Origin of the sequence: Streptomyces sp. NPDC087787 (assembly GCF_044743035.1) — a bacterium.
Taxonomy (GTDB): Bacteria; Actinomycetota; Actinomycetes; order Streptomycetales; family Streptomycetaceae; genus Streptomyces.
The window spans coordinates 57333-282641 of the sequence record NZ_JBIUVQ010000009.1; the positions used below are offsets into that span (position 1 = coordinate 57333).

213 protein-coding genes, 3 tRNA genes, 1 rRNA gene, 1 pseudogene and 1 riboswitch (1 of these 219 cut by a window edge) are annotated in these 225309 nt (G+C 72.4%); of the genes and pseudogenes, 94 read left to right on the forward strand and 124 right to left on the reverse strand.

Annotated features, from left to right (window positions below; genetic code table 11):
• The 3 genes from ACIOWN_RS16325 to ACIOWN_RS16335 all read left to right on the forward strand — a co-directional run.
• Positions 1-1533, forward strand: the 3' portion of a protein-coding gene (locus tag ACIOWN_RS16325) for a metallophosphoesterase family protein (RefSeq protein WP_362345651.1). 447 nt of this gene lie to the left of the window's left edge; 1533 of the gene's 1980 nt are visible here — the last part of the coding sequence; its start codon lies off the left edge, out of view; it ends in the stop codon at positions 1531-1533.
• Between the two features lie 92 nt (positions 1534-1625).
• On the forward strand, positions 1626-2762 hold the full coding sequence (locus tag ACIOWN_RS16330) for a WxL protein peptidoglycan domain-containing protein (RefSeq protein WP_401982554.1): 1137 nt from the start codon (positions 1626-1628) through the stop codon (positions 2760-2762).
• A gap of 47 nt (positions 2763-2809) precedes the next feature.
• The gene (locus ACIOWN_RS16335) at positions 2810-3475 is read left to right on the forward strand and encodes a pyridoxal 5'-phosphate synthase (RefSeq protein ID WP_362345655.1); all 666 of its coding nucleotides are present in this window, start codon (positions 2810-2812) and stop codon (positions 3473-3475) included.
• Positions 3476-3481: 6 nt separating this feature from the next.
• On the opposite strand, the gene ACIOWN_RS16340 is transcribed toward ACIOWN_RS16335, so the two are convergent.
• Positions 3482-4357, reverse strand: a complete 876-nt coding sequence (locus tag ACIOWN_RS16340) for a GNAT family N-acetyltransferase (RefSeq protein WP_401982555.1) — start codon at positions 4355-4357, stop codon at positions 3482-3484.
• 41 nt (positions 4358-4398) lie between these two features.
• Positions 4399-5001 (reverse strand): GNAT family protein, encoded by a 603-nt coding sequence (locus ACIOWN_RS16345; RefSeq protein WP_362345659.1) that lies wholly within the window; start codon positions 4999-5001, stop codon positions 4399-4401.
• A gap of 119 nt (positions 5002-5120) precedes the next feature.
• Here ACIOWN_RS16345 and ACIOWN_RS16350 point away from each other — a divergent pair, with 119 nt between their 5' ends.
• Positions 5121-6335, forward strand: coding sequence for an NAD(P)/FAD-dependent oxidoreductase (locus ACIOWN_RS16350; protein WP_362345660.1), 1215 nt, complete (start codon positions 5121-5123; stop codon positions 6333-6335).
• Between the two features lie 40 nt (positions 6336-6375).
• Here ACIOWN_RS16350 and ACIOWN_RS16355 read toward each other — a convergent pair whose 3' ends face one another.
• Entirely contained in the window at positions 6376-7704 is a 1329-nt protein-coding gene (locus tag ACIOWN_RS16355) for an MFS transporter (RefSeq protein ID WP_401982556.1), read from the reverse strand.
• A gap of 72 nt (positions 7705-7776) precedes the next feature.
• Here ACIOWN_RS16355 and ACIOWN_RS16360 point away from each other — a divergent pair, with 72 nt between their 5' ends.
• On the forward strand, positions 7777-8790 hold the full coding sequence (locus ACIOWN_RS16360) for a helix-turn-helix domain-containing protein (RefSeq protein ID WP_362345663.1): 1014 nt from the start codon (positions 7777-7779) through the stop codon (positions 8788-8790).
• Positions 8791-9187: 397 nt separating this feature from the next.
• On the opposite strand, the gene ACIOWN_RS16365 is transcribed toward ACIOWN_RS16360, so the two are convergent.
• The 3 genes from ACIOWN_RS16365 to ACIOWN_RS16375 all read right to left on the reverse strand — a co-directional run bounded on the left by ACIOWN_RS16365 (position 9188) and on the right by ACIOWN_RS16375 (position 11361).
• On the reverse strand, positions 9188-9712 hold the full coding sequence (locus ACIOWN_RS16365; RefSeq protein ID WP_401982557.1) for an ATP-binding protein: 525 nt from the start codon (positions 9710-9712) through the stop codon (positions 9188-9190).
• A 596-nt stretch (positions 9713-10308) separates the two neighbouring features.
• The gene (locus tag ACIOWN_RS16370; RefSeq protein WP_401982558.1) at positions 10309-10821 is read right to left on the reverse strand and encodes an EF-hand domain-containing protein; all 513 of its coding nucleotides are present in this window, start codon (positions 10819-10821) and stop codon (positions 10309-10311) included.
• 171 nt (positions 10822-10992) lie between these two features.
• Positions 10993-11361, reverse strand: a complete 369-nt coding sequence (locus ACIOWN_RS16375; protein ID WP_362345665.1) for an STAS domain-containing protein — start codon at positions 11359-11361, stop codon at positions 10993-10995.
• 436 nt (positions 11362-11797) lie between these two features.
• Between ACIOWN_RS16375 and ACIOWN_RS16380 the strand changes: the two genes are divergently transcribed.
• Together ACIOWN_RS16380 and ACIOWN_RS16385 are read left to right on the forward strand one after the other, a co-directional pair.
• Positions 11798-12379, forward strand: coding sequence for a sigma factor (locus ACIOWN_RS16380; protein ID WP_362345667.1), 582 nt, complete (start codon positions 11798-11800; stop codon positions 12377-12379).
• Entirely contained in the window at positions 12376-13548 is a 1173-nt protein-coding gene (locus tag ACIOWN_RS16385; protein ID WP_362345668.1) for a maleylpyruvate isomerase N-terminal domain-containing protein, read from the forward strand. The genes ACIOWN_RS16380 and ACIOWN_RS16385 overlap by 4 nt, the downstream gene beginning before the upstream one ends.
• Positions 13549-13953: 405 nt before the next feature.
• Here the strand turns inward: ACIOWN_RS16385 and purU are convergent, their stop codons facing one another.
• Positions 13954-14838 (reverse strand): formyltetrahydrofolate deformylase, encoded by an 885-nt coding sequence (gene purU, locus ACIOWN_RS16390; protein ID WP_362345669.1) that lies wholly within the window; start codon positions 14836-14838, stop codon positions 13954-13956.
• 46 nt (positions 14839-14884) lie between these two features.
• The gene (locus ACIOWN_RS16395; protein WP_362345671.1) at positions 14885-15385 is read right to left on the reverse strand and encodes a hypothetical protein; all 501 of its coding nucleotides are present in this window, start codon (positions 15383-15385) and stop codon (positions 14885-14887) included.
• A gap of 116 nt (positions 15386-15501) precedes the next feature.
• Here ACIOWN_RS16395 and ACIOWN_RS16400 point away from each other — a divergent pair, with 116 nt between their 5' ends.
• Positions 15502-16803, forward strand: coding sequence for an ABC transporter substrate-binding protein (locus ACIOWN_RS16400; RefSeq protein WP_401982560.1), 1302 nt, complete (start codon positions 15502-15504; stop codon positions 16801-16803).
• A 28-nt stretch (positions 16804-16831) separates the two neighbouring features.
• Here the strand turns inward: ACIOWN_RS16400 and ACIOWN_RS16405 are convergent, their stop codons facing one another.
• Positions 16832-18358, reverse strand: a complete 1527-nt coding sequence (locus ACIOWN_RS16405) for a hypothetical protein (protein WP_362345674.1) — start codon at positions 18356-18358, stop codon at positions 16832-16834.
• A gap of 167 nt (positions 18359-18525) precedes the next feature.
• Positions 18526-19911: a transcriptional regulator gene (locus ACIOWN_RS16410; RefSeq protein WP_362345675.1), complete on the reverse strand. Its 1386-nt coding sequence runs from the start codon at positions 19909-19911 to the stop codon at positions 18526-18528.
• Positions 19912-20238: 327 nt separating this feature from the next.
• On the opposite strand from ACIOWN_RS16410, the gene ACIOWN_RS16415 reads away from it, so the two are divergent.
• The 3 genes from ACIOWN_RS16415 (at position 20239) to ACIOWN_RS16425 (ending at position 23441) form a co-directional block, all read left to right on the forward strand.
• The gene (locus tag ACIOWN_RS16415) at positions 20239-20916 is read left to right on the forward strand and encodes a bifunctional DNA primase/polymerase (protein ID WP_362345677.1); all 678 of its coding nucleotides are present in this window, start codon (positions 20239-20241) and stop codon (positions 20914-20916) included.
• 129 nt (positions 20917-21045) lie between these two features.
• Entirely contained in the window at positions 21046-21840 is a 795-nt protein-coding gene (locus tag ACIOWN_RS16420) for an ABC transporter ATP-binding protein (protein ID WP_401982652.1), read from the forward strand.
• Positions 21837-23441, forward strand: coding sequence for a transporter (locus ACIOWN_RS16425; protein WP_401982561.1), 1605 nt, complete (start codon positions 21837-21839; stop codon positions 23439-23441). Before ACIOWN_RS16420 ends, ACIOWN_RS16425 begins: the two co-directional genes overlap by 4 nt.
• 22 nt (positions 23442-23463) lie before the next feature.
• On the opposite strand, the gene ACIOWN_RS16430 is transcribed toward ACIOWN_RS16425, so the two are convergent.
• From ACIOWN_RS16430 to pdxH, 6 genes are all read right to left on the reverse strand, one after another.
• Positions 23464-24282 carry a class I SAM-dependent methyltransferase gene (locus ACIOWN_RS16430; protein WP_401982562.1) on the reverse strand — a complete coding sequence of 273 codons (819 nt, stop codon included), beginning with the start codon at positions 24280-24282 and terminating at the stop codon, positions 23464-23466.
• A gap of 59 nt (positions 24283-24341) precedes the next feature.
• Positions 24342-25241: an alpha/beta fold hydrolase gene (locus tag ACIOWN_RS16435; RefSeq protein ID WP_100568955.1), complete on the reverse strand. Its 900-nt coding sequence runs from the start codon at positions 25239-25241 to the stop codon at positions 24342-24344.
• Positions 25242-25698: 457 nt separating this feature from the next.
• Positions 25699-26391, reverse strand: a complete 693-nt coding sequence (locus tag ACIOWN_RS16440; protein WP_100568956.1) for a metal-dependent transcriptional regulator — start codon at positions 26389-26391, stop codon at positions 25699-25701.
• A 431-nt stretch (positions 26392-26822) separates the two neighbouring features.
• Entirely contained in the window at positions 26823-28310 is a 1488-nt protein-coding gene (locus ACIOWN_RS16445; RefSeq protein WP_362345683.1) for a PAS domain-containing protein, read from the reverse strand.
• A gap of 156 nt (positions 28311-28466) precedes the next feature.
• On the reverse strand, positions 28467-29222 hold the full coding sequence (locus ACIOWN_RS16450) for an SIS domain-containing protein (protein WP_401982564.1): 756 nt from the start codon (positions 29220-29222) through the stop codon (positions 28467-28469).
• A gap of 97 nt (positions 29223-29319) precedes the next feature.
• Positions 29320-29997: a pyridoxamine 5'-phosphate oxidase gene (gene pdxH / locus ACIOWN_RS16455; RefSeq protein ID WP_362345687.1), complete on the reverse strand. Its 678-nt coding sequence runs from the start codon at positions 29995-29997 to the stop codon at positions 29320-29322.
• Positions 29998-30299: 302 nt separating this feature from the next.
• Between pdxH and ACIOWN_RS16460 the strand changes: the two genes are divergently transcribed.
• Complete coding sequence (locus ACIOWN_RS16460) at positions 30300-31400, forward strand: citrate synthase 2 (RefSeq protein ID WP_100568959.1); 1101 nt, start codon at positions 30300-30302, stop codon at positions 31398-31400.
• Between the two features lie 45 nt (positions 31401-31445).
• Here the strand turns inward: ACIOWN_RS16460 and ACIOWN_RS16465 are convergent, their stop codons facing one another.
• The 10 genes from ACIOWN_RS16465 to ACIOWN_RS16510 all read right to left on the reverse strand — a co-directional run bounded on the left by ACIOWN_RS16465 (position 31446) and on the right by ACIOWN_RS16510 (position 45478).
• Positions 31446-32474, reverse strand: coding sequence for a 2-oxoglutarate and iron-dependent oxygenase domain-containing protein (locus ACIOWN_RS16465; protein WP_362345688.1), 1029 nt, complete (start codon positions 32472-32474; stop codon positions 31446-31448).
• Between the two features lie 246 nt (positions 32475-32720).
• Positions 32721-33350: a TetR/AcrR family transcriptional regulator gene (locus ACIOWN_RS16470; protein WP_362345690.1), complete on the reverse strand. Its 630-nt coding sequence runs from the start codon at positions 33348-33350 to the stop codon at positions 32721-32723.
• Positions 33338-34072, reverse strand: coding sequence for an enoyl-CoA hydratase family protein (locus ACIOWN_RS16475; RefSeq protein WP_362345692.1), 735 nt, complete (start codon positions 34070-34072; stop codon positions 33338-33340). The genes ACIOWN_RS16470 and ACIOWN_RS16475 overlap by 13 nt, the downstream gene beginning before the upstream one ends.
• A gap of 60 nt (positions 34073-34132) precedes the next feature.
• The gene (locus ACIOWN_RS16480) at positions 34133-35323 is read right to left on the reverse strand and encodes an acyl-CoA dehydrogenase family protein (RefSeq protein ID WP_362345694.1); all 1191 of its coding nucleotides are present in this window, start codon (positions 35321-35323) and stop codon (positions 34133-34135) included.
• Positions 35320-37185, reverse strand: coding sequence for an acetyl/propionyl/methylcrotonyl-CoA carboxylase subunit alpha (locus tag ACIOWN_RS16485; RefSeq protein ID WP_401982565.1), 1866 nt, complete (start codon positions 37183-37185; stop codon positions 35320-35322). Before ACIOWN_RS16485 ends, ACIOWN_RS16480 begins: the two co-directional genes overlap by 4 nt.
• 8 nt (positions 37186-37193) lie before the next feature.
• Positions 37194-38792: a carboxyl transferase domain-containing protein gene (locus ACIOWN_RS16490; RefSeq protein ID WP_362345697.1), complete on the reverse strand. Its 1599-nt coding sequence runs from the start codon at positions 38790-38792 to the stop codon at positions 37194-37196.
• On the reverse strand, positions 38789-40495 hold the full coding sequence (locus ACIOWN_RS16495; RefSeq protein WP_401982567.1) for an acyclic terpene utilization AtuA family protein: 1707 nt from the start codon (positions 40493-40495) through the stop codon (positions 38789-38791). Before ACIOWN_RS16495 ends, ACIOWN_RS16490 begins: the two co-directional genes overlap by 4 nt.
• Complete coding sequence (locus ACIOWN_RS16500) at positions 40492-41286, reverse strand: TIGR03084 family metal-binding protein (RefSeq protein WP_401982568.1); 795 nt, start codon at positions 41284-41286, stop codon at positions 40492-40494. The genes ACIOWN_RS16495 and ACIOWN_RS16500 overlap by 4 nt, the downstream gene beginning before the upstream one ends.
• 119 nt (positions 41287-41405) lie before the next feature.
• Complete coding sequence (locus ACIOWN_RS16505) at positions 41406-42368, reverse strand: EamA family transporter (RefSeq protein ID WP_362345986.1); 963 nt, start codon at positions 42366-42368, stop codon at positions 41406-41408.
• A gap of 167 nt (positions 42369-42535) precedes the next feature.
• Positions 42536-45478, reverse strand: coding sequence for an FAD-binding and (Fe-S)-binding domain-containing protein (locus ACIOWN_RS16510; protein WP_362345703.1), 2943 nt, complete (start codon positions 45476-45478; stop codon positions 42536-42538).
• 90 nt (positions 45479-45568) lie between these two features.
• On the opposite strand from ACIOWN_RS16510, the gene serC reads away from it, so the two are divergent.
• Together serC and ACIOWN_RS16520 are read left to right on the forward strand one after the other, a co-directional pair.
• The gene (serC, locus tag ACIOWN_RS16515; protein WP_401982569.1) at positions 45569-46687 is read left to right on the forward strand and encodes a phosphoserine transaminase; all 1119 of its coding nucleotides are present in this window, start codon (positions 45569-45571) and stop codon (positions 46685-46687) included.
• Positions 46688-46793: 106 nt separating this feature from the next.
• Positions 46794-46868, forward strand: a tRNA-Leu gene (locus tag ACIOWN_RS16520).
• A gap of 22 nt (positions 46869-46890) precedes the next feature.
• Here the strand turns inward: ACIOWN_RS16520 and ACIOWN_RS16525 are convergent.
• From ACIOWN_RS16525 to ACIOWN_RS16535, 3 genes are all read right to left on the reverse strand, one after another.
• Complete coding sequence (locus ACIOWN_RS16525; protein WP_401982653.1) at positions 46891-47895, reverse strand: endonuclease/exonuclease/phosphatase family protein; 1005 nt, start codon at positions 47893-47895, stop codon at positions 46891-46893.
• Positions 47896-48086: 191 nt separating this feature from the next.
• Positions 48087-49610, reverse strand: a complete 1524-nt coding sequence (locus tag ACIOWN_RS16530; protein ID WP_362345707.1) for a cellulase family glycosylhydrolase — start codon at positions 49608-49610, stop codon at positions 48087-48089.
• Between the two features lie 97 nt (positions 49611-49707).
• Positions 49708-50688 carry a WD40 repeat domain-containing protein gene (locus tag ACIOWN_RS16535; protein WP_362345709.1) on the reverse strand — a complete coding sequence of 327 codons (981 nt, stop codon included), beginning with the start codon at positions 50686-50688 and terminating at the stop codon, positions 49708-49710.
• An 88-nt stretch (positions 50689-50776) separates the two neighbouring features.
• On the opposite strand from ACIOWN_RS16535, the gene ACIOWN_RS16540 reads away from it, so the two are divergent.
• From ACIOWN_RS16540 to ACIOWN_RS16550, 3 genes are all read left to right on the forward strand, one after another.
• Complete coding sequence (locus ACIOWN_RS16540) at positions 50777-51451, forward strand: GDSL-type esterase/lipase family protein (RefSeq protein WP_401982572.1); 675 nt, start codon at positions 50777-50779, stop codon at positions 51449-51451.
• 104 nt (positions 51452-51555) lie between these two features.
• Positions 51556-52143, forward strand: coding sequence for a Uma2 family endonuclease (locus ACIOWN_RS16545; RefSeq protein ID WP_401982574.1), 588 nt, complete (start codon positions 51556-51558; stop codon positions 52141-52143).
• A 68-nt stretch (positions 52144-52211) separates the two neighbouring features.
• On the forward strand, positions 52212-53207 hold the full coding sequence (locus ACIOWN_RS16550; protein WP_362345715.1) for an aldo/keto reductase: 996 nt from the start codon (positions 52212-52214) through the stop codon (positions 53205-53207).
• A gap of 154 nt (positions 53208-53361) precedes the next feature.
• Here ACIOWN_RS16550 and thpR read toward each other — a convergent pair whose 3' ends face one another.
• The 3 genes from thpR to ACIOWN_RS16565 all read right to left on the reverse strand — a co-directional run bounded on the left by thpR (position 53362) and on the right by ACIOWN_RS16565 (position 55924).
• Entirely contained in the window at positions 53362-53934 is a 573-nt protein-coding gene (gene thpR, locus ACIOWN_RS16555) for an RNA 2',3'-cyclic phosphodiesterase (protein ID WP_362345717.1), read from the reverse strand.
• Between the two features lie 141 nt (positions 53935-54075).
• Positions 54076-55437: an MFS transporter gene (locus ACIOWN_RS16560; protein ID WP_362345719.1), complete on the reverse strand. Its 1362-nt coding sequence runs from the start codon at positions 55435-55437 to the stop codon at positions 54076-54078.
• A 49-nt stretch (positions 55438-55486) separates the two neighbouring features.
• Positions 55487-55924, reverse strand: a complete 438-nt coding sequence (locus ACIOWN_RS16565) for a MarR family winged helix-turn-helix transcriptional regulator (RefSeq protein ID WP_100568981.1) — start codon at positions 55922-55924, stop codon at positions 55487-55489.
• A gap of 151 nt (positions 55925-56075) precedes the next feature.
• Here ACIOWN_RS16565 and ACIOWN_RS16570 point away from each other — a divergent pair, with 151 nt between their 5' ends.
• The gene (locus tag ACIOWN_RS16570) at positions 56076-56258 is read left to right on the forward strand and encodes a ribbon-helix-helix protein, CopG family (RefSeq protein ID WP_362345721.1); all 183 of its coding nucleotides are present in this window, start codon (positions 56076-56078) and stop codon (positions 56256-56258) included.
• A gap of 8 nt (positions 56259-56266) precedes the next feature.
• Here the strand turns inward: ACIOWN_RS16570 and ACIOWN_RS16575 are convergent, their stop codons facing one another.
• Positions 56267-57715: an NCS2 family permease gene (locus tag ACIOWN_RS16575; protein ID WP_362345723.1), complete on the reverse strand. Its 1449-nt coding sequence runs from the start codon at positions 57713-57715 to the stop codon at positions 56267-56269.
• Positions 57716-57957: 242 nt separating this feature from the next.
• Here ACIOWN_RS16575 and ACIOWN_RS16580 point away from each other — a divergent pair, with 242 nt between their 5' ends.
• Complete coding sequence (locus ACIOWN_RS16580; protein ID WP_362345725.1) at positions 57958-58242, forward strand: DUF2530 domain-containing protein; 285 nt, start codon at positions 57958-57960, stop codon at positions 58240-58242.
• 31 nt (positions 58243-58273) lie between these two features.
• Here ACIOWN_RS16580 and ACIOWN_RS16585 read toward each other — a convergent pair whose 3' ends face one another.
• The 3 genes from ACIOWN_RS16585 to ACIOWN_RS16595 form a co-directional block, all read right to left on the reverse strand.
• Positions 58274-59215, reverse strand: a complete 942-nt coding sequence (locus ACIOWN_RS16585) for a sugar kinase (RefSeq protein WP_362345990.1) — start codon at positions 59213-59215, stop codon at positions 58274-58276.
• A 5-nt stretch (positions 59216-59220) separates the two neighbouring features.
• Entirely contained in the window at positions 59221-59871 is a 651-nt protein-coding gene (locus tag ACIOWN_RS16590; protein ID WP_362345727.1) for a bifunctional 4-hydroxy-2-oxoglutarate aldolase/2-dehydro-3-deoxy-phosphogluconate aldolase, read from the reverse strand.
• 156 nt (positions 59872-60027) lie between these two features.
• Positions 60028-60819 (reverse strand): IclR family transcriptional regulator, encoded by a 792-nt coding sequence (locus ACIOWN_RS16595; RefSeq protein WP_362345729.1) that lies wholly within the window; start codon positions 60817-60819, stop codon positions 60028-60030.
• 225 nt (positions 60820-61044) lie between these two features.
• On the opposite strand from ACIOWN_RS16595, the gene ACIOWN_RS16600 reads away from it, so the two are divergent.
• Entirely contained in the window at positions 61045-63441 is a 2397-nt protein-coding gene (locus tag ACIOWN_RS16600; protein ID WP_401982576.1) for an HAD-IC family P-type ATPase, read from the forward strand.
• 25 nt (positions 63442-63466) lie between these two features.
• Here the strand turns inward: ACIOWN_RS16600 and ACIOWN_RS16605 are convergent, their stop codons facing one another.
• The 4 genes from ACIOWN_RS16605 to ACIOWN_RS16620 form a co-directional block, all read right to left on the reverse strand.
• Positions 63467-64399, reverse strand: a complete 933-nt coding sequence (locus ACIOWN_RS16605; RefSeq protein WP_362345733.1) for a hypothetical protein — start codon at positions 64397-64399, stop codon at positions 63467-63469.
• A gap of 230 nt (positions 64400-64629) precedes the next feature.
• Positions 64630-65412 carry a DUF5707 domain-containing protein gene (locus ACIOWN_RS16610; RefSeq protein ID WP_362345735.1) on the reverse strand — a complete coding sequence of 261 codons (783 nt, stop codon included), beginning with the start codon at positions 65410-65412 and terminating at the stop codon, positions 64630-64632.
• Between the two features lie 310 nt (positions 65413-65722).
• Positions 65723-68863 (reverse strand): sacsin N-terminal ATP-binding-like domain-containing protein, encoded by a 3141-nt coding sequence (locus tag ACIOWN_RS16615; protein ID WP_362345737.1) that lies wholly within the window; start codon positions 68861-68863, stop codon positions 65723-65725.
• A 125-nt stretch (positions 68864-68988) separates the two neighbouring features.
• The gene (locus tag ACIOWN_RS16620; protein ID WP_362345739.1) at positions 68989-69915 is read right to left on the reverse strand and encodes a DUF3027 domain-containing protein; all 927 of its coding nucleotides are present in this window, start codon (positions 69913-69915) and stop codon (positions 68989-68991) included.
• 448 nt (positions 69916-70363) lie between these two features.
• Between ACIOWN_RS16620 and ACIOWN_RS16625 the strand changes: the two genes are divergently transcribed.
• The 4 genes from ACIOWN_RS16625 (at position 70364) to ACIOWN_RS16640 (ending at position 73926) form a co-directional block, all read left to right on the forward strand.
• A complete protein-coding gene (locus ACIOWN_RS16625; protein WP_362345741.1) occupies positions 70364-71797 on the forward strand; it encodes an MFS transporter in 1434 nt (477 codons plus the stop codon).
• Between the two features lie 77 nt (positions 71798-71874).
• Positions 71875-72348, forward strand: a complete 474-nt coding sequence (locus ACIOWN_RS16630; RefSeq protein ID WP_362345742.1) for a DUF2771 domain-containing protein — start codon at positions 71875-71877, stop codon at positions 72346-72348.
• Positions 72318-73082 (forward strand): futalosine hydrolase, encoded by a 765-nt coding sequence (locus tag ACIOWN_RS16635; protein WP_362345744.1) that lies wholly within the window; start codon positions 72318-72320, stop codon positions 73080-73082. The genes ACIOWN_RS16630 and ACIOWN_RS16635 overlap by 31 nt, the downstream gene beginning before the upstream one ends.
• Positions 73072-73926, forward strand: coding sequence for a 1,4-dihydroxy-6-naphthoate synthase (locus tag ACIOWN_RS16640; RefSeq protein ID WP_362345746.1), 855 nt, complete (start codon positions 73072-73074; stop codon positions 73924-73926). Before ACIOWN_RS16635 ends, ACIOWN_RS16640 begins: the two co-directional genes overlap by 11 nt.
• Before the next feature lie 21 nt (positions 73927-73947).
• On the opposite strand, the gene ACIOWN_RS16645 is transcribed toward ACIOWN_RS16640, so the two are convergent.
• On the reverse strand, positions 73948-74331 hold the full coding sequence (locus ACIOWN_RS16645) for a cold-shock protein (RefSeq protein ID WP_100568999.1): 384 nt from the start codon (positions 74329-74331) through the stop codon (positions 73948-73950).
• Between the two features lie 319 nt (positions 74332-74650).
• On the opposite strand from ACIOWN_RS16645, the gene ACIOWN_RS16650 reads away from it, so the two are divergent.
• Positions 74651-74905, forward strand: a complete 255-nt coding sequence (locus ACIOWN_RS16650; RefSeq protein WP_326803011.1) for a hypothetical protein — start codon at positions 74651-74653, stop codon at positions 74903-74905.
• On the opposite strand, the gene ACIOWN_RS16655 is transcribed toward ACIOWN_RS16650, so the two are convergent.
• Together ACIOWN_RS16655 and ACIOWN_RS16660 are read right to left on the reverse strand one after the other, a co-directional pair.
• On the reverse strand, positions 74902-75528 hold the full coding sequence (locus ACIOWN_RS16655; RefSeq protein WP_362345748.1) for a haloacid dehalogenase-like hydrolase: 627 nt from the start codon (positions 75526-75528) through the stop codon (positions 74902-74904). The genes ACIOWN_RS16650 and ACIOWN_RS16655 overlap by 4 nt on opposite strands.
• A gap of 82 nt (positions 75529-75610) precedes the next feature.
• A complete protein-coding gene (locus ACIOWN_RS16660) occupies positions 75611-76585 on the reverse strand; it encodes a hypothetical protein (protein WP_362345750.1) in 975 nt (324 codons plus the stop codon).
• Between the two features lie 118 nt (positions 76586-76703).
• On the opposite strand from ACIOWN_RS16660, the gene ACIOWN_RS16665 reads away from it, so the two are divergent.
• The gene (locus ACIOWN_RS16665; protein ID WP_362345752.1) at positions 76704-79367 is read left to right on the forward strand and encodes a helicase-associated domain-containing protein; all 2664 of its coding nucleotides are present in this window, start codon (positions 76704-76706) and stop codon (positions 79365-79367) included.
• A 192-nt stretch (positions 79368-79559) separates the two neighbouring features.
• Positions 79560-81206 (forward strand): DNA repair helicase XPB, encoded by a 1647-nt coding sequence (locus tag ACIOWN_RS16670; protein WP_358730889.1) that lies wholly within the window; start codon positions 79560-79562, stop codon positions 81204-81206.
• Here the strand turns inward: ACIOWN_RS16670 and ACIOWN_RS16675 are convergent.
• Both ACIOWN_RS16675 and ACIOWN_RS16680 read right to left on the reverse strand, forming a co-directional pair.
• Positions 81161-82351: a glycosyltransferase 87 family protein gene (locus ACIOWN_RS16675; RefSeq protein WP_401982579.1), complete on the reverse strand. Its 1191-nt coding sequence runs from the start codon at positions 82349-82351 to the stop codon at positions 81161-81163. The two genes, ACIOWN_RS16670 and ACIOWN_RS16675, sit on opposite strands and share 46 nt — an antisense overlap.
• Before the next feature lie 17 nt (positions 82352-82368).
• The gene (locus ACIOWN_RS16680) at positions 82369-82554 is read right to left on the reverse strand and encodes a hypothetical protein (protein ID WP_398143955.1); all 186 of its coding nucleotides are present in this window, start codon (positions 82552-82554) and stop codon (positions 82369-82371) included.
• Between the two features lie 654 nt (positions 82555-83208).
• Here ACIOWN_RS16680 and ACIOWN_RS16685 point away from each other — a divergent pair.
• A complete protein-coding gene (locus ACIOWN_RS16685; RefSeq protein ID WP_401982655.1) occupies positions 83209-85209 on the forward strand; it encodes a HelD family protein in 2001 nt (666 codons plus the stop codon).
• On the opposite strand, the gene ACIOWN_RS16690 is transcribed toward ACIOWN_RS16685, so the two are convergent.
• Complete coding sequence (locus ACIOWN_RS16690) at positions 85197-86762, reverse strand: lysostaphin resistance A-like protein (RefSeq protein ID WP_401982581.1); 1566 nt, start codon at positions 86760-86762, stop codon at positions 85197-85199. The two genes, ACIOWN_RS16685 and ACIOWN_RS16690, sit on opposite strands and share 13 nt — an antisense overlap.
• A gap of 110 nt (positions 86763-86872) precedes the next feature.
• Positions 86873-87595 carry a copper homeostasis protein CutC gene (locus ACIOWN_RS16695; RefSeq protein WP_401982582.1) on the reverse strand — a complete coding sequence of 241 codons (723 nt, stop codon included), beginning with the start codon at positions 87593-87595 and terminating at the stop codon, positions 86873-86875.
• 122 nt (positions 87596-87717) lie between these two features.
• Here ACIOWN_RS16695 and ACIOWN_RS16700 point away from each other — a divergent pair, with 122 nt between their 5' ends.
• Positions 87718-88362, forward strand: a complete 645-nt coding sequence (locus ACIOWN_RS16700; protein WP_401982584.1) for a hypothetical protein — start codon at positions 87718-87720, stop codon at positions 88360-88362.
• 28 nt (positions 88363-88390) lie between these two features.
• Positions 88391-89458 (forward strand): GNAT family N-acetyltransferase, encoded by a 1068-nt coding sequence (locus ACIOWN_RS16705; RefSeq protein ID WP_401982586.1) that lies wholly within the window; start codon positions 88391-88393, stop codon positions 89456-89458.
• Here the strand turns inward: ACIOWN_RS16705 and ACIOWN_RS16710 are convergent.
• Positions 89440-89718 carry a DUF4031 domain-containing protein gene (locus ACIOWN_RS16710; RefSeq protein WP_326803022.1) on the reverse strand — a complete coding sequence of 93 codons (279 nt, stop codon included), beginning with the start codon at positions 89716-89718 and terminating at the stop codon, positions 89440-89442. The two genes, ACIOWN_RS16705 and ACIOWN_RS16710, sit on opposite strands and share 19 nt — an antisense overlap.
• A 25-nt stretch (positions 89719-89743) precedes the next feature.
• Positions 89744-90127, reverse strand: a complete 384-nt coding sequence (locus tag ACIOWN_RS16715) for a hypothetical protein (RefSeq protein WP_362345762.1) — start codon at positions 90125-90127, stop codon at positions 89744-89746.
• 92 nt (positions 90128-90219) lie between these two features.
• Here ACIOWN_RS16715 and ACIOWN_RS16720 point away from each other — a divergent pair, with 92 nt between their 5' ends.
• The 7 genes from ACIOWN_RS16720 (at position 90220) to ACIOWN_RS16750 (ending at position 95720) form a co-directional block, all read left to right on the forward strand.
• Positions 90220-90846, forward strand: coding sequence for a DUF3887 domain-containing protein (locus ACIOWN_RS16720; protein ID WP_362345763.1), 627 nt, complete (start codon positions 90220-90222; stop codon positions 90844-90846).
• Between the two features lie 134 nt (positions 90847-90980).
• Positions 90981-91199 (forward strand): PLD nuclease N-terminal domain-containing protein, encoded by a 219-nt coding sequence (locus ACIOWN_RS16725; RefSeq protein ID WP_100569020.1) that lies wholly within the window; start codon positions 90981-90983, stop codon positions 91197-91199.
• Positions 91196-92224: an ABC transporter ATP-binding protein gene (locus tag ACIOWN_RS16730; protein WP_401982589.1), complete on the forward strand. Its 1029-nt coding sequence runs from the start codon at positions 91196-91198 to the stop codon at positions 92222-92224. The genes ACIOWN_RS16725 and ACIOWN_RS16730 overlap by 4 nt, the downstream gene beginning before the upstream one ends.
• Positions 92221-92988 carry a hypothetical protein gene (locus tag ACIOWN_RS16735; RefSeq protein WP_401982591.1) on the forward strand — a complete coding sequence of 256 codons (768 nt, stop codon included), beginning with the start codon at positions 92221-92223 and terminating at the stop codon, positions 92986-92988. Before ACIOWN_RS16730 ends, ACIOWN_RS16735 begins: the two co-directional genes overlap by 4 nt.
• A 74-nt stretch (positions 92989-93062) precedes the next feature.
• A complete protein-coding gene (locus tag ACIOWN_RS16740) occupies positions 93063-94007 on the forward strand; it encodes a MurR/RpiR family transcriptional regulator (RefSeq protein ID WP_362345769.1) in 945 nt (314 codons plus the stop codon).
• A gap of 95 nt (positions 94008-94102) precedes the next feature.
• The gene (gene murQ / locus ACIOWN_RS16745; protein ID WP_401982593.1) at positions 94103-95038 is read left to right on the forward strand and encodes an N-acetylmuramic acid 6-phosphate etherase; all 936 of its coding nucleotides are present in this window, start codon (positions 94103-94105) and stop codon (positions 95036-95038) included.
• An 88-nt stretch (positions 95039-95126) separates the two neighbouring features.
• Positions 95127-95720 (forward strand): hypothetical protein, encoded by a 594-nt coding sequence (locus tag ACIOWN_RS16750; protein WP_362345773.1) that lies wholly within the window; start codon positions 95127-95129, stop codon positions 95718-95720.
• 16 nt (positions 95721-95736) lie between these two features.
• Here ACIOWN_RS16750 and ACIOWN_RS16755 read toward each other — a convergent pair whose 3' ends face one another.
• From ACIOWN_RS16755 to thrC, 6 genes are all read right to left on the reverse strand, one after another.
• A complete protein-coding gene (locus tag ACIOWN_RS16755; protein ID WP_362345775.1) occupies positions 95737-97212 on the reverse strand; it encodes an MFS transporter in 1476 nt (491 codons plus the stop codon).
• Positions 97213-97407: 195 nt separating this feature from the next.
• Positions 97408-98544, reverse strand: a complete 1137-nt coding sequence (locus tag ACIOWN_RS16760) for an NADH:flavin oxidoreductase (RefSeq protein ID WP_401982595.1) — start codon at positions 98542-98544, stop codon at positions 97408-97410.
• Positions 98545-98745: 201 nt separating this feature from the next.
• Complete coding sequence (groL, locus tag ACIOWN_RS16765) at positions 98746-100368, reverse strand: chaperonin GroEL (protein WP_362345778.1); 1623 nt, start codon at positions 100366-100368, stop codon at positions 98746-98748.
• Positions 100369-100798: 430 nt separating this feature from the next.
• A complete protein-coding gene (locus ACIOWN_RS16770) occupies positions 100799-101002 on the reverse strand; it encodes a cold-shock protein (protein ID WP_004986573.1) in 204 nt (67 codons plus the stop codon).
• Between the two features lie 430 nt (positions 101003-101432).
• Positions 101433-101708 (reverse strand): MoaD/ThiS family protein, encoded by a 276-nt coding sequence (locus ACIOWN_RS16775; protein WP_100569029.1) that lies wholly within the window; start codon positions 101706-101708, stop codon positions 101433-101435.
• Positions 101705-102988, reverse strand: coding sequence for a threonine synthase (gene thrC / locus ACIOWN_RS16780; RefSeq protein ID WP_401982597.1), 1284 nt, complete (start codon positions 102986-102988; stop codon positions 101705-101707). The genes ACIOWN_RS16775 and thrC overlap by 4 nt, the downstream gene beginning before the upstream one ends.
• 18 nt (positions 102989-103006) lie before the next feature.
• Positions 103007-103176: riboswitch (SAM riboswitch) on the reverse strand.
• A gap of 158 nt (positions 103177-103334) precedes the next feature.
• On the opposite strand from thrC, the gene ACIOWN_RS16785 reads away from it, so the two are divergent.
• The gene (locus ACIOWN_RS16785) at positions 103335-104306 is read left to right on the forward strand and encodes a glucosyl-3-phosphoglycerate synthase (RefSeq protein WP_362345781.1); all 972 of its coding nucleotides are present in this window, start codon (positions 103335-103337) and stop codon (positions 104304-104306) included.
• Positions 104307-104389: 83 nt separating this feature from the next.
• Positions 104390-105820, forward strand: coding sequence for a trehalose-6-phosphate synthase (locus ACIOWN_RS16790; RefSeq protein ID WP_401982599.1), 1431 nt, complete (start codon positions 104390-104392; stop codon positions 105818-105820).
• A gap of 22 nt (positions 105821-105842) precedes the next feature.
• On the opposite strand, the gene otsB is transcribed toward ACIOWN_RS16790, so the two are convergent.
• Positions 105843-106718, reverse strand: coding sequence for a trehalose-phosphatase (gene otsB, locus ACIOWN_RS16795; protein ID WP_362345785.1), 876 nt, complete (start codon positions 106716-106718; stop codon positions 105843-105845).
• Positions 106719-106806: 88 nt separating this feature from the next.
• On the reverse strand, positions 106807-107049 hold the full coding sequence (locus tag ACIOWN_RS16800; RefSeq protein WP_326803038.1) for a DUF3263 domain-containing protein: 243 nt from the start codon (positions 107047-107049) through the stop codon (positions 106807-106809).
• A 151-nt stretch (positions 107050-107200) separates the two neighbouring features.
• Between ACIOWN_RS16800 and ACIOWN_RS16805 the strand changes: the two genes are divergently transcribed.
• The 3 genes from ACIOWN_RS16805 (at position 107201) to ACIOWN_RS16815 (ending at position 110343) form a co-directional block, all read left to right on the forward strand.
• The gene (locus ACIOWN_RS16805) at positions 107201-108145 is read left to right on the forward strand and encodes an ROK family protein (protein WP_362345787.1); all 945 of its coding nucleotides are present in this window, start codon (positions 107201-107203) and stop codon (positions 108143-108145) included.
• Positions 108145-109287, forward strand: coding sequence for an N-acetylglucosamine-6-phosphate deacetylase (gene nagA / locus ACIOWN_RS16810; RefSeq protein ID WP_401982601.1), 1143 nt, complete (start codon positions 108145-108147; stop codon positions 109285-109287). The genes ACIOWN_RS16805 and nagA overlap by 1 nt, the downstream gene beginning before the upstream one ends.
• Before the next feature lie 123 nt (positions 109288-109410).
• The gene (locus ACIOWN_RS16815) at positions 109411-110343 is read left to right on the forward strand and encodes a 1-phosphofructokinase family hexose kinase (protein WP_362345790.1); all 933 of its coding nucleotides are present in this window, start codon (positions 109411-109413) and stop codon (positions 110341-110343) included.
• Between the two features lie 3 nt (positions 110344-110346).
• On the opposite strand, the gene ACIOWN_RS16820 is transcribed toward ACIOWN_RS16815, so the two are convergent.
• Positions 110347-111279 (reverse strand): carbohydrate-binding protein, encoded by a 933-nt coding sequence (locus tag ACIOWN_RS16820; RefSeq protein WP_362345792.1) that lies wholly within the window; start codon positions 111277-111279, stop codon positions 110347-110349.
• 118 nt (positions 111280-111397) lie between these two features.
• Positions 111398-113056 carry a diguanylate cyclase CdgB gene (cdgB, locus tag ACIOWN_RS16825; RefSeq protein ID WP_362345794.1) on the reverse strand — a complete coding sequence of 553 codons (1659 nt, stop codon included), beginning with the start codon at positions 113054-113056 and terminating at the stop codon, positions 111398-111400.
• A 418-nt stretch (positions 113057-113474) separates the two neighbouring features.
• Here cdgB and ACIOWN_RS16830 point away from each other — a divergent pair, with 418 nt between their 5' ends.
• Positions 113475-113993 carry a flavin reductase family protein gene (locus ACIOWN_RS16830; protein WP_362345796.1) on the forward strand — a complete coding sequence of 173 codons (519 nt, stop codon included), beginning with the start codon at positions 113475-113477 and terminating at the stop codon, positions 113991-113993.
• 114 nt (positions 113994-114107) lie between these two features.
• Here the strand turns inward: ACIOWN_RS16830 and arfB are convergent, their stop codons facing one another.
• Complete coding sequence (arfB, locus tag ACIOWN_RS16835) at positions 114108-114545, reverse strand: alternative ribosome rescue aminoacyl-tRNA hydrolase ArfB (RefSeq protein WP_100569040.1); 438 nt, start codon at positions 114543-114545, stop codon at positions 114108-114110.
• A 166-nt stretch (positions 114546-114711) separates the two neighbouring features.
• Here arfB and ACIOWN_RS16840 point away from each other — a divergent pair, with 166 nt between their 5' ends.
• Complete coding sequence (locus ACIOWN_RS16840; RefSeq protein WP_401982604.1) at positions 114712-115287, forward strand: TerD family protein; 576 nt, start codon at positions 114712-114714, stop codon at positions 115285-115287.
• Positions 115288-115350: 63 nt separating this feature from the next.
• On the opposite strand, the gene ACIOWN_RS16845 is transcribed toward ACIOWN_RS16840, so the two are convergent.
• Positions 115351-116766, reverse strand: a complete 1416-nt coding sequence (locus ACIOWN_RS16845) for a M1 family metallopeptidase (RefSeq protein ID WP_362345799.1) — start codon at positions 116764-116766, stop codon at positions 115351-115353.
• A 40-nt stretch (positions 116767-116806) separates the two neighbouring features.
• Between ACIOWN_RS16845 and ACIOWN_RS16850 the strand changes: the two genes are divergently transcribed.
• Positions 116807-117307: a hypothetical protein gene (locus tag ACIOWN_RS16850; protein ID WP_100569043.1), complete on the forward strand. Its 501-nt coding sequence runs from the start codon at positions 116807-116809 to the stop codon at positions 117305-117307.
• A gap of 47 nt (positions 117308-117354) precedes the next feature.
• On the opposite strand, the gene ACIOWN_RS16855 is transcribed toward ACIOWN_RS16850, so the two are convergent.
• Positions 117355-118032 (reverse strand): pentapeptide repeat-containing protein, encoded by a 678-nt coding sequence (locus ACIOWN_RS16855; protein ID WP_362345801.1) that lies wholly within the window; start codon positions 118030-118032, stop codon positions 117355-117357.
• Between the two features lie 113 nt (positions 118033-118145).
• On the opposite strand from ACIOWN_RS16855, the gene ACIOWN_RS16860 reads away from it, so the two are divergent.
• Positions 118146-119645 carry an MFS transporter gene (locus ACIOWN_RS16860; RefSeq protein ID WP_362345803.1) on the forward strand — a complete coding sequence of 500 codons (1500 nt, stop codon included), beginning with the start codon at positions 118146-118148 and terminating at the stop codon, positions 119643-119645.
• A 16-nt stretch (positions 119646-119661) separates the two neighbouring features.
• Here ACIOWN_RS16860 and ACIOWN_RS16865 read toward each other — a convergent pair whose 3' ends face one another.
• Positions 119662-120315 carry a rhomboid-like protein gene (locus tag ACIOWN_RS16865; protein ID WP_362345996.1) on the reverse strand — a complete coding sequence of 218 codons (654 nt, stop codon included), beginning with the start codon at positions 120313-120315 and terminating at the stop codon, positions 119662-119664.
• 22 nt (positions 120316-120337) lie between these two features.
• Here ACIOWN_RS16865 and ACIOWN_RS16870 point away from each other — a divergent pair, with 22 nt between their 5' ends.
• The 3 genes from ACIOWN_RS16870 (at position 120338) to ACIOWN_RS16880 (ending at position 123461) form a co-directional block, all read left to right on the forward strand.
• Entirely contained in the window at positions 120338-121228 is an 891-nt protein-coding gene (locus tag ACIOWN_RS16870; protein ID WP_401982606.1) for an aminoglycoside phosphotransferase family protein, read from the forward strand.
• 91 nt (positions 121229-121319) lie between these two features.
• Positions 121320-122381, forward strand: coding sequence for a nitrous oxide reductase family maturation protein NosD (locus ACIOWN_RS16875; RefSeq protein ID WP_401982608.1), 1062 nt, complete (start codon positions 121320-121322; stop codon positions 122379-122381).
• A gap of 51 nt (positions 122382-122432) precedes the next feature.
• The gene (locus ACIOWN_RS16880; RefSeq protein WP_401982609.1) at positions 122433-123461 is read left to right on the forward strand and encodes a methyltransferase; all 1029 of its coding nucleotides are present in this window, start codon (positions 122433-122435) and stop codon (positions 123459-123461) included.
• 131 nt (positions 123462-123592) lie between these two features.
• Here ACIOWN_RS16880 and ACIOWN_RS16885 read toward each other — a convergent pair whose 3' ends face one another.
• The 7 genes from ACIOWN_RS16885 to ACIOWN_RS16915 are packed head-to-tail and all read right to left on the reverse strand — an operon-like array spanning position 123593 to position 128860.
• A complete protein-coding gene (locus tag ACIOWN_RS16885) occupies positions 123593-123916 on the reverse strand; it encodes a TcmI family type II polyketide cyclase (RefSeq protein ID WP_100569049.1) in 324 nt (107 codons plus the stop codon).
• Between the two features lie 19 nt (positions 123917-123935).
• The gene (locus ACIOWN_RS16890; protein ID WP_100569050.1) at positions 123936-124418 is read right to left on the reverse strand and encodes an SRPBCC family protein; all 483 of its coding nucleotides are present in this window, start codon (positions 124416-124418) and stop codon (positions 123936-123938) included.
• 3 nt (positions 124419-124421) lie between these two features.
• Positions 124422-124679, reverse strand: coding sequence for an acyl carrier protein (locus tag ACIOWN_RS16895; RefSeq protein ID WP_100569051.1), 258 nt, complete (start codon positions 124677-124679; stop codon positions 124422-124424).
• Between the two features lie 44 nt (positions 124680-124723).
• Entirely contained in the window at positions 124724-125974 is a 1251-nt protein-coding gene (locus tag ACIOWN_RS16900; RefSeq protein ID WP_362345809.1) for a beta-ketoacyl synthase N-terminal-like domain-containing protein, read from the reverse strand.
• Positions 125971-127239, reverse strand: coding sequence for a beta-ketoacyl-[acyl-carrier-protein] synthase family protein (locus tag ACIOWN_RS16905; RefSeq protein WP_362345811.1), 1269 nt, complete (start codon positions 127237-127239; stop codon positions 125971-125973). Before ACIOWN_RS16905 ends, ACIOWN_RS16900 begins: the two co-directional genes overlap by 4 nt.
• Entirely contained in the window at positions 127236-127679 is a 444-nt protein-coding gene (locus tag ACIOWN_RS16910; RefSeq protein ID WP_362345812.1) for a cupin domain-containing protein, read from the reverse strand. The genes ACIOWN_RS16905 and ACIOWN_RS16910 overlap by 4 nt, the downstream gene beginning before the upstream one ends.
• Before the next feature lie 41 nt (positions 127680-127720).
• Positions 127721-128860 carry a SchA/CurD-like domain-containing protein gene (locus tag ACIOWN_RS16915; RefSeq protein ID WP_362345814.1) on the reverse strand — a complete coding sequence of 380 codons (1140 nt, stop codon included), beginning with the start codon at positions 128858-128860 and terminating at the stop codon, positions 127721-127723.
• Between the two features lie 231 nt (positions 128861-129091).
• Here ACIOWN_RS16915 and ACIOWN_RS16920 point away from each other — a divergent pair, with 231 nt between their 5' ends.
• Complete coding sequence (locus tag ACIOWN_RS16920; RefSeq protein WP_401982610.1) at positions 129092-130738, forward strand: FAD-dependent oxidoreductase; 1647 nt, start codon at positions 129092-129094, stop codon at positions 130736-130738.
• A gap of 56 nt (positions 130739-130794) precedes the next feature.
• Here the strand turns inward: ACIOWN_RS16920 and ACIOWN_RS16925 are convergent.
• A tRNA-Thr gene (locus tag ACIOWN_RS16925) sits at positions 130795-130872 on the reverse strand.
• Positions 130873-131103: 231 nt separating this feature from the next.
• Between ACIOWN_RS16925 and ACIOWN_RS16930 the strand changes: the two genes are divergently transcribed.
• The 3 genes from ACIOWN_RS16930 to ACIOWN_RS16940 all read left to right on the forward strand — a co-directional run bounded on the left by ACIOWN_RS16930 (position 131104) and on the right by ACIOWN_RS16940 (position 134621).
• On the forward strand, positions 131104-132240 hold the full coding sequence (locus tag ACIOWN_RS16930) for a sn-glycerol-3-phosphate ABC transporter ATP-binding protein UgpC (RefSeq protein WP_362345818.1): 1137 nt from the start codon (positions 131104-131106) through the stop codon (positions 132238-132240).
• A 243-nt stretch (positions 132241-132483) separates the two neighbouring features.
• Positions 132484-132939, forward strand: a complete 456-nt coding sequence (locus ACIOWN_RS16935) for a hypothetical protein (RefSeq protein WP_362345819.1) — start codon at positions 132484-132486, stop codon at positions 132937-132939.
• 950 nt (positions 132940-133889) lie between these two features.
• Positions 133890-134621: an NDP-sugar synthase gene (locus ACIOWN_RS16940; RefSeq protein WP_401982612.1), complete on the forward strand. Its 732-nt coding sequence runs from the start codon at positions 133890-133892 to the stop codon at positions 134619-134621.
• A gap of 40 nt (positions 134622-134661) precedes the next feature.
• Here the strand turns inward: ACIOWN_RS16940 and ACIOWN_RS16945 are convergent, their stop codons facing one another.
• From ACIOWN_RS16945 to ACIOWN_RS16975, 7 genes are all read right to left on the reverse strand, one after another.
• Positions 134662-136434 (reverse strand): DoxX family membrane protein, encoded by a 1773-nt coding sequence (locus tag ACIOWN_RS16945; protein ID WP_401982613.1) that lies wholly within the window; start codon positions 136432-136434, stop codon positions 134662-134664.
• Positions 136435-136614: 180 nt separating this feature from the next.
• A complete protein-coding gene (rlmB, locus tag ACIOWN_RS16950; protein ID WP_362345825.1) occupies positions 136615-137556 on the reverse strand; it encodes a 23S rRNA (guanosine(2251)-2'-O)-methyltransferase RlmB in 942 nt (313 codons plus the stop codon).
• A 97-nt stretch (positions 137557-137653) separates the two neighbouring features.
• Positions 137654-139054, reverse strand: a complete 1401-nt coding sequence (gene cysS, locus ACIOWN_RS16955; protein WP_401982615.1) for a cysteine--tRNA ligase — start codon at positions 139052-139054, stop codon at positions 137654-137656.
• Positions 139055-139159: 105 nt separating this feature from the next.
• Positions 139160-139564 carry a PPOX class F420-dependent oxidoreductase gene (locus ACIOWN_RS16960; RefSeq protein ID WP_362345828.1) on the reverse strand — a complete coding sequence of 135 codons (405 nt, stop codon included), beginning with the start codon at positions 139562-139564 and terminating at the stop codon, positions 139160-139162.
• A gap of 100 nt (positions 139565-139664) precedes the next feature.
• A complete protein-coding gene (ispF, locus tag ACIOWN_RS16965) occupies positions 139665-140159 on the reverse strand; it encodes a 2-C-methyl-D-erythritol 2,4-cyclodiphosphate synthase (RefSeq protein ID WP_358730795.1) in 495 nt (164 codons plus the stop codon).
• Positions 140149-140913: a 2-C-methyl-D-erythritol 4-phosphate cytidylyltransferase gene (ispD, locus tag ACIOWN_RS16970; protein WP_100569068.1), complete on the reverse strand. Its 765-nt coding sequence runs from the start codon at positions 140911-140913 to the stop codon at positions 140149-140151. The genes ispF and ispD overlap by 11 nt, the downstream gene beginning before the upstream one ends.
• Positions 140914-141224: 311 nt before the next feature.
• The gene (locus ACIOWN_RS16975) at positions 141225-141707 is read right to left on the reverse strand and encodes a CarD family transcriptional regulator (protein WP_003953493.1); all 483 of its coding nucleotides are present in this window, start codon (positions 141705-141707) and stop codon (positions 141225-141227) included.
• Positions 141708-142419: 712 nt separating this feature from the next.
• Here ACIOWN_RS16975 and ACIOWN_RS16980 point away from each other — a divergent pair.
• Positions 142420-143091 (forward strand): DUF461 domain-containing protein, encoded by a 672-nt coding sequence (locus tag ACIOWN_RS16980; protein WP_362345830.1) that lies wholly within the window; start codon positions 142420-142422, stop codon positions 143089-143091.
• A gap of 106 nt (positions 143092-143197) precedes the next feature.
• Here the strand turns inward: ACIOWN_RS16980 and ACIOWN_RS16985 are convergent, their stop codons facing one another.
• Both ACIOWN_RS16985 and ACIOWN_RS16990 read right to left on the reverse strand, forming a co-directional pair.
• On the reverse strand, positions 143198-143878 hold the full coding sequence (locus ACIOWN_RS16985) for a response regulator transcription factor (RefSeq protein ID WP_010358452.1): 681 nt from the start codon (positions 143876-143878) through the stop codon (positions 143198-143200).
• The gene (locus ACIOWN_RS16990) at positions 143875-145140 is read right to left on the reverse strand and encodes a sensor histidine kinase (protein WP_401982616.1); all 1266 of its coding nucleotides are present in this window, start codon (positions 145138-145140) and stop codon (positions 143875-143877) included. Before ACIOWN_RS16990 ends, ACIOWN_RS16985 begins: the two co-directional genes overlap by 4 nt.
• Positions 145141-145375: 235 nt before the next feature.
• On the opposite strand from ACIOWN_RS16990, the gene phoU reads away from it, so the two are divergent.
• From phoU to ACIOWN_RS17005, 3 genes are all read left to right on the forward strand, one after another.
• Positions 145376-146065, forward strand: coding sequence for a phosphate signaling complex protein PhoU (gene phoU, locus ACIOWN_RS16995; RefSeq protein ID WP_362345833.1), 690 nt, complete (start codon positions 145376-145378; stop codon positions 146063-146065).
• Between the two features lie 167 nt (positions 146066-146232).
• On the forward strand, positions 146233-146388 hold the full coding sequence (locus ACIOWN_RS17000) for a hypothetical protein (RefSeq protein ID WP_362345835.1): 156 nt from the start codon (positions 146233-146235) through the stop codon (positions 146386-146388).
• A 479-nt stretch (positions 146389-146867) separates the two neighbouring features.
• Positions 146868-147416: a lamin tail domain-containing protein gene (locus ACIOWN_RS17005; protein WP_362345837.1), complete on the forward strand. Its 549-nt coding sequence runs from the start codon at positions 146868-146870 to the stop codon at positions 147414-147416.
• Between the two features lie 82 nt (positions 147417-147498).
• Here ACIOWN_RS17005 and ACIOWN_RS17010 read toward each other — a convergent pair whose 3' ends face one another.
• Positions 147499-147960: a hypothetical protein gene (locus ACIOWN_RS17010; protein WP_362345839.1), complete on the reverse strand. Its 462-nt coding sequence runs from the start codon at positions 147958-147960 to the stop codon at positions 147499-147501.
• A gap of 249 nt (positions 147961-148209) precedes the next feature.
• On the opposite strand from ACIOWN_RS17010, the gene ACIOWN_RS17015 reads away from it, so the two are divergent.
• Positions 148210-151254 carry an FG-GAP-like repeat-containing protein gene (locus ACIOWN_RS17015; protein ID WP_401982618.1) on the forward strand — a complete coding sequence of 1015 codons (3045 nt, stop codon included), beginning with the start codon at positions 148210-148212 and terminating at the stop codon, positions 151252-151254.
• Positions 151255-151617: 363 nt separating this feature from the next.
• Positions 151618-152967 (forward strand): phosphatase PAP2 family protein, encoded by a 1350-nt coding sequence (locus ACIOWN_RS17020; protein ID WP_362346000.1) that lies wholly within the window; start codon positions 151618-151620, stop codon positions 152965-152967.
• Positions 152968-153028: 61 nt separating this feature from the next.
• Here ACIOWN_RS17020 and ACIOWN_RS17025 read toward each other — a convergent pair.
• Positions 153029-153102 (reverse strand) — tRNA-Met (locus ACIOWN_RS17025).
• Positions 153103-153522: 420 nt separating this feature from the next.
• Between ACIOWN_RS17025 and ACIOWN_RS17030 the strand changes: the two genes are divergently transcribed.
• From ACIOWN_RS17030 to ACIOWN_RS17040, 3 genes are all read left to right on the forward strand, one after another.
• A complete protein-coding gene (locus ACIOWN_RS17030) occupies positions 153523-154608 on the forward strand; it encodes a glycosyltransferase (protein ID WP_401982620.1) in 1086 nt (361 codons plus the stop codon).
• A 43-nt stretch (positions 154609-154651) separates the two neighbouring features.
• Entirely contained in the window at positions 154652-154810 is a 159-nt protein-coding gene (locus ACIOWN_RS17035) for a hypothetical protein (RefSeq protein ID WP_362345845.1), read from the forward strand.
• A 482-nt stretch (positions 154811-155292) separates the two neighbouring features.
• Positions 155293-155508: a hypothetical protein gene (locus ACIOWN_RS17040; RefSeq protein ID WP_362345846.1), complete on the forward strand. Its 216-nt coding sequence runs from the start codon at positions 155293-155295 to the stop codon at positions 155506-155508.
• A 172-nt stretch (positions 155509-155680) separates the two neighbouring features.
• Here ACIOWN_RS17040 and ACIOWN_RS17045 read toward each other — a convergent pair whose 3' ends face one another.
• Positions 155681-156442, reverse strand: a complete 762-nt coding sequence (locus ACIOWN_RS17045; protein WP_362345848.1) for a phosphoglyceromutase — start codon at positions 156440-156442, stop codon at positions 155681-155683.
• Positions 156443-156626: 184 nt separating this feature from the next.
• Between ACIOWN_RS17045 and ACIOWN_RS17050 the strand changes: the two genes are divergently transcribed.
• The gene (locus tag ACIOWN_RS17050) at positions 156627-157892 is read left to right on the forward strand and encodes an MDR family MFS transporter (protein ID WP_401982622.1); all 1266 of its coding nucleotides are present in this window, start codon (positions 156627-156629) and stop codon (positions 157890-157892) included.
• A gap of 133 nt (positions 157893-158025) precedes the next feature.
• On the opposite strand, the gene ACIOWN_RS17055 is transcribed toward ACIOWN_RS17050, so the two are convergent.
• Entirely contained in the window at positions 158026-158505 is a 480-nt protein-coding gene (locus tag ACIOWN_RS17055) for a DUF2000 family protein (RefSeq protein WP_401982623.1), read from the reverse strand.
• On the opposite strand from ACIOWN_RS17055, the gene ACIOWN_RS17060 reads away from it, so the two are divergent.
• Positions 158504-159319: an AraC family transcriptional regulator gene (locus tag ACIOWN_RS17060; RefSeq protein ID WP_401982625.1), complete on the forward strand. Its 816-nt coding sequence runs from the start codon at positions 158504-158506 to the stop codon at positions 159317-159319. The genes ACIOWN_RS17055 and ACIOWN_RS17060 overlap by 2 nt on opposite strands.
• Before the next feature lie 13 nt (positions 159320-159332).
• Here the strand turns inward: ACIOWN_RS17060 and ACIOWN_RS17065 are convergent, their stop codons facing one another.
• Both ACIOWN_RS17065 and mshA read right to left on the reverse strand, forming a co-directional pair.
• Positions 159333-159860, reverse strand: coding sequence for a YbjN domain-containing protein (locus tag ACIOWN_RS17065; protein WP_362345854.1), 528 nt, complete (start codon positions 159858-159860; stop codon positions 159333-159335).
• Positions 159853-161190, reverse strand: a complete 1338-nt coding sequence (mshA, locus tag ACIOWN_RS17070; protein WP_362345856.1) for a D-inositol-3-phosphate glycosyltransferase — start codon at positions 161188-161190, stop codon at positions 159853-159855. The genes ACIOWN_RS17065 and mshA overlap by 8 nt, the downstream gene beginning before the upstream one ends.
• A 379-nt stretch (positions 161191-161569) precedes the next feature.
• On the opposite strand from mshA, the gene ACIOWN_RS17075 reads away from it, so the two are divergent.
• From ACIOWN_RS17075 to ACIOWN_RS17085, 3 genes are all read left to right on the forward strand, one after another.
• Positions 161570-162355, forward strand: coding sequence for a class I SAM-dependent methyltransferase (locus ACIOWN_RS17075; RefSeq protein WP_401982626.1), 786 nt, complete (start codon positions 161570-161572; stop codon positions 162353-162355).
• 199 nt (positions 162356-162554) lie between these two features.
• Positions 162555-163679, forward strand: coding sequence for an NlpC/P60 family protein (locus tag ACIOWN_RS17080; RefSeq protein ID WP_401982627.1), 1125 nt, complete (start codon positions 162555-162557; stop codon positions 163677-163679).
• Between the two features lie 355 nt (positions 163680-164034).
• Positions 164035-165363, forward strand: coding sequence for a fused response regulator/phosphatase (locus ACIOWN_RS17085; RefSeq protein ID WP_362345861.1), 1329 nt, complete (start codon positions 164035-164037; stop codon positions 165361-165363).
• 36 nt (positions 165364-165399) lie between these two features.
• Here the strand turns inward: ACIOWN_RS17085 and ACIOWN_RS17090 are convergent, their stop codons facing one another.
• The 5 genes from ACIOWN_RS17090 to ACIOWN_RS17110 form a co-directional block, all read right to left on the reverse strand.
• Positions 165400-165744 (reverse strand): DUF2516 family protein, encoded by a 345-nt coding sequence (locus ACIOWN_RS17090; protein ID WP_362346002.1) that lies wholly within the window; start codon positions 165742-165744, stop codon positions 165400-165402.
• A 144-nt stretch (positions 165745-165888) separates the two neighbouring features.
• Complete coding sequence (locus tag ACIOWN_RS17095) at positions 165889-166569, reverse strand: hypothetical protein (protein ID WP_362345863.1); 681 nt, start codon at positions 166567-166569, stop codon at positions 165889-165891.
• A 113-nt stretch (positions 166570-166682) separates the two neighbouring features.
• Entirely contained in the window at positions 166683-167213 is a 531-nt protein-coding gene (locus tag ACIOWN_RS17100) for a helix-turn-helix domain-containing protein (protein WP_401982629.1), read from the reverse strand.
• A 176-nt stretch (positions 167214-167389) separates the two neighbouring features.
• Positions 167390-168268 carry a recombinase family protein gene (locus tag ACIOWN_RS17105; protein WP_401982630.1) on the reverse strand — a complete coding sequence of 293 codons (879 nt, stop codon included), beginning with the start codon at positions 168266-168268 and terminating at the stop codon, positions 167390-167392.
• Between the two features lie 356 nt (positions 168269-168624).
• Entirely contained in the window at positions 168625-169002 is a 378-nt protein-coding gene (locus ACIOWN_RS17110; RefSeq protein ID WP_358738282.1) for a MerR family transcriptional regulator, read from the reverse strand.
• A gap of 174 nt (positions 169003-169176) precedes the next feature.
• Here ACIOWN_RS17110 and ACIOWN_RS17115 point away from each other — a divergent pair, with 174 nt between their 5' ends.
• Both ACIOWN_RS17115 and ACIOWN_RS17120 read left to right on the forward strand, forming a co-directional pair.
• Positions 169177-169593, forward strand: a complete 417-nt coding sequence (locus ACIOWN_RS17115; protein ID WP_362345871.1) for a carboxymuconolactone decarboxylase family protein — start codon at positions 169177-169179, stop codon at positions 169591-169593.
• 1 nt (position 169594) lies between these two features.
• Positions 169595-170311, forward strand: a complete 717-nt coding sequence (locus ACIOWN_RS17120; RefSeq protein ID WP_362345872.1) for an SDR family oxidoreductase — start codon at positions 169595-169597, stop codon at positions 170309-170311.
• 47 nt (positions 170312-170358) lie between these two features.
• Here ACIOWN_RS17120 and ACIOWN_RS17125 read toward each other — a convergent pair.
• Positions 170359-171852 (reverse strand): annotated as a pseudogene (locus ACIOWN_RS17125) (Tn3 family transposase); the annotation flags it as partial.
• The gene (locus ACIOWN_RS17130) at positions 171839-172636 is read right to left on the reverse strand and encodes a DUF4158 domain-containing protein (protein WP_401982656.1); all 798 of its coding nucleotides are present in this window, start codon (positions 172634-172636) and stop codon (positions 171839-171841) included. The gene ACIOWN_RS17130 and the pseudogene ACIOWN_RS17125, both read right to left, overlap by 14 nt.
• Positions 172637-172932: 296 nt before the next feature.
• Here ACIOWN_RS17130 and ACIOWN_RS17135 point away from each other — a divergent pair, with 296 nt between their 5' ends.
• Complete coding sequence (locus ACIOWN_RS17135; protein ID WP_362345874.1) at positions 172933-173565, forward strand: hypothetical protein; 633 nt, start codon at positions 172933-172935, stop codon at positions 173563-173565.
• 115 nt (positions 173566-173680) lie between these two features.
• On the opposite strand, the gene ACIOWN_RS17140 is transcribed toward ACIOWN_RS17135, so the two are convergent.
• From ACIOWN_RS17140 to ACIOWN_RS17165, 6 genes are all read right to left on the reverse strand, one after another.
• On the reverse strand, positions 173681-175861 hold the full coding sequence (locus ACIOWN_RS17140) for a phosphotransferase (RefSeq protein ID WP_401982633.1): 2181 nt from the start codon (positions 175859-175861) through the stop codon (positions 173681-173683).
• Between the two features lie 273 nt (positions 175862-176134).
• Complete coding sequence (locus ACIOWN_RS17145) at positions 176135-176872, reverse strand: HAD family hydrolase (RefSeq protein WP_401982634.1); 738 nt, start codon at positions 176870-176872, stop codon at positions 176135-176137.
• On the reverse strand, positions 176872-177750 hold the full coding sequence (locus ACIOWN_RS17150; protein ID WP_362345880.1) for a winged helix-turn-helix domain-containing protein: 879 nt from the start codon (positions 177748-177750) through the stop codon (positions 176872-176874). The genes ACIOWN_RS17145 and ACIOWN_RS17150 overlap by 1 nt, the downstream gene beginning before the upstream one ends.
• A gap of 123 nt (positions 177751-177873) precedes the next feature.
• Complete coding sequence (locus ACIOWN_RS17155) at positions 177874-178791, reverse strand: winged helix-turn-helix domain-containing protein (protein ID WP_362345882.1); 918 nt, start codon at positions 178789-178791, stop codon at positions 177874-177876.
• Between the two features lie 423 nt (positions 178792-179214).
• Positions 179215-180474 (reverse strand): GNAT family N-acetyltransferase, encoded by a 1260-nt coding sequence (locus ACIOWN_RS17160; RefSeq protein WP_362345884.1) that lies wholly within the window; start codon positions 180472-180474, stop codon positions 179215-179217.
• 77 nt (positions 180475-180551) lie between these two features.
• A complete protein-coding gene (locus tag ACIOWN_RS17165) occupies positions 180552-181217 on the reverse strand; it encodes an AmfC protein (protein WP_362345885.1) in 666 nt (221 codons plus the stop codon).
• A 173-nt stretch (positions 181218-181390) separates the two neighbouring features.
• Between ACIOWN_RS17165 and dtd the strand changes: the two genes are divergently transcribed.
• Positions 181391-181816 (forward strand): D-aminoacyl-tRNA deacylase, encoded by a 426-nt coding sequence (dtd, locus tag ACIOWN_RS17170; RefSeq protein WP_362345886.1) that lies wholly within the window; start codon positions 181391-181393, stop codon positions 181814-181816.
• A gap of 43 nt (positions 181817-181859) precedes the next feature.
• Here the strand turns inward: dtd and ACIOWN_RS17175 are convergent, their stop codons facing one another.
• The 6 genes from ACIOWN_RS17175 to ACIOWN_RS17200 form a co-directional block, all read right to left on the reverse strand.
• The gene (locus ACIOWN_RS17175; protein WP_362345888.1) at positions 181860-182825 is read right to left on the reverse strand and encodes a folate-binding protein; all 966 of its coding nucleotides are present in this window, start codon (positions 182823-182825) and stop codon (positions 181860-181862) included.
• Between the two features lie 10 nt (positions 182826-182835).
• Positions 182836-183306, reverse strand: coding sequence for a Fur family transcriptional regulator (locus tag ACIOWN_RS17180; protein ID WP_362345890.1), 471 nt, complete (start codon positions 183304-183306; stop codon positions 182836-182838).
• A gap of 82 nt (positions 183307-183388) precedes the next feature.
• Complete coding sequence (locus tag ACIOWN_RS17185; protein ID WP_362345891.1) at positions 183389-183964, reverse strand: FABP family protein; 576 nt, start codon at positions 183962-183964, stop codon at positions 183389-183391.
• Positions 183965-184184: 220 nt separating this feature from the next.
• Positions 184185-185042, reverse strand: coding sequence for a hypothetical protein (locus ACIOWN_RS17190; RefSeq protein ID WP_362345893.1), 858 nt, complete (start codon positions 185040-185042; stop codon positions 184185-184187).
• Positions 185039-185893, reverse strand: a complete 855-nt coding sequence (locus tag ACIOWN_RS17195) for a hypothetical protein (protein ID WP_362345895.1) — start codon at positions 185891-185893, stop codon at positions 185039-185041. Before ACIOWN_RS17195 ends, ACIOWN_RS17190 begins: the two co-directional genes overlap by 4 nt.
• Positions 185890-186627, reverse strand: coding sequence for a hypothetical protein (locus tag ACIOWN_RS17200; RefSeq protein ID WP_362345897.1), 738 nt, complete (start codon positions 186625-186627; stop codon positions 185890-185892). The genes ACIOWN_RS17195 and ACIOWN_RS17200 overlap by 4 nt, the downstream gene beginning before the upstream one ends.
• A 183-nt stretch (positions 186628-186810) precedes the next feature.
• Between ACIOWN_RS17200 and ACIOWN_RS17205 the strand changes: the two genes are divergently transcribed.
• Complete coding sequence (locus tag ACIOWN_RS17205; RefSeq protein WP_362345899.1) at positions 186811-187173, forward strand: DsrE family protein; 363 nt, start codon at positions 186811-186813, stop codon at positions 187171-187173.
• Positions 187174-187189: 16 nt separating this feature from the next.
• Here the strand turns inward: ACIOWN_RS17205 and ACIOWN_RS17210 are convergent, their stop codons facing one another.
• The 8 genes from ACIOWN_RS17210 to ACIOWN_RS17245 form a co-directional block, all read right to left on the reverse strand.
• On the reverse strand, positions 187190-187447 hold the full coding sequence (locus tag ACIOWN_RS17210) for a DUF3099 domain-containing protein (RefSeq protein ID WP_362345900.1): 258 nt from the start codon (positions 187445-187447) through the stop codon (positions 187190-187192).
• A 143-nt stretch (positions 187448-187590) separates the two neighbouring features.
• Positions 187591-187878, reverse strand: coding sequence for a DUF1416 domain-containing protein (locus ACIOWN_RS17215; RefSeq protein WP_100569102.1), 288 nt, complete (start codon positions 187876-187878; stop codon positions 187591-187593).
• A 49-nt stretch (positions 187879-187927) separates the two neighbouring features.
• Positions 187928-188773: a sulfurtransferase gene (locus tag ACIOWN_RS17220; RefSeq protein ID WP_362345901.1), complete on the reverse strand. Its 846-nt coding sequence runs from the start codon at positions 188771-188773 to the stop codon at positions 187928-187930.
• Positions 188774-188913: 140 nt separating this feature from the next.
• Positions 188914-188994 carry a putative leader peptide gene (locus ACIOWN_RS17225; protein WP_355139345.1) on the reverse strand — a complete coding sequence of 27 codons (81 nt, stop codon included), beginning with the start codon at positions 188992-188994 and terminating at the stop codon, positions 188914-188916.
• A 210-nt stretch (positions 188995-189204) separates the two neighbouring features.
• Positions 189205-189942 carry a DUF2993 domain-containing protein gene (locus ACIOWN_RS17230; protein ID WP_362345902.1) on the reverse strand — a complete coding sequence of 246 codons (738 nt, stop codon included), beginning with the start codon at positions 189940-189942 and terminating at the stop codon, positions 189205-189207.
• A 119-nt stretch (positions 189943-190061) separates the two neighbouring features.
• Complete coding sequence (locus ACIOWN_RS17235; protein WP_362345904.1) at positions 190062-191372, reverse strand: hypothetical protein; 1311 nt, start codon at positions 191370-191372, stop codon at positions 190062-190064.
• Positions 191373-191376: 4 nt separating this feature from the next.
• The gene (locus ACIOWN_RS17240) at positions 191377-191631 is read right to left on the reverse strand and encodes a MoaD/ThiS family protein (RefSeq protein ID WP_100569106.1); all 255 of its coding nucleotides are present in this window, start codon (positions 191629-191631) and stop codon (positions 191377-191379) included.
• 37 nt (positions 191632-191668) lie between these two features.
• Positions 191669-192559: an alpha/beta fold hydrolase gene (locus tag ACIOWN_RS17245; protein ID WP_362345906.1), complete on the reverse strand. Its 891-nt coding sequence runs from the start codon at positions 192557-192559 to the stop codon at positions 191669-191671.
• 241 nt (positions 192560-192800) lie between these two features.
• On the opposite strand from ACIOWN_RS17245, the gene ACIOWN_RS17250 reads away from it, so the two are divergent.
• The 10 genes from ACIOWN_RS17250 to ACIOWN_RS17295 all read left to right on the forward strand — a co-directional run bounded on the left by ACIOWN_RS17250 (position 192801) and on the right by ACIOWN_RS17295 (position 203514).
• Positions 192801-193577, forward strand: a complete 777-nt coding sequence (locus ACIOWN_RS17250) for a response regulator transcription factor (RefSeq protein WP_362345908.1) — start codon at positions 192801-192803, stop codon at positions 193575-193577.
• Between the two features lie 87 nt (positions 193578-193664).
• Positions 193665-194687 (forward strand): LacI family DNA-binding transcriptional regulator, encoded by a 1023-nt coding sequence (locus ACIOWN_RS17255; protein WP_362345910.1) that lies wholly within the window; start codon positions 193665-193667, stop codon positions 194685-194687.
• A 134-nt stretch (positions 194688-194821) separates the two neighbouring features.
• Positions 194822-195949 (forward strand): trypsin-like peptidase domain-containing protein, encoded by a 1128-nt coding sequence (locus tag ACIOWN_RS17260; protein ID WP_362345912.1) that lies wholly within the window; start codon positions 194822-194824, stop codon positions 195947-195949.
• 59 nt (positions 195950-196008) lie between these two features.
• Positions 196009-196227 (forward strand): hypothetical protein, encoded by a 219-nt coding sequence (locus ACIOWN_RS17265; RefSeq protein ID WP_362345914.1) that lies wholly within the window; start codon positions 196009-196011, stop codon positions 196225-196227.
• A 118-nt stretch (positions 196228-196345) separates the two neighbouring features.
• Positions 196346-197080 (forward strand): response regulator transcription factor, encoded by a 735-nt coding sequence (locus tag ACIOWN_RS17270; protein ID WP_100569112.1) that lies wholly within the window; start codon positions 196346-196348, stop codon positions 197078-197080.
• A complete protein-coding gene (locus tag ACIOWN_RS17275) occupies positions 197077-198543 on the forward strand; it encodes a HAMP domain-containing sensor histidine kinase (RefSeq protein ID WP_362345915.1) in 1467 nt (488 codons plus the stop codon). The genes ACIOWN_RS17270 and ACIOWN_RS17275 overlap by 4 nt, the downstream gene beginning before the upstream one ends.
• A 42-nt stretch (positions 198544-198585) precedes the next feature.
• The gene (mshD, locus tag ACIOWN_RS17280) at positions 198586-199506 is read left to right on the forward strand and encodes a mycothiol synthase (RefSeq protein ID WP_362345917.1); all 921 of its coding nucleotides are present in this window, start codon (positions 198586-198588) and stop codon (positions 199504-199506) included.
• A gap of 79 nt (positions 199507-199585) precedes the next feature.
• Positions 199586-201985 (forward strand): RNA degradosome polyphosphate kinase, encoded by a 2400-nt coding sequence (locus ACIOWN_RS17285; protein WP_401982638.1) that lies wholly within the window; start codon positions 199586-199588, stop codon positions 201983-201985.
• A complete protein-coding gene (locus ACIOWN_RS17290) occupies positions 201966-203057 on the forward strand; it encodes a CHAD domain-containing protein (protein WP_401982640.1) in 1092 nt (363 codons plus the stop codon). Before ACIOWN_RS17285 ends, ACIOWN_RS17290 begins: the two co-directional genes overlap by 20 nt.
• A gap of 28 nt (positions 203058-203085) precedes the next feature.
• Positions 203086-203514 (forward strand): NUDIX hydrolase, encoded by a 429-nt coding sequence (locus tag ACIOWN_RS17295; RefSeq protein ID WP_362345923.1) that lies wholly within the window; start codon positions 203086-203088, stop codon positions 203512-203514.
• A 15-nt stretch (positions 203515-203529) separates the two neighbouring features.
• Here ACIOWN_RS17295 and ACIOWN_RS17300 read toward each other — a convergent pair whose 3' ends face one another.
• Positions 203530-203721, reverse strand: a complete 192-nt coding sequence (locus ACIOWN_RS17300; protein ID WP_362346008.1) for a hypothetical protein — start codon at positions 203719-203721, stop codon at positions 203530-203532.
• Between the two features lie 188 nt (positions 203722-203909).
• Here ACIOWN_RS17300 and ACIOWN_RS17305 point away from each other — a divergent pair, with 188 nt between their 5' ends.
• On the forward strand, positions 203910-204746 hold the full coding sequence (locus ACIOWN_RS17305; RefSeq protein WP_362345925.1) for a hypothetical protein: 837 nt from the start codon (positions 203910-203912) through the stop codon (positions 204744-204746).
• A 120-nt stretch (positions 204747-204866) separates the two neighbouring features.
• Complete coding sequence (locus ACIOWN_RS17310; protein ID WP_362345927.1) at positions 204867-205079, forward strand: hypothetical protein; 213 nt, start codon at positions 204867-204869, stop codon at positions 205077-205079.
• A 3-nt stretch (positions 205080-205082) separates the two neighbouring features.
• Here the strand turns inward: ACIOWN_RS17310 and ACIOWN_RS17315 are convergent, their stop codons facing one another.
• Positions 205083-205436, reverse strand: a complete 354-nt coding sequence (locus ACIOWN_RS17315; RefSeq protein WP_358730682.1) for a metal-sensitive transcriptional regulator — start codon at positions 205434-205436, stop codon at positions 205083-205085.
• 215 nt (positions 205437-205651) lie between these two features.
• Between ACIOWN_RS17315 and ACIOWN_RS17320 the strand changes: the two genes are divergently transcribed.
• The 3 genes from ACIOWN_RS17320 to ACIOWN_RS17330 are packed head-to-tail and all read left to right on the forward strand — an operon-like array spanning position 205652 to position 207510.
• Entirely contained in the window at positions 205652-206272 is a 621-nt protein-coding gene (locus tag ACIOWN_RS17320; RefSeq protein ID WP_031154207.1) for a DUF47 domain-containing protein, read from the forward strand.
• Positions 206273-206279: 7 nt separating this feature from the next.
• Complete coding sequence (locus ACIOWN_RS17325; protein WP_362345931.1) at positions 206280-207278, forward strand: inorganic phosphate transporter; 999 nt, start codon at positions 206280-206282, stop codon at positions 207276-207278.
• A gap of 31 nt (positions 207279-207309) precedes the next feature.
• Positions 207310-207510, forward strand: a complete 201-nt coding sequence (locus ACIOWN_RS17330; protein WP_100569122.1) for a DUF5988 family protein — start codon at positions 207310-207312, stop codon at positions 207508-207510.
• Between the two features lie 130 nt (positions 207511-207640).
• Here ACIOWN_RS17330 and pstB read toward each other — a convergent pair whose 3' ends face one another.
• From pstB to pstS, 4 genes are all read right to left on the reverse strand, one after another.
• Positions 207641-208417, reverse strand: coding sequence for a phosphate ABC transporter ATP-binding protein PstB (pstB, locus tag ACIOWN_RS17335; RefSeq protein WP_100569123.1), 777 nt, complete (start codon positions 208415-208417; stop codon positions 207641-207643).
• Between the two features lie 65 nt (positions 208418-208482).
• A complete protein-coding gene (gene pstA, locus ACIOWN_RS17340; protein WP_362345933.1) occupies positions 208483-209535 on the reverse strand; it encodes a phosphate ABC transporter permease PstA in 1053 nt (350 codons plus the stop codon).
• On the reverse strand, positions 209532-210539 hold the full coding sequence (gene pstC / locus ACIOWN_RS17345; RefSeq protein ID WP_362345935.1) for a phosphate ABC transporter permease subunit PstC: 1008 nt from the start codon (positions 210537-210539) through the stop codon (positions 209532-209534). Before pstC ends, pstA begins: the two co-directional genes overlap by 4 nt.
• Positions 210540-210642: 103 nt before the next feature.
• Positions 210643-211770 carry a phosphate ABC transporter substrate-binding protein PstS gene (pstS, locus tag ACIOWN_RS17350; protein ID WP_401982644.1) on the reverse strand — a complete coding sequence of 376 codons (1128 nt, stop codon included), beginning with the start codon at positions 211768-211770 and terminating at the stop codon, positions 210643-210645.
• Positions 211771-212202: 432 nt separating this feature from the next.
• Between pstS and ACIOWN_RS17355 the strand changes: the two genes are divergently transcribed.
• Entirely contained in the window at positions 212203-213768 is a 1566-nt protein-coding gene (locus tag ACIOWN_RS17355; RefSeq protein WP_401982646.1) for an FAD-binding oxidoreductase, read from the forward strand.
• Positions 213769-213829: 61 nt separating this feature from the next.
• Here ACIOWN_RS17355 and ACIOWN_RS17360 read toward each other — a convergent pair whose 3' ends face one another.
• From ACIOWN_RS17360 to ACIOWN_RS17370, 3 genes are all read right to left on the reverse strand, one after another.
• Positions 213830-214534, reverse strand: a complete 705-nt coding sequence (locus ACIOWN_RS17360; RefSeq protein WP_401982647.1) for a phosphatase PAP2 family protein — start codon at positions 214532-214534, stop codon at positions 213830-213832.
• A gap of 249 nt (positions 214535-214783) precedes the next feature.
• Positions 214784-215791, reverse strand: coding sequence for a bifunctional lytic transglycosylase/C40 family peptidase (locus ACIOWN_RS17365; protein ID WP_362345943.1), 1008 nt, complete (start codon positions 215789-215791; stop codon positions 214784-214786).
• Positions 215792-215930: 139 nt separating this feature from the next.
• Entirely contained in the window at positions 215931-216785 is an 855-nt protein-coding gene (locus ACIOWN_RS17370) for a trypsin-like peptidase domain-containing protein (protein WP_362345945.1), read from the reverse strand.
• Positions 216786-217230: 445 nt separating this feature from the next.
• Here ACIOWN_RS17370 and ACIOWN_RS17375 point away from each other — a divergent pair, with 445 nt between their 5' ends.
• The 6 genes from ACIOWN_RS17375 (at position 217231) to ACIOWN_RS17400 (ending at position 224538) form a co-directional block, all read left to right on the forward strand.
• Positions 217231-217539: a hypothetical protein gene (locus ACIOWN_RS17375; protein WP_100569130.1), complete on the forward strand. Its 309-nt coding sequence runs from the start codon at positions 217231-217233 to the stop codon at positions 217537-217539.
• Between the two features lie 225 nt (positions 217540-217764).
• A complete protein-coding gene (locus tag ACIOWN_RS17380) occupies positions 217765-218616 on the forward strand; it encodes a hypothetical protein (protein WP_401982648.1) in 852 nt (283 codons plus the stop codon).
• The gene (locus ACIOWN_RS17385; protein ID WP_362345949.1) at positions 218606-219946 is read left to right on the forward strand and encodes a hypothetical protein; all 1341 of its coding nucleotides are present in this window, start codon (positions 218606-218608) and stop codon (positions 219944-219946) included. The genes ACIOWN_RS17380 and ACIOWN_RS17385 overlap by 11 nt, the downstream gene beginning before the upstream one ends.
• Complete coding sequence (locus ACIOWN_RS17390; protein ID WP_362345951.1) at positions 219943-221502, forward strand: SCO6880 family protein; 1560 nt, start codon at positions 219943-219945, stop codon at positions 221500-221502. Before ACIOWN_RS17385 ends, ACIOWN_RS17390 begins: the two co-directional genes overlap by 4 nt.
• A gap of 14 nt (positions 221503-221516) precedes the next feature.
• Complete coding sequence (locus ACIOWN_RS17395; RefSeq protein WP_362345953.1) at positions 221517-222941, forward strand: ATP-binding protein; 1425 nt, start codon at positions 221517-221519, stop codon at positions 222939-222941.
• Between the two features lie 13 nt (positions 222942-222954).
• Positions 222955-224538: a type IV secretory system conjugative DNA transfer family protein gene (locus ACIOWN_RS17400; protein WP_401982649.1), complete on the forward strand. Its 1584-nt coding sequence runs from the start codon at positions 222955-222957 to the stop codon at positions 224536-224538.
• Between the two features lie 39 nt (positions 224539-224577).
• On the opposite strand, the gene ACIOWN_RS17405 is transcribed toward ACIOWN_RS17400, so the two are convergent.
• Together ACIOWN_RS17405 and rrf are read right to left on the reverse strand one after the other, a co-directional pair.
• Positions 224578-225153, reverse strand: coding sequence for a GNAT family N-acetyltransferase (locus ACIOWN_RS17405; RefSeq protein ID WP_401982650.1), 576 nt, complete (start codon positions 225151-225153; stop codon positions 224578-224580).
• 70 nt (positions 225154-225223) lie between these two features.
• Positions 225224-225309, reverse strand: a 5S ribosomal RNA gene (rrf, locus tag ACIOWN_RS17410); the annotation flags it as partial.

Genomic DNA, 225309 nt, shown 5'->3' on the forward strand with positions numbered 1-225309 from the left:
TACGACTTCCTGTTCTTCGGCGACCCCCAGATCGGCTCGTCCGGCAACACCGCCAAGGACCAGGCCGGCTGGCAGGACACCCTCGACGTCGCGCTCGGCGCCAACCCGGACAGCGAGCTGCTGGTGTCGGGCGGCGACCACGTCGAGACCGCCAACACCGAGTCCCAGTGGAACGCCTTCCTCGCCCCCAACCAGCTCCGCCAGTACCCGTGGGCCGCCACCATCGGCAACCACGACGTCGGCGGCAAGGCGTACGAGCAGCACCTCTACACGCCGAACACCGACCGCTCGGCGCCGCTGTACTCCAACGGCCAGCCGGGTTCCAACACGTCCGGTGGCAACTACTGGTACATCTACAAGGATGTGCTGTTCATCGACATCAACAGCAACAGCTACGCCACCAGCCAGGGCGGCGGCGGCGACGCCGCGCACATCAATTACGTCACGGACGTCATCAACAAGCACGGCTCCGAGGCCAAGTGGAAGGTGCTCGTCTTCCACCACGCCATGTACTCGCCGGCGTCCCACGCCAAGGACTCCGACGCCAAGGTCCGCCGAAACGACCTGCCGGCCGCCTTCTCCAAGCTCGGTGTCGACCTGGTGCTGGCCGGTCACGACCACGCCTACTCGCGCAGCTACCTGCTGAAGAACAGCGAGAAGCAGAACAAGGACGAGCAGCCCGGCGCCGCCGACGTGTACCCCGGCCCCGGCGGTGTGCTGTACGTGACGGCCAACTCGGCCTCGGGCTCGAAGTACTACGGCATCACCAAGCCGGACACCAGCGGCACGAGCGGCTCCGGCAACGGTGCCGACCCGCTGAACCCGGGTAACTACTGGTTCAACTCGGTCCAGAACCAGGAGAACGTCCGCAGCTACGTCAAGGTCAAGGTCCGCAACGACAAGCTCGTCGTCGAGAACCTGCGCAGCGGCACCTGCGCGGCGCCCAACGCCGCGGTGGAGCTCGGCCAGTCCTCCTGCGTCAACACGCCCTCCGGTCAGCCGGTCGGCTCGGTCGTCGACAAGGTCACCGTGCACCCGTACCACGGCGACGGCCAGGACATCCAGGTGAACGTCCCGAACGCCGCCCCGGGCGAGTTCGGCTGGACGATCGACGGCTACAACGGCCTGGTGGACCTCGGCACCGCCAAGGACCACGACGGCGACTACTTCCAGGCCACCGGCAGGATCAACCCGATCCTCGTGTCGGACAGCCGCCGTTCGCTCGCCCCGTGGTCGATCTCGGCCAGCGTGGGTGACTTCAAGGACGCCGACAAGGTGTTCTCCGGTGCCTACCTCGGCTGGACGCCGAACGTGCTTCAGGAGGGCGCCGGCGCCAAGGCCAGCGGGGAGGTGGCCTCCGGCTACGACGGCGGCGGCGCGGGTCTGTCCGTCTCGCGCGGTCTGGGCTGGGCCGACCAGGGTCACCCCAAGGGCAAGGCCAAGCTGGGCGCCGACCTGGATCTGAAGATCCCGGGCAGCGTCGACAAGGGCGCCTACCGCGCCACCCTCACGATCACCGCTCTGAGCAGCTGACCGTAACCGCTTGACCAGGGGGTGGGCACCTTCCGGTGCCCACCCCCCGCCACTCGTTCCAGACCCGCACCAGACCGCCCGAGGACCCCGAGATGCCCCTGCCCGCAAAGCGCCGGAAGACCACGGTCACCGCACTCGCCCGCACCGCCGCCCTGGCCCTGCTCCTGGCCTTCGCCCTCACCGGGCTGCGGGCCGCCCCGGCCGCGGCGGACGGCGGCGACGTCACCTGGACGGTCAGGACGGCGCCGAACAGCTACGGTGCCGACCGGTCCAGCTTCAGCTACGCCGTGAACCCCGGTGGACGCGTCGAGGACGCCATGGTGGTCTCCAACCGCGGCAAGTCCCCGCTCACCCTGGCCGTGTACGCCGCCGACGGCTTCACCACCGACACCGGCCAGCTCGACCTGCTCACCAAGGACAAGAAGTCCGTCGGCATCGGCGCCTGGGTGCACGCCGACCGCACGAGCGTCGTCCTCAAGCCCGGCAAGTCCGTCAAGGTCCCCTTCACGGTCACCGTGCCCGGCGACGCGACGCCCGGCGACTACGTGGGCGGCGTCCTGACCTCGCTGCGGCAGTCCGACGAGGCCGAGGGCATCAACGTGGACCGGCGCCTCGGCATCCGGGTCAAGCTGCGCGTCAGCGGCGACCTCCGGCCGGCCCTGGCGGTCGAGAACCTGCGCGTGGACCACTCCGGCTCGGCCAACCCGTTCGCCACGGGCGACGCCACCGTCACGTACACGATCCACAACACCGGCAACGCCGTGCTCTCGGCCCGGCAGGCGGTGTCGGTCTCGGGCCCGTTCGGATGGCTGCGCGCCGAGGCGAACCGGATCACCTCGCCGCCCGAGCTGCTCCCGGGCGAGAGCTGGAAGGTGAAGATGCCCGTGCACGGCGTGGTGCCCGGCGTCGTTCTGACCGCGACCGCCGCCCTCACTCCCCTGCTCACCGACGCGTCGGGCTCCACCACCGCGCTCGACCCGGTGACGGCCACCGCGCACGGCTGGGCCGTGCCGTGGACGCTGCTGCTGCTCCTCCTCCTGCTGATCGCGGTCGCCGTCGGAGCGGTCGTCCGCACCCGCCGCGGCCGCGCCCGGCGCAAGCTGCGCGAGGACGCCCGCGTGCGGGACGCGGTCGAACAGGCGCTGCGCGAGCAGCGGACGACCGAGGAGACCGAGGAGGTCACGGAACGCCGGGAGGCCCCGGAGACCCCGGAGGCCCGGCAGAGCTGAGGCCGGCAGAGCTGAGGTCCGGCGCGGGGCGGGGCGATACTCGGGGCATGGAACCGGATCTTCACGAGCTGCTGGCGTCACTTCGCGTCTGGGACCCCGAGTTCACCGAACTGCCCGCCCTCGACCCCGCGACGGCGCCGGCCACCCCGCTGCCCTTCTTCGCGCGGTGGCTGGCGGAGGCGGCGGCGGCCGGGCAGCCCGAGCCGCACACGATGTCGCTGGCGACGGCGGACGAGGAGGGCCGGCCCGACGTCCGCATCGTGATGCTGCACGGCGCGGACGCCGAGGGCTGGTCCTTCGCCACCCACGCCGGCAGCCGCAAGGGCCGCCAGCTCGCCGCGAGTCCGCACGCCGCCCTCGCCTTCTACTGGCCGGTCCTGGGCCGCCAGGTCCGCGTCCGGGGCCCGGTCACGGTCGCCCCGCCAGAGGAGGCGCAGGCGGACCTGCACGCCCGCTCGACGGGCGCCCTGGCCGCCGCCCTCACCGGTCGGCAGAGCGAGGTCCTGGACTCCCTGGACGAGCTGGCCCGGGCCTCGGAGTCGGCCTGGGAGCGGGCCGCCGGCGCCCCGGACACCGAGGTCCCCTCCTGGACCCTCTACCGCCTCCGGCCCACCGAGGCCGAGTTCTTCCAGGGCGACGCCCGGCGCCGCCACGTACGGCTGCGCTACCGCCGTACGCCGGACGGCTGGGCGCGCGAACTGCTGTGGCCCTGACCCGGCTCAGCCGAAGTCGTACATCGCGAAGTCGGACACCGGCCGGTAGCCGACCCGCTGGTAGAGGCCGTTGCTGGTCGGATTGGCGAGGTCGGCGAAGAGCAGCACCTCCTCGGCCCCCAACTCCAGCGCGGCCCGGCTGACCTCGACCGTGACGGCGCCCGCGTACCCGCGCCCCCGCAGGTGCGCCGGTGTGTAGACCGCGACCACCCGCACCTGCCCGGCGACCTTCGGAGTCGTGCCCGCCATGGCGACGGGCGTCCCGTCCGGGTCCTGCCAGAACATGACGTCGCCGCGGCGCACCCGCTCGTCCGCCCAGCGCTGCGGGTCGTGGACGCCCGGCTCGCCGACGGCGACCGAGAACTCCTCGAACCACCGGGCCAGTCGCTCGCGGTCCGCCTCGCCCGCCACCCGGGCCCGGCCCGGCGGGACCTGCCGCGGCACCGTCAGCTCGCCCAGCCGGTAGAGCCGCATCCGCTGCCGCAGGCGTACCTCGGCGCCGGTGACCCGGCGCCAGGCCCCGGCGAAGGCGGCGGCGGTGTCGCGGTCCGCGGTGACACCGGACACCTCGTGTCCCGCGCCGGCCAGCCGGGCGGCGAGCGCGGCGGCCTCCTCCTCGGTCAGGGCGGTGAGCAGGAGCGGATGGGGCGGTGTGCGGAGGAAGGCGGCCCGCGTGCCCGCCCCGCCGGCCCCGTCCAGCAGGCCGAACTCGGGTGCGGCGTCGCCGTAGTGCCGGTCGCCGCTCAGGCGCAGGTTCTCCGCCACCGTGAGGAGGACGGTGTGCGGTGCGGGCCGTGAGCGGAGGAACTCCCCTCCGCGCGCGAGGAATTGCCCGACGTCGTCGGTCAGGTGCCAGTCATCGGTGGTCGTCCCGGAAGTCATGCCCCATGGTCCCGTCCACGGCCGTCCGGCGCCCGCGAATTTCAGCGGCGCTCCGGCTCCGGGTCCGTGGCCAGGCGCGCGTGCAGGTGCGCGTCCCGGAAGGCGTCGCGGCGGTCCGGCTCGAAGATCGCGCCGCGCATCGTGCCCTCGTACCGGAAACCGCAGCGCTCGGCGACCCGGCAGGACGCTCCGTGGCCCACGGCGTGGTCCAGTTCCAGCCGGTGCAGGCCCAGTTCGCCGAACGCCCAGTCCGCGACCAGTCTCAGGGCCCGGGTGGCGACCCCGCGGCCACGGGCCTCGGGCAGGACCCAGTAACCGGTCGTCGCGACGCGGAGCAGGGGGCGGATGTCGTTGACGCCGATGTGCCCGAGCGTCGTGCCGCTCCCGGCGTCCGCGATCACGAAGGACGCGGCCGCGCCCTCCCCCGCGCGCAGGGCGCGTGCCCGCAGCGAGTCGCGGGCGCCGGTGAGGTCGCTGACGGGGACGAGCGGTGTGTTCCAGCGGCGGAACTCCGGGTCGGTGACGCCGCGCAGCCACGACTGCACGTCGGCGTCGGACTCCGGGTCCCACGGACGCAGCAGCAGCCCGTCCCCCGAGGTCCGTACCGTGGCGAGGTTCCGTATGTCATGCGGGTCGGCGGTCACCGGCCCATTAGACACCGCAGGACATCCGGATCGCACAAGCGTTCATTCGTGATCAATCCGCAACCGATACCAGCCTTGACCGAGTCCCCTCAACCGGTCGGGCGATTACCCTCATGCCCATGACCGACTCGACCACCGTCTCCGCGGCGCGGCACGCCGACCGTCCCGTCTACGTCATCGGCGGCGGTCCGGGCGGGCTGGCCGCCGCGCAGGCGCTGCGCGCACGGGGAATACGCGCGGTCGTCCTGGAGAGGTCCGACCGGGTCGGGGCGTCCTGGCGGCGCCACTACGACCGGCTGCGCCTGCACACCACCCGGCGCATGTCCGCGCTGCCGGGGCTGCCGATGCCGCGCCGGTTCGGCCGATGGGTCGCGCGCGACGACGTGGTGCGTTACCTGGACAAGTACGCCGAGCACCACGGTCTCGAGATCGTGACGGGCGTCGAGGTCTCCCGTGTCGAGCCCGCCCCGGACGGCACCGGCTGGCTGCTGCGCGCCTCCGGCGGACGGGAGCTGACCGGCGGCGCGGTGGTCGTCGCCACCGGCCACAACCACACGCCCCGCCTGCCTGACTGGTCCGGCCGGGAGACGTACCAGAACGGGCCCGGCGAGCTGGTGCACGCCGGCGAGTACCGCAACGCCGAACCGTACGCCGGGCGCGACGTGCTGGTCGTCGGTGCCGGCAACACCGGCGCGGAGATAGCCGTGGACCTGGTGGAGGGCGGCGCCGAGCGGGTACGGCTGTCGGTGCGCACTCCCCCGCACATCGTGCGCCGGTCGACCGCCGGGTGGCCCGCCCAGTACACGGGCGTGCTCGTACGGCGGCTGCCGGTCCGGCTCGTCGACGTGCTCGCGCGGCCGGTGGCGAGGGTGAGCGTGCCGGACCTGTCGGCGCACGGCCTGCCCCGCCCCCGCACCGGCCTGTACTCGCGGGTCGCCCAGGGCGCGATCCCCGTCCAGGACGTCGGTCTCCTCAACGCGGTCCGCAAGGGCAGGGTCGAGATCGTGGCCGCCGTGGAGGGCTTCGAGAGCGGCAAGGTGCTCCTCGCCGACGGCACCCGCATCCAGCCGGACGCCGTCATCGCCGCCACCGGCTACGTCCGCGCCCTGGAGGGGCTGGTCGGCCATCTGGACGTGCTCGACTCCCGCGGCAGGCCGGTGGTCCGTGGTCGCCGCACGCCGAAGAACGCGCCCGGCCTGTACTTCACCGGCTTCACCAACCCCATCAGCGGCATGCTCCGCGAACTGGCCCTGGACGCCGGGCGGATCGCCGGGGCCATCGCGAAGGAGAACGCCCGCAAGGACGGCCGCAAGGTCTCCCGGCTGCCGGCCTGATCCACCTGACGCACCGTCAGCTCTGTTCGGGGCGCGGGCCTCAGGCGGCCGCGGGGCTCAGGACCCCCGGCCGCCGCCGGATCACCAGCGCCATCAGGGCCGCCGCGGCGCACAGCGCGCCCGAGGCGTACCAGACCACGTCGTAGGAGCCGAAGACGTCCCGCGCGAGACCGCCGAGGTAGGCGACCAGCGCCGCGCCGACCTGGTGTGAGGCGAGCACCCAGCCGAAGACGATCGCGCTGTCCTCGCCGTAGTGCTCGCGGCACAGGGCGAGGGTGGGCGGCACGGTGGCGACCCAGTCGAGGCCGTAGAAGACGATGAAGAAGATCATCGGCGGGTGCACGCTCGGCGCCAGCAGCATCGGCAGGAACAGCAGCGAGACACCGCGCAGCGCGTAGTACACGGCGAGCAGGCGGCGTGGTTCGAAGCGGTCGGTGAACCAGCCGGAGGCGATGGTGCCGGCCACGTCGAACACGCCGATGACCGCGAGCAGCGAGGCGGCCGCCGTGATGGGCATCCCGTGGTCGTGGGCGGCGGGCACGAAGTGGGTCTGGATCAGGCCGTTGGTGGAGGCGCCGCAGATGGCGAAGGTGCCGGCCAGCAGCCAGAAGGGCCCGGTGCGCACCGCGGAGGACAGGACGGCCAGGGTGCGGCGGGCGGCCCCCGGCACGGGCCCGGGCTTCGGCACGAACTCGTCGGCGCCGTACGGCTTCACGCCCACGTCCGCCGGATGGTCGCGCAGCAGCAGCCAGACGAAGGGGACGACGGCGAGGGCGGCCAGCGACACCGTGACGGCGGCCGGGCGCCAGCCGTGCGACTGGACGGTCCAGGACAGCACCGGCAGGAAGATGAGCTGGCCGGAGGCGGAGGCGGCGGTGAGGATGCCGGTGACCAGGCCGCGCCGCTCGGTGAACCAGCGGTTGGTGACCGTCGCGGCGAAGGCCAGCGCCATCGAGCCGGTGCCGAGGCCGACCAGCAGGCCCCAGCACAGCCACAGTTGCCAGGCGGTGGTCATCCACACGGTCAGACCGGACCCGGCGGCGATCACCACGAGGGCGGCGGCGACCACCCGGCGGATGCCGAAGCGGTCCATGAGCGCGGCGGCGAAGGGCGCGGTGAGCCCGTACAGCGCGAGGTTGATCGAGACCGCGGCGCCGATCGTGCCCCGAGACCAGCCGAACTCCTGGTGCAGCGGGTCGATGAGCAGGCCGGGCAGCGAGCGGAAGGCCGCTGCGCCGGTGATCGTGACGAAGGTGACGGCGGCGACGAACCACGCGCGGTGGACACGGGCCGCGCGGCGGGCGGCCTGTGTCCGGGCCGTGGTGTCGGACGCGGAGGTGTCGGACGCGGGTTCGGTTGCCTGGGTCACGCCACAGAGCTTGCGGCACCGGCCCGGATCTCCTCCACTGGCCCGAAGGACAGCATTCGCTAGGATCGGGCCATGGACAAGGCCACGGACTTCCGCCCGCACCGCGTCGCCGTCCTCGCCCTCGACGGGCTGCTGCCCTTCGAGCTGGGCATCCCACACCGGATCTTCGGGCGGCCCCTGGACGCAGCCGGACGACCGCTGTACGAGGTCGTCACCTGCTCGGTCCGGCCGCCAGGACCGGTGGAGACGGACGCCGACTTCTCGATCCACGTGCCGCACGGCCCCGAGGTCCTGGCCACCGCCGACACCGTGATCGTCCCGGCCTCGTACGAGCTCGGCCCGGTCTACGAGAAGGGGGTGCTGACCGGGGAACTGGCCGCCGCCCTGGCGCACATCCGGCCCGGCACCCGGCTCGCCTCCATCTGCACGGGCGTGTACGTGCTGGCCGCGGCGGGGCGTCTGGACGGGCGGCGCGCCACGACGCACTGGGCCGACGCCGACCACCTGCAGCGGGTCTTCCCGCGGGTCCGGGTGGACGCGGACGTGCTCTTCATCGACGACGGCGACGTGCTGACCTCGGCGGGCGTCGCGGCCGGGATCGACCTGTGCCTGCACATGGTGCGCCGCGACCACGGCACGGCGGTCGCCAACGAGGTGGCCCGGCGGACCGTCGTGCCGCCGCACCGCGACGGCGGTCAGGCGCAGTACATCCACCGGCCGGTGCCCGACCCGCAGCTCGCCACCACGACCACCGCGCGCGCGTGGGCGCTGGGCCGCCTGCACGAGCCCATCCGGTTGCAGGACATGGCCGCGCGGGAGGCGATGTCGGTACGGACCTTCACCCGGCGCTTCCGCGAGGAGGCCGGGATCAGTCCGGGGCAGTGGCTCACCCGGCAGCGCGTCGAACGGGCCCGGCACCTGCTGGAGTCCACGGACCTGTCCATGGACCAGGTGGCCCGGGACGCCGGCTTCAACACCGCGCAGTCGATGCGGCAGCATCTCCAGACGGCACTGGGGGTGACACCGACGGCCTACCGGCGGACCTTCCGGGTGAACGGATCGGCGAGGGCCGAAGCGGAGGTCTAGGGGCCCGCGAGTTGTCCACAGCCTGTGGATGACGTCCGGGCGCCCCGGAGGGCAGGGCGGGCCCGGCTGGCGGCGCGCCCCTGCCCGTCCCCCATGCGGCAGCGCGCGCCGCCCTCCGATCCCGGCGCACCGGTCCCACCCCCCTCGAACCCTGAAGGGACCGGTCGGCGCCGACATCACGACCCACACTCGTCGAGGACTTCCGGTGCCCCAGCCCTCGTCGTCCCCTCGCGGCGAATCGCTGACCACCAGCGTGATCAAGCGGACACGAGGCGTCAACACCGCCCTGACGATTTACCCGTTATGCCCGCTCGCAACGGGGCGCGCACGGAAGCATCTCCCGGCGCACGGCCTCGCCGCCGGGACAACGGGGTCACGGGGCGACGGGAGCGCGGGGCTACACCGCCCCGTAGGCGAGCCCGCCGTAGGCGCCGTACGCCCCGTACGCCAGGCCCTCGTACGCCGGGGACGTGCGGCCGCAACTCGTCGGCACCGACGTCTCCGCCGCGTCAACCGACGTGGCGCAGCGGTCGAGTTCGCACCAGATGCGCTTGCCCACGCCCTCCGGGCACCAGCCCCACCGGTCGGCGAGGCCGTCGACGAGGGCGAGGCCGCGGCCGCCGGTCGACTCGTCACCGGGGCAGCGCGGAACGGGGGCCCGGGTGCTGGCGTCGGCCACCTCCAGACGCACGGTGGCCGCCCCGGCCGGCTCCCCGGACAGGACCAGCCGCAGCACGGCCGGGCAACCGGTGTGCACCACGGCGTTGGTGACCAGTTCGGAGACGAGCAGGACGAGGGTCTCGGCGAGCGGCTCGTCCGCCGCTATCCCCGACCCGGCGAGCCGCGAGCGGGCCCAACGCCGGGCACGCCCCACCTCCGCGGGGTCGGGCCGGATCTCCAGCTGCACTTGAAGCACCTGCACCGCTCACACCATCCGAACCGGCGGACACACAGCCTCGCGCCTCACGAGGCCACGATCGTAGCCATTTTCTGCATGACCAGAACAACAGCCAGAGCAAGTGTCACGGAACGTGACTCCCTGGAGAGACAGCATGGTTGACGTACCGTCACCGCAACAAGCGCTTCGGGCATATTCCCGCGCGAAGGAGTACCCGTGCGGCATACTGTGCGACGCTCGTCATGGGATGGCTCGGGCTCGGAACCACTCGCATTTCACACAAGGTACCCGAGCACGACGGCGACTCCGGGACGTGACGAGTCGCGCGCGGGACACAACCCGGCACCACGCTCCGTGATCATCGAATGCCACGATCAGTGACATTCGCCTGCGGGGGACCGCGATGCAGGGGTCGCCCAGGACCGCCGGTGTCACCGCACCCGGGCACGACGCACGGCAGCCGCGGCACCGATCGGCGTTCCGAACTGCTCATGCGCCCGGGCGTGTTGCGCGACTCGGCCCGTACGCGCGCGTGCGAGCCCCCTCGGCGCGGCAGGGCGCCGCGGAGGGGGCTCAAGTACGGCGTTCTCGCAGGTTGTTGGGGGCGGGAGAGGCCGGCGCTACCCGGGGACGGTGAAGTAGCGGGCGAAGGCGGGCACGATCTCCTGCTCGCCCACCCTGCCGTCGCCGTCGGTGTCGAGCGCGGCGGCGATGAACCCGGCGGCCCCCTCCGGCACGCCGAGCACCCGGAGCACGCGCACGGTGTCCTCGATCGTGGCGGCGCCGTCGCCGTCGGCGTCCGCGACGGCCAGTGCGGCGTGCAGGAAGGGGCGGGCGATCTCGGCGAACCGCTCGGGATTGTCACGCAGGCGCTTGACCGCGCCGGTCACGAACTCCTCGCGGGTGATGCGCTGGTCGCCGTCGCGGTCGGCGATCCCGGCCATGCCCTGCCAGAAGGCCTCCGCGCCCGCGTACAGGGCCTGGCCCTTGTCGGAGCGGGCGGCGGTGGCGAACTCGGCGAGCAGCGAGCGGGCCGCCACGCTGAAGTCCTCGCGGTCGATGTAGCCGTTGCCGTCCTGGTCGAAGGTGGCGAACCGCGCCGCGATCCTGCGCTCGTACTCGCTGCTGACCATGTCTTACGGGCCGCCTCACGTGTGGGGTTGCGTCTGCCAGGGAGCGTACGACGCGCAGCGCGCCCCAGGGCGCGAACACCACGGTCGGGTAAGGACCGGGCGAATTCCGGGACAACGGGGGGTTGCCTGTGAGAGACGGGGACGGAGGTGACCGCCGGGGCGGACGGCCGGTCAGGCGGACAGCGGCTCGTCGTCCACCGCCGCCGCCAGATCCGCGTAGACGTCGAAGAGGCGCCGGACACCGAGCGCGCCGAGGACGCGGTTGACGTGGGAGCCGTCGACCGCGCCACGGGCCGGGAGGATCAGGCGCAGCCGGCCCTGGCAGGAGCGGATCAGACGGCGGGCGGCTATGAGCACACCGACGCCGCTGGAGTCGCAGAAGAAGACCTCGGAGAGGTCCAGGACGAGGTCGTGCCGCCCCTGGGCCACCACCTCGTGCACTCTCTGGCGCAGGACCGGCGAGGTCATCAGGTCCAGTTCACCGGCGACCCGGAGCACGCTCCACTCGCCCTGTTCGTCGTCGGTCACCTTGAACGCCACGGCCCGCCCTCCGTCAGCCGGAACTTCCCCGGAACCGCCCGGAAACGGAACCAGTCCCTACGCTTCTCTCCGCGCGGCTGCCCAGCGGCCGTTCCCCCAAACGCCGTACAGCAAACCGAGACCGATCCACCAGGGGCTTGTTTCAGTCACCTTCGGTCGTGTTCTATCCGAGTTGACATGAAAGCGAAAGGCCAGGCGGGACAGAAGGGGCAACTCACCCGCCAGGCGCCATAACACCTCTCGCTCCCCCTATCACCAGCGGCTCTTCAGGGGGCGCACATTGTCATAAAGGGGCGTGCGCTGTCGGACATGCCGACTACATTCGAGACGACCACGTCGGACACGCTGAACACCGTCGGACGCACGGTCGGACACGGAGCTGGACGGGAGCGGGCCGGGACGCGGGGCGCGGCACGGCCGGGCATGGAGGGGCCGTATGGCGAAGAAGGACGCACCGCCCCACTGGGACCGCGGGATGCGGGAGCGGCTCCTGCGAGGAGAGGCGGCCGCCCTCGGTGAGCTCTACGACCGTTTCGCCTCGCTGGTGCACGGTCTCGCCCACCGGGTCCTCGGCGACGAGCAGGCCGCCGACCACATCACCCGCGAGGTGTTCGCCCACGTCTGGGAGCACCCCGACGCCTACGACCCCCGGCAGGGCCCGCTGCGCGCCTGGGTGGCCGGGCTGACCCACCGGCTCGCCGTGCAGCGGCTGCGCGCCACCGAGACCGCGGCGCTGGCCCGCGGCGGGCCGGGCTCCGCCGAGGAGCTGGAGCACAGGGTGTGCCGCGCCTCCGCCGCCGCCCGCGCCGACTACATCGTCCACGCCATGCCGGCCCCGCTGCGCGCCGCCCTGGAACTCGCCTGCTTCCAGCGCCGCGACTACCGGCAGACCGCCGCCGACCTCGGCGTCACCGAGGACGAGGCCCGCCGCCGCCTGCGCCTCGGCCTCCAGCTCCTGTCCACCGCCCACCACACGGACATCCCCGGCGCGCCCTCCCACTACGGAGGCGCCGCGTGACCCCGGACGAACCCCGGGAGCCGGAGGAACGGGGCGCGCCGAAGGACCGGGACGGGGCGGCGCATCAGTTGCTGAAGTCGCTGCTCGGGGCGTGGGCGCTGGCCGCGTGTGCGCCGGAGGAGACGGCGGCCGTGGAGGAGCACCTCGGCGAGTGCGGCTCGTGCGCGGAGGAGGCGCTGGGGCTGCGGGAGGCGGCCACCCTGCTGCACCGGCCCGACGCCCTCGACCTCGACCCGGGGCTGCGCACCCGGGTCCTGGAGGGCTGTCTCGAACGGCGGCCGCCGCACGTCCCGGTGCCCGGCTGGGCGGCGCCCTACGACGCCGAGACCGCCCGCCTGGACGCGCTGCTCCAGGACATGGGTGACGCCGAGTGGGAGGCGCCGGTGCGGCTGCGGTGGTTCGAGGGCGAGGACGCCACCAGCCGGCACACCACCGTCGCCGGGGTCATCGCGCACCTGATGAGCGTCGACGGGCTGGTCGCGGTGGCCCTCGGCCTGGACGACCCGCTCGGCGACGCGACCTCCGCCGCCGACGGCCCCACCCCCGTGGCGCGCACCGAGGCGTACTGGCGGGCCGCGCACTCCCCGCCGGCCCGTTCGGTGCGGGCGCCGTGGCGGGAGCAGACGCACGAGCTGGTCCGCACGGTCTCCTTCGCCGCGAACACCGTGCAGGAGCCGCCGGTGCCGTACGGCGCCTTCGCGCTGCCGCTGCCGGACGCGATGCTGGACCGCGCCTTCGAGTGCTGGGTGCACGCCGAGGACATCGCGGAGGCGGTGGACTACCCGTACGATCCACCGGCACCGCGTCATCTGCACCGGATGATCGACCTCGCCGCCCGGATGCTGCCAGGGGTGCTGGCCGCCCGGCGGCAGGCCGGGCTCGCCTCCCCCGCCCGCACGCGGCACCTGGTGACCGCGGGCGGCCCCGGGCGCAGTCTGCGGCTGGAGATCGAGGGGCTGGGCGGCGGCCAGTGGCTGATCCCGCTCGACTCGCCCGGAGCGGTGGGCTCCGCGGACCACGAGGTGGCCCATGTGGCACTGGACGGCGTCGAGTTCTGCCGGCTTGCGGCGGGGCACGTGACCCCGCGGGAGGCGGCGGCCGGCCAGGTCGGCGACCGCGAGGCGATCCGGGACGTGCTGTGCGCGGCGGCGTCACTCAGCCGCATGTGACACGGCCACCGACCGGCCCCACGGCTGCCGCCGGCCGGCCCCCACGGACCGCCGTCGACCGGCCTGGCCCCCGACGAGCTGCCACCGACCACCCCACGAACCGCTGCAGGCCGGCCCCCACGGCTGACGCCGGCCGGCCTGGCCCGACGAGCTGCCACCGACCACCCCACGAACCGCCACCGGGCGGCCCCACAGACCGCTGCCGGTCGGCCCCCACGGACCGCTGCAGGCCGGCCCCCACGGCTGACGCCGGCCGGCCTGACCCGACGAGCTGCCACCGACCGCCCCACGCACTGCCGTCGGCCGCCCCACGGACCGCTGCAGGCCGGCCCCCACGGCTGACGCCGGCCGGCCTGGCCCCACGGGCTACCGCCGGACGGGCGCTTGGAGCGCCGTCGGGCCGCGTTACGCGAAGACCACCGTCCGGCGTCCGTTCAGCAGGATCCGGCGCTCCGCGTGCCACTTGACCGCGCGGGCGAGCGCCTGGCACTCCACGTCACGGCCGATCGCGACGAGCTGGTCCGGGGTGACGTCGTGGCCCACCCGCTCGACCTCCTGCTCGATGATCGGGCCCTCGTCGAGGTCGGCGGTCACATAGTGCGCCGTCGCGCCGATCAGCTTCACGCCCCGGGCGTGCGCCTGGTGGTACGGCTTGGCGCCCTTGAAGCTCGGCAGGAACGAGTGGTGGATGTTGATGATCCGGCCGCTGAGCTGCTTGCACAGGTCGTCGGAGAGGACCTGCATGTAGCGGGCGAGGACGACCAGTTCGACCTTCTCCTCGCGCACGAGCTCCAGCAGCCGCGCCTCGGCCTCGGACTTGGTGTCCCTGGTCACCGCGATGTGGTGGAAGGGAATGCCGTACGACCCCACCAGCTCGGCGAAGTCGGTGTGATTGGACACCACCGCCGCGATCTCCACCGGCAGCGCGCCGATCCGGGCGCGGAAGAGCAGGTCGTTCAGGCAGTGCCCGAACTTGCTGACCATCAGCACGACGCGCATCTTCTCGTCGGCCCGGTGGATCTGCCAGTCCATCCCGAAGGAGTCGCCGATCGCCGCGAAGCTGGCGCGCAGCTTGTCGACCGTCACCGGAGCCTCGGCAGAGAAGTGGACCCGCATGAAGAACAGTCCCGTGTCGTGGTCACCGAACTGCTGGCTGTCCTCGATGTTGCAGCCCGTCATGAACAGATAGCTGGACACCGCGTGCACGATGCCCTTCTTGTCCGGGCAGGACAGGATGAGGATGTACTGCTCGGCCGGCGCCTCGGCGGCTCGGGAGGACTGCTCGCTCATGCGGGACAGCGTCTCACGTCCGGGCCCGCGCGTGGTCCGTCGTCCGCTAAGCGGAACGGGTCATGATGCGCAGCACCTCCAGGCTGCGGGGCGGCGTGTCCGGGTCCTCGCCGTCGCTCGCCGCGAGCCGCACATGCGCGTCGCGGGCCGCCCGCACCGCCTCCGGCCATGCGTCGTGGTCGAGGTAGGCGGACACCGGCGCGTCCGGGCCGACCTGGTGCATGATCCGCAGCACCCGCAGGACCGCGGTGTCGACGAGCGCCGCCTCCTGCGAGTCCCGGAAGATCGTGCCGACGTACTTCTCGGCGGACCAGTTGTCCAGCCAGGTGTCCTCGACCAGGCGGTAGACGGCGTCGGTCACGTCCCCGTACCCTTCGACGCCTGCCAGCCAGACGTCCCGCTGGAACACCGGGTCGGAGAGCATGTGCAGCGCGGAGCGCACATTGCTGCGCCAGCGCCACCACGGCATGTCGTTGAGTGGCATGCCGCCCATGGTGGAGGAGCGACGGCCGCGACGGGAAGAGTTCTCCGAACCTTGCACGGTCACCGATCGTACGTTCCCCGCCCCAGGGGCCCCACCTGCCCCCGTAATTCACTCATACGTCACCACTCATTGACCGAGGGTAATCACAGGGTTGGTGATGTGACGGAATCGTGCGGAGCATGACCGGCAGGCGAAGTTTCCATGGCCCGTTCCTCTCCTCCCTCACCCGGTCCGTGAGAAGAACCCTGTCGCCGACGGGAGTTCTGCTGGCGTGCGCCTCGCTCGCCGCCGGCTGCGGCGTCGTCCCCGGTGCCACGGGGGGCTCGGGGGACGGCCCCGTCACCGTGATGACGTGGGCGCCGGAGAACACCCCGGCGACCAACAAACCCGGCATGCCCGCCATGGCCCGTGCCTACGCCCGCTGGGTGAACTCCCACGGCGGTATCGCCGGCCGCAAGCTCAACGTTCTGACCTGCAACGAAGGCAACGACAGCGTGGGCGCGGCGAAGTGCGCCCGGCGTGCGGTGAAGGAGAACGCGGTCGCCGTCGTGGGCTCCTACAGCCAGTACAGCGACTCCTTCTTCCCGCCGCTGGAGGGGGCCGGCATCCCGTACATCGGCGGCTACGGCGTCACCACCACCGAGTTCACCCGCGCCCTGTCCTACCCGGTCAACGGCGGCCAGCCCGCGCTGCTGGCCGGTCTGGGCAAGGAGCTCGCCCCGCACTGCGGCCCGGTCACGCTGATACGGCCCGACAGCATCGCGGGCGACGAGCTGCCCCGGCTGCTCAACGCGGGACTGCGGGCCGGCGGCCACGAACCGGCCCACGACCAGCGGGCCGCCGAGGACGCCACCGAATACTCCGGCCAGGCCGATCAGGCGCTGCGGCAGTCGAGCGCCGAACCGGCGCGGACGGGCTGCGTGCTCCCCGCTCTCGGGGAGCGCACGAACATCTTCATGGACTCCTTCCGCCGCGCCCGCGACACCTATCCGCAGGTGCGCACCGCCGCCGTGCTCGGCAACGTCGACCAGACCGTGATCGACGCCAGTGGCGGGAAGTCCGGCCCGTACGAGGGGTCGTACCTCACCGGCTGGTACCCGGTGGCGAGCGACGCGCGCTGGGAGCCGATGAAGAAGGTGATCAACGAGGCGGCCTTCGGCGACAACCGCGTCGACCCGCAGGACGCCGGGGTGCAGACCACGTGGATCGCCTACACGGTGCTCCGGACCGTCCTGGAGCAGATCGGCGACGGGGAGGTGAGCGCCTCCGCCGTGCGGCGCGCCCTCGACGGCGGTCTGGAGGTCCGCACCGGCGGGCTGACCCCGCCGCTGCGGTGGCGCCTGTCCGACCTGCTCGCCTCCACCGGTCTCGCCCGCCTCACCAACGCCGACGTGTCCCTTCAGACGGTGCGGCAGGGCCGGCTGGTGCCGGCCACGAAGGGCTTCGTCAACGTGGCCAGGACGCTGGAGGACGCCGACTGAGTCCGCCGCCCTCCCGCGCCGGCGGGCCTCACAGCTGGGTCGGCTGCCGCTGAGTGAGGCCGTACGTCCGCGCGATCGCGTTCCAGAGCTGGGCGGCCTTGGCCTTCTCCGTGGTGGCCGTCCCGCTCTCGCGGTCCCCGGCGTGGGCCTCACCCGTGTACCGGGCGTGGCCCTTTTTGCAGCCCTTCCTGCCGCCGACCTGGTCGGCCCAGGCCGCGTAGTGCCGGTCCGCCGACTCCGAGGCCTGCCAGGCCTTGGTCAGCGCCGCCGTCAGATCGGCGTTGCCGGGGAGCTTGTCGACGGACAGCTCTCCCAGACTGGTGACCAGGCCCTTGCGCTGCTCGGCCGCGGCGCGCAGGTCGGAGGCCGCCTGGCCGAGGTTGTTGCAGCTCTTGACCTCGGCCACCGCCTTGATGACGGAGGCGCGGCTGCTGCCGCTGTCGGCCAGCAGCTTGTCCAGGGCGACCGCCTGCTCCTTGGCCGGGTCCGCGGCGGGCGCGGAGGAGGCTTCCTCGGTGGCGGGCGCGGTGGCCGCGACGGTGGTGTTCTTGTCGGCGTTGTCGCCGTCCCCGTCGCCGCCGCTGAGCAGCGCCCCGGCGCCGATGCCGAGGACGGCGATCCCGACGCCCACGGCCGCGATCACCGGCACGCGCGAGCCGGTGCGCCGGCCTCCGCGGCCGCCGCCGTCGTCGTACCCGCCGGGCGGCGCGGACATGGGCCGGGCATGGGGCTGGTCGGACGGGCCCTGCTGGTAGCGGGGTATCTGCTGCGTCGACGGGGCGGCGGCGCCGGAGTCGCTGCGGAAGAGGTTGTCGAACTCGGCGGGCGTCTGCCGCCCGCCGCCCTGGGCGTCCACGGGCGCCATGAACTGCGTCGCCTCGGCGTCGGGGTGACCGGGCGCGGTGCCCTGAGGCACCTGGCCCGGGTACGGGGCGGGGCCGCCGCCCGGCCCCTCCGGCGGCAGGGCTCCCGGCCCCACCGGCGGGATGTACTGCGTCGCGCCCTCGTCCACCCCCGCGCCCGGCACGGGCGGCAGGAACTGGGTGGCGCCTTCGTCCGCGGAGCCCGCGGGGACCGGCGGGATGTACTGCGTCGCACCCTCGTCGGCACCCGGCATCCCGTGCCCGGCCGCGTACGGGCCGGCGGCGGCCGGGGGCAGCCCGTGCCCGGCGTGCGCGGGGACACCGTAGGGGTCGGCACCCGGCTGCTGGTACGACGGGGCGTTCTCCGGGGGCAGGGGGCCCGCGCCCGGGTGCTGCGGGGCCTGGCCCTGCGCGTCCCACTGGCCCTGCGGGTACGGCTCCGGGGAGCCCCACGGCTGCTGCCAGCCCTGGTCCTGCTGCGGCGGATGCTGCTGGCCGGGGCCCCACGGCTGGCCCCAGGCCTGACCGCCGGCCGGGGTCGCCGCCGGGGCCTGACCACCCGCTCCGCCCTGGTGACCGCCCGGCCCGCCGGTCATGCCCGGCAGCAGGGGCTCACCACCGTCGGAGGGCAGCACGATGCCTTCGTGCGCGGGTCGCGCCGAGGGCTCCTCGCCCTGTCCACTCTGCGTCACCGGGACTCCTACGAATGGGGGACCTTCGGAATCGTCGGCTCACGCTACCGGGTCCCCGGAGCCCCGTGCCACGCAGCACGCGACCAGACCTCCTTCCCTGTGACGGCAGTAACAAAACCCGCCCGCCGCACGCTGTTTATCCGCCAGGTCTCACGGCGGGCACCCGTTCACGCCGCCACGCGCGTCTCCAGCCGCGCCCCGAACTCCCTCACCACCGGCTCGTCCCGGAACGGCTCCAGGCGCTGCTGGAAGCCCTCCAGGTACTCCGCGCCGCGGTCGGAGCGCAGCGTCCGCAGCAGCTCCACCGCCTTCAGCCCGGTGCTGCAGGCCTGTTCGACCTCCCGCTGCTGCACCTGCGCCGTGGCGAGGAGCACATAGCCGATGGCCCGCCGCCGCGCCCGCGACGCGGGATGCCCGGCCAGCGACTCCTCGGCCGCCCGCGCGGCCGCCTCCGCCTGCCCCAGGTCCCGGTGGCAGTGCGCCAACTCGTCGGCGAGATACGCCTCGTCGAAGTGCGCGATCCACGCCGGGTCGTCCCCGGAGTGCGGTTCGGCGGCCTCCAGCGCGCTCACCGCCCGTCCGGCGGAGAACTGCGCGGCCCGCGCGTCGCCCATAAGGGCGTGGCCACGCGCCTCGGCCGCGTAGAACATCGCCTCCGCGCGCGGAGTCACACGACCGCGCGCACCCTCCTGCGCCGCACGCGCCAACTGCGCGATCTCCCGCGGGTTTCCGAGCTGCGCGGCGAGATGGCTCATGGAGGCGGCCAGCACATAGCCGCCGTAGCCGCGGTCCCCGGCCGCCTGGGCGAGCCGCAGCGCCTGGATGTAGTACCGCTGGGCCAGGCCCGGTTGGCCGGTGTCGACAGCCATGTACCCGGCCAGCTCGGTGAGGCGGGCGACCTCGGCGAACAGATCGCGGCCCACCGCCTCCCGGTAGGAGCCGGCGAGCAGCCCGGAGACGACGCTGTTGAGGTAGTGCACGACCACCGGGCGCACATGCCCGCTGCCGTGGCTGTGGTCCAGCTCGACCAGCGCCTGCGTCATGGCCCGTACGGCGGCCACGTCTGACTGGCCCACCCGCGACCCCGCCGCCCGCGCCACCTGCGGGTCCGGCGCGGAGATCAGCCAGTCACGGCTCGGCTCGACCAGCGCGGAGGCGGCGACGGAGGAGCCGGACAGGAAGTCCCGGCGGCCCACGTCACTGCGCCACAGCTCGCAGACCTGCTCGATGGCTCCCAGCACCGTCGGCGAGAACTGAAGGCCCACGCCCGACGCGAGGTTCTTGCCGTTGGCCATGCCGATCTCGTCGATCGTCACCGTACGGCCGAGTTTGCGGCCGAGCGCCTCGGCGATGATCGCCGGGGCCCGTCCGCGCGGCTGCTGTCCGCGCAGCCAGCGCGCCACCGACGTCTTGTCGTAGCGCAGATCGAGACCGTGCTCGGCGCCGCACATGTTGACCCGGCGGGCCAGCCCGGCGTTCGAGCAGCCCGCTTCCTGGATGAGCGCCTGCAGCCGTTCGTTCGGCTGCCGCGCGACGAGAGGCCTGGCGGCCATGGCGTTAACCCCCTGAAGCTGCGGTGCCTGCTCACGCACCGAGTTGACGGCTCCTGCTCGGCCGGACGCGATCCGCGTCCCGGCGAAAAGTTCCGGCCGTGAAGATCGATGCCCCGTGGACATACCGAAAATGCGGGACATGTGTGGATTGCCGGGGTGAAGGCGGTTGCCGCCCCCCACCGAACTACCCAGCGCCCGCCGGCGATCCTCCTGCGCGCCCCCACACGTGCACCCATGCGCCCCGAGCACGGAAGGGTGCTCCTCCCCGGCGCGTCCGCCCACCCGACCCGCCCGTAACTCCAGGTGGGCGCGGCAGTTGAGTGGGACGTGGAAGAGACGATCGCGGGCGCGGAAGCCGCACACAGCGCCGGCCGGGTGGCCGGTCACGTCCCCCTGCAGCGCGGGGAGTCGCTGCAGGAGACAGCCGTTCGCTACGCCGAGGAACGCCACTGGGACGTGTTCCCCGGCACCTGGCTGGTGACGGTCGGCGGGGTGCAGCACTGCTCCTGCGGGGACCCGCGGTGCGCCGCGCCCGGCGCGCACCCGGCGCGCGAGGGCTGGGCGTCCCTGGCGACCGGCGGCGCGAGCACGGTGCGCGGGATGTGGCAGCGGCAGCCGACGGCGTCGATCCTGCTGCCCACGGGCCGTACGTTCGACGCGATCTCCGTGCCGGAGACGGCCGGGTTCCTCGCGCTGGCCCGGCTGGAGCGGCTGCGGTCCGCGCTGGGGCCGGTGATCCTGACCCCCGAGCGGCGGATGCAGTTCTTCGTGCTGCCGGGCGCGTCCGTGAAACTGCCGGACCTCCTGCGGCGGCTGGGCTGGTCGCCGGCCTCCCTCGACCTGGTCGCCCTCGGAGAGGGCGCGTACGTGGTGGCGCCGCCCACGCGCTACGGCTCGCGGGCGGTGCAGTGGGCCTGCCGGCCGACACCTGCCAATCGCTGGCTGCCGGACGTCGAGGAGCTGGTCCCGCCACTGGCCTACGCGTGCGGCAGGGACCGCCGCTAGTGCTGCGACCGGCACTAGCCACCCGTCCCGTTCCGGCTCCGGCCCCCGTGGTGGGCCGCCCTCGCACGGTGGCGCCGCAGATCAGCACGGTCCCGCACCCCTCGGGCAGGGTCCCCCGTAGGGTTCGTGCTGACGGAGGGAGCAGTGACAGTGGGTACAAGCGCCGTACACGTGCGGGGGCTCTGGAAGCGGTTCGGGCAGCAGGTCGCCGTCGCCGGGATCGATCTCGCGCTGCCCGCCGGGAAGTTCATCGGGCTGGTCGGGCCGAACGGAGCGGGGAAGACCACCACGCTCTCCATGGTGACCGGGCTGCTGCGGCCCGACCAGGGCACCGTCGAGATCGCCGGGCACGACGTGTGGCGGGACCCGGTGGCGGTGAAGGCGCGGATCGGCGTGCTGCCCGAGGGGCTTCGGCTCTTCGAGCGGCTGTCGGGGCGCGAACTGCTGTCGTACTCCGGACGGTTGCGAGGGCTGCCCGGGGACGAGGTGGACCGGCGGGCCACGCAGCTGCTGGACGTGCTGGACCTCGCGGGCGCGCAGCACAAGCTGGTCGTCGACTACTCGACCGGCATGCGCAAGAAGATAGGCCTCGCCTGCGCTCTGCTGCACAACCCGGAAGTCCTCTTCCTCGACGAGCCCTTCGAAGGCGTCGACCCGGTGTCCGCGCAGATCATCCGCGGCGTCCTGGAGCGGTACACCGCCTCCGGGGCCACCGTGGTGTTCTCCTCGCACGTCATGGAACTGGTCGAGTCCCTGTGCGACTGGGTGGCCGTGATGGCCGCGGGACGCATCCGCGCCCAGGGCACCCTCGCCGAGGTGCGCGGCGCGGCTCCCACCCTTCAGCAGGCGTTCCTCGAACTCGTCGGCGCGCAGGGCCGGGACGCCGGTTCCGACCTGGACTGGCTGGGCGGCGGTTCCCGATGAGCGCCGGGGCCCCCTCGATCACGCCCGTCGTCGTACGCCTGAAGCTGTCGCTGCTGCGCAACGGGCTGAGGCAGTCCGGCGGGCGGCGGGCCGCGTTCATCGCGTCGGCCGTCGTCGCGCTGCTGTTCGCCGCGTTGCAGACGGTGGGCCTGATCGCGCTGCGCGGCCACGCGCACATCGACTCCGTGGCCGTCCTGGGCGTGGCCGTGCTGGCGCTGGGCTGGGCCGTGATGCCGCTGTTCTTCCCCACCGGCGACGAGACCCTCGACCCGACCCGGCTGGTGATGCTCCCGCTGCGGCCGCGACCGCTGGTCGGCGCGCTGCTGGCGGCGTCCCTGGTCGGCATCGGGCCGCTGTTCACGGTGCTGCTGCTGGTGGGCTGCGTGATCGCGGTGGCGCACGGGGCGGCCGCGTCCGTCGTCGCGGTCCTCGCCCTCGTCCTCGCGCTGCTGGTGTGCGTGGCCCTGGCGCGGGCCGTGGCCGCCGCCAACATCCGGCTGCTGACCAGCCGCAAGGGACGGGACCTCGCGGTACTCAGCGGACTGGTCATCGCGGTCGGGGCGCAGGTCGTCAACTTCGGCATGCAGCGCCTGGGCTCGGCCGGTCTTGGACAGCTCGGCCCGGTGGCGGACGTGCTGCGGTGGCTGCCGCCCGCCTCGGCGGTGGGCGCGGTGGACTCGGTGAGCAGGGGCTCCTACGGCGTCGCGGTGGCCCAGCTCGCGCTGACCGCGGCCGCCCTGGCCGCCCTCCTCGCGATGTGGGCGCGCAGCCTGACCCGGCTGATGACCTCGCCCGACTCCTCGACCCTCCAGCCCGTCGGTGCTCCCGAGCGCGACCGGGCCCGCGAGGGCCGCGGCCTGGCGTGGTGGCTGCCGCGCGGCCGCACCGGCACCGTCATGGAGCGCAGCCTGCGCTACGTCTGGCGCGACCCGAAGACCAAGGCGGCCTGGGTGACGGCGCTCGCCATCGGGCTGATCGTCCCGGTGTTCAACGCGGTCCAGGGCACCGGCTCGCCGTACTTCTCCTGCTTCGCCGCCGGGATGCTCGGCATCCAGATGTACAACCAGTTCGGCCAGGACACCTCCGCGTTCTGGCAGGTCGCGCTGACGATCTCGGCACCGCGTGACGCCTACGTCGAGCTGCGCGCGCGGGCGCTTGCGCTGCTGCTGATCACCCTGCCGTACGCCACCCTGGTCACGGTGCTGACGACGGGCCTGCTCGGCGAGTGGCGCCGGCTGCCGGACGTGCTCGGCCTGTCCTTCGCCCTGCTCGGCGCGATGCTGGCGACCGGGGCGTGGACGTCGGCGCGCTTCCCGTACTCCATCCCGCAGGAGGGCCACAAGAACGTGGCTCCCGGTCAGGCCGGTCTCGCCTTCGTCTCCATCTTCGGCGGCATGGTCGCGGCGGCCCTGCTGTGCCTGCCGTTCATCGCCCTGGTCATCTGGTCGAACGTCAGCGCCACCGGCGGCAGCTGGAGCTGGGTGCTGCTGCCGGTGGGCGCGGCCTACGGGGCGGCGATCACGCTGCTGGGCCTGCGGCTGGCGGCACCGCGCACGGCGGCCCGGCTGCCGGAGATCCTCACGGCGGTGAGCAAGGGCTGAGCGGGGCCCGGGAGGCACCCGCTCAGCGCAGGCGCGCGGTCACCACGTGGACGGTGAAGCCGCACGGAACCAGCCCGTCCGGCCCGGCGAGCCCGGCCGCCTCCCGTACGAAGCTCTCCCGCAGCCGGGAGACGGCGGCCGGGTCGAGCGGTCCGACGTCGTAGATGCCGGACAGGGCCGCCCAGACCTGCTCCACCGGGCCGCTCAGATCGATCGGGACCGTCTCCCGGTCCGGGGCGCCGAACCCGGCCGGCTCCAGGATCGCGCCGAGGCCCTCGCGGCTGCGGGTCCTGCGGTCGCCGAGCGGCGGAATGCGCTGCTCGGCGGGCGCCCGCTCGACGGCGTCCCTCAGCAGGCCGCTGAACAGCTCGTACGCCTCCCCGCCGAGAGGGCCGCCGCCGACCACGCAGGCCAGTGTGGAGCCGGGCGACAGCACCCGGGCGATCTCCGCCGCGACCCGGTCGACGTCGCCCATCAGCATCAGCGCCATGTGGCAGACGCAGGCGTCGAAGGCCCCGTCGGCGAACGGCAGCCGCTGCGCCCTGGCCTGGGCCAGCGCGGTGGTACGCAGGGACGGGCGGCGCCGGGCCAGGGCCAGCGCCTCTGGCGAGAGGTCCACACCGGCGAGCCGCCGCCCCTCGGGGCGTGCCAGCAGGTCCAGCAGGACGCCGTCACCGCAGCCGAGGTCCAGGACCCGCCGGGCGCCGGCCACCCGGTCGCTCAGGATCTGATAGCTGGATCGCCCGTCCGGCGATCGCCCGGTCACGAAGGCGTCGGCGGTGACCGCCGGGTGTTCGGCGTGGAAGGCCTTGAGGAAGGCCTCCTGGACGGCCGTGGGCACGGCCGTGGGCACGGTTGGGGACGTGGTGGGAGATGCCGTGGGAGACGCGGGGGCGGCGCTCATCCGGTGAGCACCGCGTCAAGGAAGGGTTCGATGGCCATGCGCCACGCCTCCGGCTGGTCGTAGTGGACGAGGTGACCGGCGTCGGCCACCTCCGCGTACTGGCCGCGCGGCAGGACGCGGACCATCTCCTGGGCCTCGGCCCGGCCGAGTTCGCCGTCCAGGCCGCGGACCACGAGGGCCGGGCAGCGGACCTGGGCCAGCTCCTCCCAGTGGGCGTCGTACACCCAGGCCTCGCGGGAGGTGAGCATCTGCTGCGGTTCGAAGACGGGGCGCCAGCCGTCGGCGCTCTCGTGCATGACCTCGGCGTAGAACTCCCCGCGGGCCGGGTTGGGGCGCTCCACCCAGGGGTCGTCCTCGCCGAACCACTTCCGTACGTCGGCGAGGGCGGCGAAGGGCACCGGCCAGGCACGGAACCAGTCCTCCCACTCCCGCTGGGAGGCGGCGCCGAGCGCGGAGGCGCGCATGTCGCAGATGATCACCGCCCGTACCAGGTCGGGGCGGCGGGCGGCGAGCTGCCAGGCCGTCAGCGCGCCCATCGCGTGCCCGATGACGACGGCCGGGCCGAGGCCGAGCTGTTCGAGTGCGGCCTCGGCGTCCTCGACGTAGGCCTCACGGCCGTAGGCGGCCTGCGGCGTCTTCTCGCTCTGGCCGTGCCCGCGCTGGTCGAGAGCGACGGCGCGGTGCCGGCCCGAGAGCCAGCGGGCGGTGGCCGCCCAGTGGGAGGCGCGGCCCATCAGGCCGTGCAGCAACAGCACGCCGTCGGACCGCCCGGATCCGTCGGACCGCCCGGGCGCCGGCTCCCTCCCCTGCCCCGGCACGGCCTTCGGGGGCTCCGCGAACTCCCAGGCGGCGAGCCGTACACCGCCCGACCCGGTCACGTCGATGCGCCGCACCATTGGTCCTGGCACCCCCCTGGAACCGTGTTCAGCTTCCGTATGCCGTCGTGCACATTCTGTAGCGAGCGCGGGCCGTGGGGCCCTCACGCCGACACTCAGGCTATCGAATACGCATTCGAAAACGCTGGCTCTGCCGTCAACACCCCTCGTTCGAGTGACGCCTGGCCAGGATTGATCGCCGCCCCCATGGGGAGATCTTCAACGGGAGGCGGACCACTCGGGGAAAAGCGGTCCGAGGGGGACGACCCTGAGAGCTCGGGGCTCCGGGTCGCCGAAGGGGAGGACAGGCCCCGGCGCCGCACGGCGCCGGGGCTCTCTCCATGTCTGCGGCACATTGCCCCACCCCTTCGGTCCCCATACCTCTCGGCCCAGCCTCGCACGCCCGGCGCCCGCCCGCTGCGCTTCGACGCGCTGAACCACGGACGGGGGAAGACGGCGCGCCGGACGGGCGGCCGGCTCAGCGCTTGGCGACGAACACGTGGGAGGCGACCTCCGCGTCCAGCTCCGCCGCCTCGCCGCTGCTGCCGACCAGTACCCCGCCGGCCGACTCCGTCACGCTGACCACCGAGCCGGGCTGCACGCCCGCGCGGCGCAGCGTGTACATCAGCTGCGCGTCCGTCTGGATCGGCTCGCCGATCCGGCGGACGACCACGGTCTTGCCGTCGGCGCCCGCGTCCAGGTCGGCGAGCGACACCATCCCCTCGTCCAGGAACGGGTCGGCGCCGTCCTTCTCGCCCAGCTCCTCCAGGCCCGGGATCGGGTTGCCGTACGGCGACTCGGTCGGGTGCCGCAGCAGCTCGAGCACCCTGCGCTCCACGGCCTCGCTCATCACGTGCTCCCAGCGGCAGGCCTCCGCGTGCACCTGCTCCCACTCCAGGCCGATCACGTCGACCAGCAGGCACTCGGCGAGCCGGTGCTTGCGCATCACGCGCGTGGCCAGCCGGCGGCCCTCGTCCGTGAGCTCCAGATGCCGGTCCGGCGCCACCGAGACCAGGCCGTCGCGCTCCATCCGCGCGACCGTCTGGCTCACCGTCGGCCCGCTCTGGTCCAGGCGCTCCGCGATCCGGGCGCGCATGGGGACGACGCCTTCCTCCTCCAGCTCGAGGATGGTGCGGAGATACATCTCCGTGGTGTCGATCAGTCCGGACATACGTGCCCCTCGATTACCTCGGCCGGGAGCCTGGCGGCTCCCCGGCGCGTGCGCTGGCCCTGACGTCAATTCTGACGCATCCCGCTGACAAGCGGGCTGCCCGCGCGAAACGCAGACGACCCGCGAGCTGGGTCCCTCCGCCTCGGCGGAGGAGCCGGCCGGACGTACCGGCAGCTCGCGGGTCGGGTGACTGCTTGGAATTGGGCCGGCCGCACGTTTGTGTCACGCGCTGGTCCGGCACCGCACAGGGTGGGGTGACGGGCCGCTAGCCCGCAGCCACCTCACGCGTCCGGGTCTCACTCATCTACCGGATCACCTCCCTTCGTGTGTGCACAACACCCTAGGAAGCGGACCGGCGATACTCAACAGGTTTTTTCGAGCGCGATTCGAGTGCGATGGGGACGCCGTCGCGGCCGGCCCCTCTCGTGCGCTCAGGTGTGGCCGTCGTGCGGCAGAAGGGCCAGGTCGAGGGAGGTGGCGATCCGGGCGGCCACGTCCTCGGCGTAGGTCGCGTCGCCGCGTTCGAAGGGGGTGCGGGCGGAGCCGCGCAGGAAGGTCACGACGCCGAGGGTGCGGCCCCGGCTGCGCAGAACCGCGCACAGGGCGTGCACGGCGTCCCCCGGCCATTGCCGGGCCTCGGCCCACTCGCGCGCCCGGTCGGCCGGCACGGCCCCGGCGGAGGCCCGCACGGAGCCGGCGCGCTCGACGCACTGGAGGGCGGGGTGGCCCGTTCCGTAGCGGACGGGCAGCCCGGCCCGGCCGCTGAGCAGGCTGGGCCCGGGGCCGCCGGACGGGGTGGCCGCGGCGCGGACCAGCCGGACCGGGGCCGCCGTCCCGGAGTCGACCGGGGCGATCCCGCCCGCCAGGCGGTCGGCCGGGACGGCTCCGCCCGTCACCCGGTCGGCCGGGGCCACGCCCGCCACACGGTCGATCAGGGCGTGGTCAGCGAAGCCGGCCAGGGCGTAGTCGAGGTGGACGGTGACGGCCTCGGCCGGGTCCTCGCACTCGGCGGCGGCGCGGGCGGCCCGGTGCAGCTGGTTGCCGCGGAACCGCAGCAGCGCGGCCTCCTGCTCGCCCTGCTTGGCCTCGGTGACGTCGGCGAAGAGCCAGGCGACGCCGAGCGGTACCGGTTCCTCGGCGAGCGGTGAGGCGAGCCGGACGAATCCGCTGCGCCAGCAGCGCCGCCGGTCGCCCTCCGGGGTGCGTACGCCCACCCACAGCTCGGCGGGGGCGGGCGGGGCGCCCTCGGCCAGGACATGGGTGAGCGCGCTCTCCAGCTCCTCCAGGCCCTGGGTGAGCAGTTCGCCGAGCGGCCGGCCGAGGGCCGCCGTGCGGCCGGTGCCGAGGGCCTGGGCCGCGTAGGCGTTGACGACGGCGGGCCGCAGGTCGGCGTCGACGAGGACGACACCCCAGAACGCCTCCTCGAACAGGGCCTCGCTGAGCGCGATGGACCGCTCCAGGTCGATCTGCGCGTGCACCTCGCTGAAGGCGCAGTACAGGCCGGCGGGCTTGCCGTCGGGCCCGTGCACGGCCGCCGACTGGGTCCGCACCAGGACACGGCCGCCGTCCTTGGTGACCAGCGCGAACTCGTGCACCTGCCGTCCGGGGGCGTGCATGGCGGACATCAGCCGCCCCTCGACCTCCTCGGCGTCCGCGCTGCGCACGGCCCAGCCGGCGAAGCCGTGCCGTCCGACGGCCTCGGCGGCGGTCCACCCCAGGATGCGCTCGGCCTCGCGGTTCCAGTGGGTGACGACGCCGTCGGCGTCGAAGGCGCACAGGGCCGCGTCCATGCCGTCGAGGAGGGCGGCCAGCAGATCGGAGCCGTCATGCATGTCGGAGCCCCGCGGGCCGTCCCGCTCCGGCTCGGGCTCGTCGGGCCCCAGCTCGTCGGTGGCCCCACTACGCCGGGAAGCACTCACCTGGACCCCCTGCAGGCTGCGTCCGCACGTACGGCGCGTCGTTTCGCTCACTGGTCATCATTCAACTCGAACGTGACCCAGCACACACCGGGTTCCCAGAACATTGAAGGAATTGCCGTCCGCGGAAATTCCCCGCGACGGGTCGATCGGGACAGGTCAGTGCCGGTAGAAGATCCGGTCGGCGTACCGGTCGAAGACCTGGGCGTTCCACTCGTGGCCGCCGTCGACGTTGCCCGAGCGCAGCAGCGGCGGTTCGATGCCCCGGTCGGCGAGGACGGCGGCGGTGGTGGCCATGACCGCCTGGAGCAGGGCGGAGGTCACGACGGTGGAGGCGGGCGCGAAGGGGGCCGCGACGGTGTCGAGGGTGAGTTCGGCGTCCCCGACCGCGATCTTGGAGTCGAGGACGATGTCGCAGTGGTCCTTCAGGAACGTCCCCGAGGCGTTCCGTGAGGTGGTTTCGGTCGCGTAGGCCACCGAGGTCACGCCGACGACCCGGACGCCGAGGGCGCGGGCGCGCGCGGCCATCTCGACGGGCAGGGCGTTGCGCCCGGACAGCGAGATGACGACCAGGGCGTCGCCGGCGCGGAGGGGGGAGGTGTCCAGGACGGCGGAGGCGAGGCCGTCGACGCGTTCCAGGGCGGAGCCGAGGGTGGCGGGCACGACGTCGACGCCGACGGTGCCGGGAACGGCGAGCAGGTTCATCAGGGCCAGCCCGCCGGCGCGGTAGACGAGGTCCTGGGCGGCGAGGGAGGAGTGGCCCGCGCCGAAGGCGAACAGGCGGCCGCCGGCGGCCACGGTGTCGGCGAGCAGCGTCCCGGCCGCCGCGATCTGCTCGGCCTCCTCGTCCCTGACCCGCTGGAGCAGGCCGATGGCGGCGTCGAGGAACTGGCCGGCCGGCGTGCGGTCGCTCATGCGTGGTCCGTCCCTTCGGGGCGACTGTGTGTCGCGGATCACGGTGAGGTCTGGACCAGAGCCGTGTCAATACGGCGCCGCCCGCGACGGGGCCGCCTCAGGGGCTCAGCCGCTCCACGCGCCAGCCGCCGTCCGGCTCGGCCACGTACCGCAGGCGGTCGTGCAGGCGGTTCTCGCGGCCCTGCCAGAACTCCACCGAGCGCGGGGCGACCCGGAAGCCGCCCCAGTGCGGCGGGACGGGCACCTGCTCGCCCTCGGGGTAGCGGGCGGCCAGCTCGGCGTAGGAGGCGTCGAGCTCCGCGCGGCCGGCGATCACCGAGGACTGGGCGCTGGCCCAGGCGCCGAGCTGGGAGCCGTGCGGACGGGTGCGGAAGTACGCGGCGGTCTCGTCGCGGCCGGTGCGGCGGGCCACGCCCTGGACGATGACCTGGCGGGCCATGGGGTGCCAGGGGAAGAGCAGCGAGACATGCGGGTTCCCGGCCAGGTCGCGGCCCTTGCGGGAGTCGTAGTTGGTGTAGAAGACGAAGCCCTGCTCGTCGAAGGACTTCAGCAGCACCGTGCGGGAGCTGGGCCGGCCGTCGGCGTCCGCGGTGGAGACGACCACGGCGTTGGGTTCGAACAGCCGGGCCTCGGTCGCGGCCTGCTGGAACCAGCGGGCGAACTGGGCGACGGGGGTGGCGGCCAACTCGTCCTCGGCCAGTCCCTCGGCGCGGTAGTGCATGCGCATGGAGGCGAGGTCGAAGGGGGCGGTCTCACCGGCTTCTCGGTCGGTCACGCGGTCATCCTGCCGTATCCGGCGGACGCCCTTGCGAGGCACCCTCGCCCTCCATCCGGGATCCGAGGTGGCACTGAGTGCCGCCCCACTCCCCTTTTGTGGCACTCGGGGTTATGGTGCTGCTGTCGATCCGGTCGGGTGCCAGCCCACCGCACGGGGCGTCGTCCCGGCAGTCCCGGTAATCCCCCCGGCCCCCAGTCCCCATCGCCCTTGTCACAGCTCGTCACCTCGCTCGTCACCTCGGTCGTCCCGTCGCAGTCTCTGTCGCACCCTCTGTCGCACAGACCACAAGGAGCCGCCTGATGTCCGACTTCGTACCCGGTCTCGAAGGAGTCGTCGCGTTCGAGACGGAGATCGCCGAACCGGACAAGGAGGGCGGCGCCCTCCGGTACCGGGGGGTCGACATCGAGGAACTCGTCGGCCAGATCTCCTTCGGCAACGTCTGGGGGCTGCTGGTCGACGGCGCCTTCGACCCCGGCCTGCCGCCCGCCGAGCCGTTCCCGATCCCCGTGCACTCCGGGGACATCCGTGTCGACGTCCAGTCGGCGCTGGCGATGCTCGCCCCGGTGTGGGGACTGAAACCGCTGCTGGACATCGACGTGGAGCGGGCGCGCGACGATCTGGCGCGGGCCGCCGTCATGGCGCTGTCCTACGTCGCCCAGTCGGCGCGCGGGCAGGGCGTGCCGATGGTGCCGCAGCGGGAGATCGACAAGGCCCGCTCCATCACCGAGCGGTTCATGATCCGCTGGCGGGGCGAGCCGGACCCCAAGCACGTGGCCGCCGTCGACGCGTACTGGACGTCCGCCGCCGAACACGGCATGAACGCCTCCACGTTCACCGCCCGCGTCATCGCCTCCACCGGCGCCGACGTGGCGGCCGCCCTGTCGGGCGCGGTGGGCGCCATGTCCGGCCCGCTGCACGGCGGCGCGCCCTCCCGGGTCCTCGGCATGATCGAGGAGATCGAGCGGACCGGGGACGCGGCGGGCTACGTCAGGAACGCCCTGGACCGCGGTGAGCGACTGATGGGATTCGGCCACCGGGTGTACCGGGCCGAGGACCCACGCGCACGCGTGCTGCGCCGCACCGCCCGGGAGCTCGGCGCCCCGCGCTACGAGGTCGCCGAGGCCCTGGAGAAGGCCGCCCTGGAGGAGCTGCACAACCGCCGGCCGGACCGGGTGCTGGCCACGAACGTCGAGTTCTGGGCGGCGATCATGCTGGACTTCGCCGAGGTGCCGGCGCACATGTTCACGTCGATGTTCACGTGCGCGCGTACCGCGGGCTGGTCGGCTCACATCCTGGAGCAGAAGCGCACCGGCCGCCTGGTGCGCCCCTCCGCCCGCTACGTCGGTCCCGGCCCGCGCAGCCCGCGGGAGATCGCGGGCTACGACAACATCTCGCACTGACCGGGCACTTCACCGCATCCGGCCGGCACGCGCGGCATCACGGCATCACGCGGGGCTCAGCAACTCCGTGTGGTGCCGTCGGGCCACCAGCGGGTGGGCGCGGAGCTTGCCCTTCAGCTCGTTCAGCCCGTAATCGGCGAACAGCGGGTTGCCCGGGTCGTCCGTGACACCGGGCGCGGTCGAGGCGTGCGGGAAGGGCAGCGGCGCGACGCGGGCGTCCAGGCGCGGGTTGTAGAAGAACGGCACCGAGAACCGCTCGGTGGCACCGGGCGGGGAGACGACCCGGTGGTTGGTGGCGACGAGGTAGCCGTTGGTGGCGACCTCCAGCAGCTCACCGAGGTTGACGACGAACGCGCCCTCGATCGGCGGCACGTCGTGGAAGAGGCCGTCCGCGCGCTGCACCTGGAGCCCGCCGATCCGGTCCTGGAGCAGCAGGGTGAGGAAGCCGTAGTCCTTGTGGGCGCCGACGCCCTGGTCGGTGCCGTCGCCGGCGCTGCCCGGGTAGCGGACGAGCTTGAGGTGCGGGTGGGCGTGCTCGCCGAAGACGGGGTCGTAGAAGTCGGCGGGCGCGCCGATGGCGGTGAGCAGCTCGTGCAGCAGCCTGCGGGCGACGGCGCCGAGCCGGTCGATCCAGGCGAGCGCGGCGGTGCGCAGCTCGGGCAGGGCGGCCGGCCACTGGTTGGGGCCCTGGAGCCACCAGTACGCGGGCTCGCCGGGGCCGGGGACGCGGGCGGGTCGCTCGGCGCCTATGTCGAGTTGGTCGCGCCAGTCGCGGGCACCGCCGGTGCGCTCGTCCCCGGTGCGCGTGTAGCCGCGGAAGTGGGGCGAGTTGACGTTGTCCAGGGCGAGGCGGTCGGCCTCGGGGAGCCGGAAGAAGGCGTGCATGGCGTCGAGCAGCGCGTCGGTCTCGGCCCGGGTGACGCCGTGCCCGACGAGCTGGAAGAAGCCCACGTCGTGCGCGGCACCGTGCAACTGCTCGTGCAGCAGCGCCCGTTCCCGGGGACCGCGGTCGGCGGCTGCGAGGTCGATGATGGGGAGCTGGTCGTACGACGGGTTCGTCGCCGTGTTCGTCATGGGTCACGTCCGCAGGGTGTACGGGTCCCGGGCGGCCGCCGTGGGTGGGCGCGCGGCGCGGGTTCCGGAGGAGGGAAACCGGGTGAGAGGTGCGGGGCGATCGGCCGCCGCGGAAGGGGCAGGGTCAGGCGGAGCGCCGACAGCCCATGCTCGTGACGCGCACGTAGTCCACGTGGCGGCGTCGCACGAGCGGCAAGAACATGCGCACAGGGTACTGCGGGGCGTGCGACAGCGGTGTGGCGCGGTTCACGCGGTGACCGGACCGCGGCCCAGCGCCTCCTCCAGCAGGGCCGCCCACTGGGCGACCACGCGTTCGCGGCGGGCGGTGTCGTCGGTGAGGAGGTTGGCCAGGCCGAGGCCACGGGCCATGTCGAGGAAGCCCTGGACGGTCTCGCGGGCGCCGGGGCGGGCCTCGTCCGCGCCCAGCAGCTCGACCGCTATCCGGTGCGTCTCCCGGCCCACGCGGGCCTCCAACTCGGTCACACGGGGGCGCAGTTGGTCCTCGTTGGAGGCGGCCACCCACAGGTGGAGCGCGGCCCGGAAGAGGGGCCCCGTGTAGAGGTCGACGAGGGCGGCGACCACGGCCCGCCGGTCGCCGGCCGCGCCCTCGGGGAACAGGTCGCGCAGGGCGGTGGAGCGTTCCTCGGCCACGTACTCGACGGCGGCGGTGAACAGGTCCTCGCGGGTGGGGAAGTGGTGCTGGGCGGCGCCTCGGGAGACGCCGGCGCGTTCGGCGACCACCGAGACCGTGGACCCGGCCCAGCCGTGTTCGGCGAGGCAGGCCACGGCGGCCTGGAGGAGCCGCTGCCGGGTGGCCCGGCTGCGGTCCTGCTTGGGGGCGCGTTCCGCGCGGTCGTGTGTGGTCACACCGCCCATTCGGGATCCCGTCGTTCGAGGAAGGCCGTCATGCCCTCGCGCGCCTGCGCGGAGGAGAACAGCCGGGCCGAGAGCGCGGTCAGGGCGGCCGCGTCCCGGTCGAAGGCTTCCAGCACCCTAGTCGTGAGCAGTCGTTTCGTCTCGGCCAGTGCCTGGGGTGAGGAGCGGCGCAGGCCGTCGAGGATCGGCTCCAGTACGGCGTCGGCGTCGTCCCCGGCGGCCGTCAGCAGGCCGGTCCTGACCGCCTCGGCCGTGTCGAACCGTTCCCCGGTGAGGCAGTGGCGGGCCAGCGCGCGCGGGTCGGCGCGGGGCAGCAGCGGCAGCGAGATCACCGCGGGGGCCACCCCGATGCGCACCTCGGTGAACGCGAACGTGGCCCGGTGCGAGGCGACGGCGATGTCGCAGGCGGCGAGCAGCCCGAGACCGCCCGCGCGGACGTGTCCGGTGACCCGGGCGACGACCGGCTTGGGCAGTTCGACGATCTGCCGCAGCAGGTCCACCAGCGCCTCGGGCCGGGGAGGGTCGCGCAGGTCGGCGCCCGCGCTGAAGGTGGTGCCGGTGTGGGTGAGGACGACGGCACGGACCCCGCCGTCCCCGGCGCAGTCGGCCAGCGCGGCGGCAAGTTCCCCGACGAGCGCCGCCGACAGGGCGTTGCGGTTGCCCGGCGAGTCCAGGCCGAGCGTCTCCACGGCACGCGCGCGTGTACGTCCGATCAGGGTCATGGCCGCTGCTCCCACTCGCCGCGGATCATGGTTCCTCCTCGCTTCCGGCGGGCGGGGCGGTCAGTACGACCTGGGCAGGCCCAGGGTCTGGTGGGAGACGTAGTTGAGGATCATCTCCCGGCTCACCGGGGCGATACGGGCCACGCGGGAGGCCGTCACCAGCGAGGCGAGCCCGAACTCGCGCGTGAGGCCGTTGCCGCCGAGGGTGTGCACGGCCTGGTCGACGGCCCGCACACAGGCCTCACCGGCCGCGTACTTGGCCATGTTGGCGGCCTCGCCCGCGCCCACGTCGTCGCCCGCGTCGTACAGGCGGGCCGCCCTGCCCGTCATCAGGCGGGCGAGTTCCAGGTCGATGTGGGCCTGCGCGAGCGGGTGGGCGATGGCCTGGTGGGAGCCGATGGGGGCCTTCCAGACGGTGCGTTCGCGCGCGTACTCCACGGCCCGGCCGAGCGCGTGCCGCCCCATGCCGATCGCGAAGGCGGCCGTCATGATGCGCTCGGGGTTGAGCCCGGCGAACAGTTGCAGCAGGCCCGCGTCCTCTCCCCCACTGCCGAAAGCGTGGGAGGTGCCCCCGCCGACGAGCGCGCCGGCGGGCAGCCGCACCTCGTCCAGGACCAGCTCGAACTGCTTCTCGGCGGCGGTGAGTTCCATGTCGATGGGCCGCCGCTGGAAGCCTTCCGCGTCCGGCGGGACGATGAACAGGCAGGGCTTGAGGCGGCCGGTGCGCGCGTCCTCGGTGCGACCGACGATCAGGACGGCGTCGGCGATGTCGACACCGGAGACGAACACCTTGCGGCCGGTGAGCACCCAGTCGGCACCGTCGCGGCGGGCGGTGGTGGTGATGCGGTGGGAGTTGGAGCCGGCGTCGGGTTCGGTGATGCCGAAGGCCATGGTGCGGGTGCCGTTCGCCAGCGCGGGCAGCCAGGCGCGCTTCTGCTCCTCCGTGCCGAACCGGGCGATGACGGTGCCGCAGATGGCGGGCGAGACGACCATCATCAGCAGGGGGCAGCCGGCGGCGCCCAGCTCCTCCAGGACAATGGCCAGTTCGGTGATGCCACCGCCTCCCCCGCCGTACGCCTCCGGCAGGTTGACGCCCAGGTAGCCGAGCTTGCCGGCCTCCGACCAGAGTTCGGTGAGGGGATGGCCCTCGGCGACGGCACGGGTGAGGTAGGCGCGGCCGTAGCGTTTGCCGAGGGCGGCCACGGCGGCGCGCAGGTCCCTGTGTTCTTCGGTTTCCAGCGTGGCGCTCACTGATCCTCCCGGGTTGCCTCTACGACGGCGAGCAGGGCGCCGACCTCGACCTGGCGGCCGGGGGCGGCGTGCAGGGCGCTGAGCGTGCCCGTGACGGGCGCGGAGATCTTGTGCTCCATCTTCATCGCCTCCAGCCACAGCAGTGGTTGTCCGGCCCGTACGGTGTCGCCGGCCGCCAGTCCATCGGCGACGCGCGCGACGGTGCCGGGCATGGGGGCCAGCAGTGAGCCGGGGGCGTGCTGGGCGACGGGTTCGGGGAAACGGGGCAGGGCGGTGAGCGCGGTCGGTCCCGCGTACACCCGCTCGCCGTAGCGGGCGATCTCGTACCCGCGCCGGACACCGCCGGCTTCGAGCACGACCAGGTGCGCGTCCACGTGCACCACCCGCACCCCCACGGCGTCGGGGGCCAGGCCCGTACGGGTGTGGCGGTAGCGCACCTCGTGCTCCTCGCCCGCCATCAGGTACCGCTTGACCTGCGGCTGAGAGGGCAGGTTGCGCCAGCCGCCGAAGCGGGAGCGGTCGTGCGCGTCGGCGAGCGCGGCGGCCAGGGGCGCGTACGGGTCGGGGGCGGGCGCGGTCAGTTCGGCGAGGTGGCGGTCGTAGAAGCCGGTGTCCATACGGCCGGTGGCGAACTCCTCGTGCCGCAGGGACCGCACCAGCAGGTCCCGGTTGGTGACCGGGCCGTGGACGGCGGCCCGCTCCAGCGCGCCGGCGAGCTTGCGCAGCGCCTCCGCGCGCGTGGGCGCGTGGGCGACCGCCTTGGCGAGCAGCGGGTCGTAGTGGACGCCGATCGTGTCCCCGTCGCCGTAGCCGGTGTCCAGGCGGACGCCGGGGACGGACAGGCGGTGCAGGGTGCCGGTCTGCGGCGCCCAGTCGCGGGCCGGGTCCTCGGCGTACAGGCGGGCCTCGACCGCGTGCCCGCGCGCGGCGGGCGGTTCGGCGTCCAGGGCGTGGCCCTCGGCGACACGGATCTGCAGGGCGACCAGGTCCACGCCGAACACGGCCTCCGTGACCGGGTGTTCCACCTGAAGGCGGGTGTTCATCTCCAGGAAGTGCGCCCTTCCGTCGGCCACCAGGAACTCGACGGTCCCCGCACCGGTGTAGTCGACGGCCCGCGCGGCGCGCACGGCCAGCTCGTGCAACTCCCGTCCGGTGTCCGCGGGAAGTCCGGGCGCCGGGGCCTCCTCGACGACCTTCTGGTGGCGCCGCTGGAGGGAGCAGTCGCGGGTGCCCAGCGTCCACACGGTGCCGTGGGTGTCGGCGAGGACCTGCACCTCCACGTGCCGCCCGCCCGCCTCGCCCCCGAGGTACGGCTCGGCGAACACCTCGCCGTCGCCGAAGGCGCCGAGCGCCTCGGCGCGCGCCGCCTCCAGTTCGGCGTCCAGGTCCTCCAGCCGCCGTACGATCCGCATCCCGCGTCCGCCGCCGCCCGCGGCGGCCTTCACCAGGACCGGCAGGTCGGCCTCGGTGACCTCGCGCAGCGGCGGCACGCCCATCAGCTCCTTGGCGCGGGTCTTGGACGCCATCGCCTCGATGGCCCCCGGCGGCGGCCCGATCCAGACCAGGCCCGCGTCCAGGACGGTCCGCGCGAAGCCGGCGTTCTCGGCGAGGAAGCCGTAGCCCGGGTGGACGGCGTCCGCGCCGGCCGCCACCGCCGCCTTCACGATCAGGTCGCCGCGCAGATACGTCTCGGCGGGCGTCACGCCCGGCAGGCGCACCGCGATGTCGGCCACGCGCGCGTGCAGCGCGTCCTCGTCGGCGTCCGAGTGCACGGCGACCGTCCGGATGCCCAGTTCGGCGCAGGTGCGGAAGACACGGCAGGCGATCTCGCCCCGGTTGGCGACGAGCAGCGTGGAAATCAAGGGATCCCTCACATCCGGAAGACGCCGAAGCCGCCGCGCGCGCCCTCGAAGGGCGCGGTGTGGACGGCCGACAGGCACAGGCCGAGAACGGTGCGGGTGTCGCGCGGGTCGATGACGCCGTCGTCGTAGAGCCGCCCGGACAGGAACGCCGGCAGCGACTCGGCCTCGATCTGCCGCTCCACCATCGCGCGCAGCGCGGCGTCCGCCTCCTCGTCGTACGGCTGCCCCTTGGCGGCCGCCGACTGCCGGGCCACGATCGACAGCACGCCCGCGAGTTGCTGCGGCCCCATGACGGCGGACTTGGCGCTGGGCCAGGCGAACAGGAAGCGGGGGTCGTAGGCCCGTCCGCACATGCCGTAGTGCCCGGCGCCGTAGGACGCCCCCATGAGGACGGACAGGTGCGGGACCCGCGAGTTGGACACCGCGTTGATCATCATCGCGCCGTGCTTGATGATGCCGCCCTGCTCGTACTCGCGGCCGACCATGTAGCCGGTGGTGTTGTGCAGGAACAGCAGCGGTACGTCCCGCTGGTTGGCGAGCTGGATGAACTGGGCCGCCTTCTGCGACTCCTCGCTGAACAGCACGCCCCGGGCGTTGGCGAGGACGCCGACGGGATAGCCGTGCAGGGTGGCCCAGCCGGTGGCCAGGCTCGTCCCGTACAGCGGCTTGAACTCGTCGAAGTCGGAGGCGTCGACGATCCGGGCGACGACCTCGCGCGGGTCGAAGGGGATCCGCAGATCGCCGGGGACGATCCCCAGCAGCTCCTCCTCGTCGTACTCCGGCGGCGCCGCGGCGGGCGGATCGGGGTACGCCTTGCGGTGGTTGAGCCGGGCGACGACCCGCCGGGCCTGGCGGAGGGCGTCCGGCTCGTCGAGGGCGAAGTGGTCGGCGAGACCGGACACGCGCGCGTGCATCTCGGCGCCGCCCAGGGACTCGTCGTCGCTCTCCTCGCCGGTGGCCATCTTCACCAGCGGCGGACCGCCGAGGAACACCTTGGCCCGCTCCTTGACCATGATCACGTGGTCGGACAGGCCGGGGATGTACGCGCCCCCGGCGGTGGAGTTGCCGAAGACGACGGCGACGGTCGGGATGCCGGCCGCCGACAGCCGGGTCAGGTCCCGGAAGACGGCGCCCCCGGGGATGAAGATCTCCTTCTGGGACGGCAGATCGGCGCCGCCGGACTCGACGAGGCTGACGCAGGGCAGCCGGTTGGCGAGCGCGATGTCGTTGGCCCGCAGCGCCTTCCTCAGGCTCCACGGATTGCTGGCACCGCCGCGCACGGTCGGGTCGTTGGCGGTGATCACGCATTCCACGCCCTCGACGACCCCGATCCCGGTGACCAGCGAGGCACCCACGGTCCAGTCGCTGCCCCACCCGGCCAGCGGCGACAGCTCCAGGAACGGCGTGTCGGGGTCGAGCAGCAGCTCGATCCGCTCACGGGCGAGCAGTCTGCCGCGCCGCCGGTGCCGCTCGACGTACTGCGCGCCGCCGCCCGCGAGCGCCTTGGCGTGCTCGGCGTCGAGTGCGGCGAGCTTGCCGAGCATGGCCTCGCGGTGGGCCTTGTACTCGGCCGATCCGGTGTCCAGGGCGGAGGAAAGGACCGTCAAAGGAGGACCTCCGGTATGTCCAGGTGGCGGGAGCGCAGCCATTCGCCGAGGGCCTTGGCCTGCGGGTCGAAGCGGTGCTGGGCGGCGGCGCCCTCGCCGAGGATTCCCTCGACGACGAAGTTGAGGGCGCGCAGACCGGGCAGTACGTGCCGTCGCACGGCCAGCGTGCGGCTCTCGGGGACCAGGTGCCGGAACGTCCCGGTCGTCAGCGCGTGCGCGAGCCACCGCCAGCCCTGTTCCGAGCGCGCCCACACGCCGACGTTGGCGTCGCCGCCCTTGTCGCCGCTGCGCGCCCCGGCGACGAGTCCGAGCGGGGCCCGCCGGGTGGGTCCGTCCGGCAGGGGCTCCGGCAGCGGTGGCCGCTCCACGTCCGCGAGTGCGCGCGTCCGTCCGGGCGGGGGCACGGAGACACGGCGGCCGTCGGGGAGGACGGCCACCTGCTCGACGGCGTCCTGGGGGACGCACACGGCCTCGAAGACCCCGTAGGGCGTGCCCTTTCCGGGAGGCGCCGGCATGTGGAAGCCGGGGTATCCGGCGAGTGCCAGCTCCACGGCGGCCCCGCTGAACGCCCGTCCGACGGCCCGCTGGTCCCGGTCCCGTACGACCAGGCGGAGCAGGGCACTTGCCGTCTCCTCGGTGCCGGCGTCGGGGCGGTCGGTCCGTACGAGGTCCCAGCGCACCTCGGCGGGGGCCGGCCCGGCGGCCCCGAGCGCGTCCCGCATCTGCCGTCGCACCAGTTCGGCCTTGCGCTCGATGTCGAGGCCGGTGAGGACGAAGGCGACCTCGTTGCGGAAGCCGCCGAGGCGGTTGAGGCCCACCTTGAGAGTGGGCGGCGGCGGCTCCCCGCGCACGCCCTCGACGCGCACCCGGTCGGGCCCGTCCTGGCTGATCCGTACGGTGTCCAGCCGGGCCGTGACGTCGGGCCCGGCGTACCGGGCGCCACCCGTCTCGTACAGGAGCTGCGCGGTCACCGTGCCGACGTCCACGACACCGCCCGTGCCGGGGTGCTTGGTGATCACGCAGCCGCCGTCCTCGTGGAGCTCGGCGAGCGGGAAACCGGGGTGGCGCAGCCGGTCGAGGGGGTGGTCGGCGAAGAAGGCGTAGTTGCCGCCGGTGGCCTGGGCGCCGCACTCCAGCACGTGCCCGGCGACGACGGCGCCCGCCAGCCGGTCGTACTCCTCCGGCTGCCAGCCGAAGTGGGCGGCGGCGGGCCCGGTGACCAGGGCGGCGTCCGTGACCCGCCCGGTGACCACGACGTCGGCGCCCGCGCGCAGGCAGGCGGCGATCCCGAAGCCGCCGAGGTAGGCGTGGGCGGCCAGGGGGGCGTCCCCGGCGGGGGCACGGGGGAGGACGGCGGTGAGGTCGTCGCCCTCGACATGGGCCACGCGCACCGGGATGCCGAGCCGTTCGGCCAGCTCCCGTAAGCGGCCGGCGAGCCCGGCCGGGTTGAGCCCGCCCGCGTTGGTCACGATCCTCACGGACCGCTCGTGGGCGAGTCCGAGGCACTCCTCCATCTGCCGCAGGAAGGTGCGGGCGTAGCCGGCCGCCGGGTCCCCCAGCCGGTCCCGGGCCAGGATGAGCATGGTCAGCTCGGCGAGGTAGTCGCCGGTGAGGACGTCCAGTTCACCGCCGGTGAGCATCTCGCGCACGGCGTCGAACCGGTCGCCGTAGAAGCCGGAGGCGTTGCCGATGCGCAGGGTCATCCGGCGGCCCCCTCGGGCGCCCGCCCTCCACCGGGCGGACCGGCGAAGGCCTGGGCGATGTCCAGCCAGCGGTCGGCGTCCGGCCCCTCGGCACGTACCGCGAGGTCGGCACGGTGGGCGCGCTGGGTGACCAGGAGACAAAAGTGGAGGGCGGGCCCGGTGACCCGCTGCCCGGCGTCCTCGGGGCCGTACGTCCACAGCTCCCCGGAGGGACCTCGGACCTCCACGCGGAACGCCTCCGTGGGCGCGGGCAGCCCGTGCGCGCCGAAGGCGAAGTCCCGCGCCCGCACCCCGATGCGCACCACATGCCTGAGCCGGTCGGTGGGTGTGCGCACCACACCGAGCGCGTCGGCCACGTCCTGTCCGTGCGCCCAGGTCTCCATCAGCCGCCCGGTCGCCATGGAGGCGGCCGACATGGGCGGCCCGTACCACGGGAAGCGGGCCCCCGGCGGCGCCGCCCGCAACGCCCGGTCGAGCGCGTCCCGCCCCTCCCGCCAGCGCGCCCGCAACTCGTCCGACGGCAGCCGTGCGCCCTCCTCCGCCCCCTGGTCCACGAACGTCCTGGGGGCGGCGAGTGCCTCCTCGACCAGTGCCTGAAAGCCCTCCGGGTCGGTGACGGCGAGACGCGCGGACCGGTCGGTCCAGGCGAGGTGGGCGATCTGATGCGCGACGCTCCACCCGGCCGCGGGCGTCGGCCGTCCCCACTCCGCGGGACTCAGCCCGGCGACAAGCCGATCGAGTTCGTCACCCTCAGCACGCAGATCGTCGAACACCAGCGTCGGATCGGCCATGCGGGGAGCATGGCAGCGCCCCCCGAAACAATCAAGCATGCTTGCATGAATTCATGGCCGGTCGCGCGACGCCGAGCATCGGGACCGGTCGGACGACGCGGCGCGGGGAGCGGAACCCGTCAGGGATGCGCCTCCGGAAGCGGGGGCACCGCCTTGGCCCGTCCCACCTGGGTGCGGACCGCGCCCATGCTGGCCACGATGACCAGGACGATGGCCGTGGTCTGGAGGGCGGAGAGGGACTGGCCGAGGATGAGGAAGCCCGCCGAGGCGGCGAGGGCCGGTTCCAGGCTCATGAGGATGGCGAAGGTGGAGGCGGGCAGGCGGCGCAGGGCGAGCAGTTCGAGGGTGTACGGCAGGACGGAGGACAGCACGGCCACCCCCGCGCCCAGGGCGAGCGTCGACGGGACGAGCAGCTTCGACCCGGACTCGGCGATCCCCAGCGGCAGGAACAGCAGTGCGCCGACCGCCATCGCCAGGGCCAGCCCGTCGGCCTGCGGGAAGCGCCGGCCGGTACGGGCGCTGAAGACGATGTACGCCGCCCACATCACGCCCGCGCCCAGCGCGAAGGCGACACCGACGGGGTCGAGGCTGTCGAAACTCCCGCCGCCCAGCAGGAAGACGCCGGCCAGGGCCAGGGCGGCCCACACGAAGTTGATCGCGCGGCGCGAGGCCAGCACCGACAGGGCGAGCGGGCCGAGCACTTCGAGGGTGACGGCGGGGCCGAGCGGGATGCGGGCGGCCGCCTGGTAGAAGAGGCCGTTCATCCCGGCCATCGCGATGCCGAAGACGACCACCGTGCCCCAGTCGGCGCGCGAGTGCCCGCGCAGCCGGGGCCGGCAGACCAGCAGCAGCACGATCGCGGCCACCAGCAGCCGCAGGGTCACCACCCCGAGCGCGCCCGCCCGCGGCATCAGCGTCACGGCCACCGCGGCGCCGAACTGCACCGAGATGCCCCCGGCCAGGACCAGCCCGACCGGGCCGAGCGAGCCGAAACGGCCCGGGGACCCGGGCCCGGGCGCGGTGGCCGGCGCGGAGGTGACCGGGGACGGAGAGGAAGGTGTGGTGGCGCTGGGCGTGGTCACGGGGCGGTCCAGGTACTGGGCTAGGGGTTTGTGCATCGGGATGTACTGATGGGTCCAGGGTAGTGGACGCGGTCAGGGGCGTGAAACCCGTTTGCCACTGTCCACGATGGCCCCCTTCCGTGTTCACGGGAGCGCTGTACCCCTTCAGGCCCACGGCAACCCGGCGGTCACCCGTCGCCGGGCCCCTCCAGCCCTTCCGCCAGTACCTCCGCCAGATGGCGGCCCCGTACTCCGGCCAGTTGGTCCAGCTGGGTGCGGCACGAGTAGCCGTCCGCCAGGACCACCGCGCCGGCCGGGGCCCGCCGTACCGACGGCAGGAGCTGTTCCTCGGCACAGGCGGCCGACACCTCCCAGTGGCCCTTCTCGAAGCCGAAGTTCCCGGCCAGACCGCAGCAGCCGCCGGACAGCTCGCCGCTCAGCCCTGCCGCCTCGCGCAGGCGCCGGTCGGCCGCGTCGCCGAGCACGGCGTGCTGGTGGCAGTGGGTCTGCCCGGCGACCGGGCGGTCCAGACGGGGCGGGGTCCAGCCGGGTGCGTGGCGCCCGAGGACCTCCGCGAAGGTCAGCACGCGGTCGGCCAGGCGGCGGGCCCGCGGGTCCTCGGGCAGCAGCTCCGGCAGGTCGGTGCGCAGGGCGGCGGCGCAGCTCGGTTCGAGGACGACGACCGGCGCGTCGGTCTCAAGCACCGGTTCCATCAGGTCCAGGGTGCGGCGCAGCACCGCGCGGGCCCGCTCCAGCTGGCCGGTGGAGACGTAGGTCAGGCCGCAGCAGACACGGCCCCGGCCGCGCAGGACGGACACGGGATTGAGCAGCGCGGAGCCTCCGTCGCCCACCGGGGGGCGGCGCAGGCGCAGGGTCGGCGGGAGCGCCACCCGCAGCCCGGCCGCCTCCAGCACGCGGACGGCCGCCCGGCCCACGGACGGCGACAGGTGCTCGGTGAAGGTGTCCGGCCACAGGACGACCGGATCGCCCGCCCCCTCCCCGCCGTTTGCCGGTGCGTACGACCGTCTGCGCCACCATCGGGTGAACGGCTCGCGCGCCAGTCGCGGGATCCCTCGTTCGGGTGTGATTCCGCCGAGCCGTTTCACCGCCGAGGCGAGCGGCCGCAGGGAGGCGAGCGCGTTCAGCAGTGGCGCGGTGCGCGTACGGGCGGCCCAGCGCAGCCACACCGGAAGCCGGCCGAGGGCGTAGTGGGCGGCCGGGCGGCGCCGTCCGGCGTAGTGGTGGTGCAGGAACTCCGCCTTGTACGTGGCCATGTCGACCCCGACCGGACAGTCCGACCGGCACCCCTTGCACGACAGGCACAGGTCGAGCGCGTCCCGGACCTCGGCCGACCGCCAGCCGTCGGTCACCAGCTCACCGGCGAGCATCTCGTGCAGCAGCCGGGCACGCCCGCGCGTGGAGTGCTCCTCCTCGCCCGTGACCCGGAAGGACGGGCACATGACCGCGGCGCCCGGCACTTCGGTCGTACGGCACTTCGCGACCCCGACACACCGGCGCACCGCCGCGGAGAAGTCCCCCCGGTCGGCGGTGTAGCCGAAGGCCACGTCGACCGGACGGCGCGGCAGCACGGCGAAGCGCAGGTTCGCGTCCAGGGGCGCCGGACGGACCAGCATCCCGGGATTGAGCAGGTCGTCGGGGTCCCACACCCCCTTGACCTGCTCGAAGAGGGCCACCATCCGCTCGCCGTACATCGTCGGCAGCAGCTCTGCGCGGGCCTGCCCGTCCCCGTGCTCCCCGGACAGCGAACCGCCGTGCGCCACCACCAGTTGGGCCAGCTCCCGCGAGAACCGCCGGTACCGGCCGATCCCGGCCGGGGTCAGCAGGTCGAAGTCGATGCGGACGTGGATGCAGCCGTCCCCGAAGTGCCCGTACGGGGCGCCTCGCAGCCCGTGGGCGGCCAACAGCTCCCGGAACCGCCGCAGATACGCGCCCAGCCGCTCCGGCGGCACCGCGCAGTCCTCCCACCCCGGCCACGCCTCCGTGCCGTCCGGCATCCGGGTCGCCGTACCGCTCGCGTCCTCCCGGATCCGCCACAGCGCGCGCTGCGCTGCCGGGTCCCCGACGATCGCGGCGTCCACGGCGTCGGCCGCCCGCACGATCGCCTCGGCACGCGCGCGTGCCTGCCCCGCCGTCTCCCCGCCCGTCTCCACGAACAGCCAGGCGTCCCCGCGCGGCAGCCCGGCCGCCGCGGACGGCACCAGGTCCCGCGCCATCCCCTCCACCGTCAGCGGCCGTCCCCCAGTCTCGGCTTCGCTCGACCGGGGGGACCCCCATGGCAGCAGTCCGGCCGCGGCGTCGGCGGCGGCGCCCTCGTCGGCGTATCCCAGCACGGCCAGCACACGCGCGCGTGGCGTCTCGACGAGCCGTACGACCGCCTCCGTCAGCACGCCGAGGGTGCCCTCCGAGCCGCAGAAGGAGCGCGCCACGTCCGCGCCGTTCTCGGGCAGCAGGGCGTCCAGGGCGTACCCGGAGATGCGGCGGGGCAGCCGCGGGAAACCGGTCCGCAGCCGGGCGAGCTCGCTGTCCACCAGCTCCCGCAGCCCGTCCGGCGCGCCGGCCCACTCGCGCCCCAGCCGCAGTGGCCGCCCGCGCGCGGTGAGCACCGACAGCTCCCGCACGCTGTCCGCGGTCGTCCCCCAGGCCACCGAGTGGGAGCCGCACGCGTTGTTGCCGATCATCCCGCCGAGCGTGCACCGGCTGTGCGTGGACGGGTCCGGGCCGAAGCGGAGCCCGTGCGGCGCGGCGGCCTCCTGGAGCCGGTCCAGGACCACGCCCGGCTGGACCACGGCGGTCCGCTCCCCGGGGTCGAGGTCCAGCACCCGGTTCATGTGCCGGGTGAAGTCGAGCACCACGCCCGTCCCGGTCGCCTGGCCCGCGATCGACGTCCCGCCGCCCCGCGCGACCACCGGCACCCCGCGGGCCCGGCAGACCTCGAGCACCGCCGCCACGTCGTCGGCGTCCCGCGGAGCCACCACGCCCAGCGGGACCCGCCGGTAGTTGGACGCGTCCATGGTGACCAGCGCCCGTGCGGTGACGTCGAACGCCACCTCCCCGCGCACGGCCCGGCGCAGCTCCGTCCGAAGCTCCGAAAGATCCCCGAGATCGGTCATGCGTCCAGGATGCACGCGATCGTTTTCGCGGCCGTCTCACCCGGCGGAATGTGTTTCACCCGGATTTCTCCGACCGCTACTCTCCCGTTCGTGGCTGAGATCCGGATTCCCTCTGACATCAAGCCCGCGGACGGACGTTTCGGCGCGGGACCCTCCAAGGTGCGGACGGAGGCGCTGGACGCCCTCGCCGCGACCGGCGCATCCCTCATGGGCACCTCCCACCGCCAGGCCCCGGTGAAGAACCTGGTCGGCCAGGTGCGCGAAGGCATCCGCGAGCTGTTCCAACTTCCCGACGGCTACGAGGTCGTCCTCGGCAACGGCGGCTCCACGGCGTTCTGGGACATCGCGACCCACGGTCTGATCGAGAACAAGTCCCAGCACCTCACCTTCGGCGAGTTCAGCTCCAAGTTCGCCAAGGCCGCCAAGCTCGCCCCCTGGCTCGCCGAGCCGACCGTCGTCTCCTCCGACCCCGGCACGCACCCGGAGGCCCGGGCCGAGGCGGGCGCCGACGTCTACGCCTTCACCCACAACGAGACCTCCACCGGTGTCGCCATGCCCATCAGGCGCGTGGCCGGCGCCGGCGAGGGCGCCCTGGTCCTGGTCGACGCCACCTCCGGCGCCGGCGGCCTCCCGGTCGACATCGCCGAGACCGACGTCTACTACTTCGCCCCGCAGAAGTCCTTCGCCTCCGACGGCGGCCTGTGGATCGGCGTGTTCTCCCCGGCCGCGCTCGAACGCGCCGAGCGCGTCCACGGCTCCGGCCGCCACATCCCGGAGTTCTTCTCGCTGCCCACGGCGATCGACAACTCCCGCAAGAACCAGACGTACAACACCCCGGCGCTGGCCACCCTCTTCCTGCTCAACCAGCAGCTGGAGTGGCTCAACGGCCAGGGCGGCCTCGCCTGGTCCACGGCCCGCACCAAGGACTCCTCCTCCCGGCTCTACGCCTGGGCGGACGAATCCAAGTACGCGACCCCGTTCGTCACGGACCCGGCCAAGCGCTCCCAGGTCATCGGCACGATCGACTTCTCCGACGAGATCGACGCCGCCGCCGTCGCCAAGGTCCTGCGCGCCAACGGCATCGTCGACACCGAGCCCTACCGCAAGCTCGGCCGCAACCAGCTCCGCGTCGCGATGTTCCCGGCCATCGACCCGGCGGACGTCGAGGCCCTGACGAAGTGCGTCGACCACGTGATCGAAAAGCTGTAACCGTCCCCTACGTCAGCGAAGGGCGCCCGGCGAGATCCGCCGGGCGCCCTTCGTGTGTGAATGCATTAGCGCACCAGTGCCGTTGGAGCCTACGATCACGGTCAAGGCGGGGCCGTAGCACAGAGGTAGTGCGCCGCGACAGCATCTCGGAGGACGCCGGTTCGAATCCGGCCGCCCCGCCCCCTCACACCCAGTCCACCGCTTCAGCCCAGTTCGACCCTGGCGGCGACCGGTACGTGGTCGCTGCCGGTGGCGGGCAGGGCGCGGATCTCGGTGACGGTGGCCGCGCGGGCCATGACCTGGTCGATCCGGGCCAGCGGGAAGGCCGCGGGGAAGCTGAGCGCGAAGCCCCGTTCCGCCACGTTCAGCCGTGAGGTCAGCGGGGCGAGGCCTCGGTCCTCCACCGTGCCGTTCAGGTCGCCCAGCAGGATCACCGTTCTCAACTCCTCGGCCGTGACGGCCTCGCCCAGCAGCCGGGCGCTCTCGTCGCGCCGGGCGGACGCGAGGCCGCTCGCCCGGACGCGGAGGGAGGGCAGGTGCGCCACGTACGCCGCGACCCGGCCGTGCGGCGTGTGCACCTCGGCCCGCAGTCCGCGGTTCCAGGGCTCCGTGATCCCACGGGGTTTGATGTCCAGCGCCCGCGCACCGGTCAGCGGATGCCTCGACCAGAGTCCGACGGTGCCCCGGACCTCGTGGTACGGGTAGGCGGCGGCGAGGGTCCGCTCGTAGACCGCCAGGGCCAGGGGGACCAGTTCCTCCAGCGCGATGAGGTCCGGACCGGCGCCGTCCAGGGCGCGGGCCGTGCCCGCCGGATCGGCGTTCTCGTCGCTGACGTTGTGCTGCACCACGACCAACTGGCGCGCGCCGGGTGCCGCCCCGGGCAGGAGCAGCCCGCCGAAGAGGTACGTCCAGGCCGCCACCGGCAGCAGCAGAGCCACCAGTGCCACGGCCGAACGGCGCAGCAGCGCCAGGGCGAACAGCACCACGACCACCAGGCCGAGCCACGGCAGGAACGCCTCCAGCAGACTGCCCACGCGGCCCGCGGAGTTGGGCACGGCCCGGTGGAACACCAGCAGCCCGGCCGTCAGCACCGCGAGCCCGGCGAGCACCCGCCCCCGCCGCCACACCGCCCGGCGCCCCGCGCCTGCCGGCGCCTCCCGGCTCGGCGCGCTCCGCCCCGCCCGGCGCCGCGCCCACGGCGGCACCATCGCCCGCACCGCCGCCGCACCGCTGTCCGCCCGCCCCCGACCCACCCCGGCTCCCCCTCCGCTCGGCCTCGCCAACCAAGACGATCAGCCAAGCGGAACAGTTTCCGCCATCGAGGAGTGAATGCGGGCGCCCCGCCCGGTCCCCCGACCGCGAGGCGCCCGGCGTCGATAGCCCGGGCGCCCCGCCGTCGTCACGACGCCGCGCAGCTCAGGCCCGGCGCACCCCCGCTCCCGGGCGCGCCCCCGAAGCCGAAGGAGGCCGAACCGCCCGCCGCGATGGCCCCGTTGTGGGCGGCGTTGACCGCCGTCACGGTCGCGCCGCTCTGGGTGTACGAGGCGTTCCACATGTTGGTGACCTTCTGGGACCCGCTCCAGGTCCAGGTCACCTTCCAGGACTTGATCGCGGTGGAGCCGGTGTTGGTCACCGTGACATCGGCGTTGAAGCCACTGCCCCAGTCGCTGCTGACGACGTACGTGGCCCGGCAGGCGGCCTTGCCGCCGCCGTCGCCGCCACCGTTGTCACCGCCCCCGGTGCTCGGGAAGCCCGGCGCCTTGACGGTCGCGAGGTAACCGTCCTTCACCGTGTCCACGGTCTGCCAGTCGTCCTTCAGGATCCCGCCGGTGTCACCGGAGTTGGGGTTCCAGGACCAGAACGTCCAGTGGAAGGAGTCGCCGCCGGACGTCGAGGTCGGACGCATGTAACTGACGAGCGCCGACAGCCACTTCTGGTCCACCGTGGACTGGAGCGTGGTGCCGAACTCGCCGACCCACACGGGGGCGATGTTCTGCTTGAAGATGTAGCCCCAGTACTTGTCCCAGACACCCGGCATGTTGCTGGGGAAGGACGGGTCGCTGAACCAGCTCTGCTGGGCGACGCTGGTGGCGTAGTCGTGGGCCGAGTACACGACCCGGTTGGCCACGTCGAGCCGCACCGGGTACTGGCCGACGCCCATCAGGTTGCCGCCCCACCAGCCGGAGACGCCATTGAAGGTCTGGACGCCCTCGACGAAGATCAGCAGGTCGGGGTTGACGGAGAGGACCGCGTTGCCGGCCCGCTCGGCGGCCAGCCGCCAGTCGGTCGCCTGGTCCCCGCAGCCCCAGCAGGCCGGGTCGTGGGGCTCGTTGTGCAGGTCGATGCCGATGACCGTGGCGTTGCCCTTGTAACGGGACGCCATCGACTTGAGGTTGGCGATCCACGTCGACTCCGGGACGGAGGCGGTGTACCAGAGGGCCGACTGGCCGCCCGAGTCCGGCCGGTGGCGGTCGAGGATGACCTTCAGGCCGTCCTGGCCGGCGTACGCGACGAGCTTGTCGATGACCTGGAGGGAGTTCAGCCCCTGCAGGTCGGCGTTCTTGCCGGCGGAGAAGTCGATGCTGGAGGGCATCGCGCCGGACTTGAAGATGTCGTCGCTGTAGGGCAGCCGGACGGTGTTGTAGCCCAGCGACTTCATCTGGTCGATCATGCTCTTGTAGTCGCGGGACCACAGGCCGTGGACGACCTGGTTGCTGGTCTCGAAGCCGAACCAGTTGATGCCGGCGATCCGGACGGACTGCCCGGACGCGTCCAGGATCTGGCGTCCGCTGGTGTGCCAGTAACCGGCGCCGCCCGCGGCGGGGGCCGCGTGCGCGGTGGCCGGCAGGCCGAGTCCCAGGCCCAGCGGCAACAGGAGCGCTGCCGCGGCAGCGCACAGCGCTCTTCGCAAGGTGCGGAACATGGTGCTGCTTCCTCCCGAGGGGGCCGCGGGACCGGAACGAGTGGGAGCGCTCCCACACACCCGCGCCTCCCAGTGGAAGGCAGGCGGCGACCGCCCGTCAAGAGCGCCGACGCAACAAACGCCTCAGCCCCCACACCGCGGCCACCACGCCGGCCACCGCGGCGACGGTGCCCACGCCGAAGCGTCCGCCCCCGTCGGCACCGGCCCCGATGGTGCTCGAACCGCCCTGCTTCGACGGCGACTTGGCGGAACCGTCGGCCGCCGGCGCGTCGCGCACCTGCACCGGGCTGCCGGATCCCTCACTGCCGTACAGCAGCTTGGTGCCGTCCACGCTGTAGGTGACGGACTCCCCCTGCCTCTGGAGCGGCACGTCGAGCTGGCCCACGCGCTTGATCCTGCCGCCGTTCCAGTCGTAGTGGATGCCGCCGAAGTAGCCGCGCACGGCGAGGTGCGTGCCGTCCGGGGAGAGGGCGGCGTCGGTGGCCCACAGGTCGACGGGGGCGATCGGCCTGAAGACGTTCGTTCCCGAGGGGGACAGTTCGGCCGGGCCCTCGTAGAGGTGACCGCCGTCCTCCTTCTTGTCGATGATGTAGACGCGGCCCGTCTTCGGGTGCACGACCATCGACTCGGCGTTGCGCGGACCGTCCGAGTACTTCACGACGTACTGCGTGGCCCGGATCGTCTGGTCCTTCAGCTCCTTCGGCTCGGGCAGCCGGTAGATCCACACGTAGGGCCAGGAGCCGTCGAGGTTGTCCCCGATGTCGCCGAGGTGGATCTGGTTGCCTGGCCCGATGGAGATGGCCTCCGCGTCGCGGGGTTTGCCGATGCCGCTGAGGGTGATGGTGGCGACGGTCTCGCCGGTCCTGCCGTCCACGGCGTAGATCTGCGGGCCGTAGCCGCTGTCGTTGTGCGTCCAGTAGACGCCGGGATGCAGGTGCGAGGCCGCGAGGCCGCTGGACTCCCTGATCCGCGGGTCCTTGATCGTGAACCCGTCGTCGCCGTCGGCGGCAAGGGCGGCGGGCGCGGCGAGCGCACCCACGAGAAGGGCCCCGGCGAGCAGGGCGAACGGTCGGCGCATCCCCCAAGCGTGCCATCCCGCACGTGTGTTCACACCGCGTGGTGGGCCTCACGTCGCGCCGCTCCCGTCCGTCGTTCATGATGAGCGGATGCTCAGGTTCATGCCCGTCGGTGACTCCATGACGATCGGCAGCGCGGGCGAGCACACCTGGCGCTACCGGCTGTGGCAGCACCTGTGCGCGACGTACGGGGGCCCGTTCACGCTCGTCGGCCCGCGCGAGACGCTCCACGACAAGTCGGCGGACGCGCCGGTCTCCCTCGCCTACGCCGATCCGGACTTCCCCCGCGCCCATCTGGCCGGCTGGGGCGAGGGCTGGGGGCACATGGTCCCGCTCATCGGCGACGCGGTGCGCGAGTGCCGCCCGGACGTGCTGCTGGTCTCGCTCGGCCTGATCGACCTGGGCTTCTACACGAACCCCGAGCAGACGGCGGTCAACGTGGAGGCCTTCATGCGGCAGGCGCGGGCCGCCGACGCGCGCGTCCGCGCGGTCGTGCTCCCGGTGATCCCGAACATCCGCGCCGCGGCCGACCCGCCCTTCGCCGCGCAGATGGACCGTTTCAACGAGCTGCTCGCCAAGGCGGTGGCCGACCTGGACGAACCCCGCTCCCCGCTGCTCCTGGCGCCCCCGCCGCCGACGTACGACATCCACTCGGACACCTACGACGGCACCCACCCGAACCAGAGCGGCGAGCACAAGATCGCGGGCGCGTTCGCGGGGGCGCTGCACCGGGGGTGGGGGTGGGGCGGGGAGTACGAGGGCTGAGCCCTCACTGGCATATGCACGCCGCCCCGTGCCCCGGACGCCGTGCGTATCGTTGTACCGCGCGGCTGCGCTCGTCCGCGGGGCAGCCGGGGAGAAGCGCCACGATGTCCGTCCTGGAAGACAGGATCCCGATGGCCGAGGAGTGCAGCGAGCTGACTCTGGACTTGATGTTCGAGTGGCTCGAGAAGATGCCCGTCCCCGAGGGAACGAAGGTCGAGATCGTCGGGGGGAACATCTTCACGTCGCCGCAACGTCACACCCACTGGCAGATCATCTTCGACATCGCCCGACAGCTCAGCGTCAAGTCCCCCGCCAAGCGGCTGGCCTCGGATGTGCGCATCGATTTTCCCGGGCGCCTGAACGGATTCGCCTGTGACGTCGCGGCGATGACCGACCGCTCGGTGCAGGACGCCAAGGGCCGCTGGCACTACCGGGACATCGAGTTCGTGGCCGAAGTCATCTCCGAGAACACGGCCGCCAATGACTACGGCCCCAAGAAGCTCACCTACGCCCTCGCCGAGGTCCCCGTCTACCTCATCGCCGATCCGTACGAAGGCGAATGCCGTGTCTACACGCACCCCCTGAACGGCGACTACACGACCGAGACGAAGCTGCCCTTCGGCGAGGACCTCGACCTCACCGGCTCTCCCCTCGGTCTCGTCCTCAGGACCGGTGACTTCCCCCGCGACTGACCACCCCCGTTGCCCCGTCCGCAGCCCCCCTTGCGTCGAGTGCACTCCAGGACGTTGGCTTGTGGACCATGAAGTACACACAGCTCGGACGCACAGGACTCAAGGTCAGCCGACTGGTGCTCGGCACGATGAACTTCGGTCCGCAGACCGACGAGGCGGACAGCCACGCGATCATGGACGCGGCGCTGGACGCGGGGATCAACTTCGTCGACACGGCCAACGTCTATGGGTGGGGCGAGAACAAGGGCCGCACCGAGTCGATCATCGGTAACTGGTTCGCCAAGGGCGGGGACCGGCGCGACAAGGTCGTCCTGGCCACCAAGGTCTACGGGAACATGTCCGCGGACAACTCCAACGTCTGGCCCAACCACGACAAGCTCTCCGCAGTGAACATCCGGCGGGCCGTGGACGCCAGCCTCAAGCGGCTGCAGACCGACTACATCGACGTCTACCAGTTCCACCACATCGACAGGGACACCCCCTTCGAGGAGATCTGGCAGGCCGTCGACGTACTGATCCAGCAGGGCAAGATCCTCTACGTCGGCTCCTCCAACTTCCCCGGCTACAAGATCGCCCAGGCCAACGAGATCGCCGCGCGGCGCTCCGGCACCATCGGTCTGGTCAGCGAGCAGTGCCTCTACAACCTCGCCGAGCGGCGGGCCGAGATGGAGGTCATCCCGGCCGCGCGGGACTACGGCCTCGGGGTCATCCCCTGGTCGCCGCTGCACGGCGGGCTGCTGGGCGGTGTGCTCAGGAAGCAGGTCGAGGGCGGCCGGCGTGCCTCCGGCAGGTCCGTCGACGCGCTCGCCGACACCGCCATGCGCGACCGGATCCAGGCGTACGAGGACCTGCTCGACAAGCACGGTCTGGAGCCCGGGGAGGTCGCGCTGGCCTGGCTGCTCACCCGGCCCGGCGTGACCGGCCCGATCGTCGGCCCGCGCACCGCCGAGCAGCTCGCGTCGGCGCTGCGGGCGGTCGAGCTGGAACTCGGCGAGGAGCTGCTGACCGGGCTCGACGAGATCTTCCCCGGTCCGGGTCCGTCTCCGGAGGCCTTCGCCTGGTAGGCGCCTGCCGCGCCGCCCCGGCGACCGTACCGGCCCTGGCGTCCGTGCTCCGCGTCACCTGCCGAGCGCGGCCGCCAGGGCGACGACGACGAACATCAGCACGAGCGCACCGGCCATGATCCGGTTCCGGGTTTTCGGGTCCACGTACTCGAGACTAACCGTCCGCCCGCAGTGGCCAGCGGCCGACCGGTTCATAACGGGGCTGTTCCCCCGGCGCCCCGGACACCGGCAGCAGGCTGCGCACGAGGACCAGCTCCTCCACGGTCCAGGCGCTGCTCGCGAAGTCCCGCAGCGCCTGGACGTACGGCCGTACGTCCAGGCCGTCCCGGCTGCGCGCCACGGTCAGGTGGGCCTTGTAGGGGCGGTGCTCCCCCATCGGCACGCCCGCCTTCCGCGCCGCCGCGTCCGCCCGCCCGGCCAGCAGCCGCAGGGCCGCGAGGTCGCCTTCCGCCCCCGTCCACAGCGCCTTGCCCCGCCCGAACTGCCCTCCCCCGCGCAAGGCGAGCGAGAAGACCCCGGTCCGGTGCGCGGCGTTCTCCAGGCGGGCCGACAGCGCGGGTACGACCTCCTCGTCGACCTCGCCGTAGAAGGCGAGCGTGAAGTGCCACCCGGGCCGCTGCGTCCACCGCAACCGCTCCGCACCGGGCAGCTTCCGCAACATGGCGACCTCGTCCGCGAGCCCCCGGAGCACGTCCCCCGGCGGCAGCACGGCGGCGAAGAGTCTCATGGCCCCAGTGTCCTGCCACACACCCGGGTGTGACCTGGCCGCCGTGCGTGCCGTTCCCGCCCGGGCCGGACCCCCCGGGCTAGGGTCTTTCGTTCGGATCAGGCCGGATCAGGGAGCGGGGTCTGATCCGAACGAGAGGCCCTACGCCACCGCCGCCAGTGCCTTCCCTTGGTCGCGGGGGACCAGGTTGACCCGGGGGTGGCCGTGGCGCCAGGCGATCGAGAGGCGCAGGCCGCCGACGCGGGTCAGGACCAGGCCGATGGTGGCGGCCGCGGCGAGGGAGACGACGCCGCCCACGGCGAAGCCGACGCGGGCGCCGTAGGCGTCGGTGATCCAGCCGACGAGGGGCGCGCCCAGTGGCGTACCGCCCATGAACACCATCATGAACAGGGCCATCACCCGCCCGCGCATGGCCGGGTCGGTGCCCATCTGCACCGCGGTGTTCGCCGTGACGTTCACCGTCAGGCCGAATATCCCGATGGGCGCCATCAGCAGCGCGAACAGCCAGTACGACGGGGCCGTCGCGGCGACGATCTCCAGCGCGCCGAAGGCCGCGGCGGCCGCGATGAGCACGCGCAGCCGGGCGGTGCCGCGGCGCGCCGCCAGCAGGGCGCCGACCAGGGAGCCGACCGCCATCACGGTGTTGAAGAGGCTGTAGGCGCCGGCTCCGGCGTGGAAGACGTCGTCGGCGTAGGCCGACAGCCACACCGGGAAGTTGAAGCCGAAGGTGCCGATGAAGCCGACCAGGACGATCGGCCAGATCAGCTCGGGACGGCCGGCGACATAGCGCAGGCCCTCGCGGAGCTGGCCCTTGCCGCGCGGGGCGCGCTCGACGACGTTCAGCTCGCGGGAGCGCATCAGCAGCAGGCCTGCGATGGGCGCGACGAAGGACAGGCCGTTGGCGAGGAACGCCCAGCCGGTGCCCACCCCGGTGATCATCACGCCCGCGACGGCGGGACCGATCAGCCGCGCGGACTGGAAGTTCGCGGAGTTCAGGCTGACCGCGTTCTGGAGCTGCTTCGGGCCGACCATCTCCGAGACGAAGGACTGGCGGGCCGGGTTGTCCAGGACCGTGGCCAGGCCGACCGCGAACGCGGCGACGTAGACGTGCCACACCTGGACCTGGCCGGTCAGGGTGAGCGCGGCGAGCGCGAGGCCGGTGACGGCCATGGCCGACTGGGTGGCGAGCAGGGTGGGCCGCTTGGGCAGGCGGTCGACGAGGACGCCGCCGTAGAGGCCGAACAGCAGCATCGGCAGGAACTGCAGGGCCGTCGTGATGCCGACGGCGGCCGAGGAGCCGGTGAGGCTCAGGACCAGCCAGTCCTGCGCGATGCGCTGCATCCAGGTGCCGGTGTTGGAGACGACCTGGCCGAGGAAGAACAGGCGGTAGTTCCTGACCCTCAGCGAGCTGAACATCGAGGACTTGCGGGAGGTGTCGGGGGCGGTGCGGGAGTCGTGGGTGGTCGGTGCGGGGGCGGAGTCTGCTCCGGATCCCGTACTCAAAAGGGTTCGCCTCCTTGGCCGGCTGCTCACTCGCCGAGTGGTACGTGTTCTACAGGTGCGCGAGCTTCTCCAGTACGGGGGCGGCGGCGCTCAGTTTGGCCCACTCGTCCTCGTCCAGACCCTCGACCAGGCCGGCCAGGAAGGCGTTCCGCTTGCGGCGGCTCTCCTCCAGCATCGTTTCGGCCTGGGCGGTCCTCGTGACCACCTTCTGACGCCGGTCCTCGGGGTGGGGCTCCAGGCTGACCAGCCCCTTGGCTTCGAGCAGGGCCACGATGCGGGTCATCGACGGCGGCTGCACGTGCTCCTTGCGGGCGAGCTCGCCCGGCGTGGCGCTTCCGCAGTTGGACAGGGTGCCCAGCACCGACATCTCGGTGGGGCTCAGCGACTCGTCGACCCGCTGGTGCTTGAGCCGACGGGACAACCGCATCACGGCGGAGCGCAGGGAGTTCACGGCGGCAGCGTCGTCGCCATGGGTGAGGTCCGGCATGTTCTTTAGCGTAACTCATTACTCTCGCTAAATACCACCGGGGACACACCCTGCGCCCGTGACTCCCGCCACGAAGTGCTCGTCACTCTTTCGAGTGATCCCGGTGCGGAACATGACGCCTCGCGCGTAAGGGTCCCGCGACCCTCGTGCCATGGGGACCAGCGTGCTCAGCCTGCGCATGGACCACGAGCTGCTCGAACGGCTCAGGTGCCATGCCGCGAAAAGAGGAATGAGCGTCCAGGACTATGTCGTCCGGACGCTCATTCGGAATGACTTCGACGAGCGGTTCCAGGCCGCCGTCGAGGAGACGGAGAGGTTCTACGGGGTCACCTGACCCGGGGATCAGGCCAGGCCGAGGGCCGGCATCAGGTAGTAGAAGGCGAAGACCGCCGCCACCACGTACATCGCCGCCGGCACGTCCTTGCCGCGGCCGGCCGCCAGGCGCAGCACCACGAAGGTGATGAAGCCCATGCCGATGCCGTTGGTGATCGAGTAGGTGAACGGCATCATCAGCATCGTCACGAAGGCCGGGATGGCGATCGTGTAGTCCGCCCAGTCGATCTCCTTGACCGAACCGGACAGGATCAGGAAGCCCACCGCGAGCAGCGCCGGGGTGGCCGCCTGGGACGGCACCATGGTGGCGATCGGGGTCAGGAACAGCGCCACGGCGAACAGGGCGCCGGTGACGACGTTGGCGAAGCCGGTCCTCGCGCCCTCCCCGACGCCCGCCGTCGACTCCACGAAGCAGGTGGTGGCGGAGGAGGAGCTGGCGCCACCGGCGGCGACCGCGATGCCGTCGACGAAGAGGACCTTGTTGATGCCGGGCATCTGCCCCTGGGCGTCGGTCAGCTTCGCCTCGTCGCTGATGCCCATGATCGTGCCCATGGCGTCGAAGAAGGTCGACAGCAGCACGGTGAAGACGAACAGGACGCCGGTGAGCACACCGACCTTCCCGAAACCGCCGAACAGGCTGACCTCGCCCAGCAGGCCGAAGTCGGGGGTGCCCACCGGGCTGCCCGGCCACTTCGGGGTGGTCAGACCCCAGGACGGCACCTTGGCGACGGAGTTGATCACGAGCGCCAGGACGGTCATCGCGATGATCGAGATCAGGATCGCGCCGGGCACCTTGCGCAGGATCAGCGCCAGCGTGAGCAGCGTGCCCAGGACGAAGACGAGAACCGGCCAGCCGACCAGGTGACCGTCGGCGCCGAGCTGGAGCGGGACGGTGGTGTGGGCGGCGTCCGGGATACGGGAGACGAAGCCGGAGTCGACGAGCCCGATCAGCATGATGAACAGGCCGATACCGATGGCGATGCCCTTGCGCAGACCGAGCGGCACGGCGTTCATCACGCGCTCACGCAGGCCGGTGGCGACCAGCAGCATCACCACGAAGCCGGCCAGGACCACCATGCCCATGGCGTCCGGCCACGTCATGCGCGGCGCGAGCTGGAGCGCGACGACCGTGTTGACGCCGAGGCCGGCGGCGAGCGCGATCGGCACATTGCCGATGACACCCATGAGCAGCGTGGTGAACGCGGCGGTCACGACGGTGGCGGTGACGAGCTGGCCGTTGTCGAGCTGGTGCCCGTACATGTCCTTCGCGCTGCCCAGGATGATCGGGTTCAGCACGATGATGTAGGCCATCGCGAAGAAGGTGGCGAAACCGCCGCGGATCTCCCGGGAGAGCGTGCTGCCCCGTTCGGAGATCTTGAAGTAGCGGTCGAGGGCGCCGTACGGGGGCGTACCCGGCTGCTCGGGGGCGGAAGCCTTGGCGGTGGCCGAGGTGGACATGCGGGTGACCTCAAGGGTGCGGGTGAGTAGGAGTTCCGGGCCGGACCGAGGAGCAGAACAGACACCAACAGGTTCCCCCAGGTCCCTGCCGCGACTCTGTTGTGCATTCCTACGAAGAGAAGTGGCCAGACTCGGACCGTTTCAGTATGAACATATGAAGCACAAAAGACCATCTCCGCGCGTAGACCACGGCTCTGCCAGGGGCGGGACGCTTCTCCCTCACGCCCCGTAAGCTGACCCCCATGGCGAAGTGGACCCCCAAGCACGAGGCGCCGGAGCCCCTGGAGGGCCCCGTGGTCGCCACCATCACCGGCGGCACGATCGTGTGGTTCGTCCTCTTCCTGGTCCAGCTCCCCTTCTACGGCTGGTTCGACGACCACGGCCGCGCCTGGTGGGTGTGGACCTGCCTGGCCGGCGGCGGCCTGGGCCTGATCGGCATCTGGTACGTCCGCAAGCGGGACGCCGCCATCAAGCGGGCGGCCGCGGAGCGGGCGGGGCTGCCGCAGCAGCCGACGCCCACGGAATGACGTCCGTGACGTCCGCGGAACAGGGACCTCGTCAGCGGACGACGTCGGTTTCGCAGCCGGTGTCGTCGAGCTCGGCCGCGAACGGAGCCCCCTCCCAGTCGCCGGCGACGGTGACGGCACGGGCTCCGCACAGACCGGCGATCCGAAGGCACTCGGCCGCCTCCGCCGCGCCGAGCACCCCGCTGAGGTAGCCGGCGGCGAACGCGTCCCCGGCGCCCACCGGGTCGACCACGGCGACCGGCCGGGGCCGCTGCCGGTGGACGACGCCGTCGACGCAGGCGACGCTTCCGGCGGAGCCGAGCTTGATCACGACCTGGCCGGGACCGAGCGCGGCGATGGCCCTCGCCTGCCGCTCGGGGTCCTTCTCGCCGGTGAACAGCAGGGCTTCCTCGGTGGTGGCGAAGAAGATGCCGGCCTTGCCGAGCAGATGGCTCAGGACCGGGCGGGCCCGGTCCTCGTCCCACAGCCGGGAGCGGTAGTTGGCGTCGAAGGAGACGGTGACGCCGTGCTCCCCGGCGACGGTGACGGCCCTGTGCACCGCGTCGGACGCGGACGCGCTCAGGGCCGGGGTGATGCCGGTGACGTGCAGGATCCTGGCGCCCGCGATCAGGTCCTCGTCGAGGTCGGCGGGGGCGAGGCGGGAACCGGCGCTGTCGGCGCGGTAGTAGCCGACCCGCACCCGGCCCGAGGCCTGGCGGGTCTTGAGCATCAGGCCGGTCGGCGCGGGATCGCGCACGATCGAGGTCGAGACGGCCTCGGCGCGCAGCTCCCGGGCGATGAGCGCGCCGACCTCGTCCGTGCCCAGCCGGCCGATCCAGTGCGCGGCGCGGCCGAGCCGGGCCAGTCCGATGGCCACATTGCTCTCGGCGCCGCCGAAGCCGAGCCGCAGGGTGGGCTGCCGGATCAGCGGCATGTCCGCCGGCTGGGTGAGCAGCCCGAGGGACTCGCCGAGGGTGACGACTTCGGGACCCATCGCGCTCACACCGCTTCCTCGATCGACGTGAACAGGGTTTCCGCGCGCCGGGCGATCACCGACACGTCGCCATCGCGCAGCGCGCTTCCGGTGAGCGCGCCCCCCAGGCTGACCGCGACCGCCCCGGCGGCCACGTACGAGCCGGCGGTCTCCACGGTGATCCCTCCCGACGGGACGAACGGAATGCCGGGGAACGGTTCGCGCAGGCTGCGCAGATGGCCGGGGCCACCGGTGGCGGCGGGGAAGATCTTCACGGCGTCCGCGCCGAGGGCGCGGGCCCGCATCACCTCCGACGGCGACCAGGCCCCGACGATGCACGGCACCCCGTGCCCGGAAGCGATCCGGGGCAGTTCCTCGACCAGGCCGGGCGACACGGCGAACCCGGCTCCGGCGTCGATCGCGGCGCGGGTGAGGGCCTCGTCGGTGAGCGTGCCGGCGCCGATCACCGCGTCGGCCGAGAACTGCCGGACGGTCCGTTCCAGGACGGCCGGGAAGTCCGGTGTGGTGGCGGTCAGTTCGATCGCTCGGACGCCGGCGCGTATGAGCGCGGCCACAGTGGTGGTGAGGTGCTCGGTCGTCGCGGGCCGCAGCACGGCCACGACACGGGTCCCGGTCAGGGCCGGGGGCAGGGGCAGGGGGGCCGCCGATCGGGCCACGGAGCAGCTCCTTCGGGATGGTGGGGCGGGCCGCCCTGTCGCCGTCGACGAGGCGGGTCACGCCGTGGGTCGGGGGTGGTCAGCTGAACCTGGTGGCGCTCCGGGCGCGCCGCGCGAGCGGGCCAGGGCCGGGTTCGTCACCAAGGGCGGCCGTGGTCATCCGCGGCCTCCCCACCGCTGCGAGAGGGCGCGGGCCGCCGCTGTCACCAGGGGCACCACCCGCGGGACCCGCTCGGCCGGCAGGCGTTCCTCGGGCGTGGACACGCTGATCGCGTGGGTCGCGGCCCCGGTGGCGTCGAAGACCGGGGCGGCGACGCAGCGCACTCCGGCCTCGTTCTCGACGTCGTCGATCGCCCAGCCGCGGGTCCGGGTCCTCGCGAGCTCGGCGCGCAGCGCGTCGCCGTCGGTGATGGTGTTCCCGGTGCGCGGGGCCAGGCCCGCCGCGATCACCGCGTCGACGACGGCGGCATCGGCGTGGGCCAGCATGGCCTTGCCGACGCTGGTGCAGTACGCCGACTGGGTGCTGCCGACCCGCGACGCCATCCGCACGGGAAGCGGGCTGTCGACCTTGTCGACGTAGACCACGTGGGGGAAGTCCGCCGTGACCAGGTGGACGGTCTCGTTCGTCGACTCCGACAGGTCCTTGAGCACGTCGCGTGCGTCGCGGTGCGGGTCGTTTCCGGCCAGGTACACCTGGCCGAGCTGGGCGTTGCGCCAGCCGAGCCGGTACGCGCCGCTCGGCAGGACCTGGACGAACCGGGCGTCGACGAGCGGTTGCAGCAGGCGCAGCGCCGTGGACTTGCTCAGGCCCTGCTGCGCGGCCAGCTCGGTGAGCGTGCGGCCGCGGCCCTCGGTGTCGTCGCCGAGCCCGATGAGGATCCCGAGCGCCCGGCGCAGCGAGGCCGAGTTGTTGCGTGCGCCGGGGGTGGGGGCGAGCGGATCGGTCAAGGCGAGCCTCCTCGTCGCATCGGCGTGCCGGGACTCGCGCCGAGCGTGCCGAGCATCATAGGGCACCCTCCGTGCAGTGCAAGGCACTGTTCTGCACTGCACAACGCCATGGGCCGGCCGCGCGCCCCGCCCGTACGACCGCCGTACGAGTCCCACTCCTCCCCAGGTCGGATCTTCCGCCTCCTCGACGAGTGAAGCCGCACAACCGCACGTACCGTCGAATGCATGACGCACATCGACGCGGGCGCGGAACTCGACCCCGTGCACCCCGTGCCCGTGACGGCGGTCCGGTCGACCGGACTCACCTCCGCCGAGGTCGCGGAGCGCATCGCCCGCGGCGAGATCAACGACATGCCGGTGCGCAGCAGCCGCTCCCTGCCCGACATCGTCCGCGCCAACGTCTTCACCCGGTTCAACGCGATCATCGGCGTCCTGTGGCTGATCACCCTGTTCGTCGCCCCGATCCAGGACAGCCTGTTCGGCTTCGTGATCATCGCCAACACCGGCATCGGCATCATCCAGGAGTGGCGGGCGAAGAAGACCCTCGACTCGCTCGCCGTCATAGGCGAGGCCCGCCCCACGGTGCGCCGCGACGGCACCGCCGTCGAGATCGCCACCTCGGAGATCGTGCTCGGCGACCTCATCGAGATCGGCCCCGGCGACAAGGTCGTCGTCGACGGAACCTGTGCCGAGACCGACGGTCTCGAGATCGACGAGTCGCTGCTCACCGGCGAGGCGGACCCCGTCGTCAAACGGCCCGGCGACCGTGTGATGTCCGGCAGCTTCGTCGTCGCCGGCGGCGGCGCCTTCCAGGCGACCAGGGTCGGCCGCGGCGCCTACGCCGCCCAGCTCGCCGAGGAGGCCTCCCGCTTCACGCTCGTCCACTCCGAGCTGCGCACCGGCATCTCCACCATCCTCAAGTACGTGACCTGGATGATGGTTCCGACCGCGATCGGCCTGGTCATCAGCCAGCTCGTGGTGAAGGACAACGACCTGAGGGAGTCCGTCGCCCGCACCATCGGCGGCATCGTCCCCATGGTCCCCGAGGGACTGGTCCTGCTCACCTCCGTCGCCTTCGCCATCGGCGTGATCCGGCTGGGCCGCAAGCAGTGCCTCGTCCAGGAACTGCCCGCCATCGAGGGCCTCGCCCGCGTCGACACCGTCTGCCTGGACAAGACCGGCACCCTCACCGAGGGCGGCATGGACGTCACCGAGCTGAGGTCGCTGGACGGCTACGCCGAGTCGTACGTGCGCAAGGTGCTCGGCGCGCTCGGCGAGTCCGACCCGCGCCCCAACGCCTCCCTCCAGGCGATCATCGCCGCCTGCCCGGACAGCGAGGAGTGGCGCTGCGTGGAGTCGCTGCCCTTCTCCTCCGCCCGCAAGTACAGCGGCGCCAGCTTCAGCGAGGGCGACGGCGAGTCCAGTACGTGGCTGCTGGGCGCCCCGGACGTACTGCTGCCCGCCGAGGCCCCAGCGCTCGCCGAGACCGGGCGGCTGAACGAGCAGGGCCTGCGCGTGCTGCTGCTCGCCCGCGCCTCCCGCGACCTGGACGATCCGGAGGTGGCCCGGACGGTGCGGCCGGCCGCGCTCGTCGTGCTGGAGCAGCGGCTGCGGCCCGACGCCGCCGAGACCCTGCGCTACTTCGCCGAGCAGGACGTCCGCGCCAAGGTCATCTCCGGCGACAACGCGGTGTCCGTCGGGGCGGTCGCCGCGAAGGTCGGCCTCGACGGGACCGCCGTCGACGCCCGCCGGCTGCCCGCCGGGCGGGAGGAGATGGCTCCGGTGGTGGCCGGAGGCACGGTGTTCGGGCGGGTCACCCCGCAGCAGAAGCGGGACATGGTGGGCGCCCTCCAGTGGCGCGGGCACACGGTCGCGATGACCGGCGACGGGGTGAACGACGTACTGGCGCTGAAGGACGCGGACATCGGCGTGGCGATGGGCTCGGGGTCGGAGGCCACCCGGGCGGTCGCGCAGATCGTGCTGCTGAACAACAGCTTCGCCGTCCTGCCGTCCGTGGTCGCGGAGGGGCGCCGGGTGATCGGGAACATCACCCGGGTCGCGACCCTGTTCCTGGTGAAGACGGTCTACTCGGTGCTGCTGGCGGTGCTGGTGGTGTGCGCGCAGGTGGAGTACCCGTTCCTGCCCCGGCATCTGACCCTGCTGTCCACGCTCACCATCGGCGTGCCGGCCTTCTTCCTGGCCCTGGCCCCGAACACGGAACGGGCCCGGCCCCACTTCGTACGGCGGGTCATGCGCTACGCGGTGCCGGGCGGTGCGGTGGCCGCCGTGGCGACCTTCGTGACGTATCTGGTCGCCCGCCACCACTACACGGGGCCGGACGCCCTGGACGCGGAGACCAGCGCGGCCACGCTGACGCTGTTCCTGGTCTCGATGTGGGTCCTGGCGATCGTCGCCCGCCCCTGCACCTGGTGGCGGATCACGCTGGTGGCCTCGATGGGCGTGGCGTTCCTCGTCGTCCTGGCGGTGCCCGCGTTCCAGGACTTCTTCGCGCTGAAGCTGGAGGGGACGACGATGCCGTGGCTCGCGGTGGGCATCGCGGTGGTCGCGGCGGCCGTCCTGGAGTTCCTGTGGAAATGGACGGGCCGCCGCTTTCCCGACTAGTGCTGTGGCCGGGAAGCCGGGTGGCTTACTTCTTCACGCGGACCAGGTCACCCACGGCGTTGACCGCCGGGGTGGTGGAGTTGCCCGCGAAGACGAAGCGGTAGTAGCCGTCGGCGGTGGCCTTCGTCGTCGTCTTGAAGGTGCCCGTGGAGTTCGCCTTGACGGTCTTCAGCGTCTTGTAGGTGGTGGTGCCCTTCTTCTTGAACTGAAGCTTCACCGCCTGGCCCTTGTACACCGAGTACTTGCCGCTCTCCCAGTTGGCCCGCGTCAGCTTCCCGGTGACGGTGACGGTCTTGCCCTTCTTCACCGGCTTGGGCTTGGCGCTCGTGGTCAGCTTGGAGTTGCGCTGCACCAGCGTGGTGCCGAGGGCGCCCTTCTCGGCGTAACCGACCTGGCTCAGGTCGAAGTTGCGCGACGTGGGGTCCTGACCGTTGAGCGCGACGGCATAGGCGCCCGCCCGCCAGGTACCGGCGTCGATGTTGTCCAGGTCGCCGTCGGCCGGGTAGATGTCGATCTTGGCCTTGCAGGTGGCCGTGGTCGCCGAGGTGACGGAGCAGTTGGCCAGGTCCTCGCCGGAGAGCTCGTTCTGCGGCCTGTCGAAGGAGCCCTTGTACAGGTAGGCCTCGGTGAAGAAGTCCTCGGCGCGCACGTCCACGTCGGCGCCGAACTTCATGGTGTAGGTGATCGTCGTGGACACGCGGTTGGTGGTGCCGACCTTGAGCGCCTTGGCCACCTTGAGGTTGGAGAAGGTGACGTCCAGGTCGTACGGCATGTCGTCGTCACCGGCGACGCTGGCCTTGATCCCGGCCTTGGCGGTGGACGGCGCGTGAACAGCCTGGAAGATCTTCGCGGCGTCCGCGCGGGAGATGGAGGGGCCGGCGGCGTGCGCGGCGGGCACGGCGAGAGCGGAGAGGGCCAGGGCGCCGGTCACGGCGGCCACGGTTGCTCGTATACGCATGCGTTTCCCCAAGTGGAGAAAGGGGCCGGCGCCGGTCGTTCCTCGCGGTCCGTCTTCGGCGCGGGGCCCAATGATCGTGTGGTCTGTCTGACTCACATGATCAGATCCCCGGCCCGTGAAGAAGGTTGTACGGAAATCTGGATTTCCTGTGAGCGGCCTGTCCGCGCCCGGCAGGCGCCGCTCCCTGAGGCCGGCCCGGGAGAGTCCGGGCCGGCCACCCGGTGAGCGGGTTACTTCTTCACACTGACCAGGTCACCCGTGGCGTTGACCGCGGGGGTGGTGGAGTTGCCCGCGAAGACGAAGCGGTAGTAGCCGTCGGCGCTGGCCTTCGTCGTCGTCTTGAGGGCGCCCGCGGAGTCCGTCTTGACGGTCTTCAGCGTCTTGTAGGTGGTGGTGCCCTTCTTCTTGAACTGAAGCTTCACCGCCTGGCCGCTGTACCCCGAGTACTTGCCGCCGTCCCAGTTGGCCCGCGTCAGCTTCCCGGTGACGGTGACGTTCGCGCCCTTCTTCACCGGCTTGGGCTTGGCGCTCGTGGTCAGCTTGGACAGGCGCTGGACGCTGAAGCTCTTGGCGTTCTCCTTCATCACGTAGTCGCCGTCCTTGGCGGAGGCGACCGCCCACACCTTCCAGGTGCCGGCGACGGAGTTGATGAGGTTCTCCAGCGGCTGCAGGGTGAAGGTGGCCGTGCAGTTCGACGTCGTGGCGTCGACCTTGGTGCACTTCGCGCGCCCGTCACGGCTGTTGGCGACCGCGCCGCTGTCTGACTTCTCGATGCTCGAACCGTGGTACAGGATCGGCTGCGCGAAGTCGATGCCCGAGTCGTCCTTGGCGGTGAAGGTGACGGTGACGCTCTTGGCGCCCGTGGCAGTGACCACGACCGGCTTGCCGCCGTTCACGACGACATTGGAGATCTTGGTGTCTCCCTCCACCTCGTCGGCGTGGGCGGCCGGCACGGCGAGGGCGGAAAGGGCCAGGGCGCCGGTCACGGCGGCCACGGTGGCTCGTATACGCATGCGTTTCCCCAAGTGGAGAAAGGGGCCGGCGCCGGTCGTTCCTCGCGGTCCGTCTTCGGCGCGGGGCCCAATGATCGTGGAGTCTGTCTGACTCACATGATCAGATCCGTGACCGCCGGAGATGGTTGCACGGAAGTTCAGATTTTTCGACGCGCGGCGCTCCGCCCTGGACCAGTAGCCCGCCGTTGCGGGCCACCACATCGGCCCCCGTGCCGGGATGACTCGCCGTGAACGGCGACCGGCACGTCGGCCGCCCTTGAGACGCTCGGATCCGGCGCCCCGCGAGACAGCGGCTATTCGGTATACAGGTTCAGTCGAACCAGCGGTCCCGTGCCAGTTCCCCCGTCCGGGACGGGTCCTCCAGGAGTGCCGCGACCTCGAAGCGGCGCGGCCACTGGCCCGACGCCCAGGCGAGGCCGGCGGCCACGCCCTCCAGGGTGGCCGCGTGCAGGACGCCGTCGGAGGTGAGACGCCAGTCCAGCCCGGTGCCGTCGACGACCAGTTCATCGTGCTCGACGTAGGTGCGGGGAGTGCGCGCGCCGAGCAGGACCCGGACCGGCTCCGGCACGTCGTGCTCGGTGCCCTCGGAGTCGACCTCGCCGGTGACGGACTCGCTCAGCCGCCGCACCTGGAACAGCTCGGCCAAGTCGGCGGCCAGCGCGGGCCGTACGGGCAGCAGCGGGACGCCCCCGGTGAACGGCAGCAGGTCGGGCGAGTCGCACACCACGGCGTCGGCGGCGTCCACGACCTCCACCCGGCCGTCGACCACGGCCCGCACCTCGTCCGGCAGCGTCACCTGTTCCGGGTCGAGTTCGGCCAGCGCGCCGTACAGGGCGTGCAGTTGCGCGGACGTCACAGGCCGCTCGGGGTCGGCGAGCCGTTCCAGCAGCTCCGCGGCACCGCCCGGTTCCTCGAGCAGCGCGGCGACGCTCGTACGCACGCCGAGCGCCCGCAGCACCTGCTCGTCGTCGAAGCCGGTGGCGTCGGCCTCCTCGTACAGTCCGCGCAGCAGCGGGTCGGAGCCGGCGGCGCGCAGGCCGGCCGGGCGGCGCCCGCCGAGCACCGGATGCCCGCGCAGCCACCAGGCGGTGTACGGCCGGACGATCTCGTGGGTGCCGTCGGGCAGCAGGATCCGCACCGGCTGGGTGAGCGCGTCCCGCAACGGCGGCTGGGCCAGCAGCGCGAGCGCCCGGGGCCACTGGTCGTCGTCGACGAGGTCCAGGTCGCGCACGGCGACGATCTCGGTGGCGACCGGCGGCACGGGGGTGTCCGGGAACCGGTCGAGCAGGTCCTCGCACCACACGTCGACCGCGTCGAGCAGCCCGGGGTCGTCCGGTTCGGGGAAGTCCCCTTCGCGCGGGTCGAGTTCGTCCGGGTCGAGGACGACGTCCGTGGCCCGGACCAGGGCGAAGCCGGCGAGCACACCGCACGCGGCGAGTGGCTGTTCTCCCCACTTCCCGGCCAGCTCGTCGTCCACAGCCGGGAGTTCGCCCTCGCGCATGAGGCGGGCGAACGGGCTTCCGGGCAGGACGAGTTCGCCCGCCGGGGCGAGTTCGCCGTCCTCGTCGGGCAGGGCGAGCGCGCCCAGCCAGGGCTCGTCACCGGGTTCGAGTCCCGCGTCCCGGACCAACGCGAGGACGGTCTCGGCGAGTTCCTCGGCGTCCGGGGTGTCCTCGTCCCATCCACCGGTGTCCTCGTCGAGGGAGGCGGCGACGGCGGCCCGCACCTGCGGGGTGGTGAGCACGGCACGCGGCGTCGCGGGCAGGGCGCCGAGCTTCTCCAGGAGGGGATGGACGGCGTCCGGGTGGGCGACCTTCAGACCGAGCCGGGCCAGCAGCTCCGGGTCGGCGAGGGCGGCGCCGGCTACGGGCAGCAGGACCTGCCGGGGGCCGATGGTGGTACGGCTGTCGGCCAGCGGCACGGGCAGCCCGGAGAGCCGGTCGGGGTCGACGCCCGCGAGGCTGTCGTACAGGCTCCTCCACCAGCCCGGCTCCTTCTCCAGGCCGGCCAGCCGGTCGACGGCGTCGGTCAGCGGCAGGCGGGCCACGCCCAGCGTGCGCAGTTCCACGCGCCGTTCGAGTCCGGCTGGCAGCAGGGTGGGCAGCACCTCGGCGAGGACGCGCACGGTGTCGGCGCCGGCGCCCTCGACCACCTCGGCGTCCCGGGGGCGGAGGGTTTCGGGCAGGTCGGAGTCGTCGTCCTGATGGGCGGCGGCCACGGCCGCGGGCGGCAGGAAGGAGGTGCGCGGCAGCCGGTCGAGGATGGCCTGCCGCAGCGCGCCGTCCAGTTCGCCCTTGCCCAGGGGTCCCGGCACGAGGCCGATGACGCCCTCGGTCACCGGCCGCCAGCCGGCGAGGAGTTCGGCGTAGGCGTCGGCCGCGCGCTGCACGAGGAAGTCGGTGAGCGGGCCGGGCGCGGTGTGGCGGCGGGTGCTGTCCAGCGGGAACGAGGCGATGAGCAGGGCCGGCACGCCGAGGGGTTCCTCGCTGGGGGTGGGCGCGTGGACGACGGGGCTGGTGCGCGGGCGGGCCGGGCTGCCGTCGGCGTCGACCGGGACGGCCCAGGTGACCGACCAGTGCGGGCGCAGGCGCTCCTCCACCGGGCGGTCGGCGAGGAGTTCGGGCGTGAGCGGGCCGTGCGCGCCCGCGGTGCGCCAGCGGGTCGTGCCGGTGGGGGTCCGGAGGGTGTCCTCCACGACGGTCAGGGCGCCCTCGGTGCGGCGGCGCAGGGTGCGCGGTGCGGCGTCGCCGATCTCGACCACGACCTCCTCGAGCCCGGGCAGGGCGAGGAGCAGGGCGTCGTCGACGGCGTGCAGGAGGCGTTCGGCGAGGTCGGCGGCGGCCGCGTCGCGCAGGCGCAGGATGACGACCGTGTCGTAGGGGCCGGGCGCGGTGCCCTCGGCGGCGAACGGCAGCCGCAGCAGCGGTACGTGGCCTTCGCGGCGGCGGATCTCGTCGCCGAGGCCGGGGCTGTGCCGTGCGGTCTCCTCGGCGAGCGCGCGGGCCTCGGCCAGCGACCACCGGACACCGCCGTGCCGGCCGACGACGGCGGGCTCGTCGGTGACGGCGAGGACGGCGGCGAAGCCGACACCGAAGCGGCCGACGGCGCGGTCGCGGGCGTCGTCGCGCTTGGCGGAGGCCCGGAGCGTGGCCAGCGACTCCACACCGGCCGCGTCGAGCGGGGCGCCGGTGTTGGCGGCGAGCAGCACGCCGTCGCGCAGGGTGAGCCGCAGCCGGCCGGGCACGTCCGCGCGGGCGGCGGCGTCGGCGGCGTTCTGCGCCAGCTCGACGACGAGCCGGTCCCGGTAGCCGCCGAGGACGAGGTCCTCCTCCGCGTTGGCGTCCTCACGGAACCGGGCCGGGCTGGTGGCCCAGGCGTCCAGCACGCCGCGGCGCAGGCGCGCGGTCCCGAACGGATCCCCTCCGGCGGACGGCTGCACCAACATGCTCACGTTCACTCTCCTCATCGGCGTGACGACGAAGGTACCGCGCATGGGAGAGGCCATTCGCCCGGCGGACGGCCGGACCGGCCAGGACCGGTCACGGGGCAGGCCGGGGCCTGCCTGTCCTGCCCGTCCTAGGAGTGCCCCAGCTCGGCGGTCTCGTCGTCCCCGGTCACCGGAACCGAGCCGGAGTCCTCGGCCGGACGCAGCGGGAAAAGGTCCACGCGCGTCTCGTCGATCACCGGCGGGGGCGGCTGCGGGGGCTTGGGCATCACCGCGGCCTCGGAGTGCCCGCCGCAGCCGTACGTCAGGGAGACCACGCGGCCGTCGGCCGGGGAGAACTCGTTCGCGCACACGCCGAAGGCCTGGCCGAGCGAACCGCCGATCGGCACCAGGAAGCCGCAGCTCACACAGGCCGCCGGGGCCGCCTGTGCCATCGGGGTCTTCGCGCCGAAGCCCTCCTCCCAGCGGTCGGCGGCGACATGCAGGCCGTAGCGGGACAGGACCCGGGCGCGGCGCATGCCCAGTTCCTCGGCGACCGCGGAGATCGAGCCGCGGGACGGCGCGGTGGGGAGGTTGCTCGGCGGGCCCGCCGTGACGTCGGCGTCCTCCGCCTCCACCAGCTCGGCCATCTCCCCGGAGACGGCGGCGTTCGGCGCGGGCTCGTCCTCGCCGAAGTAGCCGGGTTCCAGGCGGAGGTCCTCGGCGTCGGTGGGCAGCAGGTCGCCGGGGCCCATGTCGCCCGGGCGCAGGCGCTCGCTCCACGGCACCCACTCGGGGGCGAGCAGCGCCTCCGGGCCGGGGAGCAGGACGACCTCGTCCAGGGTGACGATCTTGGCGCGTGAGGCGCGGGCCACGGTGACGGCCCAGCGCCAGCCCCGGTAGCCGAACTCCTTGCACTCGAAGAAGTGCGTGACGACCCGGTCGCCCTCGGAGAGCACTCCCGCGTGCTCGCCGACGACACCGGGCGCGGCCGCCTCCTCTGCTGCGGCCCGGGCGAGGTCGACGGCCTCGGCGCACAGGCGGTCGGGGGTGCGGCTTCGCGTGGTCGCTGCGCTCACAGGTATCGCTTCTCTCCTACGCCGTCTTTCGGGTGCGCCGGCCTGAAGGCGGCGGGGCGGACGGAGCGGACCCTGGGACCGCGTCGACGTCCGCGCCCGATCGCGCTCGGGCGCACCTACGTCATCCATTCTGCGGTATGCCCGTAAGGCGCGCGGTCGAGAACGTTCGCCACGGCGCGCTACGCACGCTACCTTCTCGCCGCCGCTCGGCCTACACCGACGTTGTCTTCACCGCGCCGCACCGGAACTTTCCCACGGCCGTCGGCCCCCGCCGAACCGCGCCGGGAACCCACCACCGCGCACGCGGCCCCGCCGGGTGCGGGACGGTCCCGCCGCCGCGGGCGCCGCCGCGTGTGCCGGGGCCGGGTGGGTGGGTTCGGGCTGTCGGGTTGGTCGCATCCGCGCCGCCATGGCGCTACCCGTGCCCTTTCCGGGGCAGTATGACGGGGTGGCAGCCGCGAGGACGCCCCCGGGAACCACCGGCGTCGGTGGGGGCAAGGGGGTCAAGGGGAGCAGCCGGGGCAGCGGTTCGGGCCGGTTCGGCGGGTCCGTCCGCGCGGTCGGGCGTGCCCTGCACCTGCCCGTGACCGGAGCGGTCCGCGGCATCCGCAGGGCGACCAACGCCCACGGCGCCGGCGAGTCCGGGCTCGGCCGGCTGATCGAACTGCACGCGGTGAACGGCGCCGGCGACGTCATGATCACCGTGGCGCTCGCCTCCACCGTCTTCTTCTCCGTCCCCACCGACGAGGCCCGCGGCCGCGTCGCGCTGTACCTCGCCATCACCATGGCGCCCTTCACGGTCCTCGCGCCGGTGATCGGTCCCCTCCTCGACCGCCTTCCGCACGGCCGCCGCGCCGCGATGGCCGCCGCGATGCTGGCCCGCGCCCTGCTCGCGCTGATCATCGCGGGCGCGGCCGCCAGCGGCAGCCTGGAGCTGTACCCGGCCGCGCTCGGCGTGCTGGTCGCCTCGAAGGCGTACGGCGTGGTCAGGAGCGCCGTCGTACCCCGGCTGATGCCACCCCGCTTCTCCCTGGTCAAGGCGAACTCGCGGGTCACCCTCGGCGGGCTGCTCGCGACCGGCCTGGCCGCCCCCATCGGCGCTGGCCTGCAGACCCTCGGCCCGCGCTGGCCGCTCTACGGCGCCTTCGTGATCTTCGTCGCGGGAACGTTCCTGTCCTTCGCCCTGCCCCCGAAGGTCGACTCGGCCAAGGGCGAGGACCGGGCGCTGCTCGCCGCGGACGAGCAGCATCTGCGCGGCCCGCGCCGCAAGCCGCTCAAGCGGCCCGGCCTGCGCACCGTCGGCACGGCCGTCACCCACGCCCTCGCCGCGAACGCCGCCCTGCGCTGCCTGTCCGGATTCCTGATCTTCTTCCTCGCCTTCCTGCTCCGTGAGCACCCGCTGACCGGCGAGAGCGCGGCGGTCTCGCTGGGCATCGTGGGCGTCGCGGCGGGCGCGGGCAACGCGCTGGGCACGGCGGTCGGGGCCTGGCTGAGATCGCGCGCGCCCGAGATCATCATCGTGACCGTCGTCGCCATCGTCCTGGGCGCGGCGGTCACGGCCGCGGTCTTCTTCGGCGCGTTCCTGGTGGCCTGCCTGGCCGCGATCGCCGGCTTCGGGCAGGCGCTGGCCAAGCTGTCCCTGGACGCGCTGATCCAGCGGGACGTGCCCGAACCGGTGCGGACATCGGCGTTCGCCCGTTCCGAGACACTGCTGCAGGTGGCCTGGGTGCTCGGCGGCGCGATCGGCATCGTGCTGCCGCTCAACGGCGTGCTGGGCCTGTCGGTGGGCGCCGGGCTCGTGGCCGCCGGCTGGCTGCCCACCGTCCGCGGCCTGCTCGCCTCGGCCCGCCACGGGGGGACCACACGGCCCCGGGTGGCGTGAGGCGCCGTACCGCGGCAGTGGGGCACGTCGCACCCCCGCGTGGGCGGGGGGCCGGGCGCGCCCGATAGCCTTCGGCCATGACCACGCTGCATTCCGCCGTGCGACGCCGCCGCGCCGTCGCCGCTGCCGGCGCCGTTTCCGCCGGACTGCTCGCGCTGTCGGCCTGTTCCAAGCCGACCCCGCTGGCCACCCTCACCGTCGGCAGCTCCTCGGTGAGCTCGGAAGCCAACTGCTACAACGACGGCAACGCGCTCAAGACCGCCGACCTGGCCAAGTGCCTCAAGTCCAAGGACATCAAGACGATCAAGGTCGACCCGGACGAGACCGTCCGCTTCGGCGTCGATCCGAAGATCGCGGACACGGGCTGGACCATCCTGATGAACGGTCAGCCCCTGACCGACTCCAGCACCAAGACCTACCGCACCATCCCGGGCAGCGTCTTCTTCAACGCCCAGTACGGCGCCAGCGGCAACTCGACGCTGGTCTCCATCAAGGAGGGCGAGAAGGACGTGCGGGGTCTGTGGTCCTTCAAGCTGACCAAGAACTCCTGACCACGTCCTCGCCCCGTGTCCTCGTCACCACCGCCGTCCCCGTCGAACGGGACGCGGTGGCACGGGCGTTCGCCGGGCCCGCGCGTGAGGAGCCGCTGCCGGCGCTGCCCGGTGCGGCCCTGCACCGGCTCCCCGGGCCGCCCGCCGTCGACGTGATCGCCGCCGGTGTCGGCCCCGCCCTCGCCGCCACGACGACCGCCTCCGCCCTGACCGCCGCCGCGCTCGGCGGCGCCCCCTACGACCTCGTCGTCTCGGCCGGTATCGCCGGCGGCTTCGCGCCCCACGCGCCGGTCGGCTCCCTCGTCGTCGCCGACGAGATCACCGCCGCCGACCTGGGCGCCGAGACCGGCGAGGGTTTCCTGCCGGTGACCGAACTCGGCTTCGGCACCGTCACCCACCGTCCGCCCGAAGCGCTCGTACGGGCGATCGCGGCCGCCGTCCCGGCCCGTACCGGCACGGTGCTGACCGTCTCCACGGTGACCGGCACCGCCGCCCGCGCCGACGCCCTGCGCGCCCGCCACCCCGGCGCCCTGGCCGAGGCCATGGAGGGGTTCGGAGTCGCCGAGGCGGCCGCCGCGCACCGCGTCCCGGTGCTTGAGGTACGCGCGGTCTCCAACCCCGTCGGCCCGCGCGACCGCGCCGCCTGGCGCATCGGCGACGCCCTGGCCGCCCTGACCGAGGGCTTCGGGAAGCTGGCGCCCGTCCTCACGAGTTGGAACCCACATGAGCCCTGACAGCAGCCGACTGCGGATCGCCCACTCCCCCTGCCCCAACGACACGTTCGTCTTCGACGCGCTCGCCCACGGCCGCGTCCCCGGCGCGCCCGCGCTCGACGTCACCTTCGCGGACATCGACGTCACCAACGGCATGGCCGAGCGCGGCGAGCTGGACGTGCTGAAGGTGTCCTACGCGGTGCTGCCGTACGTCCTCGGCGAGTACGCGCTGCTGCCGTGCGGCGGCGCGCTGGGCCGGGGCTGCGGGCCCCTGGTGCTCACCAAGGAGCCGGAGGCCGATCTCACCGGCCGCACGGTCGCGGTGCCGAGCGAGAAGTCGACGGCGTACCTGCTGTTCCGGCTGTGGGCCGCGGACACGGTCCCCGGCGGGGTCGGCGAGATCGTGGTCATGCCGTTCCACGAGATCATGCCGGCCGTCCGGGACGGGAAGGTCGACGCCGGTCTGGTGATCCACGAGGCGCGCTTCACCTATCGGAACTACGACCTGCACAAGCTCGCCGACATGGGTGAGCACTGGGAGCACACCACCGGCCTGCCGATCCCGCTCGGCGCGATCATCGCCAAGCGGTCGCTGGGCGAGCGGACGCTGACGGGCCTCGCCGACTCGATCCGGGCGTCGGTGCGCGCCGCCTGGGACGACCCGGAGGTCTCCCGGCCGTACGTCATGGAGCACGCCCAGGAGATGGACCCGGCCGTCGCCGACCAGCACATCGGGCTGTACGTCAACGAGTTCACCGCCGGCCTCGGCGAGGACGGCTACGCGGCGGTCCGCGGGCTGCTCACGCGCGCCGCGGCCGAGGGACTCGTACCGCCCCTCGGCCCGGACGCGCTCGCTTTTCCCTAGGGGGTGTCCGACCCCGTCGGGTCATACGTCCAGCTGGTCGGCGACCGCGCGCAGCAGCCCGGCGACGTTCTTGCCGGACGTCTTGTCGGGGTAGCGTCCGCGCTCCAGGGTCTGCGCGACCCCCTCCAGGAGGGTGGTCAGGTCCTGCACGATGGACGCCAGCTCGTCCGGCTTCTTGCGCTGGGCGGCGGCGACCGAGGGGGTCGGATCCAGGAGCGTCACGGAGAGGGCCTGGTCACCACGCTGACCAGCGACCACCCCGAACTCCACCCGCTGCCCCGGCTTGAGCGTGTCCACTCCGCCCGGGAGCACCGAGGAATGGACGAACACGTCGCCGCCGTCGTCGCGGGAGAGGAAGCCGAAGCCCTTCTCAGCGTTGAACCATTTGACCTTGCCGGTAGGCAAAGCACGCACCCCATCTCACCGGTCAGCCGAACCACAGTTGCCGCAGGTCAGGCTATCTAGCGCTTGCTCGTGCCTGCCGTTGTCCCGAAGCCTCCCCAGCTCTTTACCCGCCGTCGAGCCCGCCCACTCCAGTCGGCCGAACCTGGCCGATCGACGTGGGCGCGCCCGCTCCCGGGTGGGGGAGGCAGGGGATATCTCAGCACATGAGGGGGCGGCCGCGGCAACCCGAATTCGCGCAGAGTGACGACACCGGGACAGTAGGCGCACCGGACGGCGGACGTCCCGCGGCCGCTTCGCCGTGAGGACCTATCCTGGTGGGGTGCGTGACCAGACCCGAACCCCTTCCGAACCCACGGCCGGTGACCGGCTGGTCCGTGCGGGTGCCATCGTCTTCTTCGTCGGCGCGGTGGCCACCGCGGTGACGCTGGCGCCGCTGTTCCTCGGCGCGAAGCCCTTCCCGACCTACATGTTCGGGCTGAGCATGCTCATGGGCGTCGGCTTCCTGATCGCCGGTGCGGGCGTGCTCCGGTCGATCGCGGCGGGCCGCCGCCAGGCGCGCGGCGACTCCCGTTAACGGCTGAGCAGGGCGCCGCCGGCCGCGAGCCAGTCCGGGAACGCGGTCAGATCCGGGAGCACGACGTCCGCGCCCGCCGCCCGCAGTTCCCCCTCGTCGCACGGCCCGGTGGCCACCGCCACCGACAGGGCGCCGGCCGCCCGGGCCCCCCGCACGTCCCCGACGTGGTCGCCGACGTACACCCGGGCGCCGTACTCGCGCAGCGCCTCGGCCTTCTGCTCGGCCCACAGATCGCCGATCACCGCGTCCGGCTCGATGCCGAGGTGCTCCAGGTGCAGCTTGGCGTTCGGCTCGTACTTGGCGGTGACCACGATCGCCCGTCCGCCGGCCCGCCGCACGGCCTCGATCGCCTCCCGGGCGCCGGTCAGCGCGGGCGTGGCAAGGACGGCAGTCGCCGGGTACAGCTCCCGGTACAGGGCCCCCGCCGCCTCCACCCGCTCCGCCGGGAACCAGTTGACCAGTTCCTCCGCGAGCGGCGGACCGAGCCGTGTGACCGCCAGGTCGGCGTCGATGTACGTCCCCGTCCGCGCGGAGAGCTCCAGGTAGCAGGCGCGGATGCCGGGGCGGGAGTCGATGAGGGTCATGTCGAGGTCGAAACCGACGGTCGGCGGGCGAGAGATCATATGGGCCATTGTGCCCAGGGGGCACGGCCACGAGACCTCAGGCCCGTGTGACCTACACCTACTTCCGGCGGTGTGCTCGTACCTACTTCCGGCGCTGCGAACGCCATACCAGGAACAGCGCCGACAGCACGGCCGCGGCCCGGACCACCCACGGCCAGGTCTGGGCGACCGCGTCGTTCATGTGGCCCTCGGCGATCGGGGTGCCCCAGCGGTCGTCGGTACGGCCCCACAGCCAGACCGCCCAGGAGGCGAGCGCCAGGCCGGGCATGCCGACGACGGCCCACTTGGACTCCGTGGGGGTCAGCCGGCGGGAGGCGTAGGCGATGACCCAACCGAACAGCAGGGCGTACCAGTTGCCCAGGACCGCGCCGGCCACCAGCAGTCCGGCCGCGAACAGCAGCAGCGGATTGCTCCGGCCCGTCAGCAACGGGGGCAGCGCGAAACGCCGGCGCCCGGCGGGCGCGTCCGGCCCGGCCGCCTCCACCGGCTCCGCGGCGCCGGCCGCGGGCGCCGGCTCCGGCTGCGCGGGCTCCTTCGCCGGCGGGGGCTTGAGCAGCTCCGGGATCTCCACCCCGCCCATGAAGCCGGGTACCTCGTCGGCCGTCGCCGGCGTCCCCTGCGCCACGCCCCACCACTCGGAGCGGCTCGCCGGGCCGCCGAGCTCGTCGGCGGTCGCCAGGTGCGGCGGGGAAGGGCCGTCGGACGGCACGGGGTCCGTCCGCGGCGGACGCGGCCGCGGTACGACCTTGCGCAGCCCCTTCGACCGCGCCTGCTCCGCCTCCGGTTCACGCTGCGCGGGCACGGCCGGGGCCGCCGCCCCCGGTCCGGCGCCGGTGCCCGCCGCCGCGACGACGTCGTCGGGGCTGCCGAGCCCGTCGAGGATGCGCCGCACGGCGGCGGGACTGTCCACGGCGGCCTTGGCGCGGCGCCGGTCGATCTCGTCGCGCAACTCCGCGACCAGGCGCATCCGGGTGGCCGAGGACAACTGGCGTTGCTGAGCGACGTCCCCGACGCGACTCAGATACTCGTAGACGACCTGATCGCTCTCGATCCCCACGAAGCCCCTCCGGGGTGGCTGGCCGATGACCCCGTTGGACGACGTTACCGCCTCCCGCGCGGTGCCCGGTGCCGCCGTACGGGGCCGGGCGCGACTCGCACCCGGTACCGTGAATCGGATGAGCAGCGATGAGAAACCGGCGGCCCCGCGTTCGCTCGCGGAAGCGCTCCGCGCGCGCGACGACGCCTCCCTGGCCGCGCTCCTGCGCAGCCGCCCCGATCTCATCACCCCGGTCCCGACCGACCTCACCCAGCTCGCCACCCGCGCCGGGACCCGCGCCTCGGTGGTCCGCGCCCTGGAGCGGCTCGACCGGTTCGCCCAGCAGACGGCCCAGGCCCTCGCGGTGGCCGGCGATCCGGCCACGTACGAGGAACTGCTCGGTCTGATGGCCTCCGACAGCCGCGATCCCGTCGTCGCCGCCGCGCTGCCCCGCGCCCTGGGCACCCTGCGCGAGCAGGCCCTCGTCTGGGGCGGCGACGACCGGCTCCGCCTGGTGCGCACGGCACGCGAGCTGCTCGCGCCGTCGCCTCAGCACCCGTCCCCGACAGGGCTCGGACCGACGGTGCGGGAGGCCACGGCGGGCATGTCGCCGGGGCGCATCCAGGAGATCGTGACGGCCGCCGGACTGCCCTCGACCCACGACTCCGTCTCCGCCGTCGCCTCGCTCACCGACCTGTTCACCGACCGCGAGCGGATGTCCGCGCTGCTCGCCGAACTGCCGGGCGACTCCCTCGAGGTGCTGGAGCGCCTGGTGTGGGGCCCGCCCTACGGCCAGGTCACCCCCGACCCGGCGCCGCGTCTGCGGCTGCTGCTGGACCGCGGGCTGCTGCTGCCCACGGCGCCCGGAACCGTCGTCCTGCCCCGTGAGGCGGCACTGCACCTGCGCGGGGGCCGCGCCCACCGCGCGACCGAGCCGGTGCCGCCGGCCGTGGAGGCGGCCGCGACCCACCGACCGCAGATGGTGGACGCGACGGCGGCGGGGCAGGCGTACACCGCCCTGGCCACCGTGGAGGAACTGCTGCGGGACTGGGACGAGGGCGGCCCGAACGTGCTGCGCGCGGGCGGGCTGAGCGTGCGCGACCTCAAGCGCACCGCCGTCGCCCTGGACGTGCCCGAACCGGCGGCCGCCTTCTGGGTCGAACTCGCCTACGTCGCCGGTCTGCTCGCCTCCGACGGCGAGCCCGACGAGCGGTACGCGGCGACCCCGGCCCACGACGAGTGGCTGGAGCGGCCCGCCGCCGAACGCTGGGCCCACCTCGCGTCGGCCTGGCTGGCGGCCACGCGGACCGCGGGGCTGGCCGGCGGACGGGACGCCAAGGACCGCACGCTGTCGGCGCTCGGCCCCGGCCTCGACCGCTCGGCGGCGCCGGAGGTACGCCACCGGGTCCTCGCGCTGCTCGCGGAACTGCCGCCGGGCACCGCGCCGGTCGCCGAGTCGGTACCGGCCCGGCTGCGCTGGGAGCACCCGCCGCGCGGGGCGCGGCAGGAGGACGACCTGCGCAGCCGCCTCGCCCGGTGGACGCTGTCCGAGGCGGAACTGCTCGGCGTCACGGGCCGGGGCGCCCTGTCCACCCACGGCCGCGCGCTGCTGGGCGCGTCGGCGCCCGCGCCGGGAGGGCCACCTGCGGGCGAGGGCGGGCGTGGTCCCGGCACGCGCGCCGAGCCGGCCACGGACGCGGGCGAGGCCACGCCCGCGAGCCCCGGTGACAAGCTGCCCGTGCGCAAGCACCACCGCCCGGAGGGAACGCCCGGCGCCCTGGGACCCCAGTCCCCGCCCGCCGTGCTTCCGGTCCCGCCGGTCCACCCCGCAGCTCCCGACTCCCCCGCCGAGCAGGCCGCTGCCGTCGCCGAGGCGGCCCGGGTCCTCGCTCCGCTTCTGCCCGAACCGCTGGATCACGTGCTGCTCCAGGCGGATCTGACCGCGGTCGCGCCCGGGCCGTTGCGGCGGCCGCTCGCCGAGACGCTGGGCGTGCTCGCGGACGTGGAGTCCAAGGGCGGGGCGACCGTCTACCGGTTCACCCCCGCCTCCGTACGCCGTGCCCTGGACGCCGGCCGCACCGCCTCCGACCTGCACGCCTTCCTGGCCGCGCACTCCCGTACGCCGGTGCCGCAGCCGCTGGCGTACCTGATCGACGACGTGGCCCGCCGGCACGGCCATCTGCGGGTCGGCGCGGCCTCGGCGTACGTGCGCTGCGACGACGACGCGCTGCTGAACGAGATCCTCGCCGACAAGCGGTCCGCCGGGCTGGGCCTGCGCCGCCTCGCGCCGACCGTGCTGGCCACGCAGGCCGACCCGGCCGCGCTCCTGGAGGGCCTGCGCGCGATGGGCTACGCCCCGGCCGCCGAGTCCGCGGCGGGCGACGTGCTGATCACCCGAGCGCACTCCCACCGCACCCCGCCGCGCACCGCTCCCGACCCGGTCCCGGAAGGCCCGCCCGTCCCGGACGCCGTGCTGCTGTCCGCCGCGGTCCGCGCCATCCGGGCCGGCGACCTGGCCTCCACCGCACCGCGCAAGCCGACCGCGGCCACGCGGGAGGACGGCGAGCTGCCGCGCACCGGCTCCGCCGAGACCCTCGCCACCATGCAGGCCGCCGTCCTCACCGGCGAGTCCCTGTGGATCGGCTACGTCAACGCCGAGGGCACCGCGAGCCAGCGCGTCATCGCGCCGATCCGGGTCGAGGGCGGCTTCGTCACCGCCTACGACCACACCGCGGACGAGGTCCGCACCTACCCCCTGCACCGGGTGACCGGGGTCGCCGAACTCGCCGACGACTCCGCTTGAGCCCTTCCTTCCGCGCCCGGGGTCAGCCCGCCGGGCCCGGGATCGAGACGGGGAAGAAGGTGAGGAAGACGGTCCGGGCGGCGGGCCGCGCGCCGCCGGCGCCCGTGGCCGGCGACCGCCGACCGCGGGAGCGGCGCGAGGCACCACGAGTAGGGCACACTGGACGTTTGACCAACGGAAAGGGCGCTGCGCGTGAATGGTCCCCTGATCGTCCAGTCGGACAAGACCCTGCTTCTCGAAGTCGACCACGAGCAGGCCGGCGACTGCCGTCGGGCCATCGCGCCGTTCGCCGAGCTGGAGCGGGCGCCCGAGCACATCCACACCTACCGGGTCACCCCGCTCGGCCTGTGGAACGCGCGCGCCGCCGGGCACGACGCCGAGCAGGTCGTCGACGCCCTCGTGCAGTACAGCCGCTACCCGGTGCCCCACGCGCTGCTCGTCGACATCGCCGAGACGATGGACCGCTACGGGCGGCTGACCCTCAGCAAGCACCCGGCGCACGGCCTCGTCCTGACCACCACCGACCGGCCGGTCCTGGAGGAGGTGCTGAAGTCCAAGCGGATCGCCCCGCTGGTCGGCGCCCGCATCGACCCGGACACCGTGGCCGTGCACCCCTCCGAGCGCGGGCAGATCAAGCAGACCCTGCTGAAGCTGGGCTGGCCCGCCGAGGACCTCGCCGGATACGTCGACGGCGAGGCGCACCCGATCGAGCTGCGCGAGGACGGCTGGGCGCTGCGGCCCTACCAGAAGCAGGCCGTGGAGAACTTCTGGCACGGCGGGAGCGGCGTCGTCGTCCTGCCCTGCGGGGCCGGCAAGACCCTGGTCGGCGCGGGCTCGATGGCGCAGGCGAAGTCCACGACGCTGATCCTCGTCACGAACACCGTCTCGGCCCGGCAGTGGAAGCACGAGCTGGTGAAGCGGACCTCGCTGACCGAGGACGAGATCGGGGAGTACAGCGGCACCAGGAAGGAGGTCCGCCCGGTCACCATCGCCACCTACCAGGTGCTGACGACCCGGCGGAAGGGGATCTACCCCCACCTGGAGCTGTTCGACTCCCGCGACTGGGGGCTGATCGTCTACGACGAGGTGCACCTGCTGCCCGCGCCGGTCTTCAAGTTCACCGCGGACCTCCAGGCCCGGCGGCGGCTGGGACTGACCGCGACCCTGGTGCGTGAGGACGGCCGCGAGTCGGACGTGTTCTCCCTGATCGGCCCCAAGCGGTTCGACGCGCCCTGGAAGGAGATCGAGGCGCAGGGCCACATCGCGCCCGCGGACTGCGTCGAGGTCCGGGTCAACCTGACCGACTCCGAACGGCTGGCGTACGCGACGGCCGAGACGGAGGAGAAGTACCGCTTCTGCGCGACCACCGCGACCAAGCGGAAGGTCACGGAGGCGATCGTCCGCCGCTTCGCCGGCCAGCAGATCCTCGTCATCGGCCAGTACATCGACCAGCTCGACGAACTGGGCGAGCACCTGAACGCGCCGGTGATCAAGGGCGAGACGTCCAACGCGCAGCGCGAGAAGCTCTTCGACGCCTTCCGCGAGGGCGAGATCAGCGTGCTGGTGGTCTCCAAGGTGGCGAACTTCTCCATCGACCTGCCGGAGGCCACGGTCGCCATCCAGGTCTCGGGCACCTTCGGCTCCCGCCAGGAGGAGGCCCAGCGCCTCGGGCGGGTGCTGCGCCCGAAGGCCGACGGCCACCAGGCCCACTTCTACTCGGTGGTCGCCCGCGACACCATCGACCAGGACTTCGCCGCCCACCGCCAGCGGTTCCTGGCCGAACAGGGCTACGCCTACCGGATCATGGACGCCGACGAACTGCTGGCGGAGGAGGGCTGACCCGTCCGGGTCCGGCCGGACCACTGTCTGCGGTACGCCAGCGCCACCGCCCCGAGCAGGACGAGGCCCAGCAGGGGATAGGGCGCGGCCAGGGGCTGCTGCCACCAGGACAGGCGCAGTTCCACGCCCTTGTTGGGGACCGTCCACAAGGTGCGGGCCGTGAACACGGCCACGGTGACCGCGGCCCAGCCGCGGCGGCCCTCGGCCAGGAGCACGGCGATCAGCGGGACGCACCACACCCAGTGGTGGGACCAGCTGATCGGTGAGACCAGCAGCGCGGTCAGGGCGGTCAGCAGCACGCCCCAGCGCTCCCGCCGCACCCGGCACGCGAGCCACAGTCCGGCGGCGGCCACCGCGACGGCGGGCAGGATCCAGGCGAGGCCGGGCGACGGCTCCCCGAGGAGCCGTGCGACCAGGCCCTGGAGCGACTGGTTGGCGATGATCCACGGCTTGCCCACCCGGCCGGTCTCGAACAGGCGGCGCGTCCAGTAGTCGACGCCGGCCGCGGGCAGGACGAGCACCCCGACGGCGACCGTGCCGGCGAACCCGGCCAGCGCCGCGGCCGCCTCGCGGCGCCGCCCCCGCAGCAGCAGGTACACGATGAACAGGCCCGGGGTGAGCTTGATGCCGGTCGCGACACCGATCAGGACACCCTTGCCGCGGGCTCCGGGCGGCCGGGTCAGGTCCCACAGGACCAGGCAGGCGATCGCGAGGTTGATCTGCCCGTACACGAAGGTCTGGAAGACCGGTTCGAGCCAGACGGCGAGCGCCGTCGCGGCGCACAGCAGCGGGAGCCCGGCCCGGCGGCCGGCGAGCCGCGCGGAGAGGTGGACGAGCCAGGCGAGCAGGAGCGCGTTGCCCGCGAAGAACGCCGCTCTCAGGGCCGCGGCGGGAAGCCACACCGTCGGCACGAACAACAGGGCCGCGAACGGCGGGTAGGTGGCCGGCAGCCGGCCCCGCGTGACCGTGAAGCCGTAGAGGTCGCGGCCGTGGACGACCGCCGCGCCCTCGGCCTGGTAGACCACCGCGTCCGCCATCTGCACCCGCTGCACCGCGAACAGGGCCGCCAGGGCGGCGAGGGAGACGACGAGGAGGGCCAGGGCGGGTGCTGCGGGTGACCGGAAAGTCACCTTCCGTGCTGTCACGAACCGACCCTAGTTGCTCACTTGCGGCGTACGCCCGCCTCCTCGCCGTACTCGCCGAGGACGACCACGTCGAACAGGGCGCCCGCGAACACCTTGACGGCGTGCAGGGCGTCGCCCAGGGCGTGGTGACCGGGGCCGTCCTGGACAGCCGTGGCGCCGGCCGGGCGGGCGGCGGGAGCGGGGTGGATGGTTGCTGCGCTCATGTCTCCATGGTGAATGCGTCGACACCGGTCCGGCATCGGTCTGCGGACCGGCTCTCGCCACCCCCGTGTACCCCTCCGGAGGGACCGCGACCCCTACGCCGGGCGGACGCGGCCCCCTAGGGCCTCTCGTTTGGATCATGCCGGGCTCGCGGGCCCTGGCACCGCACCTCGCGGCGTTGTCGTCGGTTGTCAGGGCTCCGCCCTGCCGCCCTCCTCCGCCTTGCGATGCACGGCACCAGACCCCGCTCCCTGATCCGGCCTGATCCAACCGAAAGACCCTAGGGGAGGGCGATCACGGCGCCCGCGGGCGCGGCAGGCGAAGGCACCGGGGGAGAACCGGCTGGCACACACGCGGCCCCGCGTCCTAGAATCCACCCTCTTGCCCGCCTCCCCCTCCGGGAGAGCCGCCGTCCGGACGGAAACCGGCCGGCAGATCCCGCCGCCGCGCGGCGCAGCCACACGGCACCATCCCACGGCACCCGCCTGCCCCGAAGGCCTTCCGGAGGCACTCCCTTGTCGTCCCTGTCGTCCTCGCCGACCTCGTCGCTGTCGCAGTCGTCCGCGCCCGCCGGTCCCGCACCCGAGCGCCCCGCCGACGACCCCCTCGCCCGCGAGCGCGCCCACCTGTCCGACTCCCGCGCCGCGCTGCGCGCCATGCGCGAGGACGTGGAGTCGCTCGACATCCGGGACGTCACCGCGAACTGGGTCAACGCCGAGGTGCTCGCCCGCCAGATCGACGAGCGCATCAAGGCGCTGGCCGACCTCAGCGACACCCCCCTGTTCTTCGGGCGGCTGGACTACCTGCACAGTCCTGGCGCGGACCGGGCGGAGGGCGCCGAAGGGGAACGCCCGCGGCCGGAGGCCGCTTATCAAACACTGCACATCGGGCGGCGGCACGTGCACGACGCCGAGGGCGACCCCATGGTCATCGACTGGCGCGCACCGGTCTCGCAGCCGTTCTACCGGGCCTCCAAGAAGGACCCGATGGACGTCGGGCTGCGCCGCCGCTTCGGCTACACCGGCGGCGACCTCACGGCGTACGAGGACGAGCACCTGTCCGACCCGGCTGAGCCGTCGGGGGCCGCCACCACCAGCAGGCTGCTCCAGCAGGAGATCGAACGCCCGCGTGTGGGCCCGATGCGCGACATCGTGGCGACCATCCAGCCCGAGCAGGACGAGATCGTGCGGTCCGGGCTGTCCGGCACCGTCTGTGTCCAGGGCGGCCCCGGCACCGGAAAGACCGCCGTGGGCCTGCACCGCGTCGCCTACCTCCTCTACGCCCACCGCGAGCGGCTGGCCCGCACCGGCACCCTCGTGATCGGGCCGAACCGGTCCTTCCTGCACTACATCGAGCAAGTGCTGCCCGCACTCGGTGAGTTGACCGTCCAGCAGGCCACCGTCGACGATCTCGTGGCGCATGTGGAGGTGCGGGGCGCGGACGACGCGGCGACCGCGATCGTCAAGGGCGACGCCCGGATGGCCGAGGTGCTCCGCAGGGCGCTGTACTCCCATGTCACGATGCCCACCGAACCGGTCGTGGTGGTGCGCGGCTCCCGTCGCTGGCGCGTTCCCGCGTACGAACTCGAGGACATCGTCAGCGAGTTGCTGAACCGGGGCATCCGCTACGGCGCCGCCCGCGAGGCACTGCCGCAGCGGATCGCGCACGCCGTGCTGGTGCAGATGGAGCGGGCGGGCGAGGCCCCCGACGACCGCGTGCAGGACGCGGTGGCCCGCAACGCGGCGGTCAAGGCGGCCGTCAAGGCGGTCTGGCCTCCGGTCGACCCGGCGAAACTGGTGCTGCGGCTGCTGACGGACGCGGACTTCCTCGCCGAGCACGCGGACGGGATCCTCACCGAGGAGGAGCGCAAGACGCTCCTGTGGGCCAGGCCCGTACGGTCGGTGAAGTCGGCCAAGTGGTCCGCCGCCGACGCAGTACTGGTCGACGAGGCCGCCGACCTGGTGGAGCGCACCCACTCCCTCGGGCATGTCGTCCTGGACGAGGCGCAGGACCTCTCCCCCATGCAGTACCGGGCGGTCGGCCGGCGCTGCACGACCGGCTCCGCGACCGTCCTCGGCGACCTGGCCCAGGGCACCACGCCGTGGGCCACCCGTACCTGGGAGGAGGCGCTGGCGCACCTCGGCAAGTCCGACGGCCTGATCGAGGAGCTGACGGCGGGCTTCCGCGTGCCGACGGACGTCATCACGTACGCCTCCCGGCTGCTGCCGCACATCGCGCCCGGCCTCGCGCCCGTCGCGTCGGTGCGTGAGAACCCGGGTTTCTTCGAGATCCGCCCCGCCGCCGGGGACGCCGACGTGGTCACCGCCTGCGAGGAGTTGCTGCGCAACGAGGGCTCGGTCGGCCTGATCGCCGCCGACGCCCGCGTCCCGGCCCTGACCGAGGCCCTGACGGCGGCCGGCCTGCCGTACCTCGACCCCGGCGCGGAGACGACGGCCGAGACCCGCCTCACCCTGGTCCCGGCCTCCCTCGCCAAGGGCCTGGAGTACGACTACGTGGTCCTGGACGAGCCCCGGTCCGTCGTCACCGGCGAACCCGACGAACGCACGGGCCTGCGCCGCCTGTACGTGGCCCTGACCCGAGCGGTCTCGGGCCTGATCGTCACCCACGCGACCCCACTGCCCGATCAGCTCTCCTGAGCCCCGCCGGGCTGCTGGGGGGACGGGTCGGCGGGGGCGGGGGCAGCGGGGTCGGTCCCCTCGGGGCCGAGTGCGTCACCGGTCGCAGCAGGACTGCGCCCATCCGGGCCGGGCGCGTCTCCGGGCACGGCGGGGCGGGGCACGGCGGGGCCGGACGTGTCGCCGTGCGCAGCCGAACCGGACGCGGCGGAACTGGTCTCGGCGCCGGGCTCGGCGGGGCCGGGCGCGCCGGGCGCAGCCGAACCGGACGCGGCGGCACCGGACGCGCCGCCGAGCGCGGCGGATCCGGGCCCATCAGCGCCGGAAGGCGCGGCGCCGGGCCCCGCAGGGCTGGTCCCACCAGGGCCGGACGGCGCTGCGCCCGGCGCGGCGGCCGGGCCGGGGACGGTCGCGTTCGGGGGCGGCGGCGGGTACGGGCCGGGGTTGCCCTGCGGCGGCGCGTAGGGCCACTGCGCACCAGTCGGCGGCGTGTACGCCCCATGGGCACCCGGCTGCTGCGGGTACGGCCACGGCGCTCCGGACTGCTGCGGGTACGGTCCGTACCCGGCCGGCGCCTGCTGCTGGTACGGCCCGTAGGCCCCCGGCACCTGCCCATACGGCCAGTACGCGCCCTGCGGCGAGGCGTGGATCGGCTCGGGGGTCGGGGCGGACAGGTGCTGTGGGTGGCGTCGCCGGGCCAGCCGCAGCACGATCGCGGCGAAGAGCAGTACCGAGACCATGTCGATGAGGGCCAGTTGCCAGGAGGCGTCCGCCGCCGTCTCGTCGGAGGCCAGCCCGTCCACGTACGCGGCGGACACGCCGAAGGCCAGCAGGTTGTTCAGCGCGTGCAGGGCGATGGACGCCTCAAGGCCGCCCGTGCGGATCGTCAGCAGCCCCGCCACCACTGCGAAGACCAGAAGGTCGGCGAAGCCCCACGGCGTGCCCCAGCCGTGCGCGGCCGCGAAGAGCACCGCCTGCGGCAGCACCGCGAGCCACGGGGACCGGAGGTACGCCCCGGCCGCCTGGAGCAGCCAGCCGCGGAAGACGTACTCCTCCGCCGCCGACTGCAACGGCACGAGGACAGCCAGCATGGCCAGGGAGACGAGGAACGTCTGCCACCCCGCCCACACGTCGGACCCGCCACCGTCGCCCTCGTCGCCCGGCAGGAAGCCCGCGACCACCGGCAGCAGCACCATGGGGGGCACGGCGGCCAGCAGGCACCAGCCCAGCCAGCGCCAACGCGGCCGCCCGGTGACGGAGGCCACCGTGCCGGCCGGGCGCCGGCCCAGCCAGAGGACGACCAGCAGGACCAGCGGCAGGTCCAGGGCTATGAACGCCAGGTCGAGGCCCGTGTTCGCGAGCGGACCGAAGTCGGCGCCGCCGTCCGGCAGTTCCGGGTAACCGGCGGCCCAGCCGATCTCATCGGTGATGAGGTAGAGGACCCCGGTGGCCAGGAGCGATACGAAAGTCAGCACCACCGTGCCGACGAGTGGCCGCCACCAGCGGTGGTGAGGTGAGTAGCGGGCCATGCGGTGATAGGGCAGCCCTGTGGGGTCAGGGGACGTTGCTGTCATGAACGACATCGTGCCTGGCCGGAATGGGCCAGGCGTACGAATTACCCGGACCCGGGCCTGAACCCGGACCCGGACCCGGACCCACGCTCACCCCGGCCAGGCACCGCCTCTCAGCCCGTGGGCTGCCGAACCCCCGCCCCGTCCAGCACCGCGCGCCACTCCGCGACCGCCTCGACGGAGACCGGTCCGTCCCAGCCGTCGGGGCGGGCCGCACCGCCGATGTGGAAGGCGCCGATCCCGGCGGTGAGCAACGCGGGCACATGGTCGAGCCGCAGGCCGCCGCCGACCATGATCTGCGGCTGGTAGCCGGGTTCCCCGCCCCGCGCGGCCTCCGCGATCAGTGTGGGCAGCCCCTCGTCCACGCCCGAGGCGGCGCCCGCCGTCAGATACGCGTCGAGCCCCGGCAGCCCGTCCAGCCGCTTGCGCAGCACGTCCCGGTCGGCCGCGCGGTCGATCGCCCGGTGGAAGGTCCACGGACAGCCGTCCAGCTCGGCGACCACCCGCTCGACGGCCCCCAGGTCCACCCCGCCCTGCTCGTCCAGGAACCCCAGCACGAACTCCTCGGCGCCTGCCGCCCGCATCTCCCCCGCGACCCCCGCCAGCCGGTCCAGACCCCCGGCACCCCCCGCGCCGAACCCGTCCGCGAGCCGGATCATCACGCGCAGCGGAATGTCCACGGCGGCGCGGATCCCGGCGACGGTACGGACCGGCGGGGTGAGCCCGTCGGCCGCCATGTCGGTGACCAGCTCGAGGCGGTCCGCGCCTCCGGCCTGAGCGGCGACCGCGTCCCCGGCATCGAGCGCGATCACCTCCAGGACTGCACGCATGCTCATAGGAGCCCTTCCCTCGTTTCCCCTGAAGCGGACAGGTCTAGTCCAATCTAAACCTACGCCCACCCACCACCGGGCAAACCGACCCGGCAGGAACACCGTCCGGCAACGGTGACAATGACCGTATGGCCGATCTCGACGCCCTGCGCCTCCGCTGGACCCGGGCCCTGGAGGGTGCCCGGGGTCCCGGTGGTGGCCCCGATCCCGTGCCGTATGCCGACAACCTGCTCGCGCGGTGGCAGGAGCCGCAGCGGCACTACCACACGCTCACGCACCTCGCCGCCGTCCTCGACCGCGTCGACGTGCTGGAGCGGTACGCCGACGATCCGGACGTAGTGCGGCTGGCTGCCTGGTTCCATGACGCGGTCTACCTGCCCGAGCGGTCCGAGAACGAGGAGCGGTCCGCGCGGCTCGCCGAGCGCGCGCTGCCCGAGGCCGGGGTCCCGGCCGAGAGGACCACCGAGGTCGCCCGCCTGGTCCGGCTCACCGTCACCCACGACCCGGCCGACGACGACCGTGACGGCCAGGTGCTGTGCGACGCCGACCTGGCGATCCTGGCCGCGTCGCCGTCGGCGTACGCCGCCTACGCGGCCGGGGTCCGCGAGGAGTACCACTTCGTCCCGAACGACGCCTTCCGCGAGGGCCGTGCCTCCGTCCTGCGGCAGCTCCTCGCCCTGCCCCGGCTGTTCCGCACCCCGTACGGGGCGGAGCACTGGGAGGCGACCGCCCGCTACAACGTCAACTCCGAGCTGGAAATGCTGTCGCTCTGAGGGCACCACCGCCCCTACCCTGCGCCGTATGGGTACATGGGGCGGAGAACAGGTGGAGCAGGCCGTCGCGGGCGCCGTGGCGCTGCTGGGCACGGCGACGGACCGGGACTGGGACGGGGCGACGGCCGGACGGCTGGAGTGGAGCTGCCGGCGGACGGCCGAGCACATCGCGAGCGATCTCCTCGCGTACGCCGGGCAGCTGACCGGGCGGGCGCGGAGCGCCTACGTCCCCTTCGGGATCACCCTCGACGAGGGCACCGGAAACGCGGACGTCCTGGACGTGATCGAGACGACCGGCGCCCTGCTCACCGCCGCCGTCCGCACCACCCCGCCCGAGGTCCGGGCCTTCCACCCGTACCCCTTCCGCAGCGCGAACCGCGAGGGCTTCGCCGCGATGGGTGTCGCCGAGGTACTGCTGCACACGCACGACATCGCGACCGGCCTGAACCTGGCCTACGAGCCGCCCGCCGAGCTGTGCGAGGACGTGCTGACCCGGCTCTTCCCGCACGTCCGGCCGGGCTCCGCGCCCTGGCCGACGCTGCTGTGGGCCACCGGCCGCGGCGACCTCCCCGGCCGGCCGCCGGTCACCGAATGGCGCTGGAGCAATCCGCCGGCCATCCCCGCCGGCCGGCTCACCCTGGAGGGTGTCACCCCCGCCGCCGCCCGCGATCTGGGCGCCGGCGGTGACGGCGGGTTCACGTGGGCCGAGGGCGGCCCCTACGAGGGCACGCGGGACGCCGCCGGGATGACCGTGAAGGCGTACGAGGCCGGGGTGCACCGGCCCGAGTGGGGGATGTTCGTGCTGGTGCGGCAGGAGGACGGCCGCGCGGTCGGCGGCATCGGCTTCCACGGTCCGCCCGACGAGGAGGGGCGCGCGGAGGTCGGTTACGACCTCGCCGTGTCCGCCCGCGGCCACGGCTACGCGACCGAGGCGCTGCGCGCGCTGTCGGCCTGGGCGCCGGCCCGGGACGGCCTGCGGACGCTGATCGCGACCGTGGACCGGCACAACGTGCCCTCCCAACGCGTCCTGGCCCGCGCCGGTTTCGTCGCCGTGAGTGAGGGCGAGGAGGAGATCTCCTACGAACTCCGGCCCTGAACACGGCGCTTGGGGCGGCGCAGCCCGGCGGCGTACAGCAGCCGCACCACCTCGCGGCTGCTGACCTCGACCGCGCCGGCCGTCACCGCGTCGGCGTACCGGTGGGAGGGCAGGTCGTAGTGGTCCCGCTCGAAGGCCCGGCGGGGCACTCCCAACCCCTCGGCGAACGTGTGCAGTTCGTCGTAGGAGACATCGCTGACCAGGTGGGACCACATACGGCCGTGGCCCGGCCAGGACGGCGGGTCGATGTAGAGGGTCATGGCGCGGCCGCCCGGCGCGGCGCCGTCACGACGTCGCGCTCCGGCCGGTCGCCTCCGACAGGGCGCCCACCGCCGCCACCTTCACGCCCGCCTTGGCGCACACCCAGTGCGGGTCGGGCCCGAGTTCCGGCTCGACGTCCAGCGCGTGCGGGTCGCCGTAGCCGCACACCGGGCACAGCGGCCAGCGGCCGTACCTCTCCAGGAGCGCGTCCTGGACGTCCTGCGCGACCAGACCCGCGACGTACCGCGCGCCTTCCGGCCACTGCTCCACCCACCAGCGGCGCTGGACGACGGAGTCCTCCACGAGCGAGACCACGTCCGCGTCGGCGACCTCGCCGGCGACCAGGTCGGCGAGCACCAGGGCGCGGGCGGCATGCAGGGCCTGCTCCAGGGGGCTGATGGGTTCCATGTCCCCCATTGTCACCCGGAAGTCACGGACCCGCCGTCATCGACGTAAACAAGTTATTGACACGCGTGCGGCCGTAAAGGCACCCTTTACGCGTGACCGATTCCCTCCCCCTCACTTCCCTGAGCGCGCGGCTCGCCGAGCACGCCTCGGCCCTGGCCTCGGCGGCGCGCAGCCCGTTAACCGCACCGGACTACCTCGAACTGGTCCGGCGCGCCCAGGAGATCGACGGCCTGGCCGGACAGGTGCTGAAGCTCTGCGTGCAGCAGAGCCGGGACGCGGGCCACACCTGGCAGGAGGTCGGGGACCTGCTCGGAGTCACCCGCCAGGCCGCCTTCCAGCGGTTCGGCAAGCCCATCGACCCCCGAACAGGAGAACCCATGGACAAGACAGTGCACATGACCGACGCCGCGGAGCGCGCCCTCGACATCGTCACGGCCGTCCTCGAAGGCCGGATGGACGACGCCCGGCCGTCCTTCAACGCCGAGGTCCTGGCGGCCTTCACCGACGAGGTACGGGGCAACGCCCTGGCCGGCGTGGCCGGCCTGGTCGGCGCGTTCGAGGGCTTCGGCGACGGCGAGCCGTTCGTCCGGCGCATCGGCGACCACACCGTCGTGGACATCCCGCTGCGCTACGAGACCGGTGAGATGAAGGCCCGGGTCGCGTTCGACATGGACGAGAAGGTCGGTGGAATGCACATCCTCCCGCCCGAGACGCCGTGACGGCCGGGACACCTGGGACGCCCTGATCCGGCCGCTCCGCCTCCCCCGTTCTCTCCCCCGCAGCTCTTTCCCCCCGCAGCTCTTTCCCCCAACGCCTCTCCCCGCAGCCGGCCCGCCCACAGAAAGACCGTCTCGTGCTTGCCTCAACCCTCCATGCCTCGGACATCCCCTGGGCCGCGATCGCGCCCCTGCTGGTCGCCGAACTCGCCCTCCTCGTGTACTGCCTCGTCGACGTCGCACGGCACCGGAACACGCGTCACCTGCCCCGCTGGGCCTGGGTGCTGATCTGCCTGTGCGTGAACCCTCTTGGCCCGATCGCCTACCTGGTGGCGGGGCGGAGCGAGAACCGATGAACGGGTCGGCCGTGGTCACCGCGGGTCTGGTCCGCGACTACGGGAACGGCGCGGGGCTCCACGGCGTGGACCTGGAGGTGCCGCGCGGCGGTGTCTACGGTCTGGTGGGCCCCAACGGCGCGGGCAAGACCACGCTGCTGTCCATCGTGGCCGGTCTGCGCCGCTCCGACGCGGGCGAGATCCGGTTGTCGATCGACGCGGGACGGATCGGGGTCTGCCCCGACACCCCCGAGTTCGAACCCTGGCTCACCGCGGCCGAGGTGGTGCGCCAGTCCCGCGGTCTGGCCGCGCGTGACGGGCGCCGCCGCCGCGGTACGAAGCACGACCACGGCTCGGACGCCCCCGACCCGGTCGCGGCCGTCCTCGCCGAGGTCGGCCTGACCGAGGCGGCCGGCCGGCGCACGGGCGGCTTCTCCCGCGGGATGAAGCAACGCCTGGGCCTCGCGGTGGCGTTGGCGCTGGACCCCGAGCTGCTGATCCTCGACGAGCCGTCCAGCGCGCTCGACCCGTCCGGGCGGGCGGAGGTCCTGTCCCTGGTCGCCGGGCTCGGCCGGACCCGCACCGTGATCTTCTCCAGCCATGTCCTGGCGGACGTCCAGCGGGTCGCCGACACGGTGGGCGTGCTCGACCGGGGCAGGCTCCTGTTCCAGGGGCCGGTACGCGATCTGATCGACCGGTTCCTCCAGCCGGCCTGGGAGGTGCGGCTGCGCGGGGGCGGCGAGCAGCGGCTGGCCGAACTGCTGCGGCGGCAGGACTGGGTCACCTCGGTGGCGGTGAACTCCGACGGGTCCGTGCGCGTCGAGGCGGCGAGCACGGCGGTCGGCGAGCGTCGGCTGCCCAGGGCGATCGCCGAGGCGGACGCCGCTCTGATCAGCCTGCACCCGGTCGACGCCGACCTGGAGGCCGCGTTCCTCGCCCTGACCGGCGGACGGCAGGGACGGGACGCGGAGCACGAGCAGGGCGTGCGGGACGTGCAGGACATGAAGGACGACCAGCGGGACGCGGATCGGACGGGTGCGGCGTGAACGAGCTTTCGCTGTGGCGGGTGGAGTGGCTCCGGCTGCTGCGCACCAAGAGACTGATCGCACTGCTGGGCGTCTTCGTGCTCTTCGGGTTCGCCGGGCCGCTGCTCGCCCGGTACTCCGGGGAGCTGCTGAACCACGCCGGAAGCTCGGGCCAACGGGTGAAGATCGTCTTTCCGCCCCCGGTCCCGGCGGACGGTGTGGTCCAGTACGTGAGCAACGCGCTCGGGATCGGCCTCATCGTGACCGTCGTCGTGGCGGCGTACGCGTGCTCGATCGACGCCGGGACCGCCCTGTCGGTCTTCTACCGCACGCGCGCCCGGCGCTTCGGCGACCTGCTGGTGCCGAGGTTCGCGGTCAGCGCCGTCGGGGCCGTGGGCGGCTATCTGGCCGGGCTGCTCGCCGCCTGGTACGAGACGGCCGTCCTGCTGGGCGATCCCGGTACGGCGGCCATGGGAAGGACGGCGCTCGCCGGTTCGGTGTACCTGGTGTTCGCCGTGGCGGTCACGGCACTGGCCGCGACACTGGCGCGCAGCACGCTCGGCACCGTCGGGTACGCGCTGCTCGTGCTGTTCACGCTCCCGCTGCTCGGGGCGGTGCCGCACATGTCGCGCTGGCTCCCGACCGAGCTGACGCGGGCGCCGGACGCGTTCCTGCGGCACACGGCGACCGACGAGGCGCAACGGGCCCTGGCCGTCGCCGTGGTGCTGGCGCTCGGCTGCCTGGCGGCGGCGATCCTGCGCGGCGCGCGCAAGGAGGTGCGTTGACGCCCGCGCCCGGCCTTCGGGGCCTCTGCGCGCGGCCTTGACCCCGCGACCGTACGGAAAATACCTTTCATCGTGTGACCCAGGACGTGAAGGAAATTTTCGCAGGCGTGGGCGCCCCGGGCCTCACGCCCCCCGCCCCCGCCGCCCTCGCGGCCAAGGTGCGCACGCTCGCGCCCTCGATGACCCGCTCCATGCAGCGGGTCGCCGAGGCCGTCGCCGGCGACCCGGCCGGCTGCGCGGCCCTCACGGTCACCGGCCTCGCCGAACTCACCGGCACCAGCGAGGCGACCGTCGTCCGCACCGCCCGTCTGCTGGGCTATCCGGGTTACCGGGACTTGCGCCTGGCCCTCGCGGGCCTGGCCGCCCAGCAGCAGTCGGGGCGCGCGCCCGCCATCACGACCGACATCGCGGTGGACGACCCCATCGCCGACGTCGTCGCCAAGCTCGCCTACGACGAGCAGCAGACCCTGGCCGACACCGCCGCAGGGCTCGACACCATCCAGCTCGGCGCGGCCGTCACCGCGCTGGCCGCCGCCCGCCGCACCGACGTCTACGGCATCGGCGCCTCCGGACTCGTCGCCCAGGACCTCACCCAGAAGCTGCTGCGCATAGGGCTGGTCGCCCACGCGCACAGCGACCCGCACCTCGCCGTCACCAACGCGGTGCAACTGCGCGCGGGGGACGTGGCGATCGCCATCACCCACTCGGGTTCGACCGGGGACGTGATCGAACCGCTGCGGGTGGCCTTCGAGCGCGGCGCGACCACCGTCGCCATCACCGGCCGGCCCACCGCGCCCGTCACTCAGTACGCCGACCACGTCCTGACCACCTCCACGGCCCGCGAGAGCGAGCTGCGCCCGGCGGCGATGTCCTCCCGGACCAGCCAACTGCTCGTGGTGGACTGCCTGTTCGTCGGGGTGGCACAGCGGACGTACGAGACGGCGGCACCCGCGCTCGCCGCGTCCTACGAGGCGCTCGCCCACCGGCACAGCCCGCGGGGCGGGACCCACCGCTCGTAGCGTTCGCCGCGCTCGCGACGCTCGCAGCCGAGAACCGAACCAGCCCGGATCCGCACGGTCAGCCGTACCGCATCGCACGAGAGAGCCGCCCCCTCATGACCTCCACGCCCCACTACCGCGAGCTGCGCTCCGAGTTGGAGTCACTGACGACCGAGGCGTTCCGCCCCGAGCTGGCGGAGATCGACCGGCTGCCGACGCTGGAGATCGCCCGGCTGATGAACGCCGAGGACGCCACCGTGCCCACCGCCGTGGCCGAGCGGCTGCCGCAGATCGCCGCCGCGATCGACGCCGTGGCCGAGCGGATGGCGCGCGGCGGCCGGCTGGTCTACGCCGGCGCGGGCACCGCCGGACGGCTGGGGGTCCTGGACGCCTCGGAGTGCCCACCGACCTTCAACACCCGCCCCTCCCAGGTCGTCGGGGTGATCGCGGGCGGCCCGCAGGCCATGGTGACCTCGGTCGAGGGCGCGGAGGACTCCAAGGAGCTGGCGGCAGAAGCGCTCGACACCCTCGGCCTCACGCCGGACGACACGGTGGTGGGCGTCTCCGCCTCCGGCCGTACCCCCTACGCCATCGGCGCGGTGGAGCACGCCCGCGCCCTGGGCGCCCTGACCGTCGGCCTGTCCTGCAACGCGAACAGCGCGCTGGCGGCCGCCGCCGAGCACGGCATCGAGGTCGTCGTCGGCCCCGAGCTGCTGACCGGCTCCACCCGTCTGAAGGCCGGCACGGCGCAGAAGCTGGTCCTCAACATGCTCTCGACGATCACGATGATCCGGCTGGGCAAGACCTACGGAAACCTGATGGTCGACGTGCGGGCCTCCAACGACAAGCTCCGCGCCCGCTCCCGGCGCATCGTCGCCCTGGCCACGGGCGCGCCGGACGACGAGATCGAACGGGCCCTCGCGGCCGCGGACGGCGAGGTGAAGACCGCCGTCCTCGTCCTCCTCGCCGGCCTCGACGGCCCCACGGCGACCCGCCTCCTGGAGCAGTCCGACGGCCATCTGCGCGCGGCACTGGAGCGGGCGAGGGACTGAGGCCTGCGGGCCCGTGACCGGCGGCGGGAGCGAACGGGCGGGCCGGGGGCTCCCCCACCGGCCGGGGCGTCCTACGCTGGAGGACACCATGAACCACGCCCAGCTCACCGCCCTCGGGCGGGCACTGCGTCTGCTCGGCGAGCACGGCGAGGCGCTCTCCGCGGAGACGCCCGACGCCAGGCTCCACGAGGTGAAGGCGGACCTCCGGCGCGCTCTCGACCTGCTGGACGAGACCGTCACGACGGCCGCGCCCGCCACCCGCTGCCCCGAGCATCCGAACGGGCCCGTCGACGAGAGCGCGCCCGACCTGTGTCTGCTGTGCGAGACCCGGCGCCGGGCCGCCCGCCGCTCCGAGGTCGACGGGGCGTACGCCTCGTACGCGCGCCGCGCCGCCGGGCCCGCCGCCTCCGCCCCGTCCCGCTACGGCGTCCGCGAGGACCGGCCGCAGCCCCAGCAGCGGTGGCTGCCGGAGCTGTGGAACGGGCGGGAGTGGCAGTTGTGCGGGACTCCGCGCCGGGACCGGCGCGAGGCCGAGCTGTTCATCGCCGCCCAGCTCCGGGCCCCGCGCGCCGCCCCCGCCTACCGGCTCGTGCACGAGTTCACGGACTACGAGGTGGTGCGGATCTGGGGCCATCCGGCGCGGGCCGACATCGAGCCCATGGGCAACCCGGGCAACCCGTAGGGCGTGGGGCCGGCGCCTACGGCACCTTCGCCCCGGCGGGCGCGGGCTCACCGGCCGCCGTCGGCTCCCCCGGCGCCGCGGGGCGCGGGCGCGGGATGAAGGACGCGACCAGGAAGCCGAGCAGGGCGGCGCCGCCGCCGATGGCGAGGACCGTGCGGAAGCCGTCCTCGGAGGGCAGCTGGTAGGGCCCGAAGGCGGTGGTCATGTGGGACAGGACCACGCCCGCGACCGCGCTGGCGACCGACGTGCCGATCGAGCGCATCAGGGTGTTGAGGCTGTTCGCCGCACCCGTCTCGGAGGCGGGGACGGCGCTCATGATGAGCGCGGGCATCGAGCCGTAGGTGAAGCCGATGCCGGCGCCGATCACGCAGGACGTCAGGACGAAGTGCCAGACCTCGCTCATCAGGGCGATGTTGAGGCCGTAGCCGGCGGCCACGATCAGCGCGCCGATCATCAGCGTCACCTTGGGGCCCCTGGTCCGCGAGACGATCGCCGACACCGGGGCGACGGCCATCATGACCAGGCCGGAGGGCGCCATGACCAGGCCGGACGCCAGCAGCGACCTGCCGAGGCCGTAGCCGGTCTGCTCGGGCAGTTGCAGCAGCTGCGGGATGACCAGGGACATCGAGAACATCGCGAAGCCGATGGCCACCGAGGCGAGGTTGGTCACCAGCACCTGGCGGCGGGCCGTGGTGCGCAGGTCCACCAGGGGTTCCTCGACGCGCAGTTCGAACAGGCCCCAGACGACCAGGACCACGGCCGCCGCCGCGAACAGGCCCAGGGTCGTGCCGCTGCCCCAGCCCCAGTCGGCGCCCTTGGAGATCGCCAGCAGCAGGCAGACCAGGCCCACCGCCATACCGATGGCGCCGGGAAGGTCGAAGCGGCCGCCGGTGCGCACCGCCGACTCGGGCACGAGGCCCAGCACCAGTGCCGCCGCCACGACGCCCAGGCCGGCCGAGACCCAGAACAGCATGTGCCAGTTGAGGTTCTCGGCGATCAGCGCGGCGGCGGGCAGTCCGAGGGCGCCGCCGACACCGAGCGAGGCGCTGATCATCGCGGTCGCCGAACCGAGCCGCTCGGCGGGCAGTTCGTCGCGCATGATGCTGATGCCGAGCGGGATGACGCCGGAGGCGAGGCCTTGCAGGGCCCGGCCGACGATCATCGGCGTCAGGGAGTCGCTCAGCGCGGCCGTGACCGAGCCGGCCACCAGCATGGCCAGGCTCAGCAGGAGCATGCGGCGCTTGCCGTACATGTCGCCGAGGCGGCCCGTGACCGGGGTGGCCACGGCCGCGGCGAGCAGCGTGGCGGTGACGGCCCATACGGTGTCCGACGCCGAGGCGTGCAGGAGCTGGGGCAGCTCGGGAATGATCGGGATCACCAGGGTCTGCATCAGCGAGACCACGATGCCGCCGAAGGCGAGTACGGCCACGACGGCGTTGGGCCGGGGCGCGGATTGCCCGGCCGCGGCGGGCCGGGCGAGTGCGTCGGACATGAAGGAAGGTCTCCGTCGGAGAGCAGGTGTACTTGACTCAGGCAACCTTAATTGGACTTGATTGACTTAAGCAAGTGAATATCCCGCCGGGAAGGCCCCCGGGGCAGAGTCCGGACGGGCCGCCGGGCCGAAGAGACACAGGAGAAGGGGCGGCGCCCGCCCTGAGGCAGCCGCCGCCCCGCGACTCGTGTCAGCTCAACTCAGCGTCTCCAGCGCCGCCGCGTCGTACGGCTTCAGCTCGTCGAAGCGGCCGCCGAGGACCTTCGCCGCCCACTCGGGGTCCTGGAGCAGCGCGCGGCCCACGGCCACCAGGTCGAACTCGTCGCGCTCCAGCCGGTCCAGCAGGTTGTCGAGGCTGCCGACCTCCGCGCCCTCACCCTGGAACGCCTTGACGAAGTCGCCGTCCAGACCCACCGAGCCGACGGTGATGGCCTGCTTGCCCGTCAGCTTCTTGGTCCAGCCCGCGAGGTTGAGGTCCGAGCCCTCGAACTCCGGCATCCAGTGGCGGCGCGTGGAGGCGTGGAAGACGTCCACCCCGGCCGCGGCGAGCGGCGACAGGATCGCCTCCAGCTCCTCGGGCGTCTCGGCCAGACGGGCGTCGTAGGCTCCCGACTTCCACTGGGAGTACCGGAAGAGGACCGGGAAGCCGGGCGAGACGGACGCGCGTACCGCCGCCACGAGCTCCGCCGCGAACCTCGTACGGGCCACCGCGTCGCCGCCGTAGGCGTCGGTGCGGCGGTTGGTGCCCGCCCAGAGGAACTGGTCGAGCAGGTAGCCGTGGGCGCCGTGCAGTTCCACGCCGTCGAAGCCGATGCGCTCCGCGGTGGCGGCCGCCTCGGCGAACGCGCCGATGACGTCGTCCAGGTCGGTCCGCGTCATCGCCCTGCCGGTCACCTCGGACTCGCCGATGCGCAGCCCGGAGGGGCCCACGGCGGGCGCCTCGGGGAACGGCTGCTGGCCCGGCTTGCGCACCATGCCGATGTGCCAGAGCTGGGGCACGATCGTGCCGCCCGCCGCGTGCACGGCCTCGGCGACCTTCGCCCAGCCCGCGAGCTGCTCCTCGCCGTGGAACCGCGGCACGCGGTCGCTCTGCCCGGCCGAGTCGTGCCCCACGTAGGTGCCCTCGGTGACGATCAGGCCGACACCCGCGGCGGCACGGCGGGCGTAGTACGACAGCACGTCCTCGCCGGGGACGCCGCCCGGCGAGAACATCCGGGTCATCGGCGCCATCACGATCCGGTTGGGGACGGTGAGGCCGTTCAGCGTGACGGGGCGGGAGAGGATCTCGGCCGCGCGGGACGCGGACCCGGATTCGGAAGCGGTGACGGTCACGGTGGGGGGCTCCTCGAAATCGTGGTCGGTACCGGCCGGCACGCACGCGCGCCTGGCCGGGCACCGGCGTCAACTGCCCCACCGGCCACGGCATTCCACTGATCCACTCCTGTGACCCGGAACACGCCCGAGGGCGGCACCCCCTGTCTCCAGGGAGTGCCGCCCTCGGTACGTGAAGGACGGATCCGATCCTTTGAGGGATCAGAAGTCCATGTCACCGCCCGGCATGCCGCCGCCGGCCGGCGCGGCGGCCTTCTCCGGCTTGTCGGCGATGACGGCCTCGGTGGTGAGGAACAGCGCGGCGATGGAGGCGGCGTTCTGCAGCGCGGAACGGGTCACCTTCGCCGGGTCGATGATGCCCTCGGCGACCAGGTCGACGTACTCACCGGTCGCGGCGTTCAGGCCGTGGCCCGGGGTGAGGTTGCGGACCTTCTCCACCACGACGCCGCCCTCGAGGCCGGCGTTGACGGCGATCTGCTTGAGCGGGGCCTCCAGGGCGAGCTTCACGGCCTGTGCGCCGGTCGCCTCGTCACCCTCGAGCTCCAGCTTGTCGAAGACGCTGGTGGTCTGGAGCAGGGCCACGCCACCACCGGCGACGATGCCCTCCTCGACGGCCGCCTTGGCGTTGCGCACGGCGTCCTCGATGCGGTGCTTGCGCTCCTTGAGCTCCACCTCGGTGGCGGCACCGGCCTTGATGACCGCGACACCGCCGGCGAGCTTCGCCAGGCGCTCCTGGAGCTTCTCGCGGTCGTAGTCCGAGTCGCTGTTCTCGATCTCGGCGCGGATCTGGTTCACGCGGCCCGCGACCTGGTCGGTCGAGCCGGCACCGTCGACGATGGTGGTCTCGTCCTTGGTGATGACGACCTTGCGGGCGCGGCCCAGGAGGTCCAGGGTCGCGTTCTCCAGCTTGAGGCCGACCTCCTCGGAGATGACCTCGCCGCCCGTGAGGATGGCGATGTCGCCGAGCATGGCCTTGCGGCGGTCGCCGAAGCCCGGGGCCTTGACGGCGACGGACTTGAAGGTGCCGCGGATCTTGTTGACGACCAGGGTCGACAGGGCCTCACCCTCGACGTCCTCGGCGATGATCAGCAGCGGCTTGCCCGACTGCATGACCTTCTCCAGGAGCGGGAGCAGGTCCTTGACCGAGGAGATCTTGGAGTTGGCGATGAGGATGTACGGGTCCTCGAGCGACGCCTCCATGCGCTCCATGTCGGTCGCGAAGTAGGCGGAGATGTAACCCTTGTCGAAGCGCATGCCCTCGGTGAGCTCGAGCTCGAGCCCGAAGGTCTGCGACTCCTCGACGGTGATGACGCCTTCCTTGCCGACCTTGTCCATGGCCTCGGCGATGAGCTCGCCGATCTGGGTGTCGGCGGCGGAGATGGAGGCGGTGGAGGCGATCTGCTCCTTGGTCTCGACCTCCTTGGCCTGGTCGAGCAGGGCGGCGGAGACGGCCTCGACGGCGCGCTCGATACCGCGCTTCAGGGCCATCGGGTTGGCACCGGCGGCGACGTTGCGCAGGCCTTCCTTGACCAGGGCCTGGGCGAGCACGGTCGCGGTGGTCGTACCGTCACCGGCGACGTCGTCCGTCTTCTTGGCGACTTCCTTGACCAGCTCGGCGCCGATCTTCTCGTACGGGTCCTCGAGCTCGATCTCCTTGGCGATGGAGACACCGTCGTTGGTGATCGTGGGGGCACCCCACTTCTTCTCGAGGACGACGTTGCGGCCCTTGGGGCCGAGGGTCACCTTGACGGCGTCCGCGAGCTGGTTCATGCCGCGCTCGAGGCCTCGCCGCGCCTCCTCGTCGAACGCGATGATCTTGGCCATGTGAAGTGGTCCCTCCAGGACTGGGGGTGATTCCTTCGGACCGCGCCCGCGCCCGCGACGGACGGCCCCGGCCTGAGGTGGTTCCTTGCCCCACCTGGCCCGTGGCCTCACCGACCCGGTCCTTCGTTGTCACTCTCACCTTCAGAGTGCTAACGCCAATGATTAGCACTCGACCCCTCCGAGTGCAAGGTGCGCCCGCGAAGCGGGCTCGATGAGGGGTGGCGGTCGGGTGACGGGTGGGCGCAAGCGCCTTCGGGGTGGTCGGCGGGGAGTCAGCCGCGCGCGAACACCGGCGGCCGGCCCCGGCGAGGGAGCCGCGCACGAGGCCGGCACACCCGGGCGGGGCGCGGGCACGGCGAAGGGCCCGCACCCCGGCAGCGGAGGTGCGGGCCCTTCCGAAGAAGAACGTCGCTTGCGGTGGTCGCGCGATTCAGGCCGTGACGCGGACCATGTCGGCCTGCGGACCCTTCTGGCCCTGCGAGATCTCGAACTCGACCCGCTGGCCCTCTTCCAGCGTGCGGTAGCCGTCCATCTGGATCGCGCTGTAGTGGACGAAGACGTCCGCACCACCGTCGACCGCGATGAAGCCGTACCCCTTCTCCGCGTTGAACCACTTGACGGTGCCCTGAGCCATGCCTAACTCCCCTATTACTGGCCCTTGCACAGATCCGCACTTCGCGGACCCGGGTCAGACCTCACCCCCCGTGAATCGGGGGCGTGCGCCGGAACGCGTCGACCGCGGCCGAATGTATCTGCCCAACTGCCCTCTGCAACAGGTCAATCGGACGAGAAATCTGGACGCACACGGTCCGGAATATAGGAAGAATTCACGCGAATTCAGGGCAATTCGGGCCCCACGAACAAGGCAAATACCACAAAAGGCTCGCAGACTTTGGCTACTTCTTACCGGGCCCACGGCAGGATTCCATGGCCCCGGATTCCGAGTTCGGGGGCGCGTTCCCCAACTCTACCGCGTTCAATCACACAGAATTGCCCCCTCCGTATCTCTCACGGAAGGGGCAACTCGATGAACTCTGCGTGACCGGAATTACCGAAGGTAATGATCAGCCGCCGGCGACCGCGGGGATGATCGAGACGCCCGCGCCGTCCGGAGTGGCCGTCTGAAGGCCCTGCTCGAACCGGACGTCGTCGTCGTTGACGTACACGTTGACGAAGCGGCGCAGCTTGCCCTGGTCGTCCAGGACCCGGGCCGCGATGCCCGTGTGGTTCTTCTCCAGGTCAGAGATGACGTCGGACAGGGTCGCGCCCTCGGCGCTCACCTCGGCCCGCCCGCCGGTGTAGGTGCGCAGGATGGTGGGGATGCGGACGGTCACGCTCATGCCAGGCCAGCCTCTCGGAAGGAGTCCAGGGTCGGACGGATCGTCGCGGTCAGGCCGGTGCCGGCCACCGCGTCCAGGGTCTTCAGCCCGTCGCCGGTGTTGAGGACGACGGTGGTCTTCGTCGGGTCGAGGACGCCGTTCTCGACCAGCTTCTTCGTCACGCCGACCGTCACACCGCCCGCGGTCTCCGCGAAGATGCCCTCGGTCCGCGCCAGCAGCCTGATCGCGTCGACGACCTGCTCGTCGGTCACGTCCTCCACCGCGCCTCCGGTGCGGCGCGCGATGTCCAGGACGTACGGGCCGTCGGCCGGGTTGCCGATGGCCAGGGACTTGGCGATGGTGTCCGGCTTCTGCGGCCGCACGACGTCGTGGCCGGCCTTGAAGGCGGTGGACACCGGAGAGCAGCCCTCGGCCTGGGCGCCGAAGATCTTGTACGGCCGGTCCTCGACCAGTCCGAGTTCGATCAGCTCCCGCAGGCCCTTGTCGACCTTGGTGAGCTGGGAGCCCGAGGCGATCGGCACGACGATCTGGTCCGGCAGCCGCCAGCCGAGCTGCTCGCAGATCTCGTACGCCAGCGTCTTGGAGCCCTCGGCGTAGTACGGCCGCAGGTTGACGTTGACGAAGCCCCAGCCCTCGCCGGCCGGATCGCCGATCAGCTCGGAGCAGAAGCGGTTCACGTCGTCGTAGTTGCCCTCGATGCCGACGAGTTCGCCGCCGTAGATCGCGGCCATCACGACCTTGCCCTGCTCCAGGTCGTGCGGGATGAACACGCAGGAGCGCAGTCCGGCACGGGCGGCCGCGGCGCCGACGGCACCGGCCAGGTTGCCGGTCGAGGAGCAGGAGAGCGTGGTGAAGCCGAAGGCGCGGGCCGCCTCCAGCGCCTGGGCGACCACGCGGTCCTTGAAGGAGTGCGTCGGGTTGCCGGAGTCGTCCTTCACGTACAGCCCGCCGGTCACGCCCAGTTCACCGGCGAGGCGGTCGGCCTGGACGAGCTTGGTCCAGCCCGGGTTCAGGTTCGGCTTGCCGGCGACGTCCGCGGGGACGGGCAGCAGCGGCGCGTAGCGCCAGATGTTCGCGGGGCCCGCTTCGATCCGCTTGCGCAGCTCCTCGGTGTCGTAGGCCGAGAAGTCGTAGGCGATCTCCAGCGGGCCGAAACACTCCTCGCAGGCGAAGACCGGGCCGAGAGGGACGCGGTGACCGCACTCGCGACAGCTCAGTGCCGCGGCGGGGCCGAGGTCCACGGTGGAATCGGTGCTGCTTGCAACGGTCTGCACAGCCATGTGAGGCGAGGCCCTTTCTCCTCATCTTCCTCACGACGCATCTCGCCGTGAGACGGATTTGGCACCTTCCCTAGCCGGGAGCCTCGCGAGGACGATCGGCTGTGCGCGCACAGCGGTCGATACGAGAACCGGCTGGAGGGTTGCCGGGGCTTCATCGGGCCGTGTCCCTCTGCCCCTCTGGATGAGCTGTATTCGGTTGTGAGGCGGAGTCGACCCCCGGCATGGGATGGTCGTCCGCGTTGTTCAAGACTGTAACGGAAGGCCAGGACGGCGGAGACGGTCGTCCGAACCGCGAGACGACACCGCGAGACGACAGTCGCGGGACGACAGTGAGGAGCCGCTGACCGTGCTGGAAGAAGTCGAGCGCTGGCTGGCCACCCGCTCCTGGTCCGTCGCCGACCGGCCGCTGCACCAGATCCTGGCGGCCAAGCAGCGCACCGGTCAGTCGGTCTCCGTGGTGCTGCCCGCGCTGAACGAGGAGGCGACGGTCGGCGACATCGTCGCGGTGATCCGCCGCGACCTGGTGGAGCGGGCGCCGCTCGTCGACGAGATCGTCGTCGTCGACTCGGGCTCCACCGACCGCACCTTCGAGGTGGCCGCCGCCGCGGGCGCCCGGGTGGTGCGCCGCGACGAGATCCTGCCGCGCCTGCCCGCGGTGCCGGGCAAGGGCGAGGTGCTGTGGCGCTCCCTGCTCGTCACCCGCGGGGACGTCATCTGCTTCGTCGACGCCGATCTGCGGGAGTTCTCCTCCGACTTCGTCACCGGCATCGTGGGCCCGCTGCTCACCGAACGCGACGTCGACCTGGTCAAGGCGATGTACGACCGCCCCTTCACCGTGCCCGGCCGGGACGCCTCCGCCTCGGCCGCCGCCAGGCAGGGCGGACGGGTCACCGAGCTGATGGCGCGCCCGCTGCTCAACATGCACTGGCCGCAGCTCGCCGGCTTCGTGCAGCCGCTCGGCGGCGAGTACGCGGCCCGCCGCTCACTCCTCGAACAGCTGCCCTTCCCGGTCGGCTACGGCGTCGAGCTGGGCATGCTGGTCGACGCGCTGCACCTGGTGGGCCTGGACGCGCTCGCGCAGGTCGACGTCGGGGTGCGCAGGCACCGGCACCAGGACGGGCAGGCGCTCGGCAGGATGGCCGCCGCGATCTACCGCACCGCCCAGCTCCGCCTGGCCCGCGGCCATCTCGTGCGCCCCAGGCTCACCCAGTTCGAGCGCGGCGAGAACGGCTTCGAGCCGCGGACGCACCCCGTGGACACCGAGGAGCGTCCGCCGATGGCCGAGGTCGCGGAGTACGCGGCCCGGCAGGTGGCGTGAAACAACGGCCTCGCCCGCTTTCCGGCGGCTACGAAGCGGAACCGTACGTTTGAGCGTTTCGGGGCCGGGCTAGGTTGAGGCTTATGGCTTCTACGCACGGTGCCGAGGTGCTGGTCGCGTCCAATCGCGGCCCGGTTTCGTATCAGGTGCGCGAGGACGGCTCACTCCACTCCCGGCGCGGTGGCGGGGGGCTGGTGTCCGGGCTCTCCGCGATCGGCCCGGAGGCGGGGGTGGTGTGGGTGTGCGCCGCGCTGAGCGACGCCGACCGGGAGGCGGCGGGCCGCTTCGAGGGCGGGCGCCGGCTGCCGTCCGAGGCGACCGGCGGGCAGCAGGTGCGGATGCTCGACATCGACGCGCGGGTCTTCTCCGACGCCTACAACGGCATCGCCAACTCGGTGCTGTGGTTCGTCCACCACATGCTGTACCAGACCCCGCTGGAGCCGGTCTTCGACGCCGGGTTCCGGCGCCTGTGGAAGTCCTACGAGGCCTACAACCTGGCCTTCGCCGAGGCGCTCGCGGAGGAGGCGGCCGAGGGGGCGGCCGTGGTGGTGCAGGACTACCACCTGACGCTCGTGCCGGGGATGCTGCGCGATTTCCGGCCCGATGTGCGCATCGGGCACTTCTCGCACACGCCGTGGGCGCCGGCGGACTACTTCCGGATCCTCCCCGACGACATCGCCGAGCAGGTGCTGCGCGGAATGCTGGGCGCGGACCGGCTGGGCTTCCTCACCCAGCGGTGGGCCGACGCGTTCGCCGGGTGCTGCGACGCGCTCGTCGGCGGGCTCGGGGGTACCCGGATCGGGGTGCACGGGCTGGGCGCGGACGCGGAGTTCCTGCGGGAACGGTCGCACCGGGCCGACGTCGAGGAGCGGATGGCGGCGCTGCGCGAGGAGATCGGCACCGGACCGGACGGTGGCCCGCGCCGGACGATCGTGCGGGTGGACCGGACCGAGCTGTCCAAGAACATCGTGCGGGGGCTGCACGCGTACCGGGAGCTGCTGGAGCAGCGCCCGCAGTGGCGCGAGCGGGTGGTGCACGTGGCGTTCGCCTACCCCTCGCGGCAGGACCTCGCGGTGTACCGGGAGTACACGGAGCAGGTGCGGCGGGTGGCCGAGGAGATCAACGCCCGGTACGGGACGCCCGGCTGGACCCCCGTCCTGCTGCACGTGGAGGACGACTTCGCGCGGTCGCTCGCGGCGTACCGGATCGCCGACGTGGCCCTGGTCAACCCCATCCGGGACGGGATGAACCTGGTCGCCAAGGAGGTGCCGGTCGTCTCCGACTCGGGGTGCGCGCTGGTGCTGTCGCGGGAGGCGGGGGCGTACGCGGAGCTGGGCGAGGACGCGGTCGTCGTCAACCCGTACGACGTGGTGGGGACGGCCGGTGCGCTGCACCGGGCGCTGAACATGCCGGATCCCGAGCGGGCGGAGCGGACGAAGCGGCTGGCCGCGGCCGCGACCGCGCTGCCGCCCGCCCAGTGGTTCCTGGACCAGCTCCAGGAGCTGGGCGGCTGAACGGACGGGGGGCTACGCGAGGCTACGCGAGGCGGTCGGCCAGGTTCCTCAGCAGTGCCACCACCCCGGCGGGGCCGTCCACCACGAGGTCGGCCCGCCGCGACACCTCGGTGACCTCCGTACTGCCGCTGCAGACCAGGACGCCCGGGACTCCGTCCGAGCGGAGTTCGCCGACCGCCGCGAAGGCCGGGAGGTCGCCCAGGTCGTCGCCCGCGTACAGGACCGACGTGGCGCCCAGGTCGCGGGCGCAGTCCAGGAGGGCGACGCCCTTGTCCATGCCCGGGGGACGCAGTTCGAGGACCATGCGGCCGGGCTCGACGATCAGCCCGTGGCGGGCGGCCAGGCCGGCGAGGGGCTCGCGCAGCGCCTCGAACGCGGCCTGCGGGTCGTCCGCGCGGCGGGTGTGGACGGCGACCGAGCGGCCCTTCTCCTCGATCCAGGCGCCGTGCCCGGCGCCGGTCCGGTCGAGGAGGCCGGGCAGTTCGGCGCGGACGGCGGCGACGCCGGGGTGCGGGGGCGGGGCGGTGACCGTGCCCGTGGCGGCGTCCCAGCGCTCGGCTCCGTAGTGGCCGAGGACGACCAGGTGCTCCAGGCCGGGTACGCCCTCGAAGCCGCCGTGGCGCACCGCGACGCCGGGCGGGCGGCCGGTGACCACCGCGACGGCGGCCACCTTCGGGGCGAGCGCGGAGAGCGCGGGCACGGCGTCCGGGTGGGCGCGGGCCTGGTCGGGGTCGGGGACGATCGGCGCGAGCGTCCCGTCGAAGTCGAGCGCGATCAGCGCGCGCTCGGGCCGGGCGAGGATCGCGGCGAGCCCGTCCCGCCCCGCCCGGGTGACGGGCGCCGGCAGGGAGGAGACGGAGGCGGTCGAGTCGGCGGAGTGACGGTCCTGACTACCCATGGGGCGAACCTATCCCTCCGGGGCCCGGCGCATTCCTCCGCCGGGCACGGGTCTCGGCGCTCGGGCGCGTTCGCGGCCCGGCGCGGGTTCAGCGCTCGGCGCGGCGGGTCTCGCGGACGCGGCGGAGGCGGTTCACCGTGACCGGGTCGTGGGCGAGGGCGCGGGTGTCGTCGAGGAGGGCGTTGAGGAGCTGGTAGTAGCGGACCGGCGACAGACCGAGCTCCTCGCGTATCGCGCGCTCCTTCGCGCCGGGGCCGGTGAAGCCGCGGCGCTCCAGGGCGAGGATGCCGCGCTCCCTGCGGCCGAGCCCCTGCTCCTCGTCGTCGTCCATACCAGGCACCGTAGCCTCCGCCACCGACAGCGGCCCTCGCCGGGCCCGTCCGCGCCGTTCCGGCCGTCCCCGCGTCACCAAGTGGACACAATTGGTCTGCACCAAGCAAGTGGACTAGACCTCTCCCGGTCGACGGTCCACACTGTTCCACGTGAAACACGTCATCGCCCTCGATGTGGGCGGCACCGGGATGAAGGCCGCGCTGGTCGCCGCCGACGGCTCCCTGCTGCACCGGGCCCGCCGGGCGACCGGCCGCGAGCGCGGGCCGGACGCCGTCGTCGAGGGCATCCTCGACTTCGCCGCGGAACTGCGTGCCCACGGCGTCCGGCACCTGGGGCAGGAGGCGTCCGCGGCCGGTGTCGCCGTCCCCGGCATCGTCGACGAGGCGCGCGGCATCGCCGCCTACGCGGCCAACCTCGGCTGGCGTGACGTCCCCCTGCGCGAGCTGCTCGCCGCGCGGCTCGGCGCCCCCGTCGCCCTGGGCCACGACGTGCGCACCGGCGGACTGGCCGAGGGCCGGATCGGGGCGGGAAGGGGCGCGGACCGGTTCCTCTTCGTGCCGCTGGGCACCGGAATCGCGGGCGCGATCGGCATCGACGGCCGGGTGGAGGCGGGCGCGCACGGCTTCGCGGGCGAGATCGGCCACATCGTCGTACGCCCCGGCGGCCTGGACTGTCCGTGCGGGCAGCGCGGCTGCCTGGAGCGGTTCGCCTCCGCGTCGGCGGTCAGTCAGGCGTGGGCCGAGGCATGCGGGGACCCGGACGCGGACGCGGCGGACTGCGCCAAGGCCGTGGAGTCCGGGGACGCCGGTGCGCAAACGGTCTGGCAGGAGGCGGTGGACGCGCTCGCCGACGGGCTGGTCACCGCGCTCACCCTGCTGGACCCGCGCACGCTGATCATCGGCGGCGGGCTCGCCGAGGCGGGCGAGACGCTGTTCGCGCCGCTGCGCGAGGCGGTCCAGCGGCGCGTCACCTTCCAGAAGCTGCCGTCGATCGTCCCCGCGGCCCTGGGCGACACCGCCGGCTGCCTGGGCGCGGGGCTCCTGGCCTGGGACCTGCTCAACACTTCTACGACTTCTCCGGAGGTAACCGCCTGATGGCCCCCAGCAAGGTTCTGACCGGAGCCCGGGTGGTGCTGCCCACCGGGATCGTGGACGGCGGCCGTGTGATCGTCGACGGCACGCGGATCGCCGGCGACGCCCGGGAGGACGCCGAGACCCTCGACGTGCGCGGGCACTGGCTGGTCCCCGGCTTCGTCGACATCCACAACCACGGCGGAGGCGGCGCCTCCTTCTCCGGCACGGCCGACGACGTGCTGACCGCCGTCCGCACCCACTGGGAGCACGGCACCACCACCCTGGTCGCCTCGACCGTCACCGACGACATGGGCCTCCTCGTCAAGCAGGCGGGGCTGCTGTCGGAACTCGCCGAGCAGGGCGAGATCGCGGGCATCCACTTCGAGGGGCCGTTCATCTCGCCGTGCCGCAAGGGAGCGCACTCGGAGGAACTGCTGCGCGCCCCGGACCCCGCCGAGGTGCGCAAGCTGATCGACGCCGCCCGCGGCCGGGCCAGGATGATGACCCTGGCCACCGAACTGCCCGGCGGCATCGACTCCGTACGGCTGCTCACGGAGCACGGCGTGATCGCGGCGATCGGGCACACGGACGCGACGTACGAGCAGACGGTGGAGGCGATCGACGCCGGGGCCACCGTCGCCACCCACCTGTTCAACGCCATGCCGCCGCTGGGCCACCGCGCCCCCGGCCCGATCGCGGCCTTGCTGGAGGACGAGCGGGTCACGGTCGAGCTGATCAACGACGGAGTGCACCTGCACCCCGCCGCCCTGGAGCTGGCGTTCCACCACGCGGGCGCACAGCGGGTCGCCTTCATCACCGACGCCATGGACGCCGCCGGGGTCGGCGACGGCCGTTACCTGCTCGGCCCGCTCCAGGTCGAGGTCGCGGACGGGGTGGCACGACTGGCGGAGGGCGGCTCGATCGCGGGCTCGACCCTGACCCTGGACCGGGCGTTCCACCGGGCGGTGACCGTCGACCGGCTGCCCGTCACGGACGTGGTCGCCGCGCTGTCCGCCAATCCGGCCCGGCTGCTCGGGATGGACGACCGGGTGGGTTCCCTGGAACCCGGCAAGGACGCCGATCTCGTGCTGCTCGACGAGGACTTCGCCCTCAAGGGCGTGATGCGGCGGGGCGCCTGGGTGGTTGAGCCCCAACTGGGCTGATCCGTCCGTCTGCCCGGCCGCGGTGGCCGGGCAGCGGGGTGGGCGGCGGGGCCGTGTCTTTGGCATGATCGTGTCTTCGGAACTTCGCGGCGGACACGCGCTTACTCGGGGGAGGCCGGCCCGGTGATCCTCACGGTCACGCTGAACACCGCTCTCGACATCACCTATGGGGTGCCGTCCCTGCGGCCGCACGCCAGCCACCGGGTGTCGGAGGTGACCGAGCGCCCCGGCGGCAAGGGCGTCAACGTGGCCCGGGTGCTGGCGGCCCTCGGCCATGCGGTGACGGTCACCGGCTTCGCGGGCGGGTCCACCGGGCGCCAGGTGCGGGACCGGCTCGCGTCCGAGGCACCGGGTGTGGTGGACGCGCTGGTCCCGGTCGCGGGAGCGACCCGGCGCACCATAGCCGTCGTCGACGCGCGCACCGGCGACACCACCCAGCTCAACGAGCCGGGACCGGTCGTCGGCCCCGCCGAGTGGTCCGCCTTCCAGAACGTGTACGAGGACCTGCTCGGCTCGGTGTCGGCGGTGGCGCTGTGCGGCAGCCTGCCCCCCGGGCTGCCGGTGGGCGCGTACGCCGGTCTGGTCCGGACGGCGCGGGCGGCCGGGGTCCCCGTCCTGCTGGACACCAGCGGCGAGGCCCTGCGGCGGGGGATGGCGGCCCGCCCCGACATCGTCAAACCGAACGCGGACGAGCTTGCCGAGCTCACCGGCTCCCACGATCCGCTGCGCGCCAGCCAGGACGCCCGACGGCGCGGTGCCCGCGCGGTGGTCGCCTCCCTGGGCGCGGAGGGCCTGCTCGCGCACACCTCCGACGGCCTGTGGCGGGCCGCCCCGCCGTCCCGCGTCCACGGCAACCCGACCGGCGCCGGTGACTCCGCGGTCGCCGGCCTGCTGTCAGGACTGGTGGAGAACCTCCCCTGGCCGGACCGCCTGACCCGCGCGGTCGCCCTGTCGGCGGCGACGGTCCTGTCCCCGGCGGCGGGCGAGTTCGACCGCGCCGCCTACGAGAGGCTGCTGGGGCAGGTGGCGGTGACGGGGGAGGTCAGCGCGGCGTGAGCGTCATTCCGAGTCGACCCAGCCCTTGGCCAGCGACAGCTTGTCAAAGTTCGCGTCACACTGGTCGCCCGGCTCGCACGAGATCTTGATGGTGTTCGTGCCCTTCTTGAGCTGCATCCAGTTGAAGGTCTTCGTCCAGCCCTTCTCGTAGTCCCCCTCGGCTGCGTGCGCCCAGTTCTTCAGTTTGATCGGGCTGTCGGACGCGGTGCCGTTGACCGTCAGAGTGGCGGTGCCGTCCTTGCCCGGGACTCCGTAACCGATGAACACGGTGTACTTGCCGTCTTCGGGGATGTCGTTGACGGTCCAGGTGGCCGAGGCGCCGACGTTGTTGAAGTTCGTCACATAGACGCCGCCGGCCGACCGGGCGCCCTTGATGTCCGAGGCCTTGGCGGCGCCGCCGCCGAGATCCAGCGCCTCGGCGTCCGTCTTCGGCAACGCGCCGTCGCTCGGTGCGCTGCTGCTCGCCGAAGGGCTCGGCTCGGTGCTCTGCGTGGCCGTCGGGGGCGTGTCGCCTCCCGCTTTGTCGCCCTTGTCGTCGGAGTCACCGTTGAGCATGGCCACGCCGATGCCGATGACGACCGCGGCGACCACCGCGACGGCGCCGATCAGCAGACCCTTGGTGTTCGGACCCCGTCCGCCGCCGCCCTGGCCCGACTGGCGGCCCGTGGGCGCGCCGCCCGGAAGGGTCTCCGGGGCGGCGTAGTGGGAGTTCGGCCTGCCGTACGTGCCCTGCTGCTGCGGGACCTGGCCCTGGGGCGCCGCGGGGGGCTGCTGGCCGTACTGCCGCTGACCGACCGTGTGGACCCGGTTGACCGCGTTCGGGTAGCCGTAACCGCCGGAGGGCGGCTGGGCTCCGTTGGCCTGACCGTCGGCGTACAGGTAACCGAACGGGTCGTCGTCCTCGGGCGTGCTCGCGCCGCTGTTGCCGGGCGTCATCCCTTGGTACTCCTCAACAGGTGCGGGGTCGGGCGGTACGTCGTGAGAAATGCGAGCCTACCCGCTCCGCCGGGCCCAAACGGGTGACTCACGCCGCACAAGTCGGCTGACCTGCGGATCATCCGGCGCGGCGATGTTGTTTGGGACGAGATCGTTTCTCGACGTACATCCGCTCGTCGGCTGATTTCAACACTTCGTCCGCCGTCATTCCGCAGTGGGCCCACCCGATGCCGAAGCTCGCCCCCACCCGGACGGCCCGGCCCTCGGCACGGATCGGCTGGATGATCTCGTTGCGCAGCCGTACGGCGAGGTCCTGGGCGTCGGCCCGGCCGAGGCCGTCGGCGAGGATCACGAACTCGTCGCCGCCGAGCCGGGCCACGGTGTCGCCGTCGCGCACGCCGTTGCCCAGCCGCCGGGCCACCTCGATGAGCACCGCGTCGCCCGCGTTGTGCCCGAACCGGTCGTTGATCGACTTGAAGCCGTCGAGGTCGCAGAAGAGGACCGCGAGGCCCTTGGTGCCGTCGTCGTGGTCGCCCTCGGGGGCGATGGTGTGCACGTGGTGGTCGTAGGCGTCGTACGCCTCGGTGCCCGGCCGGAAGTCGAAACCGTGGTCGCCGACGTCGTAGCCGGGGTGGCCGTGTGCGGTGTCCTGCGACTCGGGGTCGTCCCCGTGCGCGGTCTGGGACCGCCGGCACAGCCGGGAGGACAGGCGGGCGCGCAGCTCGGCGGAGTTCGGCAGACCGGTCAGGGAGTCGTGGGAGGCGCGGTGGGCGAGCTGGAGCTCGCGGCGCTTGCGCTCCTCTATGTCCTCGACGTGGGTGAGGAGGAAGCGGGGCCCGTCGGCGGCGTCCGCGACGACGGAGTTGCGCAGGGACACCCAGACGTAGGAGCCGTCGCGGCGGCCCAGTCGCAGCTCCGCCCGGCCGCCCTCCGCCGAGGTCCGCAGCAGCGTGCCTATGTCCTCGGGGTGGACGAGGTCGGAGAAGGAGTAGCGGCGCATGGCGGAGGCGGGGCGGCCGAGGAGCCGGCACAGGGCGTCGTTGGTGCGCAGGATCCGGCCGTGCTGGTCACCGCCCATCTCGGCGATGGCCATGCCGGACGGCGCGTACTCGAAGGCCTGGCGGAAGCTCTCCTCGCTGGCGCGCAGGGCCTGCTGCTCGCGTTCCAGGCGTATGAGGGCGCGCTGCATGTTGGAGCGCAGCCGGGCGTTGCTGATCGCGATGGCCGCCTGGAAGGCGTACATCTGGAGGGCCTCGCGGCCCCAGGCGCCGGGCCGGCGGCCGTTGCGCGGACTGTCCACGGAGATCACGCCGAGCAGTTCGCCGGAGGAGCCGCCGGCTCCGCCGGGGACGTCCATGGGCGCGAAGAGCCGGTCGGCGGGGTGCCACTCGTCCTCGAAGCGCGGAGCGGGCCCGTCGGTGTACCACGTGGGGACGTCGTCGTCGTCGAGGACCCAGCCCTCGGTGTGGGGTATGAAGACCAGGCCGCCCCACTGCTCGCCCATGGCCAGCCGGCGGTCCCAGGACTCCCGGGAGCCGACGCGGCCGGTGATGAGCGCCTCGGCGGCGGAGTTCCCGGCCAGGGCGGCGACCACGAGGTCGCCGTCGGCGCGCACGAGGTTGACGCAGGCCAGCTCGTAGCCCAGGCCCTGCACCACGCCGTCGGCGACGGTCTGCAGTGTGTCCGCGAGGCTTCGCGCGGTGTTCATGTCCGCCATGACCTGGTGAAGTTTCCGCAAGGACGCCAGGCGGACGTACGGCTCCGAGTCGGTCTCCATGCTCGCCCTCCCCCCGAGACCTCGCCAGCGAATCAAGGGTGCTGTTCGGCGTATCGTCTGCGCATTCTCAGCCACTGAATCACAGCGCGAAGCCCACTCGGTACACAGGGTCAACAATTCACAGCTCTTGTGACTCAAGTCACAGATGAACGTGAACGATTGAGTGCGGTTTCTGTCTTTCCGCTGTGCGTTTGATGAACGCGGGCCACGCGGCTGTGGGGACATGATGCACGACTTGCTCGGCCGCTGGTCCTAGGTCCGGGTTCGGGCCCGGGTCCGATGCGGCGGTGGCGGGCCGGTGGTTAGCGTTCCGTGTGTGTTGAACCCTTCCTCCGTGCCGCCCGCCCCCTGTCCCACCACCTCCGCCGAGCCGGCTCCGCTCGGGCGGCAGGGACCGCCGTCCGGGCATGCTGAGGGGGTGACCGACGAGGAGTTCCGTGCCGCGATGTCCAGGCTGGCCGCCGGTGTGGTCCTGGTGACCGCGCAGGAGCCGCCGCTGGACCCGGACGACCCGCGGGCTCCGGCCGGCGAGGACGCGGGCATGACGGCGACGGCGTTCATGTCGGTGTCCCTGGACCCGCCGCTGGCCCTGGTCAGCCTGCGCGAGGGCTCCCGCATGGACGACCTGCTCGCCGAACAGCCCCTGTGGGCGGTCTCGGTCCTGGCCGACAGCCAGCACGCCATCGCCGGCCGCTTCGCCATGAAGGGCCGGGTCAGCGACCGCCTGCTGTTCCGGGACCTCCCCCACACCCGCGGCGAGGTCTCCGGCGCCCCGCTGCTGACCGGCGCCCTGGCCACCCTGGAACTGCGCACCGAGCAGCGGGTGCGGGCGGGCGACCACACCCTGGTCATCGGCCGCGTCCTGACGGCCCGCCTGCCCGGCACGAACGACGAACCCCTGCTGTACTACCGCGGCCGCTACCGCCACCTGCGCTGACGCCGGGACCGCGTCCGGTGTCCGGCTACCGCCGAGCCGGGCCGGCGTCCGTCCGCGCGCCGTGCCCGGCCACCGCACGGTCGCGTCGGCGTCCCGTCGGCGGCGTGACGCCGGTCAGCCCCAGTCCTTTCCCGAGCGTCCCCGCTTCGTCTGCGAGCGTTGCTTCTTCTCGCGCAGCCGGCGCTCGTTGATGCCGCGTGGGATGCGGGTGGGCCTGCGGGGCCTGGGCGGGGGCGCGGTCGCCTCGGCGAGGAGCGCGGCGAGGCGCACGGCGGCGGCCTCGCGGTTGCGCCACTGGGACCGGTGCTCGGAGGCGCGCACGCTGATGACGCCGTCGACGAGCCGGTCCGCGAGGCGTTCGAGGGCGCGCTGCTTCCACACCTCGGGCAGCGCCTCGGTGTTGGCGAGGTCGAAGCGCAACTCCACCTGGGAGTCCGTGGTGTTGACATGCTGGCCGCCGGGCCCGGAGGACCGCGAGAAGCGCCAGGCCAGTTCGGCCTCGGGGAGCGCGACGGAGCCGCGGATGAGATGGGGACCGGACATGTCGTCCATGTTCCCCTCCCCGCCCCGTCACGTCATCATGTTTTCGGCGCGGGCGTGTTCGATCCGGGTGGGTAAAAAAGGTAAAGGGACGCGGAACTCGGAGGACCCCCCTCGGCGTTCCTATGGGTGGCGGTAGCTTCGTCCGCATACGCAACGAGGGAAGGGACTCCCAACAATGGCTGTAAGCCTGTCCAAGGGTGGCAACGTCTCGCTCACCAAGGAGGCTCCGGGCCTGACCGCTGTCACCGTGGGCCTCGGCTGGGACGTCCGCACCACCACCGGCACGGACTTCGACCTGGACGCGTCCGCGATCGCGGTCAACGCGCAGGGCAAGGTCTACTCGGACCAGCACTTCGTCTTCTTCAACAACAAGCAGACCCCGGACAACACCATCGTCCACACCGGCGACAACGTCACCGGCGAGGGCGAGGGCGACGACGAGGCGATCAACGTCAACCTCGCCGGGCTCCCCGCCGACGTCGACAAGGTCGTCTTCCCGGTCTCCATCTACGACGCCGAGAACCGCGGCCAGAACTTCGGTCAGGTCCGCAACGCCTACATCCGCATCGTCAACCAGGCCGGCGGCGCCGAGATCGCCCGCTACGACCTGTCGGAGGACGCGGCCACCGAGACGGCCATGGTCTTCGGCGAGCTGTACCGCAACGGCACGGAGTGGAAGTTCCGCGCCGTCGGCCAGGGCTACGCCTCGGGCCTGGTCGGCATCGCCCAGGACTTCGGCGTCAACGTCTGACGGACGCGATCCGGCGACCACGGCCGGCCGGTCCGACGATCACGGTCGGCCGGCCGGCCGTGGTCAGGGACCCGCCGGTCTGCCGTCCCCGTACAGCCAGTCGGCCCAGATCCCGGCGAAGTCCGTGTCCGGGGCCTTCTTCTGCACGTAGGCGGTGAAGTCGGCGGTGTCCGCGTTGCCGTGGCGGTGGGCGGCGGCCCAGCCCCGGACGATGTCCTGGAAGGCCTGGTCGCCGACCGCCTGGCGGATCCTGTGCAGCACCGTCGCGCCGCGCTCGTACACGGGCCGTCCGGAGATGTGCCCGGCACCGCTGGGCCTCGCGGGCGGGAAGGCCCACACCTCCTCGTTCGCGGCGTCGTCGGTGAAGTAGTCGCCGCGCAGGAGCGCGTCGAAGGCCTGCTGCGCGGTCCGGCCGCCGTGGTCCTCCTCCCACAGCCACTGCGCGTAGGTCGCGAAGGCCTCGTTCAGCCACATGTCACGCCAGCTCTTCGGGGTGACCGAGTCGCCGAACCACTGGTGGACGAGTTCGTGGACGAGGGTCGCGATGTCGGGCGCGCCGGCGAAGACGGGCCGGTTCTGGGTCTCCAGGGCGTAACCGGCGTCCTCGCGACGGCCGACGACCGCGCCGGTGGAGGAGAAGGGATACGGGCCGAAGCGCCGCTCCGCCCACTCGACGACCTCCGGGATCCTGGCCGGCACGGCCCGGCTCTCCCGCGCCTGGGACGGCTCGACGGCGACGTACACGGGCAGGCCGCTCCTCGTCGTGGAGCGGGTGATCTCGAACCGGCCGATCGCGACCATGGCCAGATAGCTCGCCATCGGCTCGGCGGTGCGCCACCGGAACGTCGTACGCCCCCCGCTGGTCGTCTCGCTCCCCAACTCACCGTTGGAGACGGCCCGCAGCCCCTCGGGCACGGTGACCGCGATGTCGTACGCGGCCTTGTCGGACGGGTGGTTGTTCCCCGGGAACCACGCCATCGACCCGACCGGCTCGCCGAGGGCGAGCGCACCGTCGGCGGTGGGCAGCCAGCCCTCCCGCGATCCGTCGGGGTCGACGACGACCTGCGGGCGCCCGGAATAGCGCACCGTCGTGCTGAACGTCTCCCCCTTCAGCAGATCGTCGTGCGGCCGCACGGTGAGTTCCTGCCCGGCCCGGCTGAACCAGGCGGCCTTCCCCGCCACCGTGACGCTCCGGACGTCGAGCCCGCTGAGATCGAGGTCGAAGGCGGACAGATCCTTGGTCGCCCGGGCGGTGATGACCGCCGTCCCCGTGAGGTGACGCCGGTCCGGGTCGTAGTCGAGGGTCAGGCCGTAGTGGCTGACGTCGTACCCGCCGTTGCCCGCCCTGGGGAAGTACGGGTCCTGTACGCCGGTCCCGCCCGGGGTGCCCCGGACGCCGCCGTCGCACCCGGCCAGCGTCAGCACGAGCAGGGCGCAGCCGGCCGCGGCGGTACGGACGAACGGGGCGGATCGATACACGCGCGCGATCCTATGCGGGGCACATGACACCATCACCTACGTGCTCGACATCGGCTACGCCCTCTCCAACCGCTTCCCCGACCCGCCGCAGACGGACTACCGCCGCGCGGACGTCCACGCGCTGCGGCACGACCTGTTCTGCGGCGACGTCTACCTGGCCGACACCGAGTCGGACCGCGAACTGGCCACGGCCTGGGGCTGGGTGCCCGTGCTCGACTTCGCCTGGGCCCTGTGCGACATCGTCGAGCGGCTGGACCGGGACCCGGCCGGGTCCCGCGCCTCCCGTCCGCAGCGGGCGGAGCTGGACTTCACCGAGTCCACGGACCGCATGCTCTTCGAGCGCCGCTTCGGCTGGGTCGACATAGAGTCCGACTGGATGCCCGCCGAGGAGCCCCCGCTGTCCTTCTCGCACACGGCGCTGCGCCGTGAGGCCCGTGACTTCCTGCACGACCTCGTGGCCGACCTGTGCGACCTGCACGAGGACCTGGCGGAGAACCCGGCGATCTGGACCCTCCAGGCCCGCTACCCGCGCGTCTCCTGATCCCCTCCCCTGAGCCGCCGCCTCCGAGCCCCCTCTTTCCGGCCCTCTCAGCCCTCCACCCTGATCCCCAGCTCCGCCGCCAGCACCGGCGCCAGGTCCAGGAGCTGACCGGTGCTGATCACCGCGCCCGCCAGCCGGTCGAGGCCGCGCGCGATCTCCAGGGACGAGGCGCCCCGCAGGTCCACATGCGAGAGCGTCGCCGCGCTGAAGTCGACGCCCTTGACCACGCAGTCCGCGAACTCCACCCGCTCCAGCCGGGCGCCCCCGAAGTCCGGCTCGACGAGGACGCAGCCCTCGAAGACGACGTCCCGCAGCCGGGCCCTGCGCAGGTTCAGGTAGTCGATCTTGCCGCCGCGGATCCACACGCGCTCCAGGACCGCGCCGTGGCACTGCACACCGCCGAGGCGGGCGTCGACCACCTCCACATCGCGCAGGGTCGCCTCGGCGAGGTCGGTGCCGACACCCCGTATGCCGGTGAGGACCGAGTCCAGGAAGCGGGCGTGGCGCAGCGACGTGTCGTCCAGCGCGCAGCCCCCGAGCGCGCAGTCCAGGAAGCGGGCACCCGCCCCGTCCTGCCCGGCGAAGTCCTCGTCCCGGAACTCCAGCCCGTCGTAGTCCCCGTCGGGCGCCAGCCCCCCGCCGCCGTACGCCTCCAGCGCCGGCAGCCGCACCTCGGGCCGCCGCGCGCCCTTCACACCGGCCCTGCCGCTCGATCCGCTCACCATGCCCCCATGCTGCACCCCGCCACTGACAACCCCGGCCCTTCCCTCTCCGGCCGCGCGGCGCCCCTGGTCCGCACGAGGATGCGATACCTCCCGATTCATGGTCTTCTGGCCAGATGAGCGTCACCCATACAGGTGAATCCTCGTCCCAGGAGACCGACCGGCACCGCTGGTGGGCACTGGTCGTGATCGCTCTCGCGCAGCTCATGGTGGTCCTGGACGCGACGATCGTGAACATCGCGCTCCCCTCCGCGCAACACGCCCTGCACATGTCCGACGGCAACCGGCAGTGGGTGATCACCGCCTACTCCCTCGCCTTCGGCGGGCTGCTCCTGCTGGGCGGGCGGATCGCCGACCTGGTGGGCCGCAAGCGCACGTTCGTCGTCGGACTGGCCGGTTTCGCCGTCGCCTCCGCGTTCGGCGGCGCGGCCACGTCCTCGGGCATGCTCTACGGCGCCCGCGCCCTCCAGGGCGCCTTCGCGGCCGTCCTCGCCCCCTCCGCGCTCAGCCTGCTCACCACGACCTTCACCCACCCCGGGGAGCGCGGGAAGGCGTTCGGCGTCTACGGCGCCCTGGCGGGCAGCGGCTCGGCGATCGGCTTCATCGTCGGCGGCGTGCTGACGGAGTTCCTCAACTGGCGCTGGTGCCTGTACGTCAACGTGCCCATCGCCGTCGTCACCGTCCTCGGCGCCCTCGCCCTGCTGCGCGACAGACCGGGCCGGCCGGACGCCCGCCTCGACCTGCCCGGGGCGGCGCTGGGCTGCGGCGGACTGGTCGCCGTCGTCTACGGGTTCAGCGAGGCGCAACCGCGCGGCTGGACCGATCCGGTGGTGCTGAGCCTGTACGCCCTGGGCACGGCACTGCTCCTGGCGTTCGGGTGGTGGCAGAGCCGGGCGCCGGTGCCCCTGCTGCCGCTGCACGTCCTGCGGGACCGCAACCGGGCGGGCTGCTTCCTGACCATGCTGCTGGCCGTGGTCGGCATGTTCGGGCTGTTCCTGTTCATGACGTACTACCTGCAGGGCATCCTCGGCTACTCGCCGCTGCGGACCGGACTCGCCTTCCTGCCGATGACCGCCGCGGTCATCACCGGTTCGACGCAGATCTCGGCCCGGCTGCTGCGGCACGTGCCGCCGCGCGCGCTCATGGTCCCCGGCATGCTCCTGGCCGCGGGCGGCCTGCTGCTCCTGACCCGGCTCACCGTCGACTCGCACTACGCGAGCGAGGTGCTGCCCGCGCTGGTGCTGATGGGCCTCGGCATGGGCCTGACCTTCATGCCGGTGTTCGCCACCGCCACCGCGGGCGTCGCCCCGCAGGACTCGGGGGTGACCTCCGCGACCGTGAACACCTCGCAGCAGGTCGGCGGTTCGATCGGCACCGCCCTGCTCAACACGCTCGCCACGACCAGCAGCGCCGCCTACGTCACCGCCCATCTGCGCGGCGGGGCGGACCGGGCCCGGGTGGTGCCGGAGGGCATCGTCCACGGCTACACGGTCGCCATCTGGTGGGCGGCCGCCGTGATGCTGCTGGCCGGGCTGGTCGCGGGCCTGATGGTGACGGGCAGGGCCCCCAAGCACGGGGCCCCGGCGAAGACGCCCGTACGCGAACCGGTGGCATGAGGCACGAGGGCCGGCGCTAACGCCTCAGCGCGGACAGCGCCTGCCCCGGGTTCCACGGCCTGCCCCGGCCGCCGGCCAGCGGACAGCAGCCCAGGCCGATCAGCACGGCGGCGAAGTGCCCGAGATCGGTGAAGGTGCGCCCGGTCGCCAGCGACACGGCGTAGAAGGCGAGGACGGCGGTCAGGTACAGGTACCGCCAGGGCCGGGCGATCCGGTACGTCAGCACCCCCGCCACCCCGGCCAGGGCGTAACTCACGCCGACATCCAGGGTGTTGACGGCCGACTCCGGCACCACATGCCGCTGGATCGCCCACAGCAGGGCGCCCTCGCCGACCAGCGTGGCCAGCACGTGCGCGGTCACGCACACCAGCAGCCAACGCAGGGTGCCCAGCCAGCGCTCGGCCTGGGCGTGGAAGACCGTGTAGAGGACCGCGTACGGCAGCCAGTGGCCGCTGTCGATCCACATGGCGCTGGAGAAGAGCACCCGCACCGGGTCGTGCGACAGCTCGCGCAGGTTCGTCGAGCGGTGGCGCAGGAAGTGCTGCTCGAACTGCGGCGACATGTGATGCAGGGCCACGGTGGTCAGGAACAGGATCAGCAGCCAGACATAGGTGCCCGGCGCGCTGCGGACGTACGCCGTCGCCGCCCGAAGCCCACGCCGCATCCGCATGACCCCGCTCACAGGCGCAAGTATGGTCGTCAGGGTGATCGAGGTGCCCGGCGCGCTGGCCGCTTCCCAGGAGAAATTCAACGGGGCGGCGGGCCGCGCCTTCGTCGCCGGTCTGCCCCGGCAGGTGTCCGGCTTCCTCGACCGGTGGCGGCTGCGGATCGACGGGCCGGCGATGCACGGCGTGTGCGCGCTGGTCCTGCCGGTCCTGTGCGCCGACCGGCTGCCCGCCGTCCTGAAGCTCCAGCTGCCCGACGAGGAGAGCGCGGGGGAGGCGCCGGCGCTGCGCGCGTGGGACGGCGCGGGAGCCGTACGGCTGCTGGAGCACGACGGACCGACCGGCACTCTGCTGCTGGAACGGCTCGACTCCGCCCGCCCGCTGACGCGCCTGCCGGACGCCCGCGAGGCCGTCCAGGTGATCGCCGGCCTGCTGGCCCGTCTGACGTCCGTACCCGCCCCGGCCGGGACACGGCGGCTGGGTGACATCGCGGGAGCCCTGCTGGAGCGGACGCCGGGCGCGCTGCGGCTGCTGCCCGACGGAGACGACCGACGACTGCTCGCGGACTGCGCCGCCGCCGTGCGCGAGGTCGCCGGCGAGAGCGGCGACCGGCTGCTGCACTGGGACCTGCACTACGACAACGTCCTCGGCGCCGGCCGGGAGCCCTGGCTGGCCATCGACCCCAAGCCGCTCGCCGGTGACCCCGGCTTCGAGCTGTTCCCGGCGCTGTTCAACCGCTTCGAGCCCGGTGAGGTCGTCCCGCGCTTCGAGGCCATGACCGGGGTGCTGGGCCTCGACCGGGACCGGGCCCGCGCCTGGACGCTCGGCCGCGTCCTGCAGAACGCCCTGTGGGACCTGGAGGACGGCCGTCCCCTGTCCCCCGAACAGCTGTGGATCGGCCGCGCCCTGCGCGGGTGACACGCCGCTGAACCACGCCCCGCGCCGGTGACACGCCGCCGGACGGCCCATCCGGCACGCCCACCGGCTATCGCGCCATACCGTACAGGATATGACAAAACGCCATATCGCTCTGCTTCTGAGCGCCACCGCGCTGGTCGGTACGGGCATCGCCGCCGCCCCGGCCGTCCCGGCGCCCAGGACGCACCTGGTGCATCCGGGCCAATCGATCCAGCGGGCGGTGGACTCCGCACGGCAGGGTGACACCGTGCTGGTGCTGCCCGGCGTCTACCACGAGAGCGTCAAGGTGACGACGCCCGGCCTGACCCTGCGCGGCGCGGGCCGCGGCACCGTCCTGGAACCGGGCGGCCAAAGCACCGCGAGTGCCTGCGGCAAGCGGGGCAACGGCATCTGCGTGGTGGGGACCAAGGCCAAGCGACTCGAAGGCGTCACCGTCTCCCACCTGACCCTCACCGGCTTCCGCCAGGCGGGCCTGATGGCCGTGGGCACCGACCGGCTGACCGTGCGGCAGGTGACCGCCGAGAGGAACGGGGTCTGGGGCCTGGCCGAGGAGCGCTCCGTACGCAGCGAGTACCGCTCCAACACCGCCCGGAACAACGGCGACGCGGGGCTCTTCCTGGCCAACACGGTCACCGCCGAGCAGGGCGCCGTCGACACCCGCGGCACGCTGATCGCCGGCAACCGGCTGGAGGGCAACCGGATCGGTGTCACCGTCCGCCGGCTGCGCGACCTCACCGTCACGGCCAACCACGTCACCGGCAACTGCGCGGGCGTGTTCGTGGTCGGCGACGAGAACAAGCCGCGGGCCGGCGCCCTGACCGTGCGCGGCAACCGGGTCGTGGAGAACAACAGGTTCTGCCCGGCGACCGCGCGGCTGCCCTTCCTCCAGGGCTCGGGCATCGTCCTGACCGGCACCGAGCGGACCGACGTGTCCCGCAACCTCGTCGCCCGCAACTCGGGCAGGTCCCCCCTGTCCGGCGGCATCGTGCTGTTCAAGAGCTTCGTCGGCGCGTCCGGCGAGCGGAACCGGGTGAGCCGGAACGTGCTCGACGGCAACTCCCCCGCAGACCTGGTCAACCAGGAGCGCACCGCGCTCGGCAACACCTTCGTGACCAACTCCTGCAGGACCTCCAAGCCCGCGGGGCTGTGCTGAGACATCGCCACTCATGGAACCCACAGGACCGAGAAGGAAGGAAGGCGGCACATGACGACCGCTCAGTCCGCCCCACCGCCGTCCATGCGGCTCAGGGAGCTCGCGTTCGGGGCGGCGTGCGCCGCCGCCCTCCGCGCGGCCGCCCGGCTCGGTGTGGCCGACGCGCTCGGGGACGCGCCCATGACCGTGGAGGACCTCGCGGCCGCGGTGAAGACCGAACCCAGGCCGCTGCGCCGGCTGCTGCGGGCACTGACCTGTTACGGCGTCTTCACCGAGGAGCACGACGGCAGGTTCGCGCACACCGGCATGTCCCGGCTGCTGCGCGAGGACGACCCGGCCAGCCTGCGCTACATCACCCTGTGGTGCACCGAGCCGTGGACCTGGGACGCCTGGCCGAAACTGGACGAGGCGGTGCGCACCGGCCGCAACGTCGTGGAGGACCTGTACGGCAAGGAGTTCTTCGTCCACCTCAACGAGGACGCCCCCGAGTCGGCGGACGTCTTCAACCGGGCCATGACGACCTCCAGCAAGCAGTCTGCGCGGGACGTCGCCGAGCTGCTCGACCTGTCCGGCGCCTCCTCGGTCGCCGACATCGGCGGCGGGCAGGGGCACGTGGTGGCGAGCCTGCTGGAGAAGTACCCGCTGATGCACGGCAGCCTGCTGGACCTGCCGCGGGTGGTGGACAACGCCGACCCCCGGCTGCGCCCCGGCGGCCCGCTGGCGGACCGGGTGCGGATCGTGCCCGGCGACTGCCGCGAGGCCGTCCCGGTCAGGGCCGACGTCTACATCATCAAGAACATCCTGGAGTGGGACGACGACTCCACCGCCCGCTGCCTGCGCAACGTCATCGAGGCGGGCGGGGCCGGGGCGCGGGTCGTGGTCATCGAGAACCTCGTCGACGACACCCCCTCGATGCGGTTCAGCACCGCCATGGACCTGCTCCTGCTGCTCAACGTCGGCGGTGCCAAGCACACCAGCGCCGGCATGGCCGACCGGCTGAAGGCGGCCGGCCTGGTCATCGACGACATCAGCCCGGTCAACCCCTACCTGCACGCCTTCGACTGCACGGTGCCCGCCTGAGCGGACCCGCGCCGGCGGCGCCGCCGCGACCTTTCCGGACACCGGCCGCCGGGCCCGCGACAGAGCGGGCCCGGCGGCCGGTGGCCGTCCGTGAGGGATCGGACGGCTCGTCAGATGGCTGGTACGAAGGCTCAGTCACGCTCCCACAGGTAGAAGCGCCGGGCCATCGCGTCCTTCGGCGAACGCCAGGTCTGCGGGTCGTAGGCGCTGACGTACGCCGACAGCCGCTCGCTGATGCCGCGGAACTCCGGGTGGCCCGCCACCTTGGCGATGGCCGGCCCCGGGTCCCGGTCCGCCTCGACCAGGTGCATGTACACATCGCCGAACTGGAAGAGGCTGCGCCGGGTGACGCCGACCAGGTGCGGCAGCTCCCCCCGGTCGGACTCCTCGAAGATCTTGGCGATGTCCGGGGCCGAGTCCGGTGCCATCCGGGCGACGATCAGGGCTTGGTGCACGATGCTTCCTCCGTCCGGCTCAGTCGGTGGTCAGGACCGGCTCGGCCCGGTGCCCGGCGGCGGCCTTCTCGATCCTGTCGCGGATCAGGGCCATCTGGACCTTGGAGTTCTTGTTGATGTTGTCGGTCATCCAGTCGTCGTCGACCGGCGCCTCCGGCTTCATCGCGAAGTCCTGGGTCCAGATCATCCGGGTGCCGCCGGGGACCTCCTCGTACCTCCAGTGGATGTTCATGTGGTCGAAGGGGCCCGTCTCGACCCGGCGGGCCCTGACCGAGAGTGTGGCCCGGTCGGGCTCGCGCTCGGAGACCCAGCTCCACACCGTGCCGTTCTCGTCCGGGTGCATGGTCAGCCGGAAGGTGCACTTGTCGCCTTCCTGGGACAGGATCTCGGCGGAGGCGTACTCGCTGAACAGCCGCGGCCAGTTCGCCACATCGTTGGTCATGTCCCAGACCAGGTCCACCGGCGCGGCGATGGTGATCTCGTTCTCGGTGTGTCCGGCCATTTTCTACGCTCCTGCCAGAAGGGTGCTGTTGACGAGGTCGAGGAACTTCCTGGGCGTCTTGCAGCGCTCCGCGTCGGCCGGCATCGGCATGCCGTGACGGTTCTCCAGTTCGCCCACGATGCCGAGCAGGCCGAGCGAGTCGATACCGAGCTCGTCGAATCCGGTCTCGGACCGGTCCGCCAGCTCCTGCGGGCTGACGGTGATCCCAGCGGCCTTCTTCATGAGTTCGGCCAGTTCCTCCACTGTGATTCGGTCACTCATGCGGTTCCTCTCCTTGTTGCTCCCGGTTGATCGTGGCTGCCTCGCTAAGAGGCCTCGGCGGCACCGTGCCGGAGCACCAGCGCCGAGTTCGAGCCCATGAGCCCCCGGCTGAGGACCAGCGCCGTGCGCACCTCGGCGGCGCGGGCACGACCGGTCACCAGGTCGAGGTCATGGCAGATGTCGGAGACGTTCGGGGTGGGCGGGATCAGGCCGTGCTCCATCGCCAGGACCGCCGCCGCCGCGTCCAGCACCGGGGCGGCGCAGTACGCCCGGCCGGTGCCCGTCTTGGGCGCCGTGACCGGCACACGCCGGCCGTGCGCGCCGAGCGCGTCGGCGAGGGCGAGCGCCTCGGCCCGGTCCGCCTCGGGGACGCCGAGAGCATCGGCGAAGACGACGTCGACCTCCTCGGGTGCGCACCCGGCCTCGGCCAGAGCCCCGCGGATCGCCTCCGCCAGTCCCTCCCGGGACAGCTCCCAGCGGGAGGCGCCGGTGAAGGTCGCCGCGTGCCCGGCCAGGACGGCCCGTACGGGCACGCCCCGCTCCCGGGCCGCCCCGGCCGCCTCAACGGCCAGCATCGCGCCGCCCTCGGCCGGCACGAACCCGCAGGCCTCCTCGGTGAACGGGCGGTAGGCGCGCTCCGGGTCGGCCACCGGGCTCAGCTCCCGGTAGCCGAGCTGGCACACCATCGAGTAAGGGGCCAGCGGCGCCTCCGTCGAACCGGCCACGATCACGTCGGTGCCGCGCTCGACGGCCCGCGCCGCGTGCGCCAGGGCGTCCAGGCCGCCCGCCTCGTCGGCGGCGACCACCGAGCAGGGCCCCTTGAAGCCCCGCCGGATGGAGATCTGGCCGGTGCTCGCCGCGTAGAACCAGGCGATGGACTGCCAGGGGCCGACATGGCGGCTGCCCTTGCCCCACAGCTTCTGCAGCTCCCGCTGGCCGAACTCGCCGCCGCCCGACCCGGCCGCGGTGACCACGCCCGCGGAGAACGGCGCCGCGTCGGTGTCGGCCTGACCCAGCCGGGCGTCCTGGAGGGCGGCGTCGGCCGCGGCCATCGCGAAGTGCGTGAAACGGTCGGTCTGGACGAGGTAGCGCTCCTCGACCGCGGCCGAGGGTTCGAAGGACCGCACCTGGCCGGCCACCTTCAGCGGCAGGTGCTCGCAGCCCTCACGGGTCACGCGGTCCAGGACGCTCACGCCCTCCTGGGTGGACTTCCAGAAGGCCTCGGTGCTCGTGCCGCCGGGCGCGACGACACCGATGCCGGTGACGGCGGCCCGCCGCTTGCGCGGTGCGCTCATCGTGTCCTCTCCCTCTGCCGGGTCAGGATCACCGCGGACTGGAAGCCGCCGAAGCCGCTGCCCACGGAGAGCACGCTGTCCAGCTTCCGCTCGCGGGCGACCCGCGGGACGTAGTCCAGGTCGCACTCGGGGTCCGGGGTCTCGTAGTTCGCGGTCGGCGGGACCACCTGATGCGCCAGCGCCAGCACGCAGGCCACCACCTCGATCGCCCCGATCGCCCCCAGCGAGTGACCGACCATCGACTTGATGGAGCTCATGGGGGTGTCATAGGCGTGCCCGCCCAGCGCCCGCTTCACCGCGGCCGTCTCGTGCCGGTCGTTCTGACGGGTGCCGGAGCCGTGCGCGTTGACGTAGCCGATCGCGGTGGCGTCCAGGCGGGCGTGGTCCAGCGCGGTCTCGATCGCCCGCGCCATCTCCAGGCCCTCGCTGGTCAGTCCGGTCATGTGGTAGGCGTTGCCGAACGTGGCGTAGCCGCTGAGCTCGCAGTACACATGGGCGCCGCGGGCCCGGGCGTGCTCCAGCTCCTCCAGGACGAGCACCGCGCCGCCCTCGCCCATGACGAACCCGTCACGGTCGTTGTCGAAGGGGCGGGAGGCGTGTGCGGGGTCGTCGTTGTTCGGCGACGTCGCCCTGATCGCGTCGAAGCACGCCATCGTGATCGGCGATATCGGCGAGTCCGACGCTCCGGCTATGCAGATGTCCGCCCTCCCCTCCTCCACGGTGTGCAGCGCGTAGCCGACGGCGTCGAGTCCGGAGGTGCAGCCCGTGGAGACGGTCTGCACCGGACCGCGGGCCCCGAACCGCTCGGCCACCGTGGAGGCCAGTGTGCTCGGTGTGAACGCCCGCTCCAGATGCGGCCGGGACCGCTCGTGGTCCACGTCCCAGCGGTCGCCGCCGTGACTGACCAGGACGTAGTCGTTCTCCAGCCGCGTGGTGCCGCCGACCGCGGTGCCCAGCGAGACCCCGACCCGCCAGGGGTTCTCCCCGGCGAGGTCGAGTCCGGAGTCCGCCACCGCCTCCTGGCCGGCGGCCAGGGCGAACTGGATGTAGCGGTCGCAGCGCGCCACCTGCTCCCCGTCCAGCCCCGCGGCCGCCGGATCGAAGTCGCACTCGGCGGCGATCCGGGACCGCAGACCCGACGGGTCGAAGAACGTGATGCCCCGCGTGGCGGTGCGCCCGTTCGCCAGCAGGTCCCAGAACGCCGGGACGCCGATACCGCCCGGCGCCACGATGCCTATGCCGGTGACCGCCACCCGCCTGGTCATGATCGGACCTCTGCCACGTCCGCCGGCGGCGCCTCCTCGCCGGCCGCCGCCGGCTCGGTGCCCTCGGTGTCGACGTGGCCGAGCTGCGGGCGCGGGGCCAGCGGCCCGAGGTGGAAGACGATCCGCGCCTCCACCTCGCCCACGTTGCGGAAGCGGTGGCGCATGTAGGCGGGGATCATCAGACCCTGTTCCGGTCTGAGCGGGTACGGCTCGCCGTCCAGGTCCACCTCGAGCTCGCCGCAGACGACGTACACGAACTCCTCGGAGTACGGGTGGTAGTGCTCGCCGATGCGGTCGCCGGGCTGCACGATGGCCACGCCCATGAAGCCGCTGGTGGAACCGACCGTGGCCGGGGTGAGCATGGCGCGCAGATCCCCTCCGCGCTTCGTGTTGGGCTCGGTCTCGCCGAGCTCCACGATCCTGGGCCTGGGTTTGATCACGTCGTTCCTCCGGTGGTGTGTTACGTCGGCTTCGGAATGCGTCAGGCGTCCGGCGCGGACCGGCGGTCGGTGATGAGGTCCATACGGGTGAGGTTGAGCAGACGGGCGAGGTCGCCGTCCTTCGGGGCGGCGCCCTCGTCGAGCAGGGTGGTCAGCTCCGACACCTGCGCGGGATCCGTCAGACCCAGTGCGGCTGCCGGGTCGGCGTCGAGGCTGCCGCGGACGTCGACCAGCCGGACGACGATGTCCTCCCGCTCGAAGACCGTGCTGCGCAGCACCGGGCTGTCCGGGTCCTGGCCGGCCCGCTCGTCGTGATGGGACAGCAGCTCCGCCAGCTTCATGCCCATGCCGGGCCGCGCCGGGTAGTACAGCGCGTGCCGCTCCCCCTCCGTGCTCTCCTGGCCGACCGTCACGTGGTGCACGGCGGGCAGCGCCGCCCGGGTGAAGAACACCCGGGCCGACTCCGGGTCGTCGAGGTCGCGGTCCTGCTCCAGGTAGGGGTTGAGGGCCTCCTCGGTCTTCCGGATCTGCGGCTGCCGGGCCACGTGCCGCAGCGCCACGAGGAGGTCGCCGCGCACCTCGATGGCCCGCACGACCCGGTTGCCGCGCATGAACAGGGAGGTACGGCACAGCCGGGTGGTGCCGTCCACGTCCGCCTCGGGCGCCTCGTAGTTGGCCAGGATGCCGGCCACCTTCTGCTCGCCGCCCGGCTTCACCGTGAAGGTCAGCGCGTGCCGGATCACACCGTCCCCGACCCGCGCCGAGTCCTGGAGCCGGCGCTCGGAGCCGGCCTTGCCCGCCGTGATGCCGGTCTCGCGGACGATGTGGAAGCGCAGGGACCGGGTGTCCCGGATGCAGTCGTGCATCGGCTGCACCATCCGCACGTGCTCCTCGCTGTTCACCCAGGCGAGGAACGGCGGGGCGCTCTCCCACTCGCTGGTGATCAGCCACTGGGAGGGGTTCTCGATGGACTGGCAGAGCTGGTCGCTGACGTGCCCGGGAACGGCCGCGACCTGCTTGCCCATCTGCTCGTACGCCTCCAGGAACTGCTGCTGGGCGCCGTCGTGGACGTCCACCAGCAGGATGACCCGGAGCCGGGAGCCGTCGAAGACGGACTGGGAGACACGTGTCGCTGCCTGCTGCTCGGTAGGTTCTGATACACGCTCAGAAATGGCGGTCATCTGCGTACGTCTCCTTGGCGGGCTTGGCGGGGCAGAGGGAACGCCGGCCGCGGGTGACGCGACGTCAGCGTGATCTCGATCCTGTGCCGTGCCCGATCGGCGCGCGACTCGTGTGCACCACGCGGGTGATCACAGGGGTGATTGGTGCCGCGGACGTACGCGCGACGGCCTCCGCGGGGGCATGGAAACTGCGACGCGCCCTGCACCCGCACCCCGCTCCTGGAGGCATCGATGCGCCGAGAAGCCGACCACCGGGTACCCGTCCTCATCGTGGGCGGCTCCCTGGTGGGCCTGTCCACCTCCCTGTTCCTGGGCCGCCACGGCGTGCCGCACCTGCTGGTCGAACGGCACTCCGGCACCTCCATCCACCCCCGCGGACGCGGCAACAACGTGCGGACCATGGAGCTGTTCCGGGTGGCCGGCGTCGAACCGGACATCAGGACGGCGGCCTCCCTGCTGGCGGAGAACCACGGCATCCTCCAGACGCCGACGCTGGCCGGCGACGCGGGAGAGTGGCTGTTCAAGCACATCGACCCGGGCGGCGGCCTCGCCAGGTTCAGCCCCGCCGGCTGGTGCCTGTGCAGCCAGAACGACCTGGAGCCCGAGCTGCTCAGGGGCGCCCGCAGGCTCGGCGGCGACCTGCGCTACGCCCACGAGATGGAGTCCTTCGAGCAGGACGGCGAGGGCGTGACCGCGGTGGTGCGGGACCGGGGCACCGACGAGCGCTGCACCGTCCGCGCCGACTACCTGGTCGCCGCCGACGGGCCGCGCAGCCCGGTCCGGCGACGCCTGGGCATCGGGCACACCGGGCCCGGCGACCTGTTCGCCAACGTCAGCGTCACCTTCCGCTCCAAGCTGCTCGCCGAGGTGGTGGGCGACCGCCGCTTCATCTGCTGCTACCTCACCGACCCGGACGCCGACGGGGCCCTGCTGCCCGTCGACAACAAGGAGCACTGGGTCTTCCACGCGCCCTGGCACCCGGAGCGCGGCGAGAAGCTGGAGGAGTTCACCGAGGACCGGCTCCAGCGGCACATCCGCCGCGCGATCGGGGCCCCCGACCTGGATGTGGAGATCACCGGAAAGGCGTCCTGGCGCGCCGCCGAACGGGTCGCCGACCGCTACTCGGCCGGACGGGTGTTCCTCGCCGGTGACTCCGCGCACGAGATGTCCCCCACCGGCGCCTTCGGCTCCAACACCGGCATCCAGGACGCGCACAACCTGGCCTGGAAGCTGGCCGCCGTGCTCGGCGGCTGGGCCGGACCCGGCCTCCTCGACACCTACGACGCCGAACGCCGCCCCGTCGCCAAGGCGACCAGCGCCCGCGCCTCCGCCCGCTCCGTCGAGCACAGCCACCCCGGCTTCGCGCCGGCCCCCGGCATCGGCGGCGGCAGGCGCGGCGGCATCCTCAACGTCGTCCTCGGCTACCGCTACCCGCAGGGCGCCGTCGTGGGCGCCGGCCCGGACCAGGAGGTCGTGCCCGAGGCGATGCGCCTGAGCGGCGAGCCGGGCAGCAGGGCGCCCCACCTGTGGCTGCGCCGCGGCGACGAGCGGATCTCGACGCTCGACCTCTACGAGCGCTCCCTGGTGCTGCTGAGCGACGCCCGGTCGGCGGCGGGCTGGCACGCGGCGGCCCTGCGCGTCGCCGAGAGCGACGGCGTACGCCTGGACTCGTACCGCTTCGGCGCCGAGATCGTCCACGACCCGCGCGACGGCGTGGAGGGCGCGGCACCCGACTGGGCGCGTGCCCACGGCACCACGGCCGACGGAGCGGTACTGGTCCGCCCGGACGGATTCGTGGCCTGGCGGACGTCGGCCGCCGCCCCGGACGCCGAGGCAACGCTGCGTCAGGTCGTGCGGGCCCTCCTCAGAACAGCCTGACCTGCGGAAACGAACGAAGGCCACCCGCACTTCACAGTGCGGGTGGCCTTCGTGCGTGGAGCCCCCTGTCGGATTCGAACCGACGACCTGCTGTTTACAAGACAGCCGCTCTGGACCAGCTGAGCTAAGGAGGCCTGCGTGGGTGTTTCCGTGCAGTGTACCCAGGTCCCCGCGCCGGCCCCGCAGGAGTTTCCGCGAAGTTCACTCGCCCCCGGGTGCTGACAGACCAGGTGAACGCCAGGTACCGTCCTGTGCCAGTTCACCCTTGTGGACTACACCACCACGACGGAACACCCGTAGTGGCACCACCTTCCTACAACGGATCGTCCGGCACGTTCCTGCCGGTAGAAGGGGGCCCATTCGCCATGGCCACTGTCCAGTTCGACAAGGCGACCCGGATCTACCCGGGTTCCGACAAGCCCGCCGTCGACGCGCTCGAGATCGACATCGAGGACGGTGAGTTCCTCGTCCTGGTCGGCCCGTCCGGTTGCGGCAAGTCCACCTCCCTGCGGATGCTCGCGGGCCTGGAGGACGTCAACGGCGGAGCCATCCGGATCGGTGACCGCGACGTCACCCACCTGCCGCCGAAGGACCGGGACATCGCCATGGTGTTCCAGAACTACGCGCTGTACCCGCACATGACGGTCGCCGACAACATGGGCTTCGCGCTCAAGATCGCCGGCGTCAACAAGGCGGAGATCCGGCAGAAGGTCGAGGAGGCCGCGAAGATCCTCGACCTGACCGAGTACCTCGACCGCAAGCCGAAGGCGCTCTCCGGCGGTCAGCGCCAGCGTGTCGCCATGGGCCGCGCGATCGTGCGCGAGCCGCAGGTGTTCCTCATGGACGAGCCGCTGTCCAACCTGGACGCCAAGCTCCGGGTGAGCACCCGTACGCAGATCGCCTCGCTCCAGCGCCGGCTCGGCATCACCACCGTCTACGTCACCCACGACCAGGTCGAGGCCATGACGATGGGCGACCGCGTGGCGGTGCTCAAGGACGGTCTGCTCCAGCAGGTCGACTCGCCGCGCAACATGTACGACAAGCCCGCCAACCTCTTCGTCGCCGGCTTCATCGGCTCGCCCGCCATGAACCTCGTCGAGGTGCCGATCACCGACGGCGGTGTGAAGTTCGGCAACAGCGTGGTGCCGGTCAGCCGCGACGCGCTCAAGGCCGCCTCGGACAGGGGCGACCGCACGGTGACGGTGGGCGTGCGCCCCGAGCACTTCGACGTGGTCGAGCTGGGCGGCGGCGCGGCGGCGTCCCTGTCGAAGGACACCGAGGACGCTCCGGCCGGCCTCGCCGTCTCCGTGAACGTGGTGGAGGAGACGGGCGCCGACGGGTACGTCTACGGCTCGGTCGAGGTCGGCGGCGAGCAGAGGGACCTCGTCGTCCGCGTCAACAGCCGTTCCGTCCCGGAGAAGGGCTCCACGCTGCACGTCGTGCCGCGGCCGGGCGAGACCCACGTGTTCTCGACCTCCACGGGCGAGCGTCTGTCGGACTGACCCGTCCGCGGCTGACGCCTTACGGCTGAAACCTCGGGACACCCCCGAGCGATTCACCCAAGTTGACGAGAAGGGCCCCGCGACCTGGCCGCGGGGCCCTTCCCCATGCCCCCGAATCACCCCCGCGCACCGGACATTTCGAGCGGTGTGCGTCAACAGGCAAGCCAGGAGGTGGGGTTCGGCCATCCCTCGAAGGAGTGACTAAATGTCGCCAAATCATTACCGGGCGCTACCCTCACTCGCGTGAAGCACTCCACCAACCACTCCACGCGACGCGGCCCGGGCCCCGCCCGCCGGATCGGCCGCTCCCTCGCCCTCGTCCTGCCCGTCGTCCTGGTGCTCTCCGGAACCCTCGCGGTCACCCGGGTCAACTGGTCGGGGAGCACCTCCAACTCGGTGCTGACCGCGTCGGACGCGGTGGCCGCCGGCGCCGCGGCGAAGTCCCGCGCCCGCGCCCCGCAGGACGTGCTGCGCGACCAGCTCCTGACCGAGCTGCAGGACAGGAACCCGGGCGTGGTCCTCACCCACCTCCAGCAGGCGGTCAACGGCCGCCCGTCGCTGGCCCGCCACTGCGCCTCCATCGCCCGCACCCTGGGCCGCGCCGCCGTCCACATCTACGGCCCCACCCGCGCCCAGTCCTACGCCCGCCCGGTCTGCGACACCTCCTTCGCCACCGGCATCCAGTCCACCCACAACTGACGCCCCCACCGCCCTGGCCACCCGAGCCCCCCCTCGGCGCCAGGGCGAGGGCCACCCGGCCCCACGCACGACGTACACCACGGCGACGAGACCCGCCCCACCGGCGCGGAGGACCGCGCCCACCCTGTACACGTGCCGGTCGGCAAGGCGGGGGCCCGCCCGCCGTGACGCGCGCCGGACGGCAACGCGGAGGGCCGCGGCCCGTACTGAACGTGTGCCGGGCGGCAAAGCGCTGGGCCGCGCGCCCGCCCTGAACGTGGGCCGGTCGGCAACGCGGAGAGCCGTGTCGGCGCTGACCGCGCCTGGGCCGCCGACGCGGCGGGGTAGCCCCGGCCCTGGGTACGGTCACCCGTGACGCGCACCCCCGACACCGGACCGGACGACCGACAGCCCGGGCGCGGAGACCACGCTTCCACCCGCCCGGGCCGGCCCGTTCCCGCGCCCCAGGCCTTGTGGAGAGGTCAGCGGCCTCCGCCCGACCGGAGCCCGGCGCCCGCACCACGGGCCGCTGACCGGCCGGGCGACCGGCGGCATGCCGACCAACCCCCACCCCACCACTCCGCGCCCCATCACCCACCCCGCAGCTCCGCGCCCCGGACCACGCAGACGTCGACCGCCCCGCCCCACCGAGGCCCGGCGTCCCCACGACGAGCCGCGGACCGGCCGGGCGAGCGGCAGCATGCCGACCGGCCCCGCTCCGTGTCCCGGGCCACGTAGAGCAGTCGGCCGGGGCCCGGCGCCCGCTCGCGCGGCTTCGCGCTGGGGGCTCGTGGAGGGGCCGGCCGTTCCTTCGGGACCGAGGCTGGACCGGCCTCCGTCCGGCTCGTCCCGAGACGCGGCAGTCCTCCGGGAGTGGCTTTCGTCCGGCCGAGTCGGCCGTGTCCGTCGCCCACGTGCGTACGGCGACAGCCCCTGACGGACGCTCCGAGGCTGGGTCGTACAGTGCGGGCATGACCCCTCCGAAGACCGCGTCCCGCCCCACTCAAGCCGTCGTCCTGGCCGGGGGCCAGGGCTCCCGGTTGCGGCCCTACACCGACGACCGGCCCAAGCCGATGGTCGAGATCCCCGGCACGGGCACCCCGATCATCGGCCACCAGCTCGCCTGGCTGGCCGAGGAGGGGGTGACGGACGTGGTGGTGTCCTGCGGCCACCTCGCCGAGGTGCTGGAGAAGTGGCTGGACTCGGCGGACCTGCCGGTCCGCGTCTGCACCGTCGTGGAGCCGGAGCCCCTCGGCCGCGGCGGCGGCCTGAAGTTCGCCGCCGCCCAGCTGCCCCACCCGGACCAGCCCTGGTACGCCACCAACGGCGACATCTGGACCCGGTTCTCGCTGCGCGACATGGCCGACTTCCACACCGAGCGCGACGCGATCGCCACACTCGCACTGGCCCGCCCGCGGATCCCCTGGGGCGCCGTGCGGACGGACGGCTTCGGCCACATCACGGACTTCATCGAGGCCCCGCCCTCGACCTTCGAGATCAACGCGGGCGTCTACGTGTTCTCGCCCGAGTTCGCCGCCCTCCTCCCGGAGCGCGGCGACCACGAGCGCACCACCTTCCCGCACCTGGCCCGCGAACGCAGGCTCGCCGGCTTCCCGATCCCCCAGGGCGCCTACTGGCGCGCCATCGACACCGCGAAGGACCTCACCGAGGCCGCCAAGGAACTGGCGGCGCTGGGCAGGTGAGTCCGCGGCGCCGCACCCGTGCGGCGCCGCGGAGGCCGGGCTATCCCAGCAGTCCGCCCACCAGCCCCGGCTGGCCCGAGGAGGAACCGCCACCGCTGGAGCCGCCGCTACTGGAGCTGGGCCCCCCGGAGCCACCGCTCGATCCGGTGCTGCTGCCGGTCGCGGTACCGCCGGAGGTCGGACCCGAACTGGTGCTGGGCGCCTGCTGCGCCGGGGCGGAGTGCCGCGGCGGCGTCTGACCGGTGCCCTGGGTCTCGCTCGGCACGCCGCCGGTCACGGTACCGCTCTCGCGGGCCGCGCCCGGCGTGCTCGCGGGACCGCGGGACGGGCTCGCCGAGGAGCCGTGCCGGGTGACCGGCGAGGTCGAGGCCGACGGCGGCTGCTGCCGCCGCTCGCCCGTCTCCTTCGGCAGCGGCGAACCGGGCAGCTCGTTGCGCGGGGCCTCGCCCGGCCCCGGCACGACCACCCGGTCGGCGTCGCGGACGGCTCCGCCGAGCAGCGAGCCGACGAGCAGCGTCAGACCGGTGACGACCACCGTGACCAGCGCGCCGCGACGCAGCACGAACCGGCGCAGTTCCCAGATGTCGGAGCGCGGTCCGAGCCGCCGCCAGGCGGAGGCGGCGAGGCGGCCGTCCACGGAGTACACGGGCGCGCCCGCGATGACCAGGGGGGACCAGGCCGCGAGGTAGATGATGTCCGGCGCGTCGTAGGCGGGCACCGACTTCCAGCTCACCGTCACGATCAGCGCGGCCGACAGCAGCGCGCCGATCCCCGCGGCGACCCGCTGCCAGCAGCCCAGGACCGTGAGCATGCCGACGACGACCTGGAGGAAGGCGATGAAGAGCCCGGAGCCGACGGGGTGCTGGAGCGCGAACTGGCGCAGCGGCTCGGCGACTTCCCAGGGGTGCAGGGTGTCGAGCCACTTGACCATGGAGCCGCGCCTGCCGCCGTCGAAGTACAGCGGGTCGCACAGCTTGCCCATGCCGGCGTAGAGCGAGATGAACCCGAGGAAGATGCGCAGCGGGAGCAGCACGACCCCGAGGTTCATCCGCCGGCCCGGGTAGTACGCGTGGCGGGACGGGTCGTCGGCGTGGCGCCTGCCCTGCCGGTGCCCGTCCTGCTCGCCGTACGTGTCGTAGGCGCCGTCCTCGGCGTCCTCGGCGTACCTGTCGTCCGCGAAGCCGGCGTCGTCGTACGGCGGTTGGCCGTATGCCGGGGTGCCGTACGCGTTCTCGCCGTACCCGGTGCCGCCGTACCCGGTGCCGCCGTGGGCTGACTCCTCGTAGGCGCTGCCCGCGGTCCGCATGTGCGGCAGCAGCCGGGTCTCGCCGGGCTGGGGCGCGCGCTGGGCGCCTACGACGGGGGTCTCGACCGTCCGTTCGAGGTCGTAGGTGTCGTGGCGGGGTGTGCCGCCGACGCGCGGGACGACCCGCGTGGCCCCGGTGTCCGCGGACGGCTCGTCGGCGTACCGCAGGCTTCCGCTCCGCACGGCCTGGAGCAGCCGGTGGGCGCCGGTGTCGTCCGGGGCGGACCGGCCGCTCCAGACGACCGGACGGCGGTGGGTCGCGGCCCCGGCCCGGCCCGCGGCGACGGGCACGCTGCCGGTGTAGTCGGTGCCGCCGGGGTGCCGGGCGATCCGCCGGGACTGGGCGCGCCGCGAGGTGGCGCCCAACTGCACGCGGAAACTCGCGTGGTTGACGATGACCTGCGCCGGATCGCTCGGCACCTTCACCATGCTCAGCGCGGGAGCGTCGTCGTATCCCGACGAACGGTCCCCCGTGGGTGTGCGGGGTGTTCTGGTGTCCACACTCATCTAACCGAGTGACGAGGAGTTAGGACACTGCCACGGCGCGTCGGATCTGTCCGGACCGCGTCAAGGTTGCGCGGATCGCCCGGTTGCACCCGGGCGGGTGACCGTACGGACGACCGTTCGACCACCCGCGCCGGGCTGAGTACGACCTGCCAGGCGCGCCCGCGCCCGGCTCCGGGCCGCTCAGGCGCGCCTGCGCGCCGCCTCGTAGAGCACGATGCCGGCCGCGACACCGGCGTTCAGCGACTCCGCGCCGCCCGGCATCGGGATGCGCACCCGCACGTCGCAGGTCTCGCCGACCAGCCGGGACAGACCCTTGCCCTCGCTGCCGACGACGATGACGACGGGACCCGCCAGGGCGTCCAGGTCGCCGAGTTCCGCCTCGCCGTCCGCCGCGAGGCCGACCACCGTGATGCCCGCCTTCTGGTACGTCTCCAGGGCGCGGGTCAGGTTGGTGGCGCGGGCCACCGGCGTACGGGCGGCCGTGCCGGCGGAGGTCTTCCAGGCACCCGCGGTCATACCGGCCGCGCGCCGCTCGGGGACCACCACGCCGTGCCCGCCGAAGGCGGAGACGGAGCGGACCACCGCGCCGAGGTTGCGCGGGTCGGTGACCCCGTCGAGGGCGACGATCAGCGGGTCCTCGCCCTCGTCGTAGGCCGCGTCGGCGAGGTCCTCGGGGTGCGCGTACTCGTACGGCGGCACCTGGAGGACCAGGCCCTGGTGGTTGAGTCCGTTCGTCATCCGGTCGAGCTCGGGACGCGGGGCCTCCATGAGGTTGATCCCGCCGCGCTCGGCCGCGAGCTGGAGCGCCTCGCGCACCCGCTCGTCGTTGTCGATGAACTGCTGGACGTAGAGCGTGGTGGCGGGCACGCCCTCGCGCAGCGCCTCGACGACCGGGTTGCGGCCGACCACGAGCTCGGAGGACGACCGGCCCGAACCGCGCCGCTGCTGCGGGCGCCCCTGGGCGCGGCGCACCTTCGACTGGGCGGCACGCTGCTTGGCGTGCCCCTTGCGCATCTCGGCGGGGGGCGTCGGCCCCTTGCCCTCGAGCCCCCGGCGCCGCTGGCCGCCGCTGCCGACCTGCGCGCCCTTCTTGCCGGACATGCGGCGGTTGTTCCCGGCCATGACCTACCTGTCTGTTGAAACGTCGTACGTACGTCTATGCAGTGTGCCGCCCGGGAGGCCGGGCGGCACAATCGATCTTCCGTGCTCGCGGGCGGGCTCAGCGCGCGCCCAGGCTCCAGCGCGGCCCCTGCGGGCTGTCCTCGATGACCAGGCCCGACTGGTTCAGCTGGTCGCGGAGGGCGTCGGCGGTCGCCCAGTCCTTGCGCGCACGAGCCGCCTCGCGCTGGTCGAGGACCATGCGGACCAGGGTGTCGACCACGCCGTGCAGATCCTCGCCGCGCTGCTCGCCCCCTCCGGCCCAGTGCGGGTCCAGCGGGTCGAGGCCGAGGACGCCGAGCATGGCCCGCACCTCGGCGAGCCGGGCCACGGCGGCCTCCTTGTCGTCGGCCGCGAGCGCGCTGTTGCCCTGGCGGACGGTGGTGTGCACCACCGCGAGCGCCTGCGGCACGCCCAGGTCGTCGTCCATCGCCTCGGCGAACGCGGGCGGCACCTGCTCGGCCGGCTCGACCGGGCCGGCCTTCTCCACCACGCGCTGGACGAAGCCCTCGATCCGGGCGAACGCGGACTCGGCCTCGCGCAGCGCCTCCTCGCTGTACTCGATCATCGAGCGGTAGTGCGGGGTGCCCAGGTAGTACCGCAGCACGATGGGCCGCCACTGCTTGACCATCTCGGAGACCAGCACGCTGTTGCCCAGCGACTTGGACATCTTGTCGCCGGCCATGGTCACCCAGGCGTTGTGCACCCAGTACCGTGCGAAGTCGTCGCCGTAGGCCTTGGCCTGGGCGATCTCGTTCTCGTGGTGCGGGAAGATCAGGTCCAGGCCGCCGCCGTGGATGTCGAAGGCGCTGCCGAGGTACTTGTGCGCCATCGCCGAGCACTCCAGGTGCCAGCCCGGACGTCCCGGCCCCCACGGGGTGGACCAGGTCGGCTCGCCCGGCTTGGCCGACTTCCACATGGCGAAGTCACGCGGGTCGCGTTTGCCGGTCTCGCCCTCGCCCGAGGGCTGGAGCAGGTTGTCGAGCTCCTGCCGCGACAGCTCCAGGTAGCCGGGGAAGGAGCGCACGTCGAAGTAGACGTTGCCGTCGGCCGCGTAGGCGTGGCCGCGCTCGATGAGCCCCCGCATCATCTCGATCATCTCCGGCACATGGCCGGTGGCGCGGGGCTCGTAGGTGGGCGGCAGGCAGCCGAGCGCGGTGTAACCGTCGTCGAAGGCGCGCTCGTTCTCATAGCCGATCGACCACCACGGGCGGTGCTGCTCGCGCGCCTTGGTGATGATCTTGTCGTCGATGTCGGTGACGTTGCGGATGAACGTCACCTCGTAGCCGCGGTAGGCGAACCAGCGGCGCATGATGTCGAAGTTCAGCCCCGAGCGGATGTGCCCGATGTGCGGGGCCGCCTGCACGGTCGCGCCGCACAGGTAGATCGAGACACAACCCGGCTCGAGCGGGGTGAAGTCACGGATCTGCCGGGCGCTGGTGTCGTACAGGCGAATAGTCACCACTCCAGGGTAGTGGGCGCCGGGCAGTGCCTCGCCTGCCTTCCACCGTGCGCCCGCCGCTTTTCCGCGCAGGTGCCGCGTATGCGCCGCGCGGAAGGGCGGCGGTCAGAGGATGCCGACGACCTTCCGCGGCTTGATCCGTACGATCACGCGCTCGGCGTCCTGCGCCGAGGAGGGGTTGAACTCGGCGTACTTCTTGCCGGTGTACTTCATGGACAGCTCGTCGATGAGCTGCTGGCCGCCCGCGGTGGTCGTCTCCACGGTGCCGCGGATCTCGGCGTACTCGTAGGGCGATTCGGGGTCCTGGACCACGACGCTGACGCGGGCGTCGCGGTCGAGGTTCTTCTTCTTGCGGCGGTCCACGGTGGTGGAGACGAGGACGTCGTCGCCGTCCCGCTTCGCCCACACCGGGGACATCTGCGGGCTGCCGTCGGGCTGGATCGTGCCGAGAATGACGAAGACGGGACCGTCGAGCAGTGACTTGAGCCGGTCGGGCAGGGCGGCGGACATGGGGGACCTCCGTGAACCTGGTCGCGCGTCGGGTGCCCGCGTCGGGGGGCGGGTGCGTACGCGTCGGGGACGAGGCGTACGCGGGTACCCTCGCACGCCGTCAGTCCACTCGCACCACGAGCGCCGTGGCCACCGCCATCAGTCCCTCGCCCCGGCCGGGGAAGCCGAGTCCGTCGGTGGTCGCGCCGGAGACGGTGACCGGCGCCCCGGCCGCCTCGGACAGGACCTTCTGGGCCTCGTCCCGGCGCTTGCCGATCTTCGGCCGGGGGCCGACGACCTGCACCGCGACGTTCCCGATCCGGAAGCCCGCCGCGCGGACGATCCGCGCGGCCTCCGCCAGCAGGGTGACCCCCGGAGCGCCCGACCACTCGGGGCGCCCGGTGCCGAAGTGCTGCCCGAGGTCGCCGAGGCCGGCGGCCGAGAACAGCGCGTTGCACGCGGCGTGCGCGACGACGTCGGCGTCGGAGTGCCCGGCCAGTCCCGGACCCTCGCCCTCCCACTTGAGGCCCGCGCACCACAACTCGCGGCCCTCCTCGAAGGCGTGGATGTCGGTGCCGATGCCGACCTGCGGAAGCAGGGGCGCGTCAGAAGCCATCGTTCAGCCTCCGCCGGGCCAGGACCGCCTCCGCGAGGACCAGGTCGAGCGGGCGGGTGACCTTGAAGGCCTCCTCGTGGCCGGGCACGACCACGACCCGCTCGCCGAGCTGCTCGACCATGCTCGCGTCGTCGGTGACGTCGTCGGTGACGGTCTCGTGGGCGCGGACCAGCGTCGCCCGGTCGAAGCCCTGCGGGGTCTGCACGGCCCGCAGCAGCGACCGGTCGGGCGTGGCCACCACCGGCTCGGGCCCGCCGGGCTCCGCCGCGGGCTCGACCTGCTTGACGGTGTCGGCGAGCGGCAGCGCCGGCACGACGGCGGGCGCCCCGGCCCGCACGGCCTCGATCACCGCGTCCACGGTGTCCACCGGCACCAGCGGACGGGCCGCGTCGTGCACGAGGACGATGTCGTGACCCGGCGGCAGCGCGTCCAGGCCGAGCCCGACCGACTCCTGGCGGCTCTCGCCGCCCGGCACGACGAGGAAGTCCGTGCGCTCGGGCAGCGCGTGCGCGTCGAGGAGCGACTTGACCTCGGCGGCGCCGTCGGGCGGGGCCACGACGACGACGAGTCCGACCGCCCGGGAGGCGGCCATGGCCCGCACGGCGTGGATGAGCATGGGCGTGCCGCTCAGCGCGCGCAGCGCCTTGGGGGCGCCCGGGCCGAGGCGTACGCCCCGGCCGGCGGCCGGAATCACGGCGGCGACGGGGGCTCCCGGCCTGCCGCCTGCGGACGAGGGACGCGATTCGTCAGACATGGTTCCTGTCAGGTTTGTGTGGCGGCCCGGCGTGGGTATGGCCCTGGGGGAGCAGCCCCCTTGCTCGCAGAGCCAGGGGGGAGTGCCGGGCGCACGGCCTCGACCGGACCCTTCCGTGACACTGGTCGAGCCGACTGCCCGGGCACGGCACACAGTATCGGGGGGACCTCCCCCGTCGTACGGCATGGAGGAGACCCGTGCGGGCCCGCGCGGGTACGAACATGCCGCAGCGCCCGGCGACGTAGAACGCGCCATCGGGCACCGCGGCATTTTCTGTGCTGAACTGAGGCGGGTGTGACGGTCGCCTCGCGTCAGGACGCGAGAACCTCGTCGAGCAGGGCCTCGGCCTTGTCCTCGTTGGTGTTCTCCGCGAGGGCGAGCTCGCTCACCAGGATCTGGCGGGCCTTGGCGAGCATGCGCTTCTCACCCGCGGAGAGTCCGCGCTCGCGCTCGCGACGCCACAGGTCACGTACGACTTCCGCGACCTTGATGACATCGCCGGAGGCGAGCTTCTCCAGATTTGCCTTGTAGCGACGTGACCAGTTCGTGGGCTCCTCGGCGTACGGAGCACGCAGGACCTCGAAGACCCGGTCCAGCCCGTCCTGACCGACCACATCACGCACGCCGACGAACTCCGCATTGTCCGCTGGCACACGCACCGTCAGGTCACCCTGGGCGACCTTCAGCACCAAGTAGGTCTTGTCCACGCCTTTGATCTGGCGAGTTTCGATAGCCTCGATCAGCGCGGCCCCGTGATGGGGATAGACCACGGTGTCGCCAACCTTGAACGTCATGTGACAGGTACCCCTTCCGTGGCTATCCAGGGTAACACGGATACGGCGTCTTCTGAATGGCGTTTTCGCAGGTCAGGGCATATCTCGGGGCTTGACAACAGCAACGGGGACGTGCTTCGGAAGGGGCCCGGAGGTCAAGAGGAAGCGGGTATTCGCAGGTCGGAGGGGCTCTGCGTGTGGGCCGAAACGCGTACGCTACACACATCCGGCGCCCCGTCCAAACGGCTGAACATCCCGTTTTGTCTGGTTCCAAGCGCTCGACTTCCGCTACTCCGTTCGGTGCTTCCCAGCCGTCTCCAAGACGAATCCGGAATTGATCACGCCGTTCGTCCCATCCACCGGACGGGCGGCCGTTGATCAATTCCCGCCCCCGGCGCGCATTCCTTCACCGGAAATCCCCAGCAGGCCGATGACGCGCTATGAGCGGGCTATGCGCGTGGCGCTAATGGGAAAGGCGGACAGTCGCGCGGCCAATGCGCGGGCGCCCGTACGGATCCGGCCGCCCGGCGGAACGGACCCGGTCCGCCGACCGGTTACGGCAGCCCGGACGGCCGCGCCGTGAGGGCGCGGGGGTGTGGCGCGGGGCACAGGGGGCGGGTCGGGTGCGGGCCTGCGGGAACGGCTCGATAACCTATGGCCGCTGACAGACGCTTAGGGCGGCTTTATAAGGGAGCCGCCCTGTTCCGCCCACGTTCAAGGAGTTGCCGCCGCCGTGAGCAGCAGCCTTCGACGCGGCGCCCTCGCCGCCGCCGCCATCGCGTTCTCGCTCGCCTCGCTCGCCGCGTGCGGCGCCGGCAACGATGCCCAGACGCTCCAGATCCACCCCGACCACGCGGCCGCGACGGTCGGCACGATCCAGGTCCAGAACGCGGTTGTCGTCACCCAGCCCGGCGTCCAGACCAAGGGCCCGGCCGTGATCATCGCGACGCTGTTCAACAGCGGCACGACGGACGAGACGCTGGACGCGATCCGTGTCGACGGCGACGGCTCCGCCCAGCTCACCGCGGCGCAGGGCGGCGGCAAGGTGACCGTCCCCGCGCACGGTTCCGTGATCCTCGGCGGCAAGGACAACGCCTCCGCGGCGCTGACCAACCCGGGCCCGGTGCTCAAGGACGGCAACGCGCAGAAGATCACCTTCACCTTCAGCAAGACCGGCGACGTGAGCCTGCGCGCCTTCGTGGTCCCCGCCGAGGGCTACTTCGACAAGTGGGGCCCGAGCAACATCCCGGCGGCCCCCGGCGCGCCGGCCGCGTCCCACTCCCCCGCGGGCAAGCGGTCCAAGTCGCCGTCGGACGCGCCGTCCGAGTCGGCCTCCGCGCCGGAGGGCGCCGACGCCGCCGCGACGCCCAGCGACTCGGCCTCGCAGTCGGCGGCCGGTCACTGACCCCGCTCCCGCCTACGACAAGGGCGGCACCCTCTCCACGAGGGTGCCGCCCTTGTCGTATGTCGCGGCGGAAGGGACCGGCGCGTACGGCGCGGCCCGTACCGGTCTACGGCTCGAACTTGTAACCGAGCCCTCGGACCGTCACCAGATAGCGCGGGGCGCCCGGGTCCGGCTCGATCTTCGCGCGCAGGCGCTTGACGTGGACGTCCAGCGTCTTGGTGTCGCCCACGTAGTCGGCACCCCAGACGCGGTCGATGAGCTGCATCCGGGTCAGGACCCGGCCGGCGTTGCGCAGCAGCATCTCCAGCAGGTCGAACTCCTTGAGCGGGAGGTCGACCTTGGAGCCGGAGACCGTGACGACGTGCCGGTCGACATCCATGCGGACCGGCCCGGCCTCCAGGGCCGCCGGAGTGACCTCCTCCGGCTCACCGCGCCGGCGCAGCACCGCGCGGATGCGGGCGACCAGCTCGCGGGAGGAGAACGGCTTGGTGACGTAGTCGTCCGCGCCTATCTCCAGGCCGACGACCTTGTCGATCTCGCTGTCCTTGGCGGTCACCATGATCACGGGAACGTTGGAGCGGCCGCGGAGCTGACGGCACACCTCCGTGCCGGGCAGGCCCGGCAGCATCAGGTCGAGGAGGACGAGGTCGGCGCCGTTGCGCTCGAACTCGTCGAGTCCGTCGGGCCCGGTGGCCGCGACGGCGACCTCGAAGCCCTCCTTGCGGAGCATGTACGAAAGGGCGTCGGAGAAGGACTCCTCGTCCTCGACGACGAGCACTCGGGTCACGGAAGGACCTCCGGGGCGGGAAGCGGTTCGTAAGGGGATTGTTCGTTGAGTGCCTGCCCGGCCTCCTCGTCGAGGGCGGGATGCTGCTGTGCGCGGTCGCGGGCCTCTCGGGCCGCGGCCGCCTCCGGCAACCGCAGGGTGAAGGTGGAGCCCTGTCCCTCGGCGCTCCACAGAGTGATCTCCCCGCCGTGCGAGGCGACCACGTGCTTCACGATCGCCAGACCCAGGCCGGTGCCCCCCGTGGCACGCGACCGGGCCGGGTCGACGCGGTAGAAGCGCTCGAAGATGCGCTCCTTGTCCTTGTCCGAGATGCCGATGCCCTGGTCGGTGACGGCGATCTCGATGAGGTCCCCGCCGGGCACCCGCACCCGGCGGGCGGCGATGCCGACGCGGGTGCGGGACGGGGAGTAGTTGACGGCGTTCTCCACGAGGTTGCCGAGCGCCGCGGCGAGCTGGCCCCGGTTGCCCCACACCCGCAGGTCGGCGGTGCCTCCGGCGGCCATCGTGATCTGCTTGGTCCCGGCCTGGTGGCGGCAGCGGTCGATGGCCTCGGCCACCAGCTCGTCCACCCGGACCGGCTCGGCGTCCTCCAGCGGGTCGTCGTTCTGCACCCGGGAGAGGTCGATGAGCTCCTGCACCAGGTTGGTGAGCCGGGTCGCCTCGATCTGCATGCGCCCGGCGAAGCGCTCCACGGCCTCCGGGTCGTCGGAGGCGTCCATGATGGCCTCGGACAACAGGGAGAGCGCGCCGACCGGGGTCTTCAGCTCGTGGCTCACATTGGCGACGAAGTCGCGTCGTACGGCCTCGATGCGGCGGGCCTCGGTCAGGTCCTCCACCAGGAGCAGCACCAGCCGGGAGCCCAGCGGCGCGACGCGCGCGGAGACGGCGAGGGCCTCGCCGCGTCCGGTGCCGCGCCGCGGCAGGTCCAGCTCGACCTGCCGTATCTCTCCGTCCCTCCGGGTGTCCCGGGCCATCTGGAGCATCGGCTCCACGGCCAGCTTGCCGCCGCGGACCAGTCCGAGGGCGTAGGCTGCCGAACTGGCCTTGACCACGGCGTCGGCCTCGTCGAGGACGACCGCCGAGGAGCGCAGTACGGAGAGGACGGTGTCCACACCCGGCGGCAGGACCGGGTCGATGTGCAGGGAAGTACGGGTCGGGCGCCTCTGCTCGCGCTCGCTCCAGCGGAACGCCAGCATGGCGATGACGCCGGTGAGCACTCCGGCGATCGCTGCCGCTGCGGCGACCGCCGCGTTCACGTCCATGCGTCCAGGTTAGGCACGGGACAGGACCCGACCACAGCCGTCCAGGTGCGACCTCGGACACTCGTCGCCCAGAGTTCACCTTGCAGCCAGTAATGGTTCATTTGGGGTGACGGAAACGGACGCGTACGGCCCGGACCGTGGGAGCGTGGGGTTCGCACCCCAGGCTCCGCCGCGGCCCATGGCCCCGGAAACCCCTACGAACCCCCCGAACGACGACGCACGAGAGGGAACCCTGATGCGGGACGCGTACCACGAGGAACTTGACTCGATCGGCGACGGTCTGGTGGAGATGGCCCGGCTGGTCGGGTCGGCGATCGGGCGCGCCACGACCGCCATCCTGGACTCCGATCTGAAGCTGGCCGAGAGCGTGATCGAGGCCGACCAGCGGGTCGACGAACTCCAGCACGACCTGGAGGCCCGGGCGATAGCCCTGCTGGCCAGGCAGCAGCCGGTGGCGACGGACCTCAGGATCGTCGTGACGTCCCTGCGGATGTCCGCCGACCTGGAGCGTTCGGGCGACCTGGCCCAGCACGTGGCCAAGCTCGCCCGGCTGCGCTTCCCGCAGCGCGCGGTCCCGCAGGACCTGCACGCCACCATCCTGGAGATGGGACAGCTGGCCCAGCGCCTGATGGCGAAGGCGGCCGAGGTGATCGTGACCAAGGACGTCGACCTGGCCCTCCAGCTGGAGCAGGACGACGACGAGATGGACCTGCTGCACCGCACCCTCTTCACGCACCTGATCGACGACCGCTGGCAGCACGGCATCGAGACGGCCGTGGACGTCACCCTGCTCGGCCGCTACTACGAGCGGTACGCCGACCACGCGGTCGCGGTCGCCAAGCGGGTGGTGTACCTGGTGACCGGCGAGCACGCGGACGAACTCCAGCAGGACATCAAGCCGGTGACGGGGGTGGAGGGGGCCTGACGGCCGGGGCGGCGGAGTGCTGGAGCTCCGCGCCGCCACAGGCGCCGGGGCTCTGCGACGCCGTAGGCGCCGGGACGCTGAGGCGCGCACGAGCCACCGTGCGCCGTTGATGCGCCCAGGGCAGCGGGCATGAAATGGGCAAAGGCACCAGTCTCGAGGAGGGACCCATGGCCGAATCCCCCAGCACCACGCCCGACCCCACGCAGGAACGCGAGACCGAGCAGCCCGCCGAGATCAAGAGCCTCCCGATCTTCGGCGCCTGCGGCTGCGGCTCGGGCTGCGGCTGCGGATGCCAGTCGGGCGGCCCCTGCCAGTGCGGCTGACGGGCCGCCGCCCACCGAGTTCGTCCACAACCGCACCACGGCGCAGACCGCCGCGGTGATCGCAGGGCCCCGGTACTCCACCGGGGCCCTGCGGCGTATGTACGGGTGCCGTACGCACGGGCGCCGGCACGGGTGGCCGGCTGTTACCCACGGGGGAGTGACGGCCGCGCGGCGGCCGGGGTGGCGTGCCATGGCGAGCGCGCACAGGGGCTCAGTGCCCGCAAGGACCTTCCCGCCGACGGGCCGTCAACCACCCGTGTTCGGCGCCTGAATGAGCCCTACAGTCAACCGTCACGGAAATATGGGCACTCTGTAACACCGGTCGGGAATCACCCCCATGTCCCGGAATCGACGGACAAGGTGTGAGGGCGCGGCCAGCCGGCCGCCACCGTACAGCGCACACCTCTCCGCGCGGCTCGTCCCCGCGGCCGGAGTGTGCTCGCACCAAGCAGGGAGAGCCTGTGTCCGTTTCCGTTTCTGTGACCGCTCGTCGTCTGGCCGCCGCGGCCGCCGTTGCCGGAGCACTGGTCGGTACGGCGACGCTGCCGGCGTCCGCAGCCGACCACGCCCCGCGCTCGCACCGCGAGAACGTGGTGATCAGCGGCGTGCACCTCGGCTACGAGGGCCGCGACCACCGCTCCAACCGCGCCCTGAACGAGGAGTGGGTGGCGATCACGAACAACAGCCGCCAGAACGTCAATCTGAGCGGCTGGACGCTGTCCGACAAGCACGGCCACACCTACACCTTCCGTCACTTCCGGCTCAACGGCCGCGCCACGGTCCGGGTCCACACCGGTATCGGCCGCGACAGCCGCACGGACCTGTTCCAGGACCGCCGCAACGAGATCTGGGACCGCCGCGACACCGCCACCCTGCGCAACGAGCGGGGCCGCGTGGTGGACACCACCACCTGGAACGACAACCGTCGCGACGACCGTGACACCCGTGACCCCCGCGACACCCCCCGTGACAACCACCACGACCGCGACAACCACCACGACCGCGACCACCGCGGCGGGCGCCACTGACCCCAGGCACACCCCTGCGGCCCCCTGCCGGCGGATTTCCCGCCGGCAGGGGGCGTCGTCGTGCGGGCCGCGGGTCAGCCCCTCAACACCACCGCGAACCCGCGTGGTCCGCGACGATCTCCACCTGAAGCAGACCGTCGTCGGGACCCTCTATGCCCAGGTAGGCGGTCGTCCCGCCCATCGACTTGGTGAAACAACCGGGCACCGTCCCACCCTTGGCGGCGCTCCTCGGCCGCCAGCCGTCCGCCCGGGCGGCCTGACGATAGTGGGCCAGGGCGCCCTCGGGGGACCCGCCGTACCGGTACTCCGCACCGACGACCACGAAGCGATCGTCGTCGTCACAACTGCGGTACCGGCCCGTGGGATCGGCCCCCTCCGGTGCGGTACCCAGCACCGCCGCACCCGCCATGACCCCGGCGAGCCGGTCCTCGTCCGCGCCACAGCCGTAGGCGGTCAGGAAGTACACCGCGGGCAACCCCACCACCACCAACCCCAGGGCAGCCACGAAGACGACCGGCCAATACCCCACCCGACTTCTCTCCATGCGCCCGGACGTTAGCCCACCCCTCGCGAAGTCCTTCCACCTGTCGGGGAGTTGCCACCCGACGCAGCACGCTGACCGGCTCCGGCGGGCCGGCTCCCCCGACCACGGTCGTGAGCAGGGCGAATGCTACGATCCGGCCACTCGCCCGGGGGGACGGACATCAGCCGACGCAGGTTCATGACCTGCGGCTCAGTAGCGCGTTGCACAAGCCACCCGAGTCTTCGCCTTCCATTCCTGGAGATGACCCGCATGGCCAGACGTGCGCTCATACGCGGCGCCGCCGCTTCCCTCACGCTCGCCATGGGCCTCGGCTCACCGGCGGTCGGTGCCGCGCAAGGTGAAACGGTCGCGGGAGAGGTGGTCGTCCCCGCCACCACGGCCATGCTTCCCGAGACGAGTCTGCTGAGCGCGGGGCCCTCCGGTTTCCTCCGCCACGAGTACGGGCGCGGCCACCTGTGGACGACCTACGACGGCGTCGACACGGTCGTCGACGCGTCCGCCACGGGCGTGTTCGGCCTCCCGGAATTCGGTGCGGGCTCGGATGTCGTCGCCTCCTACGACGAGTCCCGCCGTGTGGTGACACTGCGGGACATGCGGTCCGGCCGGTCCCGCACGGTCGCGCTTCCCGCACGCCACGAGTACCGGGCCACCCTCGGATCGACGGTCGTGACGCTGGCGGGGACCCAGGGCAGCGACGTCACATGGCACCTGCTGGACGTCCGGGACGACGGCTCCGTCACCGACCGCACGGTGGAGGGCGTACCCCAGGGCATCCACATTCTCAACGAGCGCAACGTGGCGCTGGGCGACGCGCACGGACAGCTGGTGAGCTGGCGGGCCGACCGCGAGTTGTTCACCGGCTGGCTCGACCTCGACGAGGGCCGGCTGGTCACGCTGCCGTACACCGTGAGCGCGGGGTACCCGTTCATCGCCCTCACCGCCACACACCTGCTGTGGTGGGACGACGGGACCGCCCACATCGCCTCCCGCCGTGACCTGACCGCCGCCCCGCGGACGGTGCCGGTGCGCGACGTCGGGCAGGTACTGGGCATGGTCGGCGACAACCTCGTCGTCTCCCGGTACGACTCCGCCCTGGGTCCCCTCAATTACAGCCTGCCGGTGTGGAGGGTCGAGTCCGTACCCCTCGACGGCTCCCCGGGGAAGACGCTTCTGGCCAGGTCGTCGTGGCGTGCCGTGCCGACTCCGAGCGGCGGGCTCCTGGTGCCGGGCGGCCCCGGCACGGACCAGTGGGGCGTCTCCCTCGTCGAACCCGCCGCCGGCGGCGGCGTGACGGTACGCAGGATCGCCGACGCGTACCCGTGGCAGAGGGTCGACGACGTCTCCCAGCTGACCCTGACACAAGGGCGGTTGACCACCGTGGAGACGGATCGCTCGCAGGAGTGGACGTATCTCCGCACCCGCGACATCGGTGTGGCCGGATCCCTCACCGTCGGGGCGCTCACCAACCGCGGCCGCGTGGTGCCGGCGAACTACACGGCGGGCCGCCCGCGCCTCGACGACACCGGTGACGGCCGGACGGTCGTCTGGGGCCCCAGCACCTCCGCCGCCGAGCAGCCCCACCTCCTGGGGCCCACCCAGTCGCTGCCCGGCACCCGGATCGACGGCTCCCGTGCCTACCAGTTCGTGGAGGCCGTCAGCGGCCGTTTCGCCGCCCTGAGGACTCCGTACACCAGTTCCGGGTCGGAGACCCGGGTCGTCGACCTCGACACCGGGCGCACGGTGTTCACCACGAAGGAGAGCATCGAGGCGATGTGGGGCACCACCCTCTGGGTGAGATCCGGCAACGACGCGGTGGTCCCTGTCGACGTGCTGACCGGACGGCGGGGCGACGAGGTGCTGCTCGGGCGCGGGTGCCTGCTGGACGACTTCCAGGCAGTCGGGCGATGGCTGCTGTGGACCTGCGTGGGCTCCCTCACGGGCCAGGGCGTCTACGACACCGCCACGAAGAAGAACCTCACGCTCGTCTCCGGCGACTGGTCGCAGGCGAAGCTCGGTGACGGCTTCGTCGCGATGGAGTCGGACGGGAACCTGAAGGTCACCGACGTCCGCGGCGGGACCCCCGTGTCGCACACCGTCGGGAAGTTCGAGTGGGGTCCCTGGGACGTCGACCCCTACACCGGTGTGATCGCCCAGCAGGGCGCCAAGGGCATCCACCTCATCCCCAGCGGCACCCCCGTCTCGTCCCTCGTCCAGCTCGACGCCACCGTCGCCGCCTCGGTGGACGTCAAGGGAGGAACCGGGCAGTGGAGCCCGAAGTGGTGGCTGAACAAGCCGGCCGCCTCCTGGCAGCTCGTCATCAAGCACAAGGCCACCGGCAAGGCCGTCCGGACCCTCTCCGGCGGTCCGGCGCGCGGCCTGGTGGCCACGGCGTGGAACGGCAAGGACGGCTCCGGCCGGCTGGTGCCCAACGGCGCCTACACCTGGACGCTGACCGCCGCGCCTGCCGACGGGACGGGCGCGGCCCTGACCAGGTCCGGGACGTTGAAGCTCAGCGGCGGCGGCGCCGTGCACCGGGACTTCGTCGGCTCCGACGGCTTCGGTGAGCTGCTGACGCTGAACGGTTCGGGCGTTCTCACCTACCAACGGAGCAACGGCGCCGGGAAGTTCACCGCCAAGACCTCCGGTTCCGGCTGGCCGAAGACCGTCAAGGCGATCCCGTACGGCGATCTGAACGGCGACCGGTGCAACGACGTGCTGGTGCGGCTCGGCAGCGGCGCCCTGCGCGCGTACAAGCCGGGGTGCGGCAAGGCGCTGACGCCGTCGACGCCGTACACCTCCCTCGGCTCGGGCTGGAACCAGTACGACATCCTGACCTCGCCGGGGGACGTCACGGGCGACGGACGGGCGGACCTGATCGCGCGCAAGGCGTCGACCGGGGACGTCTACCTCTTCAAGGGGACGAGCACCGGCAAGCTCTCGGCGCGCACCAAGCTCTACTCCCGGTGGACCGGATACAAGAAGATCGTGGGCGCGGGCGACCTGAACGGTGACGGCCACGGCGACCTGCTCGTCCAGGACAAGTCCAACCAGCTCTGGCGCTACGACGGCACCGGCAAGGGCAAGTTCAAGGCCCGGGTGAAGGTGGCCAAGAACTGGGGAGCCTCCTACAACGCGGTCGTCGGCGTCGGGGACATCACCGGCGACGGGAAGGCGGACCTCGCCGTCCGTGACACCTCCGGCAACCTGTGGCGCTACAACGGCAACGGCAAGGGGTCCTTCGGCGCACGCACGAAGATCGCCACCGGTTGGAAGGGTTACAAGGCGCTGTCCTGAGACCGCGAGCTCTCACCCCACACCCTCCGCGCATGTGAACAGCCCCTGACCGGGAACTACGGTCAGGGTCCGCCGTGTTGCCCGCCGCTCGTCGGCCACCGTGGCCCGGCTGCCGCCCCGGGCCGGGCCGGCGACGGCGTTCGCGTGCCCGCATGGCTATTGACCTGCTCAGATCCGCTGTGCTTCGCTCCCCGATGAGGGCCTGGGGCACCGCTACTGACTGTGGCCGTCCGCTCTGAAGGGCACACCAAGGGCACGGATGGCGTGCAGGGGCGGACGAGGGGGTATGACGTGTCTCGGGGCTTTGGGAGACGTATCGGGATTGCGGGCGAAGTGACCGCTCCGCAAAAACGCATACCGGACCTGCTTCGATCACGGGCGGGACTCTGGGCCGCGGCGGGTGTCGCGACCCTCGGATTCCTCATCGTGCTGGAGTTCGCCGCGCGGCACTACGGCCTGCCGGGGCCCCTCGCCAGCCAGGTGCGGGAGCTGGTGGTCCCTCCCAAGTCGGGCGGCCTGCTGTACGCCGCCATGGCGTTGATGATGGTGGTCCTGACCTGGCGGGAACGATTCGTCGCGGCGGGCGCGGCGGTCGGCATCGACATCGCCTTCTCGCTGGTCCGGTGGGCGGTGGACGCCAGGACGACCGGCGGCCACCCCTTCGGCAACGGGGCGTTGTGGGTGATTCTGGGCTGCGCGGTCGTCGCCGTCACCCGCCGCACCGGAGCGGAACGTGTCCTGCTGCTGAAGGGCGTCGGGCTGGGCCTGCTGCTGGTGGCCGGCCGCAAGACGGGCGACACATGGCTGCTCATCACCTCGAAGACCCGCCCGGCGGTGCTCGACCAGTACGTGGCGACAGCCGATCACGCGCTGGGCAATCCGTCGTGGCTGGTGGGCCGGATCGTCACGGCCACCGGCCCCTTCGGCTTCAATTTCCTCGACATCGTCTACGGTCAGCTCGCGGTGGCCGCGGTCGCCGTCGCGCTGTACCAACTGCGCGGTGTGGCGGCCGAACGCCGCTTCCCGGGCCATCACCTGGTGCGCAGCTTCCTGGTGATCGGCCTTCTCGGTCCGGCCTTCTACATGATCTTCCCGGTGGTCGGGCCGATCTTCGCCTACGGAACCGGCACCGACTACTGGTCGACGGTCAGCCTGTGGTCGCCGGACATTCCCTCCAGCGCGCACTGGGCGGTGGGCGACCTGTGGCCGCAGACGCCGTCGCTGATCGACACTCCGCACCCGATGCGGTTCGACGAGATCACTCCGCGGAACTGCATGCCCAGCCTGCACACGGCGTGGGCCGCCGCGATCTTCATCCATTCCCGGAAGGGCCCCCGCGTCCTGCGGTACGCGGGCACGTTCTGGCTGGTCGCCACGCTCACCGCGACGCTGGGCTTCGGCTACCACTACGGCGTGGACCTCATAGCCGGCGTGGTCTTCGTCCTCACGATCGAGGCGGCTCTGCGGGCGTTCGACCGCGGCTGGGACCGTTCGGGGATCCGGCTGGCCGCGTACGGCGCGGCGGTCTTCGCCGCGCTGCTGGTGTCCTACCGCTTCGTGCCGTTGACGATGGCCGAGCACCCGTGGCTGTTCGGCCCCCTGCTCATCCTCGCGATGGTCTCGGTGATCTACGGCTACGTACGGACCACCACGGCATGGGACCCGAGGCCCGCGCCGGCACGACATCCGGAACCACAACCGGAACCGATCTGAAGGGTGTCGCACCGCGGGACGGGAATGCGAAAGGGCCCGGAGACCGGGCCCTTCCACGTAGTAGCGGGGACAGGATTTGAACCTGCGACCTCTGGGTTATGAGCCCAGCGAGCTACCGAGCTGCTCCACCCCGCGTCGGCACCAGCAACAATACCCGACTCGCAAGTGGATGCCGGACGGGGTCTGCACGGTTGGGCATGCCAGGCATGGGACTGCGGGCACCTGATGTGACATCTGTCACTCAAGAAGTGATTGAAGGTGGGACAACTGCGCATGTGCGTCCCACTTTGCGGTAGTCGGCTCGATCCCTCCCTCAACCCGACTCGCAGCGCCACCCATTACGGAAACCGCCCGTGGCAGTACGGTTTGTCGGGCGTCATGTGCAGATCATGTGAAACTTTCACGGGGGATGTTGGGGGAACGTCGTGTGCGGACTCGCGGCCACCGGTCTGTCCACCGTCGCGTACGCGGCGGCCCCAGAGGCGTGAACCGGCCACCGCCTCCCCTTTTCGACCCCCGCCGATCCCATCTCAGAAGGACCCACAAGAGGCACCCATGGGGAAGCATCGAAGATCGGGCCTGACGCCCGCCGCGATCCGCGACGTGATCGCCCTGATACCGGCCCACAACGAGGCCGACGCCATCGCGGACTCCATCCAGGGGCTGTACGGGCAGACCGTGCCCCCGCAACGGGTCATCGTGGTCGCGGACAACTGCACCGACGCCACCGTGGCCATCGCGGACTCCCTGAGCGCCGAGGTCTTCGAGACCCGGGGCAACCGGCACAAGAAGGCCGGAGGGCTGAACCAGGCCCTGGCCGACCTGCTGCCCGGTCTGCACGACGACGACGTGGTTCTCGTGACGGACGCGGACAGCGCCCTGGACCCCGGCTTCGTGGCCTGTGGGGTGGAGCATCTCGCGAAGGGCTACGGGGGCGTGGGCGGCACCTTCCGGGGAGGACCCGGCGGGGGCTTCGTGGGCCACCTCCAGCGCAACGAGTACGCCCGCTACTCGCGGGACGTGAAGCGACTGGGCGGCAAGTGCCTGGTGCTCACCGGCACGGCGGCCATGTTCCGGGTGCAGGTGCTGCGGGAGATCTCCCGGGCCCGCCTGATGGGCCGCCTCCCGGCCGGGGACGGGATCGGGGGCGTCTACGACACCTCGGTGCTCACCGAGGACAACGAACTGACCTTCGCGGTGCTGCACCTGGGCCATCAGGTGCTCTCGCCGGAGGGCTGCACGCTCACCACCGAGGTCATGCTGACCTGGAAGGCCCTGTGGGACCAGCGACTGCGCTGGAAGCGGGGAGCGGTGGAGAACTGTGTCCAGTACGGCCTCACGCACATCACGTGGCGCTACTGGGGCCGTCAGCTCCTGAGCATGGCCGGCGTCCTCGTGACCGTCGTCTACCTGTCGACCATCGCCTACTCCCTGGCCCTGAACTCGTTCCGACCGCACGAGTTCTGGCTCTGGGTGTCGCTCGTCTTCGTGATCGAGCGGGTTGTGACCGTGCGGGAGCGCGGCTGGAAGCGGATGCTGCTCGCCGCGTCCATGTACGAGCTGCTCTTCGACTTCCTGCTCCAGGCCTGCCACACCAAGGCGTACCTGGACTCCGTGTTCCGCCGTGAGCGCGCCTGGTAGCAGGTCGCTTCAGAAACTGTCAGAGATCATTTGGGAGGGACCCATGTACAACAACCCTGCGACGACTGTGGGCGGTGGGGCGTTGGCCTCTACCGGCATCGGACTGACGACCAGCGTGTGGCTGGGCCTGGCGGCCTTCGCCCTGGTGGCCCTGGGAACCGCCGTGATGCGGATCGTGCCTCGGGGCATGAACCGCTCCTGACCGTACTCGGCAGGGCGTCCCTGGTGGCCCGGTGCCGGTGACTCTCCCGCTCCCGGGAGTGGCCACCCCGGCCGCCCGCGAACCGCACGTAGCCGCGAAGCGGGCCCCCCCGGGGCGGCGGCCCACGGAGGTGCGATCCAACGCCCCCAGCACAGCATCAAGCCCCCTGACAGCGGAGAACCCGCAGGCAGGGGGCTTGATCAATACGACCGGGCACGGGTCTGGCACGGGTCCACGAGGGCATGGCGCCGGCCGGTCGCAGATCACCTCCGTCATCCGGCATGCCCAGCTGTCAGCGTCCGGCAGCATGTGGGCTCAGGAGATCGTGGCCGGCCGACCGGCTTGGCGGCACGCCCCCTCCGGAACAACGAGGAGACCACCCATCAGGTCACCCGAATGGCGCAACATGACGTGCCGCCCACATCGGTGAAGATCAAGCTGACTAGTGCCCCAACCGAGGCAATCCGTGAAAGGGGAACCGAATGCGCATTCGACGAATCCTCTCCGCCACCGTCGCCACGGCAGCCCTCGCCGGACTCGGCCTCACAGGCGCCGCCACCGCCACCGCCGCCACCGCACAGGGTGCCCCGTCCGCCGTCAGCCCTTCTCAGTGCAGGGAGGGCGGCGGAGAGCCCCGGATCGACTTGCCGGGCAACCCCTGCAAGGGCGGCACATACGACGGCCAGTCGGTCGACTGAACCCCACAAGGCGCCCCGCAGCCACGCGCCGCGGGGCGCTCCCGCGCGAGCGCAGCCGGGTTCCCATGCGGATCACCCGCATCTGAGCGCCACGGCCCAGAGACGGCGCCAGCGCAGCAACAAGCCCCCCACCAGCGAAGCAACCGCAGGCAGGGGGCTTGTTCGTGCGGGCCTACTTCTTCTTGCCCTGGTTCTTGACCGCCTCGATGGCGGCTGCCGCGGCGGCCGGGTCGAGGTACTTGCCGCCCGGGGTGACGGGGCGGAAGTCGGCGTCGAGTTCGTAGGAGAGGGGGATGCCGGTGGGGATGTTGAGGCCCGCGATGTCGGCGTCCGAGATCTGGTCGAGGTGCTTGACCAGGGCGCGCAGGCTGTTGCCGTGGGCGGCGATCAGGACCGTGCGGCCGGCCAGGAGGTCGGGGACGACCGAGTCGAACCAGTACGGGAGCATGCGGACGACGACGTCCTTCAGGCACTCCGTCTGCGGACGCAGCTCCGGCGGGAGGTTCGCGTAGCGCGCGTCGGAGAACTGGGAGTACTCGGCGTCGCGGTCCAGCGGCGGCGGCGGGGTGTCGTAGGAGCGGCGCCACAGCATGAACTGCTCCTCGCCGAACTCCTGAAGGGTCTGGGCCTTGTCCTTGCCCTGAAGGGCACCGTAGTGGCGCTCGTTCAGGCGCCAGGAGCGGTGGACCGGGATCCAGTGGCGGTCGGCGGCCTCCAGCGCGAGCTGGGCCGTGCGGATCGCGCGCTTCTGGACGGAGGTGTGGACCACGTCGGGCAGCAGGCCGGCGTCCTTCAGCAGCTCACCGCCGCGGACCGCCTCCTTCTCGCCCTTCTCGTTGAGGTTGACGTCCACCCAGCCGGTGAACAGGTTCTTCGCGTTCCACTCGCTCTCGCCGTGGCGGAGCAGGATCAGCTTGTACGGTGCGTCGGCCATGCCTGAGAGCGTAATCCACGCATTCGGGCCCCTGCCCCGGCGCCCAGCAGGCGGACGGCAGCCCCGGCGCAGCCCCGACAGTTGACGGCATCTGTTAATCGAGTGGTCCCGCACGGCCGCCGCCACGTAAGTTGTGCTCGCCGCTGCAGCCGCTTACATCCACGTACATCCCGGGGGGTCGTCCATGTCCGTCGCCAGTCTCAGACGCGCCGCCCGCGAGACCGTCTCCGGGCTCCCCCGAGAGTTCTGGTGGCTGTGGACCAGCACCCTCGTCAACCGGCTCGGCGCCTTCGTCGCCACGTTCATGGCGCTGTACCTGACCCTGGACCGCGGCTACTCCGCCTCGTACACCGGTCTGGTCGCCGCGCTGCACGGGCTCGGCGGGGTCGTCTCCTCGCTGGCCGGGGGCGTGATGGCCGACCGGCTCGGACGGCGGCCGACCCTGCTCGTCGCCCAGTCCGCCACCGCCGTGTCCGTCGCGGCGCTCGGGTTCGTCCGGGACCCCGTCGCCATCGCCGCCGTCGCCTTCCTGGTCGGCATGGCCAGCAACGCCTCCCGGCCCGCCGTGCAGGCGATGATGGCCGACATCGTGCGGCCCGAGGACCGGGTCCGCGCCTTCTCCCTCAACTACTGGGCGGTGAACCTCGGCTTCGCCGTCTCCTCCATGGCGGCCGGCTTCATCGCCGAGTACAGCTATCTCGCCGGCTTCCTGCTCGAGGCCGCGATGACGATGGCCTGCGCGATCGTCGTCTTCCTGAGGGTGCCCGAGTCCCGCCCGGGCCCGGACGACCACGCGAGTCAGGCGGGCGACGGCAAGGCCGTCAACCTGTGGACCGTGCTGCGTGACGGGCGCTTCATGGGTGTCGTCGGGGCGTCCTTCCTGGTCGCCGTCGTCTTCATGCAGGGGTCGGTCGGACTGCCGATCGCCATGGGCCGGGCCGGCTTCACACCTGCCGACTACGGCACGGCCCTCGCCGTCAACGGGTTCCTGATCGTCGCCCTGCAGATCCCGGTCACCCGTTTCATCGAGCACCGGGACCCCGCGCGGCTGCTGATCATCTCCTCGCTCCTCGCCGGGTACGGCTTCGGGCTGACCGCCTTCGCGGGATCGGTCGGCGTCTTCGCCCTCACGGTGTGCGTGTGGACGCTCGGCGAGATGATCAACGCGCCCACCCAGACCGGGCTGGTCGTCCGGCTCTCCCCGGCGCACGGGCGCGGGCGCTACCAGGGCGTCTACACCCTGTCCTGGTCGGTGGCCGCCCTGGTCGCGCCCCTGATGTCCGGCACCGTCATCGACCGGTTCGGCGCCGAGTGGCTGTGGGGCATGTGCGCGGCCGTCGGCACGGCCGCCGCCCTCGGCTACTGGGCCCTGATGCGCCGGCTGCCGAAGGCCGGGCCGGCCGTCGTGGAATCCCGCGCCGAGCCCCGTGCCGAGGTCGGCACCGCGTGAGGCGGGCGGAGTGGTCACCAGCCGGAGGCGGCACTGAGAGAAGGCTGCACCACGGACGCCTCCGCCCAGTGCCGCCTCCGCACTACGGACGCCTCCGCACCATGGACACCTCCGCACTACGGACGCCTCCGCACTACGGATGCATTCGCGCGCCCTTCAGCACCTTGTCCACCGCGTTGCGCGGGCCGTACACAGCAAGCCCCACGAGGTCCAGCTCGGCGGTCGGCACGGCCCGGACCGCGGCCCGGTTGTCGCGGTCGTTGCCCGTGGTGAACAGGTCGGAGGTGAAAACCGCGCGCGGCAGGGACCGGGACAGGGCCCGCCCGTGCGCCGCCGTCAGCGTCTCCTTGGTTCCCTGGAAGACCAGCACCGGCTGGCGGAACATCGGCAGGTAGGGCACCTCGCCGGCGTCCTCGTACGGCTCCCCGATCACCTCGGGGACCGTCGTGCCGAGGCCGCTGACCAGGAACGCGGTGACGTTCAGGCGCTGCCAGGGCTCCAGGTCCTCCCGCAGCAGGACGGCGATCTTGGTGTCGAAGCGGATGGGCTGCTCGTCGTTCATGGAGGGAGACTCCCGAACCCCGTACCGCGCCGTCTTGTACGTTCTTTGCATGGCCCCGCAGCGGAACGTCTCCGCCTGGCGCCCGCGTGTCCCGGGCGTCGTGGAGGTGTTCCACGCGCACTTCACCGAGTACGCCTACCCGATGCACGTGCACGAGGCGTGGACGCTGCTGATCGTGGACGACGGCGCCGTTCGGTACGACCTGGACCGGCACGAGCACGGCACCCCGCACGACACGGTGTCCCTGCTGCCGCCGCACGTCCCGCACAACGGCTCTCCCGTCGGCCCGCGCGGCTTCCGCAAGCGGGTGCTGTACCTGGACACCTCCCACCTGGGCGCCGAGCTCATCGGGGCGGCCGTGGACGGTCCTGACCTGCGTGATCCGGTGCTGCGGCGGCGGGTCGGACAGGTACACACCGCGCTCACGCTGCCCGGTGACGAGCTGGAGGCGGAAAGCCGGCTGACGCTCGTCGGCGAACGGCTGCGCGCGCATCTGCGGCCGCGGCTCGCCGTCGGGTCCCCGCGCCGCGACCCCGCTCTCGCCCGCCGGGTGCGCGAACTGCTCGACGAACGGCTGCCGCAGGGTGTCACCCTCGACGAGGCGTCAGCCCTGGTGCAGGCCCATCCCGCCCATTTGGTGAGGGCGTTCAGCGGCGCGTACGGCATCGCTCCGCACCAGTACCTGATGTCCCGCCGGGTGGACCGCGCCCGCCGGCTGCTGCTGGCGGGGCGGAAGCCGGCCGAGGTGGCCGCCGAGACCGGCTTCTACGACCAGGCCCATCTCACCCGGCACTTCAGGAGACTCGTGGGGGTGACTCCGGGGCGGTACGGCCGCGAGACCTCGCGCGGCAGGCCCGGGATGTGAGGCCGGACGGTCGTCAGTCGGCCGGACGCCGGGTCAGGTGCGCGAACGCCTCCAGGTTGCGGGTCGATTCGCCGCGCGAGACGCGCCAGGCGTACTCGCGGCGGATCGCCGAGGCGAAGCCGAGCTCCAGCAGGGTGTTGAAGCTGCCGTCGGCCGCCTCCAGGACCTGCCCGAGCAGCCGGTCGACCTCGTCGGCGGTCACCGCGGCCAGCGGCAACCGGCCCGTGACGTAGACGTCGCCGAGCTGGTCGACGGCGTAACTCACGCCGTACAGCTTGAGGTTGCGCTCCAGCAGCCAGCGATGGACGGCGGACTCGTTCTCGTCGGGGTGGCGGATGACGAAGGCGTTCAGGGACAGCGAGTGCCGGCCGACGATCATCGACAGGGTGGTCGACAGCTTGCGGGTGCCGGGAAGCTTCACGACGTAGGTGCCGGACCGCGGGCTCTCCCAGTCCAGTTCGGCGCCCTTGAGCACGTCCTCGACGACCCGCGTCGCCCGTTGCTGCTCCGCCTCACCCGTGGCACCCGTGGCGCTACCCATGGGGCGAGCGTACGCGACGCCGGTGGGCCTGCAACGCGGCCGTGTACACGTCGGCCGTGGCCGCCGCCGACGCGTCCCAGCCGAAGAACCGCGCGTGCCGGGCGGCGGCGGCGCCCATCCGGTCGGCGAGGTGCGGGGTGTCGGCGAAGCGGCCCAGCACGTGCGCGTAGTCGGCCGGATCGTGGCCCTGGACCAGGAATCCGGTCTCGCCGTCCCGTACGGCCACCGGCAGCCCGCCGACCGAGGCGGCGAGGACCGGGGTGCCGGTCGCCTGCGCCTCTATCGCGACCAGGCCGAAGGACTCGCTGTAGGAGGGCATGACCAGGACGGACGCGGCCCGGAACCAGTCGGCCAGCCGGTCCTGCCCGACCGGCGGGCAGAACCGTACGACGTCGGCGATGCCGAGCCGGGCGGCCAGCTTCTGCAGGCCCTCCGGCTTGGCGAGGCCGCTGCCGCTCGGGCCGCCGACGACGGGCACGACGATGCGGGAGCGCAGCTCGGGCCGCCGGTCGAGGAGGACGCCCACAGCCCTCAGCAGCACGTCAGGAGCCTTGAGCGGCTGTATACGGCCGGCGAACAGCGGGATCAGGGCGTCCTGCGGCAGGCCGAGGCGGGCGCGGGCGGCGGCGCGGCCGTCGCCGGGGCGGAAGCGGGTGAGGTTCACGCCGGGATGCACGACGGCGACCTTGGCGGGGTCGGCGCTGTAGTGCCGTACGAGTTCGCCCGCCTCCTCCTCGGTGTTGGCGATCAGCCGGTCGGCGGCGGTGACGATCTGGGTCTCGCCGATGACGCGGGCGGCGGGCTCGGGTGTGTCGCCCACGGCCAGGCTGGCGTTCTTGACCTTGGCCATGGTGTGCATGGCGTGCACCAGGGGGACGCCCCAGCGCTGGGCGGCGAGCCAGCCGACGTGGCCGGAGAGCCAGTAGTGGGAGTGGACGAGGTCGTAGTGACCGGGGCGGTGGCCGGCCCAGGCCTGCATCACGCCGTGCGTGAAGGCGCAGAGCTGGGCGGGCAGGTCCTCCTTGGCCAGGCCCTCGTAGGGGCCGGCGTCGACGTGCCGGACGAGGACGCCCGGGGAGAGCTCGACGGCGGGCGGCAGGTCCCCCGCGGTGGCCCTGGTGAAGACCTCGACCTCGACGCCCTGGGCGGCCAGCCGCTGGGCCAGCTCCACGATGTAGACGTTCATGCCGCCGGCGTCGCCCGTGCCGGGCTGGTGGAGCGGTGAGGTGTGCACGGAGAGCATGGCGACGCGCCGGGGCCGACGGTGCAGCCGCAGCCGCGTGGGTGCCGTCGGGGAACGACGCCCGAGCCTGCTGACGTACTGGCTCACGTGGCGTTCCTCCTCGTTGCGGGCATGCCGGACGGAGAGCGCCGAGCGCCCTCCAAGACCCAACGCCAGAGGCCCCGACTCCATTTCCACACCCGGTTCCTTTACCCAATCATTACCGACTCTCGCTCAACCGTTCGACCTCGGTGGGCGTACCGCCTGGGCGCGACCGGCACGCGACGGACTGCGGGTACCGCAGAAGCACGTCGCGAAGCACACGCGCGCGGCCTGAAGGAACGCCGTCGCGGCACGGGCCCGCACGGGCGGGAGGTGGTACGTCCGTGCCGTGGGGGCCGGGGGGCGCCATACCCTCGTATGCATGACATCCCGCGCAGCGACCCTCCCCCACTCTCGGCTTCGCTCGAGCGGGGGGACCCCCGTCGTGGGAACGGTGACGCGCGGGACGACCAACCCCAACCGGCTCCGCCGCATGGACCGCTGGATCGCGGCCGTGCACGGCGCCGAACTGCGCCGCGCCGCCGATCCGGTGGCGGTCGACCTCGGCTACGGCGCCGCCCCCTGGACGGCGGTCGAGCTGCTGACCCGGCTGCGCACCGCCGCCCCACGCGCGCGCGTGGTCGGCGTCGAGATCGAGCCGGCCCGGGTCGCGGCCGCCAAGCCGTACGAGCGCGAAGGACTCGTCTTCCGGCACGGCGGCTTCGAGGTTCCCGTCCCGCGGCGCCCCCACCTCATCCGCGCGGCGAACGTGCTGCGGCAGTACGACGAGGCAGATGTCGCCGCCGTCTGGGAGCGGCTGCGCGCGCGGCTCGCCCCGGCGGACGGGCACTCGCGCGGAGGGCTGCTGGTCGAGGGCACCTGCGACGAGATCGGCCGTCGGCACGTATGGGTCGCGCTCGGCGCCGAGGGCCCCCGCACGGTGACCTTCGCCACCCGGCTCGGCTCTCTGGACCGCCCCTCCGACCTGGCCGAACGCCTCCCGAAGGCACTCATCCACCGCAACGTCAGGGGCGAGCCGGTGCACGCCTTCCTGCGCGATTTCGACCGCGCCTGGGCGAGCGCGGCGCCGTACGCCTCCTACGGCGCGCGGCAGCGCTGGATCCGCTCGGTGCGCGACCTGGCGGCCGACTGGCCGGTGACGGACGGTCCGACGCGGTGGCGGCAGGGCGAAGTGACGGTCGACTGGCGGGCGTTGGCGCCGCGGAACTGACCGGCGACCAGCCGCGCGGCGGCCGTACGACCGCCCGCGCACCGCCGTGACCTGCGGGGAACGATCTTTGCGGGTCGTTCGTCACACAGACGGGGAGATCGCCGGGAGATCGCCACACCTCTGTCGCTTTGCGCCGAGTCGTGGCACGATCACCCGAGCGTCTGCATGTTACTGACGGTTAACCAGCTGGGGGGCGAGTATGGGACGGGGCAGGCACAGCGTGCTCGCGGCGGCCGTGACCGTGGTCTGCGCGGTCACGCTGCTGGGAGCACCGGGCACAGCCTTCGCGCGCGCACTGCCGGACCCGGCGCCGCCCGCCGCACCCGCTTCCTCGTCCGCGCCCTCGCTCCCGCCCTCGACGTCGCCCTCCGTCACGCTCCCGCCGGACCAGGACCTCGAAGCAGTCCGCGCCGAGCTGGACAAGCTCTACCACGACGCGGCCGTCGCCACCGACGCCTACAACCTGGCCGACGAGAAGGCGAAGAAGCAGTCCGCCGAGATCACGGACCTGAACGAAAAGATCGCCGGCGAACAGCGGAAACTCGACGGCCTGAAGGAGCGCGCAGGCGCCGCGGCCAGCGCCCAGTACCGCACGGGTGGCCTGCCGCCGGAGGTCCAGCTGATGCTGGGCAACGACCCGCAGGACTTCTTCGACGGGGCCGGCCGGTTGCTCCAGAGCCAGCGGGCGACCAAGAGCCTGATCGAGGAAACCACCCGCGCCCAGCAGGACTTGGAGCTGTACGCGGGCGACGCCGCCGACCACTTGCGGGAGCTGGAGGCGGGCCGCAAGGCCAAGGCCGCCGCGAAGAAGCGGATCAAGCAGCGGATCAAGGAGGCCGAGCGGCTCGAGGCCAAGCTGGAGAAGCGGCAGCGCGAGCGCCTCGCCGAACTGGAGCGGCAGGCCGCCGACCAGGCGCAGTCGGCCTGGCTGAGCACCGGGATCCTCGACGAACTCAAGGGCAGGGCGTCCGCGTCGGGCAGGAAGGCGGTCGAGTTCGCCACGGCCCAGATCGGCAAGCCGTACGAGTGGGGCGCCGTGGGTCCCCGCACGTACGACTGCTCGGGGCTCACCTCCCAGGCCTGGGCGGCGGCCGGCCACCCGGTCCCGCGCACCTCCCAGCAGCAGTGGCAGCAGCTCAAGCGCGTGGACATCAAGGACATGCGGCCCGGCGACCTGATCATCTACTTCGACGACGCCAGCCATGTCGGGATGTACGTCGGCGACGGCGCGATCGTCCACGCCCCGCGCCCGGGGCGCACGGTGACGCTCGCCGGGGCGGGCACGATGCCGATCCTGGGCGTCGTACGGCCCACCACAGGCTGAACCCCCGCGGCGCGACACCGACCGAGCCCCCAAGGCGGGCCACGCACTGAGCCTCCGCGGGCCGGACGCCCCCCTTCCCCGCTCCGCCGGTGACCCCGGTGACCCCGGCCACGTGACCGATCGCACCCCCGGCCGCCCCCCCAAACCCACAGGGGACGTGACCTTCGTCATTCCGGCCCCGGCGCCGCCCTGTCCAACTCCGGTAGGGATCGCGGCATATGACAGCGGCGAAAGCCGTAGCGACGCGCCTCACACCATTCCCCCGCGGCGCCGACTACCGCTAATGTCCCCGTCGGCGGCCCGAGGTCCCTTGGTAACCGCCATGCCCTCGGGGGGAGGGAAGGAACCCAGGACAATGCCCGTGCCCGTACCGCGGCAGAGGACGGTCCCGGCCGCGGAGTGCGACCAGGCACAGACCGCGTCCCACGGCGACGGCACCTCCGCAGCGCAGGCCCCGCGTAAGGAAGCAACGGTCGAGAAGGACAGCCGCGCCGCAACGCCGGCCAACACCACCCAGCTCACGCTGCTGCTGATCGAGGACGACCCGGTCGGCTCGCCGATGGTGCCCGAACTGCTCGACGCGTCCGGCAAGCCGATCCGCGTGCGCAGGGCCCGCAACCTCACCGAGGCCGAGCGCCTGCTCACCGACGACGTCCACTGCATTCTGCTGGACCTCGCGCTGCCCGCGCCCGGCCGGTCCGCGGGCGACGACGACGAGCTCGCCGTGCTCCGGCACGTACTCGAACTCGCGCCCCGGCACGCCGTCCTCGCGCTCACCTCCTCCGGTGACGCCGAGCGCGCCGCCCAGGCGGTGCGGGTCGGCGCCCAGGACTACCTCTTCCGGGACGAGCTGGACGGGCGGCTGCTGAGCCGTGCGATCCGGTACGCGGTGGAGCGCAAGCGCTCCGACTCGGCCGAGCGCAGGCTCGCCGAGGGACGGCTGCGCGCGCAGGAGAACCGCCGGCTGGAGCGCGGCCTGCTGCCGACCCCCCTGCTGGACGGGTCCACGCTGCGCTTCGCCGCCCGCTACCGCCCCGGCCGCTCGCGCGCGCTGCTCGGCGGCGACTTCTACGACGCCGTCCGCACGCCCGACGGCACCGTGCACGCCATGATCGGCGACGTCTCCGGGCACGGCCCGGACGAAGCGGCGCTGGGTGTGGAGCTGCGTATCGCCTGGCGGGCGCTGACCCTGGCAGGGCTGTGCGGGGACGAGTTGCTGGGCACGCTCCAGCAGGTCCTTGAGCACGAGCGCTCCGACGACGAGATCTTCGCGACCCTGTGCGCGGTGGACATAGCGCCCGACGGGCGCCATGCGGGACTGTGCCTGGCCGGCCACCCGTCACCGCTGGTGATCACTCCCGGCCGGCCCGCCCGGCTGCTGCCGTACGAGAACAACGGCCCCGCCCTCGGTCTGCTGCCGGGCGTCCGCTGGCCCCGGATGCAGGTGCAGCTGGGCGCGGAGTGGAGCCTGATGCTCTACACCGACGGTCTGATCGAGGGCCGGATCGGGGAGGGCGGTGAGCGGCTGGGTCAGGACGGGATGGTCGATGTGGTCCGCCGCCAGCTCGACGAGGGTCTGCGCGGGGAGGGGCTGCTGCGGGCGACGGTGAACGAGGTGCGCGGGCTCAACGGCGGCGAGCTCACCGACGATGTGGCCGTGGTCCTGCTGGACCGGGAGCCGTAGCCGGCCGGCGCCGGGGGCCGTCGTCGGCCCGGGGGTTCACCGGCCGCCGTTGTAGGGCCCGTACGGGCCGTCGCTGCTGCTGCCGCGGCGGCGCCCCCATCCGTTCCCGCCGGAGACCTGCTTGAGCGCAGGCCGCACGTCGACGATGTAGACGATGCTCGCGATGACGCCGATGATCGGCAGGAACGAGAAGATCGAGAACAGGTAGCTCACGGCGAGCGCGATGCCCAGGATGATCAGCCAGAACACCTTGTTCTGCTTGTCGGCCGCGCGGAAGGCGTCCTCGCGCCGGAACGCGGCGTCGAACAGCCCGAAGGCGGCCAGGCCCATCAGGACGATCTTCAGAATCCCCAGGAGCCCCTGGAAGCCCAGCATCAGCATGTTGCCCACCGCCCCGTTCTCTCCCGATTCCTACGCGGCCACCGTACCCGTAGAACGGGCCGGACACCCCAAGGGTGCCCGGCCCGGACGCCTGTCGCCCATACGGGTGAGCGATCCGGCGTGTCGCCGCCTGCCCCGTGCCGCCTACGGGGTGGGCGGGGTGGCCTTCTTCGCCGTGGGCGGGGTCTTGCGCATGGCCGGACCCTTCCCCTTCCCGTGGTTCTTCTTGGCCGTGATGGGCGTGGCCCCGGTCTCAACGGGTCCGTCCTCCTTGACCACGACCGGCTCCGCCTTCGGCTCGGGCTCGACGGCGACGGCGAGTTCCTCGACCTCCTCGGCGATGTCCTCGATGCCGTCGGCGGCCTGGCCGCGCCAGGTCCGCACGGCCTGCTCACCGTGCTCGGCGACCTTCTCGTAGGTCTCGCGGGCCTTGACCGCGTACTCGGCGGCGACGCCGACCCCGCGCAGGGCGAGGTCCTGGGCGCTCTCGCCGAGCCTCTTGAGATCGGCGTCGAGGTTGGTGCTGAGCTTCTTGAGGTCGCTGTCCAGGTAGTTCAGGAAGCCGGTGACCCTGGTCTGGAGGGTCTCCTGCGTCTCCTTGACACGGATGCCGGCCTCCTTGGCCCGGGCGGTGGCCCGCGCCTGGACGGCCTTCGGGTCGGTGTTGCGCACCGCGTCGATACGGGCCGGGGCGTCGGCGCGCAGCTGGTCCACCAGGGCGGGCACCTTCTTGGCCTGCTGGAGGGCCAGGTCCGCGGTGCCCGCGGCGAAGTAGAGCGGCGTGGGGTCACTGAGGGTCTTGCGCAGGTCGTCGGTGATGGCCATGGTGCTGGTTCTCCCGGATCGCTTGTGGCTGAGGGTTGTGGGTTTCCGCGGTGGTCGGGCCGCACGCCCGCCCCGTACGGGCCGTGACCGTGGGATCGCTGGGATCACTGATGTCAGCCCGCCGCCTCCCGCGGATCGGCGTCACTGCCGCCGGACGTGCCGGTACGGCCTGGCCCGGCGGGGGCGGGCCGGACAGGTATGGAGCCCTGGTCGGCGCCGTCGCCGCCGTCCGCCGCGCGGGTGCCGTGGCCGGTGGGGCCACCGGTGTCGCCGGTGGCGTCCGTCTCGGCGGTCCCGAACCCGTTCTCCTTGCGGAAGGACTCGTAGATCTGGAGCAGCACCTGCTTCTGCCGCTCGTTCAGCGACGGGTCGGAGAGGATGACGGCGCGTGTCTCGACGTCGTCCCGGTCCCGCTCGGCGTCGAGGATCCCGGCCCGCACGTACAGCGTCTCCGCGGAGATCCGCAGCGCCTTGGCGACCTGCTGGAGCACCTCCGCGCTCGGCTTGCGCAGCCCGCGCTCGATCTGGCTCAGGTACGGGTTGGACACCCCGGCGGCATCGGCGAGCTGCCGCAACGACAACTGCGCGTTGCGCCGCTGCTCGCGCAGGTACTCACCGAGATTGCCGACGTTGAGCGATGCCATGCCTCCACCTTGCACCCACCCCGCTAACAATTGCAAGCACCCCGCTTGCAAGAGTGAGCCCCACCGGTGACCGAATGTGTGGCTGAGCAGCATCCTCACGAAGCAGGCAGGGGTGTGACCCAGATACGCGTCAAAGGGCAACGAGCTGATCTTGAAGATCTGGCGGGCGTCCGGTCTCACGTGGTGCTGTCGGCTTCCTCGGCGAGGATGCGGTAGACGGTGGCGACCGAGGGGTGTTCGCCCTTGTTCTTGCCCGAGGTGATGACGAGCTTCTGCGCGATCTGCGGTACGGGCACCCCGTTGGCCCGCAAGGACCGGGCGTAGGCGGCCATGTCGTCGTCGACGACCTTGGGGCGCCCGCCGTGCCGGCCGCGTTCGCGGGCGGACGCCTGGCCTTCGAGGGACTTCTCCCGGATGTATTCGCGCTCGGACTCGGCCATGCCGGCGAAGAAGGCGAACAGGGCGGCGCCGTGCCCGGACGGATCGTAGACGCCTTGGAGGGGGCCGGTGAGGAGTTCGAGTTCGATGTCGTGGTGGCGCAGGTCCTCGGCGATGGCCAGCAGCTCGGCGGCGCCACGGCCGAGGCGCTTCATCTCGTGGACGGTGAGGATGACCCGTTGGTGCGGGACGGCCTTCTTGATGGTGCGGACGAAGTCCATCGCCTTGACGAACTCCGGTCGTACCTTGATACGGGTGCTGATCTTCTCGGAGAAGACCGGGTCGCACCCGGCCTCGGCGAGCGCGTCGAGCTGGCTCTGGAGTTCTTGCTGGGCGGTGCTGCACCTCGCGTAGCCCACCCTGGTGGGCTTGGTAGCCGTCTCGTGTGCTGCGGCGTCGATGGCGGGGCCCATTTCCCACGCGCGGCCGGGGCCGCGGTCGGCGGGGGCCTTCACCTCCAGCTCGGCGCGGAGCTGGGGGACGAGCATGAAGCGGGGGATGTGGTACTTCGGGGCGACTTTGCCGCCGCGGGTGCGGCAGGTGCTTCCGGCGGGCACCTCACAGGTCGGACAGTCGTACTGTTCGACTGCAGCGGCCGGTTCGGGGGGTTCTGGCATGTCGCAAAACCTATCGCGAGGGTCTTTGTGCGAAAGCCGTTTTGCGAGAGGTTGCGAGAGCGAAGATCAGGGGCAAACCGGACACGGCTCGACGGGGTTTTCGGTTTCTCAGAACTACTCATTTACGCAAGCGCGGAGCGTGACGGCCGTCACGCTCCGCTCCTCCGCATAGTCATGTTGTCGCACCGGATGATCAGAGCTGTGGACTATGTTGTGGAGATGACTACCGGGACGGCATCGCGCCACACACGGATTGGTGACCCGGTGCTCTTCTGAGCGTCGTACGGGCCAGTGCGAGCCCGCTGCTCGATCGAGGGTCTTGCGCTGCTGCGCGGGCTCCGCCTAGGACGTGCTCGTCACCCGGCGGCTTGCGGTGACGGTTCGTCGTAGATCCCGACGCGTAGGACGTGCTCGATGACGCCGTCGAGCTTGTCGCGTGCCGCGGTCAGCTCGGTGATGCGCTGCTGGATGGCGTCGCGCTCGTGCCGGATCTTGTCGTACATGCTGCCGGTGACCATTCCCGTAGACACACACGGCAGCAGATCGACGATCGTGTGGCTGGGCAGGCCTGCGGCGTAGAGCTGCTGGATGAGCTGAACCCGCTCGACCGCGCCCTCGTCGTAGGTACGCTGCCCGCCCGCGGTGCGGTCCGAGTCCAGCAGCCCCTGCTGCTCGTAGTAACGCAGCGAGCGCACGCTGACGCCGGCTCGATGCGCCAGTTCCCCGATCCTCATCGTGTCTCCCGTCACATTCGCCTTGGCGGATTTGTCTCTGACATCAGTGTCAGGTTCTAGCGTAGGCGACGGCTCCAAGAACGAAGACCACCACACACCCGGCCCCGTTCTCGTGCCCTGGTGCACGAGCAGACGGGACCGGGCAGAACGAATCGGCCTGAGGAGGCACACATCATGAGTGGCAGCATCGACCTGACCGGCAAGAGCGAGCGGTACAAGAAGGGCATCGCCTACTACGAGTCGATCCACGGCGCGGCCGGCGCGCGGTCCTTCGACGCTTTGGAGGGCATCGCCCCTGGGTTCGCGGACCTGCTCATCGAGTTCACGCTCGGCGACATCCACTCCCGCCCCGGCCTGGACGTCAAGACGCGCGAGCTCATCACCGTGGCCGCGCTGACCGCCATGGGCACCGCGAACCTCCAGCTCAAGACCCACGTCGACAGCGCGATGAACGTCGGCTGGACCAAGGAAGAGATCATCGAGACCGTCACCCAGATGGCCGTCTACGCCGGGTTCCCCGCCGCTCTCAACGGGTTCTTCGCCGCGGCCGAGGTCTTCGCCGCCCGCGAGGCCGCCGGCCAGGAGGCCTGAAATGGAGCTCGCAGGACAGACCGCCCTGGTCACGGGCGCGAACCGCGGTATCGGCCGCCGGTTCGTCGCCGAGCTCCTCGCTCGTGACGTGCGCAAGGTCTACGCCGGCATCCGCAACCCGGATGCCGCCGACCAGGAGATGCGTGAGGACCCACGCGTCGAGCTCGTGCGCCTGGACATCACCGACACCGACGCGGTCGAGGCGGCAGCACACCGGGCCGAAGACGTGTCGGTGTTGATCAACAACGCCGGGATCTCCACCTCCCAGCCCCTCCTCAAGGCCGACGTCGACACCGTCAGGCGCGAGATCGAGACACACGTGTTCGGGACCCTCTCCATGGCCCGGGCGTTCGCCCCCGCACTACGGGCGCACCAGGGCGCGATGGCCAACATCCTGTCCGCGCTGTCGTGGTTCTCCTACCCCGGCTCCGGTGCCTACTCCGCGGCCAAAGCAGCCGAATGGAGCCTGACCAACAGCCTGCGTCTCGAGCTCGCCCCCGCGGGTGTCCTGGTCCAGGGCGTGCATCTGGGAGCGGCCGACACCGATATCAGCGCCGGGTACGAGGGACCCAAGATCGACCCCGCCGACGTCGCACGCTTCAGCCTCGACGGGATCGAGAACAATCAGATCGAAGTACTCGTCGACGACTGGAGCCGAACCGTCAAGGCCGCACTCACCAGCGAACCCAACGCCGTGCTCACCGCACTGGCCGGCTAGAAAAAGCCGACCACAGGTGTGTGGCGTGCCGGCACGGGCACGCCACACACGGCATGGGTGCCGCACTCGGCCAGGGCCACCACCCTCGCCTGCGGATACGCACTGCGGCCCTGCCCGCGAATGGTGCCAGGACGCCCGAAGAGCTGAGCGTCGGCCGCCACCGTGGTGCCGTCGCCCCACGCCTGCGAGATGTCCAGGCGGGCGTGCGCATTGACCAGGTCGGCGATCGCCTCGTTCAGCAGCACGATCGAGAAGTGCCGGTTCGCCGTGTACGACAGCTCATGCCCGCTCACTCCGGGGATGTGGTGGGCGGCCTCGTACGGGCCCATGTTGGTGCCTTTCACGAAGGTCGTGATGATGTAGCGGCCGAACGGGTCGTCCAGCTTCGGCTCGTTGCCGGAAGCCGGGCCGAAGCGGCGCCACCACTCCACCCAGTAGGCGGTCCTCGACAGAATCCCGATCAGCGTGCGCTCCGGCATCCGAGCTTTGATCTCCTGCTCCAGCCGCTTCGCCGAGGGCGTGAGCCCCTCCGCGCGGTGCGGCTTCAGCGACGGGATTCCCGTCTCTGGGTCGATGACCAGACCCTCGTTGTCCGGGTACCCGGCGTCCACCGCCGCGGCGGCGTCGCGGAGCTTGTCCTCCAACTGCCGGCGGAAGAACCGCGCGTCGAACTCGGCGGTCTCGCCCGGCTCGCACAGCCCGACCTCCACCAGGTAGTCGGCCAGCTTGTCCTGGACGGCCTCCCACTGAAGCAGCTCGGACCAGTCGGCGTACTCCTCCGAGCCGAGAACCGCGACGTCGCCGCAGCGCAGTTCCTCGGCCAGGTAGGTGAAGACCATCGCCTCGAAGTGCTTGCGGACGTACTGCCCGGTGCGGGTCTTGTCGACCACCACCTTGCGCCAGTTCTGGGTGGCGAAGGAGATGCCCACCTCCTTGCCCTCCTCGTCGAAGGCGGTGATGTACTCGCCGCGGGCGCCCTGGTGCCGCTTCGCGTGCGCGAGCGCGTCCAGCACCCGGCCGTCCTCCGAGGTGGCGGTGAACTGAAGCTTCTCGGCCAGGTCGAACATCACCGCCCGGTCCCGGCCGATCTGCCCGTACAGCAGCGGCTCCCAGAGGTTGCCGTGGTGGGCGGAGACCTTCTCGATCTGCTCGTACTGCTGGGCGAACCCGCCGAAGCCCTCCACCGTTTTCGTCACCGCGGCCAGGCCCCCGGCCTGCACGACCAGGGCCTTGGCGAAGGCGAGCAGGGCCGGGGAGACTTTCCCGCCCAGGCGCCGGACCACCTCGTCGGCCGACGCCTCCTCGTCCAGCCCCTCAAGGGCCGCCCTGGTCTCGGCGGTCATCTCCACGGCCTTCACGAGCGCCAGCTGGGCCGGGCCGTCGGTGTCGATGTCCTTGAGCACGGTGCGGTAGTTCCCGATGAGGGCCTCGGTGATCTCCCGCTCGGCGAGCCGGATCTCCTCCAGCTCCATCCTGGCCTTCTTGATCTTCGTGGCGACGCGCTTGCAGAACATCGTCGCCAGGTCGTCACGGACGCGCATCCTGGCCTTGTGGACCAGGCACGCGATCAGCGCGAGGCGCTTGACGGGCGTGTAGTCCCGAAGCGCCGGCGCGTCCCCGGCATCCGCCTCCCCGGCGAAGTCGGTGATCTTCCGTGCGGCAACGCCGTCCATCCACACCGCGCTGTCGCCGAGGCCGTCCAGCCACTCCATGCGCCGGGTCAGGTTCTTGAAGTGCGACCAGCTCGGCCCCTTGGCGGGCTTCTTCAGCCGGTTGAACAGCGTCGTGCCGTCCGCGTCGCGCTCCTCCAGCAGCCGCAGCAGCTCGGTGCGCTGAAGGGGGCTCATGCGGTCGTGGATGCCCGCGCAGTTCGAGGCGTTCACCTCGGTGCGGATCTTCGAGGCACATCTTGTCGAACGTGGAGAAGCCGGGCAGCTCCAGACCGGCCTCCACGACCTTCTCCAGCGCGATGTTGATCAGGTCTGCCGGCCGGTTCTTCGCCGCGGCCTCCTTGCGGATCGCCTGCTCGGCGATCCGCCGGGCCTCTGCCTGGTCGTACGCCACTCCGACCCGCTTGCGCACCAGGCCCCGGTGGTGCTTGGCGGTCCGCTCCGCCCGGTATACCGGCAGCGTGCCCTCCGGCAGCTCCACCTGCCGCCGCACGAACTCCACCACCTGCTCCGGCACATCCTCCAGCGCCGGGAAACACCCCATGCGCTGATACGACTTCAGCATCAGCAACAGGGCCAGAAGATGCTCGTCCCCGTCCGTCGCCCCGGCCGCCCACTCCAGCTCATCGCGAGTCGGCGAGAAGAACAGATGCAGCTCATGTGCGGATCAGCCGCTTGAACCGCGGATACGCGGTCCGCTCGATCGAGGTCACAACCCACCCCAGGCCCCAAGACGAAGGTCAACATCACCACCAACGACGCCGATCCGAACGGGTGACGGACCGGGCGCTCAGGGCTTCAAGATCAATTCATTGCCCCTTTGACGCGTATCTGGGTCACACCCCAGGCAGCGGCACACGGTCACCCGGCTCTGCCACCGACTGGTCGAGGAGCACGAGCGGCCCTCAGGCATCATGATCATCAACCAGGGATCCACGAGAGGGGGCGTCCATGCACGCAGACAGGCGCTGGGCCAGATCCGCCGTCGCCGCCGCAGGAGCGGTGATTTTCTTCACCACCGCCTGCGAGGGGCTGTCGGCCTCGGCAGACGGGGACAAGGAAAACCCCGGCTTCGCGGCCTTCCAGGGCAAGCCCTGTCCAGAGCTCACCGCCGGCGACAGGACCAACGGCTACCTGATCACAACGGTCGCCGGCCCGCGCGAAGGCATCACCGTCCACCCCGGCGGCGAACCGCAGACCGTCCTCGTCAAGCTCTGCAACACCACCGGCAAGGCACTCCGCGACATCGCGCTCTCCGCGCAGGTCGAGTGGAACTACGCGGGCGAGCGGCCGCCCAGGCTGACGGTGGAACGACGTGAGGCCCCCGATGGCGACTGGCACCCCGTCGAGCTGGTCGTGGTCAACGACTACCAGCCGTTGACCGGCGCCTCCGGTGCGCGGGACCTGCCCGCCCATGGCACCCGCACCGTGGAGTACCGGATCAGCGCCGCCGAGGACGCCCCCGCGGGCCGGGGAGGGTTCGATATCCACGCCATCCGGGCCGACGCGGACCCGCTCGACATGGAGGACATGCGGGGCGGCGGCCGGGGAGGATTCCCGCTGACCACCGCCCCTCGCGAGTAATGGGCCCGACGGCATCGCACCTACGGGGTCCACTGGGACTCCCCGGAATCGGATGAGGCCGCCTGCCACCCGCAGCGCCTGGCGGGAGACCGCTGCCTGCCCTGTCGGGGTCTCCTCAGGCCAGAGCCCGGGCCAGATGCGGGTTCGCCGTGGCGCGGACCGTCAGGCCGAGGAAGCCCGTGGCCGCCGCGAGGGTCATCGCGTAGGAGTCGACGGCTCGGCGGACGTTGGGGGCGTCCAGGCCGGCGCCGGTCACCAGGCGGTCCAGGTCCACGTAGGCGGAGCGGACGGTCTCCAGCCGGTGGTACACGCGCCAGTCCTGCCGCCAGCCGGCCGTGTACTCGGCGGGCAGGCGGCGCTCCCAGCGGCTGAACATGCGTTCGCGGATCTCCGGGCGCGTCGGCGTGAGGTGCATGTGCCGGACCAGGTCGTACAGCGGGTCGCCGATCAGGGCCATCTCCCAGTCGATGACGGTGAGGGCGAGCGCGTCCTCGCGGCGTACGAGGTTCCACGGGTTCAGGTCGCCGTGCAGGAGTGACGGACGGCGGGAGCCGACCCGGAAGCGGGAGAGGATCTGCCCGAGCCGGGACGCGCCGGGCAGGCCGAGGAACCGGGCCAGCTGCCGCGACTCCTTGGGCAGCTTGTCCACCAGGATCACCAGTTGGTCGCACAGCCAGGTGAAGAAGGCCTCCTTGCCCGCGACCGGGTCGAGTTCCCGGTAGTCCACGCCGGTCAGCGCGCACAACTGGTCGACGAGCGCGTCCGCCTCGTGCGGTCGCAGGCCGTGCTCCGGATGGCTGGGCGGGCGGTCGGGGTCGTCGGGGCCGGCGTACGTGTGGATGGCGCAGGGCTCCCCCCGGTGGCTGCGGCCCAGGGCGAGGACCTTCGGCGCCGCCACCGGGACGCCGGACCGCTCGATGGCCCGCAGCACGGCATGCTCGCTGAGGAAGCTCGGCTCGCGGCGGCAGACGTTCGCCACCTTGCGGCGTACCACCACCGGAACGTCCGACTCGGGCACCCGGACCACCGAGTTGAGGTGGGCGGTGCCCTTGAGCACCCACCGGGCCGGGGCAGTGCCCTCGGCGAGCAGCGCGTGGCGGATCGCGGAGTCGGGGAAGTCGGGCCGCTCCCGAAGGCGCGGGTCCCACGACCAGGACACCGTCTCCGCGGCCCGCCTCGCACCGCCGGTGCGCCCCGCCGACCGGGAGGCCCTCCGGCGGAAGAGGATGCGTTCGATCTGCGCGGTGTCCGGAACGTTCCTGAGTCCGAGCGGTTCGGCGGCGGCCTCCAGCGCCCGCCGCACGGACGCCGTCGCCTCGTCCAGGCTCCTCTGGTCGGGCGCGTCCTCCAGGGCCTTCGCCGCCCGCATCACGTCCGGGTAGACGGACTGCGCCCGCTCGAAGGCGACGTAGTGCCTCAGATCCTTGCCCAGGCCGTTGACCGAGGCGGGACGGACGCGGCTCATGGCCTCGGCCCAGGCGTCGATCACCTCGTGCCACTGGTGATCCGGATACCGCATGCGGACCAGGTGCGTCGCGAGGTCGTGCAGCGGATCACCGTAGGTCGCCAGTTCCCAGTCGACGCAGACGAGCGCCGGATCACCGTCGTACGACATGATCAGGTTGTCCCGGTGCAGGTCGGCGTGGAGCAGGCTGTACGGCCGCCTGGCCATCGCGGGCACGCGCTCGGCCAGTCGGACCAGGGCGTCCTCGGGGATGCCCAGGGCCGCGAACAGCCCGCCGAAGTCCTGCCAGTTGGCCTGCCTGATCTGCCGGTCCGCGAGCCGCGCCAGCGTCTGCAGGAACGCCTGGCTGTCCTTCTCGTTGCGCGGCCACTCGGGCGGCAGCGGGGGCACCACCTCCCTGCGGACCCGGGTCGTCCGGGCGAGCAGTTCCGCCAGCGCCTTGACCAGCAGTGTGTCGACCGGCTTCCCGTTGCCGCAGACGCTGGAGAGCGGAACACCCTCGACATGGCTGTGGATCGCGAAGGACTCCTGCCGGACCAGGCACTTCGGAATGTGGGGCAGCACGCCTGTGACGGTGTCGAGGATGTCGCCCTCGTTCTCCCAGGTCCTGATCACCACGGGCAGCACCTGGGCCCGGCGGACGCGCACGGTCACCGACGCGCCGGCCTCCCCGCCGAGCAGCCGCGCCATACGCTCCGTCAGCGGCATGACGTGGTTCTGGTGGTGATGACCGCCGCTCGCCCGGCCCAGCCTGGCGGCGAGCCGCACGAACGCCCTGACGTCGCGGAGGGCGTGTTCCCCGAGAAAGGGACGGGCAGGAGGTGCGCCCACGGCCGCTCCAGTTGCTCAAGTACTCAGAAGTGATGGTGTGGAAAAAGGTACGCCAGGCGCCATAACGGACACGATCGGAGCGCGCCCGGCATCGGCACAACGGGTGGCGTGCCCCTGCCTGAGGTCTCCGGCCTGCGTCGCACCGTCGAGGTCACCTCGCACGCCACCTCTTGCGTGCCATACGTGCGAAGCGGAGCTATTGCTCATGCGGTGCGCGCATGCTACAGGACACCCGTGTGGCGGCCGTGCCGCCCGCCTGATCCGGCGGGGCGCTCAGAGCCCGTCCCGCAGGGTCCGCAGCACCGGTTCCAGGGAGTCCACGACGACGGTGGCGCCCGACTCCCTGAGCAGCTTCTCCTTGCGGGCGTTGCGGGCGTAGCCGAGGAAGGGCACGCCGGCCCGCAGGGAGGCCTCGTGGTCCGCCGGGGTGTCGCCGATCATCAGGGCCCGGTCGGGAGCCGCGCCCGTGGCGCTCAGGGCGCGGTTCAGGCAGTGCGGGTCGGGCTTGAGGGGCTTGAGGTCCCGGGTGCGTCCGTAGACGTGCGGGGCGAAGCAGCCGCCGAGGTCGCGGCCGTCGAGGTACTCGCGCACCACGAGGGGCGAGTTGTTGGTGGTGACGGCCAGGCGCGAGCCCAGGGCCTTCCAGGTGCGGATCAGCGGGTCGGCGTACGGGGTGGGCTGTGCGGAGGGGACGGCTCGCAGCTCCTCCTCGGTCAGCCGCGCCTCCAGCTCCTTGACGAGGTCGCTGCCGGGGTGCCGGCGGTCCACGGCGCGCAGGACGACGTGCGGGTCCTGCGACTGCCGTTCGGGGCCGGTCAGCACGCCGTGCTGGCCCTGGCCCTCCAGCCACCGCACCAGTTCGTCCGCCACCCGCTCCGCCGAGTGCCCCGCGAACAGCCGGCAGATCGGCCCGTCGAAGTCCCAGAGCACGACGTGGGCATCCGCGATCAGGTTCCGCAATTCCTCGGTCTCGGCTGTCACCGCTTCGGTCTTCGTCGCATCAGAAGTCACTAGGAGAGTGTCAGATCCGACGTGATGGTTTCCCAGAGGGCGTCGAACCACTTCTGCGATTCCGCCACGAACGCGGCGTCGCGCTGCCCGGTCGCCTGCTCGAAGGAGAACAGCAGGGACTCCGTGCCGAGGACGTCGTACATGTCCAGCGTCCCGTCGTCCGCCCGCTCCTCGCGGCGGGTGATCATGTAGTACGCCATCAGCGCCTCCGCGCCGTTGAGCAGGTAGAGCTTGACCGGCGGGGTGAAGGGCAGCGCGCGGAAGGCCACGCGGACGTCGATGCCGTGGGTCGCGCGCAGGGCCTTGAGGTTGTGGCTCAGGACATGGCCCTGGGCGTTGCGCTGGGTGAGCCAGCGCCCGTGGACCGGGTCCTCCTCGGCCGGCCGGTCCACCGAGATCGGGAAGGCCAGGTCGATGTTGCGGGACGGCAGCAGAATGCGCACGTCGATCGACTCGGGGCGCAGCCGGCCCTCGTGGATGAGCCGCAGCGGCTCGCCGACGGCGATCATCAGGGACTCGGCCGTGAGGCAGGCCGCGTCGATCCTGACCTGCCGGGCGGAGAAGGCCTCCACGAGCCGGGGCGCGAGGCCGACCATCGTCGGCTGCGGCTCGGCGCGGGCGGCGACGGGCGCGGCGACGCGCGGCGGGCTGCCCTTGGTGACGTTGCTGAGCAGGCCGTCGGCCTGGAGCACCCGCAGGGCCTGGCGTACGGCGCCGCGCTCCACCCCGAACTCCTCGGCGAGTTCGGCCTGTGTGGGCAGGCGGTCGCCCGGCCGGAGCTCACCGGTGCGGATCCGCTCCCGCAGGGTGCCGGCGATCTCCTGCGGCGAGCTTCTTCTGCTGCCGTTCACGGCCACGCTCTCCTGGGTCACAACCAAACGCTACAACTTTGCCCCATCTAAAGGGAGTTGTTTGGAGCTTGTTCATTGATAGCGACCAAGTGGAGACAACTAGAACGTGGTTGGTCACCAACTCGACCGAGTACGGCGGGATGGGTGTCGTCAGCTCGTGAGCAGCAGCTCCGAACTGATCGTCTCCCACAGCGCGTCGAACCACACGTGGGACTGCTCGACGAAGGCCGTGTCCCGCGCTCCCGCGCCCTGCTCGAAGGCGAAGAGGATCGACCGGGTGCCCTCGGCGTCGTACAGCTCGAGGGGCTCCTGGTCGATCTCCTGCTCACGCCGCCGCAGTGTGTAGTACGCGAAGAGCGCCTCCCCGTCGTTGAGCAGGTACAGCTTGACCGGCGGAGTGAAGGGCAGCGCTCGGAAGGTCACGTGCACGTCGATGCCGTGGGTGGCGCGCAGGGCCAGCAGGTTGTGCTTGAGCACCTGGCCCTGGGAGTTGCGCTGGGCCAGCCAGCCGCGGCGCAGCCGGCCGGCGTCGGAGGCGTCCACCGGCACGGGGAAGGCGAGGTCGATGTCACGGCTGGGCAGCAGCACGCGGACGTCGACCTTGGCCGGTTTCAGTCGCCCGGCGTGGATCTGCCGCAACGGCTCGCCGATGGCCAGGGTGAGCGAGATCGCGGTCAGGCACAGGGCGTCGATCGCGACGTGGGAGGCGCCGAAGGCGGCCTCGATACGGGGCGCCAGCGCGGCCGTGGTGGGCAGCGGCGGGGCGGCGGGGCCGGTCAGGGCCCCCACCGGGCCGGCCGCGACGGTCGCCGGGCTCCCCTTGGACACATTGGTGAGCAGGTGTTCCGCCTGGAGGATGCCCAGGGCCTGGCGCACGGCCCCGCGCTCGACGCCGAACTCGTCGGCCAGCTCCGCCTGGGTGGGCATGCGCTGGCCCGGCCGCAGCACTCCGGTCCTGATCCGGTGCCGCAGTTCGTCGGCCACCTCGCGGTGTGACCTCTGTGGCCGCTGTGACCTCTTCCGTCCATTGACGGAGGCATGTTCCGGGTCCACGGCAAAACGGTACAACTTCCCGCCATCTTCCGGCAGTTCACGGGAAGGTGGTTATGAGCCGCTTCCAAGCGGAGATAACAGCAGTGGAGTTGGTAGCCAACTTGAGCGACATGGCCGAACCTTCGAAGTGTTGGCCACCAGGTGACGGTTGGTACGTACGACCGCGCTCCCTTCCGGAGGGGAGCCGGGAGCCCGGTCGGCCGGCGCGCCAACGGGGAGCGGCAGCCGGTATCCGGCACCGCGCAGGCACAGCCACAACTGAACAGCCGGCGCGCAGCCGGCACGAACAGCCGGTGCGCAGCCGGCGGGTACGGCAGGCACAGCCACAACCGAACATGCCGCACAGCCACAACTGAAGACCGTCTCGTACCGCCACAACTGAACAGCCACGCTACGGATGCGTCATACCCGTCACCCGGCACCGGCAGGAAGGAGCGCTCAGAACATGTCCGGGCACCAAGGCCGCCTGGACGTACGCAGCAGGGCGTCGGCCCCACGGGCGGCGCCCGCTCGTTCTTCCCGGACCCGGCCCAGCGCGGCGAGCCGCACCGCCGACTCGTCGCCGAGCCACAGGGCCGCCAACTGCGCCACGTCCAGCGTCAGATCGGCGCTCCCGGTCGTCGGCGTGCAGCTCACTCCGGCGGGCGACGCCTCGAGGCGCCAGCGCCCGCCGGCCATTCCGGCCGGATCCAGGACGTCGAGGACCAGCGTCCCCGTGCCCTCGTACGTCCGCGCCTCCAGGGCCCGTCGGACGTCGAGGAGCCGCACCCACAGCCAGTCCGCGTGCGTGGTCACGGTGGCGGCGCGCGGGTCGGGAAGGAAGTGGGGCAGCAGGTCGTCGGGGGCCCGCCAGCCGCTCTTGACCTTCATGATCCAGTCGCTCGAGCACAGGTGGAGCCACAGCGCGCGCTCGGCGGCGGGGGTCACCGCGACGAGGTCCTTCACGGTGGCCGTGTTCAGCGGCTGCTTGGCGTCCGACCAGGTCTCGTCGCACTGGTACACAGCCAGCCCCTCGACCGTGCCGTCCGCCCCGCGGTAGACGGCGTGGAAGGGCTCGGTCCAGGGGCGGCCGCCCGGGCGCAGCGCGCCGGTGGTGACCTGCCACCAGCGGCCGGGGCGGTCGATCGCGCCGGGCTGGGCGCGGCGCAGCCGCTCGTGCAGCTCCGGGCCGAGCTTGCGTACGTCCTCGGGGTCCACGAGATCGACCCGGCCGCCGTCCTCCGGACCCGCCCGGCGGGGGTCGAGGCCGGCCCGGGGAACGTCGATCTCCCACTCGGTCGTCCAGGTCGCCGGACCGAAGCCGTAACGGCCGTAGATCGGGTACTCGGCGGCGATCAGGGTCGCCACGACGTCACCGCGCTCCTTCGCGGCCGCCAGGTCCTCGGCCATCATCCGGGTCAGCAAACCGCGGCGGCGGTGGGTGGCGGTGACGCTCACGTTCGATATGGCGTCGGCGGGAACGGCCGCGCCGCCCACGGCCGTGAGTTCCTGCGGGAAGGACCGGAACGTCGCCACGCACCGGCCGGCGTCGAAGGCGCCGAGGGTGCGGGACGGCTCGATGTACGTGCGCCGGTCGGCGATGTCGGCGTCGGAGGCGGCGGGGGGACGCAGGAAGCCGGTGTTCAGGGCGCGGACCCAGTCGGGGATCTCGGCCTCGGTGATGGTCCGTACGTCGATGTCGGGGCTGGCGGCAGTCATGGGCTGACAGTAGGGGCGCCGGGGACGGGGTGTCGCGGTGTTTTCCCCCACCCCGCCGTCCCGCCTTACGGGCCACGTCAGACGAGCAGGTCGTCGACCTGGGCCTCCCCTTCGCGGTACCTGCGGGCGATCTCCGTGCCGCATCCGTCGGCCGTGCGCTGCAACTGCTGCCGCCGCCCGGACACCTGCTGCTCGTACCGCACCAGCCGCCCCATCGCCGCGCCCAGCTCCCGGTCCGTACGCGCCCCGAGGTCCGACAGCTCGACCTCGGCGAGCATCTCGGCGGCGAGCTGCCGGTACTCCTCCCCGTGCGGTGTGCCGAGCGTCACGTGCCGGGCGGAGGAACGCTGCCGGGCGGGCTCGTCCTTGAGGATCTCCGCGAGCCGCTCGACGACGGACCCCTGCTCGGGTGCGGGCACCTGCCCGGCGCCCAGGACGGACTCCGGTCCGCGCCGGGCCAGCTCCGCGCGCAGGATGTCGATCCGCCCCTGGAGCAGCCGCCGTACGTAGCTCAGGTCGGCCTCGTCCCGCTGAGCCTGCCGGCGCAGTGCGCGCAGCTCCGGCAGGCTCAGCACGGTCAGATCGGGATGTGCGTACCCCGTGCTCGGAGAGCTGGGCCCGGGGTCCACGGCGGGCGGCCCGGGGCTGTCGGTGCGCTGCACCGGCGGCCGGTGGGCGTCGGCGACCTCCGCGAGAATCGGCGAGGCCGCCGCCGGGTGCCGCTCGGTACTCGATGTGCTCATGGCGCCTCAACCGTCCCCTCGACCGGCGCGTACGACAGCATCGTGCCACCCTGAGTGGCCGGGATGTGACCGAGTGCGCCCGATCAGCCCCGGATGGAGGGTTACGGAGCGGAAAGAAGCAACGATCTGGCCCCCTCACGGCACCCGGACGGCCGAGAGGCATCATGGTCGGCATGCGTGCAGTGGTGCAGAGGGTGGACGGCGCGAGCGTCGTCGTGGACGGCGAGACGGTGGGGGCCATCGACGGCGAGGGGCTGTGCGTCCTCGTCGGGGTCACCCACGAGGACACCAAGGAGAAGGCGGCGCAACTGGCCCGCAAGCTCTGGTCGGTCCGCATGCTGCACGACGAGAAGTCGTGCAGCGACACCGGCGCCCCGCTGCTGGTCATCAGCCAGTTCACGCTGTACGGCGACGCCCGCAAGGGCCGCCGCCCCACCTGGAACGCGGCCGCGCCGGGCGAGGTCGCCGAGCCGCTGGTGGACGAGGTGGTCGCGCGGCTGCGCTCCCTGGGCGCGACGGTGGCGACGGGCCGGTTCGGCGCGCGCATGCGGGTGGCGCTGACGAACGACGGCCCCTTCACCGTCCTGCTGGAGGTGTGAACCGGCGGATGTGAGCCTCGGGGACCCGTGAGCCGCGGAGGGGCTACGGCTCCACGACCACTTCCTGCGCGGCCGCCGTCTCGCCCGCCATCAGCCGTGCGTCCACCGGGACGTTCCGCTTGACCAGGGCGAGCGCGACCGGGCCGAGCTCGTAGTGCCGTACGGACGTGGTGACGAAGCCGATCTTGCGGCCGTCCGGGCCGTCGTCGGCGAGGCGGATCTCGGTGCCGGCCACCGGCAGGTGGACCTCGCTGCCGTCGAGGTGCAGGAAGACCAGGCGGCGCGGCGGCTTGCCCAGGTTCTGCACCCGGGCCACGGTCTCCTGACCGCGGTAGCAGCCCTTCTGGAGGTGCACGGCCGTGCCGATCCAGCCCAGCTCGTGCGGGATGGTGCGGTGGTCGGTCTCGAAGCCGAGCCGGGGCCGGTGCTGCTCGACGCGCAGGGCCTCGTGGGCGAGGATCCCGGCCGGCGGACCCACCTGACCGGCGTAGGACTCCAGGTCCGCGCGGGGCAGGAAGAGGTCGCGGCCGTAGGCGGTCTCGCGGACGACGACTCCTTCGGGCACGTCGGCGATCGAACCGGCCGGCAGGTGCACGACGGCGAATTCGGCGGTGCGGTCGGCGACCTCGACCCGGTAGAAGAACTTCATCGACTCCAGATAGGCGATCAGCGCCTCCTGGGTGCCGGGCTCGACATGCGCCCAGACCGTCTCGCCGTCGTCGACCAGGTAGAGCGCGTGCTCGATGTGGCCGTGCGCGGACAGGACCAGCGCCTCGGTGGCACGGCCGGCCGGCAGGTCGCTGACGTGCTGGGTGAGCAGCAGGTGCAGCCAGCTCAGCCGGTCCTCGCCGGAGACGGTGACGACACCGCGGTGCGAGAGGTCGACGAATCCGGTGCCGTCCGCGAGGGCGCGCTGCTCGCGGAACAGGTCGCCGTAGTGGGCGGCGACGCCTTCGTCCACGCCCTCGGCCGGAACGGCGCCGGGCAGGGACAACAGGGGGCTCTTCATGAACACAAGCCTACGACTCGGTACTTGCGCTCCTGCCGGCCGAGGCGCCCGAAGCCGTCGCGGCCCTGCCCGCGCAGTCCGCGCACCGTCCGAAGATCGCGAAGTGCTTCATGTCGGTGTCGAAGCCGAACTGCTCCCGCAGCTTGGCGGTGAACTCGGCCGCCACCGACAGATCCGCCTCGATCACGTTCGCGCAGTCCCGGCAGACCAGGTGGATGTGGTGGTGCCGGTCCGCCAGGTGGTACGTCGGCGCCCCGTGCCCCAGATGGGCATGACTGACCAGCCCGAGCTCCTCCAGGAGCTCCAGGGTCCGGTACACGGTGGAGATGTTCACCCCCGACGCGGTCTTCCTCACCTCGCCGAGGATGTCGTCGGGCGTCGCGTGCTCCAGGGTGTCGACGGCTTCGAGCACGAGTTGCCGCTGCGGGGTCAGCCGGTAGCCACGCTGCCGCAGATCACTCTTCCAGTCGGTGCTCACCACACCCCAAGTCTAGGGTCTTCCGTTTGGATCAGGTCTGATCCGAACGAGAGACCCCGGGACCGGGGCCGCGAGCCGGCCGGGCTCACTTGAAGAAGGCGATCCCGTCGTCCGGGAGGTCGTCCGGGAGGGCCTTGGCCCAGCGTTCGACGTCCTCGGGGGTGACGACCTTCTTCAGGTGGGCGGACATGTAGGGGCGCAGCTCGACGTCCGGGGTCTGCTTCTCGCCGACCCACATCAGGTCGCTCTTGACGTAGCCGTACAGCCGCTTGCCGCCGGTGTAGGGGCGGGAGGCGGCGGTGCGGGCGACCGCGTCGGTGGCCAGCTCGATCTGCGGCTTCCTGTGGGCCAGCTCGCCGTACCAGATCTCGATGACGCCGTCGTCGCGGGTCATCGTGACCTCGACCTTGCGGTCGGCGTCGATCCGCCAGAAGCCGGACTCGGACTCGAGCGGCTTCACCTTGTTGCCGTCGTTGTCCAGCACCCAGGTGCGGGAGTGGTACTCGAGGAAGTCCCGGCCGTCGTGGGTGAAGGTGACCTCCTGGCCGAAGTTGCACCTCTCGGCGCCCGGGAAGTCGTGCACGCCTGCGCCGGCCCAGTCACCGAGCAGGAAGGCGAGGGGGACGAGGTCCTTGTGGAGGTCGGACGGGATCTCGATCATGAGCGGCGATTCCTCTTCGGGGTCAGCGCTGGCCCTGGTACAGCTTCTTCACGGTCAGGTAGGCGAAGGCGAGAACGCCGACGCAGACCAGGACCAGCAGGGTTTCGAAGAAGATCTCCACGGGGTGCTCCTCGGTTGAGCAGGTGCGGTATGTGCACAGGGCCGGACCCCAGCTTAGTCGGCCGGGGTCCGGCCCTCTTGGTGAGGTGCGCCCACCGCGTCAGGCGAGCAGTTCGCCCTGCAGACTCACCGTCTGATGGAAGGGAACGGCGGCGGCGCTCCCGGCGGACTGGAAGATCACCGCCAGGGTGTCGCCCGCCGACAGATACGCCTGGCGCACCTGCTCGGCGCCGTACGGCCTGGCCTCGGCATAGACGGAGTACGAGAGGATGTCGATGCGGGCCCGGTCCGGGAAGTCCTCGTCGGGCACGGAATCCGCGGCTCCGCGCACCTGGTAGGCCGGACTGTAGTACGCGTTGATCCCCGTATCGGTTCCGAGCAGGTGGTCCACGAGCGCGGCACTGTTGAACTGGAGCAGGTAGATCCGCGTGTGCGTGCCGTCCCGCATGGTCCAGCCGCGGGCGGCGATGTGCCGCAGACCGTGGTCGGTCAGCTGCTGCCCGAACTTCCTCCGGTCGCTCTGCCGCGCGTACTCCGCGAGGAAGTCCTTCGTCCCCAGCCAGCCGTCCGTACCGCGCAGGGCCTTGTCCTCGCGGGCCCCCGCGGGCGCGGGCAGCACGAGGGCCCGCAGGTCGGCGTGGTGCGCCCAGGCCTTGTTGGACGCGGCGAACGGAGCGGGGCTGCCGGACGGCAGCGGCGGTCCGACGATCCGCGGGTAGTCCCAGCGCCCGTCCGAGGCGGTGGCGAGTCCCGGTACGTCCGTGCGGTCCATGCCGGTGACGCCGTACGCCGTCCCCGCCCCGGCCGCCGCGAACGCGACGACGGCCGCGGTCCAGCGGAGTACCGCCCGCAGTCCCCGCCGGTCTCGCCGGAGCCCGGGCTCCGGGAGGGCAACGGCGGCCGGCGGCACGTCCGGCACCGGTGGTGCGGCGGTCACGGGTGTCTGCTGCTCGGTCATACGGCCTTCCCCGGGTCCTTGATGCGGTCGAGCTGGTCGCGGAGCAACCGGGCCACGCCCTTCCTGTCCATCGGCTTGACCCCGTAGGCGCTGGCGCTGACCAGGACGTCGCCCTCGTACGCGGAGCAGATCACGAAGTCCGTCCTCCCGCCGAAGTCCGCGGGCGGCAGGAAGCAGCGGGCGTTCCGGTGGCCCTCGATCCCGGGTCCCGGCCGAAAGATCTTCATCGCGGCGAGGAACTCCTGCTGGACGACCGCGATGGAGCGCACGGTCCCCCGGTTCTCCATCCGGGACAGCACGATCTCGACGGCGAAGGCGCCGTCGGTGTCCGTAACGACGCGACCCGGGTCCTCGACGCTGAGGTAGCTGCGCATGGCCATGCCCGTGATGTGCTGCTTGTCGATCTGTTTCTCCAGCAGCCGCCGCTGGGAACGCGGCAGGTTCCGCAGCGACTCCTTGCGCAGTGCGACGGCCTGCGCGCCGCTCAGTTCGGCGTCGGCACCGTACACGCCGAGGTCCGGGCCGCGCCCGTATCCGTTCGTGCCGTAGGGCAGCAGCATCGCCTTCAGGCCGGTGTCCTCGGGCTGCTTGCCGTCCGCCACCGCACGGGGCAGGCGCCAGACAGGTTCGCCGGCGTCACGGTCGGCGCCGCGGACGGTGACCACGGTGAAACCGATGCCGCCGGCGAGCGCGGCGAGCAGCACGACGCATCCGGCGACCAGCCCCGCGCGGCGGCGCCGGGAGGACGCGACAGCCGGCTCCGGCGGCGGCACCGGCACGGTCCGCGGCGCGGCTCCGGCGGGTCCGGCCTCGCCGGACGTACCGGCCTGCGTGCTCGGGTCCTCGCTCACAGCCGCCCCACCTGCCGTTCGGCCAGACTCATGATCTCCTTCTTGGACACGGGCTTGGTGTCGAAGACGTAGATGTCCATCCCGATGTCGCCGCGCCAGGCGTGTGCCTGGGCCGAGTACAGGGGAAGGTAGCCCGGCTTCCGGTCGGGCGTGCTGCCCACGAACGCCATGCCGTCACCCGTGCCGGGTATGGGCCAGCCGCGGTTGCCGGAGTCGCGCCCGGCCCAGTACACCTCGTTGCCCATGTGCCCGATGGCGGCCACGTCCTCCTCCTGGTGGTACTGCACGAGGTGGATCTCGACGTAGTGCGCGTCGGTGGTCCGCCACGAGGCGACCGCGGCGCGGCGGAACTCACTCTCGATCTGGTCCTGGAAGGCCATGTCCGGCTTCTTGTAGGTGCCCGCGTACTCGGCGAGGCTCATCCAGCCGTCGTGGCCCGGCGCGAACGGGACGTCCCGCGCCCCGCCCGGCCGTGGGAGCAGCAGCTTGCGCAGGTCGCCGTCGGTCCGTACACGACGGTCCTGGGCGGCCGAAAGGGGTTCCGGAGCCGGACCCTTCGCCCGCGCGAGCGCGGGCTGCGAGAGGGAGGGCAGCCGGGTGGGTTCACGGTCGGCCTGGATCAGATAACCGGTGCAGGTGCCGGCCACGGCGCCGAGGACGGCGGCGGTGGCGACGAGCAGTCCGGTACGGCCGCGTCGGCGGGCGCGGGGTGCGCCCTGCGGTGCCTCCGGCACTTCCGGAGTCTCTTGCGCCTCGGTTGCCTCCTGTGGTTCGGGTGCTGCGGTCGGGTGTCCGGATCTTTCCGGTACTTCCAAGACGTTCCCCCCAGAACGGGAAGCGCGCCTTCCATATGCGCGCTCCCCGGGAGACTCACGGATGACGTCCGTGGTTGCAAGGGAGTTGTTTACGATTCGGGCATGGCGAAGAAGCTGGTGATCAAGGTGACCGCGGGCGCGGACGCTCCCGAGCGGTGCTCTCAGGCATTCACGGTCGCGGCGGTGGCCGCGGCCAGCGGGGTGGAGGTCTCCCTGTGGCTGACCGGGGAGTCCTCCTGGTTCGCGCTGCCGGGCCGGGCCGCCGAGTTCGAGCTGCCGCACGCCGCTCCGCTGCCCGACCTGATCGAGTCGATCCTCACGGCCGGCCGTCTCACCCTGTGCACCCAGTGCGCGGCCCGCCGGGACATCACGGAGAAGGACGTCATCGAGGGCGTGCGGATCGCGGGCGCGCAGGTCTTCGTGCAGGAGGCCCTGGCCGACGGTGCGCAGGCGCTCGTCTACTGAGAGATCTCCCCGGCGGCTAGTGCCGCTTCTTGCCGTCCAGTTCGTCCCACCACTCGTCGGACTTGGGGTCGCCGGACGGGTCGTCCCACCAGCGGTCCTCGGGTCCGCGCCGGTTGGCGACCATGGCGGCGACCGGCGGGATCACCATGGCGACCAGGCACATGCCGACGGCGGCGGGGACCGACCAGATGCGCACGACGCCCCACGCCAGGACGAACAGCCCGACGCAGACCCCCATCATGGCGAAGTACACATGCCGACGTCGTGCGTACATGCCTCCAGGGTAGGTCCGTACGGGCCTGCCGTGCGGGGGCGGGAACGCCGGAAGGGCCGCGCCCCGGGTGTCCAACCCGTGGGGCGCGGCCCTTCGGCCGTACCGTGCCCGGACCGCCCGCGCGGACCGTCCGGGCAGACCGCTCAGACGGCGATCGCGACCTCCGCGAGGCCGCCCTGCTGGGCGACGACCGTGCGGTCGGCGCTGGCGCCGGGGACGAGGGCGCGGACGGTCCAGGTGCCCTCGGCCGCGTAGAACCGGAACTGGCCCGTGGCGGAGGTGGGGACCTCCGCGGTGAACTCGCCGGTCGAGTCCAGCAGACGGACGTAGCCCGTCACCGGCTCGCCGTCGCGGGTCACCTGACCCTGGATCGTGGTCTCACCGGGCTTGATCGTCGAGGCGTCCGGGCCGCCGGCCTTCGCTCCACACATGTGCTTCTCCAGAGGTTCGATGAGGTCGAAACGGTCTGAGCCGTCGTGCTTACTTGCCGGCGCCGAGCTCGATCGGCACGCCGACCAGGGAGCCGTACTCGGTCCAGGAGCCGTCGTAGTTCTTGACGTTCTGCACACCGAGCAGCTCGTGCAGCACGAACCAGGTCAGCGCCGAGCGCTCACCGATGCGGCACAGCGCGATGGTGTCCTTCGCCAGGTCGACCTGCTCGTCCTCGTAGAGGGCCTTGAGCTCCTCGTCCGACTTGAAGGTGCCGTCGTCGTTGGCGTTCTTGGACCACGGGATGTTCCGGGAGGTCGGCACGTGGCCGGGGCGCTGCGACTGCTCCTGCGGCAGGTGGGCCGGGGCGAGCAGCTTGCCGGAGAACTCGTCGGGCGACCGGACGTCGACGATGTTCAGCTTGCCGATCGCGGCCACGACCTCGTCGCGGAAGGCGCGGATGGAGGCGTCCTGCGGCTTGGCCTCGTACGCGGTCGTCGGGCGCTCCGGCACATCGGTGCCGTCGACCAGCTCGCGGGCGTCCAGCTCCCACTTCTTGCGGCCGCCGTCGAGGAGCTTGACGTTCTCGTGGCCGTACAGCTTGAAGTACCAGTAGGCGTACGAGGCGAACCAGTTGTTGTTGCCGCCGTAGAGGATCACCGTGTGGTCGTTGGCGATGCCCTTCCCCGACAGCAGCTTCTCGAAGCCGGCCTGGTCGATGAAGTCACGGCGGACCGGGTCCTGGAGGTCCTGGGTCCAGTCGATCCGGATGGCGTTCTTGATGTGGTTCTTGTCGTACGCGGACGTGTCCTCGTCCACCTCGACGATGGCGATGCTCGGGTCGTCCAGGTGCTCCTGGACCCAGTCGGCGTCGACCAGGACGTCGCTGCGGCTCATGCTCAATCTCCTCCGGGGCAGGTACGGCGGGGCGTGCGAGTGCGAAGGGGCGCGCGGGTACGCGTTCGATGCCGGCGTACACGGCGCGCGGGTGTGCCCCGGGTCGTCGCGGGGCGGGGGATACGGGAGAGGGCTCCCGCTCAGGAAGTGCGACAGAGCATGGCGGCAACACGGCACAGGTCCACTGCCCGCCGCTTCGTGAGATCCGCCTGTCGCTGCATGGTGTCGATCGTAGGGAGGGAAAGGCGGACATGTCACCGGCGTGTCGGATGCTGAGACGCGATCGTCCGGGATGTGAGAACAGTGGAGTGCCCGGCCGTCGCCCCCCGGCCTCCGGCCGCTCGTGCTCCCTTCTCGGCCGCGCGGCGCATCCGCGTTTGCGGACGGAGGTGTCTCGCTACTCGGACACCTCGCCGTTCCCCGCGTGCTGCCTACCCGGCCAGCCTGACGTCCGAACCCTTCACCGTGATCTCGACGCCGTCCTTCGCCGCCCGTACGGAGTCCAGCCGGACCTCGCCGGGCAGCCGTTCGATCGCCTGCTGGAAGTCGGTGATCGCCCGGACCCGGCTCTCGGGGAGCCGCAGGCCGCCCACCACGGGCAGGTCGTCGGCGCTCACCTCGACCTTCTTGCCCCGCACGGTGACCGAGCTGAGCACGGAGAAGGTCTGCTTGATGCCCAGCGCCCCGGCATCGACCTCCACGTCGACCTTGACCTTGCCGGCGCCGCCGTCGGACAGGCCGACCACGTGGGCGGTGACGCCGGGAAGGACCGGCGTCGGCTTGGACTTGGCGGCCTTCAGCAACTCGTCGTAGGCGATGGTCGCGGTGCCGGTGGCGGTGGCCGCGGTGGCCGAGCTGTAGTCGCCGGAGAACCTCACGCCCCGCATGTCGGCCTCGATGTCGGCGATACGGATCCTCTGGCCGCCGTTGCCCGTGGCCGCCTCGTAGTCCTTGATGCCGACCCGGACATCCTTGAACTCGCCGCCGGCCACCTGGGTGAGGAACGGGAAGCCCTCGATGGACACGTCCGGGGTACTCGCCAGGTTCTCCGTGGTCCTGAGCCTGTCGGCCGCCTGCCCCTCCGCGAAGTGCACCGCGACCCGGTCGACCACCACGAACAGCACGCCCAGGACCACGACGACGACCAGGAGTACTCTCAGCGCTCGCAACCGGTTCCCCCTCGGCGGTCCTCCACGACCGGACGGCCGTCACACGCGAGCGTAAGCCTCCCCGGGGACCGGGCCCGGAATTTGTCGAACAGCTGTGACAGAGGACCCGGTCCGGGAGGTCATCCCAGCGCCCGTCCCAGCACCCACACCACCGGTGCCGCGGCCGACAGCGGCAGGGCGACGCCTGCCGTGAAGTGCACGAAGCGCGAGGGGTAGTCGTAGCTCGCCGCGCGGTGCCCGATCAGCGCGCACACCGCGGCGCCCGCGCCGAGCAGCGCGCCCTTGGCGCCCAGGTCCGTCATGCCGCCGACCGCGATGCCCGCGCCCGCCGCCGCGAGCAGCGCGACGACCACCGCGGCCGCCGTGGGCAGCGGCAGCGCCCGTGCCAGGACGGCCACCGCGACCGCCACCGCGCCGACCGCGACCGCGTCCGGCGGGGCGGCCAGGTAGCCGGTGGCCACGATCGCGAGCGCCGCCGCGGCGACGGTCGCCATCAGGCCGTACATCCGCTCGTCCGGGTCGGCGTGGGAGCGCAGCTGGAGGACGAGGGAGAGCAGCACCCACACCCCGAGCGTGCCCAGGATCGCGCCGGGCGCGTGCTCGCGGCCCGCGGCGAGCACCGCCACGTCCGCGGCGAGCGCGCCCAGGAAGCCGAGGGCGATGCCCTGCCGGGCCGGCCACATGCCGTTCAGCCGGAACCAGCCCGCCGCCGTCACGCCCTGGAGCACGACCAGCGGCAGCAGCAGCCCGTAGACGCCGAGCTCCGCCGCACCGGCGAGCAGCAGCCCCAGCAGCGCCGTGAGCGCGGCCGGCTGCATCCCGGGCTCGATGATCGGTGAGCGTCCCTCGGCGCGGGCCCGCTGCGCGTCGGTGATCCGGGCGTTGCCGGCGATGGTTGCGGGCCCGTAGCCGGGTCCGTCGTTCCCGGCGGGATCCGCGGGGGCCGGGGCGGAAGCCTGGGGCCGCGGGGCAGGAGCCTGCGGCTGCGGGGCGTGCTGCCCGACCGGGGGCAGGTACGCCGTCTGTGCGGCGGCGGACACGGCCGGAGCCTGCGGCTGCGGCTGCGGCGCGTAGGAGGGCGCCTGCGCGCCCTGGACCCCGCCGCCCTGGACCCCGCCGCCCTGGACCCCGCCGCCCTGGACCCCGTGGGCCGCGACCTGTCCCTGGTGCCCCACCGGGGGCAGATACGCCGTCTCCGCCGCTGCCGGGGCCACCGGTGGCCTGGCGTGCGTCTGGGTGTCCCAGGTCTCGCCCTGCCACTGCTGCGTGTACTGCTCGGCGACCCGCGGGTCCTCGTACGCCTGCGGATGCTCGGGCCACGCCTGCGGCTCGGCGCCCTGGTGGGGCTGCTGTCCCGCGTACGGGTCGTACCCGCTGTACGGGTTGTCGTACGGAGACCCCGGGGACCCCTCATACGGCCGGTCGGTCATTCGCTCACCCTCCTGCGAACGGGGGGAGCACCTCGACCGTGCCGCCCTCGGTCAGCCGTACCGTCTCGTGCGCGCGCTTCCCCACCGGGTCGCCGTCGATGAGGAACGAGCACCGCCGCAGTACGCGGTCCAGCTCACCCGGGTGCCGCCCGCGCACCGCGTCCAGCACCCCGGCGAGCGTCTCCGCCTCGTACGGCTCCTCGGCGACCCCGGCCGCGGCCTTCGCCGCCGCCCAGTAGCGCACCGTGACCTCTGCCATCCCGTCCCTCGATCACTCGTCCATGAACAGGGTCAGGCTAGCCCGCCCGTGCGACGGTCCAGCGCGCGATGCGGTCCAGGAGCTCGTCGGCGGCGGCGTTCTCGGCGTGGCCCATGCCGTGCTCCAGCCACAGTTCCCCATGGTCACCGGCGGCCGCGGCCAGCATCCGGGGGTGGTCGAGGGGGAAGTAGCCGTCCCGGTCGCCGTGCACGATCAGCAGCGGGGTGGGCGCGATGCGCGCGGCCGCCCGGAACGGCGGCAGCGGGACGGGGTCCCAGTCGCGGTGGTGGATCCGGGTGCGCAGCCCGTAGCGGCCGAGCAGGCGGCCCGCGGGGCGCGTGACCAGCCAGTGCAGCCGGCGCATGGGCGCCGTGCCCCGGTAGTACCAGCGCGCGGGCGCGCTGACGGAGACCACGGCGTCCGTACGGGTGTCCGGGCGCCCCTCGTCCGGTGCGGCGCCGTCGGGGCCGCCGTGCAGGGCCGCGTGCCGCAGCACCACCGAGCCGCCCATGGAGAAGCCGACGGTCGCCACGCGCGCGTGCCCGAACCCGCGCGCCCAGGCCACCGCCGCCGCCAGGTCCAGCACCTCGCGGTCGCCGACGGTGGAGCGCCCGCCCGAGGCCCCGTGGCCGCGGAAGGAGAAGGTGACCACGGCGCCGTGCCGGGCCAGGGCTCGCGCCACCCTGCGCACGTGCGTCCGGTCCAGGTCCCCGGTGAAACCGTGTGCGACCACGAACACGAGGCCGGCGCGCCCGCGGCCGGGGCCGTCGTACGCGGCCGCGCCCGGCTCGTACAGGGCGTCGAGCGCGACCCCGTCCGCGGTGCGCAGAAACGTCCTGACCACGCCTTCGACGTCCGTACCTGGCGGGGTCCCGCCCTCCGGGACGTCCGTCGAACGCGCCACACGACCTGCCGATCCCGACCTCATATCGGCTATTCTGCTGCGAAGAGGACTCGGGCAGCGCAGCCCCCGGGTCCTTTTGTGCTTTCGGCAGGCGTGGCGCACGGCGCGGGAGACCGCGGGTGCAGGGCCCGTCGATCGCGCGGCGGGCAGGGATCCGAGGAGGAACCAGAGCCATGGACGACCGAACGGTGCACGCACGTACGACGGCCCAGGCACGGGGGTTCCCCCTGCTCGACCACGGCCGGGAACCGGGGGGAGGCACGCGATGAGTTCACTGCTGCTGCTGACCAACGCCCTCCAGCCGTCGGCGGAGGTGCTCCCCGCCCTCGGCCTGCTGCTGCACAACGTGCGGGTGGCTCCGGCGGAGGGGCCGGCGCTCGTGGACACCCCGGGTGCCGATGTCGTCCTGGTCGACGGGCGGCGCGATCTGCCGCAGGCGCGCGGGCTGTGCCGGCTGCTGCGCTCCACGGGTCTCGGCTGTCCGCTGATCCTCGTGGTGACCGAGGGCGGCCTCGCGGCCGTGACCGCCGACTGGGGCATCGACGACGTGCTCCTGGACACCGCCGGTCCCGCAGAGGTGGAGGCGCGCATCCGGCTGGCCGTGGGGCGCCGGCAGATCGTCGACGACGACTCCCCGATGGAGATCCGCAGCGGCGACCTGTCCGTGGACGAGGCGACCTACAGCGCCAAGCTCAAGGGCCGGGTGCTGGACCTCACCTTCAAGGAGTTCGAGCTGCTGAAGTACCTCGCGCAGCACCCGGGCCGCGTCTTCACCCGCGCCCAGCTCCTCCAGGAGGTCTGGGGCTACGACTACTTCGGCGGCACCCGGACCGTCGACGTCCACGTACGGCGGTTGCGGGCCAAGTTCGGACCCGAGCACGAATCGCTGATCGGAACGGTCCGCAATGTCGGTTACCGATTCGTTACTCCCGAGAAGGGCGACCGCGCCGGGGACGCCGCGAACGAGAAGAAGGCCGGGGCCGCCCGGCCAAACGCGGAGAATCAGGACACCACGGCGAGGCAGGCCCGCGCGCAGGGGTGAGGAGCGCTCCCACAAGGCGTGTCGCATACCCGCCCACGCTCCCGTAAGCCCTGCCGGGAGCGGGTCCATCCGCGTAGACTCCGCGCCGTGGCCAAGGTGACTCGGGATGACGTGGCGCGGCTGGCAGGGACGTCCACTGCCGTCGTCAGCTATGTGATCAACAACGGACCCCGGCCGGTCGCCCCGGCCACCCGCGAGCGAGTCCTCGCCGCGATCAAGGAGCTGGGGTACCGGCCCGACCGGGTCGCCCAGGCCATGGCCTCGCGGCGCACCGACCTCATAGGCCTGATCGTCCCGGACGCCCGCCAGCCCTTCTTCGGGGAGATGGCGCACGCCGTGGAGTGGGCCGCCGCCGAGCGCGGGAAGATGGTCCTCGTCGGCAACTCCGACTACGTCGCCGAGCGCGAGGTCCACTATCTGCGGGCGTTCCTCGGGATGCGCGTCTCCGGCCTGATCCTGGTCAGCCACGCGCTGAACGACCTCGCCGCCGCCGAGATCGAGGCCTGGGACGCCCGGGTGGTGCTGCTGCACGAGCGGCCCGAGGCCATCGACGACGTGGCCGTGGTCACCGACGACCTGGGCGGCGCCCACCTCGCCGTGCGGCATCTGCTGGAGCACGGCCACGACTACGTCGCCTGCGTGGGCGGCACCGCCGAGACGCCCGCCGTGGGCGACCCCGTGTCCGACCACGTCGAGGGCTGGCGGCGCGCCATGGCCGAGGCCGGCCTCTCGACGGAGGGCCGCCTGTTCGAGGCGCCGTACAACCGCTACGACGCCTACCGGATCAGCCTGGAGATCCTCTCGGGCCCGAACCGGCCCCCGGCGGTCTTCTGCTCCACCGACGACCAGGCGATCGGCCTGCTGCGGGCCGCGCGCGAGCTGCGCATCGACGTCCCCGGCGAACTCGCGGTCGCCGGGTTCGACGACATCAAGGAGGCGGCGCTGACGGACCCGCCGCTGACCACGGTCGCCTCGGACCGGTCGGCGATGGCCCGGGCGGCCGTGGACCTGGTCCTCGACGACGGGCTGCGGGTCGCCGGCTCGCGCCGGGAGCGGCTCAAACAGTTCCCGTCGCGGCTGGTCGTACGCACGTCCTGCGGCTGCGCCTAGCCTCTCTCCGCCCCTTCGAGGACCCTCCGGGGAGACCCTCCGAGGAGCGCCCTTATATCGGGCATACGAGGTTCTGTCGGGCTTCTCAGCGGGGACTCAGGAAGCTCTCATGATCCCGGGACACTCTCAATGTCATGAGCGAGAGCATCCGCCGCAGCGGCGAGTACGAACACCCCGAGGGTGACGGGCAGGCCCCGGCTGCCGACTCCGTGCAGTCGGCGGACCCGCGAGGGGCCTTCGCCCCGGTGAATCCGGAGTGGCCTCCCCCGCCGCCGTACGCCCCCGGCCGCCCCTTCACGGCCGGACCGGGCGCCGACGGCGGCCAGGGCGGCGCGGACGGCGGCGGCACCGCCGCCTTCCCGGCCTTCCCGGCGGGACCCGCGCACGCCTCCACCTCCCGCAAGCGCGCCAGGGGCCCGCTCGCCCTGCTCGCCGCGGTGGCGATCGCCTCGGCCGTCGTGGGCGGCGGTACCGCCTTCGCCTTCCAGGAGCTGACCGGCACGCACACGGTCGCCACCTCCAGCACCACCACCAACGTGGTGCCCTCCAGTCAGCGCGGCAGCATCTCCGCGATCGCCAGGGCGGTCACCCCGAGCGTCGTCGAGATCAACGCCACCCTCGACAACGGCACCTCCACCGGCTCCGGCGTGGTCGTCAGCAGCAACGGCGAGGTCGTCACCAACAACCACGTCATAGCCGGCGCCTCCTCCATCAAGGTGCGCACCAGCGACGGCACCTCGTACACGGCGCAGATCGTGGGCACCGACAGCTCCAAGGACCTCGCCCTGATCAAGCTGCGGAACGCCTCCGGACTCAAGCCGGCGGCCCTCGGCGACTCCGACGGACTCACGGTCGGCGACCAGGTCGTCGCGATCGGCTCCCCGGAGGGCCTCACCGGCACCGTCACCAGCGGCATCGTCTCCGCCCTGCACCGCGACGTGACGGTCCCCACCGACGAGAACCAGGGACAGGGCGACGGCGGCTGGCCCTTCCAGTTCGGCGGCCACCAGTTCAACGGCGACACCGGCTCCTCCACCACCACCTACCGGGCGATACAGACCGACGCGTCCCTCAACCCCGGCAACTCCGGCGGCGCGCTGATCGACGCGAGCGGCAACGTCGTCGGCATCAACTCGGCGATGTACTCGGCCAACCAGGCGTCGGACTCGTCCAACGCCGGCAGCGTCGGCCTCGGCTTCGCCATCCCGGTCAACACCGTCAAGGCCGACCTGGCCACCCTGCGCTCCGGCTCCCAGAACTGAGGCGCGGCACCGGCAGGCGATCCGGACACCGTCCGGAACCGTTCGACAAGGAGTACGCCATGATCCAGCAGGTTCTGCACGAGAAGACGGACACCATCGACACCACCGCCCCCGCCGGAGTCACCCTGGCCCGCGCCGTCGCGAAGGAACTGCACGGTCCGGCGCACCGCGCACCCGAGGCCGTCGCCGTCCCCCAGCTCATGGGCCTGCGCACCTCCGCCGACCGCCCGCACCGGCACAAGGTCCCGCTGCGGCGGATCACCGCGGTCGCCGCCTGAGCCGCGGCGCGCGACCCGCGCGCCGCACTCCGCCGCACCGAAACATGCGAGGCTGAGAGCGTCCAGCCCGGGGCCGACCGGTCCCCGCGGCCCCTGCGACCCGAGGAAACAGCGACCGATGAGTCCCGCCGATGGCGACCGTGATCCCCAGCGCATCCTGATCGTCGACGACGAGCCGGCGGTACGCGAAGCACTCCAGCGCAGCCTCGCCTTCGAGGGGTACGAGACCGAGGTCGCCGTGGACGGCGCGGACGCGCTGGACAAGGCGGCCTCGTACCAGCCCGATCTGCTCGTCCTCGACATCCAGATGCCCCGCATGGACGGCCTGACCGCCGCCCGCCGGATCCGGGGCGCCGGGGACACCACCCCCATCCTGATGCTGACCGCCCGCGACACGGTCGGCGACCGGGTCACAGGACTGGACGCCGGGGCGGACGACTACCTCGTCAAGCCCTTCGAGCTGGACGAGCTGTTCGCCCGCATCCGCGCCCTGCTGCGCCGCAGCACCTACGCGGCGGCCGTGGCGGGCGCGGCCGAGGAGGACGAGGCCCTCACCTTCGGCGACCTGCGCATGGACCTCGCCACCCGCGAGGTCACCCGCGGCGGACGGCAGGTGGAACTGACCCGCACGGAGTTCACCCTGCTGGAGATGTTCATGGCCCACCCGCGCCAGGTGCTCACCCGCGAGCAGATCCTCAAGGCGGTCTGGGGCTTCGACTTCGAACCCTCGTCGAACTCCCTCGACGTCTACGTCATGTACCTGCGCCGCAAGACCGAGGCCGACGGCGAACCCCGCCTCGTGCACACGGTGCGCGGGGTGGGGTACGTCCTGCGGCAGGGCGGCGCGGAGTGAGGAAGGCGCTGCGCCGTTTCCGTGCGCTGCCGATCCGCTCCCGGCTGGCACTGCTGGTGGCGGCGGCAGTGGCCTTCGCGGTCGCGGCGGTCTCCCTCACCTGCTGGTTCATCGTCCAGGGAAACCTGTACGACGACGTCGATAACCGGCTCCTGAGCTACGGCAGGGTGTCCGCCAGCACGGCTTCGGCCCTGGCGGCCAACTGCTCGCAGACGACGGACCACGCGCCGGGCGACATGCAGCGCTCCTACCTCTACGTGCAGTTGGTGACGGTCCAGGGCAAGTTCTGCGTGGACAGCCGGTCCCCGGGCGTCATGAAGGTCACCTCCGTGGACAAGGAGGTCGCCGGCGACCCCGACCTGCGCGAGCGCACCCTCCACACCACCACCGACACCAAGGGCAACAACGTCCGCGTGATCACCGTCGGCGTCCCGATGGGACCCGGCCCCAACGCCGACGCGTACCCGGGCATCGCCTTCATGCTCGGGGTGTCCCTGACGGACACCGAGAACACCCTCAACGACCTCGCGCTGCTGCTCCTGTTCGTCTCCGGCGTGGGAGTCGTCGGCGCCGGAGCGGCCGGCCTCGCCGTGGCCCGCGCCGGGCTGCGCCCCGTGGACAAGCTGACCGAGGCGGTGGAGCACGTCGCGCGCACCGAGGACCTGACGATCCGCATCCCCGTGGAGGACGACAGCGAGGACGAGGTCGCCCGGCTGTCCCGCTCCTTCAACTCCATGACCTCCTCCCTGGCCAGCTCCCGCGACCTCCAGCAGCAGCTGATCGCGGACGCCGGTCACGAACTGCGCACCCCGCTCACCTCGCTGCGGACGAACATCGAACTCCTCACCCGCAGCGAGGAGACGGGCCGCCCGCTCCCCGAGGGCGACCGCAAGGCACTGCTCGCCTCGGTCAAGGCGCAGATGACGGAACTGGCCTCGCTGATCGGCGACTTGCAGGAGCTGTCACGCTCGGACGGGCAGCGGGGCGAACGCATCCAGGTGATCGCCCTGCCGGACACCGTGGAGGCGGCGCTGGACCGCGCCCGGCTGCGCGGCCCCGAGCTGACGATAACGACGGCGCTGGACCCCTGGTTCGTACGGGCGGAGCCGTCGGCACTGGAGCGGGCGATCGTCAACATCCTCGACAACGCGGTCAAGTTCAGCCCCAGGGACGGCACGATCGACGTCGTCCTGCACCAGGGCGTCCTCACCGTGCGCGACCACGGGCCCGGCATCCCCGCCGACGAACTCCCCCATGTCTTCGACCGCTTCTGGCGCTCCCCGAGCGCCCGCGCCCTGCCCGGCTCGGGACTCGGCCTGTCCATCGTCGCCCGCACCGTCGAGCGGGCGGGCGGCGAGGTGACGCTGACCCCTGCCGAGGGCGGCGGCACGGTGGCGACGGTCCGGCTGCCGGGAGCGCCCGTTCCGCCCCCGGAGACACCTGGTGCCACCGAGGCCCGGTGAAGCCCCGGTCGCCCCGCGGGGGAACCCCTTACCCTCATATCCATGACCAGCGACGACACCGCACCGCCCGCCCGTTCCCTGCAGACCCTCGCCGAGCTCGGCCCGGAGCAGGCCGAAGCCGTGCTCGGACTGCTGGAGGCGGCCGCCCGCGTCGACGAGCGGCAGGCGGTGTCCGAACAGGGCCGGCTCCAGTTGCGGGGCGGCGCCCGCGCGGGGGTGTCCCATCTGCTGCTGTCCGTCGACGGCGAACTCGTCGGCTACGCGCAGCTGGAGGACACCGATCCGGTGGAGGCGCCCGCCGCCGAGCTGGTCGTCCACCCCGAGCACCGCGGGCACGGGCACGGGCGGGCGCTCGGGTCCGCCCTGCTGGCCACGTCCGGCAAGCGGCTGCGGGTGTGGGCGCACGGGGGACAGTCCGCCGCCCGCCATCTGGCTCAGGTCCTCGGGCTCACGCTGTTCCGCGAACTGCGGCAGATGCGGCGGCCGTTGACGGACCTCGACCTGCCCGAGCCGGCCCTGCCCGAGGGCGTGACGGTACGGGCCTTCGTGCCCGGCCGCGACGACGCCGCATGGCTCGCCGTGAACGCGGAGGCCTTCGCCCACCACCCCGAGCAGGGCTCACTCACCCAGCGCGACCTCGACGACCGCATGGCGCAGCCGTGGTTCGACCCGCAGGGATTCTTCCTCGCCGAGCGCGACGGCCGGCTGGTCGGCTTCCACTGGACCAAGGTGCACCGGGAGGAGCGCCTCGGCGAGGTGTACGTCCTCGGCGTACGCCCCGGCGCCCAGGGCGGCGGCCTCGGCAAGGCCCTCACCCTGATCGGCCTGCGCCACCTGGCCTCGCAGGGCCTGCCGACGGCGATGCTGTACGTCGACGCCGACAACAAGGCGGCGGTCTCGGTCTACGAGCGCCTGGGCTTCACCACATACGAAACCGACCTCATGTACCGCACGGAAACGTGATCCTCGGGGCCGCCTGCCGGTGTCCCTCATGTCATGTGGCCGTAACCGGCGGTTCAGACGGCCTTGCGACGCTCGGGCGGTGAAGCCCGCCGCGCCAGAGCCCGAGCCGCCCCGGGAGGCGACCGCCGCCGCGCTCCCGCGCGTGCCGTTCGACGCGCCTGTCCCGCCGCAGGCGCGGAAGAATAGGTTCATGAGGCAGCCAGACACCCAGGCAGCGCAGACCCCGCCGGCTCCCGCCGACCACGTGGGAGCCCCCGCGGGCCCCGCCACCGCACAGCACCCGCAGCCCTCCGTGGGCTCCATCGCCGCGCACCGCCCGCACACCGTGGCGGCCACGGTCTCCGACCTGGAACCGGACATCGACGCCGACCTCGACGGTTACGTGGAGGCACCGGCCGAGGGGGAGCAGCTGCCGCAGGGCCGTTTCCTGGACCGGGAGCGCAGCTGGCTCGCCTTCAACGAGCGCGTCCTCGAACTCGCCGAGGACCCCGCCACCCCCCTGCTGGAACGCGCGAACTTCCTCGCGATCTTCGCCAGCAACCTGGACGAGTTCTTCATGGTCCGGGTCGCGGGACTGAAGCGCCGCATCGCCACCGGCGTGGCCACCCAGTCCGCCTCCGGGCTGCAGCCGCGCGAGGTACTGGAGATGATCTGGGCCCGCTCGCGCGAGCTCATGGCCCGGCACGCCGCCTGCTACCACGAGGACGTCGCCCCCGCACTCGCGGAGGAGGGCATCCACCTGGTCCGCTGGAGCGAGCTCACGGAGAAGGAACAGGCCCGCCTGTTCACGCTCTTCAGGCACCGCATCTTCCCCGTGCTGACCCCCCTGGCCGTCGACCCCGCGCACCCCTTCCCGTACATCTCCGGCCTCTCCCTGAACCTGGCCGTGGTCGTACGCAACCCGGTCACCGGCCACCGCCACTTCGCCCGCGTCAAGGTGCCGCCACTGCTGTCCCGCTTCCTGGAGAGCTCCCCGGGCCGCTACGTCCCCCTGGAGGACGTCATCGCGGCCCACCTCGAGGAGCTGTTCCCGGGCATGGAGATCCTGGAGCACCACGCCTTCCGGCTCACCCGCAACGAGGACCTCGAGGTCGAGGAGGACGACGCCGAGAACCTGCTCCAGGCCCTGGAGAAGGAGCTCATGCGGCGCCGCTTCGGGCCGCCGGTGCGCCTGGAGGTCGAGGAGTCCATCGACCGCGAGGTGCTCGACCTGCTGGTGCGCGAGCTGAAGATCAGCGAGGCCGAGGTCTACCCGCTGCCCGGCCCCCTGGACCTCACCGGCCTCTTCCGCATCCACGGCCTCGACCGGCCCGAGCTGAAGTATCCCAAGTTCGTGGCCGGCATCAACCGGGAACTGGCGGAGGTGGAGTCCGCCTCGGCCCCCGACATCTTCGCGACCCTGCGCAGCCGGGACGTGCTCCTGCACCACCCCTACGACTCCTTCTCGACCTCGGTCCAGGCCTTCCTGGAGCAGGCCGCCGCCGACCCGGACGTCCTCGCGATCAAGCAGACCCTGTACCGGACCTCCGGCGACTCCCCCATAGTCGACGCGCTCATCGACGCCGCCGAGTCCGGCAAGCAGGTCCTCGTCCTGGTCGAGATCAAGGCCCGCTTCGACGAGCAGGCCAACATCAAGTGGGCGCGCAAGCTGGAGGAGGCCGGCTGCCACGTCGTCTACGGACTGGTCGGCCTGAAGACCCACTGCAAGCTGTCCCTGGTGGTGCGCCAGGAGGGCGACGACACCCTGCGGCGCTACAGCCACGTCGGCACCGGCAACTACCACCCGAAGACCGCCCGCCTCTACGAGGACCTCGGCCTGCTCACCGCCGACCCGCAGGTCGGCGCGGACCTCTCCGACCTCTTCAACCGCCTCTCCGGCTACTCCCGCCGCGAGACCTACCGCCGGCTCCTCGTCGCCCCCAAGTCCCTGCGCGACGGGCTGATCTCCCGCATCGACAAGGAGATCCAGCACCACCGCGCCGGACGCCCCGCAGTCATCCGCATCAAGGTCAACTCGATGGTCGACGAGGCGGTCGTCGACGCGCTCTACCGCGCCTCCCAGGCCGGCGTCCCGGTCGACGTGTGGGTGCGCGGCATCTGCGCCCTGCGCCCCGGCGTGCCCGGCCTGTCGGAGAACATCCGCGTCCGCTCGGTCCTCGGCCGCTTCCTCGAACACTCCCGGGTCTTCGTCTTCGGCAACGGCGGCGAGTCCGAGGTGTGGATCGGCAGCGCCGACATGATGCACCGCAACCTCGACCGCCGTATCGAGGCCCTGGTCCGGGTCACCGACCCGGCCCATCGGGCAGCCCTCAACCGGCTGCTGGAGACCGGCATGTCCGACACCACCTCCTCCTGGCACCTCGGCCCGGACGGCGAGTGGACCCGGTACGCGACCGACTCGGACGGCCAGCCCCTGCGCAACATCCAGGAGATGCTCATAGACGCCCGGAGGCGCCGGCGTGGCACAGCAACACCTTGACCCGACGGACTCCACGGCCGTGAGCACCCCCGAGCCGCCGGCCGCGCCGGAGCCGGGCGGTGCCCCCACCGCCGACGCCCTCGCGCGCTATCTGCGGGCACAGGCCACGGAGTTCCTCCGTGCGCTGCGCCTGCACCGCGAGACCGGCGGCGCGGGGCACGGCACGGAGGAGTCCGTCAACGCCGCGCGCGCCCTGCGCCGCTCGGCCCGCCGCATCAGCGGCACCGCGCACACCTTCCGCCCCCTGCTCGACGAGAGCTGGTCGGCGGAGCTGTGCCCGGAACTGGCCTGGCTGTCCGGCATCCTGGCCCGTGAACACGCCTGCCAGGCCTGCCTGGAGCGGCTGTTGCTCGCCCTGCACCGGCTCTCCGGCACCGCGGTCCTCCCGGCCCAGCCCACCGAGGAGACCGCGGGCGGCCGCGGAGCCGACCGCGGCAACCTCACCGTGGGCGCGGCGAAGGCGGGCGCCCTGCTGGAACGTCAGCTCACCCTGGCCCGGACCCGGGCGCACTCGACCGCCCTCCAGGCGCTGGGCTCCGCGCGGTTCCACGCCGTCGCGGACAAGGTGGCCGTCCTCGCCAGCGACGTCCCCCTCGCCCCCGGCGCCGCCGCCATGGACCTGACCTCCCTGGCCGCCGCCGCCCGGGAGCGCCTGACGGACGCCGTCGCCGCCCTCCCGCTCGTCACCGCGGGCAGCCCGTACAACGCGGAGGCCCTGGTCCACGGCCTCTCCCCGGACCCGGCGCCGCACCCGCAGGACGCCCCCTGGCACCAGGTCCGCCTGCTGCTGCGCCTGCACCGGTACGCGCGCGAGGTGCTCGACGGGGCCGGGGGCCGGCTCGGGGAATCGTCCGCGCACGTACGGCTGCCGGCGGCCGGGCAGGCCCTCGACCGGCACCGCGACGCCTCGGAGGCGGCGGCCGCGGCGGCCGCCGCGGCCCGCACCCCGCGCATCGCCCCGGCGACGGCGTACGCGCTCGGCGTGCTGCACGCGGACCAGCGCCACGAGGTGGAGGCGGCCAGGTTCGCCTTCCAGCAGGCCTGGCAGAAGCAGGCCGTGGGCGCCGGCTGACCGCCGGCTGACAGGACGGGACGCACCGGTGACCGACCTCGACCCGAACCGCACGCCCGTCCTGGCGGCCGGCTGCGTGCTGTGGCGCCGCTCGACGCCGGACGGCACGCTGCGGCTGTGCCTGGTCCACCGGCCGAAGTACGACGACTGGTCCCACCCCAAGGGCAAGCTCAAGCGCGGTGAGGAACCGCTCGCGGGCGCCGTGCGCGAGGTGGCGGAGGAGACGGGCTACACCGCCGTTCCCGGCGCCGAGCTGTCCACCGTGACCTACATGGTGCGCGGCCGGCCCAAGCAGGTCCGCTACTGGGCCGCCGAGGCCGCGGCGGGCGGCTTCACCCCCAACAAGGAGGTGGACCGCATCCTGTGGCTGCCGCCGGAGGAGGCCCGGAAGCGGCTGACCCAGTTCCGCGACCGCGAGCTGCTCGATGAACTGACGGCGGCGCTGCGCCTCGGCTGAGCGTGCCGGTGCCGGTCAGGCGCCGCCCTCGTGTCCCAGCGCGTCCGCGCGGGCGAGGCTGCGGGCCCGGCGGGCCGGCCCGCGCCAGCCGCAGGTGCAGCGGGCCAGGCAGAAGCGGCCCTGTTCGACTGTCGCCGCGCGGTGTCCCACGGCGTCCCGGTTCCTGCGGTCCTCCTGGGTGGGGCTCAGGCCCTCATGCTGCACCACGACGACAAAGGTAGCCACGCCAGGTGAACGGGACGTTACGGCCGCCCGTCGATCGGGTGCGTGCGTGACGGGGGCCACCCACTCGTCGTTGACGGGACGACAGGGACCCGTGACGGACGTGGCAGCTGGGGGTAGGCAGGGCGATGGCGGTGCGGCGGCGGCTGGGTGTCCCTCCTGCTCGTGCTCGGGTGAGACCGGGCGGCGCGCGGACCGGGACGGGCGGCGCGGTGCTCGCGGCGGCCGTCCTGGCCGGGGCGTGCGCCACCGGATGCTCCGGCGGCGCGGACGCCGAGGACGCGCGCGCCGCCACCGATCCGGTGCAGGCCCTGCGCCAGGCGCCGGACGTGCTGCTCGAAGCGGGCAGCGCGCAGACCCGTACGTCGATGGAGATGGCCACCGGCGGGACCCGGGTGACGATCCGCGGCGAGGGCGCTTACGACTTCCGCGGGCAGCGCGGGCAGCTGACGCTGGTGCTGCCGCAGAACCCGGCCGGGGCCGCCGAGCACGTGCCGCTCACCGAGCTCCTCGCTCCGGGCGCGCTGTACATGAAGAACCGGGGAGCGGGCGTGCCGGCCGGCAAGTGGGTGCGGGTGGACACGGCCACGCTCGTCGACGGCAACCTGGTCACCGGCGGGGCCACCGACCCGTTCGCCGCCGCCGAGCTGCTGCGCGGCACCCGCACGGCGACGTACGTGGACCGGACGGAGGTCGCCGGGGTCCCCGTGCGGCACTACCGGGGCACGGCCGATCTCGCGCTGGCGGCGAAGAGCGCCACGGCGGCCGACGAGGCGGCGCTGAACGCGGCGGCGAAAGGGTTCGCCACGGCCTCGGTCCCGTTCGACGCCTACCTCGACGACCAGGGCCGCATCCGCAAGCTCCGGCAGCGCTTCGCCTTCGTCAACGGGCAGCTCGGAAGCACCGTCGCCGTCTTCTCCACGACGCTGCTGTACGCCTTCGGCACCCCGGTGACCGTGACGCTGCCGCGGCCGCAGGACATCTACACCGGGCGGATCGCCGAGTCGTGAGCCGGGCCGGGACCCGAATGGTCCGGGAAAATGACCGGCGAACTAGCCCTTTGGTGCCATGCGCCGCACACGGGCCGCTCCCTACCCTGGGAGCCGGCAGCGGCAGACGGCAGAGAAGAGGTGACGCACGTGGCTCCGCTCGGCGGTACGGCGGTCCAGGACCACGTGGCCCTCGCCGAGATAGAGCTGTGCGGGGAGCTGATCATCGCGGCCTCGGCAGCCGAGGAGCGGCTCAGTCTGGAGAGCATCGACGAGGTGCTGCGGGTGGCCGAGGAGCGCGAGGCCTGCGCGGGCCGCGGAGCGCCGGGCGCCCGGCGGCCTCACGGCCGGTGAGCCTCAGGTGCGCAGCAGCCGTCCGATCGCCTTCGTGGCCTCCTCCACCTTCGCGTCGATCTCCGATCCGCCCTTGAGGGCCGCGTCGGCGACGCAGTGCCGCAGGTGCTCCTCCAGCAGTTGCAGGGCGAAGGACTGCAGTGCCTTGGTGGAGGCGGACACCTGGGTGAGTATGTCGATGCAGTAGACGTCTTCGTCGACCATCCGCTGGAGCCCGCGGATCTGACCCTCGATCCGGCGGAGCCGCTTGAGGTGCTCGTCCTTCTGCTTGTGGTAACCGTGCGTGACGGGCTCGTGCCCGGTGATTCCGCTCACGTTCTCGGAGGGCGCCGCCGCGCCGGCCTCGGTGGTCGTCATCGCGTCCTCGCTCCCGTACACCTCGGCACACACCGAGGAGACATACCCCTGGCGGGTATATCGTAACGAATTCTGCCGGGTACCGGCAGCCTTGGCATGCCCCCGTGCCAAGCAGGGCAGGTCATGGGCGACACTGGGGGACGGCCCCTTAGCCGTGGCCGGATGATGCGCTTACCATCACCCTGACCCCAACCGAAGCACCCCGAGGACCCCACGTGCGCTTTCGTCTGACCCCCAGGGAGACGAGCTTCTACGACATGTTCGCCGCGTCCGCGGACAACATCGTCACGGGCTCGAAACTCCTGATGGAACTGCTCGGGGCGGACACCTCCGCCCGGGCCGAGATCGCAGAGCGTATGCGGGCCGCGGAACACGCAGGTGACGACGCCACGCATGCGATCTTCCACCAGCTGAACTCCTCGTTCATCACGCCCTTCGACCGCGAGGACATCTACTCCCTCGCGTCGTCCCTCGACGACATCATGGACTTCATGGAGGAGGCGGTCGACCTGGTCGTCCTCTACAACGTCGAGGAACTGCCCAAGGGCGTCGAGCAGCAGATCGAGGTTCTGGCCAGGGCGGCGGAGCTGACGGCCGAGGCGATGCCGCACCTTCGGACCATGGACAACCTCACCGAGTACTGGATTGAGGTGAACCGCCTGGAGAACCAGGCGGACCAGATCCACCGCAAGCTGCTCGCGCACCTGTTCAACGGCAAGTACGACGCGATCGAGGTGCTGAAGCTCAAGCAGATCGTGGACGTGCTGGAAGAGGCGGCGGACGCCTTCGAGCACGTGGCGAACACGGTGGAGACCATCGCGGTCAAGGAGTCCTGAGGCGTCCATGGACACCTTCGCTCTGATCCTGACCGTCCTGGTCGCTCTCGGCTTCGCCTACACCAACGGCTTCCACGACTCCGCCAACGCCATCGCGACCTCCGTGTCGACCCGGGCGCTCACCCCGCGCGCCGCGCTGGCCATGGCCGCCGCGATGAACCTCCTCGGCGCCTTCCTCGGCAGCGGGGTCGCCAAGACCGTCAGCGAGGGCCTGATCCAGACGCCCACCGGCGGCAAGGGGATGGGCATCCTCTTCTCGGCCCTCCTCGGAGCCATCGTCTGGAACCTCGTCACCTGGTACTTCGGCCTTCCCTCGTCCTCCTCGCACGCATTGTTCGGCGGCATGGTGGGCGCGGCCCTCGCGGGCGGTACGACGGTGTACTGGTCCGGCGTGCTCGACAAGATCGTCACCCCCATGTTCCTGTCCCCGGTGGTCGGCCTGATCGTCGGCTACCTGGTGATGACGGCGATCATGTGGCTCTTCCGCAGGACCAACCCGCACAAGGCCAAGCGCGGCTTCCGCATAGCCCAGACCGTGTCGGCGGCCGGCATGGCGCTCGGACACGGCCTCCAGGACGCCCAGAAGACCATGGGTGTCGTGGTGATGGCCCTCGTCATCGCCGATGTCGAGGACTACGGGGACCCGATCCCGGTGTGGGTGAAGCTGGTCTCCGCCCTCATGCTGTCACTGGGCACCTACGCGGGCGGCTGGCGCATCATGCGCACCCTGGGCCGCAAGATCATCGAACTGGACCCGCCGCAGGGTTTCGCCGCCGAGACCACCGGCGCGTCGATCATGTTCGCCACGGCGTACCTCTTCAAGGCGCCGATCTCCACCACCCATGTGATCACCTCGGCGATCATGGGCGTGGGCGCGACGAAGCGGGTCAACGCCGTCCGCTGGGGCGTGGCGAAGAACATCGTCCTGGGCTGGTTCATCACCATGCCGGCCGCGGCGGTCGTCGCGGCCTGCGCCTTCTGGCTGATCAAGCTGGCGTTCCTGTAGCAGCCCGGCCCGGTGTGGTGACACTGGAACCATGACGAGCAAGGCACTCCTCGAAGGCGGGCCGGAGGATCTCGCGGGCACCCTGGTGCCCGTGGTCCCTCCCGGACAGGAACTGAAGATCCCGCACCTCGGGGGATACGAGCACTACAAGGTCACCTCGCGCCACGAGGACAGCAAGGAAGGACAGGTCACCGTCTACCGGTGGTGGGAGCGCACCGAAGTCGCCGAGTGAGCGGCCGGGCGCACACCCCGGCCGGTGAAAGCGTGCGGGCCCGCCCCCGGGAGCCGGGGGCGGGCCCTTCTGCCACCTCGCGGTGGCACCGCCATGCAGCACCGCGAGGAATCCGGGGGGAGGAGGCGCTCTAGCCGAAGCGGCCGGAGATGTAGTCCTCGGTCGCCTGCACGGACGGGTTGGAGAAGATCCGCTCGGTCTCGTCGATCTCGATCAGCCGGCCCGGCTTGCCCACGGCCGCCAGGTTGAAGAACGCCGTACGGTCCGAGACGCGCGCCGCCTGCTGCATGTTGTGCGTCACGATGACGATCGTGAAGCGCTCCTTCAGCTCGCCGATCAGGTCCTCGATGGCGAGCGTGGAGATCGGGTCGAGGGCGGAGCAGGGCTCGTCCATGAGCAGCACCTTCGGCTCGACCGCGATGGCGCGGGCGATGCACAGACGCTGCTGCTGACCGCCGGACAGGCCCGAGCCGGGCTTGTTCAGGCGGTCCTTGACCTCGTTCCAGAGGTTGGCGCCCTTGAGCGACTTCTCGACGATGTCGCCCAGCTCGCTCTTGCGGTAGTTGCCGTTCAGCCGCAGTCCCGCCGCCACGTTGTCGAAGATCGACATGGTGGGGAACGGGTTCGGGCGCTGGAACACCATGCCCACCTCGCGGCGCACGGCCACCGGATCCACCCCGGCGCCGTAGAGGTCCTCCTCGTCCAGGAGCACCTTGCCCTCGACGCGGCCGCCCGGCGTGACCTCGTGCATACGGTTGAGGGTGCGCAGGAACGTCGACTTGCCGCAGCCGGAGGGGCCGATGAACGCCGTCACCGAGCGCGGCTCGACCGTCATCGAGATGTCCTCGATCGCCTTGTGGGCGCCGTAGTAGGCGGTGAGCCCGCTCACATCGATTCGCTTGGCCATGACTACTTCACTTCCAAAAGTCCGGGGGTCGCTGACAGGCCCCGCGCGGCAGCAGCCGCAGATCGTTAACGGGGGGCCTTCCAGCGGGCGATGCCGCGGGCCACCAGGTTGAGGATCATCACGAAGGCGATGAGGGTGAGCGAGGCCGCCCACGCGCGGTCGTACGCCGCGCCCGGGCCCGTGCTGTTCGTGTACTGCTGGTAGATGTACAGCGGCAGCGAGGACTGCGCCCCCTCGAAGGGGTTCGTGTTGATGAACGGGTTGCCGAAGACCAGCAGCAGCACAGGCGCGGTCTCACCGGCGATACGGGCGATGGCCAGCACGATGCCGGTCGTGATGCCGCCGACGGAGGTCGGCAGGACCACCCGCAGGATCGTGCGCCACTTGGGCACGCCCAGGGCGAGGGACGCCTCCCGCAGCTCGTTCGGCACGAGCTTGAGCATCTCCTCCGTGGAGCGGACCACGACAGGCATCATCAGGATGGCCAGGGCCAGCGAGCCGGCGAAGCCGAAGGGCTGCATCTTGAAGATCAGCATCAGGCTGAGGATGAACAGGCCCGCGACGATCGACGGGATGCCGGTCATGACGTCGACGAAGAAGGTCACGGCCCGGGCGAGGTTGCCGCGTCCGTACTCCACCAGGTAGATGGCGGTGAGCACGCCGACCGGCGCGCCGATCAGGGTGGCGAGGCCGACCTGCTCCAGGCTGCCGATGATGGCGTGGTAGATGCCGCCGCCCGGCTCGTTGTCGGCGACCAGGCCCATCGAGTGGGTCAGGAAGTAGCCGTCCAGGACCTTCACCCCGCGCTGGACTGTCGTCCAGACCAGGGAGACCAGCGGCACCAGGGCGAGCAGGAAGGCGACCCAGACGAGGCTGGTCGCGACCCGGTCCTTGGCCTGGCGGCGGCCCTCGACGCGGGCGGCGACGCCGTAGGTGCCGAGGACGAAGAGGACCGCGGCGATCAGGCCCCACTGGACACGGCTGTGCAGGCCGCCGGCCAGGCCGATGGCGACCGCGGCGGCCAGGGAGCCGGCGGCGATGGCCCACGGGGACCACTTGGGCAGGCTGGCGCCGCGCAGGCTGCTGGAGCGCTGGTCGGCGATGGCTGCGTGGCTCATGCGTTGGCCCCCGAGTAGTCCTTGCGGCGGGCGATGATCAGGCGGGCCGCGCCGTTGACCAGCAGAGTGATGACGAACAGGACCAGGCCGGAGGCGATCAGCGCGTCACGGCCGTACTCCGACGCCTCGCTGAACTTGCTGGCGATGTTCTGGGCGAAGGTGCCGCCGCCCGGGTCGAGCAGGCTGGCCCCGATGGTGAAGGTCGGCGACAGCACGGTGGCGACGGCCATCGTCTCGCCGAGCGCGCGGCCCAGGCCGAGCATCGAGGCGGAGATCACGCCGGAGCGCCCGAAGGGCAGCACCGACATGCGGATGACCTCCCAGCGCGTGGCGCCGAGAGCCAGGGCCGCCTCCTCGTGCATCCGGGGAACCTGGCGGAACACCTCACGGCTGACGTTGGTGATGATCGGCAGGATCATGATCGCCAGCAGGATGCCGACCGTGAGCAGCGAGCGGGGGGCGCCGCCCTCCCAGGAGAAGACGCCGGTCCAGCCGAGGTAGTCGTTCAGCCAGCCGAACAGTCCGTCCAGGTGCGGGACCAGCATCAACGCGCCCCACAGGCCGTACACGATGGACGGCACGGCGGCGAGCAGGTCGACCACGTAGGCGATGGGACCGCTCAGCCGGCGCGGGGCGTAGTGCGTGAGGAAGAGCGCGATGGCGACCGCGACGGGGACCGCGATGACCATGGCGATGATCGAGGAGACCACCGTGCCGAAGGCCAGCACGGCGATGCCGAAGACCGGCGGCTGAAGGCCGGTGTTCCACTCGAAGGTGGTCAGGAAGTTGCCGTGGTCCTTGCTGATCGCCAGCGAGGCACGGTAGGTCAGGAAGACCGCGATCGCGGCCATGACCACCAGCAGCAGGATGCCCGACCCACGGGTGAGACCGAGGAAGATCCGGTCTCCGGGACGGGTGGCACCGCGGGCGGCGCGCTTCTGCTCGGCCGCGGTCGGTTCAGGGGAAGGCGCGTCGGCGCCCGTCGTATGCGTTGATATGTCCATCGGGATCTCCGGTCTGCGGAGACGTACGCGGGGTACGGCTCCTGGCGGCGGTGCACCGGAAGGTGCGGCCCGGCCCCGTCAGGGGGGCCGGGCCGCACTCGGATCAGCTCAGGCCGTCGATGGTGGTGCGGACCTTGCTGATGATCGCGTCGGGGATCGGCGCGTAGTCGTTCGCGGTGAGGATGCTCTGGCCCTCCTCGCTGGCGATGTAGCGCAGGAACGCCTTGGTGGCCGGCAGGGTGTCGGCCTTGTTGCCCTTGTCGCAGACGATCTCGTACGTGACCAGGACCATCGGGTAGGCACCCTCGGCCTTGGTGTTGTAGTTCAGCTGCAGGGCCAGGTCGCTGCCGGTGCCGACGACCTTGGCGTCCGCGATGGCCTTGGTGGCGTTCTCGACGGTGGCCTTGACCGGGGCGGCGGCACCCGTGTTGATGTCGACCGTGGCCATGTCCTTGGCGTACGACAGCTCGAAGTAGCCGATCGCGCCCTCGGTCTGCTTCACCTGCTGGGCCACGCCGGAGGACTGCGGAGCAGCCTGGCCGCCCTTGGCCTGCCAGGCCTTGCCGCCCTCGTACTTCCAGTTCGCGGGGGTGGCGGCCTTGAGGTACTTGGTGAAGTTGTCCGTGGTGCCGGACTCGTCCGAGCGGTGGAACGCCTGGATCTTCAGGTTGGGCAGCTTGGCGTCGGGGTTCAGCTTCTTGATCGCCGCGTCGTCCCAGTTCTTGATCTTGCTGTCGAAGATCTTCGCCAGGGTGGGGGCGTCGAGGACGAGGCTGTCCACGCCCGGGACGTTGTAGCCGACCGCGATCGGGCCGCCGACCATCGGCAGGTCGATGCCCTGACCGCCGTCGGTGCAGATCTTCTGGGAGGCGGTGACCTCTTCGGGCTTCAGCGCCGAGTCGGAGCCGGCGAAGGCGACCTGGCCCTGGGTGAACGCCGTGACGCCGGCGCCGGAGCCGCCGCCCTTGTAGTTGATCTGCACGCCACAGGCCTGGCTGAACTGCTTCACCCAGGCGTCGATCGCGTTCTTCTGCGCCGAGGAGCCGTCGGCGAGCAGCTGGCCCTTGGCGTCGTCACACTTGATGGAGCTGTTGGAGGCCGCGGTGCTGCTGTCGCCGCCGGCGTTGTTCTTGCCGGTGTCGTCGGAGCCGCACGCCGTGAGGGCCAGGGCGCCGGAGACGGCGAGTGCGCCGAGAGCGAGTGCCCGCCGGGTCTTGCGCTGAAGCTTCACTTGAGTTCCTTCCAGGAGCCGCCGTCCTGTTCGGCGGCGTGCGGGGTGTGGACGACACCGATGCACCGACCTGCGCATCAGCACCGGGTAAGGCCGAAATTAGGCAGAACAGGTGAAGCTGCCGATGGCCGGAAGTGAACGAGGGGTGAACCCCTGCCGACAGTGCGGTGAGGTCACGGAATGCTTACGTCGAGGCCACGGAAGGAGACATGGCCGGGGCGGGCTCTCGCCATGGACTCGCAGGCGCGCCGGACACCAGGGGGATGCCCCGCTCCCCGCGCCGCGCCGCCGGCCCGCGCGACCGGATCGGCCCGCGCTCGCGTGTCGGTGACGCCCCGACCGCCGTACTGTGGCAGTCCTGCGGCGCGGTTCCCCGGAACCCTCCGGGCCGCCTCGTCGTCTCGTTCCGCAGGACGATCAGGAGGTGCGGGCATGGAACGGCGGACTTTCCTGGGGGGCGGCGCGGCCGCGCTCGCCGCGGCCGCGACGAGCGCGTGCAGCGGCGGCACGGGCGCCCCGGCCCGGGCGGCGGCGGACCGGACGACCGCCAGGGAGATGTCGGCTGCCGCCGGCACCACCAGCACCCCGACGGCCACCGGCTGGGCCGCGCTCGCCCGCTCCCTGCACGGCCCCCTGATCCGCCCGGGCGACGCCTCCTGGACGACCGCCAAGCAGCTCTACAACACCCGCTTCGACAACCTCAGGCCCGCCGCGGTCGCCTACGTGGCCAACGCCGACGACGTACGGACCGTCCTGTCCTACGCCCGCGCCCACCACCTCCGCGTAGCCGTCCGCAACGGCGGCCACTCCTACGGCGGCTGGTCCTCCGGCGACGGCCGGCTGATCATCGACGTCTCCAAGCTCGGCCAGATACGGGCGAGCGGCTCCTCCGCGGTGATCGGCGCCGGCGCCAAGCTCATCGACATCTACCGCACGCTCACCGCGAAGGGCGTCACGATCCCCGGCGGCTCCTGCCCGACCGTGGGCATCTCCGGCCTGGTCCTGGGCGGCGGTCACGGAGTCGTCGCCCGCGCCTACGGCCTGACCTGCGACAGCCTGACCGGGGCCACCCTCATCACCGCGGACGGCAGGCAGTTGACCGCCGACGCCACCCAGAACAAGGACCTGTTCTGGGCGCTGCGCGGCGCGGGCAACGGCAACTTCGGCGTCGTCACCGAACTGCGGTTCAGGACCCACCCCGCACCGCAGGCCGTGTCGGCGTACCTGACCTGGCCCTGGGCGAAGGCCGCGGCGGTGATGAAGGCCTGGCAGGAGTGGGGACCCGCCCAGCCGGACGAGATCTGGTCCTCGCTGCACCTGGAGAACACGGCGGGCGGCACGCCCAGGGTGTCCGTGGCCGCCTTCTCCCTGGGCACCTACGGCGCGCTGCAGAACGCGGTGGACCGCCTGGCCGCGTCGGTCGGCGCCCCGGCGTCGAGCGTGTCGCTCAGGCGCCACTCCTACTGGCAGGCCATGGACGCCTACGCCGGCTGCTCGTCCTTCCCCGTGGAGGCCCAGTGCCACCTGCCGGGCAGGACGCCCGGCCGCTCCCCGCAGGGCAGGCTCGGCCGCGAGACCTACGCGGCCCGCTCGGACTTCTTCGACCGCTCCCTGTCCGCGGCCGGCATCCGGACCCTGGTGGCGCAGCTGCCCTCGGTGCGCGGCGGCGCGGGCAGCATCGCGTTCACCGCGCTCGGCGGGGCGGTCAACCGGGTCTCCCCGACGGCGACGGCCTTCGTCCACCGGCGCTCACGCATGCTGGCCCAGTACGTCGCCTCCTGGCGCCCGGGCACCACCGGCTCGGCGGCCCAGGCCTGGCTGACCTCGGCGCACGACGCCATGCGGCCCTACGCCTCCGGAGCGGCCTACCAGAACTACAGCGACCCCACCCTGAAGAACTGGCGCACGGCCTACTACGGCGACGCGGCGACCCGCCTGGCCAAGCTGAAGCGGCAGTACGACCCGCAGAACTTCTTCTCCTACCCGCAGGGCTTGTGACGCCCGACGGGCCACCCGCGAAGACCCGGCGGCGGACGGCCGGGCACGGCGGGGCGCTCCGCTACGCCGCCAGGTCCCGGTCCTCCGCCGGCGCCCGTTCCCCGGCGGAGCAGCCGGAGACCACCGCGTCGCCCGCGCCGCCACGCCGGGCACGCACCAGCCGGCCGCCCCACGCCGCTCCCTCGACCGCCTTCATCAGCGGCGTGAGCAGGGCCATGGCCAGGGGGGAGAGCAGCAGCGCGACAGCCGTACCCAGCGCGAACCCGCCGACCACGTCCGTCGGATAGTGCACGCCCATGTAGACCCGGCAGAACCCCTCGAACAGCGCCAGCACGATCCCGGCCAGGCCGAAGCGCCGGTCGACGACGAACAGCGCGACCGCCATCGCCATGGTGATCGTCGCGTGATCGCTCACGAAGGAGTAGTCGGTCTTGCCGGACACCAGGACATCGAGCCCCCGATGGTCCAGGAAGGGCCGGGGCCGCTGCACGAAATCCCTTATCGGCACGTTCACGAGCACCGCGAGGCCGGCCGCCAGCGGCGCCCACACCAGCGCGGCCACGGCGGACGCCGCCCCCTCGCCGCCCCGGCGCCGCACGGACCACCAGCACCCCAGCACGAGCAGCACCATGGCGAGCAGCAGCCCGTACTCACCGACGTACTCCATGACCCGGTCCAACCAGTGCGGAGCGTTCCTGGCCAGGCTGTTGATGTCGTAGAGCAGGTCGACGTCGGGGTTCGACCCGGATTCGGCGAGTCCAGCCATCCTGCTGCGGCCCCTTCGTCGTGTCGTCGCGGGCGCACCCGGCGTGCGCCGCTCCTGCCCACCCCCGTGGTCGTAGATCCGCTTCCGCTGCACGCACGCAGGGTCCGCACGCCACCGGACATCCACTTGGCTACGTCATCAGCAACGCACGACCCCGATCGATGCGTTCCGCACTCCACCGAACGATCACGCAGACGTTATCGAAGAGAGACTCGTCGCCGCAGCTCAGGCGGGCGGCTCACCCTCCGCTCACACCGCGGAGGGGAGCGCCTTCGCGCCGTCCTCGGTGACCCTGGTGGCCCCGAAGTAGTCGGGTGTGTCGACGGGATCGAAGCGGATCACGGCGCCCGTCCTCGGCGCGTCGATCATGTACCCGCCGCCGACGTAGATGCCGACGTGCCGGATGGCCCGCGAGTTGGTCAGGTCGTCGGAGAAGAACACCAGGTCACCCGGCAGAAGTTCGTCCCGCTTGGGGTGCGGCCCGGCGTTGTACTGGTCGTTGGCGACCCGCGGCAGCGTGACCCCCACGCTCTCGTAGGCGGCCTTGGTCAGGCCCGAGCAGTCGAACCGTCCGCCCTGCTCAGGGGTGCCGTTCCCGCCCCACAGATAACGCGTGCCCAGCTTGCTCTGCGCGTACGTGATGGCCGCCGCGGCCTGCCGGGAGGGGTCGACACGGGTGACGGGGGCGGCGAAGCTCTTCTCCAGGGTCGTGATCGTCTTCACGTAGTTCCGCGTCTCCGCGTACGGCGGCACGCCCCCGTGGCTGATGACCGCGTAGGCCCCCGCGTTGTAGGCCGCGAGCATGTTGTGCGTGACGTTGCCCGGCACGTTCTTGACGTAGGAGGCGAGTTCGCAGTCGTAGGACGCGGCCGAGGGGATCGCGTCGTTCGGGTTCCAGACGTCCGCCTTCCCGTCGCCGTCGCCGTCGATGCCGTGCGTGGCCCAGGTGCTCGGGATGAACTGCGCTATCCCCTGCGCCGCGGCGGGGCTCCTGGCGTTCGGGTTGAACCCGCTCTCCTGGTACAACTGGGCTGCCAGCAGGGCCGGGTTGATCGCGGGGCAGAGATTGCCCCATCTCTGCACGAGGGGCTGGTACGCGGCCGGCACGGCGCCCTTGGCGAGCCCCACGGACCCGCCGCCCGCCCCGCCCGCGATGTTCCCCGCGGCGACGTAGACGCCGACGACGAGCAGGGCGACGAGGCTGAGCCCGGAAGCGACGGCGGCGACCGCCACGATCCATGCCTTACGCACCGTCAACCGCCCCTCGTCGCACGGGAGTCCGCCGTCGACAGTGTAGAGGCGCCGGCACCGCTTTCCAGGTGATCACACACGGGCGCAGGGCAGCACGGCGGTCAGCCACCGTGCGACCCCGCGGCGAGGGGCGGTGGGGGGCGGATCAGGGAGCGGCGGTCGCGTCCTTGTAGAGCCGGTCCGCGGCGGCCCCCAGCACCACGCTGTACGAGGTGTCCGCCGTCGAGCCGCCCGCCTCGTGGCCGCCGAGAACGCCGACGACCTCCTGGTCCCCGTTGATCCACGGGCTGCCGCTGGTGCCGCCGGTGAACTCCGGGCAGTCGATGCGCTGCTGCGTGCCGCTGTGGGCCCGCGGCCGGTTGGTGCAGCTGATGGGCACCTCGCGGGAGTCCGGGTAACCGGTGAGGGTGACCGCGGTCGTCCCGGTCGCCGCCCCGGTGAGGAAGCGGTTGGCGCCGACGGCGTCCTCGACACCCTTCCCGCCCTGCGGGGCGATCACGGCGAAGGCCATGTCGCTGTCCTCGTCCTGGTGCGCGGTCCAGTCGTCGGGCAGGAAGCGCTGCTTGACCTTCCACACCCCGTAGGGCGCCCGGCCGTCCCGGTACCCCGGCACGAACACCAGGTCGGAGTCCCCGCTCAGGCAGTGGGCGGCGGTGACGACGAGGTCGCGGCGGGGGCTGTGCACCACCGAGGCCGTGCAGAAGTGGTTGCCGGCCAGGTCGTCGGCCTTGTCCGCGCCGAACAGCGCCCCGACCCGGGCACTCTGCGGGGTCCTGGACGTGACGGCGGTCACCCCGAGCGGTTCGGGCTCCTCGAACGGGCCGGTCATCCCGTGCGGTCCGATCATCCTGAGCGCGCCGGGTCCGTCGTGCGCGGCCGCGACGGAGACCGAGGTCACGGCGAGCAGCACCAGCGTGGCGAACAGCGCCCGCGCACCGGCCCGGCGACGCCCGGGACGTGCGCGACCGGCGAGGCTCTCGGTACCTGAGGTGCGCTTCATCAGGCTCCACTGTGGCGGACGGGGATGAGAAACGGACCCCGACTTCCCTGAGATTCTCCTGTGAAACGCCCGTTCATCGTATGACCGGGCTCACACCGGCTCCCCCGACGCGCCCCGCCCGCCGGGACGCCGCCGGGCCGACGGGAACGCGGTGCCGACGCGGAGAAGCGTGAGACCATCGGCCACGGGCGACCGGTCACCCGACTGGTCGTCAGAACCCTTGCCGACACATGAGAAACGTCAACGACGGAACCACATCACGGGTTGCGGTCGGACTTCATTGCCCGGCGTGACCTGCCGTGATACACAGAGTGACCATACGTACGAAACCCACCAGGCAATGCCGTCAAGTCGACATACGGCGGCGTCATTGTCGGCGAGAATGGGCCTGCCCTCTGCACGAAGGCAGGGGAAGCGGAACTACCCAACAGGGGCGGTGACTTACATGCTCTTTGCGGCCGACAAGGGAGACATCAACACCATCATCGGCGGGATCGCTCCGAACTGGGGGCCCTTCGGCAGCCTGGGCAACGAGGCGAAGGTGATGATCGAGGTGGTGATGGCCGTGGCCATCCTGCTCTGCCTCGGCATCGCCATCTGGGGCGCCGCCAAGCAGCGCATCGGCGCCACGGCCCTGCGCGACACGTTCAGTGCCGAGCAGGGCAAGGGCCTGATCATCGCCGGGCTGACGGGCGTGTTCATCATCGGCTCGCTCGGCACGCTCTTCACCATCGTGTACGGCATGGCCGTGTAACCGGCGCATACCCGCGCATGCCGCGCACGGTGCCCCGTGCGCACCGCCGGCCGGACCCTCCGGGCGCGCCCGGTGACCCCACTGCCCCTACCCACCCACCGTGCCCACCGGCTGAGGTTGCGTTTCCCTGATGTCGAGTCACCACACCGCGTCCACGCGGGAACCAGCACGGCTACCGTCGTACTTCCAGGCATTCCGGTACGAGGTCGAGGGGGCGTAAGGGGCATGAGTCGATCGGACGGGCACGGGTACGGCGATTCGGCGCGTGCCGACGACGGGCCGTACGCGGGCGGACAGACCCGCACCCGGCTCCCGGACCGGCCCGGCGACCCCTACGGAGGCGCGCGGCGCGGCGGCCGCTCGTCCTCGCGCAGCCTGATCACGGTGGTCGCCGTCGTCGTCCTCCTCATCGCCGCGATCGCCTTCGCGAACCGCTCGGGAGGCCGCTCCCCCGCCGCCGGCGGCGGCACCGCCGACAAGCCCAAGGCGGCGGCGACCGCGGCGACCGGCAAGCAGCCGGTCCACACGAAGACGGACGGCATCCCGTCGGGCTTCGCCCACGACGAACAGGGAGCACAGAGCGCCGCCGCGAACTACGCCGTGGCCCTCGGCTCGACCGACATGTTCAAGAAGGGCACCCGGCACACCCTCCTGGACCTCCTCTACACCCCCGACGCGGCGGCCCGCCTCCAGAAACCCATGGACAAGGCCTACTCGGCGGACTTCCTCAACAGGATGGGCCTGGACGCGGACGGCAACCCGCCCACCGGCAGCACGTTCGTCTCACGTGTGGTGCCGGTGGGCACCACCGTGCAGCAGTACAGCGACAGCAGCGCCAGGGTCGCGGTCTGGTACGTGGGACTCATCGGCATGTCCGCGGAGACCTCCACCGACCCGGTCACCTCGTCCTGGAAGACGTGGACGTTCGAACTCCAGTGGTCGAGAGGCGACTGGAAGATCGTCTCCGACTCGCAGAAGACCGGCCCCGCCCCGGTCCCCGGCGACGACAGGGCCGCCACCTCCGACGAGATCCGCAAGGCCACCGAAGAGTACGGAGGGTTCACGTATGCCCGGTAGCAAGCAGCGCCTGCTGGGGCTCACCGGAGCCGTGGCAGCCGTGCAGACGACGGTCGTACTGCTGGCCACCCGCGCCGTCGCCGATCCCTCGCCCAGCCCGACGCCCTCGCCGACGGCGAGCAAGAACGACTGCGACCTCATCTTCGGCGAAGCCAAGAAGTACTGCGAGCGCGGCAACGGCACCAGCAGCGGCGGCGGTTCCACGGCTCCCGACCCCACCTCCACCCTCGACCCCCTCTCCTCGCTCGCCAAGGGCTGTGCCGACGCCGCGTCGTGGACCGTCACCAAGCTCAGCAAGGCCGTGCAGGAGACCGCGAACGTCGACTTCACCAACCAGAAGTTCCTCCAGCAGTACGCGGTCGTGTTCGCCGCCTCGACCGTGCTCACACTGCTGCTCTGGCTGCTGGCCGTCGCCAAGCGCGCCGTACGCGGCGTACCGCTGTCCACCGCCGTCTCCGAGGCGGTCGGCTTCCTCTGGCTGACCGTGCTCGCCTCCGCCTTCACCCCGCTGATCCTCTACACGGTCGTCTCGGCCACCGACGGCGTCTCCGACGTCCTCGCCAAGGCCACCGGCGACCAGGCGGGCACCTTCTTCGGCACGTTCTCCGCCGCGCTCGGCAAGGGCGAGAACATCGGCGGCGGACCGATCATGCTGATCGTCGTCTCCCTGGTCTCCATCCTCGCCGCCGGCGTGCTCTGGCTGGAGCTCGTCCTCCGCGCCGCCCTGCTCTACGTCGGCGCCCTGCTCGGCACCGTCGTCTACGCCGGACTGGTCGACAAGAACCTGTGGGGACACGTCCGCCGCTGGGCCGGAATCATGATCGCGGTGATCATGGTGAAGCCGGTCGTCGTCATCGTGCTCGGGCTCGCCGGAGCGCTCTCCTCCGGCGACAACGGCCCCGGCGCCTTCTCCGCGGTCGTCTCCGGCCTCGCGATCATCCTGCTGGCCATCTTCGCCAGCGCCATGATCTACCGCTTCGTCCCGGGCTTCGGCGACGAGATCGCGGCCGGCCGCAACAACCGCATCATGCGGGGCGCCGAGGGCAAGGCCGCCGCGGTCATCAGCTCCCCGGCCACCCTGGTCGCACAGGGCATCAAGACCCACAGCACCCGGGCCGACAACAACGGCGGCGGCCAGTCGTCCGCCCCCCGCCCGGCCAACCCGGCCTCCGGCGGCGTCGCCGCGCACAGCGCCCGCGTCCCGGACGGTGGCGGCGGATCCGGCCCCTCCACCACACCCGCTCCCCGCGCACCCAGCCCGGTGAACACCCCCCACGCCGGAAGCACCCGCAACAGCAGCACCAACCGCCCGGGAGGTGAAGGACGTTGACGACCGACTCCCACGTGTCCCACGCGGTCGCGTCCCGCCGTACCTATCTGATCGGCCGCGCCCGGCCGAACGCGATCGTCGGCCGCAACCGCGAGACCGGCGAGATCGCCCTGATCATCGCGGGCGCGTTCATCGGCATGATGTGCGGACTGCTGGTCCCGGTGCTGCCCCTGCGCATCGTCCTGCTGACGGGCTTCCCGCTGCTGGCCCTGGCCGCGGTCTACGTGCCCTACCGGCACCGCACCTTCTACAAGTGGTTCGAGATCAACCGCAGCTACAAACGCACCGTCAAGCGCGGCGCCGTCTACCGCTCCAGCGTGATGGAGGCCGGAACGAGCCTGGACGGCCGCGAGGTCGAGATCGGGCCGCCGCCCGGCATCGGCCGGATCACCTGGCTCGCCGCGCCGTTCGGCCCCGACGAGATCGCCGTACTCCTGCACGCCGACCGCAGGACCGTCACCGCCGCCATCGAGATCGAGGGCCCCGGCGTCGGCCTGCGCGACTCCGAGGACCAGGAAGCCCTCGTCGACCGCTTCGGCACCCTGCTCAAGCACGTGGCCAACGGCGACGGCTTCGTCACCCGCCTGCAGATGCTCGCCCGCACCCTCCCCGCCGACCCCGACGCCCACGCCAAGGACGTCACCATGCGAGGGGACGAACGGGCACCGCACTGGCTCCAGCGGTCCTACGACCAACTGCAGTCCATGGTGTCCACCAGCAGCGAGCAGCACCGCGCCTACCTCGTCGCCTGCATGCACTACACCCGCGAACTCGCCGCCGAGGCACACGCCATGGCGCGGGCCGCCCGGCCCCACACGGGCCGCAAGCTGGACCGGGACGCCGGACTCGCGGTCGTCATGGCCCGCGAGCTCACCGACATCTGCTCCCGGCTCCAGGAGGCCGACATCCGCGTACGGCAGCCGCTCGGTCAGGGGCGGCTGGCCTCGCTGATCCACTCCATGTACGACCCGGACCACCCGATCGACCACATCCAGGCGATGACCAAACGCAACGCCTGGCCGGCCGAGCTGGACGCCATGGAGCCGACGTACCTCCAGGCCAAGACCCGCGAGTCGACGACCCGCGCGCCCTGGTGCCACGCCACCGCCTGGGTCAAGGAATGGCCGATGACCCCGGTCGGCGTGAACTTCCTCGCGCCCCTCCTCGTCCACACCCCGGACGTCATCCGCACCGTCGCCGTCACGATGGACCTCGAACCCACCGAGATCGCCATCGAACGCATGCTGACCGAGAAGACCAACGACGTCGCCGAGGCCAGCCGCGCCGCGAAGATGAACCGCACCGTGGACCCGCGCGACGTCGCCGCCCACAGCCGCCTCGACCAGCGCGGCGAGGACCTCGCCAGCGGCGCGGCCGGCGTCAACCTGGTCGGCTGGATCACCGTGTCCTCCCGCTCCCCCGAGTCCCTGGCCCGCGACAAGCGGACGATCAGGGCCTCGGCCGGGAAGTCCTACCTGAAACTCGAGTGGTGCGACCGCGAGCACCACCGCGCCTTCGTGAACACGCTCCCGTTCGCCACCGGAATCCGACGGTAGGGGCTGATGCTCTGATGCGGGACCCGCTGACCTCACTCACGGACGCCTTCACCACCTTCCTGTTCGGGAAGGTGGAGACGACCCGGCTGCCGGTGAGAACGTCCACGGGCCAGGCCCAGGCGGTCTACCTGCCCACCGCCGCGCCCGGCCTCGGCGACTCGGGCGTCATCATCGGCCGCGAGGTGTACTCCGGAAAGGGCTACATCTACGACCCCTTCCAGCTCTACGGACAGCAGCTCCCCGCCCCGCACTGGCTGGTCCTCGGCGAGTCCGGCAACGGCAAGTCGGCGCTGGAGAAGACCTACGTCCTGCGCCAGCTCCGCTTCCGCGACCGCCAGGTCGTCGTCCTGGACGCCCAGGGCGAGGACGGGGTGGGCGAGTGGAACCTCATCGCGGAGGAGCTGGGCATAACGCCGATCCGGCTGGACCCGATGGCGGCCCTCGACCACGGCATCCGGCTCAACCCCCTGGACCCGTCGATCACGACCACGGGCCAGCTCGCGCTGCTGCGCACCATCATCGAGGTCGCCATGGGGCACGGCCTGGACGAGCGTTCCGGCTTCGCGCTGAAGGTCGCCCACGCCTACGTCAACGAGACGATCGTGGAACGCCAGCCGGTGCTGTCGGACATCGTCGAGCAACTCCGCCACCCCGAGCCGGAGTCGGCCGAGGCGATGAACGTCGCCATAGACGACGTACGGGCCTGGGGCCTGGACGTGGCGCTGGTCCTGGACCGGCTGGTCGACGGTGACCTGCGCGGCATGTTCGACGGCCCCACCACGGTCGGCATCGACCTGGACGCGCCCCTGATCGTCTTCGACCTGTCCCACATCGACCGCAACTCCATCGCCATGCCGATCCTGATGGCGATCGTCGGCGTGTGGCTGGAGCACACCTGGATCCGCCCCGACCGCAAGAAGCGCATCTTCCTGGTCGAGGAGGCCTGGCACATCATCAACAGCCCGTTCGTGGCCCAGCTGTTCCAGCGGCTGCTGAAGTTCGGCCGCCGGCTCGGTCTGTCGTTCGTGGCCGTCGTCCACCATCTGTCCGACGTGGTGGACGGGGCGGCGGCCAAGGAGGCCGCGGCGATCCTGAAGATGGCCTCCACCAGGACGATCTACGCCCAGAAGGCGGACGAGGCGAGGGCGACGGGAGGGGTGCTCGGCCTGCCCAGGTGGGCGGTCGAGATCATCCCGAGCCTGACCCCCGGCATCGCGGTCTGGGACGTCAACGGCAATGTCCAGGTGGTCAAACACCTGGTCACCGAGACCGAACGGCCGCTGGTGTTCACCGACCGCGCCATGACGGAGTCCTCCAGCGACCGCCTCTCCGACGACAGCCTGCGCGCCGCGGAGCTGGAGGCGCAGGAGCGGGCGGCGGCCTTCATGGGACAGCACATCGGCGACCTGGACGGCTCCTCCGAGTCGACGGTGGCCTAGAGGGGACGCGCGCGTGAGACCGGACGACCGCGACCACGGACAGGGCCGCCAGGGCCGTCGGGACGGCCAGGGCGGCGTTCCCGACGGCCTGCTGGTCGGCGTCATGGCCTTCCTGCTCGGCATGACCCTGCTGGTGTGGACGGCCACCGGCCTCGCCGGCCTGTTCACCCACGGCTCCTGGCCCGCCGGGGTCGCCTTCACCCGCACGCCGCCGGCGATGCGCCGGCTCATCACCGACCCGCACGACATCCCCGGCGCCTGGCCGGACACTCCGCCGGACGCGCTGTCGGGCTACGGGCTGTTCTGGGGCCTGTTCATCGGCCAGCTGATGGTGCTGCTCGTACTGACCGTGTTCGTGATGGGCACCGTGGCCCGCTGGCGAGCCGGGCGGCTGCGCAGACGGGCCGAGAGTGCGGCAGCCCGGGAGCGGGCGACGGCGCCGGAACCCCAGGAGGCCCCCGCGCCGGTCCCGCACGAGGTGCCCAGCCAGCGGACGGCCCCGCAGCCCGGACGGCCGCTCATGGCCGCCCAGCAGCCCGCCGAGGCCCCGCAGGAGGCCGCACCGGCGGCCCCGCAGCCCTCGAACCGGGCGGAACCCGCGGCCCCGCCCGCGCAGCCCCTCATGCCCCTCATGCCCCTCGCCGCCGGCCGCCACAGCGGGCCGGCCGGCGGACGGGAGACGATCCTGACCGCCCCGCGGGAAGTCCGGCAGGCGGCCGCGGCCCAGGCGATCCGGGACGCGGCGGGCCCGGCCCTCGTCATCACGTCGAACCCCGCCCTGTGGCAGGACACGAAGGACTCACGGGCCAAGCTGGGCCCGGTCCTCCTCTACGACCCCGGCCACCTCTGCGACACCCCGGCCCGCCTGCACTGGTCCCCCACGGCGGGCTGCGAGGACAAGGCGACGGCGGCCGCCAGAGCCGCCGCGCTGCTCGCCCCGGTCCGCCCCACCGCCAAGGTGGACCAGGCGACCGGCGACACCGCGGAGACCCTTCTGCGCAGCTTCCTGCACGCCGCCGCCGTCGACGGCCGCGCGATCCGCCACGTCCACCGCTGGGCACAGGGCACACAGGTCCAGGAGGCCGTGCGGACCCTCCGTACGAACCCCAAGGCCGCCGCCGGTTCGGCCGGCGAGCTGGAGTCCTCGCTCACCTCGTATCCCGAACGTCGTGACATGGCGCAGGAGTTGACCAGTCGCGCGCTGGCCTCACTGGTCACGGTCAACATCCGCGAGGCCTGCACTCCCAACCGAACTGATGCGGTCGCCTTGGATTCCTTCGTGAACGAAGGGGGCACGCTTTATGTGGTCGGCGAATCCCTCGAGGATCCCCGGACCGACCCGGGTGCGATGCCCCTCCTGACGGCACTCGCCTCAAGCGTGGTCGAGCGCGGCCGGCGCATGGCCGAACGGTCATCCTCCGGTCGCCTCGACCCACCACTCACGCTCGTCCTGGACGACGTGGCCGCCGTCGCCCCGCTTCCCCAGCTCCCGGAGCTGCTGGCAGCCGGAGCCGGCCAGGGGCTGCCCATGCTGGTCCTGCTCCGCTCCCACGAACAGGCCCGCGCCCGCTGGCCGCACGCCGAGCTCCCGGCGTGACCCGCGGCTGTGGCCAGGGCTCGCCTGTCTCCAGGGCCCTCAGGGGCGTTCGAGGACGTACTCCAGTTCGGACTCGGCCGAGCCGGCCGTCAGCGGCACGCTGACCCCGCTCGGCAGGAACCCGATCCTGCGGTAGAAGCGCAGGGCTCGCCCGTTGTCCTCGTGCACGATGAGCCGCACCTGCTCCACGTCGATGTCCCAGGCCCATTGCAGGGCCTCGTCGAACAGCAACTCGGTCAGCCCGCACCCACGGTGCTCGGGTCGCACATAGACACCTACGACGTGCCCCTGCCGCCGCTCGACCGGGAACCCGGCCCAGTCCGTCGTGCCGGCCTCCTCGACGAGCACGGTCACGCTTCCGACCCACTCGCCGTCCGGCCCCTCCACGATGAACTGCCGAGCGTCGCCCGACCCCACGGAAGCCCCGGCCGTCCGCTCCTGCCAGAACGAGTCGGGCCTGGCCATGGCGTCGTCGTACGTCTCCAGAAAGGCGAGGTGGGCCACCGGGTCCTGCAGCGCGACCAGCCGCAGCGCCTTCGCGGCGGGCCACTCCTCGGCGCGTACGGAGCGGACGACGTACCGCTCGGTGCTGCTGGTGCTGCCAGGGCTGCTCATGGGCCCACGGTAATGCACAAAAAAGAAAGGGCCCACACCTTTTCGGGTGTGGGCCCTTTCATCACAATTTGTTCGGCGGCGTCCTACTCTCCCACAGGGTCCCCCCTGCAGTACCATCGGCGCTGTGAGGCTTAGCTTCCGGGTTCGGAATGTAAC

What these genes read in the sequence shown, in the direction of transcription:
- ACIOWN_RS16900 (WP_362345809.1), bottom strand. Translation starts at nt 125,974, where the DNA reads ATGAGCGCACCGCGCAAGCGGCGGGCCGCCGTCACCGGCATCGGTGTC.
- ACIOWN_RS17325 (WP_362345931.1), top strand. Translation starts at nt 206,280, where the DNA reads ATGGACACCTTCGCTCTGATCCTGACCGTCCTGGTCGCTCTCGGCTTC.
- ACIOWN_RS17160 (WP_362345884.1), bottom strand. Translation starts at nt 180,474, where the DNA reads ATGACTGCCGCCAGCCCCGACATCGACGTACGGACCATCACCGAGGCC.
- ACIOWN_RS16465 (WP_362345688.1), bottom strand. Translation starts at nt 32,474, where the DNA reads ATGACGAACACGGCGACGAACCCGTCGTACGACCAGCTCCCCATCATC.
- ACIOWN_RS16840 (WP_401982604.1), top strand. Translation starts at nt 114,712, where the DNA reads ATGGCTGTAAGCCTGTCCAAGGGTGGCAACGTCTCGCTCACCAAGGAG.
- ACIOWN_RS16770 (WP_004986573.1), bottom strand. Translation starts at nt 101,002, where the DNA reads ATGGCTCAGGGCACCGTCAAGTGGTTCAACGCGGAGAAGGGGTACGGC.
- ACIOWN_RS16730 (WP_401982589.1), top strand. Translation starts at nt 91,196, where the DNA reads ATGAACGGGTCGGCCGTGGTCACCGCGGGTCTGGTCCGCGACTACGGG.
- ACIOWN_RS17165 (WP_362345885.1), bottom strand. Translation starts at nt 181,217, where the DNA reads ATGAGCACATCGAGTACCGAGCGGCACCCGGCGGCGGCCTCGCCGATT.
- ACIOWN_RS17380 (WP_401982648.1), top strand. Translation starts at nt 217,765, where the DNA reads ATGAGTCGATCGGACGGGCACGGGTACGGCGATTCGGCGCGTGCCGAC.
- ACIOWN_RS16860 (WP_362345803.1), top strand. Translation starts at nt 118,146, where the DNA reads ATGAGCGTCACCCATACAGGTGAATCCTCGTCCCAGGAGACCGACCGG.
- ACIOWN_RS16755 (WP_362345775.1), bottom strand. Translation starts at nt 97,212, where the DNA reads ATGTCCGACGCACTCGCCCGGCCCGCCGCGGCCGGGCAATCCGCGCCC.
- ACIOWN_RS17065 (WP_362345854.1), bottom strand. Translation starts at nt 159,860, where the DNA reads ATGGGTAGCGCCACGGGTGCCACGGGTGAGGCGGAGCAGCAACGGGCG.
- ACIOWN_RS16510 (WP_362345703.1), bottom strand. Translation starts at nt 45,478, where the DNA reads ATGACCGATCTCGGGGATCTTTCGGAGCTTCGGACGGAGCTGCGCCGG.
- ACIOWN_RS16750 (WP_362345773.1), top strand. Translation starts at nt 95,127, where the DNA reads ATGAACCACGCCCAGCTCACCGCCCTCGGGCGGGCACTGCGTCTGCTC.
- ACIOWN_RS17210 (WP_362345900.1), bottom strand. Translation starts at nt 187,447, where the DNA reads ATGTACGCACGACGTCGGCATGTGTACTTCGCCATGATGGGGGTCTGC.
- ACIOWN_RS17265 (WP_362345914.1), top strand. Translation starts at nt 196,009, where the DNA reads ATGATCCAGCAGGTTCTGCACGAGAAGACGGACACCATCGACACCACC.
- rlmB (WP_362345825.1), bottom strand. Translation starts at nt 137,556, where the DNA reads ATGGCCGGGAACAACCGCCGCATGTCCGGCAAGAAGGGCGCGCAGGTC.
- ACIOWN_RS16495 (WP_401982567.1), bottom strand. Translation starts at nt 40,495, where the DNA reads ATGACCCTGCGCATCGGCAACGCCTCCGGCTTCTACGGCGACCGGTTC.
- ACIOWN_RS17245 (WP_362345906.1), bottom strand. Translation starts at nt 192,559, where the DNA reads ATGAGGTCGGGATCGGCAGGTCGTGTGGCGCGTTCGACGGACGTCCCG.
- ACIOWN_RS16460 (WP_100568959.1), top strand. Translation starts at nt 30,300, where the DNA reads ATGTCCGACTTCGTACCCGGTCTCGAAGGAGTCGTCGCGTTCGAGACG.
- ACIOWN_RS16380 (WP_362345667.1), top strand. Translation starts at nt 11,798, where the DNA reads ATGGCGAAGAAGGACGCACCGCCCCACTGGGACCGCGGGATGCGGGAG.
- ACIOWN_RS16540 (WP_401982572.1), top strand. Translation starts at nt 50,777, where the DNA reads ATGCTCAGGTTCATGCCCGTCGGTGACTCCATGACGATCGGCAGCGCG.
- ACIOWN_RS16875 (WP_401982608.1), top strand. Translation starts at nt 121,320, where the DNA reads ATGACAAAACGCCATATCGCTCTGCTTCTGAGCGCCACCGCGCTGGTC.
- ACIOWN_RS16865 (WP_362345996.1), bottom strand. Translation starts at nt 120,315, where the DNA reads ATGCGGATGCGGCGTGGGCTTCGGGCGGCGACGGCGTACGTCCGCAGC.
- ACIOWN_RS17260 (WP_362345912.1), top strand. Translation starts at nt 194,822, where the DNA reads ATGAGCGAGAGCATCCGCCGCAGCGGCGAGTACGAACACCCCGAGGGT.
- ACIOWN_RS16570 (WP_362345721.1), top strand. Translation starts at nt 56,076, where the DNA reads ATGGGGACCAGCGTGCTCAGCCTGCGCATGGACCACGAGCTGCTCGAA.
- ACIOWN_RS17090 (WP_362346002.1), bottom strand. Translation starts at nt 165,744, where the DNA reads ATGCTGATGCTGGGCTTCCAGGGGCTCCTGGGGATTCTGAAGATCGTC.
- ACIOWN_RS16870 (WP_401982606.1), top strand. Translation starts at nt 120,338, where the DNA reads ATGGTCGTCAGGGTGATCGAGGTGCCCGGCGCGCTGGCCGCTTCCCAG.
- ACIOWN_RS17190 (WP_362345893.1), bottom strand. Translation starts at nt 185,042, where the DNA reads ATGACCGAGCAGCAGACACCCGTGACCGCCGCACCACCGGTGCCGGAC.
- ACIOWN_RS17100 (WP_401982629.1), bottom strand. Translation starts at nt 167,213, where the DNA reads ATGGCATCGCTCAACGTCGGCAATCTCGGTGAGTACCTGCGCGAGCAG.
- ACIOWN_RS16550 (WP_362345715.1), top strand. Translation starts at nt 52,212, where the DNA reads ATGAAGTACACACAGCTCGGACGCACAGGACTCAAGGTCAGCCGACTG.
- ACIOWN_RS17045 (WP_362345848.1), bottom strand. Translation starts at nt 156,442, where the DNA reads ATGGCCGACGCACCGTACAAGCTGATCCTGCTCCGCCACGGCGAGAGC.
- mshD (WP_362345917.1), top strand. Translation starts at nt 198,586, where the DNA reads ATGACCAGCGACGACACCGCACCGCCCGCCCGTTCCCTGCAGACCCTC.
- ACIOWN_RS16565 (WP_100568981.1), bottom strand. Translation starts at nt 55,924, where the DNA reads ATGCCGGACCTCACCCATGGCGACGACGCTGCCGCCGTGAACTCCCTG.
- ACIOWN_RS16605 (WP_362345733.1), bottom strand. Translation starts at nt 64,399, where the DNA reads ATGCGTATACGAGCAACCGTGGCCGCCGTGACCGGCGCCCTGGCCCTC.
- ACIOWN_RS16580 (WP_362345725.1), top strand. Translation starts at nt 57,958, where the DNA reads ATGGCGAAGTGGACCCCCAAGCACGAGGCGCCGGAGCCCCTGGAGGGC.
- ACIOWN_RS17315 (WP_358730682.1), bottom strand. Translation starts at nt 205,436, where the DNA reads ATGACGACCACCGAGGCCGGCGCGGCGGCGCCCTCCGAGAACGTGAGC.
- dtd (WP_362345886.1), top strand. Translation starts at nt 181,391, where the DNA reads ATGCGTGCAGTGGTGCAGAGGGTGGACGGCGCGAGCGTCGTCGTGGAC.
- ACIOWN_RS17250 (WP_362345908.1), top strand. Translation starts at nt 192,801, where the DNA reads ATGAGTTCACTGCTGCTGCTGACCAACGCCCTCCAGCCGTCGGCGGAG.
- ACIOWN_RS16930 (WP_362345818.1), top strand. Translation starts at nt 131,104, where the DNA reads ATGGCCACTGTCCAGTTCGACAAGGCGACCCGGATCTACCCGGGTTCC.
- arfB (WP_100569040.1), bottom strand. Translation starts at nt 114,545, where the DNA reads ATGGACGACATGTCCGGTCCCCATCTCATCCGCGGCTCCGTCGCGCTC.
- ACIOWN_RS16960 (WP_362345828.1), bottom strand. Translation starts at nt 139,564, where the DNA reads ATGTCCGCCGCCCTGCCCGACCGGCTCAAGTCACTGCTCGACGGTCCC.
- ACIOWN_RS16705 (WP_401982586.1), top strand. Translation starts at nt 88,391, where the DNA reads ATGGGTACATGGGGCGGAGAACAGGTGGAGCAGGCCGTCGCGGGCGCC.
- ACIOWN_RS16545 (WP_401982574.1), top strand. Translation starts at nt 51,556, where the DNA reads ATGTCCGTCCTGGAAGACAGGATCCCGATGGCCGAGGAGTGCAGCGAG.
- ACIOWN_RS16610 (WP_362345735.1), bottom strand. Translation starts at nt 65,412, where the DNA reads ATGCGTATACGAGCCACCGTGGCCGCCGTGACCGGCGCCCTGGCCCTT.
- ACIOWN_RS17040 (WP_362345846.1), top strand. Translation starts at nt 155,293, where the DNA reads ATGCGCATTCGACGAATCCTCTCCGCCACCGTCGCCACGGCAGCCCTC.
- ACIOWN_RS16435 (WP_100568955.1), bottom strand. Translation starts at nt 25,241, where the DNA reads ATGGTGCGGCGCATCGACGTGACCGGGTCGGGCGGTGTACGGCTCGCC.
- purU (WP_362345669.1), bottom strand. Translation starts at nt 14,838, where the DNA reads ATGAGCGAGCAGTCCTCCCGAGCCGCCGAGGCGCCGGCCGAGCAGTAC.
- ACIOWN_RS16715 (WP_362345762.1), bottom strand. Translation starts at nt 90,127, where the DNA reads ATGGAACCCATCAGCCCCCTGGAGCAGGCCCTGCATGCCGCCCGCGCC.
- ACIOWN_RS17080 (WP_401982627.1), top strand. Translation starts at nt 162,555, where the DNA reads ATGGGACGGGGCAGGCACAGCGTGCTCGCGGCGGCCGTGACCGTGGTC.
- ACIOWN_RS16790 (WP_401982599.1), top strand. Translation starts at nt 104,390, where the DNA reads ATGGCTTCTACGCACGGTGCCGAGGTGCTGGTCGCGTCCAATCGCGGC.
- pstC (WP_362345935.1), bottom strand. Translation starts at nt 210,539, where the DNA reads ATGGACATATCAACGCATACGACGGGCGCCGACGCGCCTTCCCCTGAA.
- ACIOWN_RS17030 (WP_401982620.1), top strand. Translation starts at nt 153,523, where the DNA reads ATGGGGAAGCATCGAAGATCGGGCCTGACGCCCGCCGCGATCCGCGAC.
- ACIOWN_RS17375 (WP_100569130.1), top strand. Translation starts at nt 217,231, where the DNA reads ATGCTCTTTGCGGCCGACAAGGGAGACATCAACACCATCATCGGCGGG.
- ACIOWN_RS16655 (WP_362345748.1), bottom strand. Translation starts at nt 75,528, where the DNA reads ATGATCTCTCGCCCGCCGACCGTCGGTTTCGACCTCGACATGACCCTC.
- ACIOWN_RS16575 (WP_362345723.1), bottom strand. Translation starts at nt 57,715, where the DNA reads ATGTCCACCTCGGCCACCGCCAAGGCTTCCGCCCCCGAGCAGCCGGGT.
- ACIOWN_RS16890 (WP_100569050.1), bottom strand. Translation starts at nt 124,418, where the DNA reads ATGGCCGGACACACCGAGAACGAGATCACCATCGCCGCGCCGGTGGAC.
- thrC (WP_401982597.1), bottom strand. Translation starts at nt 102,988, where the DNA reads ATGGCTGTGCAGACCGTTGCAAGCAGCACCGATTCCACCGTGGACCTC.
- ACIOWN_RS16440 (WP_100568956.1), bottom strand. Translation starts at nt 26,391, where the DNA reads ATGTCCGGACTGATCGACACCACGGAGATGTATCTCCGCACCATCCTC.
- ACIOWN_RS17105 (WP_401982630.1), bottom strand. Translation starts at nt 168,268, where the DNA reads ATGCCAGAACCCCCCGAACCGGCCGCTGCAGTCGAACAGTACGACTGT.
- ACIOWN_RS16700 (WP_401982584.1), top strand. Translation starts at nt 87,718, where the DNA reads ATGGCCGATCTCGACGCCCTGCGCCTCCGCTGGACCCGGGCCCTGGAG.
- ACIOWN_RS17010 (WP_362345839.1), bottom strand. Translation starts at nt 147,960, where the DNA reads ATGGAGAGAAGTCGGGTGGGGTATTGGCCGGTCGTCTTCGTGGCTGCC.
- ACIOWN_RS16695 (WP_401982582.1), bottom strand. Translation starts at nt 87,595, where the DNA reads ATGAGCATGCGTGCAGTCCTGGAGGTGATCGCGCTCGATGCCGGGGAC.
- ACIOWN_RS17085 (WP_362345861.1), top strand. Translation starts at nt 164,035, where the DNA reads ATGCCCGTGCCCGTACCGCGGCAGAGGACGGTCCCGGCCGCGGAGTGC.
- ACIOWN_RS17385 (WP_362345949.1), top strand. Translation starts at nt 218,606, where the DNA reads ATGCCCGGTAGCAAGCAGCGCCTGCTGGGGCTCACCGGAGCCGTGGCA.
- ACIOWN_RS16600 (WP_401982576.1), top strand. Translation starts at nt 61,045, where the DNA reads ATGACGCACATCGACGCGGGCGCGGAACTCGACCCCGTGCACCCCGTG.
- ACIOWN_RS16945 (WP_401982613.1), bottom strand. Translation starts at nt 136,434, where the DNA reads ATGAGTGTGGACACCAGAACACCCCGCACACCCACGGGGGACCGTTCG.
- thpR (WP_362345717.1), bottom strand. Translation starts at nt 53,934, where the DNA reads ATGAGACTCTTCGCCGCCGTGCTGCCGCCGGGGGACGTGCTCCGGGGG.
- ACIOWN_RS16530 (WP_362345707.1), bottom strand. Translation starts at nt 49,610, where the DNA reads ATGTTCCGCACCTTGCGAAGAGCGCTGTGCGCTGCCGCGGCAGCGCTC.
- ACIOWN_RS16915 (WP_362345814.1), bottom strand. Translation starts at nt 128,860, where the DNA reads ATGACCGCCATTTCTGAGCGTGTATCAGAACCTACCGAGCAGCAGGCA.
- ACIOWN_RS17205 (WP_362345899.1), top strand. Translation starts at nt 186,811, where the DNA reads ATGGCGAAGAAGCTGGTGATCAAGGTGACCGCGGGCGCGGACGCTCCC.
- nagA (WP_401982601.1), top strand. Translation starts at nt 108,145, where the DNA reads ATGGCCCCCAGCAAGGTTCTGACCGGAGCCCGGGTGGTGCTGCCCACC.
- ACIOWN_RS16525 (WP_401982653.1), bottom strand. Translation starts at nt 47,895, where the DNA reads ATGGTGCCGCCGTGGGCGCGGCGCCGGGCGGGGCGGAGCGCGCCGAGC.
- ACIOWN_RS16350 (WP_362345660.1), top strand. Translation starts at nt 5,121, where the DNA reads ATGACCGACTCGACCACCGTCTCCGCGGCGCGGCACGCCGACCGTCCC.
- ACIOWN_RS16335 (WP_362345655.1), top strand. Translation starts at nt 2,810, where the DNA reads ATGGAACCGGATCTTCACGAGCTGCTGGCGTCACTTCGCGTCTGGGAC.
- pstA (WP_362345933.1), bottom strand. Translation starts at nt 209,535, where the DNA reads ATGAGCCACGCAGCCATCGCCGACCAGCGCTCCAGCAGCCTGCGCGGC.
- ACIOWN_RS16630 (WP_362345742.1), top strand. Translation starts at nt 71,875, where the DNA reads ATGACCACGCTGCATTCCGCCGTGCGACGCCGCCGCGCCGTCGCCGCT.
- ACIOWN_RS17035 (WP_362345845.1), top strand. Translation starts at nt 154,652, where the DNA reads ATGTACAACAACCCTGCGACGACTGTGGGCGGTGGGGCGTTGGCCTCT.
- ACIOWN_RS17050 (WP_401982622.1), top strand. Translation starts at nt 156,627, where the DNA reads ATGTCCGTCGCCAGTCTCAGACGCGCCGCCCGCGAGACCGTCTCCGGG.
- ACIOWN_RS16585 (WP_362345990.1), bottom strand. Translation starts at nt 59,215, where the DNA reads ATGGGTCCCGAAGTCGTCACCCTCGGCGAGTCCCTCGGGCTGCTCACC.
- ispF (WP_358730795.1), bottom strand. Translation starts at nt 140,159, where the DNA reads ATGGCTTCTGACGCGCCCCTGCTTCCGCAGGTCGGCATCGGCACCGAC.
- ACIOWN_RS16940 (WP_401982612.1), top strand. Translation starts at nt 133,890, where the DNA reads ATGACCCCTCCGAAGACCGCGTCCCGCCCCACTCAAGCCGTCGTCCTG.
- phoU (WP_362345833.1), top strand. Translation starts at nt 145,376, where the DNA reads ATGCGGGACGCGTACCACGAGGAACTTGACTCGATCGGCGACGGTCTG.
- ACIOWN_RS16400 (WP_401982560.1), top strand. Translation starts at nt 15,502, where the DNA reads ATGACCGGCAGGCGAAGTTTCCATGGCCCGTTCCTCTCCTCCCTCACC.
- ACIOWN_RS16800 (WP_326803038.1), bottom strand. Translation starts at nt 107,049, where the DNA reads ATGGACGACGACGAGGAGCAGGGGCTCGGCCGCAGGGAGCGCGGCATC.
- ACIOWN_RS16990 (WP_401982616.1), bottom strand. Translation starts at nt 145,140, where the DNA reads ATGGACGTGAACGCGGCGGTCGCCGCAGCGGCAGCGATCGCCGGAGTG.
- ACIOWN_RS16665 (WP_362345752.1), top strand. Translation starts at nt 76,704, where the DNA reads ATGAGCAGCGATGAGAAACCGGCGGCCCCGCGTTCGCTCGCGGAAGCG.
- ACIOWN_RS16500 (WP_401982568.1), bottom strand. Translation starts at nt 41,286, where the DNA reads ATGGCCGATCCGACGCTGGTGTTCGACGATCTGCGTGCTGAGGGTGAC.
- ACIOWN_RS16895 (WP_100569051.1), bottom strand. Translation starts at nt 124,679, where the DNA reads ATGAGTGACCGAATCACAGTGGAGGAACTGGCCGAACTCATGAAGAAG.
- ACIOWN_RS17235 (WP_362345904.1), bottom strand. Translation starts at nt 191,372, where the DNA reads ATGACCGACCGGCCGTATGAGGGGTCCCCGGGGTCTCCGTACGACAAC.
- ACIOWN_RS16775 (WP_100569029.1), bottom strand. Translation starts at nt 101,708, where the DNA reads ATGAGCGTGACCGTCCGCATCCCCACCATCCTGCGCACCTACACCGGC.
- ACIOWN_RS16450 (WP_401982564.1), bottom strand. Translation starts at nt 29,222, where the DNA reads ATGAGCGACCGCACGCCGGCCGGCCAGTTCCTCGACGCCGCCATCGGC.
- ACIOWN_RS16475 (WP_362345692.1), bottom strand. Translation starts at nt 34,072, where the DNA reads ATGACCCTGATCGGACGTACACGCGCGCGTGCCGTGGAGACGCTCGGC.
- ACIOWN_RS16905 (WP_362345811.1), bottom strand. Translation starts at nt 127,239, where the DNA reads ATGACCAGGCGGGTGGCGGTCACCGGCATAGGCATCGTGGCGCCGGGC.
- ACIOWN_RS17330 (WP_100569122.1), top strand. Translation starts at nt 207,310, where the DNA reads ATGACGAGCAAGGCACTCCTCGAAGGCGGGCCGGAGGATCTCGCGGGC.
- ACIOWN_RS16640 (WP_362345746.1), top strand. Translation starts at nt 73,072, where the DNA reads ATGAGCCCTGACAGCAGCCGACTGCGGATCGCCCACTCCCCCTGCCCC.
- ACIOWN_RS17185 (WP_362345891.1), bottom strand. Translation starts at nt 183,964, where the DNA reads ATGATCGAGATCCCGTCCGACCTCCACAAGGACCTCGTCCCCCTCGCC.
- ACIOWN_RS17360 (WP_401982647.1), bottom strand. Translation starts at nt 214,534, where the DNA reads ATGGCTGGACTCGCCGAATCCGGGTCGAACCCCGACGTCGACCTGCTC.
- ACIOWN_RS17175 (WP_362345888.1), bottom strand. Translation starts at nt 182,825, where the DNA reads ATGAAGAGCCCCCTGTTGTCCCTGCCCGGCGCCGTTCCGGCCGAGGGC.
- ACIOWN_RS17015 (WP_401982618.1), top strand. Translation starts at nt 148,210, where the DNA reads ATGGCCAGACGTGCGCTCATACGCGGCGCCGCCGCTTCCCTCACGCTC.
- ACIOWN_RS17000 (WP_362345835.1), top strand. Translation starts at nt 146,233, where the DNA reads ATGGCCGAATCCCCCAGCACCACGCCCGACCCCACGCAGGAACGCGAG.
- ACIOWN_RS16425 (WP_401982561.1), top strand. Translation starts at nt 21,837, where the DNA reads ATGAGCGCCGGGGCCCCCTCGATCACGCCCGTCGTCGTACGCCTGAAG.
- ACIOWN_RS17060 (WP_401982625.1), top strand. Translation starts at nt 158,504, where the DNA reads ATGGCCCCGCAGCGGAACGTCTCCGCCTGGCGCCCGCGTGTCCCGGGC.
- ACIOWN_RS17355 (WP_401982646.1), top strand. Translation starts at nt 212,203, where the DNA reads ATGGAACGGCGGACTTTCCTGGGGGGCGGCGCGGCCGCGCTCGCCGCG.
- ACIOWN_RS16410 (WP_362345675.1), bottom strand. Translation starts at nt 19,911, where the DNA reads ATGGCCGCCAGGCCTCTCGTCGCGCGGCAGCCGAACGAACGGCTGCAG.
- ACIOWN_RS16690 (WP_401982581.1), bottom strand. Translation starts at nt 86,762, where the DNA reads ATGACAGCAACGTCCCCTGACCCCACAGGGCTGCCCTATCACCGCATG.
- ACIOWN_RS17405 (WP_401982650.1), bottom strand. Translation starts at nt 225,153, where the DNA reads ATGAGCAGCCCTGGCAGCACCAGCAGCACCGAGCGGTACGTCGTCCGC.
- ACIOWN_RS16820 (WP_362345792.1), bottom strand. Translation starts at nt 111,279, where the DNA reads ATGACGCCCGGCAACAGCGGCGCGAGCACGCCCGAGGACGACGACCCG.
- ACIOWN_RS16370 (WP_401982558.1), bottom strand. Translation starts at nt 10,821, where the DNA reads ATGGTCAGCAGCGAGTACGAGCGCAGGATCGCGGCGCGGTTCGCCACC.
- ACIOWN_RS16685 (WP_401982655.1), top strand. Translation starts at nt 83,209, where the DNA reads ATGCGCGAGGACGTGGAGTCGCTCGACATCCGGGACGTCACCGCGAAC.
- ACIOWN_RS16340 (WP_401982555.1), bottom strand. Translation starts at nt 4,357, where the DNA reads ATGACTTCCGGGACGACCACCGATGACTGGCACCTGACCGACGACGTC.
- ACIOWN_RS17215 (WP_100569102.1), bottom strand. Translation starts at nt 187,878, where the DNA reads ATGTGTGGAGCGAAGGCCGGCGGCCCGGACGCCTCGACGATCAAGCCC.
- ACIOWN_RS16470 (WP_362345690.1), bottom strand. Translation starts at nt 33,350, where the DNA reads ATGGGCGGTGTGACCACACACGACCGCGCGGAACGCGCCCCCAAGCAG.
- ACIOWN_RS16360 (WP_362345663.1), top strand. Translation starts at nt 7,777, where the DNA reads ATGGACAAGGCCACGGACTTCCGCCCGCACCGCGTCGCCGTCCTCGCC.
- ACIOWN_RS17095 (WP_362345863.1), bottom strand. Translation starts at nt 166,569, where the DNA reads ATGGCCATCACCGACGACCTGCGCAAGACCCTCAGTGACCCCACGCCG.
- ACIOWN_RS16855 (WP_362345801.1), bottom strand. Translation starts at nt 118,032, where the DNA reads ATGGTGAGCGGATCGAGCGGCAGGGCCGGTGTGAAGGGCGCGCGGCGG.
- pstB (WP_100569123.1), bottom strand. Translation starts at nt 208,417, where the DNA reads ATGGCCAAGCGAATCGATGTGAGCGGGCTCACCGCCTACTACGGCGCC.
- ACIOWN_RS16680 (WP_398143955.1), bottom strand. Translation starts at nt 82,554, where the DNA reads ATGAGCGCAGCAACCATCCACCCCGCTCCCGCCGCCCGCCCGGCCGGC.
- ACIOWN_RS17120 (WP_362345872.1), top strand. Translation starts at nt 169,595, where the DNA reads ATGGAGCTCGCAGGACAGACCGCCCTGGTCACGGGCGCGAACCGCGGT.
- ACIOWN_RS16975 (WP_003953493.1), bottom strand. Translation starts at nt 141,707, where the DNA reads ATGACGTTCAAGGTTGGCGACACCGTGGTCTATCCCCATCACGGGGCC.
- ACIOWN_RS17395 (WP_362345953.1), top strand. Translation starts at nt 221,517, where the DNA reads ATGCGGGACCCGCTGACCTCACTCACGGACGCCTTCACCACCTTCCTG.
- ACIOWN_RS17055 (WP_401982623.1), bottom strand. Translation starts at nt 158,505, where the DNA reads ATGCAAAGAACGTACAAGACGGCGCGGTACGGGGTTCGGGAGTCTCCC.
- ACIOWN_RS17225 (WP_355139345.1), bottom strand. Translation starts at nt 188,994, where the DNA reads ATGCAGCGACAGGCGGATCTCACGAAGCGGCGGGCAGTGGACCTGTGC.
- ispD (WP_100569068.1), bottom strand. Translation starts at nt 140,913, where the DNA reads ATGTCTGACGAATCGCGTCCCTCGTCCGCAGGCGGCAGGCCGGGAGCC.
- ACIOWN_RS16330 (WP_401982554.1), top strand. Translation starts at nt 1,626, where the DNA reads ATGCCCCTGCCCGCAAAGCGCCGGAAGACCACGGTCACCGCACTCGCC.
- ACIOWN_RS17220 (WP_362345901.1), bottom strand. Translation starts at nt 188,773, where the DNA reads ATGAGCCGCAGCGACGTCCTGGTCGACGCCGACTGGGTCCAGGAGCAC.
- murQ (WP_401982593.1), top strand. Translation starts at nt 94,103, where the DNA reads ATGACCTCCACGCCCCACTACCGCGAGCTGCGCTCCGAGTTGGAGTCA.
- ACIOWN_RS16920 (WP_401982610.1), top strand. Translation starts at nt 129,092, where the DNA reads ATGCGCCGAGAAGCCGACCACCGGGTACCCGTCCTCATCGTGGGCGGC.
- ACIOWN_RS17115 (WP_362345871.1), top strand. Translation starts at nt 169,177, where the DNA reads ATGAGTGGCAGCATCGACCTGACCGGCAAGAGCGAGCGGTACAAGAAG.
- otsB (WP_362345785.1), bottom strand. Translation starts at nt 106,718, where the DNA reads ATGGGTAGTCAGGACCGTCACTCCGCCGACTCGACCGCCTCCGTCTCC.
- ACIOWN_RS16710 (WP_326803022.1), bottom strand. Translation starts at nt 89,718, where the DNA reads ATGACCCTCTACATCGACCCGCCGTCCTGGCCGGGCCACGGCCGTATG.
- ACIOWN_RS17370 (WP_362345945.1), bottom strand. Translation starts at nt 216,785, where the DNA reads ATGAAGCGCACCTCAGGTACCGAGAGCCTCGCCGGTCGCGCACGTCCC.
- ACIOWN_RS16535 (WP_362345709.1), bottom strand. Translation starts at nt 50,688, where the DNA reads ATGCGCCGACCGTTCGCCCTGCTCGCCGGGGCCCTTCTCGTGGGTGCG.
- ACIOWN_RS16880 (WP_401982609.1), top strand. Translation starts at nt 122,433, where the DNA reads ATGACGACCGCTCAGTCCGCCCCACCGCCGTCCATGCGGCTCAGGGAG.
- groL (WP_362345778.1), bottom strand. Translation starts at nt 100,368, where the DNA reads ATGGCCAAGATCATCGCGTTCGACGAGGAGGCGCGGCGAGGCCTCGAG.
- cdgB (WP_362345794.1), bottom strand. Translation starts at nt 113,056, where the DNA reads ATGGAGACCGACTCGGAGCCGTACGTCCGCCTGGCGTCCTTGCGGAAA.
- ACIOWN_RS17270 (WP_100569112.1), top strand. Translation starts at nt 196,346, where the DNA reads ATGAGTCCCGCCGATGGCGACCGTGATCCCCAGCGCATCCTGATCGTC.
- ACIOWN_RS17110 (WP_358738282.1), bottom strand. Translation starts at nt 169,002, where the DNA reads ATGAGGATCGGGGAACTGGCGCATCGAGCCGGCGTCAGCGTGCGCTCG.
- ACIOWN_RS17135 (WP_362345874.1), top strand. Translation starts at nt 172,933, where the DNA reads ATGCACGCAGACAGGCGCTGGGCCAGATCCGCCGTCGCCGCCGCAGGA.
- ACIOWN_RS17240 (WP_100569106.1), bottom strand. Translation starts at nt 191,631, where the DNA reads ATGGCAGAGGTCACGGTGCGCTACTGGGCGGCGGCGAAGGCCGCGGCC.